The sequence below is a fragment of the Burkholderiales bacterium genome, assembly GCA_036262035.1.
GTDB lineage: Bacteria > Pseudomonadota > Gammaproteobacteria > Burkholderiales > SG8-41 > JAQGMV01.
Genome location: DATAJS010000010.1, coordinates 1 through 228,359 on the forward strand (window position 1 = coordinate 1; position 228,359 = coordinate 228,359).

Annotated in this window: 210 protein-coding genes, 2 tRNA genes and 3 pseudogenes (1 of these 215 running past the window's edge); 94 read left to right on the plus strand and 121 right to left on the minus strand. The window is 67.0% G+C overall.

Annotation, left to right across the window (positions count from 1 at the left end):
- A partial coding sequence (locus VHP37_07975; protein HEX2826268.1) for a tripartite tricarboxylate transporter permease occupies positions 1-1,231 on the plus strand: 1,231 nt, incomplete at its 5' end.
- An 86-nt stretch (positions 1,232-1,317) separates the two neighbouring features.
- Here the strand turns inward: VHP37_07975 and VHP37_07980 are convergent.
- The 4 genes from VHP37_07980 to purE all read right to left on the minus strand — a co-directional run bounded on the left by VHP37_07980 (position 1,318) and on the right by purE (position 5,032).
- Complete coding sequence (locus VHP37_07980) at positions 1,318-2,298, minus strand: L-threonylcarbamoyladenylate synthase (protein HEX2826269.1); 981 nt, start codon at positions 2,296-2,298, stop codon at positions 1,318-1,320.
- 198 nt (positions 2,299-2,496) lie between these two features.
- Entirely contained in the window at positions 2,497-3,381 is an 885-nt protein-coding gene (locus tag VHP37_07985) for a phosphoribosylaminoimidazolesuccinocarboxamide synthase (protein HEX2826270.1), read from the minus strand.
- A gap of 2 nt (positions 3,382-3,383) precedes the next feature.
- On the minus strand, positions 3,384-4,538 hold the full coding sequence (locus VHP37_07990; GenBank protein ID HEX2826271.1) for a 5-(carboxyamino)imidazole ribonucleotide synthase: 1,155 nt from the start codon (positions 4,536-4,538) through the stop codon (positions 3,384-3,386).
- The gene (gene purE, locus VHP37_07995) at positions 4,535-5,032 is read right to left on the minus strand and encodes a 5-(carboxyamino)imidazole ribonucleotide mutase (GenBank protein ID HEX2826272.1); all 498 of its coding nucleotides are present in this window, start codon (positions 5,030-5,032) and stop codon (positions 4,535-4,537) included. The genes VHP37_07990 and purE overlap by 4 nt, the downstream gene beginning before the upstream one ends.
- Before the next feature lie 130 nt (positions 5,033-5,162).
- Between purE and VHP37_08000 the strand changes: the two genes are divergently transcribed.
- The 8 genes from VHP37_08000 to VHP37_08035 all read left to right on the plus strand — a co-directional run bounded on the left by VHP37_08000 (position 5,163) and on the right by VHP37_08035 (position 13,003).
- Positions 5,163-6,128, plus strand: coding sequence for a tripartite tricarboxylate transporter substrate binding protein (locus VHP37_08000; protein ID HEX2826273.1), 966 nt, complete (start codon positions 5,163-5,165; stop codon positions 6,126-6,128).
- Between the two features lie 4 nt (positions 6,129-6,132).
- Entirely contained in the window at positions 6,133-7,467 is a 1,335-nt protein-coding gene (locus VHP37_08005; GenBank protein ID HEX2826274.1) for an MmgE/PrpD family protein, read from the plus strand.
- Positions 7,468-7,515: 48 nt separating this feature from the next.
- On the plus strand, positions 7,516-8,928 hold the full coding sequence (locus tag VHP37_08010) for an MmgE/PrpD family protein (GenBank protein HEX2826275.1): 1,413 nt from the start codon (positions 7,516-7,518) through the stop codon (positions 8,926-8,928).
- 63 nt (positions 8,929-8,991) lie between these two features.
- Entirely contained in the window at positions 8,992-9,384 is a 393-nt protein-coding gene (locus VHP37_08015) for a VOC family protein (protein ID HEX2826276.1), read from the plus strand.
- 95 nt (positions 9,385-9,479) lie between these two features.
- Entirely contained in the window at positions 9,480-10,001 is a 522-nt protein-coding gene (locus VHP37_08020; protein ID HEX2826277.1) for a hypothetical protein, read from the plus strand.
- Positions 9,998-10,672 carry a PspA/IM30 family protein gene (locus VHP37_08025; GenBank protein ID HEX2826278.1) on the plus strand — a complete coding sequence of 225 codons (675 nt, stop codon included), beginning with the start codon at positions 9,998-10,000 and terminating at the stop codon, positions 10,670-10,672. The genes VHP37_08020 and VHP37_08025 overlap by 4 nt, the downstream gene beginning before the upstream one ends.
- A gap of 19 nt (positions 10,673-10,691) precedes the next feature.
- Complete coding sequence (locus VHP37_08030; GenBank protein HEX2826279.1) at positions 10,692-11,321, plus strand: YqiJ family protein; 630 nt, start codon at positions 10,692-10,694, stop codon at positions 11,319-11,321.
- A gap of 35 nt (positions 11,322-11,356) precedes the next feature.
- Entirely contained in the window at positions 11,357-13,003 is a 1,647-nt protein-coding gene (locus tag VHP37_08035; GenBank protein HEX2826280.1) for a flotillin family protein, read from the plus strand.
- Between the two features lie 9 nt (positions 13,004-13,012).
- Here the strand turns inward: VHP37_08035 and VHP37_08040 are convergent, their stop codons facing one another.
- Positions 13,013-14,980, minus strand: a complete 1,968-nt coding sequence (locus VHP37_08040) for a protein kinase (protein HEX2826281.1) — start codon at positions 14,978-14,980, stop codon at positions 13,013-13,015.
- Between the two features lie 157 nt (positions 14,981-15,137).
- Between VHP37_08040 and VHP37_08045 the strand changes: the two genes are divergently transcribed.
- The 6 genes from VHP37_08045 to VHP37_08070 all read left to right on the plus strand — a co-directional run bounded on the left by VHP37_08045 (position 15,138) and on the right by VHP37_08070 (position 22,878).
- Positions 15,138-16,292 (plus strand): acyl-CoA dehydrogenase family protein, encoded by a 1,155-nt coding sequence (locus tag VHP37_08045; protein ID HEX2826282.1) that lies wholly within the window; start codon positions 15,138-15,140, stop codon positions 16,290-16,292.
- Between the two features lie 231 nt (positions 16,293-16,523).
- Positions 16,524-18,608 carry an acetate--CoA ligase family protein gene (locus tag VHP37_08050; GenBank protein ID HEX2826283.1) on the plus strand — a complete coding sequence of 695 codons (2,085 nt, stop codon included), beginning with the start codon at positions 16,524-16,526 and terminating at the stop codon, positions 18,606-18,608.
- A 109-nt stretch (positions 18,609-18,717) separates the two neighbouring features.
- Complete coding sequence (locus VHP37_08055) at positions 18,718-20,085, plus strand: MmgE/PrpD family protein (protein ID HEX2826284.1); 1,368 nt, start codon at positions 18,718-18,720, stop codon at positions 20,083-20,085.
- Between the two features lie 175 nt (positions 20,086-20,260).
- Positions 20,261-21,139, plus strand: a complete 879-nt coding sequence (locus tag VHP37_08060; GenBank protein HEX2826285.1) for a tripartite tricarboxylate transporter substrate binding protein — start codon at positions 20,261-20,263, stop codon at positions 21,137-21,139.
- 144 nt (positions 21,140-21,283) lie between these two features.
- A complete protein-coding gene (locus VHP37_08065; GenBank protein HEX2826286.1) occupies positions 21,284-21,841 on the plus strand; it encodes a histidine phosphatase family protein in 558 nt (185 codons plus the stop codon).
- A gap of 134 nt (positions 21,842-21,975) precedes the next feature.
- The gene (locus VHP37_08070) at positions 21,976-22,878 is read left to right on the plus strand and encodes an isocitrate lyase/PEP mutase family protein (protein ID HEX2826287.1); all 903 of its coding nucleotides are present in this window, start codon (positions 21,976-21,978) and stop codon (positions 22,876-22,878) included.
- A gap of 6 nt (positions 22,879-22,884) precedes the next feature.
- On the opposite strand, the gene VHP37_08075 is transcribed toward VHP37_08070, so the two are convergent.
- Both VHP37_08075 and VHP37_08080 read right to left on the minus strand, forming a co-directional pair.
- Positions 22,885-23,670 carry a hypothetical protein gene (locus VHP37_08075; protein HEX2826288.1) on the minus strand — a complete coding sequence of 262 codons (786 nt, stop codon included), beginning with the start codon at positions 23,668-23,670 and terminating at the stop codon, positions 22,885-22,887.
- Between the two features lie 13 nt (positions 23,671-23,683).
- On the minus strand, positions 23,684-25,141 hold the full coding sequence (locus VHP37_08080; protein ID HEX2826289.1) for an alkaline phosphatase D family protein: 1,458 nt from the start codon (positions 25,139-25,141) through the stop codon (positions 23,684-23,686).
- Between the two features lie 120 nt (positions 25,142-25,261).
- Between VHP37_08080 and leuC the strand changes: the two genes are divergently transcribed.
- Together leuC and leuD are read left to right on the plus strand one after the other, a co-directional pair.
- Positions 25,262-26,665, plus strand: a complete 1,404-nt coding sequence (gene leuC, locus VHP37_08085; protein HEX2826290.1) for a 3-isopropylmalate dehydratase large subunit — start codon at positions 25,262-25,264, stop codon at positions 26,663-26,665.
- A 173-nt stretch (positions 26,666-26,838) separates the two neighbouring features.
- Positions 26,839-27,453, plus strand: coding sequence for a 3-isopropylmalate dehydratase small subunit (gene leuD / locus VHP37_08090; protein HEX2826291.1), 615 nt, complete (start codon positions 26,839-26,841; stop codon positions 27,451-27,453).
- A gap of 6 nt (positions 27,454-27,459) precedes the next feature.
- On the opposite strand, the gene VHP37_08095 is transcribed toward leuD, so the two are convergent.
- The 16 genes and pseudogenes from VHP37_08095 to dapE all read right to left on the minus strand — a co-directional run bounded on the left by VHP37_08095 (position 27,460) and on the right by dapE (position 44,865).
- Positions 27,460-29,613 carry a patatin-like phospholipase family protein gene (locus tag VHP37_08095; protein HEX2826292.1) on the minus strand — a complete coding sequence of 718 codons (2,154 nt, stop codon included), beginning with the start codon at positions 29,611-29,613 and terminating at the stop codon, positions 27,460-27,462.
- The gene (locus VHP37_08100; protein ID HEX2826293.1) at positions 29,610-30,104 is read right to left on the minus strand and encodes a hypothetical protein; all 495 of its coding nucleotides are present in this window, start codon (positions 30,102-30,104) and stop codon (positions 29,610-29,612) included. The genes VHP37_08095 and VHP37_08100 overlap by 4 nt, the downstream gene beginning before the upstream one ends.
- The gene (locus VHP37_08105) at positions 30,101-32,344 is read right to left on the minus strand and encodes a TIR domain-containing protein (GenBank protein ID HEX2826294.1); all 2,244 of its coding nucleotides are present in this window, start codon (positions 32,342-32,344) and stop codon (positions 30,101-30,103) included. Before VHP37_08105 ends, VHP37_08100 begins: the two co-directional genes overlap by 4 nt.
- A 10-nt stretch (positions 32,345-32,354) precedes the next feature.
- On the minus strand, positions 32,355-33,770 hold the full coding sequence (locus VHP37_08110; GenBank protein HEX2826295.1) for a hypothetical protein: 1,416 nt from the start codon (positions 33,768-33,770) through the stop codon (positions 32,355-32,357).
- Entirely contained in the window at positions 33,767-35,122 is a 1,356-nt protein-coding gene (locus VHP37_08115; GenBank protein HEX2826296.1) for a toll/interleukin-1 receptor domain-containing protein, read from the minus strand. The genes VHP37_08110 and VHP37_08115 overlap by 4 nt, the downstream gene beginning before the upstream one ends.
- A 116-nt stretch (positions 35,123-35,238) precedes the next feature.
- Positions 35,239-36,522 carry a Rieske 2Fe-2S domain-containing protein gene (locus VHP37_08120; GenBank protein HEX2826297.1) on the minus strand — a complete coding sequence of 428 codons (1,284 nt, stop codon included), beginning with the start codon at positions 36,520-36,522 and terminating at the stop codon, positions 35,239-35,241.
- Between the two features lie 10 nt (positions 36,523-36,532).
- Positions 36,533-37,639 (minus strand): zinc-binding dehydrogenase, encoded by a 1,107-nt coding sequence (locus VHP37_08125; protein ID HEX2826298.1) that lies wholly within the window; start codon positions 37,637-37,639, stop codon positions 36,533-36,535.
- A gap of 41 nt (positions 37,640-37,680) precedes the next feature.
- Positions 37,681-37,986, minus strand: a complete 306-nt coding sequence (locus VHP37_08130; GenBank protein ID HEX2826299.1) for a DUF1330 domain-containing protein — start codon at positions 37,984-37,986, stop codon at positions 37,681-37,683.
- A gap of 63 nt (positions 37,987-38,049) precedes the next feature.
- Positions 38,050-39,468, minus strand: a pseudogene (locus VHP37_08135) (alkaline phosphatase family protein).
- Positions 39,469-39,480: 12 nt separating this feature from the next.
- The gene (locus VHP37_08140; GenBank protein ID HEX2826300.1) at positions 39,481-39,609 is read right to left on the minus strand and encodes a hypothetical protein; all 129 of its coding nucleotides are present in this window, start codon (positions 39,607-39,609) and stop codon (positions 39,481-39,483) included.
- The gene (locus VHP37_08145) at positions 39,606-40,484 is read right to left on the minus strand and encodes an isocitrate lyase/PEP mutase family protein (protein ID HEX2826301.1); all 879 of its coding nucleotides are present in this window, start codon (positions 40,482-40,484) and stop codon (positions 39,606-39,608) included. Before VHP37_08145 ends, VHP37_08140 begins: the two co-directional genes overlap by 4 nt.
- A gap of 12 nt (positions 40,485-40,496) precedes the next feature.
- Positions 40,497-41,450, minus strand: coding sequence for a tripartite tricarboxylate transporter substrate binding protein (locus VHP37_08150; protein HEX2826302.1), 954 nt, complete (start codon positions 41,448-41,450; stop codon positions 40,497-40,499).
- 396 nt (positions 41,451-41,846) lie between these two features.
- Positions 41,847-42,068, minus strand: coding sequence for a DUF433 domain-containing protein (locus tag VHP37_08155; GenBank protein ID HEX2826303.1), 222 nt, complete (start codon positions 42,066-42,068; stop codon positions 41,847-41,849).
- 59 nt (positions 42,069-42,127) lie between these two features.
- A complete protein-coding gene (locus VHP37_08160) occupies positions 42,128-43,069 on the minus strand; it encodes a tripartite tricarboxylate transporter substrate-binding protein (GenBank protein ID HEX2826304.1) in 942 nt (313 codons plus the stop codon).
- A gap of 71 nt (positions 43,070-43,140) precedes the next feature.
- Positions 43,141-43,725, minus strand: a complete 585-nt coding sequence (locus VHP37_08165) for a peroxiredoxin (protein HEX2826305.1) — start codon at positions 43,723-43,725, stop codon at positions 43,141-43,143.
- Positions 43,726-43,731: 6 nt separating this feature from the next.
- Positions 43,732-44,865: a succinyl-diaminopimelate desuccinylase gene (gene dapE, locus VHP37_08170; GenBank protein HEX2826306.1), complete on the minus strand. Its 1,134-nt coding sequence runs from the start codon at positions 44,863-44,865 to the stop codon at positions 43,732-43,734.
- Between the two features lie 67 nt (positions 44,866-44,932).
- Between dapE and VHP37_08175 the strand changes: the two genes are divergently transcribed.
- From VHP37_08175 to VHP37_08185, 3 genes are all read left to right on the plus strand, one after another.
- Positions 44,933-45,919, plus strand: coding sequence for a D-2-hydroxyacid dehydrogenase (locus VHP37_08175; protein HEX2826307.1), 987 nt, complete (start codon positions 44,933-44,935; stop codon positions 45,917-45,919).
- Between the two features lie 23 nt (positions 45,920-45,942).
- Positions 45,943-46,911: a tripartite tricarboxylate transporter substrate binding protein gene (locus VHP37_08180; protein HEX2826308.1), complete on the plus strand. Its 969-nt coding sequence runs from the start codon at positions 45,943-45,945 to the stop codon at positions 46,909-46,911.
- 118 nt (positions 46,912-47,029) lie between these two features.
- Complete coding sequence (locus tag VHP37_08185) at positions 47,030-47,983, plus strand: tripartite tricarboxylate transporter substrate binding protein (protein HEX2826309.1); 954 nt, start codon at positions 47,030-47,032, stop codon at positions 47,981-47,983.
- 271 nt (positions 47,984-48,254) lie between these two features.
- Here VHP37_08185 and VHP37_08190 read toward each other — a convergent pair whose 3' ends face one another.
- Positions 48,255-48,395 carry a hypothetical protein gene (locus VHP37_08190; protein ID HEX2826310.1) on the minus strand — a complete coding sequence of 47 codons (141 nt, stop codon included), beginning with the start codon at positions 48,393-48,395 and terminating at the stop codon, positions 48,255-48,257.
- Positions 48,396-48,527: 132 nt separating this feature from the next.
- Here VHP37_08190 and VHP37_08195 point away from each other — a divergent pair, with 132 nt between their 5' ends.
- Positions 48,528-49,436: a DMT family transporter gene (locus VHP37_08195; GenBank protein ID HEX2826311.1), complete on the plus strand. Its 909-nt coding sequence runs from the start codon at positions 48,528-48,530 to the stop codon at positions 49,434-49,436.
- Between the two features lie 15 nt (positions 49,437-49,451).
- A complete protein-coding gene (locus tag VHP37_08200) occupies positions 49,452-50,342 on the plus strand; it encodes an alpha/beta hydrolase (GenBank protein ID HEX2826312.1) in 891 nt (296 codons plus the stop codon).
- A 211-nt stretch (positions 50,343-50,553) separates the two neighbouring features.
- Here VHP37_08200 and VHP37_08205 read toward each other — a convergent pair whose 3' ends face one another.
- The 10 genes from VHP37_08205 to VHP37_08250 form a co-directional block, all read right to left on the minus strand.
- Positions 50,554-50,940, minus strand: coding sequence for a thioesterase family protein (locus VHP37_08205; protein HEX2826313.1), 387 nt, complete (start codon positions 50,938-50,940; stop codon positions 50,554-50,556).
- Between the two features lie 50 nt (positions 50,941-50,990).
- A complete protein-coding gene (locus tag VHP37_08210; GenBank protein ID HEX2826314.1) occupies positions 50,991-52,199 on the minus strand; it encodes an iron-containing alcohol dehydrogenase family protein in 1,209 nt (402 codons plus the stop codon).
- Positions 52,200-52,277: 78 nt separating this feature from the next.
- Positions 52,278-53,705: a CoA-binding protein gene (locus VHP37_08215; GenBank protein ID HEX2826315.1), complete on the minus strand. Its 1,428-nt coding sequence runs from the start codon at positions 53,703-53,705 to the stop codon at positions 52,278-52,280.
- A complete protein-coding gene (locus tag VHP37_08220; protein HEX2826316.1) occupies positions 53,702-54,391 on the minus strand; it encodes an acetate--CoA ligase family protein in 690 nt (229 codons plus the stop codon). Before VHP37_08220 ends, VHP37_08215 begins: the two co-directional genes overlap by 4 nt.
- Before the next feature lie 138 nt (positions 54,392-54,529).
- A complete protein-coding gene (locus VHP37_08225) occupies positions 54,530-55,882 on the minus strand; it encodes a biotin carboxylase N-terminal domain-containing protein (GenBank protein ID HEX2826317.1) in 1,353 nt (450 codons plus the stop codon).
- A 51-nt stretch (positions 55,883-55,933) separates the two neighbouring features.
- Positions 55,934-57,469: a carboxyl transferase domain-containing protein gene (locus VHP37_08230; GenBank protein HEX2826318.1), complete on the minus strand. Its 1,536-nt coding sequence runs from the start codon at positions 57,467-57,469 to the stop codon at positions 55,934-55,936.
- Positions 57,470-57,491: 22 nt separating this feature from the next.
- On the minus strand, positions 57,492-58,487 hold the full coding sequence (locus tag VHP37_08235) for an electron transfer flavoprotein subunit alpha/FixB family protein (GenBank protein ID HEX2826319.1): 996 nt from the start codon (positions 58,485-58,487) through the stop codon (positions 57,492-57,494).
- Positions 58,487-59,236: an electron transfer flavoprotein subunit beta/FixA family protein gene (locus VHP37_08240; GenBank protein HEX2826320.1), complete on the minus strand. Its 750-nt coding sequence runs from the start codon at positions 59,234-59,236 to the stop codon at positions 58,487-58,489. Before VHP37_08240 ends, VHP37_08235 begins: the two co-directional genes overlap by 1 nt.
- Before the next feature lie 58 nt (positions 59,237-59,294).
- Entirely contained in the window at positions 59,295-60,536 is a 1,242-nt protein-coding gene (locus VHP37_08245; protein ID HEX2826321.1) for a sulfite oxidase, read from the minus strand.
- Between the two features lie 131 nt (positions 60,537-60,667).
- Entirely contained in the window at positions 60,668-62,236 is a 1,569-nt protein-coding gene (locus tag VHP37_08250; protein ID HEX2826322.1) for a carboxyl transferase domain-containing protein, read from the minus strand.
- An 87-nt stretch (positions 62,237-62,323) separates the two neighbouring features.
- Here VHP37_08250 and VHP37_08255 point away from each other — a divergent pair, with 87 nt between their 5' ends.
- On the plus strand, positions 62,324-63,073 hold the full coding sequence (locus tag VHP37_08255; GenBank protein ID HEX2826323.1) for a GntR family transcriptional regulator: 750 nt from the start codon (positions 62,324-62,326) through the stop codon (positions 63,071-63,073).
- Positions 63,074-63,270: 197 nt separating this feature from the next.
- Here VHP37_08255 and VHP37_08260 read toward each other — a convergent pair whose 3' ends face one another.
- Positions 63,271-63,492, minus strand: a complete 222-nt coding sequence (locus tag VHP37_08260; GenBank protein ID HEX2826324.1) for a biotin/lipoyl-binding carrier protein — start codon at positions 63,490-63,492, stop codon at positions 63,271-63,273.
- A 108-nt stretch (positions 63,493-63,600) separates the two neighbouring features.
- Here VHP37_08260 and VHP37_08265 point away from each other — a divergent pair, with 108 nt between their 5' ends.
- Positions 63,601-64,275, plus strand: coding sequence for an SH3 domain-containing protein (locus VHP37_08265; GenBank protein ID HEX2826325.1), 675 nt, complete (start codon positions 63,601-63,603; stop codon positions 64,273-64,275).
- Between the two features lie 64 nt (positions 64,276-64,339).
- On the opposite strand, the gene VHP37_08270 is transcribed toward VHP37_08265, so the two are convergent.
- Complete coding sequence (locus VHP37_08270) at positions 64,340-64,831, minus strand: metallophosphoesterase family protein (GenBank protein HEX2826326.1); 492 nt, start codon at positions 64,829-64,831, stop codon at positions 64,340-64,342.
- Here VHP37_08270 and VHP37_08275 point away from each other — a divergent pair.
- The 3 genes from VHP37_08275 to VHP37_08285 are packed head-to-tail and all read left to right on the plus strand — an operon-like array spanning position 64,830 to position 67,002.
- Positions 64,830-65,216: a DoxX family protein gene (locus VHP37_08275; GenBank protein HEX2826327.1), complete on the plus strand. Its 387-nt coding sequence runs from the start codon at positions 64,830-64,832 to the stop codon at positions 65,214-65,216. The two genes, VHP37_08270 and VHP37_08275, sit on opposite strands and share 2 nt — an antisense overlap.
- Positions 65,216-66,436, plus strand: a complete 1,221-nt coding sequence (locus VHP37_08280) for a sulfite oxidase (GenBank protein ID HEX2826328.1) — start codon at positions 65,216-65,218, stop codon at positions 66,434-66,436. Before VHP37_08275 ends, VHP37_08280 begins: the two co-directional genes overlap by 1 nt.
- Positions 66,433-67,002: a c-type cytochrome gene (locus tag VHP37_08285; GenBank protein HEX2826329.1), complete on the plus strand. Its 570-nt coding sequence runs from the start codon at positions 66,433-66,435 to the stop codon at positions 67,000-67,002. The genes VHP37_08280 and VHP37_08285 overlap by 4 nt, the downstream gene beginning before the upstream one ends.
- Positions 67,003-67,009: 7 nt before the next feature.
- Here VHP37_08285 and VHP37_08290 read toward each other — a convergent pair whose 3' ends face one another.
- The 3 genes from VHP37_08290 to VHP37_08300 form a co-directional block, all read right to left on the minus strand.
- Entirely contained in the window at positions 67,010-67,558 is a 549-nt protein-coding gene (locus VHP37_08290) for a DUF4142 domain-containing protein (protein HEX2826330.1), read from the minus strand.
- A gap of 94 nt (positions 67,559-67,652) precedes the next feature.
- On the minus strand, positions 67,653-68,462 hold the full coding sequence (locus tag VHP37_08295) for an alpha/beta fold hydrolase (protein ID HEX2826331.1): 810 nt from the start codon (positions 68,460-68,462) through the stop codon (positions 67,653-67,655).
- Positions 68,449-69,618, minus strand: a complete 1,170-nt coding sequence (locus VHP37_08300; GenBank protein HEX2826332.1) for a DUF3182 family protein — start codon at positions 69,616-69,618, stop codon at positions 68,449-68,451. The genes VHP37_08295 and VHP37_08300 overlap by 14 nt, the downstream gene beginning before the upstream one ends.
- 126 nt (positions 69,619-69,744) lie before the next feature.
- On the opposite strand from VHP37_08300, the gene VHP37_08305 reads away from it, so the two are divergent.
- Positions 69,745-70,191 (plus strand): DUF4124 domain-containing protein, encoded by a 447-nt coding sequence (locus VHP37_08305; protein HEX2826333.1) that lies wholly within the window; start codon positions 69,745-69,747, stop codon positions 70,189-70,191.
- Between the two features lie 114 nt (positions 70,192-70,305).
- On the opposite strand, the gene VHP37_08310 is transcribed toward VHP37_08305, so the two are convergent.
- The 27 genes and pseudogenes from VHP37_08310 to def form a co-directional block, all read right to left on the minus strand.
- Positions 70,306-71,352, minus strand: coding sequence for a VWA domain-containing protein (locus VHP37_08310; protein HEX2826334.1), 1,047 nt, complete (start codon positions 71,350-71,352; stop codon positions 70,306-70,308).
- The gene (locus VHP37_08315; GenBank protein ID HEX2826335.1) at positions 71,349-72,344 is read right to left on the minus strand and encodes a DUF58 domain-containing protein; all 996 of its coding nucleotides are present in this window, start codon (positions 72,342-72,344) and stop codon (positions 71,349-71,351) included. The genes VHP37_08310 and VHP37_08315 overlap by 4 nt, the downstream gene beginning before the upstream one ends.
- On the minus strand, positions 72,319-73,335 hold the full coding sequence (locus VHP37_08320) for a MoxR family ATPase (protein HEX2826336.1): 1,017 nt from the start codon (positions 73,333-73,335) through the stop codon (positions 72,319-72,321). Before VHP37_08320 ends, VHP37_08315 begins: the two co-directional genes overlap by 26 nt.
- 8 nt (positions 73,336-73,343) lie before the next feature.
- On the minus strand, positions 73,344-74,273 hold the full coding sequence (locus tag VHP37_08325; GenBank protein HEX2826337.1) for a trypsin-like peptidase domain-containing protein: 930 nt from the start codon (positions 74,271-74,273) through the stop codon (positions 73,344-73,346).
- 203 nt (positions 74,274-74,476) lie between these two features.
- Entirely contained in the window at positions 74,477-74,734 is a 258-nt protein-coding gene (locus VHP37_08330; GenBank protein ID HEX2826338.1) for a hypothetical protein, read from the minus strand.
- A gap of 43 nt (positions 74,735-74,777) precedes the next feature.
- Positions 74,778-76,310: a carboxyl transferase domain-containing protein gene (locus VHP37_08335; protein ID HEX2826339.1), complete on the minus strand. Its 1,533-nt coding sequence runs from the start codon at positions 76,308-76,310 to the stop codon at positions 74,778-74,780.
- 17 nt (positions 76,311-76,327) lie between these two features.
- Positions 76,328-77,293, minus strand: coding sequence for a tripartite tricarboxylate transporter substrate binding protein (locus VHP37_08340; GenBank protein ID HEX2826340.1), 966 nt, complete (start codon positions 77,291-77,293; stop codon positions 76,328-76,330).
- 4 nt (positions 77,294-77,297) lie between these two features.
- Positions 77,298-78,254 carry a tripartite tricarboxylate transporter substrate binding protein gene (locus tag VHP37_08345; protein ID HEX2826341.1) on the minus strand — a complete coding sequence of 319 codons (957 nt, stop codon included), beginning with the start codon at positions 78,252-78,254 and terminating at the stop codon, positions 77,298-77,300.
- A 21-nt stretch (positions 78,255-78,275) separates the two neighbouring features.
- The gene (locus tag VHP37_08350; protein ID HEX2826342.1) at positions 78,276-79,103 is read right to left on the minus strand and encodes an SDR family oxidoreductase; all 828 of its coding nucleotides are present in this window, start codon (positions 79,101-79,103) and stop codon (positions 78,276-78,278) included.
- 5 nt (positions 79,104-79,108) lie between these two features.
- On the minus strand, positions 79,109-80,644 hold the full coding sequence (locus tag VHP37_08355) for a carboxyl transferase domain-containing protein (protein ID HEX2826343.1): 1,536 nt from the start codon (positions 80,642-80,644) through the stop codon (positions 79,109-79,111).
- Positions 80,645-80,751: 107 nt separating this feature from the next.
- Positions 80,752-81,909, minus strand: a complete 1,158-nt coding sequence (locus tag VHP37_08360) for an acyl-CoA dehydrogenase family protein (GenBank protein ID HEX2826344.1) — start codon at positions 81,907-81,909, stop codon at positions 80,752-80,754.
- A 77-nt stretch (positions 81,910-81,986) separates the two neighbouring features.
- Positions 81,987-82,949, minus strand: coding sequence for a tripartite tricarboxylate transporter substrate binding protein (locus tag VHP37_08365; protein ID HEX2826345.1), 963 nt, complete (start codon positions 82,947-82,949; stop codon positions 81,987-81,989).
- A gap of 30 nt (positions 82,950-82,979) precedes the next feature.
- The gene (locus VHP37_08370; GenBank protein ID HEX2826346.1) at positions 82,980-83,414 is read right to left on the minus strand and encodes a cupin domain-containing protein; all 435 of its coding nucleotides are present in this window, start codon (positions 83,412-83,414) and stop codon (positions 82,980-82,982) included.
- 64 nt (positions 83,415-83,478) lie between these two features.
- Positions 83,479-84,846: an amidohydrolase family protein gene (locus VHP37_08375; protein ID HEX2826347.1), complete on the minus strand. Its 1,368-nt coding sequence runs from the start codon at positions 84,844-84,846 to the stop codon at positions 83,479-83,481.
- The gene (locus tag VHP37_08380; protein ID HEX2826348.1) at positions 84,812-85,891 is read right to left on the minus strand and encodes a GTP-binding protein; all 1,080 of its coding nucleotides are present in this window, start codon (positions 85,889-85,891) and stop codon (positions 84,812-84,814) included. The genes VHP37_08375 and VHP37_08380 overlap by 35 nt, the downstream gene beginning before the upstream one ends.
- Before the next feature lie 127 nt (positions 85,892-86,018).
- Entirely contained in the window at positions 86,019-87,056 is a 1,038-nt protein-coding gene (locus VHP37_08385; GenBank protein HEX2826349.1) for a class I fructose-bisphosphate aldolase, read from the minus strand.
- A gap of 99 nt (positions 87,057-87,155) precedes the next feature.
- A complete protein-coding gene (pyk, locus tag VHP37_08390; GenBank protein HEX2826350.1) occupies positions 87,156-88,586 on the minus strand; it encodes a pyruvate kinase in 1,431 nt (476 codons plus the stop codon).
- Positions 88,583-89,761: a phosphoglycerate kinase gene (locus tag VHP37_08395; protein HEX2826351.1), complete on the minus strand. Its 1,179-nt coding sequence runs from the start codon at positions 89,759-89,761 to the stop codon at positions 88,583-88,585. The genes pyk and VHP37_08395 overlap by 4 nt, the downstream gene beginning before the upstream one ends.
- Positions 89,762-89,966: 205 nt before the next feature.
- Positions 89,967-90,980, minus strand: coding sequence for a type I glyceraldehyde-3-phosphate dehydrogenase (gene gap / locus VHP37_08400; GenBank protein ID HEX2826352.1), 1,014 nt, complete (start codon positions 90,978-90,980; stop codon positions 89,967-89,969).
- A 17-nt stretch (positions 90,981-90,997) separates the two neighbouring features.
- On the minus strand, positions 90,998-92,998 hold the full coding sequence (gene tkt / locus VHP37_08405) for a transketolase (GenBank protein ID HEX2826353.1): 2,001 nt from the start codon (positions 92,996-92,998) through the stop codon (positions 90,998-91,000).
- 143 nt (positions 92,999-93,141) lie between these two features.
- Positions 93,142-93,324: pseudogene (locus VHP37_08410) on the minus strand (helix-turn-helix domain-containing protein).
- 324 nt (positions 93,325-93,648) lie between these two features.
- Positions 93,649-94,401, minus strand: a pseudogene (locus VHP37_08415) (response regulator).
- Positions 94,402-94,429: 28 nt separating this feature from the next.
- Positions 94,430-96,634: an ATP-binding protein gene (locus VHP37_08420; protein HEX2826354.1), complete on the minus strand. Its 2,205-nt coding sequence runs from the start codon at positions 96,632-96,634 to the stop codon at positions 94,430-94,432.
- On the minus strand, positions 96,631-97,179 hold the full coding sequence (locus tag VHP37_08425) for a DUF4390 domain-containing protein (protein ID HEX2826355.1): 549 nt from the start codon (positions 97,177-97,179) through the stop codon (positions 96,631-96,633). The genes VHP37_08420 and VHP37_08425 overlap by 4 nt, the downstream gene beginning before the upstream one ends.
- A gap of 1 nt (position 97,180) precedes the next feature.
- Complete coding sequence (gene rsmB, locus VHP37_08430; protein ID HEX2826356.1) at positions 97,181-98,452, minus strand: 16S rRNA (cytosine(967)-C(5))-methyltransferase RsmB; 1,272 nt, start codon at positions 98,450-98,452, stop codon at positions 97,181-97,183.
- Complete coding sequence (gene fmt / locus VHP37_08435; GenBank protein ID HEX2826357.1) at positions 98,452-99,375, minus strand: methionyl-tRNA formyltransferase; 924 nt, start codon at positions 99,373-99,375, stop codon at positions 98,452-98,454. The genes rsmB and fmt overlap by 1 nt, the downstream gene beginning before the upstream one ends.
- Before the next feature lie 3 nt (positions 99,376-99,378).
- Positions 99,379-99,882: a peptide deformylase gene (gene def, locus VHP37_08440; GenBank protein HEX2826358.1), complete on the minus strand. Its 504-nt coding sequence runs from the start codon at positions 99,880-99,882 to the stop codon at positions 99,379-99,381.
- Between the two features lie 123 nt (positions 99,883-100,005).
- Between def and VHP37_08445 the strand changes: the two genes are divergently transcribed.
- The 3 genes from VHP37_08445 (at position 100,006) to VHP37_08455 (ending at position 105,008) form a co-directional block, all read left to right on the plus strand.
- Positions 100,006-101,142, plus strand: a complete 1,137-nt coding sequence (locus VHP37_08445) for a LysM domain-containing protein (GenBank protein ID HEX2826359.1) — start codon at positions 100,006-100,008, stop codon at positions 101,140-101,142.
- Between the two features lie 25 nt (positions 101,143-101,167).
- Positions 101,168-102,250 (plus strand): DNA-processing protein DprA, encoded by a 1,083-nt coding sequence (dprA, locus tag VHP37_08450; GenBank protein ID HEX2826360.1) that lies wholly within the window; start codon positions 101,168-101,170, stop codon positions 102,248-102,250.
- Between the two features lie 223 nt (positions 102,251-102,473).
- The gene (locus VHP37_08455; protein ID HEX2826361.1) at positions 102,474-105,008 is read left to right on the plus strand and encodes a DNA topoisomerase III; all 2,535 of its coding nucleotides are present in this window, start codon (positions 102,474-102,476) and stop codon (positions 105,006-105,008) included.
- Between the two features lie 162 nt (positions 105,009-105,170).
- Here VHP37_08455 and gyrB read toward each other — a convergent pair whose 3' ends face one another.
- The 3 genes from gyrB to dnaA all read right to left on the minus strand — a co-directional run bounded on the left by gyrB (position 105,171) and on the right by dnaA (position 110,309).
- Positions 105,171-107,657: a DNA topoisomerase (ATP-hydrolyzing) subunit B gene (gene gyrB, locus VHP37_08460; protein ID HEX2826362.1), complete on the minus strand. Its 2,487-nt coding sequence runs from the start codon at positions 107,655-107,657 to the stop codon at positions 105,171-105,173.
- A 22-nt stretch (positions 107,658-107,679) separates the two neighbouring features.
- Positions 107,680-108,789 (minus strand): DNA polymerase III subunit beta, encoded by a 1,110-nt coding sequence (gene dnaN, locus VHP37_08465; protein HEX2826363.1) that lies wholly within the window; start codon positions 108,787-108,789, stop codon positions 107,680-107,682.
- A 194-nt stretch (positions 108,790-108,983) separates the two neighbouring features.
- The gene (gene dnaA / locus VHP37_08470; GenBank protein HEX2826364.1) at positions 108,984-110,309 is read right to left on the minus strand and encodes a chromosomal replication initiator protein DnaA; all 1,326 of its coding nucleotides are present in this window, start codon (positions 110,307-110,309) and stop codon (positions 108,984-108,986) included.
- A 196-nt stretch (positions 110,310-110,505) separates the two neighbouring features.
- On the opposite strand from dnaA, the gene rpmH reads away from it, so the two are divergent.
- From rpmH to VHP37_08580, 22 genes are all read left to right on the plus strand, one after another.
- A complete protein-coding gene (gene rpmH, locus VHP37_08475) occupies positions 110,506-110,640 on the plus strand; it encodes a 50S ribosomal protein L34 (protein HEX2826365.1) in 135 nt (44 codons plus the stop codon).
- 26 nt (positions 110,641-110,666) lie between these two features.
- Positions 110,667-111,110: a ribonuclease P protein component gene (gene rnpA, locus VHP37_08480; protein HEX2826366.1), complete on the plus strand. Its 444-nt coding sequence runs from the start codon at positions 110,667-110,669 to the stop codon at positions 111,108-111,110.
- Entirely contained in the window at positions 111,110-112,822 is a 1,713-nt protein-coding gene (gene yidC, locus VHP37_08485) for a membrane protein insertase YidC (GenBank protein ID HEX2826367.1), read from the plus strand. The genes rnpA and yidC overlap by 1 nt, the downstream gene beginning before the upstream one ends.
- Before the next feature lie 39 nt (positions 112,823-112,861).
- A complete protein-coding gene (mnmE, locus tag VHP37_08490; GenBank protein ID HEX2826368.1) occupies positions 112,862-114,202 on the plus strand; it encodes a tRNA uridine-5-carboxymethylaminomethyl(34) synthesis GTPase MnmE in 1,341 nt (446 codons plus the stop codon).
- 206 nt (positions 114,203-114,408) lie between these two features.
- Positions 114,409-116,307, plus strand: coding sequence for a tRNA uridine-5-carboxymethylaminomethyl(34) synthesis enzyme MnmG (mnmG, locus tag VHP37_08495; GenBank protein ID HEX2826369.1), 1,899 nt, complete (start codon positions 114,409-114,411; stop codon positions 116,305-116,307).
- On the plus strand, positions 116,304-116,930 hold the full coding sequence (gene rsmG, locus VHP37_08500) for a 16S rRNA (guanine(527)-N(7))-methyltransferase RsmG (protein HEX2826370.1): 627 nt from the start codon (positions 116,304-116,306) through the stop codon (positions 116,928-116,930). Before mnmG ends, rsmG begins: the two co-directional genes overlap by 4 nt.
- The gene (locus tag VHP37_08505; GenBank protein HEX2826371.1) at positions 116,927-117,709 is read left to right on the plus strand and encodes a ParA family protein; all 783 of its coding nucleotides are present in this window, start codon (positions 116,927-116,929) and stop codon (positions 117,707-117,709) included. The genes rsmG and VHP37_08505 overlap by 4 nt, the downstream gene beginning before the upstream one ends.
- A complete protein-coding gene (locus VHP37_08510) occupies positions 117,703-118,578 on the plus strand; it encodes a ParB/RepB/Spo0J family partition protein (protein ID HEX2826372.1) in 876 nt (291 codons plus the stop codon). Before VHP37_08505 ends, VHP37_08510 begins: the two co-directional genes overlap by 7 nt.
- Before the next feature lie 146 nt (positions 118,579-118,724).
- The gene (locus tag VHP37_08515; protein ID HEX2826373.1) at positions 118,725-119,111 is read left to right on the plus strand and encodes an ATP synthase subunit I; all 387 of its coding nucleotides are present in this window, start codon (positions 118,725-118,727) and stop codon (positions 119,109-119,111) included.
- Between the two features lie 51 nt (positions 119,112-119,162).
- Positions 119,163-119,969 carry a F0F1 ATP synthase subunit A gene (gene atpB, locus VHP37_08520; GenBank protein HEX2826374.1) on the plus strand — a complete coding sequence of 269 codons (807 nt, stop codon included), beginning with the start codon at positions 119,163-119,165 and terminating at the stop codon, positions 119,967-119,969.
- Between the two features lie 54 nt (positions 119,970-120,023).
- Positions 120,024-120,287, plus strand: a complete 264-nt coding sequence (atpE, locus tag VHP37_08525) for a F0F1 ATP synthase subunit C (GenBank protein ID HEX2826375.1) — start codon at positions 120,024-120,026, stop codon at positions 120,285-120,287.
- 45 nt (positions 120,288-120,332) lie between these two features.
- On the plus strand, positions 120,333-120,803 hold the full coding sequence (locus VHP37_08530; protein ID HEX2826376.1) for a F0F1 ATP synthase subunit B: 471 nt from the start codon (positions 120,333-120,335) through the stop codon (positions 120,801-120,803).
- A 3-nt stretch (positions 120,804-120,806) separates the two neighbouring features.
- Positions 120,807-121,343: a F0F1 ATP synthase subunit delta gene (locus VHP37_08535; GenBank protein HEX2826377.1), complete on the plus strand. Its 537-nt coding sequence runs from the start codon at positions 120,807-120,809 to the stop codon at positions 121,341-121,343.
- A 16-nt stretch (positions 121,344-121,359) separates the two neighbouring features.
- Complete coding sequence (gene atpA, locus VHP37_08540; protein HEX2826378.1) at positions 121,360-122,901, plus strand: F0F1 ATP synthase subunit alpha; 1,542 nt, start codon at positions 121,360-121,362, stop codon at positions 122,899-122,901.
- Positions 122,902-123,026: 125 nt separating this feature from the next.
- A complete protein-coding gene (gene atpG / locus VHP37_08545; GenBank protein ID HEX2826379.1) occupies positions 123,027-123,914 on the plus strand; it encodes a F0F1 ATP synthase subunit gamma in 888 nt (295 codons plus the stop codon).
- A gap of 31 nt (positions 123,915-123,945) precedes the next feature.
- Positions 123,946-125,343, plus strand: a complete 1,398-nt coding sequence (gene atpD / locus VHP37_08550; GenBank protein HEX2826380.1) for a F0F1 ATP synthase subunit beta — start codon at positions 123,946-123,948, stop codon at positions 125,341-125,343.
- A gap of 88 nt (positions 125,344-125,431) precedes the next feature.
- Positions 125,432-125,857 carry a F0F1 ATP synthase subunit epsilon gene (locus VHP37_08555; protein HEX2826381.1) on the plus strand — a complete coding sequence of 142 codons (426 nt, stop codon included), beginning with the start codon at positions 125,432-125,434 and terminating at the stop codon, positions 125,855-125,857.
- A gap of 148 nt (positions 125,858-126,005) precedes the next feature.
- Positions 126,006-127,364, plus strand: a complete 1,359-nt coding sequence (gene glmU, locus VHP37_08560) for a bifunctional UDP-N-acetylglucosamine diphosphorylase/glucosamine-1-phosphate N-acetyltransferase GlmU (protein HEX2826382.1) — start codon at positions 126,006-126,008, stop codon at positions 127,362-127,364.
- 4 nt (positions 127,365-127,368) lie between these two features.
- Positions 127,369-129,195, plus strand: coding sequence for a glutamine--fructose-6-phosphate transaminase (isomerizing) (gene glmS, locus VHP37_08565; protein HEX2826383.1), 1,827 nt, complete (start codon positions 127,369-127,371; stop codon positions 129,193-129,195).
- Positions 129,196-129,234: 39 nt separating this feature from the next.
- Complete coding sequence (locus VHP37_08570; GenBank protein HEX2826384.1) at positions 129,235-129,651, plus strand: nuclear transport factor 2 family protein; 417 nt, start codon at positions 129,235-129,237, stop codon at positions 129,649-129,651.
- 7 nt (positions 129,652-129,658) lie between these two features.
- Positions 129,659-131,092: an amidase gene (locus VHP37_08575; protein ID HEX2826385.1), complete on the plus strand. Its 1,434-nt coding sequence runs from the start codon at positions 129,659-129,661 to the stop codon at positions 131,090-131,092.
- Entirely contained in the window at positions 131,089-131,352 is a 264-nt protein-coding gene (locus tag VHP37_08580) for a hypothetical protein (GenBank protein ID HEX2826386.1), read from the plus strand. The genes VHP37_08575 and VHP37_08580 overlap by 4 nt, the downstream gene beginning before the upstream one ends.
- On the opposite strand, the gene VHP37_08585 is transcribed toward VHP37_08580, so the two are convergent.
- The gene (locus VHP37_08585) at positions 131,340-131,747 is read right to left on the minus strand and encodes a cupin domain-containing protein (GenBank protein ID HEX2826387.1); all 408 of its coding nucleotides are present in this window, start codon (positions 131,745-131,747) and stop codon (positions 131,340-131,342) included. The two genes, VHP37_08580 and VHP37_08585, sit on opposite strands and share 13 nt — an antisense overlap.
- 53 nt (positions 131,748-131,800) lie before the next feature.
- Between VHP37_08585 and VHP37_08590 the strand changes: the two genes are divergently transcribed.
- Both VHP37_08590 and VHP37_08595 read left to right on the plus strand, forming a co-directional pair.
- A complete protein-coding gene (locus VHP37_08590) occupies positions 131,801-132,763 on the plus strand; it encodes a tripartite tricarboxylate transporter substrate binding protein (protein HEX2826388.1) in 963 nt (320 codons plus the stop codon).
- Positions 132,763-133,752, plus strand: a complete 990-nt coding sequence (locus VHP37_08595; protein ID HEX2826389.1) for an NAD(P)-dependent oxidoreductase — start codon at positions 132,763-132,765, stop codon at positions 133,750-133,752. The genes VHP37_08590 and VHP37_08595 overlap by 1 nt, the downstream gene beginning before the upstream one ends.
- On the opposite strand, the gene VHP37_08600 is transcribed toward VHP37_08595, so the two are convergent.
- The 17 genes from VHP37_08600 to VHP37_08680 form a co-directional block, all read right to left on the minus strand.
- Entirely contained in the window at positions 133,746-134,504 is a 759-nt protein-coding gene (locus VHP37_08600; GenBank protein HEX2826390.1) for an SDR family oxidoreductase, read from the minus strand. The two genes, VHP37_08595 and VHP37_08600, sit on opposite strands and share 7 nt — an antisense overlap.
- A gap of 19 nt (positions 134,505-134,523) precedes the next feature.
- Positions 134,524-135,177, minus strand: coding sequence for a thiol:disulfide interchange protein DsbA/DsbL (locus VHP37_08605; GenBank protein ID HEX2826391.1), 654 nt, complete (start codon positions 135,175-135,177; stop codon positions 134,524-134,526).
- Positions 135,174-135,836 (minus strand): thiol:disulfide interchange protein DsbA/DsbL, encoded by a 663-nt coding sequence (locus VHP37_08610; protein HEX2826392.1) that lies wholly within the window; start codon positions 135,834-135,836, stop codon positions 135,174-135,176. The genes VHP37_08605 and VHP37_08610 overlap by 4 nt, the downstream gene beginning before the upstream one ends.
- A gap of 74 nt (positions 135,837-135,910) precedes the next feature.
- Positions 135,911-136,522, minus strand: a complete 612-nt coding sequence (locus VHP37_08615; protein ID HEX2826393.1) for an SPOR domain-containing protein — start codon at positions 136,520-136,522, stop codon at positions 135,911-135,913.
- 9 nt (positions 136,523-136,531) lie between these two features.
- On the minus strand, positions 136,532-138,274 hold the full coding sequence (argS, locus tag VHP37_08620) for an arginine--tRNA ligase (protein ID HEX2826394.1): 1,743 nt from the start codon (positions 138,272-138,274) through the stop codon (positions 136,532-136,534).
- 47 nt (positions 138,275-138,321) lie between these two features.
- Positions 138,322-140,502, minus strand: a complete 2,181-nt coding sequence (locus VHP37_08625) for a primosomal protein N' (protein HEX2826395.1) — start codon at positions 140,500-140,502, stop codon at positions 138,322-138,324.
- A gap of 345 nt (positions 140,503-140,847) precedes the next feature.
- A complete protein-coding gene (gene hemE, locus VHP37_08630; GenBank protein HEX2826396.1) occupies positions 140,848-141,909 on the minus strand; it encodes a uroporphyrinogen decarboxylase in 1,062 nt (353 codons plus the stop codon).
- A gap of 124 nt (positions 141,910-142,033) precedes the next feature.
- The gene (locus tag VHP37_08635) at positions 142,034-143,470 is read right to left on the minus strand and encodes a glutamate synthase subunit beta (GenBank protein ID HEX2826397.1); all 1,437 of its coding nucleotides are present in this window, start codon (positions 143,468-143,470) and stop codon (positions 142,034-142,036) included.
- 93 nt (positions 143,471-143,563) lie between these two features.
- On the minus strand, positions 143,564-148,225 hold the full coding sequence (locus VHP37_08640; protein ID HEX2826398.1) for a glutamate synthase-related protein: 4,662 nt from the start codon (positions 148,223-148,225) through the stop codon (positions 143,564-143,566).
- Positions 148,226-148,475: 250 nt separating this feature from the next.
- Positions 148,476-149,612, minus strand: coding sequence for a deoxyguanosinetriphosphate triphosphohydrolase (locus VHP37_08645; GenBank protein HEX2826399.1), 1,137 nt, complete (start codon positions 149,610-149,612; stop codon positions 148,476-148,478).
- Complete coding sequence (gene aroB, locus VHP37_08650) at positions 149,605-150,690, minus strand: 3-dehydroquinate synthase (protein HEX2826400.1); 1,086 nt, start codon at positions 150,688-150,690, stop codon at positions 149,605-149,607. Before aroB ends, VHP37_08645 begins: the two co-directional genes overlap by 8 nt.
- 13 nt (positions 150,691-150,703) lie before the next feature.
- Positions 150,704-151,261 carry a shikimate kinase gene (locus VHP37_08655; GenBank protein HEX2826401.1) on the minus strand — a complete coding sequence of 186 codons (558 nt, stop codon included), beginning with the start codon at positions 151,259-151,261 and terminating at the stop codon, positions 150,704-150,706.
- Between the two features lie 106 nt (positions 151,262-151,367).
- Complete coding sequence (locus VHP37_08660; protein ID HEX2826402.1) at positions 151,368-153,515, minus strand: type IV pilus secretin PilQ; 2,148 nt, start codon at positions 153,513-153,515, stop codon at positions 151,368-151,370.
- Positions 153,512-154,033, minus strand: coding sequence for a pilus assembly protein PilP (locus VHP37_08665; protein ID HEX2826403.1), 522 nt, complete (start codon positions 154,031-154,033; stop codon positions 153,512-153,514). Before VHP37_08665 ends, VHP37_08660 begins: the two co-directional genes overlap by 4 nt.
- Positions 154,030-154,662: a type 4a pilus biogenesis protein PilO gene (locus VHP37_08670; protein HEX2826404.1), complete on the minus strand. Its 633-nt coding sequence runs from the start codon at positions 154,660-154,662 to the stop codon at positions 154,030-154,032. The genes VHP37_08665 and VHP37_08670 overlap by 4 nt, the downstream gene beginning before the upstream one ends.
- Positions 154,659-155,264, minus strand: coding sequence for a PilN domain-containing protein (locus tag VHP37_08675; protein ID HEX2826405.1), 606 nt, complete (start codon positions 155,262-155,264; stop codon positions 154,659-154,661). Before VHP37_08675 ends, VHP37_08670 begins: the two co-directional genes overlap by 4 nt.
- Positions 155,261-156,388 (minus strand): pilus assembly protein PilM, encoded by a 1,128-nt coding sequence (locus VHP37_08680; protein ID HEX2826406.1) that lies wholly within the window; start codon positions 156,386-156,388, stop codon positions 155,261-155,263. The genes VHP37_08675 and VHP37_08680 overlap by 4 nt, the downstream gene beginning before the upstream one ends.
- Positions 156,389-156,634: 246 nt before the next feature.
- Between VHP37_08680 and VHP37_08685 the strand changes: the two genes are divergently transcribed.
- A complete protein-coding gene (locus tag VHP37_08685) occupies positions 156,635-158,950 on the plus strand; it encodes a penicillin-binding protein 1A (GenBank protein HEX2826407.1) in 2,316 nt (771 codons plus the stop codon).
- Between the two features lie 7 nt (positions 158,951-158,957).
- The gene (locus VHP37_08690; protein HEX2826408.1) at positions 158,958-159,593 is read left to right on the plus strand and encodes a UDP-N-acetylmuramate--alanine ligase; all 636 of its coding nucleotides are present in this window, start codon (positions 158,958-158,960) and stop codon (positions 159,591-159,593) included.
- 16 nt (positions 159,594-159,609) lie between these two features.
- Here VHP37_08690 and hemB read toward each other — a convergent pair whose 3' ends face one another.
- Together hemB and yihA are read right to left on the minus strand one after the other, a co-directional pair.
- Entirely contained in the window at positions 159,610-160,617 is a 1,008-nt protein-coding gene (gene hemB, locus VHP37_08695) for a porphobilinogen synthase (protein ID HEX2826409.1), read from the minus strand.
- A 212-nt stretch (positions 160,618-160,829) separates the two neighbouring features.
- Positions 160,830-161,420 carry a ribosome biogenesis GTP-binding protein YihA/YsxC gene (gene yihA, locus VHP37_08700; GenBank protein ID HEX2826410.1) on the minus strand — a complete coding sequence of 197 codons (591 nt, stop codon included), beginning with the start codon at positions 161,418-161,420 and terminating at the stop codon, positions 160,830-160,832.
- A gap of 118 nt (positions 161,421-161,538) precedes the next feature.
- Between yihA and VHP37_08705 the strand changes: the two genes are divergently transcribed.
- Positions 161,539-162,174 (plus strand): c-type cytochrome, encoded by a 636-nt coding sequence (locus tag VHP37_08705; GenBank protein HEX2826411.1) that lies wholly within the window; start codon positions 161,539-161,541, stop codon positions 162,172-162,174.
- Positions 162,175-162,275: 101 nt separating this feature from the next.
- On the opposite strand, the gene hemL is transcribed toward VHP37_08705, so the two are convergent.
- Genes hemL through thiD form a run of 3 tightly spaced genes read right to left on the minus strand, consistent with a single transcriptional unit; the run spans position 162,276 to position 165,020 of the window.
- On the minus strand, positions 162,276-163,553 hold the full coding sequence (gene hemL, locus VHP37_08710; protein HEX2826412.1) for a glutamate-1-semialdehyde 2,1-aminomutase: 1,278 nt from the start codon (positions 163,551-163,553) through the stop codon (positions 162,276-162,278).
- Between the two features lie 10 nt (positions 163,554-163,563).
- Positions 163,564-164,178 (minus strand): thiamine phosphate synthase, encoded by a 615-nt coding sequence (gene thiE / locus VHP37_08715; GenBank protein HEX2826413.1) that lies wholly within the window; start codon positions 164,176-164,178, stop codon positions 163,564-163,566.
- Positions 164,178-165,020, minus strand: coding sequence for a bifunctional hydroxymethylpyrimidine kinase/phosphomethylpyrimidine kinase (thiD, locus tag VHP37_08720; GenBank protein ID HEX2826414.1), 843 nt, complete (start codon positions 165,018-165,020; stop codon positions 164,178-164,180). Before thiD ends, thiE begins: the two co-directional genes overlap by 1 nt.
- Before the next feature lie 99 nt (positions 165,021-165,119).
- Here thiD and VHP37_08725 point away from each other — a divergent pair, with 99 nt between their 5' ends.
- Both VHP37_08725 and gloA read left to right on the plus strand, forming a co-directional pair.
- Positions 165,120-165,308 (plus strand): rubredoxin, encoded by a 189-nt coding sequence (locus VHP37_08725; protein ID HEX2826415.1) that lies wholly within the window; start codon positions 165,120-165,122, stop codon positions 165,306-165,308.
- A gap of 93 nt (positions 165,309-165,401) precedes the next feature.
- Positions 165,402-165,782, plus strand: a complete 381-nt coding sequence (gene gloA / locus VHP37_08730; protein ID HEX2826416.1) for a lactoylglutathione lyase — start codon at positions 165,402-165,404, stop codon at positions 165,780-165,782.
- Positions 165,783-165,923: 141 nt separating this feature from the next.
- Here gloA and rsmA read toward each other — a convergent pair whose 3' ends face one another.
- The 4 genes from rsmA to VHP37_08750 are packed head-to-tail and all read right to left on the minus strand — an operon-like array spanning position 165,924 to position 171,654.
- On the minus strand, positions 165,924-166,688 hold the full coding sequence (rsmA, locus tag VHP37_08735; protein HEX2826417.1) for a 16S rRNA (adenine(1518)-N(6)/adenine(1519)-N(6))-dimethyltransferase RsmA: 765 nt from the start codon (positions 166,686-166,688) through the stop codon (positions 165,924-165,926).
- Between the two features lie 7 nt (positions 166,689-166,695).
- A complete protein-coding gene (gene pdxA / locus VHP37_08740; protein ID HEX2826418.1) occupies positions 166,696-167,712 on the minus strand; it encodes a 4-hydroxythreonine-4-phosphate dehydrogenase PdxA in 1,017 nt (338 codons plus the stop codon).
- Positions 167,713-167,761: 49 nt separating this feature from the next.
- The gene (locus tag VHP37_08745) at positions 167,762-169,276 is read right to left on the minus strand and encodes a peptidylprolyl isomerase (GenBank protein HEX2826419.1); all 1,515 of its coding nucleotides are present in this window, start codon (positions 169,274-169,276) and stop codon (positions 167,762-167,764) included.
- A gap of 29 nt (positions 169,277-169,305) precedes the next feature.
- Positions 169,306-171,654: an LPS-assembly protein LptD gene (locus VHP37_08750; protein ID HEX2826420.1), complete on the minus strand. Its 2,349-nt coding sequence runs from the start codon at positions 171,652-171,654 to the stop codon at positions 169,306-169,308.
- Between the two features lie 92 nt (positions 171,655-171,746).
- Here VHP37_08750 and VHP37_08755 point away from each other — a divergent pair, with 92 nt between their 5' ends.
- The 9 genes from VHP37_08755 to hemF all read left to right on the plus strand — a co-directional run bounded on the left by VHP37_08755 (position 171,747) and on the right by hemF (position 181,247).
- Entirely contained in the window at positions 171,747-172,730 is a 984-nt protein-coding gene (locus tag VHP37_08755; GenBank protein HEX2826421.1) for a phosphotransferase, read from the plus strand.
- Positions 172,727-173,434, plus strand: coding sequence for a nucleotidyltransferase family protein (locus VHP37_08760; protein ID HEX2826422.1), 708 nt, complete (start codon positions 172,727-172,729; stop codon positions 173,432-173,434). Before VHP37_08755 ends, VHP37_08760 begins: the two co-directional genes overlap by 4 nt.
- Complete coding sequence (gene pepP, locus VHP37_08765; protein ID HEX2826423.1) at positions 173,431-174,744, plus strand: Xaa-Pro aminopeptidase; 1,314 nt, start codon at positions 173,431-173,433, stop codon at positions 174,742-174,744. The genes VHP37_08760 and pepP overlap by 4 nt, the downstream gene beginning before the upstream one ends.
- A gap of 7 nt (positions 174,745-174,751) precedes the next feature.
- The gene (locus VHP37_08770; GenBank protein HEX2826424.1) at positions 174,752-175,903 is read left to right on the plus strand and encodes an FAD-dependent monooxygenase; all 1,152 of its coding nucleotides are present in this window, start codon (positions 174,752-174,754) and stop codon (positions 175,901-175,903) included.
- Between the two features lie 194 nt (positions 175,904-176,097).
- Positions 176,098-177,105, plus strand: a complete 1,008-nt coding sequence (dusB, locus tag VHP37_08775; GenBank protein ID HEX2826425.1) for a tRNA dihydrouridine synthase DusB — start codon at positions 176,098-176,100, stop codon at positions 177,103-177,105.
- Positions 177,105-177,338 (plus strand): helix-turn-helix domain-containing protein, encoded by a 234-nt coding sequence (locus tag VHP37_08780; protein ID HEX2826426.1) that lies wholly within the window; start codon positions 177,105-177,107, stop codon positions 177,336-177,338. Before dusB ends, VHP37_08780 begins: the two co-directional genes overlap by 1 nt.
- Positions 177,339-177,344: 6 nt before the next feature.
- A complete protein-coding gene (gene purH, locus VHP37_08785; protein HEX2826427.1) occupies positions 177,345-178,910 on the plus strand; it encodes a bifunctional phosphoribosylaminoimidazolecarboxamide formyltransferase/IMP cyclohydrolase in 1,566 nt (521 codons plus the stop codon).
- Between the two features lie 98 nt (positions 178,911-179,008).
- Positions 179,009-180,316: a phosphoribosylamine--glycine ligase gene (purD, locus tag VHP37_08790; protein ID HEX2826428.1), complete on the plus strand. Its 1,308-nt coding sequence runs from the start codon at positions 179,009-179,011 to the stop codon at positions 180,314-180,316.
- A gap of 19 nt (positions 180,317-180,335) precedes the next feature.
- Positions 180,336-181,247, plus strand: coding sequence for an oxygen-dependent coproporphyrinogen oxidase (gene hemF, locus VHP37_08795; GenBank protein HEX2826429.1), 912 nt, complete (start codon positions 180,336-180,338; stop codon positions 181,245-181,247).
- Here hemF and VHP37_08800 read toward each other — a convergent pair whose 3' ends face one another.
- From VHP37_08800 to ilvD, 9 genes are all read right to left on the minus strand, one after another.
- Positions 181,248-182,300, minus strand: a complete 1,053-nt coding sequence (locus VHP37_08800) for a DAHL domain-containing protein (protein HEX2826430.1) — start codon at positions 182,298-182,300, stop codon at positions 181,248-181,250.
- Positions 182,293-183,045, minus strand: a complete 753-nt coding sequence (locus VHP37_08805; GenBank protein ID HEX2826431.1) for an ABC transporter ATP-binding protein — start codon at positions 183,043-183,045, stop codon at positions 182,293-182,295. Before VHP37_08805 ends, VHP37_08800 begins: the two co-directional genes overlap by 8 nt.
- Positions 183,042-183,821, minus strand: coding sequence for an ABC transporter ATP-binding protein (locus tag VHP37_08810; protein HEX2826432.1), 780 nt, complete (start codon positions 183,819-183,821; stop codon positions 183,042-183,044). Before VHP37_08810 ends, VHP37_08805 begins: the two co-directional genes overlap by 4 nt.
- Entirely contained in the window at positions 183,808-184,869 is a 1,062-nt protein-coding gene (locus VHP37_08815; GenBank protein HEX2826433.1) for an ABC transporter ATP-binding protein, read from the minus strand. Before VHP37_08815 ends, VHP37_08810 begins: the two co-directional genes overlap by 14 nt.
- 58 nt (positions 184,870-184,927) lie before the next feature.
- The gene (locus tag VHP37_08820; protein ID HEX2826434.1) at positions 184,928-185,851 is read right to left on the minus strand and encodes a branched-chain amino acid ABC transporter permease; all 924 of its coding nucleotides are present in this window, start codon (positions 185,849-185,851) and stop codon (positions 184,928-184,930) included.
- Positions 185,852-186,044: 193 nt separating this feature from the next.
- Complete coding sequence (locus tag VHP37_08825) at positions 186,045-187,292, minus strand: branched-chain amino acid ABC transporter substrate-binding protein (GenBank protein HEX2826435.1); 1,248 nt, start codon at positions 187,290-187,292, stop codon at positions 186,045-186,047.
- Positions 187,293-187,339: 47 nt separating this feature from the next.
- Positions 187,340-187,660: a c-type cytochrome gene (locus VHP37_08830; GenBank protein ID HEX2826436.1), complete on the minus strand. Its 321-nt coding sequence runs from the start codon at positions 187,658-187,660 to the stop codon at positions 187,340-187,342.
- A gap of 87 nt (positions 187,661-187,747) precedes the next feature.
- Entirely contained in the window at positions 187,748-189,793 is a 2,046-nt protein-coding gene (locus VHP37_08835) for a thioredoxin domain-containing protein (GenBank protein HEX2826437.1), read from the minus strand.
- 149 nt (positions 189,794-189,942) lie between these two features.
- Entirely contained in the window at positions 189,943-191,616 is a 1,674-nt protein-coding gene (gene ilvD / locus VHP37_08840) for a dihydroxy-acid dehydratase (GenBank protein HEX2826438.1), read from the minus strand.
- Positions 191,617-191,754: 138 nt separating this feature from the next.
- Between ilvD and lgt the strand changes: the two genes are divergently transcribed.
- The 5 genes from lgt (at position 191,755) to VHP37_08865 (ending at position 197,056) form a co-directional block, all read left to right on the plus strand.
- Positions 191,755-192,549 carry a prolipoprotein diacylglyceryl transferase gene (lgt, locus tag VHP37_08845; GenBank protein HEX2826439.1) on the plus strand — a complete coding sequence of 265 codons (795 nt, stop codon included), beginning with the start codon at positions 191,755-191,757 and terminating at the stop codon, positions 192,547-192,549.
- Positions 192,550-192,585: 36 nt separating this feature from the next.
- Positions 192,586-192,661 (plus strand) — tRNA-Ala (locus VHP37_08850).
- Between the two features lie 144 nt (positions 192,662-192,805).
- Positions 192,806-194,677 carry an ATPase, T2SS/T4P/T4SS family gene (locus tag VHP37_08855; GenBank protein ID HEX2826440.1) on the plus strand — a complete coding sequence of 624 codons (1,872 nt, stop codon included), beginning with the start codon at positions 192,806-192,808 and terminating at the stop codon, positions 194,675-194,677.
- A gap of 98 nt (positions 194,678-194,775) precedes the next feature.
- Entirely contained in the window at positions 194,776-195,900 is a 1,125-nt protein-coding gene (locus VHP37_08860; GenBank protein ID HEX2826441.1) for an acyl-CoA dehydrogenase family protein, read from the plus strand.
- Position 195,901: 1 nt separating this feature from the next.
- A complete protein-coding gene (locus VHP37_08865) occupies positions 195,902-197,056 on the plus strand; it encodes an acyl-CoA dehydrogenase family protein (GenBank protein HEX2826442.1) in 1,155 nt (384 codons plus the stop codon).
- Between the two features lie 81 nt (positions 197,057-197,137).
- Here VHP37_08865 and VHP37_08870 read toward each other — a convergent pair whose 3' ends face one another.
- Entirely contained in the window at positions 197,138-197,461 is a 324-nt protein-coding gene (locus VHP37_08870) for a tetratricopeptide repeat protein (protein HEX2826443.1), read from the minus strand.
- Between the two features lie 36 nt (positions 197,462-197,497).
- On the opposite strand from VHP37_08870, the gene recG reads away from it, so the two are divergent.
- Genes recG through ubiD form a run of 4 tightly spaced genes read left to right on the plus strand, consistent with a single transcriptional unit; the run spans position 197,498 to position 202,456 of the window.
- Positions 197,498-199,570 (plus strand): ATP-dependent DNA helicase RecG, encoded by a 2,073-nt coding sequence (recG, locus tag VHP37_08875; protein HEX2826444.1) that lies wholly within the window; start codon positions 197,498-197,500, stop codon positions 199,568-199,570.
- 11 nt (positions 199,571-199,581) lie between these two features.
- Positions 199,582-200,118 (plus strand): chorismate lyase, encoded by a 537-nt coding sequence (locus tag VHP37_08880; protein HEX2826445.1) that lies wholly within the window; start codon positions 199,582-199,584, stop codon positions 200,116-200,118.
- Positions 200,115-200,996 carry a 4-hydroxybenzoate octaprenyltransferase gene (gene ubiA, locus VHP37_08885; protein HEX2826446.1) on the plus strand — a complete coding sequence of 294 codons (882 nt, stop codon included), beginning with the start codon at positions 200,115-200,117 and terminating at the stop codon, positions 200,994-200,996. Before VHP37_08880 ends, ubiA begins: the two co-directional genes overlap by 4 nt.
- Positions 200,993-202,456, plus strand: coding sequence for a 4-hydroxy-3-polyprenylbenzoate decarboxylase (gene ubiD / locus VHP37_08890; GenBank protein ID HEX2826447.1), 1,464 nt, complete (start codon positions 200,993-200,995; stop codon positions 202,454-202,456). Before ubiA ends, ubiD begins: the two co-directional genes overlap by 4 nt.
- Before the next feature lie 89 nt (positions 202,457-202,545).
- Here the strand turns inward: ubiD and VHP37_08895 are convergent, their stop codons facing one another.
- The 3 genes from VHP37_08895 to bioA all read right to left on the minus strand — a co-directional run bounded on the left by VHP37_08895 (position 202,546) and on the right by bioA (position 206,009).
- Entirely contained in the window at positions 202,546-203,127 is a 582-nt protein-coding gene (locus VHP37_08895; GenBank protein HEX2826448.1) for an outer membrane beta-barrel protein, read from the minus strand.
- 61 nt (positions 203,128-203,188) lie between these two features.
- Positions 203,189-204,586 (minus strand): D-alanyl-D-alanine carboxypeptidase/D-alanyl-D-alanine-endopeptidase, encoded by a 1,398-nt coding sequence (gene dacB / locus VHP37_08900; protein ID HEX2826449.1) that lies wholly within the window; start codon positions 204,584-204,586, stop codon positions 203,189-203,191.
- Positions 204,587-204,710: 124 nt separating this feature from the next.
- Positions 204,711-206,009: an adenosylmethionine--8-amino-7-oxononanoate transaminase gene (gene bioA, locus VHP37_08905; GenBank protein ID HEX2826450.1), complete on the minus strand. Its 1,299-nt coding sequence runs from the start codon at positions 206,007-206,009 to the stop codon at positions 204,711-204,713.
- Between the two features lie 259 nt (positions 206,010-206,268).
- On the opposite strand from bioA, the gene VHP37_08910 reads away from it, so the two are divergent.
- The 4 genes from VHP37_08910 to VHP37_08925 all read left to right on the plus strand — a co-directional run bounded on the left by VHP37_08910 (position 206,269) and on the right by VHP37_08925 (position 209,588).
- Positions 206,269-206,916, plus strand: a complete 648-nt coding sequence (locus VHP37_08910) for a diguanylate cyclase (protein ID HEX2826451.1) — start codon at positions 206,269-206,271, stop codon at positions 206,914-206,916.
- A 208-nt stretch (positions 206,917-207,124) separates the two neighbouring features.
- Positions 207,125-207,415, plus strand: coding sequence for a co-chaperone GroES (groES, locus tag VHP37_08915; protein ID HEX2826452.1), 291 nt, complete (start codon positions 207,125-207,127; stop codon positions 207,413-207,415).
- Between the two features lie 34 nt (positions 207,416-207,449).
- Positions 207,450-209,093, plus strand: a complete 1,644-nt coding sequence (gene groL, locus VHP37_08920; GenBank protein ID HEX2826453.1) for a chaperonin GroEL — start codon at positions 207,450-207,452, stop codon at positions 209,091-209,093.
- A 195-nt stretch (positions 209,094-209,288) separates the two neighbouring features.
- On the plus strand, positions 209,289-209,588 hold the full coding sequence (locus VHP37_08925; protein ID HEX2826454.1) for a hypothetical protein: 300 nt from the start codon (positions 209,289-209,291) through the stop codon (positions 209,586-209,588).
- Here VHP37_08925 and VHP37_08930 read toward each other — a convergent pair.
- Complete coding sequence (locus VHP37_08930) at positions 209,576-209,770, minus strand: hypothetical protein (protein HEX2826455.1); 195 nt, start codon at positions 209,768-209,770, stop codon at positions 209,576-209,578. The genes VHP37_08925 and VHP37_08930 overlap by 13 nt on opposite strands.
- 248 nt (positions 209,771-210,018) lie before the next feature.
- Between VHP37_08930 and VHP37_08935 the strand changes: the two genes are divergently transcribed.
- The 3 genes from VHP37_08935 to VHP37_08945 all read left to right on the plus strand — a co-directional run bounded on the left by VHP37_08935 (position 210,019) and on the right by VHP37_08945 (position 211,466).
- Positions 210,019-210,094 (plus strand) — tRNA-Phe (locus VHP37_08935).
- A 373-nt stretch (positions 210,095-210,467) separates the two neighbouring features.
- The gene (locus VHP37_08940) at positions 210,468-211,127 is read left to right on the plus strand and encodes a PEP-CTERM sorting domain-containing protein (protein HEX2826456.1); all 660 of its coding nucleotides are present in this window, start codon (positions 210,468-210,470) and stop codon (positions 211,125-211,127) included.
- Between the two features lie 102 nt (positions 211,128-211,229).
- On the plus strand, positions 211,230-211,466 hold the full coding sequence (locus tag VHP37_08945) for a hypothetical protein (protein ID HEX2826457.1): 237 nt from the start codon (positions 211,230-211,232) through the stop codon (positions 211,464-211,466).
- A gap of 64 nt (positions 211,467-211,530) precedes the next feature.
- On the opposite strand, the gene VHP37_08950 is transcribed toward VHP37_08945, so the two are convergent.
- Together VHP37_08950 and VHP37_08955 are read right to left on the minus strand one after the other, a co-directional pair.
- Positions 211,531-211,893, minus strand: a complete 363-nt coding sequence (locus VHP37_08950; GenBank protein ID HEX2826458.1) for a hypothetical protein — start codon at positions 211,891-211,893, stop codon at positions 211,531-211,533.
- Positions 211,890-212,096, minus strand: a complete 207-nt coding sequence (locus VHP37_08955) for a hypothetical protein (GenBank protein HEX2826459.1) — start codon at positions 212,094-212,096, stop codon at positions 211,890-211,892. The genes VHP37_08950 and VHP37_08955 overlap by 4 nt, the downstream gene beginning before the upstream one ends.
- A gap of 432 nt (positions 212,097-212,528) precedes the next feature.
- Here VHP37_08955 and VHP37_08960 point away from each other — a divergent pair, with 432 nt between their 5' ends.
- The 5 genes from VHP37_08960 to VHP37_08980 all read left to right on the plus strand — a co-directional run bounded on the left by VHP37_08960 (position 212,529) and on the right by VHP37_08980 (position 215,724).
- Positions 212,529-213,446 (plus strand): cupin domain-containing protein, encoded by a 918-nt coding sequence (locus tag VHP37_08960; protein ID HEX2826460.1) that lies wholly within the window; start codon positions 212,529-212,531, stop codon positions 213,444-213,446.
- 142 nt (positions 213,447-213,588) lie between these two features.
- Positions 213,589-214,005: a response regulator transcription factor gene (locus tag VHP37_08965; GenBank protein HEX2826461.1), complete on the plus strand. Its 417-nt coding sequence runs from the start codon at positions 213,589-213,591 to the stop codon at positions 214,003-214,005.
- Positions 214,006-214,042: 37 nt separating this feature from the next.
- A complete protein-coding gene (locus VHP37_08970) occupies positions 214,043-214,399 on the plus strand; it encodes a hypothetical protein (protein HEX2826462.1) in 357 nt (118 codons plus the stop codon).
- On the plus strand, positions 214,400-214,708 hold the full coding sequence (locus VHP37_08975) for a DUF952 domain-containing protein (GenBank protein ID HEX2826463.1): 309 nt from the start codon (positions 214,400-214,402) through the stop codon (positions 214,706-214,708).
- Between the two features lie 32 nt (positions 214,709-214,740).
- Positions 214,741-215,724, plus strand: a complete 984-nt coding sequence (locus VHP37_08980) for a tripartite tricarboxylate transporter substrate binding protein (GenBank protein HEX2826464.1) — start codon at positions 214,741-214,743, stop codon at positions 215,722-215,724.
- Between the two features lie 6 nt (positions 215,725-215,730).
- On the opposite strand, the gene VHP37_08985 is transcribed toward VHP37_08980, so the two are convergent.
- The 3 genes from VHP37_08985 to VHP37_08995 all read right to left on the minus strand — a co-directional run bounded on the left by VHP37_08985 (position 215,731) and on the right by VHP37_08995 (position 220,299).
- On the minus strand, positions 215,731-218,514 hold the full coding sequence (locus VHP37_08985) for a DUF3857 domain-containing protein (protein HEX2826465.1): 2,784 nt from the start codon (positions 218,512-218,514) through the stop codon (positions 215,731-215,733).
- Between the two features lie 208 nt (positions 218,515-218,722).
- Complete coding sequence (locus VHP37_08990; protein HEX2826466.1) at positions 218,723-219,187, minus strand: hypothetical protein; 465 nt, start codon at positions 219,185-219,187, stop codon at positions 218,723-218,725.
- A complete protein-coding gene (locus tag VHP37_08995; protein HEX2826467.1) occupies positions 219,184-220,299 on the minus strand; it encodes a M35 family metallo-endopeptidase in 1,116 nt (371 codons plus the stop codon). The genes VHP37_08990 and VHP37_08995 overlap by 4 nt, the downstream gene beginning before the upstream one ends.
- A gap of 67 nt (positions 220,300-220,366) precedes the next feature.
- Between VHP37_08995 and VHP37_09000 the strand changes: the two genes are divergently transcribed.
- Together VHP37_09000 and VHP37_09005 are read left to right on the plus strand one after the other, a co-directional pair.
- Positions 220,367-220,726: a hypothetical protein gene (locus VHP37_09000; GenBank protein HEX2826468.1), complete on the plus strand. Its 360-nt coding sequence runs from the start codon at positions 220,367-220,369 to the stop codon at positions 220,724-220,726.
- Positions 220,727-220,854: 128 nt separating this feature from the next.
- The gene (locus tag VHP37_09005) at positions 220,855-222,045 is read left to right on the plus strand and encodes a CoA transferase (GenBank protein HEX2826469.1); all 1,191 of its coding nucleotides are present in this window, start codon (positions 220,855-220,857) and stop codon (positions 222,043-222,045) included.
- 106 nt (positions 222,046-222,151) lie between these two features.
- Here the strand turns inward: VHP37_09005 and VHP37_09010 are convergent, their stop codons facing one another.
- From VHP37_09010 to VHP37_09025, 4 genes are all read right to left on the minus strand, one after another.
- Positions 222,152-222,310 carry a hypothetical protein gene (locus VHP37_09010; protein HEX2826470.1) on the minus strand — a complete coding sequence of 53 codons (159 nt, stop codon included), beginning with the start codon at positions 222,308-222,310 and terminating at the stop codon, positions 222,152-222,154.
- A gap of 105 nt (positions 222,311-222,415) precedes the next feature.
- On the minus strand, positions 222,416-222,751 hold the full coding sequence (locus VHP37_09015) for a hypothetical protein (GenBank protein ID HEX2826471.1): 336 nt from the start codon (positions 222,749-222,751) through the stop codon (positions 222,416-222,418).
- 126 nt (positions 222,752-222,877) lie between these two features.
- Entirely contained in the window at positions 222,878-223,261 is a 384-nt protein-coding gene (locus tag VHP37_09020; GenBank protein HEX2826472.1) for an integration host factor subunit alpha, read from the minus strand.
- 130 nt (positions 223,262-223,391) lie between these two features.
- Complete coding sequence (locus VHP37_09025; protein ID HEX2826473.1) at positions 223,392-224,345, minus strand: hypothetical protein; 954 nt, start codon at positions 224,343-224,345, stop codon at positions 223,392-223,394.
- Between the two features lie 152 nt (positions 224,346-224,497).
- Here VHP37_09025 and VHP37_09030 point away from each other — a divergent pair, with 152 nt between their 5' ends.
- Positions 224,498-225,391: a fumarylacetoacetate hydrolase family protein gene (locus VHP37_09030; protein ID HEX2826474.1), complete on the plus strand. Its 894-nt coding sequence runs from the start codon at positions 224,498-224,500 to the stop codon at positions 225,389-225,391.
- A 60-nt stretch (positions 225,392-225,451) separates the two neighbouring features.
- On the opposite strand, the gene VHP37_09035 is transcribed toward VHP37_09030, so the two are convergent.
- On the minus strand, positions 225,452-226,381 hold the full coding sequence (locus VHP37_09035) for a 3-hydroxyacyl-CoA dehydrogenase NAD-binding domain-containing protein (protein ID HEX2826475.1): 930 nt from the start codon (positions 226,379-226,381) through the stop codon (positions 225,452-225,454).
- A 68-nt stretch (positions 226,382-226,449) separates the two neighbouring features.
- Here VHP37_09035 and VHP37_09040 point away from each other — a divergent pair, with 68 nt between their 5' ends.
- Positions 226,450-228,111: a M14 family metallopeptidase gene (locus VHP37_09040; GenBank protein ID HEX2826476.1), complete on the plus strand. Its 1,662-nt coding sequence runs from the start codon at positions 226,450-226,452 to the stop codon at positions 228,109-228,111.
- A gap of 107 nt (positions 228,112-228,218) precedes the next feature.
- Here VHP37_09040 and VHP37_09045 read toward each other — a convergent pair whose 3' ends face one another.
- Positions 228,219-228,359, minus strand: partial view of a class I SAM-dependent methyltransferase gene (locus VHP37_09045; GenBank protein HEX2826477.1) — the end only. Its footprint extends 705 nt past the window's final position; only the last 141 of its 846 coding nucleotides appear in the window; the start codon falls outside the window, past its right edge; its stop codon occupies positions 228,219-228,221.

The window sequence follows — 228,359 nt, forward strand, 5'->3', positions numbered from 1 at the left end:
GGCGGTCGTCACGTGTATGGACGGCTATCAGATGGCGCGGCAGGGGAGGGCCGGACCCGCGCTCGGCATTGCGGCCATCGGCTCGTTCTTCGCGGGCTGCGTCTGCACCCTGATCATCGCGCTGTTCGGGCCTCCGATCGCCGAGATGGCGTTGAAGTTCGGCGCGCCCGAATACTTCTCGCTCATGCTGATGGGTCTGGTCACCGCCGCGGTGCTCGCGCACGGCGACATGATCAAGTCGCTCGCGATGGTGTGCCTCGGCCTGCTGCTCGGCGTGGTCGGCACCGACGTGAACTCGGGCATGGCGCGCTACAGCTTCGGCATCGCGGAGTTGACCGACGGCATCGGCTTCATCGTGATCGCGGTGGGCGTGTTCGCCGTCGGCGAGATCGTCGCCAACCTCGGCGATCCGGAAGAGCGCCAGATCTTCACCTCCAAGGTGAAGAACCTGTGGCCGACGTGGGCCGACATCAAGCAGTCGTCGGGCGCGATCATCCGCGGCACGGGCATCGGCGCGTTCTTCGGCGTGCTGCCGGGCACCGGTCCCGCGATCGCCTCGTTCTCGTCCTACATGGTCGAGAAGAAGCTCGCGAAGGATCCGTCGCGCTTCGGCAAGGGCGCGATCGAAGGCGTGGCCGGCCCCGAGTCGGCGAACAACGCCGATGCGCAGTGCAAGTTCATCCCGACGCTCACGCTCGGTATCCCGGCGAGCGCGACGATGGCGCTGATGCTCGGCGCGCTGACGATCCAGGGCATCGCGCCCGGACCTCAGGTGATGACGCAGAAACCCGACCTCTTCTGGGGCCTGATCGCCTCGATGTGGATCGGCAACGCGATGCTCGTCATCCTGAACCTGCCGATGATCGGGCTGTGGGTGTCGCTGCTGAAAGTGCCGTATCGCATCCTGTTCCCGTGCATCATGGCGTTCTCGTGCATCGGCATCTTCAGCGTGAACAACAGCTCGTTCGAGATCTACCTCACGGCATTCTTCGGGGTGATCGGGTTCATGTGGATGCGCTTCGAGATGCAGCCGGCGCCGATGCTGCTCGGCTTCGTGCTCGGACCCCTGATGGAGGAGAACCTGCGAAGAGCGCTGCTCATCTCGCGCGGGGATCCATCGGTGTTCTTCACGCGGCCGATCAGTCTCAGCTTCATGATCGCCACCGCGCTGATCGTCATCATCATGGCGCTGCCGGCGATCCGCAGGAAGCGCGACGTCATCACCGACTAGCGTTTCACCGCTCCAGCAAAAAGCCCGCTTCGGCGGGCTTTTTGTTTTTGGGGGGATGGTTTAACCGGAAAGGAGGTTCAAGCCGCCTAAGTGGCGTCTGGCGGTGAGCTGCCCGCCGCCGCCCGCATCAACCGATCCAGCACCGCCGCCCACTCCGCTTCCAGCGGCGGCTGTTCGACCAATATCGCGTTGCAACCGGCAACATCGAGCGCGCGCAGGTTCGCGTAGAGATCGTGCGCGTAGCCCGCCGCGTCGCGCGGCGCGGCGACCCATGTGAGGCCCGACAGCACCGGCTGCAACGCCGAGCGCGCGAGCACCGCGACCTTCTGACCCTGCCGCGCCATGCTCGACGCAAGCTCGAGCACGAGGTCGGCTTCCATGACCATGAGCGGCGTCTGCGGCGCATAGTGCTTGGCAAGCGTTCCCGGCGCGCGCGGCGATGCGGCGCCGGGGGCGGCGAGCGCACGTCCGAGCGTTGCTTCGAGATCCCGCGCGGTGATGTGTCCCGGCCGCAGCAGCGCCGGCGCGTCGCCCGACACGTCGACGATCGTCGATTCGATGCCGACGTCGGTCGCACCGCCGTCGAGCACGCAGTCGATGGTGTTCCCGAACTCGGCTCTCACGTGCTCGGCGGTCGTCGCCGAGACGCGGCCGTAGCGGTTCGCGGAAGGCGCTGCGACGCCGCCGCCGAACGCCTCGAGCAGCGCGCGCGCGACCGGATGCGAGGGCACCCGCAGCGCGACCGTGTCCTGGCCGCCGGTGACGAGATCGTTCACGTGGGGCGCGCGCTTGACGATCAGCGTGAGCGGACCGGGCCAGTAGCGCTCGGCGAGCAGCTGCGCCGTAGATGTGAAAACCTGCGCCCACTGCGACACCTGCTCGACGCGCGCGAGATGAACGATGAGCGGATGATTGCGGGGCCGGCCCTTGGCGGTATAGATCTTCTTCACCGCATCGACGTTGGACGCGTCGCCGCCGAGGCCGTAGACGGTCTCGGTGGGGAAGGCGACGAGGCCGCCGGATTTCAGGACCTTGACTGCTTTTGCTATGTCGGGCGTCAAAGTCAAAGGCGTATTAACCGCAGAGGACGCAGAGGACGCGGAGGAAGATCAAAAGCAAGAATGGTGCGGGCGCGGAATCCAACGTAGGGTGCGCGCGAGCGCACCGGGGTCTCCACGGTGCGTTACGCCGCTCTCGCGGCTAACGCACCCTACGCTTGATTTTGCCTTTCCTCTGCGTCCTCTGCGTCCTCTGCGGTAAGACTTTCAGGTTTTGAGCAACCGCAGAGCTTCTCGATATTTGTCGGAAGTCTGCTTCAAGACATCATCCGGCAACGCCGGGGCCGGGGCTTTCTTGTTCCACGGCTGGGTTTCGAGCCAGTCGCGCACGAACTGCTTGTCGAAGGACGGCGGGCTGATGCCGGTCCTGTATTCCGACGCCGGCCAGAAGCGCGACGAGTCTGGCGTCAGCGCTTCGTCGATCAGCACGAGCCCGCCCTTGTCGTCGGTGCCGAACTCGAACTTGGTGTCCGCGATGATGATCCCGCGCTGCGCGGCGTAATCGGCCGCTTCGGCGTAGAGCCGGATCGACACGTCGCGCACGCGCGCGGCCATGTCCTTGCCGACGAGCGTCTCGACTTCGCCGTACGGAATGTTCTCGTCGTGCTGCCCCGCCGGCGCTTTCGACGCCGGGGTGAAGATCGGCTGCGGCAGCTTCTGCGCCTGCTGCAGGCCCTTGGGAAGATCGATGCCGCAGATCGCGCCGCTGTCCTGGTAGTCCTTCCAGCCCGAGCCGATGATGTAGCCGCGCACCACCGCCTCCACCAGCAGCGGCGTGAGCTTTCTCACCACCATCGAGCGGCCTTCGATCTGCGCGCGCTCTTCGGGCGCAACGACCGTCGCGGGATCGATGCCGGTGAGATGGTTCGGGACGACGTGCGAGAGCTTCTCGAACCAGAAGAGCGAAAGCTCGGTGAGCACGCGCCCCTTGCCGGGTATCGGCGTCGGCAGGATCACGTCGAACGCCGACAGCCGGTCGGTCTGCACGATGAGGAGCTTGTCGTCGCCGACGGCGTAGATGTCGCGCACCTTCCCGCGGTGGAGGAAAGGCAGGCTGTTGAGACTGGACTGGAGCATAGGCGCGTCGCTCATGATCATTCGCGCTCGAGGTTGAAATCGGGAGAGAGTTTTTCGCGGATCGCCCGCGCTTTCGCGAGCGCGTCGTCCGCATCGCGGCCGAGCACGGTGTAATGGCCCATCTTGCGGCCGGCCCGCGCTTCCTGCTTGCCGTAGAGATGGAGCTTCGCTTCGGGTGTGGCGAAAACGTGGTGCCACTGCGGCTGGCCGTGCTGCCACACGTCGCCGAGCAGGTTGACCATCACCACCGGCGCGAGCAGGCGCGTCCCGCCGAGCGGCAGCCCGCACAGCGTGCGCACCTGCTGCTCGAACTGCGAGGTGGCGCATGCGTCGATCGTGTAGTGGCCGCTGTTGTGAGGGCGGGGCGCGATCTCGTTGACCAGCAGCTGGCCGTCTTCGGTGACGAAGAACTCCACGGCCAGCACGCCGGTGTAGCCGAGCTTCGCCGCGACGCCCTGCGCGCACGACTCTGCCTTGCGCGCGATCTCGTCCGGCACTCGCGCCGGCACGATGGACACGTCGAGGATGCCGTTCCGGTGCTCGTTCTCCGCGACCGGAAAGCTCCTGGTCTCGCCGTTCGCGGCGCGCGCGGCGACGACGCTCACTTCGCAGCGTAGCCGAACCTGCTTTTCGAGCACGCACGTCTCTTCGCCGAGGTCGACGAACGCCGCTTTCGCTTCTTCTTTCGAAGCGACTCGCGCCTGGCCCTTGCCGTCGTAGCCGAAGCGCGCGCGCTTGAGTATCCCCGGGAAGAGCGCGGCGTCCGCCTCGTCGCAGTCCCCGGCGTGCTCGATGACCGCATAGGGCGCAACGTCGAAACCGTTCTCCGTGAGAAAACGCTTCTCGCGCGTGCGGTCCTGGGCGACCGCGACGCTGTCGCCGGCGGGCCGCACGATGCAGTGCGACGCGAGCCAGCGCAGGCTGTCCGCGGGCACGTTCTCGAACTCGGTGGTCACCGCCGCGCAGCTGTCGGCGAGCTGCTGCAGCGCTTCGCGATCCTGGTAAGCCGCGCGCAGATGGACGTCCGCGATCGCGCCGGCGGGCGACCGCGAATCGGGATCGAGCACCGCGACGCGATAACCCATCGCATGCGCGGCGAGTGTGAACATGCGTCCGAGCTGCCCGCCGCCGAGCATGCCGAGCATGGCGTCGGGATAGATCATCGAGCTCATCGCTTCTTGTTGCGCGTCGCTTCACCGCGACTCGTAACCGGCAGCTTCATGGCGCGTACGGTACGCACCTGCCTGGCCCGGAACGCGTCCAGCTTCTTCGCGAGCTTCGCGTCGTCGCGCGCGAGCAGCGCGACCGCGAAGAGTCCCGCGTTCGCCGCGCCCGCTTCGCCCACGGCGAACGTCGCGACCGGAACGCCCTTGGGCATCTGCACGATCGACAGCAGCGAGTCGAGCCCTTTGAGATGCCGCGTCGGCACCGGCACGCCGAGCACCGGCACGATCGTCTTCGCCGCGAGCATGCCGGGAAGATGCGCCGACCCGCCCGCGCCGGCGATGATGCACTTCAGGCCGCGGCCTGCCGCGGCCTCGGCATATTCATAGAGCAGGTCCGGCGTGCGATGCGCGGACACGATGCGCGCTTCGAACGGCACGCCGAAGTCTTCGAGTTGCTGTGCCGCGTGCTGCATCACGCTCCAGTCGCTCTGGCTGCCCATCGCGATTCCGACCAACGCTCGTTTCAACGCCTGCCTCCGAAGTGAATCGAGTATTCTAACAGCGGCATCCCTCGCGAGACCCCGTCGAGACAGCGCGTGCTAGACTCGCTGCCCCCGAGGAGAACCCCCCATGCTTACAAAAATCGCGCGAACGGGCGCGCTCATCGCAGTCGCCGCATTCGCCGGCGCGGCCCATGCGCAGACGTATCCCGCAAAACCGGTGCGCATCGTCGTTCCTTTCCCGCCGGGCTCGGGCGCGGACATCACGACTCGCCTCGTCGCGCCGAAAGTCGGTGAAGCGCTGGGCCAGCAGTTCATCGTCGACAATCGCGCCGGTGCGGCAGGCAACATCGGCGCCGAGCTCGTCGCGCGCTCGCCCGCCGACGGCTACACCCTGCTCACCGCGCCCGCGTCGACCGCGATCAGCCAGACGCTGTATCCGAAGATCGCGTTCGATCTCGTCAGGGATTTCGAGCCGGTCGCGCTGATGGCGGGCGTGCCGTTCATGCTCGTGGTGCATCCGTCGCTGCCGGCGAAGAACGTGAAGGATCTCGTCGCGCTCGCGAAAGCGCAGCCGGGCGCGCTCACCTACGGCTCGACGGGCAACGGCAGCTCGCCGCACCTCACGACCGAGATGCTCAAGCTGCAGACCCGCATCGACGTCGTGCATGTTCCTTATAAAGGCACGCCGCCCGCGGTGACCGACCTCCTCGCCGGCAACATCACGTTCATGTTCGCGAACGCGTTGTCGGTGCTGCCGCACGTGAAGACGAACCGGCTGCGCGCGCTTAGCGTTACGAGCGCCAGGCGCAATCCCGGCACGCCGAACCTGCCGACCGTCGCCGAGTCGTACCCCGGCTTCGAGTCGGGCACGTGGTTCTCGCTGCTCGCGCCCGCGGGCACGCCGCGCGACGTCGTCAATCGCGTCAATGCCGCGGTCGTCAAAGCGGTGCAGCTCCCGGAAGTGCGCGAGAAGATCGTCGCCCAGGGCGGCGAGCCGCTGTCCGGCACGCCGCAGCAGGTGGGCGCGTACATCAAGTCCGAAGTGGCGAAGTGGGGCAAGGTCGTCAAGGCCTCCGGCGCCAAGGTGGAATGACACCATGACCGCTACCCGCACGCTGTCCGAGTTCCTCGTCGCCTCGCGCTATGAGGACATCCCCGAATCCGTTCGCCACGAAGCTTCGCGCGCGTTGCTCAACGCCCTGGGCTGCGCCATCGGCAGCGCGCGGCACGAGACGGTCGAGGCGGCGCTCAGCGCGGTGACGCCTTTCGCCGGCGCGCCGCAAGCGTCGATCTTCGGCCGCAGCGAGAAGCTCGACGCGCTCAACGCCGCGCTCGTCAACGGCATCAGCACCCACGTGCTCGACTTCGACGACACCCACCAGCGCGCGGTGCATCCCAGCGCGCCGGTGCTGCCGGCGCTGCTGGCGTATGCCGAATGGAAGAAGACCAGCGGCCGCGATCTCGTTCACGCCTTCGTGCTCGGCGTCGAAGCCGAGATCCGTATCGCGCTGTCGGTCTTTCCCGAGCATTACGACATCGGCTGGCACATCACCGGCACCGCGGGCGTTTTCGGCGCGGCCGCGGCGACCTCCAAGCTCCTGAACCTCGACGTGCGGCGCACGTCGTGGGCGCTCGGCATCGCGGCTACCCAGTCCTCCGGCCTGCGCGAGATGTTCGGCAGCATGTGCAAGAGCCTGCACCCCGGACGCGCGGCGCAGGGCGGCATGACCGCGGCGATGCTCGCGGCGAGCGGCTTCACGAGCTCGGAGCGCGCGATCGAGGCGCCGCGCGGCTTCGGACACGTGACGTCGACCAAATTCGACCCGTCCGTCATCACGACCGGCCTGGGCGCGAGCTACGAGCTCTCGAAGAACATGTACAAGCCCTACGCCTGCGGCCTCGTGGTGCACGCAGCGATCGACGGCTGCATCCAGTTGAAGCGCGAGCACGGCCTCCAGCCCGACCGGATCGAGCGCGTCGAGCTGCTCACCAGCCCGCTGGTCCCGGAGCTGACGGGCAGGCAGACGCCGAAGGACGGGCTGGAAGGCAAGTTCAGCGTGTATCACGCCTGCGCGGTCGCGCTGGTGCACGGCGCGGCAGGCGAAGCGCAGTTCGCGGACGCGGTCGTGCGCGACCCCGACGTCATCGCAGTACGCGACCGCATTGCGGTCACGGCCAGCCCGTCGGTGCGTAAGCTGGAGGCACGTGTTACTATCCGCCTCCGCGACGGAACGGTGCTCGAGAAGCATGTCGAGCACGCGCTGGGCACGGTCGAGCGGCCGATGAGCGACCGCGACCTCGAAGAAAAACTCTCGGATCTGACCGACGGCGTGCTTCCGAAGGCCGCGGCGGCCCGCGTGATCGACCTCTGCTGGCGCATCGACACGCTCGACGACGCCGGCGAGCTCGCCCGGGCGACCGTCCCGCAGTAACTCGTCGACCGCCGGCGGTCCCGCCCGGACGGGCCGACTGGACTACGAATGAAGAACGACGCCACCGCACTGAAGCCCGGCAAGACCGAGATCTCCCCGGTCATGCACGAGCTCGCCACCTACATCTCCAAGGCGCGCAAGGCGCCCCTGCCCAAGCCGATCGTCGAGAAGACCAAGCACCACGTGCTCGACACGATCGCCGCCATGGTCTCGGGCTCCAAGCTCCTCCCCGGCGAGAGCGCGATCTCCTACATCAAGACGCGCGGCGGGGTCGCCGAAGCGACCGTGATCGGCTCGCGCATCGTCACCAGCGCGGAGAACGCCGCGCTCGCCAACGGCATGCTCGCGCACGCCGACGAGACCGACGACTCGCACGCGCCTTCGCTCACGCATCCCGGCTGCGGCATCGTGCCCGCGGCGCTCGCGATGGCGGAGCGCGAGCAGGCGAGCGGCAACGCCTTCCTGCGCTCGGTCGCGCTGGGCTACGACGTCGGCTGCCGCATGACGATGGCGCTCAACGCCTACGACTTCCGCGAGGCCGGCCACTCCACGCACAGCTTCGGCCCGATGTTCGGCGCGGCGGTCGCGGCGGGATGCATCGCGAACCTGAAGTACGAACAGGTTCGCCACCTTCTGTCGTATACCGCGCAGCAGGCGTCGGGCGTCTCGTGCTGGATGCGCGACGCCGAGCACATCGAGAAGGCGTTCGATTTCGGCGGCATGCCCGCGCGCAACGGCGTGGCGGCCGCGACGATGGTCGCGCACGGCTTCACCGGCGTCGAAGACGTCTTCTCGGGCGAGCGCAATTTCTTCGTCGCGTACGACGAGAGCAAGCGCACCGGCAAGCCGGTGCGTCCCGAGCTGCTCATCCAGGGCCTGGGCGAGCAGTTCGAGGTGATGAACACCAACATCAAGCGCTGGTCGGTCGGTTCGCCCATCCAGGCGCCGCTCGACGGGCTGCTCGATCTCATCCGCGCGAACAGCGTGCGCGCCGACGACGTGAAGAAGCTCGTGGTGCGCGTCGCGCATCAGGGCGCGAACACCGTCAACAACCGCGACATGCCGGACATCTGCCTGCAGCACATGTGCGCGGTGATGCTGATCGACGGCATCGTCACGTTCGAGTCGGCGCACGACGAGAAGCGCATGAAGGACCGCAAGGTCCAGGAGCTGCGCAGCAAGATCGAGCTCTACGGCGACGACGCGCTCACCAAGGCGATGCCGTCGCGGCAGGGCATCGTGGAATTGACGCTGAAGAACAACAAGACCTTGAAGTGCCACGTCAAGGCGGTGCGCGGCACTTCGGACAACCCGATGACGCGCGCCGAAGTCGACGAGAAAGCGTTCCACTTGCTCAAGCCCATCCTCGGGCAAAAGCGCGCGCGGCTCCTCTGCGACACCGTCTGGACGCTCGAAGACGTCTCGAGCATGCGCAACCTCCGCCCGCTGCTGCGCGCTTAATCCGACTCCGAGTCAGATTTCGCGCCCATAATCTGACCCGGAGTCAGATTGTGGGGGGCTGCGATGCTGCTCAACTTGAGCCAGATCGGCCAGATCGCTCTGCCGGTGACCGACGTCGACCGCGCCGAAGCGTTCTACGAAAAAGTGGTCGGCCTGCGCAAGCTCTATCGCTACGGCGACCTCGCGTTTTTCGACTGCGCCGGCGTGCGCCTCCTGTTGGAGAAGGTGCGCGATCCGTCCGATTTCCGGCGGCAGGGCACGATCTACTTCCGCTGCGCCGATATCGCGCTCGCCGTGGCGGAGCTGGCCCGGCGCGGGCTGACCTTCTCTTCCTCGCCCCACCTGATCGCGAAGATGGACGATCACGATTTCTGGATGGCCTTCTTCGAGGACCCCGACGGCCATACCCTGGCGCTGATGCAGGAAGCGCCGAAGGGTTACACCCCCGAAATCTGACTCTGACCCGGATTTTTTGCTTTTGCCCGTTGACATCGCCCACGCGTTGGCGTTAACGTTTGCAAACGTATGCAAATGAAAACACAGGTGCTGCGATGAGCGCACAGATGCAGACGCTCTCGGCGCGGGTTCCCGCCGACGATTTCGCCTGGCTCGCGGGGCTCGAGGTGCCGGGCGCCTACACCCCCAGCGACAAGCTGCGCGCGCTGATCGCGCAGATGCGCCGGCAGCACGAGGGCACGCTCGATTACACCGCGTGCGTCGCGTGGCTGCGCGAGCTGGTCGCGCCGCTGGTCGCCGAAATCCGCGGGGTCGAGCACCGCCACCAGATCCACTCGGCCGCGCTGACCGCGATCATCGAGTGGACGCCCCAGGTCATGGCGACCCTGCTCGCCGGCCGCGACCGGGGCGGCGACGATGGCGAGTCGGTCGCGGCGCTCGAAAGGGCGCTGGTGCAGCAATGTTTTCAACTGCTTAGCGCGCTCCTGCGCCTCGGAATCACGCCGACGGCCGAGTGTTACACTGCGGACGTCATCGAAAAACACCTGCCGCGCGTGCTCGAGCTGACCCAGCTCATCTCGGCGAACCGCGCACCCAACAAGGAGGCTCAGAGATGACGGACTCGATTGCGACCCGCGTCACCCGGATCGTCAGCGGCAGCGTGCACGCCGTGCTCGACGCGGTGGAGAACGCAGCGCCGGAAGCGATGATGAGCCAGGCGGTGAGGGAGGTCGACCAGGTGACCGACGAGGTCCGCGCCGAGCTCGGCAAGGTCGAGGCGGCCAAGCACCTCGTCTCGGCGCAGATCAACAAACTCAACACCGAGAACGAGCAGATCGCCACCCAGATCGAGACCGCGCTCGCCCAGGGGCGCGACGACCTCGCCCGCGCCGGGGTCGAGAAGCAGATCAACATCGAAGACCAGATGCCGGTCCTGCAGAAATCGCTCGCCGAGCAGCAGGAGCGCGGCAAGGAGCTCGAAGGCTATATCACCGCGCTCGTCGCCAAGAAGCGCGAGATGGAGCAGACGCTGCGCGAGTTCCTCGCGTCGCGCGCCGCGGCGGCGACCGCGCCGCAGTCCGGAGGCGGCGCCCGAGGCTCGGCCCAAGGCCGGGTGGACAACGCCGGCGCCGCATTCGACCGGGTGCTCGCGAAGCAGGCCGGCGTCACGGGCCTGTCGGGCGAGACGACCGCCAACGCCGCCCAGGTGAAAGAGCTGCAGGAGCTGCACCGCACGCACCGCATCGAGGAAAAGCTGGCGCAGCTCAAGGCGCGGCAGGGTAAGTAGTCCGGAGGCGAGGAAAGCGATGAGCGTGTTCCTCGCACCCGAATCCTGGCCCTTCCTGGCCGCCACGCTGGTCCTGCTGGCGCTCACGCTGGTCGAAGGGCTGGCGCTGCTCGTCGGTTTCAGCGCCTCGCAGTGGGTCGACAGCTTCCTGCCCGACTCGGTACACGCCGACGCCCCCGACAGCGTGCTCGGCTGGCTGCACGTCGGCAAGGTGCCGCTCCTCGTGCTGCTGATCGTGTTTCTGGCGTCGTTCGCGGTGATCGGCTTCGCGCTCAACATCGTCGCCTCGGGCGTGTTCGGCCTGCGCCTGCCGGCGCTTCTCTCAGGCCCGATCGCGCTCATCGCCGCCCTGCCGGTCGTCCGCGGCGTCGGCGCCGCCGTCGCCCACATCATTCCGCGCGACCAGAGCTACGCGGTGTCGCTCGACACGCTGGTCGGCAGGGTCGCCGCCGTGGTGGCCGGCACCGCGCGCCAGGGTTATCCCGCGCAGGCCAGGGTCATGACCGAGCACGGCCAGACCGTGTACGTGATGGTCGAGCCCGATACGTCCGAGACCACGTTTCCCCCCAACGAATCGGTGCTGCTCGTGCGCCGCGTGTCGGGCACCCGCTTCGTCGCGATAAAAAACCCGCGTCCCGATCTGCTCTGACGCTCCCGTCGGAGCCCCTGAGGAGATAGACAACGATGAGCAGCCTCTTCGACACCGTCCTACTCGCCGGCATCGTCCTCGTCGCGCTGTTCGCGATCGGGCTGGTGTTCTCGCGGCTGTATCAGCGCGCGTCGAAAGAGCGGTCTTTCGTGCGCACCGGCCTGGGCGGCCAGAAAGTGGTCATGGACGGCGGCGCGGTCCAGCTCCCGGTGTTCCACGGCGTGATCTGGGTGAACATGAACACGCTGAAGCTCGAGGTGCACCGCGCGGGCAAGGACAGCCTGTTCACCAAAGACCGCATGCGCGCCGACGTGATCGCGGCGTTCTTCGTGCGCGTCATCCCGACGATCGAAGGCATCGCCAACGCCGCGCAGACGCTCGGCCAGCGCACCCTCGATCCCGAAGCGCTGAAAGAGCTCGTCGAGGACAAGTTCGTCGATGCGCTGCGCGCGGCGTCGGTGTCGATGACGATGCAGGAGCTGCTCGACAAGCGCCAGGACTTCATCCAGGCGGTGCAGAACGCAGTCGCCGAGGATCTCATGAAGAACGGCCTGGAGCTCGAGAGCGTGTCGCTCACCAAGTTCGACCAGACGCCGAAAGAGTTCTTCAACGCCGACAACGCGTTCGACGCCGAAGGCCTGACGCGCCTCACGCAGGAGACCCAGAAGCGCGCCAAGGAGCGCAACGAGATCGAGCAGAACACCCAGGTCGCGATCGCGCAGAAGAACTACGAAGCGACGCAGGTGAGGCTCGACATCGACAAGAACCAGCGCTTCGCCACGCTCTCGCAGCAGCAGGAAGTCTCGGTGCGCGAGGCCGAGCAGGCGGCGCAGGTGGCGTCGATCCAGGCGCAGCGCAAGCGCGAATCGGAACAGGCGCGCATCGACGCCGAGCGCCTCGTCAAGGAAGCCGAGGTCGCGCGCGAGTTCGCGGTACGGCAGAAGCAGATCGAAGCCGACCGCTCGGTGAAGATCGCCGAGATCGAGCAGCAGCGCGCGACCCAGATCGCCAACCAGGAGAAAGCGATCTCGATCGCCAAGAAGTCCGAAGAGCAGTCGCAGGCCGAAGCGCGCGCGAACGAAGCGCGCTCCGAAACGGTGAAAGCCGAGCAGCTCGTCATCACCGCGGCGGCGGTCGCCGAGGCCAATCGCGAGCGCGAGGTCGAGCTGGTCGAAGCGCAGAAGCAGGCGCAGAAACAGGCGATCGGCATCCGGGTCTCGGCCGAAGCCGAGAAGGACGCCGCGGAGAACCACGCGCAGGCGATCAAGATCCGCGCCGAGGCGAACCTGCGCAACTACCAGGTCGAAGCCGAAGGCAAGGCGATCCTCAACGACGCGATCAACAAGCTCTCCGCCGAGCAGATCGGCATGCAGGTCAAGCTCGCGCTGATCGAAGCGCTGCCCAGGATCATCGAGCAGTCGGTGCGGCCGATGGAGAAGATCGACGGGATCAAGATCGTGCAGGTCGACGGGCTCAACAAGGGCTCGACCAACGGCTCGAACGTGCCGCTCGCGCCGGGCGGCGGCAGCCTCGCGGAGCAGGCGGTCAACGCCGCGCTCGCCTACCGCGCGCAGCAGCCGCTGGTCGATGCGCTGCTGCAGGAGATCGGGCTCAAGGGGAATACGCTGTCGGGGCTGACGTTGGGCGTGCAGCCCACCGACAAGGACGTCGACAAGAGCTGACGCCCGGGATTAGCGGGAAAGCTCCAGCGGGCTGCCGCTGGTCGTCTGGCCGACGAGCTTCGTGCCCTGGATCGCCACCCGGAATCCGAACGAGCAGTCTCCATAGCGCCCCCCGCTGTGGGTCGAGCGCATGCGCAGCGAATCGTTGAGCACGGTGCCGGTCATCCGGTAATCGCCTTCGCAGCGGCCGGTGCCGTAATTGGCGGTCGCGCTCACCGAACCGTTGTCGACCGCCAGGATCTGCAGCGTGATCGGCACCGGGCTGCCGTCCGCCACCAGGCGGCCGCTGTAGCGCCCGGTCAGCGCGGGCGCCGCGGGATGCGGCGCGGGCGCCGGCTTCGCCTCCACGCGCGCGACCTCGACCGCAGGCTTGGGCGCCTCGGCTTTCGGCGCAGGCGCGGGCGCCGGGACGGGCGGCGGCTCGACACGCGCGACCTGCTGAGGCGGAGGCTTGGGCGCCGGCGGCGCTTCCACGGTCTCTTCGGCCCGCGCGGCCGGACGCGGCGGCGCCGGCGCGACCGGGGCCGGCTTCGCCTCGGCCACTGCCGACGGCTTCGCCGGCTCGGGCGCTTTCGCCTTGGCGGTATCGACGCGCGGCGGCGGCGTCACCGGGCTTTTCGGTTCGACGCGGGCGACCTCGACGGCCGGTTTAGTCGGCTCCGCCTTGGGCGCGGGCGGCGGCTCCGGCGCCTTCGGCGCGGCGGCGACGGTCGGCGCGGCCTGCTGCGGCGGATTTTCGGGCTGCTTCGGCGGACTTTCCTCCACGGCTGACACCCGAGCTTTCGCCTCGGTGGCCGGCGGCTCGGCCAGGCGGCTCGACGCCCACCACACCGCCGCGATCGCCGCGGGCGCCGCGAACGCGATCGCGGTGATGGCGGCGCGCAGCGGCGATGCCGATGACGCGACCGGCTTGCGCGGCTTGGCCGGAGCGGGGCGCGCCTCGTCCCGGCCGGTGACGGGCGGTGGATTCGCATCGTCCCCGCGGGACGCTTCCGCGGGCGCCGCGAGCGGCTGGATGGCCAGCACCGGCGCGTAAGCGCCCGTGTCGCTCGCGAGCAGCATCGAGCGCAATTGCGCGACGCTCTGCGGGCGGTCCTGCGGACGCACCGACAGCGCCGCATCGATGGTCGTCAGGAAGCCGTCGCTGTACACCCCGCGCAGCCGTTGCGCGAGCGGCACGAGCTGGTCGCTCATCGCGCGCGCGATCGACGCGGGAGGCGCCTGGCGCGTGAGCGCGAAATGCACCACGCCGGCCAGTGCATAGATGTCGGTCCACGCACCCTGCTTCAGGTTCGGGTCTTCGCCGTACTGCTCGATCGGCGCGTACCCGGGCTTGAGGATGACGGTCAGCGTGCGCGTGATGTCGCCGATCACGCGCCGCGCCGCGCCGAAGTCGAGCAGGATCGGGGTGTCGTTCTGCAGCAGGATGTTGTCGGGCGCGATGTCGCGGTGATAGCACTCGTAGGCGTGGATGACTTCGAGCCCGTCGAGGAGCTGGTAGAGCATGTGGCGCAGCCACCGCTCGTCGGGCGGTCCGTCCAGGCCGCGCAGCACCGCCTTGAGCGTCTGGCCTTCGTAGAACGGCATCGCCATGTACGCCGTGCCGTTCGCCTGGAAGAAGCGATAGACCTTCAGCAGCGACGGGTGATCGAAGCGCGCGAGGAGCTTCGCCTCGTTGATGAAGCTGCGCAGGGCGGCGTCGAACGTGTCGGCGTAGCGCTGCGACCTCACGCGGACGCTGGCGGTGCCGGCGACGCGCTCGGCGAGCTGCGACGGCATGTATTCCTTGAGCGCGATGGTGCGGTCGAGCGATTCGTCGTACGCGAGGTAGACGATGCCGAAACCGCCTTCGCCGATGAGTCTCTCGATGCGGAACTCGGCGATTTTCGCGCCGGGAGGCAGCACGTTTTCGCCGGCGTCTGTCAATCCGGAGGAGGCGATGGTGAGGTCGTGTTCGTCGCTGCGGTCGGTGCTCATGGGACGGCTCCGCGTCCGCAGTGTAAAACAATTCCGGCGTACGCTCTGTCGGATCCGCCCTTGACGTCCCGGCCGGCGCCCGGCGCCCGGCGCTCGCCGCGAGGTCGCGGCGGGTACGCGGTAGAATCGGGTGCTCCCCCTCCGCACTTCAGCCCCCATGAATTTCCAGCTCACGTCCGATCAGGAAACGTTTCGCGACGCCGTACGCGGCTTCGCCGAGCGTCACCTGCGCGAAGGCGCGCTCGCTCGCGCTCACCAGTCCGAACATCCCTGGGATGTCGCCAGGCTCATGGCCGAACAGGGCCTGCTCGGCATCACCATCGCCGAAAAAGACGGCGGCCAGGGCGGCACGCTCATGGACGCGGTGATCGCGATCGAGACCGTCGCGCAGGTGTGCCCGCGCAGCGCGGACGTGGTGCAGGCCGGCAACTTCGGCGCGATACGTGTACTGGCCGAATACGGCACCGACGACCAGAAGAAGCGCTATCTGAAGCGCCTGCTGTCCGGAGAAGGCGTGATCTGCGTCGGCATGACCGAGCCCGAAGCGGGCTCGGCGGTGACCGACCTCAAGACGACCGCGGTCCCCGACGGCGAAGGCTTTCGCGTCACCGGCGAGAAAGTGTTCACCACGCACGCGCCGTACGCCGACGTGATGGTCGTTTACGTGCGCTACGGCCCCGGTGTCGGCGGCATCGGCTCGGTACTGATCCCGATCAAGGCCGACGGGGTGAAGCAGGGCAAGCCTTCGTACTTCATGAACGGCGAAGAGTGGGTGACGACGTGGTTCGACAACGTCTACGTCCCGCCCGAGAACGTGCTCTTGCGCGAAGGCGGCTTCAAGAAGCAGATCGCGGGCTTCAACGTCGAGCGCATCGGCAACACCGCGCGCTCGCTCGCGCTCGGCCGCTATTGCTACGAGACCGCGCGCCAGTGGGCGCTGCAACGCAAGCAGTTCGGGCGCCCCCTCGCGGAGTTCCAGGGACTGCAGTGGAAGTTCGCGGACATGAAGGTGAAGCTGGAAGCCGGCCAGCTCCTGCTCTACCGCGCCGCCTTGAATGCCGACCGCGGCATGCCGTCGGCGGAAGACACCGCGATCGCCAAGCTCTTCTGCAACCAGGCCGGCTTCGAGATCGCGAACGAAGCGATGCAGGTGATGGGCGGCATGGGCTACACCCAGGACACGCTCGTCGAGTGGTGCTTCCGCAAGTGCCGCGGCTGGATGATCGCCGGCGGCTCGCTGGAGATCCTCAGGCAGCGCATCGCCGAATCGGTGTTCGAGCGGTCGTTCAACCAGCGGCCGCCGAAGGTTTGATTATTTGACCGCCAAGGACGCAAAGGACGCAAAGGAAAATCAAATTCGTCATTCCGGACCGCGCGGCAGCGCGATGTGATGCGGAATCCATTTTGACGTTCAACGCTTTCAAAATGGATTCCCGCCTTCGCGGGAATGACGGTCCGGTGGGCTTGCTGCCACGTCAAACGCGTTTCCTTTGCGTCCTTTGCGGCCTTTGCGGTTCATAGCTTTTGAATTGATCTAGAGACCATGTCCAGAAAACCCGCCACCGGCAAAGACCTCTTCCAGGCCCTCTTCGAACCCCGCAGCGTCGCGCTCGTCGGCGCGTCCGGCGATGCGAAGAAGAACACCTCGCGCCCGCAACGGTATCTGCGCAAGCACGGCTACACCGGCAAGATCATCCCGGTGAACCCGGGGCGCGACGAGATCGGTGGCGAGAAGGCGTATCCCGACGTCGCGTCGATTCCCGGCGACGTCGATCACGCGTTCATCATGGTGCCCGCCAAGGCGGTGCAGGCGGCGATCGAGCAGTGCGCGCAGAAAGGCGTGGCGGTCGCGACGATCTACAGCGACGGCTTCGCCGAAACCGGCGCAGAGGGACGTAAGGCGCAGGAACGCATCATCGAGATCGCGCGCGCCGGCGGTGTGCGCGTCATCGGTCCGAACTGCATCGGCCTCGTGACGACCGATCCCGGCTGCGCGATCACGGTCAACGCGGTGCTCGACCTGCCCGAGATCAAGAAAGGCCCGCTCGCGATCGTCTCGCAGAGCGGCAGCATGCTCGGCGGCCTGCTCTCGCGCGGCCTCGGCCGCGGCGTCGGCTTCTCCAAGCTCGTCTCGGTCGGCAACGAATCCGATCTGTCGGTGGGCGAGTTCGCCGACCTCCTCGTCGACGATCCGCACACGCGGACGATCCTGCTCTTCCTCGAGACGCTGCGCGACGCCGACAAGCTTGGCGCAGCCGCCCGCCGTGCGTTCAAGGCGGGCAAACGCGTCGTGGTGTACAAGCTCGGCCGCTCCGAAGTCGGCCAGGACCTCGCGGCTTCGCACACCGGCGCGATGGCGGGCTCGGACGAGATGGCCGACGCGTTCTTCAAGGCGAACGGCATCCTGCGCGTCGATACGCTGGAGAACCTGTTCGAGCTTCCGGCGCTCCTGCACGGCCAGCAGCCGTCGAAGCGCCATCGCGTCGCGGTGATGACGACCACCGGCGGCGGCGCGGCGGCGGTGGTCGACCGGCTCGGCACGCTGGGCGTGGAAGTGGTCGGGCCGACCGACGAAGTCGTGTCGAAGCTCGCGGCGCAAGGCATCACGATCAGCAAGGCGCGCCTCACCGACCTCACGCTCGCCGGCGCGAAGAAAGAGATCTACAGCGCGGTGCTCCACACGCTGCTGCATTCGGATCACTGCGACCTCGTGCTCGCGGTTGCCGGAAGCTCGGCGCAGTTCCAGCCGCAGGTCGCGATCGAGCCTTTGCTCGAAGCCGACCGCAAAGGCAAGCCGCTCGCGTCCTTCGCGGCGCCGCATGCCGAGACTTCATTGAAGCTGCTGGCCGAAGCGGGCATCGCCGGATTCCGCACGCCCGAATCGTGCGCCGACGCGATCCGCGCGTGGCGCGACTGGACGGCGCCGATCGAGCCGCCGAAACGCGACGAAGCGAAAGTTTCTGCGGCAGAAAAGCTCTTGCGCGATGCCGGTGCGCAGCTCGACGAATACCGTTCGGGTGAAGTGTTCGCAGCGCTCGGCGTGCCGCGCGCGGCGACCGAGATCATCCAGAAGCCCGAGCAGGGCGTGAAGGTGCCGTTCCCGGTGGTGGCGAAGATCCTGTCGCGCGACATCCTGCACAAGACCGACGCCGGCGGCGTGGTCCTCAACATCGCCGACGCGAATGCGTTGAAGACCGCGGCTGTGGACATCCTCAAGCGCGTCGGCGCCAGGCATCCGGACGCGAAGATCGAGGGCATCCTCGTGCAGCGCATGGAGAAAGGCATCGGCGAGCTGATCCTGGGGTACAAGCGCGATCCGCAGGTCGGGCCGGTCGTGGTGCTCGGCATCGGCGGCGTGCTCGCCGAGATCTACAAGGATTTCGCGGTGCGGCTCGCGCCGGTGAGCGTCGACGCCGCGCGCGCGATGATCGACGAGGTGAAAGGGCTTGCGGTCATCCGCGGCTACCGCGGCATGCCGAAAGGCGATCTCGACGCGCTCGCGCAAGCGGTGAGCGCGCTGTCGCAGATCGCTTACATCGAGGACGTGAAGGAAGCCGAGATCAATCCGCTGATCGTGAAGCGTGAAGGCGAGGGTGTGGTGGCTGTTGATGGGTTGATCGTTCGCTGAATAAACCAGGGTCGGACCCCAAAGAAGCCGGGGTCCGACCCTCCGGACACCTGGGGTCCGACCCCGGCCGTTTTGGGGTCGGACCCCGGTTTGAACTGAGGAGAACCAGATGCTGCTCGAAAAAATTGCCGATTACGCCTTCCGCGAACAGACGTCGAAGCTGTCCGCCGACGTCATCCACCACGCCAAGCGCGCGGTGATCGATTGGTATGCGGCGCTGCTGCCCGGCAGCCGCGTCGCGCCGGCGATACTGCTCGAGCAGGCGTTCGCCGAAGACCTCGATCGCGGCCGCGCGCGGCTCGCGTCGGGCCGCCGCGCGACGCTGCGCGCCGCGGCGCTCATCAACGGCGCCGCTTCGCACTCGGTCGAGTTCGACGACATCTATCGCGACGCGGGCTATCACCCCGGCAGCCCCGTCATCTCCGCCGCGCTCGCGGCTGCGCAGGCGACCGGCGCCTCGGGCGAGAAATTCCTGCGCGGCGTGATCGTCGGCTACGAAGTCTCGACGCGCATCGGCGAAGCGGTGATGCCTTCGCACTACGCGTTCTGGCACACCACCGGCACGGTCGGCTGTTTCGGCGCCGCCGCCGCGGTGGCGACGATCCTCGGCTGCACCAAAGAGCAGTTCATGCACGCGGTCGCGACGTCCGGAACGTTCGCCGCAGGTCTCCAGCAGGCGTTCCGTTCGCAGGCGATGAGCAAGCCGCTGCACGGCGGCCACGCGGCCGATGCCGGCGCGATGGCCGCGATGGCGGCAGCCAAAGGCGTGACCGGCGCGCTCGACATCCTCGAAGGCGAAGTCGGGTTCGGAAGAGCGATGAGCAAGGAGCAGGACTGGGCGCGCGCGACGGCCGGTCTGGGCGAGAACTATCACATCACCCAGATGACGTTCAAAAACCACGGCTGCTGCGGCCACACCTTCCCGTCGATCGACGGCGCGCTGGAGCTCAAGAACCGGCACAACCTCGATTACCGCGACATCAGGAAGATCCGGCTCGCGTCGTACAAGGCGGGGCTGAACATCATCGACAACGCCACGCCCGAAGGCGAATACCAGGCGAAGTTCAGCATCCAGTACACCGTCGCGCACGCGCTGGTCCACGGCAGCGTGCGGCTCAACGCCTTCCTGCCCGACCGCATGGCCGATCGCGACGTGCGCGAGCTGATGAAGAAGTTCGAGGTCGTCGCCGATCCGGAGCTTTCCAAGGGGTATCCGAACCAGCGCGCGGCGCAGGTCGAGATCGAGATGAACGACGGCCGCAAGCTCTCGCACTTCCAGCCCTACCGCAAGGGCGATCCCGAGCTGCCGCTCACCGACGACGAGCTCAACGACAAGTTCCTCGAGCTCGCCATCCCGGTGCTGGGCGAAGCGAAGTCGCGCGCGCTGCTCGAGCAGCTCTGGACGACCGAGAAGCTGCACGACGTGCAATACGAGATCGAAGAGAAAGCCGCGGAGATGGCGGTCGCCGGCAATTAAAGCGTGTTGACCGCCAAGGACGCAAAGGACGCAAAGGAAGGCGAAATCAAGCGTGACTGACCTCGGGCGTGCGCGGCGATTGTTTGGTGGGTTTTCCTTGGCGTCCTTTGCGTCCTTTGCGGTTCAATTGTTTTTTTGCTCCGCGGCGCTCGCGCAACAGTATCCAACCCGCCCCGTGCGGCTGATCGTTCCTTTCCCGCCCGGCGGCGGCAATGACATCGTCGCGAGACTGGTCGCGACGCGGCTCGGCGAAGCGCTCGGCCAGCCGCTCGTCGTCGACAACCGCGGCGGCGCGGGCGGCACGATAGGCACCGACCTCGCCGCCAAGGCGCCGCCCGACGGCTACACCCTGCTCGTCAACAACATCAGCCTCGCGGTCAACCAGACGCTCGTCCCGAAGCTTCCATACGACACCCTGCGCGATCTCGCGCCGGTGTCGCTCATCGGACGGCAACCCAATCTGCTCGTCGTCAGCAGCGCCGTGTCGGCGAAGAGCGTGCGCGAGCTCCTCGATCTCGCGCGCGCGAAACCGGGTGAAGTCACTTACGGCTCGGGCGGCGTCGGCACCGCCTCGCATCTCGCGACCGAGATGCTGAAGCTGATGACGAAGACCGAGATGGTGCACGTGCCTTACAAAGGCCTCGGTCCCGCGCTCACCGACCTCGTCGGCGGACGGCTGCACCTCATCGTCTCGACGATGGCGTCCGCACTGCCGCACGTGAAATCCGGCAAGCTCCGCCCGCTCGCCGTGACCACCGCGCAGCGCACGGGCTTCTTTCCCGACATCCCCACGATGAGCGAGGCCGGCGTCAAAGGCTACGAATTCAGCACGTGGTACGCGCTGCTCGTGCCCGCTCGCACGCCGAAAGCGATCGTCGACCGCCTGAACGCCGAGTCGCGCAAAGTGCTCGCGACGCCCGCGGTCCAAGAGCAGTTCGCCGCGCAGGGTCTGGAAGCGGCCGCGTCGACGCCGCACGAGCTCGGCACGTATCTCAGGAGCGAAGTCGAGAAGTGGGGCAAGGTCGTCAAAGCTTCCGGAGCGACGAGCAAATGAGCGCGCGGCTGGTGCCGATTCCGGGGCTCAGGCCCGACGTCTCGAAGGTCGGCAGGTCGACGCGCTGCTGCTCTCGCACACGCACGCCGTTCGCGCCGTCGGCCCTCGCGTATGAAGGGCGGGTCGTACTTTGAATGACAACCGATGAATAAGAAGCTCGAGATCCCGCTGTTCATGCGGCCGTTCTATTATCTGCGCCACGGCGAGACCGAGGCGAACGCGGCGGGAACGATCGCAGGGTCGCTCGACGTGGAGCTGACGATGCTCGGCCGCGACCAGGCGCGCGCCGCGGCGCGCGCGCTCGCAAGCGAGCCGATCACCGCGATCTACGCGAGCCCGCTGCGGCGAGCGCGCGAGACCGCGCAGCCGATCGCCGAAGCGCTCGGGTTGCCGGTGACCATCGTCGAAGAGATCGCGGAGCGCAACTGGGGCGACCTGGAAGGCATGCCGCGCCACGCGCACGCGCGCGGCGTCAAGCCGCCGGGCGCGGAGAGCACCGAAGCCTTCATGCGCCGCGTGCTCTCGGGCTTCGCGCGCATCGAAGCCGAGGTGCCGCTCATCGTCGCGCACTCGGGCGTGTTCCGCGTGCTGTGCCGAACGCTGAACATCGTCGAGACCGAAGGCCCGGTCGCCAACTGCCTGCCGCTGCGCTTCGAGCCTGTCGCGAATGGCTGGAGGCTCGAAGACGCCTGCGCCCGATAAAGGCGTTTTAACCGCCAAGGACGCAAAGGACGCAAAGGAAGATCAAAGGCGTTTTTGTTATTGGTTTCCTTGGCGTCCTTTGCGTCCTTTGCGGTTCAAGCTTTTACAATTCAGGATCAACCGAGGAACTCGCCATGACCACGACCCAACGCCCCACCACCCGACTGCGCAAGCTCATCTCCGGTAACCGCTGCATCATCGCCCCCGGTGTCGCGGATGCGCTCGCCGCGCGGCTCGTCGCGCGCGAGGGCTTCGACGTGGTGTACATGACCGGCTTCGGCACGAGCATCACGCGGCTGGGCGAGCCCGACGTGGGGCTGCTCACCGCGAGCGAGATGATCGACAACGCCGCACGCATCGTCGACGCGTCCGGCCTTCCGGTCGTCGCCGACGCCGACACCGGTTACGGCAACGCGATCAACGTGCGCCGCACGATCCGCGATTACGAGCGCGCGGGTGTGGCCGGCGTGCACCTCGAAGACCAGGTGTGGCCCAAGCGCTGCGGCCATCTCGCGGGCAAGCGCGTGATCCCGACCAACGAGATGGTCGCCAAGATCCGCTCGGCGTGCGACGCGCGGAACGACAAGGATTTCGTGATCATCGCGCGCTGCGACGCGATCGCGATGGAAGGCCTCGAAGCCGCGCTGGAGCGCGGCGAGAAGTACCGCGAGGCCGGCGCCGACATGCTCTTCATCGAAGCGCCGGTCGGCCGCGAAGCGGTCGAGCAAGTCGGCAAGCACTTCAAAGGCGTGCCGCTGCTCTACAACATGGCGGCGAGCGGCAAGACGCCCGACCTTCCGAGCGACACGCTCGGCGAGTTCGGTTTCAGGCTCGCGATCTACCCGAACTGGGTGATCCTTGCGGCGATTCCCGCGATGACCGCCATGCTCAAGCACCTGAAGAAAGGCGGCGGCGTCTCCACGATGCGCGACAGCGCCGCGACCTTCAAGGAGTTCACCGAGATCGCCGGGCTGCCCGAGATCATGAAGCTCGAGGAGAAGTACGGGGTGCCCGAGGACCAGCGCGCGAGCCTCTAAGGCGACTCACGTCGCGGACGCGATGGAGTACTGGTGCTTCGCGGTATAGCGTCCCATCGGCGTCCTGCTCTTCCCCTTGCCTTTGCCCGCGCTCACCTTGGCGTAGTACTCGTGCCAGTGCGCGGTCGCGGCCCAGATCGCCTCGGGGCATGACGCGCGCGATTCGAGCCCCGGCGTGAGGTCGTAGTTCTCGGCCGCGCAGACGACTTCGAGCATGCACGCCGAAGGCACGCCGTAGTTGTCGTTGAGCGGGTTCGTGGTGCGCGCCACACCCCACGTGTACGCGAGCCAGCGCACCACGTGCTCGAGCGCGTCGATCGTGCCGCGCGAGCGCCTGAAGGTTTCGAGCCGGGCGAGGATCTGCTCCTGCGGCACCGGCAGCGCGATGAGCGCGATGTTCGGATAGCGCTCGGCGTCGGCGAAGCTGTCGAGCGGACAGACGACGACGCCGTTCTCCATCGGCGGAAACGCGGGACTGTCCGGCTGCGCGAGCGGCACGTACGCGGCTTTCGCGTTTTTCAGCGAATCGCTCTCGAGCTCGATCAGGATCGCCTCGGACCAGTACGAAGGCAGCATGTCGGGCCGCAGCACCGACTGCGCGACGCGCGTGCGGAAGGACACCGTGTCGGTCCCGCCGAGGAGGGCGATGTAGGTGCTGGCCTTGCGCCCTCCGGTCTTCATCTCCCTGACCGCGCGCATGCCCCAGTCGAAGTTGTTCTCGCCTTTCTTTCGATCGAGGGGGCACAGGTCCGGGTTGCGTTCGGTCGCGGTGCTGCGGGCTTGTCTGACCATGAATGACGCTCCGTCAGGTGATGCGCAGTTGATAGGTCGGCGTCGTGACCGACTTCTGCAGCGCCTTGTCGGGATGTATGCCGTAGTAGGTGACGCTGAAATCGACGCCGCCGCCCGCGCGCACGAACGAGATGATCGCGACCTGGTCGCCCTGCTGCGGGTAGATCGCTCCGGACTTCGGCGCGAACTCGAGGCTGTACTTGCGGCTGCGGCCCCACGGATCGGGGACCGGCGGCGGCGCGCTGTGACGCGGCCACGGGCTCGATCGGCCGAAGAGGCGTCCGAAGCCCGCCGCGGCTTCCTTCGCCCTGTCGAGGCCGGGGGTCCTGATCATGCGCGACGGCGACGCGATCACTTCGTACAGCAGGGGACGCTGCGACGCGAAATCGAAGCGCCGCGCGACGCGGCCCCAGTGCACGTCGCCGGTGATGTACACGACCGGGATGCCGTTGTCGGCGAGGTCGTCGAGCAGGCGCATGATGTCGCCGTCGAACTGATCGTAGTTGCCGAGCTCGGCGTCGACCTTGACGCGCTCCGACTCGTCGGCGGGGGTGGCGAACAGCGCCTGCCCCGATACGAGCACGCCGAACTTCGGCGTGCCCGCATCCTTCGCCGCGATCAGGTCGTCCGCCCACCGCTTCATGTCATCGAGCGTGGCGTCGGTCACCAGCTTGCCGAAACCCATGTCGCGCTCGCTGCGCATGTCGACGACGAGCACGCTCAGCGGATCGATCTCGAGCCGCTGCGTGCCGCCTGCGGGACCGGCGATCTCGTAATCCTCGTACAGCGCTTTCGCGACCGCCGTCCATTGCTTGCGGCCGTCCTCGGTCCACGTCTTGGGAAGCTGCGTCTGCGCGAAGGGATAGTTGTTCCAGAACTCGTGGTCGTCCGCGACGCACACCACCGGCGCACGCTTCAGGATCGATTCGAGCCCGGCCGCGCCGAGCTGGGAAGACGTCCAGTTGTCGAAATACTTCGCGCCGATCTTCTGCGCGGTGAGCTCGAGGTCGTCGGGAAGACGCTCGTCGAGCGGCAGATCGCCGTAGATCTGGTCGCCCAGCATCAACGTGAGGTGCGGCTTCACCTTGAGCTGCGACACGATCGTGGCGAGCAGCCCCGAGCCGTCCTCGGGCTGCGAGTAGCACGAGCAGAGCAGGACGTTGAACGCGCCGTCGAGCATCTGCGGAATCGCTTCGGGCAGCGTGGCGGTGGCAAGCTCGTAGCGCTCGCCGCCGTGCACGACGGCCACCTCGTACGGCGTGTCCGGCGTGAGCCCCGTGAGGCGCAGGATCGTGCGATAGTTGACGCGGTTGCCGTCGCGTATCTCGCTGACCGGCGCGACGACCTGCGGCTGCACCGCCGCACCGTTCAGCTCCACAGACGGCTGCGCCGGCTTCGCGTTCTGGTTGAAGAGGCCCACCCAGATCGTCAACGTATCGGGCGCACCGGCCTGCACGTAAGCGCTGAGCATAGTCCTCGCAAGTTAGGGCATACGCGAAGCGACGGTCAACCGGCAGCGAGGCGGTTGTGCGCGACGGCCCGCGGCTGCTAGCATCGATCGCCCGCCCGGGCGCCGCAAGGACTCAGGAAGATGACCACACCCCGCACGATGTTCGACAAGATCTGGGATCAGCACGTCGTCACGCGACGCGAAGGCGAAGCGCTGCTGTACGTCGATCGCAATTACGTCCACGAAGGCTCGTTCCACGCCTTCTTCGCGCTCGCAAAGGAAGGCCGCAAGGTGAGAAAGCCGCGGCAGACCTTCGCGACCGCCGACCACTACGTGCCCACGCGCGGCCGCGAGCAGGGGCTTGCGGGCATCACCGATCCGGAGATCCGCGGCATGGTGGAGCTGCTCGAGCACAACGCCCGCGAGAACGAGATCCTGCACCTCGGTATCGACGAGCCGCGGCAAGGCATCGTGCACGTCATCGGACCGGAGCTCGGGCTGACCCAGCCGGGGCTCACGATCACCTGCGGCGACTCGCACACGTCCACGCACGGCGCGTTCGGCGCGCTCGCGTTCGGCATCGGCGCGTCGCAGCTGAAGCAGATCCTGGCGACGCAGTGCATCTGGCAGAAAAAGCCGAAGACGCTGCACGTGGTCGTCGACGGCGCGCTCGGGAAAGGTGTCGGCGGCAAGGACGTGATTCTCGCGGTCATCGCGAAGATCGGCACCGCGGGTGCGACCGGCCACACCATCGAGTTCGCGGGATCGGCGATTCGCTCGCTGTCCATGGAAGGGCGGCTCACCGTCTGCAATATGGCGATCGAAGCGGGCGCACGCGCCGGCATGGTCGCGCCCGACGACACGACGTACGCGTACCTCGAAGGCCGCGAGTTCGCGCCCAAAGGCGCGGACTGGGACCGCGCGCTGGCGTGGTGGCGCACGCTGCCGGGCGACGAAGGGGCCGCGTTCGATCGCGAGGTGCGCATCGACGGCGCCGCGCTGGAGCCGACGCTCACGTGGGGCACGAGCCCCGAGGAAGCGCTGCCGGTGTCCGCATCGATCCCCGCGCCGTCGGACTTCACCGCCGCGGAGCAGCGCGCGCATGCGGAGACCGCGCTCGCCTACATGGGCCTCAAACCCGGGACCAAGCTCACCGATGTCCGGGTCGACGCCGCGTTCATCGGCACCTGCACCAACGGCCGCATCGAAGACCTGCGCGCGGCCGCCGCGATCCTGAAAGGCCGCAAGGTCGTGGTGCCGGCGTGGGTCTCGCCGGGCTCGTCGCAGATCAAGCGCCAGGCCGAAGCCGAAGGGCTCGACCGCATCTTCACCGAGGCGGGATTCGAGTGGCGCGCGTCGGGCTGCTCGAGCTGCGCCGCGATGAACGGCGACATCGTGCCGGCGGGCAAGCGCTGCGCGTCGACGTCGAACCGCAACTTCGAAGGCCGCCAGGGCAAAGGCGCGCGCACCCACCTCATGAGCCCCGCGATGGTCGCCGCCGCGGCGGTGACGGGCCGGATCACCGACGTACGTACCCTTCTTTAGAGCTAAAAAGCAATTGACCGCCAAGGACGCAAAGGACGCAAAGGTTTTCAGCGGTCGCGGCGCGCTTGAACACGATGCTTTGCTGCGATCGAGACCGCTCATCGTGCCTCTTTGCTTTCCTTGGCGTCCTTTGCGTCCTTTGCGGTTAAAACGCTTTTAATGGAACTGAAGCCATGCAACCCTTCACGACACTGACCGCGATAGCGGCGCCGCTCGATGTCGCCAACGTCGACACCGACAAGATCATTCCGGCGCGCCTGCTGAGGAAGCTGCGCACGCCGCCGGACGGCTACGCGCCGTATCTCTTCCACGACGTGCGGCGCGACGCCGACGGGCGCGAGCGCGAGACTTTCGTGCTCAACCGCCCCGAGTATCAGAACGCCGGCATCCTCGTCGCCGACGTGAACTTCGGCTGCGGCTCGTCGCGCGAAGGCGCGGTCTACGCGATGCTGGATTCGGGCATCCGCTCGGTGATCGCGGCCTCGTTCGGCGACATCCACTACGCCAACGAGATCCAGAACGGCATGCTGCCGGTGATCCTGCCGGAAGAGACCTGCCGCGAGCTGCGCGAGCAGCTGCACGCGAAGCCCGGCGCCACGCTCACCATCGATCTCGCGGCGCAGACGGTCAGCGACACGAACGGAAAGCAGCATCGGTTCCAGATCGACGCGGTCTACAAGGAGCGGCTGCTCAAAGGCCTCGACGAAGTCGGCATGGTGCTGCAGCACCTGCCGGAGATCGAGGCGTTCGAGAAGAAGCACCACGGCGAGCACGGCTGGCTCGCGTAATACCCGTCAGCCCGGTCCCTCGAACACTTTCGAGCACACGAAATAACCGAGCGCGCGGTACGCCTCGAACTGCGACTCGGTGAAGAACTGGTCGCTCGTGGGCTCGTGCGGAAACGCCGGGTTGGCTTTCTGGTAGTGCAGCAGGAAGACGTTGCGGCGCGCTTCGTCGGTCATCGACGATTTCAGGTAGATCAGCGTGCCGTTCAGGCCGCCGCCGTAGTCGATCGTGCCGACGGCGAAATGACGCTTGCCGTCGCGGACGCCCGCGAGGTGCTCGTAGTCGAGGTCGACGGTGTATCCGAGATCGATCTTCGCCAGCCGCACCGACGCCGACAGCCCTTCGAACGTGTACGCGGGATCCGCTTCGGCATCCGACGCGATGATGAGCGTACAGCGGCGCTTCAACAGCGGGTAGATGCCGAGATTGTCGACGTGCCCGCCGTCGCTGAGCAGCACGTCGCCGTGGCGATTGCGGTTGTCGAAGCGTGACCACGCCTCGCGCGCGAGCGTGAGATAGGCGTAATCGCCGAGCAGCTTCTGCATGAACGGCATGCCCGTCAGCGCATTCGGATGCTTCTGCCACGGGAATTTCATCCACGCGCCGGTGCGCACGTTGAGCAGCGTGAGCAGCGCGACCGCCGCCGCGCGGGTGTTGTAGCCCATGTTCGCCCCGAACGCCGCGCCCGAGATCGCCATCGCCGTGGCGAGCGAGCTCGCGAGCCCGTTCTCGTTCTCGAACGCCTCCGCGCGCACGTAGCCCAGACCGTCGCTGCCGACGCCGAGCGTGGAGAACAGAAAGAACGTCCCCTTGCGTCCCGGCCGCACGTACTCGCCGGCGAGGTCGTCGTCCGCCGCCGGCGCATCGCTGACGTTCAGGCACGCGTTGACGAGGAGGTACGGTGCGGCGCCCGTGCGCAGCGTCGAGAGCTGGCAGTCCTGCCGGTGCTGCAGCCTCGACGCGTCACGCGTGCCGGGCGGCACGACAAAGTACGCTTTGCTGAGGCGGTCCCGATAGAACGCGTGCAGCGAGCCGCAGTTGGCGGGGAGCAGGAACCTGCCGACCAGCCACAGGCCCACGAACACCGTGGCGACGTTGCCCGTGAGCGTCACGATCCCCTGCTCGGCGCTCAGGTGATACAGGAACGCCGCGAGCGCGAGATACACGAGCCACAGCAGGACCAGCACCAGCGCCAGCAGCAGCGCGAGCCGCACCGGGCCTCGCAGCCTGGGTAAGCGCAGCCTCGCGGCGGCCGCGAGCACCGAGGCGAGGCCGCCCCCGGTCAGGGCCGAACCCCAGCCGAGCCCATCCAGCTCGACGATCAGGACCGGCTGCAGCAAGAGCAGCGCGAGCACCAGACACCCCGCCGCCGCGACGGCGGCCCGGCGGCCGCGCCTTTCGCGTTCTTCCCAGCCCGGCCCTGCGCGCGCGGCGGCGTAGCCGAGCGCGATGATCGCCGCGACGACGGCCAGAGCAGCGGCGACGACGCGCGCATGGCCGCGCGGATCCAGCTCGATCTGATACACCGCCAGCAGTGCGAACAGCAGGAACAGCGGCGCGAGAACGAGCGCGTTCGCCACGATGCCGCCGATCGCGGTCAGTGCGGCGACGAGCGCATCGATGAAGCCTCGGGCGACGAGATAGCTGCTGAACCGGCGCAGGTGGCGGATGACCACGTTGTCGTTCTCGGGACCGTTTGCGCGCTCGAACGGAAATTCCAGCGGACCGGGCGCGGCACGTCGCGCGACGCCGTCGGCGTAAGCCGCGAGCGAGCAGCCGATGTAGCCGCCGCCCGAGACCGTCGACAGATAGTCGGCCTTCGTCAGCAGTCCGAGCTCGTGCAGCCGTTGCAGGACGCCGAGATTGAAGCTCGCCGAGCGCACGCCGCCGCCCGACAGCGCGACAGCCGACAGCGCGGGCAGCGGTGCGACCTGCGCGTTGGGCCACTGCGCCGGCACGCGGCCCGCCGCCAGCCGCTCGCGCAGATACGCGCGCAGCTCGGAATCGCGCCGCACCAGCGCAGCATCGACTGCCCTCACGTAGCAGGGCGGGCTGCGCTCGCGGACGACCGCCTCGAGGTCGATGCGCCGCTGTTCGATGCAGCGGCGCTCCCTCCAGTGGAGCGCGGCCCAGACCTCGGAGCTCTCGGGAGGCACGCTCACGGCGTGCCGTATTCGGTGAGGCGTGGCACCCCGGCGAGCGCCGCGAGGGCGTCCGCCGCGGCGCGCAGGTCGATCTGGAGCTCGCGCAGCTCGACCCTGAAGCGGCCGGACATCGCGGGGTCCTTGAAGCGTCCTTCGGTCTGGTGCTTGTGCCATTCGGCCGTGAACGGCCGCACCCGGCCGTTGAGGAGCGTCAGCACGAGCGCGCTGCACGCGGCCGCTTCGCGCCCCGCCGCGCGCAGGGCGGCGCGCCCGATCTCGAACAGATCGGCGATGCTCTTCAGCGCCGCCTGCTCGACCCCTTCCTCGTCGGCGAGCGGCTGGGTCGCGATGCGCGACGCGAGCTCGACGTAGAGCGCCCACGCCGCCTGGCGGTCGGCATCGGTGAGCTTGAGATCGCAGGCCGCACGCGGTACGCGGTCGCACCAGTCGTAGCCTTTCAGGTGCTCCTGGATCAACTGGCCCAGGGTGACGACGGGAGGGCTGCTCATGACGCGGGTCCGATGAGGTCGTTGTTCTCCAGGCCTTTCAACACCAGCCCGATCGCGCGGTCCATGTCGAAGGTCGTCATGAGCTCGCCGGTCTCGGCGTCGGTGAGCCCGGTCTTGAGCGTCGCGGCAAGCCCGTCTCGGCTCTTCGTGACGTGCTCGACGAGCGCGGCAATCGCGTGGCCGGTCTGCATCTCCTCCGGAACGGCGGCGCCGTACGCGAGCTCTTCGAGCTTCGCGACCTGCGGCGTCGCGCGCTTCAGCTCCGCTGCGCTCAGCTCGGCGGGAAGCTTCGCCGACGTAAACGCCTGCGCCAGCACTTCCGCCGCGCCGCCGAAACCGCCGAGGATGTACAGCGGCCGGTCCGCGTCGAGCGTGACGAGCGCCTCCTCGAACAGACCCGGCAGGAACCCGCTGAAGCCGCTCACCTTCCCGCCGAGCAGCACGCGCGCTGCGATGGGGGGTACGTCCTGCTCGTGCGGCGCCGCACCGGCGGGTATGCCCGCCATGGAGATGCGGCGCATCGCCGACACCGCGATCGCCGTGTTGAGGGTCGCGCGATCGGTGCGGTGGAACGCCTTGCCGTCCGCGACCGCGCGCCCGGCAGCGATTCCCGCCATGGCCTGCGTGACGCGCACGGTGCGGCAGGCGTTGATCCATTCCGCTTCGATGTGCGGCGTGATCTTCAGATAGTTCGGCCACGACGAATGGTTGTAGAGGCGCGACACCTCGCGCGGCGTGCCGCCGGCGGCGCTGCCGTCTTCCTGCTCCGAGGCGATCAAGCGCAGCAGCTCGAGCGTGAAGTTGTCGTCTCGCTCTTCCCAGTTGCCCGCATACGCCAGGGTCGCCGATCGCCGCAGGAGCTCGCGGCCGAGGCGCGTGAGGAGCTCGCGAAGATGGTCGACGCCGAAGCCGCGCGGCAGCAGGTGCTCGCGCTGGTACGACACCGAAAGGCCGATCACCTCGGTCGTGCGATGGCTCTGCGCGCCTCCCGGCGCACCGGGCGTGCGGCCCTGCTGGAAGCCGTCGAAGCGTATGCCCGGCAGCAGCGCGTGGAGCGCGGCGATCTCCAGCCCGGGAAGCCCGTGGCCGGGGTGGTAGACGCGAGTGACCCTGCCCGCCCGAACCGCGGGGATCTGCAACAGCGTCGTCGGGTCGGGCACGACGTTGAGCGCGAGCGCCGCCGCTTCGCTGTCGAGCTTCGGCGCGATGGCGTAATGAAACGATGCGAGGAAGACTTCGCGCAGGAGCGTCGTCACCACGTGCTCGGCCTGGTCCGGGACGGTGGGAGACCACCGGACGATCGGCGCATTGCCGAGCTCGGCGATCCCCGAGGTCGAAGCGCCGCCTTCGAGCGCGTCCACGACGACCAGCGGGTTCACCCGCCAGCGCCCGGCCGCGCCGCCGTTCTGCTCGAGGCGCGGGCGCCGGAACAGCGCGAGCTCGCGCCGGCACCACGGCCGCGTCGCGTAGAGCTCGCTGCGGATGGCGATCATCGCGGCCGTGCCCATGATGTTCGCGTCGAGCCACGGACCGAACGCCTCGGTGTAGGGGATGTCGTTCTCGTCGTAGAACGCGGCGAGCTGGGTGTCGCTGTAGATGTAATCGCGTATCGCCTGCGCAGGCGCTTTGCCGTCGCCTTTGGCATGGCTGAGGAACACCGTGATCTTCGGCGCCGTCGCCGAATCGGCGTTGGCGGGCCGACCCGGCGCCAGCAGCACACGGCACAAAAGCTCGGTGAGCTGCTTCAGCAGCGAGCGCTTGACCCTGGCAAGAACGGCGTCGCGCTGGTCCGACTCGCGCCCCGGCACCGGGATGCCCGACGGCCGCACGTAGTTGAGGGCGCGCAGCGCCGGCGGCACGTTGAAAGCGGTGGCGTCGAGCGCGACCGGAACGACGAGGCGTGGGCACGGCGCGTAGGCGGCGGCACCGGCCTGCAGCTGCTCGATCCAGTGGCGCCACGCCGCATCCGCGATCATGTTCGCATCGATCAGGACGAGCGCGATGTGCATGTTCGCGACCGCCGCGCCCGCGGCTCGCGGCATGGGATTGCCGGTTTCGCCGGGAAGAGGCAGCGGCAGCTTGCCGCGCGCGCCGGTGGGGTCGGGCTCGCTGCGATAGTAGACCTTCGGCCCCCGGCCGTTGCCCGGCCGCAGCCAGCCGTAGACGCTGCGCGCCAGCGTCTCTCCGACTTCGCACTTCGGATGCCACAGCACGTAGATCTCGGGAATGGCGTCGCTCATCCGGGGACGTTCATTTCGAGGTCTGCTCGCCGACGTACTTCGCGGCCTGCCGCGCATCCGGCGCGTCCGACTTGCCCGATTTCATGCGCACTCCCCTGAGCGCGCGCTCGATGTCCGACATGCAGCGCGCGAGCTTGTCGCGATCCTCCCCGATGCCGATCTTCAGGTCGCAATAGGCCGACAGGTACGTGTCGAATATCGCGACCCGTTTGTCCTTGTCGGCGTTCGCCAGCTCCAGCGCGGCTTTCTGTTGAACGAGCTGCGTCTGTGCGTCGCGGCGCTCCGACTGGAGCGTCCACATGAAGAGGGCTAACAGCACGATCCCCACGAAACCGGCGAAGGCGACCGGCACCTTCAACTGCAGGCGGAACTCGAGCTCGCGCCGCAGCCGCTGGCTCAGCGGGACCTCTTCGACGGCGCGCGGCGTGCCGGGCTCCGCATCGGTATAGGCGTACGCCTTGACGATCTCTTCGCGGCGCGCTTCGTCGATGGTCTGCATGGTGTCGACGTCGCCCCTGGTGATCCAGCTCGCGAGACGCTCGATCGAGGCGAGGATGCTGTCGAACGCATGCGGCTCGTCCTTGAATGCGGGCGACACTTCCTCGAACGCATAAAAGGTCCGATAGGGAATCCGCACGCCGCTCCAGTAGGTGTCGCGCTTCTGCGGCGGCACGTGGTGCAGCAGCGGATTGAATACGGTCGTCGCGACGTTGAGCCAGCTCTTGAGCTTGTCGGTCTCGGCGTTCTCGAGCCGCGTCGGCACCGGATAGATGCGAAAATCGTCTCCGCGCTGCGCCTGCACCGAGCGCGCGACGGCGGACGCGCCGCGTATGCTCTGGTGGTTGAGCGTGAAGCACACCACCAGCATGTCGGGCAGTTGCACCGTGCAGATGCTCGAGGTGTCGCTCACGCCGGTGCGGCTGTCGATGAGGATGTAGTCGTAGCTCTTCCTCAGGTCGTCGCGCGCAGCCTGCAGGATCCTGCCGCCGCCGAGGCGCTCGTAGAAGTTGTCCCAGTCGAAGGTGTTGACCCGCTGCGGGTAGTTCTCGTCCTGCCGCCCGGCCGGCAGCAGCGCGATCGAGCCGCGCTCCCCGAAATCCCAGTCGAGCCCGACCACGTAATCGTCGAGCGTGCGCGCCGTGTCGCGCCGCGTGTCGCTCGGCGCGGACGCCGGGGTCAGCCGTTCCTTCGCGACGTCCCACACGTAATCGACCAGGCCGGGGGTGTCCCTCAGCTCGGGATCGACGAGGAAAGGCCGGAAATAGCGGTGGAGTCCCGGCGCTTCGAGATCCCAGTCCACGGCCAGCACGCTCTTGCCGTTGCTCGCCAGCACCCAGGCGAGCGTGACCAGCGCCATCGACCGGCCGGTGCCGCCTTTGTACGAATAGAACGTGATGACCCGCCCCGAGGGGCCGAGCGCGCTCACGTCGTGGTCGCCTGCGGCGTGACGTTCGTGATCGTCGGCCGCACGTCGGGGCCGTCGGTGCCGGGCGCCGGCCGTTGCACCTCGCCGTGCTTCACGATGCGTGCGGCGACGTCGTCGAGCAGACCGAGCGCCGTTTGGGCGAGACTGCTGCCGCCGTCATCCTCGGTGCGCACCACGATGCGCTGCTGCTGGTCGGCCGTCAGTCGCGCAAGCTCCGCGACCGCGGCGCGCTGCGCAGGCGTCACCGGCGCGGCCAGGAGCACGCCGCCGCGCCAGTCGGGCTCGGCCAGGAGCCGCCGCAACAGCGTGCGCCCGGTCTCCTGCTCGAGGCAGGCGGGCTCGGCGACCAGCAGCAGCGTGGTATTGGCCTGCGTTTCCGCCTTGAGCGCGCGGCAAACCTCATCGAATGCTCTCGCACGCAGGGCGCGGACCGACGGCCGGGCGAATTGCATGCGCCGCCGCAGCACCAGCTCCTCGAGGACGGCCGACGGACTCGGCGCGCCGCTCGCGAACCACGACTGCGCGCGCGGACCGTCGCCCTGCAACACGATCGCGAGCACTTTGCGCGGTCCCGAAGCGCTTCCGACGTGGGCTTTCAGGCTCGCCATGCGGCCGACGCTGACCAGGGCGCCGGGCGCCGCGGGTAGATCCCAGAACGCGTTGCGCAGCGTATTGAAATCGGGCGGCGCCGGGGGCGGCGGCGGCGGCGTCTGCGCGCACTTGAAGACGAGGCGCGCGAGGCCGTTGACCACCTGGCTGTACGACACGCCGCGGCTCCTCGCGAGCCTCTCCATGCCTTCTTCCTTGTAGAGGTCGAGGGCTTTCTGCGGCAGCTTCGCGGCGATCGCGTTCAGGCTCGCCTGGATGTAGTACAGGACCGCCGGCGGCAGGTTCTGCGGCGCGAGGTCGAGCTCGCCGAGCCACTGGATCGGAATGATGTTCTGGGTGTCGCGGATCGCGACCCAGGTCTTGCTGCCGACGATGACGTTCTCGTAACGCAGCCCGGGCGCGCGCGTCATGAACGCGTAGAACTCCTTGGCGCAGTACTCGTGGGTCCGGTCGGGCGAGAAGAAGGTCGGGGAATAAAGGCAGACGAAGACGTTGCTCTTCTTCAGAGCATCGGCGATGCGCGTATTCCAGTCTGCGCCGGTCTCGATCGACGCTTCGTCGAAGAAGCGAAGCTCGTCTCTGGTCTTGCGCACCAATTGCGTCAGGCGATCCCCGACGTCGTTGAAGAAGCGCTTGAGATATTCGCTCTTATCCGAACGCGCGTACGAGAAGAACACGTAAGGCACCGCCGCGGGAGCGGGTGCGCCCTGAGCGTCAGTCGCCGGGTTCTGAAGCTCGGCCATATGCTTTTTTGCAATCGCGCCGAATGAACGGTTCGCTGCAGCGTCGGATCGATTCTTTATCGCGTGCCGCGCGAAGTCAACGCCGCGGCCGGTCGAACGGCCGATGGCGCGCGGCGCTAAACCGTCACCGGATCGGTGTCGAGCGGCGCGAAGAGCCCGTGGCGCGCGTGCTCGCTGAAGTGGCGCTCGCGCGGCAGCACGATCGAGCACGAGCGCACGTGCTGCCCGGCCGGATCGAGGCCCGGCAGGCGATGCCCGAGGCGGTTGTCCTCGGCGGCTTTGAGCAGCAGCCGCCGCGCGCGCACGATGCCGAGGTCGGTGGGACAGAGGTTCTCGCGCGAGCGGTCCTGTATCGGTCCCATCGATTCCTGCAGGGACGCGTCCTGCATCGCAATGCCCGTCACACCCGAAAAGCTGGCGCCGCTTTTCTGAGCCGCGCGGTCGATGAGGTAATCGTTCGACTTGTTGGCGAGCGGCACGAACGTGCCGGGCACGTATTGCACGTGGATGCCCGCGCCGTTCTTCATCGCGGTGAGCTCGGCGCCGGTCAGCGCGCGGCCGGGGTGGTAGTTGATGCTCCACGCCCACGTGCGGTGGTCGTCGATCGGCACCCACGCATGCGCACCGAGCGGGTGCCCCGCGCGCGGCGGGATGATGGTGTACCACGGCACGATGTACGGCGTGATGCGCCAGTAGTACGCGCCGTCCTCGGCGTTGCGCCTCGCGCCGATCAGCAGACCGCCGTCGAAGTCGACGACGTCGAACTGCGGCATCGTGTCCGCCGCGTTGTACTCGTTGCCCTTGCTGCCGACGAACAGCGGATCGGTCTTGAGCGCGCCGCCGTGCAGAAAGGTGACGTGCGAGGAGTCGATGCCGCCTTCGAGCGCCTGCAGGTAATTGCATTCCTGCAGGCGCTTGGAAACGTAGCGGCGCTCGGGCGGGACTTCGACCCATTCGAGCCCCGGAGGCGCGGGTTGCAGAGCCGGCGGTCCCATGTACGTCCACACCAGGCCCGCCGCTTCGATGCACGGATAGCTCTTGAGCTTCATGCGCGCGCGCATCGGACCGCCCTCGCCTTCGGACGGCAGGTCGACGCACTGGCCGGTGACGTCGTATTTCCACCCGTGATACGGGCAGCGCAGGCCGCAGTCCTCGTTGCGGCCGAACCACAGCGACACGCCGCGGTGGGCGCAGAACTCGTCGATGAGGCCGATGCGCCCCCGGGTGTCGCGGAACGCGACGAGACGCTCGCCGAGGAGCTTGACGCGCACCGGCGCGCAGTCGGGCTCGGGCAGCTCTGCAGCGTGCAGCGCCGGGATCCAGTAGCGCCGGAAGAGCTCGCCCATCAGCGTGCCGGGCCCCACCCGGATCATCGCTTCGTTCTGCTCGTGCGTGATCATGTGCGCCCTCCTATTGCCACGGCAGCAGCGAGGCGTGGATGACATCGGGCACGCCGTGACCGCCGACCGATTTGATCGCGAGGTCGACGTCCTTCAGTCCGAAGCGGTGCGTCGTCACTTTCTCCAGCGGAAAGCGCCTGGACGCGAGCTGCTGGAGCGCGAGCTCGCACGCGCGGTAGCTGTGGCCGCGCGCGCTCTTCAGCGTGATCGCTTTGGTCGTCATGCGCCCGATCGGGAAGTCGGGGAACAGCGCCATCTCGCCCTGCACGACCATCGTTCCCGCCTTACGCTTGAGCGCTTCGATGCCGAGCAGCGCCGGCGCGGTGCCCGCGCCTGCGGTGCAATCGAGCACGACGTCGACGCCTTTGCCCTGCGTGATCTCGATGAGGCGGCCGTACGGCTCTTCGCGGTCGACGTCGATGACGTAATCGGCGCCGAGCGCCTTGGCGACTTCGAGTCGCGCTCCATCCTTCGCGGTGCCGGTGACGATGATGAGCGAAGCGCCGGCCTGCTTGCAGATCACGGTCTGCGACAGTCCCTGCTGCCCCGGCCCCTGGATGAGCACGCTGGAATCGTAGCCCACGCCGCCGTCGAAGAGCGACCACTCCACGCCGTTGGCCATCGGCGTCACCAGCCCGGCGAGCTCGGCCGACACGCCTTGCGGCACGTGATGCACGATCGCGTTCCACGGCACATAGACGTACTGGGCGAAGCCGCCCCACAGGTGCGGCGCGAGTCTAGCGGAGGTGTAGCCGTAGCGGATCGCGTCGGGATTGCCGCGCCAGTCGGTGTTCTCGCAGTGCCGATACTGGCCGGCGTGACACCATTCGCACTGGCCGCACGACACGTAGTGCTCGACGAAGACGAGGTCGCCGTCCCTGAAGCCTTTGCGGCGCGTGAACTCGCGGCCCGCTTTCGCGATCGTGCCGATGTTCTCGTGGCCCATGATCACCGGATCGCTCGACGGCGGCGTCTTGTAGAGCTTGACGTCGGTGCCGCAGATGCCCGCGACTTCCAACTTCATGAGCGCGCCGTCGGGCGGGATCTCGGGCATCGGAAACTCGCGGAGCTCGGTCGTGCCCGGCCCCGTCCTGACCGCTGCGAGTACTTGCTCCATCGCTCCTCCCGGCGCGCCCGCGGGCGCTTTAGGTTACGCGATCATGTCGTAGCATCCCCGCTCTCGACGATCACCTGCTCGACTTCGCCGACGCCGTCGGCTCTACGATACGCCGCAGCCGCCTGATACTCCGGCGAGCGATGGCACGCCACCGCCTGCTCCATCGTCGGGAACTCGATGACGACGTGGCGCGTGAATTTCTCGGGACCTTCCATGATCCGGTAGTCGCCGCCGCGCGCGAGCACCTTGCCGCCGAACTTCGCGATGATCGCGGGGACGAGGTCGGTGTACTTCTTGTATTCGACGGGATCGTCGATCCTGCAGCGTGCGAGCCAGTAAGCCGCCATGAGCCCTCCGGGCAGTGTTAAGTGTTGAGTTAAAAGCGCCGTTCACTTAACACTCAACACTCATCACTGTGTTTCCTTCCAGCCTTTATCGATATAGCGCTTGCCCGCGGTGACGCTCACCTGGAGCGCGGCGCGATACGCGCCGTTGGCGACGCGCAGCGTCTTCGTCTCCATCGCCACCTGCTCCTGGTCGGGGCCTTCGTTCAGCGCCTCGAGCAGGGGACGGCCGTCGGCGTCGGGCGCCGCGATGCCGAGGAGGTGCATGAGCGTCGGCGCGACGTCGACGTTGGAGCTCGGCGTCCTCACCACCGCGCTCCGCTTGAAGTCGGGCCCCCACGCGATCATGGTGTTGCGCACCGTCCACGGGCCGATGCCGCCGTGGTTGGCGCCGCTGCCTTCGGTCGGCCCGGTCCGGCCGCTCGCGGTCTGGTTGTAGTCGCCGCCGCGCATGCCGTAGCGGTTGAGCGCCGAAGACCACGGGAACGTGAAGACGATGTCGGGGCTGCGCTCGTGACCGCCGAGGTGCACGTACTGGAGCGAGAACGTGCCGGCGACGCCGCCTTCGTGCTCGGCGCCGCCGCGCTTACCTGCAGTGAATACGACACCGCACCATTTCTGCACCTGAAGATACTGCACGATCTCCGCAATGCGCTTCGGGTCGCGGCCTTTCACGTGCAGCGAGATCGCCTGGCCGCTGGACGCGATCACTACGTCGTCGCTGTCGGGCTTCATGAACCCGGCGTTCGTCAACGCCTCGGTGACGTTCACGACGTAGCCGGTCTGGCCGAAACCGTGGTCGGAGACCACGATCACGTTGGTCTTGTCGCGGATGCCGAGCTGGTCGAGCTTTTGCAGCACCGCGCCGATGTGGCGGTCGTCGTTGCGTATCGACGCACGCGCCTCCCGCGATCCGATGCCGAAGCCGTGCTGGGCGTGGTCGGGCTCGGTGAGCCAGGTGTAGACGACCGTCGGCTTCATCTCCGGGATCACGTGCTCGCGCAGCACGTCGAGCGCCCAGTCGACCGATTTGTCGTACGGCTCTTTCCCGCCTTTCTTCGGCGGCGGTCCGAAGCGCTTGAGTATCGTCTCACCGAGCGATGCGGGATAACCGCCGCCCGCGATGTCGCCGTTGATCACGATGCCGCTGCCGCGATGCGCCTTGGGCGCGAGCAGCAGCGCGCTCCCGGTCCCTCCCGAGCTCACGACGACCATGGTGCGTCCCGCCGCCTGCATCCTCTCCGCGATGCCGGTGGCGGTCACCATGCGGCCCGAAGTCGCTTCGTCGAGCTCGAGCAGGCGCTGGTAATGGCTGTTGGTGAACGCGCGCCTGGGATCGACCGCGGGCACGTAGATCGAGTTGCCCATGATCCCGTGGTGCGCGGGATACATGCCGCTGCCGAGCGAGGTTGCGTTCACGCGCGTCACCGTCGGGAACACCGCGTGGGTGTGCTCGAACGCCACACCTTCCTTGCGCAGCCGGTAGAGGTTCGGAGTCTAGGTCGGGTCGATGCTGTCGGGCCGCAGGCCGTCGAGGACGAAGACGAGGTGGAGGACGGCGTTCGATTGCGCGTGTGCCGCGGCCGAGAAGGCCGCGAGCAGCAGCGCAAGGAAGGCGCGTCTCACTTCTCCACCGTGTCCGCTTCGATCCTGTAGTACTCCTCCAGCCCGATCAGGTCTTCGACCTCCTTGCGCCAGACGATCATCTGCTCCGGGTCGTTGCCGGAGACGCCTTCGGTCACCATGCTGGTGATCACGCGCTTGAGCGTCTGGGTCACCGGGCACAGCAGCGCGGTCGGATACGTGGAGAGCTTGTAGCCGATGTCCTGAAACTCCTGGACCGAAAAGAGCGGCCGCCGCAGCTTGTTGCCTTCGCTGTTGGTATACGCGAGCGGCCCCTTGATCTCCTTCACCGCCTGGATCGCTTCCTCGCGCGTGTTGGGAAAGATCATCACCATCTCCGCACCGGCTTCGAGGTAGAGGTTCGCTCGCTCTACGCCTTCCCTGAAACCGTCGGTGCGCATCGAGTCGGTGCGCCCCATGATCATGAAGTCCGGATCGGTCTTCGCGGCGACCGCGGCCTTGATCTTGGCCACCATCTCGTCGCGCGGAATCACGTGCTCCACACCCTTGTGATAGTGCACGCGCTTGGGATAGATCTGGTCTTCGATGTGGATCGCCGCGGCGCCCGCCTTCTCGAGCTCTTTCACGCAGCGCATGACGTGCAGCGGCTCACCGTACCCCGCGCCCGCGTCGACCACCACCGGGATCTTCACCGCCGACGTGACGTACTTGGTCGTCCACGCGAGCTCGGTCAGCGTGAGCAGCGGCTCGCTCGTCACGTAATGCGTGCCGAGCTGATAGCCGCCGATGTGCACGCACTCGATGCCGAGCGCTTCGGCGACGCGCGCGGTATACGGATCCCAGATGCCGAGTGCGGGGATGAACTTCGGCCGCGCCATGAGCTCGCGGAAACGCTTCAGCGCCGATGTGTTCTGCACGTGCGATCTCTCCTAATACGATTCCGGTTTCATGCCCGCGAACTTCATCACCGCGCCCCATTTCTCCATCTCGGAGCGGACGAACGCGGCGAACTCCTCCGGCGTGCTCGGCTCGGCGACGACGCCGACGGTGCCGAACTGGTTTTGCAGCTCGGTCGTGCGCAGCAGGCCGACGACCCCGCGGTTCAGTTGATCCACGATGTTTTTCGGTACGCCGCGCGGCGCGGTGATGCCGTACCACGTGCCCGCTTCGACGCCGGCCACGCCGCCCTCGGCGATCGTCGGGATGTCGGGCGCGAGCGGCGAGCGCGCCGCGGTCGCTACGCCGAGCGCGCGCAGCTTGCCCGCTTTCACCTGCGGCAGGGCGCCGACGAGATTGGGCATGCCGAACTGGGTCTCGCCGGACAGGATCGCAGTCACCGCGGGGCCGGTGCCTTTATACGAGACCTGCCGCGCTTCCAGACCCGACTGCTTCAGGAACAGCACCACCGCGAGGTGGCCGATGCTGCCCGCGCCGGGCGTGGGATACACGAACTGCCCCGGCTTCTGCTTCGCCACCGCGACGAACTCCTTCAGCGTCGTCGCGGCAAACGAAGGATGCGTGACGAGCGCGAAAGGCACCGAGCCCACGCGCGTGATGAAGGTGAAGTCGCGCAGCGGGTCGTACGGCAGCTTGCGATACGCGACCGCGGTCACCGAATGCGACGCGGTCGCGAAGCCGAGGGTGTAACCGTCGGCGGGCGCCTTGGCGACGAGGTCGGTGCCGATGATGCTCGCGGCGCCGGGACGGTTGTCGACCACGACGGGCTGGCCGAGCTTTTCCGAGAGCTTCTGCGCGAGCATGCGGCCGGGCACATCCGAGCCGCCGGGCGCGAAGCCGACGATCAGACGGATTGGACGGGAGGGATAGGCGCCGCTCGTGGCGGCGGTTGCCGAACACGCGACGAGCGCGATCGTAAATGCCACGGCGAGCCGCGCGATCACGATCCTCGCGCTCCGTGGTTACGCCTGCACACGCTTTTAGTCATGCGGCTTCCCTGGTCATGGAATGTTTACCTCCGTGTAGCTTCCGGGAACAGCCGAATCAACGGCCCGCACCACGCTGTCGATGGCCCGCTGTATCCGCGGCCAGCTCGGTGTGGAAAGAACGACGAAAGCAACACGGCGAGCCGCGAGATTCTGCCGATGCTTCAGATTCAGGTCCGTCGTAACCGGAACCTCCAGCCCTGCGTTCTCAGCCGCGTCGATCAAAGCGCCGTTCTTGTGTTGCGACCAACCACGTTCGTACGCCGTGGTGACGTCGTGATGCGTCAGAGACTGACGCAGTGGAACCGGAGTGCCCTGGTCGAATAGGACACGCACCTACGCAGAAGCCAGGGCGCTCTTCGCGGCGTGCTCGAGGACCTGCTTGACCTGATCCATAGTGACGCCCGGAAACCATTCAACGAATTCTGACGCGACCGCACCATCCTCGAGGTTTTCGAACAGTGCCGCCACCGGTACGCGTGTGTCGCGAAACAGCCAAGCCCCCCCGACGCGTTCGGGGTCGCGCTCAACAGCAGGACAGGAAGACCAATCGATCATCGCGCTACGGTATCACCGACCCCGAGGCGCGTCTAACGGGGGGGATAGGGGAGCAACGCTCACTCCTCCTTGATCCCCTGCTTCCTGATCAGCTTCGCCGCGCGGTCGATGTCGTGGCGCAGCCACGCGGCGAACGCGTCGGGGGTGTTGGCGACGACCTGATTCCCCGAAGCGAACATGCGCTCTTTCGCATCCGGCGCGTTCAACGCGCGCGCGATCTCCTGCTGGAGCTTGGCGACGATCGCCGGCAGGGTTTTCGCCGGCGCGAAGATGCCCTGCGGCGAGACCGACTCGTACCCCGGAAGCGTCGATGCGATCGTCGGTATGCCGGGCAGCAGCGGGCTGGGCTCGAGCGAGCCGACGCCGAGCGCGCGGATCTTGCCCTGCTTGATATACGACGTGCCCGACGCCCCGGGGAACATGATCTGCGCTTCGCCCGTCATGAGCCCGATGAGCGCAGGGCCCGAGCCTTTGTAAGGCACGCGCACGAGGTTGACGCCGGCCATCGCGCGAAACAGCTCCCCGGCGAGATGCGGTCCCGCACCGATCGTTCCGGCCGCGTAATTGAGCTGGCCCGGTTTGGATTTTGCGAGCACGATCAGCTCGCGCACCGTCTTCACGGGCAGCGACGGATGCACCGCGAGGATGCTCGGGCTCACCACCGCCATCGTCACCGGCGCGAAGTCGCGCAGCACGTCCCACGGGGTATTGCGCAGCAGCGGCTGCAGCCATGCGGGGCTGCCGTTGACGTGCAGCGTGTAACCGTCCGCCGGCGCTTTCGCCGCGACTTCGGGCGCGATGGGACCGCGGTTGTCGACGACGAACTGCTGTCCGAGGGCTTCGGAGAGCCTGGGCGCGACGAGCCGCGCGACCAGATCGGAGCCTCCGCCGGCGGCGGGGACGATCAGGCGGACGGGCTTGGAGGGATAGGCGTCCTGCGCGGATGCGATTGCAGCGGAGCAACCACCGACGACGAACAACAGCTTTGCAGCATGATGCACGGGAACGGCTCCTCCGTTTTTATTTTCGGCGTCAAACCAGGGTCAGACCCCGATGAAGCCGGGGTCTGACCCTACAAAAAGTGTCCGGCTTTCCTTTCGACCAGCCAGTGGATCACCGTGGGCGCGCTGGTGTCCGGCGGGAACACCGGATAGAAGACGTGCTCGATCACGCCGTCGTGGATGACGAGCGTGAGCCGCTTGATGAGCGTCATGCCTTCGACCTCGAACGTCGGCAGGTTCAGCGCGCGCTGGAGCTCGAGCTTCTCGTCCGAAAGGATCCGAAAAGGCAGGTGCAGCCGCGCGACGAGCTCTTCCTGATACCCGGTGTCCTGCGTCGACAGCCCGAACAGGTGATCGACGCCCAGGTCGAGCAGCTCCTGGTAGTGATCGCGATAACCGCAGCTCTGCGGCGTGCACCCGCGCGCGCCGGGGATCGCGTCCCAGCCTGCCGGCGGCGCCTCGTCGGGCTTGCCGGTGCGCGGGTAGATGTAGACCACGCTCCAGCCTTTCAGCGCCGACAGGTCGACGCTGCCGCCCCCGGTCGCCGCAAGTGCGATCGACGGCAGCTGCATGCCGGGAAGATGGGCGCACGCACCGTCGTCCTGCGGTTCGGGCAGACCCGCCGGGAGCTGGTAGAGGTTATCGGTGCGCGCCATCGCGTTTTACTTTACCAGCAACTCGCCGAGGATCCGCTCGTAAATGCCCGGCAGCGGCTTCAAGTCTTCGAGCGTGATGCATTCGTTGAGCTTGTGGATGGTGGCGTTGACCGGGCCCACCTCCACCACCTGCGCGCAGATGTCGGCGATGAATCGCCCGTCCGACGTGCCCCCGGTCGTCGAGAGCTCGGTCTCGATGCCGGTCTCGGCCTTGATCGCCCGTGCGACGGCGTCGACGAGATCGCCGCGCCCCGTGAGATACGGCCGGCCGTCATAGCTCCAGTCCAGATCGTAGGTCACGCCCTGCTGGTCGAGGATGCCGTGCACGCGCGTCTGCAGCGATTCCACCGTGCTCGCGGTCGAGAAGCGGAAGTTGAACCGGATGTGCGCTTCGCCGGGGATGACGTTGCCCGCGCCGGTGCCCGCGTTCATGTTCGAGATCTGCCACGTGGTCGGCGGGAAGTATTCGTTGCCGCGGTCCCACTCGGTCTTGGCGAGCTCGGCGATCGCCTCGGCGACCTCGTGCACCGGGTTGCGCGCGAGGTGCGGATACGCGACGTGGCCCTGTATGCCTTTGACGACGAGCTTGCCCGAGAGCGAGCCGCGCCGGCCGTTCTTGATCATGTCGCCGGTGCGCTTGTTGGACGTCGGCTCGCCGACGACGCAGTAATCGGGGCTGATGCCGCGGTCGCGCAGCGCATCGACGACCTTGACGGTGCCGTCGGTGGCAGGCCCTTCCTCGTCGGACGTGAGCAGGAACGCGATCGAGCCCTGGTGGTCGGGATGCTTCGCGACGAACTTCTCGACCGCTTCGATGAAAGCCGCGATCGACGTCTTCATGTCCGACGCGCCGCGCCCCCACAGCGCGCCGTCGCGTATCGTCGGCTCGAAAGGCTTGCTGATCCACTGCTCGACCGGGCCGGTCGGCACGACGTCGGTGTGGCCCGCGAAGACGAAGAGCGGCGCAGCGCTGCCGCGCCGTGCCCACAAGTTGGAAACGCCGCCGCTGTCGATGCGCTCGCATTCGAAGCCGAGCGGTTCGATGAGCTTCGCGATGAGATCGAGGCATCCCGCGTCCTCCGGCGTCACCGAGGGCCGCGCGATGAGGTCGCGCGCGAGATCGAGAGTGTTGGTTGCCACTGTTGCCACCTTTCCGGTTGTGGCGGGAATGGTAGCAAAGAGCGGGGTAGAATCGTTGGCTCACCCCATGCCTTCCCTGCTCGTCTCCCACCGCCTGTACAGCGAACGCGGCGCCGAGCTCGCGCGACTTGCGAGCGACGCCGGGCTGACGCTCGTGGCGCTGCCGCAGGATCGCGAAGGGAGGCTGGCCGGCGATCTCGTGGCCGACATCGAAGTCGCGTTCTTCTCGACCGACCTCTATCCGGACTACTCGCGCCAGTTCTTCTCGGCGGTGCGCAAGGCGCCGAAGCTCCAGTGGCTGCACGTCTTCAACGTCGGCGTCGATCACCCCATTTACACCGAGATGCTCGGGCGCGGCGTGCGTCTCACGACCTCCGCCGGCTCGACCGCCGAGCCGATCGCACAGACCGCGATCGCCGCGCTCATCATGCTCGCGCGCAACTTTCCGCGCTGGCTCGATGCGCAGCGCGAGCGCCGCTGGGATCCGATGTCGACCGACGAGTTTCCGCGCGACCTCAAAGGGCAGACCGCGGTCATCGTCGGCCTCGGCCACATCGGGAAGGAGATCGCGCGCCTCGCCAAGGTGCTCGGGCTGAACGTGGTCGCGCTGCGCCGCAGCCCGCGCAAAGCCGACGATCCGGTCGACGAGATGTACACGCCCGATCGCCTGCAGGAGGTGCTGCCGCGCACCGACTGGCTCGTGCTCGCGTGTCCCCTGACCGACGAGACGCGCGATCTGATCGACGCGGACATGCTCGCGCGCCTGCCGGCGACCGCGCGGCTCATCAACATCGGACGGGGCGAAGTCATCGACGAGGACGCGCTGATCGCGGCCTTGCAGGAACAGCGCCTCGCGGGCGCCTATCTGGACGTCTTCCGCGAAGAGCCGCTCCCGCCCGAGTCGCCGCTGTGGGACCTGCCGAACGTGATCGTGACGCCGCACAACTCGTCGGTCGCCACCGGGAACGATACACGCGTCTACGACATCTTCGTGGACAATCTCAACCGCTGGAAAGAAGGCCGGCCGCTGACGAACGAAGTCGGCGCGGCTTAAAGCAACAACGAGGAGAACATCGCATGACCCGACGCATTTCGTCGATGACGCTCGCGCTTGCCGCGGCGTCGCTCGCAACCCCCGCGCTCGCGCAGCAGTATCCGGCCAAGCCGGTGCGCATCGTCGTGCCGTACGCCGCGGGCGGCAACACCGACTTCACCGCGCGCTCGATCGCCGAGAAGCTGACCGATGCCTACAAGCGCCAGTTCATCGTCGAGAACCGGCCGGGCGCGGCGACCAACATCGGCAGCGACATGGTCGCGAAAGCCCAGCCCGACGGCTACACGCTGCTCATGGGCGGCGCCGCCAACGCGATCAACATGAGCCTCTTCACGAAGCTGCCGTACGACACGCTGCGCGACTTCGATCCGATCGCGCTGTGCGTGCAGGGTGCGAACGTGCTCGTCATCCATCCTTCGCTGCCGGCGCACAACCTCAAGGAGCTGATCGCGCTCGCCAAGGCGCAGCCGGGCAAGCTCAACTACGGCTCCAGCGGGCTGGGCAGCTCGAACCAGATGGCGGGTGAGCTGATGAACATCATGGCCGGCACGAAGATCGTGCACGTGCCTTACAAAGGCAATGCGCCCGCGCTCACCGATCTCCTCGGCGGGCACGTCGAGATGATCTTCAGCGGCGTCCCGGCGCTGCTGCCGCACATCCAGAACGGCCGCGTGCGCGCGATCGCGATCGGCAGCAAGAAGCGCTTCCCGGCACTGCCGCAGGTGGCGACCTTCGACGAATCCGGACTGAAAGGTTACGAAGCGACCACGTGGTTCGGCATGCTCGCGCCGGCGAAGACGCCGAAGGACATCGTGTCGCGGCTCAACGCCGAAGTCGACAAGGCGATCAAGAGCGCCGACATCCAGCAGCGCTTCGTCAACGAAGGCCTCGAGCCGATGGGGGGCACGCCGGAGTTCTTCACCAAGTTCATGCGCGCCGAGATCGACAAGTACGCGAAGGTGATCAAGCTGGCTGGGATACCCAAACAATAAAGTGACGGATACAACGGTGACGGGTGAAACGGTGACGGATAAAGCGGTGACGGTGATACAGGGTTCCCTCCCCGTCAGGGTGAGGGACAGGGTGACGGTGGGTTTGGCGAGGACGACCATGTTCGCTTTGCTGGCGCTTGCTGCCGGCGCCGCGTCGGCCCAGGGCTGGGTCCCCCAGAAAAACGTCGAGATCGTCGTCGGCTCCGCGCCCGGCGGCAGCAACGACAAGACCGCCCGCACCGTCGAGCGCATCCTGCAGCAGTTGAAGCTGGTGCCGACGAGCATCACCGTCAACAACAAGCCCGGCGGCGGCAGCAACATCGCGTTCACCTACGTGCAGCAGCACGCGCGCGACCCGCACTACCTCATGGTCGGCACGCCGTCGCTGCTGACCAACCACATCACCGGACTGTCGAAGCTGCACTACGACGACTACACGCCGATCGCTTCGCTGCTCAACGACTACGTGGTGTTCGCGGTCAATGCGTCGGCGCCGATCCGCAACGGGCGCGATCTCATCGAGCGCCTCAAGAAGGATCCGAAGTCGGTGTCCATCGGCTTCGCGACCGTGCTCGGCAGCCACAACCACATCGCCGCGGGACTGCTCGCCAAGGCCGTCGGCATCAACGCCCGCGATCTGAAAGTGATCGCTCACAAAGGCTCGGCGGACGCGATCACCAACCTGCTCGGCGGCCACATCGACCTGGTGACGACCGCCGCCGGCAATATCGCGGGTCATGTCGCGGCGGGGAAGATCCGCGTGCTCGGCATCGCGGCGGACAAGCGCATGCCGGGCGCGCTCGCCGACGTCCCGACGTGGAAGGAGCAGGGGGTGAACCTCGTCTTCGGCGGCTGGCGCGGCATCATGGCGCCGAAGGGCCTCACGCCGCAGCAGACCGCGTACTGGGAAGGCGCGCTGAAGAAAGTGACCGAGACGCCCGAATGGAAAGCCGACCTGCAGAAAAACTACTGGTCCGACGATTTCGTGGCGGGCGAGGCGTTCAGGAAAGAGCTGGACAAGGACTACGCCGCCATGAAAGCGGTGCTGGGCGATATCGGGCTGGCGAAATGACGACCGGCGACAGCCGGACCGTCATCCCTGCGAAGGCGACGACCGGCGGCAGCCGGAGCGTCGTCCCCGCGAAGGCGACGACCGGCGGCAGCCGGAGCGTCGTCCCCGCGAAGGCGGGGACCCATTTAAAGGGACTCTAAAGTCAAAATGGGTCCCGGATCGCCCGCTTCGCGGTCGTCCGGGACGACGACAAGGGCAGATCCCCGCAACGTCCGGGACGACGATAGCGCGGGGCCGGCGACGCGGCCGGCCGCGCGCTGATGTCGGTGTACTACGCCAGCAGCAGGACGACGGCCGAAGCGGTGGTCGCGAAGACCAGCGCGGTCGCCATGCCCGCCGCGGCGAGCTTGGCGAAGTCCGCGACGACGTGCGGCGTCTGAACGGTCATTCCCTGATTGTTCGTGGTCTGCATGTTCGTGTCCTCTTCTACACTCTTTGGCAATCGGTGTGCCGGGTCTTCTTCCCCGGACCTGTTAACGGCGTGAAACGCTGAAGGCTTGAGGGCCGGTCCGCCGAGCGAATGAGGAATAAGGCCGTACGCCCGATGCAGAAAACCCGCAGCCTCGCGCTCGCCTCGCTTTTCGCGGGCGCCTGCGCCATCGGTACGTCGGCGGTGCTGGTGAAGCTCTCGGACGTCGGGCCGGTCTCGAGCGCGTTCTGGCGCGTGGCGCTGGCGGTGCCGGTGCTGGCGCTGTGGGCCCACCTCGCCGACGGCCGCCCGGCGGGCGGCCACCCGCGCACGAGCCGCACGCTCCTCTTCCTCTGCGGCCTTTTCTTCGCCGGCGATCTCGCCTTCTGGCACTGGTCGATCGTGCTCACCAGCGTCGCCAACGCCACCCTGCTCGCCAACTGCGCGCCGATCTTCGTCACGCTGGCGGCGTGGCTCTTCTTCAGGCGCACGCCCCGCGCGCAATTCGTCGTCGGCCTGGCGACCGCGATGGCGGGCACGGCGCTCCTTCTGCACGGCGATTTCCGGCATTCGGGCGCGGCGCTCGTCGGCGACGCGCTGGGCATCGTCACGGCGATGTTCTACGCCGCCTACCAGCTCGCGGTGACCCGCGCCCGGCGGCAGATCTCGACGGCCCGCATCATGTTCGTGAGCGGGGCGGTGACGGCGAGCCTGCTGCTGCCGCTCGCGCTCTTCTCCGGCGAGCGCTTCCTGCCGCAGACCGCGGCCGGCTGGCTCCCGCTGCTCGGCCTCGCGCTCATCGCACAGGTGGGCGGACAGAGCCTGATCGCCTGCGCGATGGCGCACCTGCCGGCGACCTTCTCGTCGGTCGGGCTGCTGCTGCAGCCGGTGGTAGCCGCGGCGCTCGCGTGGGCGGTACTCTCGGAGGCTCTCACGCCGCTCGCGATCGTCGGCGGCGTGCTGGTGCTCATCGGGATACGCGTCGCGCACGGCGCGCAATCTGAAGAAAAACCGGGGTCTGACCCCGAAAAAACCGGGGTCTGACCCCAAGGAGAGAAGATGCCATACGCTGATTCGGACGGAGTGCGGCTGTACTACGAGGAAGCAGGGAAGGGGACGCCGATCGTCTTCGTCCACGAGTTCGCGGACGACCTCACGAGCTGGGAGCCGCAGATCCGGTTCTTCAGCCGCCGCTATCGCTGCATCGCCTACAACGCGCGCGGCTATCCGCCGTCGGACGTGCCGAAGGCGCGCTCGAAGTACTCGCAGGCCATCGCGGCGGACGACGCCGCGGCCGTCATGAAGCACGTCGGCATCGGCAAGGCGCACGTCATCGGCTGCTCGATGGGCGGCTACGCGACGCTCCACTTCGGGCTGCGTTACGCGAGGATGGCGCTGTCGCTGACCGCGGTCGGCGTGGGCTACGGTTCCGATCCGGACAAGCGCAAGCAGTTCATGGACGACACCGAAGTGATGGCGCGTCGCTTCGACGAGCTCGGCACCGCCGAGGCGGTGAAGCCCTACCAGATCGGCCCGTCGCGCGTGCAATACCAGAACAAGGATCCGCGAGGATTCGCGCGCTTCTGCGAAGCGTTCGGCCAGCACTCGGCGCTCGGCTCGGCGAACACCCTGCGCGGGGTGCAGGCGAAGCGGCCGACGGTGTATCAGCTGAAGAGCGGGCTCGCGAAGCTACGCGTGCCGCTGCACATGATGAGCGGCGACGAGGACAACAACTGCCTCGAGCCGGGGCTGTTCATCAAGCGCGTGTGCCCGTCGGCGTGGCTGTCGGTGATCCCGAACACCGGGCACGCGGTGAACGTCGAGGAGCCCGACCTCTTCAACCGGCTGACCGCCGAATTCCTCGCGCAGGTCGACTCCGGCCGCTGGCGCCCGCGCGATCCGCGGTCGCTGACCAAGTCGACGATGCAAAGAGTCAAAAGCAAAGCTTGAACATGGAGGGCGCGGAGGAGCACGGAGGACACGGAGAAAACAAATCGTCATTCCGGACCGCGCGACAGCGCGATGTGATCCGGAATCCATTTTGACGTTTGCACGCACTTCAAAATGGATTCCCGCCTGCGCGGGAATGACGTTGTGGGTTACCGCCGTGGCTCTGTGTTCCTCCGTGACCTCCGTATCTATGGTTTTTGGCTTTTGACCCTCAGCCGTTGATCTTCTTGCGCAGCTTCTCGACGTACTTGTCGAGGTCGATCACGAAGCGGTCGTGCTTCACCTCGCCGACCTGTTCGACGTCGTCGAAGATGCCGATGTGAAACGAGAGTCTGCGGCGGTCGATCTCGGTGAGCTCGACTTCGGCGCGCACCATCTTGCCGAGCGGCGTCGCGGCCATGTGCCGGATCGTGATGCTGATGCCGACCTGGCCCTTGTCGGCAGGCAGGTGGGGGGCGACGAGCTTGCTCGCCGCGGCCTCCGCGAACTGGCACATCGACGGGGTCGAGAACACCTTGAACTCGCCGCGGGCGGTGGTGTAGCGCTCGGTGACTTCCCACTCGAGCGTGTGCTTCATGCCGATCTGGAGTGCATCCATTGTTCTTGCTAAAGGCGTGAACGGGTGAAGGGGTGAACGGGTGAAAGGCGCTACCAAGTCGACTCCAGAACGTCGAGCAGCAGGTCGCGCTCCTTCACGAACTCGCGCTTGGGATCGGCGTTGAAGTTCTTCAGCGAATGCTCGAGGATCGCGGGCAGGCTCTCGCGCGGGATGTCGAGCTGCGAGATGCGCGTCGGCGTGCCGATGATGCGGAACGCCTGCTCGAGCGCGGCGGCGGCGCGCTCCGGCGCGTCCTGCACCGGGTCGCCTTCGCGCCAGACGTCGAGCGCCGCGGCGATGCGGCACATCGCTTCCGGGTCGCGGTGCCCGAGCCGGCGCATGACCATGGGGGTCAGCGCGTTGTTCGCCTCGCCCTGGGCGACGTGGCCGTGCTGGTTGAAGAGCGCCGCGGCGAACGCATAGACGACGCGTCCGACCCAGTGCTTCTCCATGAGCGTGCCGCCGTCGTCGGCTTCGCGATTCTGGAGGTAGGCAGCGGCGCACAGCTCGATGCGCGGGCCGGCATCGTCCGGATTCGCAAGGCGCGGCAGCGCACCGCGGGCGAGGCGCAGCGCCTGCAGCCGGTCGCCTTCGACCAGCGGCGACATGCTCGCCGCGCCCATGTTCATCACCGAACGCCAGAACACCGCCGCGCCGGTGTTGCGCGCGAGCGACGCCGGCGCGGTGAGCAGCGCATCGCTGTCCCAGAACACCGCCACGGGGCGCGTCTTCGGATCGAAGAACTCCATGCGGTGGTCGAGGTGGTCGCCCTTGACCGCCGAGCCCGCGCGGTTCTGCGCGGACGTCGCCGCGGTGAGCACGTTCACGATCGGCAGCTTGGGCGCCATGAGCTTCGGGCTGATCGCCGGGCCGCTCGCGGGATACTGCGTGATCAGCTCTTCGACCGGCGCTTTTTCGGCGAGCAGGATCGAGACCACGCGCGTCGCCTGGATCACGCTGCCGGCGCCGACGGCGATCAGCATGTCGGCGTTCGCCGCCCGCGCGGCGTCGCGCGCGGCAAGCACCGCGGACAGCGGCGATTCCTTCGCCATCTCGTCGAAGACGCCGGCGCAGCTCTCGCCGAGGATGCCGCGCATGCGGTCGACGAGCGGCGTCTTGCGCGAGACCGAGCGGCCGCAGACGATGAACGCGCGCGATCGCTTGTGGCGCTTCGTCTCGGCGGGCAGGTTCTCGAGCGCGTCCTTGCCGCTGTAGAGGCGCACGGGGTAGCCCACTGCGCGGAAATCGTGTCTGTACATATCGCCTCGCTTGGGGTCAGACCCGGCTGCATCGGGGTCCGCCCCCGGTTTTAACGGCGCGGTGCGTTACCACGCACCCTACGATCGTTTGTTGAGGAAGTTCTCGTACTGCTGGAGCGCCGCGAGCGCGTGACCCGCGTTCGACATCTCGTCGTAAACGGGCACGCCGAGCGCCACCGCGTGGTCGCGGAACTCGCGCTTGCGCTTTTCCAGCGGCGGATCGCCGTCGGAGCGCAGCACGAGCACGAAGTGCGCTTGTCCCGGATAGTGCTCCTGTACTCGCATCGCCGCTTGCACCAGGTTGTCGAGCACTTCGGGCTTGCTCCGCCCGACGAACGCCGACAGGTTCAGGTGCATCACCAGCGCGTCCGGTTTCCCCGAGCCGTAGATGATATCGAGTATCTTCTCGGCGACGCGGCCGTCGTCCTGCTGGAGCGTGCCGACCGGGCAATCGACCGGATTGGTGATGCTCGTGCCGGGCGGCAGGTTGAGCGCCGCGAGCTCGGAGATCGCTTTCGCATCGAACGGCGTCACGTCGAGCCCGAGGCGCGCGTAGTAATCGGTCGCGAGCACGCTCGTGCCGCCGCCGTTGCCGAAGAGGGTCACGCGCTTGAGCGGGTGCTTCGGTTGCGGCTTCAGGGCCTGGAACACGAGCAGGGTGTCGATGAACTGGTCGAGGGTGTCGACCAGGATGCAGCCGGTCTGGCGCGACAGCGCGAGCCACACGCGCTCGTCGCCGGCGAGCGAGCCGGTGTGCGACGCCGCCGCCGCGCGGCCCTGCTGCGTGCGTCCGCCTTTGAGGATGACGACCGGTTTCGAGGCTTTCGCGCTGCGCAGGATCTCGAAGAGGCGCCGGCCGTCGCGCGCGGTCTCGATGTACATGCCGACGACCTTGGTCACGTCGTCGGCGAGATAGAACTCGAGGAGGTCGCTCGGCGTCACGTCCGCGCAGTTGCCGACGGTGACGAGCCCCGAGAACTTGAGCCCGCGCGAAAGACCGCGGCGGATGATGTCGGTGCCCAAGCCTCCGCTCTGCGAGACGACGCCGACCGGCCCGACTTCTTTCGGGCCGATCTCGGCGAAGGTGATCTTGCCGCGCGGCGTGTAGAGACCGAGACAGTTAGGCCCGATGAGCCGCGCACCGCCTTCCTTCGCGGCGCGCACCAGCGCGTCCTGGAGCTCGCGTCCTTCCTCGACCTCGCCGAAGCCGCTCGAGATCACCTGCGCGAACTTCAGCCGCCCGTTGGCGCCGGCGAGCAGCGGCGGAATCTGCGCCGCGCCGATCGCGATGTAGGCGTAATCGACCGGTTCGGGCGTGTCCGCGAGGCTCTTGTAGGCCGTCAGGCCGTCGATCGAATCCGCGGTCGGATGGATGGGGTAGATCGCGCCCTGGTAGCCGAACTCGCGGATGCGGCGGATGAACACGTTGGGCAGCGCGGTGCCTTTGGTCGAGGCGCCGATGACGGCGACGGCCCTGGGATTGAAGAGGGGATTGAAGTCGGTCATTTCAATATGAACCTTGCGTCCACCGCCACCGCGTCGCTCTTCGACACGATGAGCGGGTTGATGTCGGCTTCGGCGATGTCGTCGCCGTGTTTCATCAGCAGCCCGTTCTCGCCGCCGATCTTCATCAGCACGTCGACGATCGCGTCGCGCGATGCGGGCTCGCGGCCGCGCGCGCCTTTCAGCACCGCCGCGCCTTTCAGCTCGTCGATCATTTCCTCCGCGTCGACGCGCGCGATCGGGCAGATGCGGAAAGCGACGTCGGCCAGCACCTCGACGAAGATGCCGCCGAGACCCACCATGACGAGCGGCCCGAAATCGGGATCGCGCAGGCCGCCGACCACGATCTCCTGACCCGCCGGCACCATCTCTTCCACCAGCCAGCCTTCGACTTTCGCCGGCCTGATCTTCGGCAGCGCGGCCATCCCGGCGATCGCGGCTTTCACTTCATCGGCGCTCTTCAGGCCGACGCGCACGCCGCCCGCATCGCTCTTGTGCAGGATGTCGGGCGACACCACTTTCACGACGACGGGAAACGTCATCCCGGCAACGCCGTGATCGACCGCGGCCGCGTCTTTGACCACCGTCGTCTTCGGCACCGCCACGCCGAACCGGGCGAGCAGGGCTTTGCCTTCGGCTTCGCCCAACGCCTGCCGTCCGTCCGCTTTCGCTTTCTGAATAAGATTCATTCGTTCGGTTTTCCTCTGCGCGCCTCTGCGTCCTCTGCGGTTAAAAACGCCTTTGACTTTCCCTGGCGTCCTTTGCGTCCTTTGCGGTTAAAGCTTTCAAAGGCGCGGTGCGTAACAAAGCTTCGCGGCTAACGCACCCTACGATTTCTTCTTCGCAAGCACCTCGGGGATGAGCCCGGTGTGCACCGCACCGGCGCGGAACTGCTCCGACTTCAGGATCGCCACCACCGCCGGGATGTTGTTCTTCACGCCCTGGATCTCGAACGCTTCCAGCGCGTCGAAGAGGCGGTCGATCGCCGCCTCGCGAGTATCCGCGCGAGCGATCACTTTCGCGATCAGCGGATCGTAGTGCGGCGTCACCGCCCGCCCTTCGGCGAAGCCGGTGTCCACCCGTATCCCGTCGCCGCTCGGCGGCCTGAAGACGTTGAGCGTCCCGGGCGAGGGATAGAAGTTCTTCGGGTCTTCCGCATACACGCGAGCCTGTATCGCATGGCCGCGCACCTGCACCGGCCCCGAAACGACATCGCTCAGCTTCTCGCCCGCGGCGGAACGGATCTGCGCACGCACCAGGTCGACTCCGGTCACTTCCTCGGTCACGCCGTGCTCGACCTGCAAGCGCGTGTTCATCTCGAGGAAGTTGAACGAGCCGTCGGCGCCGCGCAGCATCTCGACGGTGCCGATGTTGTCGTAGCCCATGTCGCTCATGATGCGGGCGATCTTGTCCGCGAGCGCGGTCACTTCTTCGCGCGATATCGCCGGCGCCACCGCTTCCTCGATCACTTTCTGGTTGCGCCGCTGCGTGGAGCAGTCGCGCTCGAAGAGGTGCATCGCCGACCCGTGCTGGTCGCCGAGCACCTGGAATTCGATATGACGCGGCTTCTCCAGCAGACGCTCGAGATAGACCTCGGCGTTGCCGAAGCCGCGGCTCGCGAGCGAGCGCGAACGCTCGACCACCTCGACCAGCTTCGATTCGTCGGTCGCGGGCAGCATGCCGATGCCGCCTCCGCCGCCCGCCGGCTTCACCAGCACCGGGAAGCCGATCTCGCGCGCAGCGGCCAGAATCGCGTCGGGCTCGGCCGGCAGCACGCCCGAGCCTTTCGACATCGGCATGCCGTGCTTCGCGGCGATCTCGCGCGCGCGCGTCTTGTGACCCATCGCGTCGATCCACTGCGGAGACGGCCCGATGAACGCGACGCCTGCGTCGATCACGCGCTGCGCGAACTCGGCGTTCTCCGACAGAAAGCCGTAGCCCGGATGCAATCCGTCGGCGCCGGAACGCTTCAGCACCTCGACGATTTTCTCCTGGTCGAGATAGGACTCGCGCGCAGGCGCGGGGCCGATCTCGTAGGTTTCGCTCGCCATCGCGAGATAAGGCGCGCCGGCGTCGGCTTCCGAATACAGCGCGACCGAGCGGATGCCCATCGCGTTCAAGGCGCGGAGGACGCGGGCGGCGACGGCGCCGCGGTTTGCCACCAATACTTTGTCGAACATCGGTTCTACCCGTTCACTCGTTCACCTGTTCACCCGTTCACGCAGTCGGCATCAGTAACTCGTCGGCCAGCTACGCATCAAATGCTGCCCCACGCCTTTGGTCATGCGCAGCTTGTAGACGTCGAGCATGCGGATGAGGTAATCGCGCGTCTGTTCGGGGCGGATCACCGCCTGCGCGGCGTACACCGACGCGAGCCCCCACACGTCGGAGCCCTGGCGGATGTTCGCGAAGGCTTCCTCGAAACCCGGATCGCCGACGCCGACTCCGTGGACGATCTTGGTCGCGAACTCGGGGCTCATGAAGCTGATCTCGGCGGTGGGCCACGCGGCCACCTCGTCGGAATGGCGCCCCCCGCCCATGCACACGTAGGCGCGGCCGTAGCTCTTGCGAACGATCACCGAGATGTGCGGCACGGTGACGAGCGTCATCGCGTTCATGAAGTTCATGATCTTGCCCGGCGCGCCGGCGCGCTCGGCGTCGGTGCCGATCTGGAACCCCGGCGTATCGACGAGGATGACCAGCGGCACGTTGAACGAGTCGCACATCACGATGAAGTCGACGATCTTGCGGCACGCGTCGGCGTCGAGCGCGCCGCCGCGATGCAGCGGGTTGTTCGCGATGACGCCGACGCTCTTGCCGCCCAGCCTCGCGAGCGCGGTGACCGCGCTCTTGCCGAAGCGCGGCTTGAGCTCGAAGAGGGTGTCCTTGTCGACGACGCAGCGGATCACTTTCTTCATGTCGTAGACCTGGGTGCGGCTTTCGGGCAGGAAGCCGAACACCTTGTCCATCTCCGCGCCGGATCCCGCGGGCACCGGCGCGTCGGGCGGCGCTTCGCGGTGATGGCTCGGCATGTACGAGAGATATTTCCTGAGCGCGTCGAAGACCTCTTCCTCCTTGTCGACGACCTGGTCGACGAGCCCGGTGATCTCCGCGTGCATGCGCCAGCCGCCGAGCTCCTCCGCGGTCACTTTCTCGCCGAGCGCCATCGAGACCAGGCGCGGGCTCGATACCGCCATCGTCGCGCCCTTGTGCATGACCGCGAAATCGGAAAGGCACATGAGCCAGGTCGACGAACCGAAGGCCGGCCCGAGCGCCGCGGCAGCCATCGGTATTTCGCGCATGCGCCTGAACTGCGTCGGATCGTTGCCGAGGAGCTGGCCCATGCCGCGCGAGCCCATCGCGTCGGGCAGCCTCGCGCCGGTCGATTCGCCGACGACGACGAGCGGCATGCCGCGCTCGGTCGCGGTGCGCTTCATGTGCGCGACCTTCTTGCTGTTGGTCGCGGACGTCGAAGCGCCTTTCACCGTGAAGTCGTTGACGACCACCGCGACGTCGCGCCCGTCGATCCTGCCGAAGCCGGCGAGCTTGCCGTCGGTCTGCGTCTCGTCGGCCTGCTCGGGATAGACGCCCGAGGACCCGAACAGGCCGGACTCGATGAAGGTGTCCTTGTCGAGGAGGTAGGCGATGCGCTCGCGCGCGTTCCATACGCCGGCCGCGGTGCGCTTGGCGTATTTGTCTTCGCCGCCGCCGGCGAGCGCCTTGGCGCGGCGGGCTTCGTATTCTTTCAGCAATGCGTCGTATGACATGGGGTCCTTTCGCGGTGCGTTGTCACGCACCCTTCGATTTGAGCTCGGCGAGCGCCTGGGTCAGCGCAGGAACGATCTTGCGGTAATCGCCGACGATGCCGAACTTCGCTTCCCTGAAGATCGCCGCATCGGGGTCGGTGTTGATCGCGACGATCGCGCGCGCGTTGCCGCAGCCCGCGAGGTGATGGCCGGCACCCGAGATGCCGACCGCGAAGTAGAGATCGGGCGTGACGGTCTTGCCGGTGAGGCCGATCTGCTTCGAGTGCGGCACCCAGCCCAGGTCGCAGGGCACGCGGCTCGCGCCCACCGCCGCGCCGAGAACGCCCGCAAGCGCTTCGATCACCGCGAATCCTTCGGGTCCTTCGAGACCGCGCCCTCCGGCGACCACGATCTTGGCGTCTTCGAGACGGGTGCCGCTCGCGGGCTCGCGCTCGCGACGCACGACGCGCACGCGCGCACCCGGCGCGGGTGCATCGAGCTTCACGATCCCGCCTTCGCGCGGCGCATCGTCCCGTGCGCTTCCGACGCCCGGCCGCACCGTCGCGACCGCCGCGCCTCGCGCGAACGAGATCGTCTCGCGCGCGTTGCCGCCGAAGCAGGCGCGCGTGCACGCGATACGCTCGGCGTCTGCGGCTAGGGCGATGCAGCCCGTCGCGACGCCCGCGCCCAGCCGGAACGCGAGGCGCGGCGCGAGGTCGGCGCTGGCAGGCGTGTGGCCGGCGAGCACCAGCGCAGGCCGAAGCTCGCCGGCGAGCTTCGCCGCCACGGCGAGCCACGGTTCGCTCTCGTAATCCTCGGCGTCGCGTGCGCAGACATAGACGCGATCGGCGCCGTGCGCGACGAGCATGTGCGCCGCGTCGGCGTTATCGCTGAACAGCAGACACACTGTTCCCTCCCCCTCAGGGGGAGGGTTAGGGTGGGGGTGGGTTTCGACCAGCGATCGCGCGAGCCCGAGCGCCTCCAGCGTCAACGCCGTCACCGCACCTTCGCGCGTCTCCGCGATCACCAGCACGCTCATCAGACGAGTCTCGCTTCGCGCAGCCGCGCCGCCAGAGCGCGCGCCTGCACCGCTTCGTCGGCGCCTTCGATGAGCTCGCAGCGGTTTTCTTTTTCCGGAAAGAAGACGCGCTCCCGGACCCGCAGCGACGCGTAACGTTCGAGCGTCGCGCGCTCGACGCCGACGTCCGCCGCGGACTTGACCGCCAACGGCTTCCTGGCGGCACGCATGGTTTCGCGCAGGCTCGGCGCGCGCGCGGCGCCGATCTCGTTCGACACCGTCACGACTGCGGGAAGATCGGCTTCGACGGTCTCGCGGCCGTCGGCGAGCACGCGCTCCACGACCGCGGTCTTGTCGTTCACCTCGACGTTGCACGCGAACGTCACGACGGGAACCCCGAGCAGCTCGCCGACACCGCAGCCGACGATGCCGGCGTCGGTATCCGAGGCCTGGCGTCCGGCCAGTATCAGATCGACGGCACCCAGACCGGCGATCGCACGCGACAAGGCATACGCCGTCGCTTCGGCGCCGGCGTCTTCGAGCAGCGGATCGCTCACGAGCACCGCCTCGTCCGCGCCCATCGCGAGCGCATGCTTGAGCGCGTTGCGCGCGAGGTCGGGTCCGATGCCGAGCGCGGTGATCTTCGCCTCGCCCGCGCGCTCGCGGATGCGCAGCGCAGCCTCCATGGCCTGCTCGTCGAACGGGCTCATCACGAGCTGCACCCCGGCCACCGGCACGACTTTCTTCGCCTGTTCGTCGATTCTGAACATGCTGAAAGCGGTTTCCGGATTCGGGACTTGTTTGACGCAGACGACGATGTGCATGCGGTCAAACGACGGTCACGTCAGCGGGGACGATCCCGTCGAAATGCTTGCGCTGGTAGTTCCACGGTATCACCGGTTGCACGCGGCCGGTCTCGTCGGTGGCGCGGGCACGGATTCGATGCTGGCCGGGCTGCGCGTCCCACAGGTACGACCAGCGCACCCACAGCCAGCGCTCGCGCGGCTCTTCGAGATGGGCGTCCTGCCACGTCGCGCCGTCGTCGACGCTCACTTCGACGCGGGTGATCGTGCCCATGCCGCTCCATGCGAGGCCGCGCACCTTGTGCTCGCCTCGCGGCAGCGGCGAATCCTCGTCGAGCGGATCGACGATGATGCAGCGCACCCCCATCGAGGTGATCATCTCCTTCTTCGGGTCCTCGGGGCCTTCGCCGTAGACGAAGTAGTGGTGCTGGTAGTAGCACTGGGGCAGGTGGTCGAGCACCTCGATCTGCTCCAGCCACTTCACCCACCAGTTGCCCGACCAGCCGGGCACGACCGCGCGCACCGGCGCGCCGTGGATGTGCAGCAGGTACTCGCCGTTCATCGACCACGCGAGCAGCGTGTCGGGATGCATCGCTTTCGCGATGGGCAGACCTTTCTCGTAATTGATGACGCCCGGGTCGACGAGCTGGAAGTCCGAGCGCCCGACCGAGCGGTACTGCACGGCGAGATCGGGCTGGCCGCGATCGAAGCCCTGCATGCGCACGCTGACCGCGCTCGATTTGAGGCCCGCTTTCTTCAGCACCGCCGCCAGCGGCACACCGGTGAACTCGCCCGCGCTCATCGCGCAGGTCGTGGTCGATTCGTTGCCGATCTCTTCGGTCGACGGCACCGCGTTCTTCTCGCGCATCGCGGCGCGCTTGTTCATGTCCTGCTGGTTGATGCGCGAGGGCTTGCGACCGCCTTTCTTGAGGTAGTCGAAGTAACCCGCGTCGTTGCCTGCGCATTCGGTGACCGCGCGCACCGTGCGGCCGGGGAGCTTCTGGAGGTCTTTCAGCGAAAGCTCGATCGGCTTGTCGACCTCGCCGCCGATGGTGAGGATCCAGTCGTCGGGGTGGATGGGGTCGGGGACTTCGAGCTGGTTGACGACGTAGTACGCGTCGGTGGGCGTGATCAGCCCTTCGAGCTCGGTGATCGGCGCGCGGCCGTTGATCACGCGCCCCTGCGAATCCTTGCCCGCGATGAGCGCCGGACGCTTGCGGTCCGGCCAGCCCATCACCCAGTCGCCTTCGATCTCAGGTCGTGCCATCGGTGTCTCCTCACGGGTTCGTCATTCCGGACCGGCGGTAGCCGATGTGATCCGGAATCCATTTTCAAGCTTTTGACGTCAAGATGGTTTCCCGCTTTCGCGGGAATGACGTCGGGGGCGCGCGCTCCACGTCAAGGGCGCACTCCGTACTTCGCTTTCGGACCCAGCTGCGTCTTCAATCTCGGCTGCAGCGCTTCGATGAACTGGCACAGGTAGGGCCGCGTCTCGCGCGGATCGATGAGGTCCTCGATCGCGAACGCTTCGGCGGTCCTGAACGGCGAGGCGAGCTGTCTCAGCTCTTCCTCGATCTCGCGCTCGCGCTTCTCGGGATCTTCCGCTTTCTCGATGTCGCGCTTGTAAGCCGCTTTCACCCCGCCTTCGACCGGCAGCGAGCCCCAGTGGCCCGACGGCCACGCGATCTTGAAGTTCAGTCCCGCGCGGTCGATCACGCCGCCGCCCGCGACGCCGTAGCACTTGCGAACGAGCACCGTGAACACCGGCACGCTCACCTGGAAGCCGAGGAAGCGCGCCCGCACGCCTTCGCGCAGGATCGCGTCCGATTCGGACTCGACGCCCACCATCAGCCCGGGGATGTCCGCGAAGAACACGATCGGGATGTTGAACATGTCGCAGAGCTCGATGAAATGGCCCTGCTTGCGCGCCGCCTTGTAATCCATGATGCCGCCGAACATCGGGTTGTTGGCGACGATGCCGACCACGTAGCCGTCCATGCGCGCGAGCGCGGTGATCACGGAGCGGCCGAACGTCGGCTGGATCTCGAAGAGCGAGCCGCGGTCGACGACCATCTCGACCAGCTTCTTCATGTTGTAGGCCTGGCGGTCCGAGCGCGGCACGATCTTGGCGAGCGCATCCTCCGCGCGGTCCGCCGGATCGCCGGTGCGCATCACCGGCGGCAGCTCCCACACGTTCGTCGGCATGTAGGAGAGGAAGCGCCGGATCTGCGCGATGCAGTCGGCTTCGTCTTCCGCCACGTTGTCGATGGTCCCCGCGGTGTCGACCGCGACCCTGGTGCCGCCGAGATCGTCCTTGTGGATCTTGTTCCCGAACGCGCGCTCCACCACGGGCGGTCCGGCCGCGAAGATCTGGCCGGTGCCTTTCACCATGATCGACCAGTGCGACAGGATCGCGCGCATCGACGGTCCGCCCGCGGTCGTTCCCATCACCGCCGAGACGACCGGAACGACGCCGAGCAGGTCGGCCGAGCGCTCGCAGCCGTCCTGGCCGTAGCCCGGAACGACGGTATAGCCCTTGCGCTTCGCGGTGTTCACGGTGCCGCCGGTGCCGTCGATGAGGTTCACCAGCGGGATGCGGTACTCGTACGCGAGGTCCTCGATGAAGCCGCCCTGGCCGCCTTTGCGGCGGTCGCTGCCGAAACCGGTGCCGGCGCGGATCGTGTAATCCTCGCCGCCGACCGCGACCGGACGCCCTTCGATCTTGCCGAGGCCCATCACGTACGGCGCGGGCTCGAAGCCGGTGAGCTGGCCGTGCCGGTCGTAGCTCGCGCGGCCCGCGAGCTTGCCGACTTCCCTGAAGCTGCCGCTGTCGAGCAACGCCGCGATGCGCTCGCGCACCGTGAGCTTGCCGGCGGCGTGGTGCTTCGCCACGGCCTCGGCGCCTCCGCACGCTTCGGCGAGCGCGCGGCGGCGGTGTATCTCTTCGATCTCGGGGAGCCAGCTCATGGGAACGACGGGGTGGGGCGGGAGCGAAGGACTTTAACCCGGCAGGAGATTGTTGACAATCCTACGAGGCGCTCCCATCCTGCGCACATGAACAAATCCGTCGAAAACGCCGAACGCCTGCTCGCCGCGAGCGGGCTCGCGCGCGCGTCGCTCGCGCTGACCTCCTCGCTGCCGGAACAGATCGCGACCCGGCTGTCCGAGCGCATCGTCTCCGGCGGCTACGCGCCGGGCCAGCGCATCATGGAACAGGCGCTCGCGAGCGAGTTCGCGGTGAGCCGCGGGCCGATACGCGAGAGCCTGCGCATCCTCGAGCGCGACGGGCTGGTCACCATACTGCCGCGGCGCGGCGCGATCGTCACCAATCCGTCGATCGAGGAAGTGAAGGAGATCTTCGACGTGCGCGCGATGCTCAACGGGTTGCGCGACCGCCTCGTGGCGGAAGACCCGCAGCGCGCGAAAGTGGTGGCCGGCGTCGAAGCCGAGGTCGCCAAGCTCACGCGCTACGCGCGCGATCCGAAGAAGGGGCAGCAGTACGTCGAGACGGTGTGGTCGCTCAACCGCATACTGAACGAAGCGTGCACCAACGCGCGCCTGAAGAACATCCTCGATTCGCTGGCGCGGCAGACGCTGCGCTATTCGCAGCTCGGCTTGTCCACACCCGAGCGGCGAACCCAATCGGTCCAGCACTGGCAGAAGCTGGTGGAAGCGCTGAAGAAAGGCGACGGGGCGACGGCCGAGCGCATCGCGCGCAAGCGCGTGACCGATTCGCGGGACGGGGCGATCCGCGCGCTGCAGTCGGCTGTCGCTGCGCCCAAGGGCGAAACAAGAAAGCTTTAACACGGAGGACACGCAGGGGCACAGAGGAAAAGCGACTCGTCATTCCGGACCGCGCGGCAGCGCGATGTGATCCGGAATCCATTTTGACCTCAACGCGCCGAAAATGGATTCCCGCCTGCGCGGGAATGACGGCGTGACGTTTCCTCCGAGCCCTCCGTGTTCCCCCGTGCCGTCCGTGTCGAGGCTTTGGCTTTAGATCAGTCTTCGAGTATCGCGACGACCTGACCCTCGGCGATGGGGTCTTTCTCCTTCACGAGGATCTCCTTCACCGTTCCCGCGTCTTCGGTGATGACGGGAATCTCCATCTTCATCGACTCGATCACCACCAGGGTGTCGCCTTCTTCCACCTTGTCGCCGACGCTCGCCTTGACCTGCCACACCGTGCCGGTGATCTCCGACTTGACTTCGATCCGTGCCATGGATGCTCCTCGCTTCTGTAAGCGGGGAAGTATAACGCGACGCCCGTCGCCGCCCGCTTCGATCTCGTCTAACATAGCCGCTCCCCTCTCGCGTCCCGCCTTCTCCCCATGACCCGTCTCCTCGTTTTCGTCGCGCTTCTTTCGGTATCGCTCGCGCTGCCCGCCGCGGAGCCGGAGCGCAAGCTTCCGCTCGTCGACGAAGGCGCGAGCGACGTGTCGTGGCTGCGTTTCAAGAAGCGCGTATCCGACGCGATCGCGAGCCGCGACAAGCAGTTCCTGCTCTCCATCCTCGACAGGAACGTGCGCAACCAGAGCGAGAAGACGCGCGGAATCGCCGAGTTCCGCAAGCAGTGGGAGCTCGACACCGCCGACACCCCGGTGTGGCGCGAGCTCCAGACCGCGCTCCAGCTCGGCAGCGCTTACGTGAAGCGCGACACGGGCGGACGCGAGCTGTGCGCGCCTTACCTGCTCGGCAAGTGGCCGCCCGACGTGCACCCGTTCGATCACGCGGTCGTCATCTCGCGCGACTCCACCGTGCAGGCCGAGCCCAGCACCTCGTCCGCCGCGCTCGGGCGTCTCTCCTACGACATCGTCGAGGTGAACGACTGGGAGATCGACGACCGCAAGGATCCGAAGCAGAAGTGGGTGAAGATCCGCCACGCCAACCGCGACGGCTACGTGCTCGAAGAGCACGTGCGCAGCCCGGTCGAGCACGCGGCGTGCTTCGTCAAAGCGGGCAATGCGTGGCGGATGACGGGGTTTGCGCCGGCGGGCGGCGAGTGAGGTGATGAGATGAAGGTGAGGATCGTGTTTGCCCCTATCTCATCCCTCTCATCTCATCACCTCTTCAACCCAGGTGCACGATCTCCGATCCGAGTCGCCCGTCGACCACCGACAGGCGTGCGACTGCAATCGGCAGATTGAACCGCCGCGGCCCGGCGCTGCCCGGATTGAGGAACAGCACGCCGTCGCGCGTTTCGGCGAGCGGCTTGTGAGAGTGCCCGGTGATCACCGCGGACATGCCGGCCGCAGCGGGATCGAGGTCGAGATCGGCGATGTCGTGCAGCAGGTAAACCAGCAGGCCGCCGACTTCGACGACGTCGGTCAGCGGCAGCGCCCGCGCCCAGTCGTCCCGGTCGTTGTTGCCGCGCACCGCGAACACCGGCGCGATCTTCGCCAGGTCCTCGAGGACGGCGGGACTGCCGATGTCCCCGGCATGTATGATGACCTCCGAGCCCCGCAGCGCAGCGACGGCCTCGGGACGCAGCAGACCGTGAGTGTCGGAGATGACGCCGACCTTCTTGCTAGAATGACGGCTGGATAGAGAGGCGCGTGACATGGAAGATGCCGGTAAGCTCGTATTGCGTCTGACTCTGGGGATTCTGATCCTGCTGCACGGGATCGCCAAGCTCAAAGGCGGTGTGGTCGGTATTTCCGGCATGGTCGCCGGCATCGGCCTGCCCTCATGGGTCGGTTACGGCGTGTATATCGGCGAAGTGCTCGCGCCGATCATGCTGATCGTCGGGTTCTACTCGCGTGTCGGCGCGTTCATCATCTTCATCAACATGATCTTCGCCGTGGTGCTTTCGCACCGTCCCGATCTGTTCATGCTCAACGCGAAGACCGGCGGCTACGCGCTCGAGCTGCAGGCGATGTTCATGTTCGTCGCGCTGGCGCTCACGTTCATGACGCCCGGCCGCTACGCGCTCACCAAGCGCTACTGATGCGCCGCGCGCCTGACAATCCGTCACGGCGCGAAGCGATAGCCGCGCTCGGCGCGCTCGGCATTGCCGGCGCGTTGCCGAAAATCGCATTCGCCCAGGAGGCGAAACCGCCTGCCGATCCCGCCGGCACCATCCCGAACGCCAAGGTGATGGCGGAGAAAGATCCGGCGATGCGCATGCATTCCGAGCGTCCGCTGACGGCGAGCGTCACCGCCGAATATCTCAACGACGACGTGACGCCCACCCCACGTCACTTCGTCCGCAACAATCTCTACACCCCCGATTTCGACGAAGCCAAACACACCGTCGAGATCGCCGGCCTCGTCGACAAGCCGCTCAGGCTGACGGTCGCCGAGCTTCGCAGCGGCTTCCCGCAAGTCTCGACGCAGGCGATGCTCGAGTGCGCCGGCTCGGGACGCACCGGCTTCAATCCGCTGCCGCGCGGCACCCCGTGGCCGGCGAGCGGCGGCATGAGCTGCTCGCGCTGGACCGGCGTGCGTCTGGCGGACGTGTTGCGGGCCGCGGGCGTGCAGCCCGGCGCGGTGCACATCGCCTTCACCGGCGCCGACTTCGGCGCGCTGCCGACGATTCCGAAAGTCGCGCGCAGCATCCCGCTCGGCAAGGCGCTCGAGCGCCACACGCTGCTCGCGTACGGCATGAACGACGGGCCTCTGCCCAAGGCGCACGGTTATCCGCTGCGCGTCATCGTGCCGTCGTGGGCCGGATCGGCTTCCGTGAAGTGGGTGGCGCGGATCGAGGCGCTGGCGGCGCCGCTCAAAGGCCCGTACATGGACGAGAGCTATCGTATCCCGCGCCATCCGGTCGAGCCCGGCGGACGCATGCCGCCCGATGCCGCGAGCACCGAAGGATGGCCCGTGAAGTCGATCATCACGCATCCCGCGCCCAACGCGAAGTACGCGGCGGGCAAACCGGTGCTCGTCGCGGGCAAGGCGTGGGCGGGCGAGAACGACGTCGCGCGGGTCGAGCTCTCGTTCGACGAAGGCCGCACCTGGCAGCGCGCCGAGCTCAACCCGGCCGGCGACAAGTACGCGTGGCGCACGTTCAGCTACGCGTACACGCCGCGCACGCCGGGATACCTCACCGTGCTCGCGCGCGCCACCGACGACGCCGGGCGCACCCAGCCGCTGGCCTCCGCATGGAATCCGCTCGGCTACTTCTGGAACGGCTGGCACCGCGTCGGATTCATCGTCGGCGCGTGACGCTCCTCCCGCGCGCGGCGGCGCTCGTCGCGCTCGTGTGCGCATCGATCCTGCCGCTGGCCGCACAGCAGGATGCGCCTTCGAAGACCCTGCTGCCGGGCCCCGGCGCGGCGCTGACGATGGCGAAGTGCTCGCTGTGCCACGACATCACCCATGTCACGCGCTCGAAGCTCACGCGCGACGAGTGGGACGACAACATCAAGGTGATGATCGCCCGCGGCATGCCGATACGGCCGGACGAGATCGCCGTCGTGCTCGAGTATCTCTCGACGTACTACAACCGCGACAAACCGCCGCCCGCCGCGGCGGCGGCCGCCGCTGCCGAAGACACGCCGCCGGTTCGCCACGGCTGCGTGGCGTGTCATGCGCTCGACAACAGGGTGATCGGACCGTCCTTCAGGGAGATCGCGGCGCGCTATCGAGGCGACGCCGGCGCGGCGACGCGGCTCGCGGCCAAGGTGAAGGACGGAGGCGCCGGTGCGTGGGGCGCGGTCCCGATGCCGGCACATCCGCAGCTCGCGGCGGCCGACATCGAGAGCCTCGTGGCGTGGGTGCTGCAGCAGTAGCGCCGCGCTAAGACTTCTTCTTCGTCTTCTTCATGCCCGCCTGAAGGTCCTGCGCCATCTTGAGGTGCTCCTGAAGCTTGGGCAGCGTCTTGGACGCGAAGTCGCGCAGCTCCGCCGATTCGGCTTTTTGCGACTCCTTCTCGAACATCTTCACCGCCTTCTTGTGGTCCTTGACCATCGCGTCGGCGTAGTCCTTGTCGAACTTGGCGCCCGTCTTCTTCGAGAGATCCTTGACGAGCTTCGCGTGCTTGCCCTGCGGCGCGGACGGCGGCGTCACGCCGAGCTTGGCCGCGATCGGCTCGAGCTCCTTGCCTGCGGCGCTGTGGTCGTCGACCATGCGCTGCGCGAACTTCTTGACGTCCTCGCTCGCCGCGTTCTGCTGCGCGATCTTGCCGAGCTCGACCTCGGCGAGACCGTCGTTGGCCGCGTCCATGATGAAGCTCTTGTCGCCTTTCGAGACCTTGCCCGAGTCCGCCTTCTTGTCGGCGGCATACGCGCCGAAGGATAAAACGAGCGCGAGGACTGCAAAAAGGGACCTGCCCAGAACCTGCGTCATATCGCCTCCAGAGGGAGAAACGCGGCCCATGCCGCGAACGCGGCGGAGGTTGCAACCGACGTACCTCTGGACTCAGGTGCGGCGCCGACTCGCTTCAGCCGGGATGCGGCTCGCGCTCCGGCGTCGCCGCGCCCATGCGCGCGCTGCCTTGCGCGGTGCTCGCGCCCGCCCGGGCGCCGAACACCATTTCGGTCAGCCAGCTCACCACGAGCTCGGTATAGGCGCGCTGCATCGCCGGCTGCGTGAGACCGTGGTCGGCGCCCGAGATGACGCGGTAGGTGAGCGAATGGGCGTGCGTGCACGCTTCGACGTAGTTCTCGATCGTGCGGTGGGGAACGATGTCGTCGTTCTCGGATTCGACGATGAGCACGTCGCCCTTGAACATGGCGCACGCCGCGAGCGCGCGGTTCTCGCTGGGACGCACCGGACGGCGGCGATAGGCGTGCAGGTCCGACACCTTGTGGAGCTGCTTCTTCGGCAGGTCCCAGCCGTCGTCCTCGTACAGCGCCGGGACGCGCAGCGCGAGCCAGCGCACCGGGCGCAGCGTGGTGAGCAGCGCCGCGAGGTAGCCGCCGTAGCTGCTGCCGACGACCGCGATCGATTCCGCATCGACCGCGGGATGATCGACGAGCTCGTCGTAAGCGGCGAGGCTGTCGTTGAGATTGTCTTCGCGCGAGACGCTCGATTGCTGCGGCTCGGTACGCGCGTGCCCGCGCAGGTCGAACGTGAGCGAGACGCAGCCCAGTGCCGCGATCTCTCGCGCGCGCGCGAGATACTGCTGCTGGCTGCCGCCCCAGCCGTGCACGCACAGCACGCCCGGTATCGTGGTCTGCGGCGCGATCAGCGTGCCGGCGATGTGGCCGCCGTCGACGTGGATCTCTATCGGGCGGTCATGCGTCGGCATACGGTTCCAGCATCGTGTACTTGGTGATGTAGCCGACCTCGTCGTCGACACCGCTGAAGTACACCACTGCGCCGTCGGGCGCAACGGCATCCGCGCCGTAGACCTCGGCGCACCACGCGCGCACCGCGCGCGAGCGCGGCCGGCTCGCGAACCATTCGATCGCGGCGATCTCGGCACCGCTCGCGCCGCCCGCACGCCACGATTGCTCGAGCACGCCGGTGCGCGGATGGCCCTGCGCATCGCGTCCTTCGACGACGTCGTAGTTGCGGCGCGACGCGAAGAAGCCCGGGAAACACGCGTGCGCGGCCGCGTCGTACACCTGCGCTCTTTCCGCGGCGCGCTTCATCGCCGGCGAGATGTCGAGGGCGAGGAGCGCGTCGAAACCGCCTCGCGCGACGAGGAGGTCGGAGCCGCCGTAGACTTCGAGGCCGCGGTTGTCGACGGCGAGGCTCTGGGTGCCGACGTAGGACGCTTCGAGATCGCCGACTTCGACGTGGCCGACGCTGTAGGTCTCGACGTCCGCGAGGTTGCGCTCGAGCACGACGCCGCAGTCCTCGAGCTCACCGGGATCGATGCGCTGCAGCGCCTCGTGCAGCGCCGCCTGCGTCTCCACGACCGTCTGGCCGCGTCCGCCGAGCGCGAGCGCGGGTTTGACGCGTACCGCACCGGACTGGAGAAGGCGCACGCCCGCGCGCATCGCGTCGTCGCCCGCAAAGGCCGAATAGCCTTCGAGCACCGCATCCGACACCGCCTGCGAGAACGCGTGCGACCAGCCGTGCGGCGCGCGCGCGTCCGCGTCGATCAGCGGGTGCGTGATGCTCTTGGTGCCGACGAACGCATGCGGCACCACGCCGCCGAAGAGATCGTGCGCGCCGCGGATGCCGAGCGCCGCGGCCGCGTCGCAGCCGACGATCGTCCGACTCGGCACGTAGTACACCTCGCAGGCATAGGCCGCCGAGCGGTCGAACTCGCCGCCGAAGCCGCAGCCTTTCAGCGCGGCGAGCCTTGAAGCGAGCTTCATGCGGGTGACGCACTCGTGCGACCGCGGGTTGTAAGCGTCGCCGCCCGAATACGACACGACGATGCGGAGTCCCGCGCGGTGTGGTGCCGCCGTGAGCGTCGCGGCACGCCGCCTCGCGATACGAGCAGGGCCCATCGTTACCTCCTCGCGGCGCAATTCTTACGCGCATGTCGCCAGCCCGACGCAAGAACCGGACCGGGTGCCGCGACGGACTCGCGGGAATAGAATGCAATCGCGAAATCGCCTCATCGGAGCTCGACCATGAAAGCGCTTGCGACCGTCATCGGCACCCTGCTCGTAAGCTTCGCCGCACCCGCGGCGCAGACCCTTTACAAGTCCACCATGCCCGACGGCAAGATCGTCTACGGGGAAGCCCCGGTCCCCGGCGCGAAGCGCGTGGATACCATCGAGCCGCCGCCCGCCAAGACCGGCGTCAGCGCCGCGACGGACGCCGAGAAAGCGCGCGCGGCGCAGGCTGCGGCCAAGGCGAGCGCAGGGGCGAGCTCGCCCGCGCTGAGCGACGCGCGCCAGGCGCTGCAGAAAGCCGAAGCGGCCCGCGACGCCGGCAAGGAGCCCTTACCGGGCGAGCGCCTCGGCACCGCCGGCGGCGCCAGCCGCCTCACCGAAGCGTATTTCGAGCGGCAGAAGGCGCTGGAGATCGGGGTGGAGGTGGCACGCAAGCGCGTGCAGGACCTGGAGAAGAAGTGACGGGTGAAACGGTGACGGATGAGGCAGTGACGCGTTAGAGCCGCGCGACGCCTTTCGTCACCGCTTTATCCGTCACCGTCCCATCCGTCACTGCTTTATCCGTCACTTTTTTGGCTACAGGATCCTGTTGAACCACGCCAGCGACAGCAGCGCGCTGGCGACCGCGAATACCGCGGCGAGCGCCGAGAACACGGCCGTGATCTCGGTCTCTTTCTTCTCCAGCGTGAAGCGTGCGTTGAGCGATTTGTAGACCTTTTTCAGGTCGGTCGCGGTGCCGGCGTAGAAGTACTCGCCGTGGGTGATCATCGCGACGTTCTTCAGCGTGTCCTCGTCGAGCTTCACGCGCATGCGCCAGCCTTCGAAACCCATGATCTCGCCGTCGGGCGTGCCGATGCCCACGGTATAGACGCGAACGCCGCGGTCGGCGGCTGCGCGCGCCGCCTCCATCGCGTCGGGTCCGGTCGTGCGCTGGCCGTCGGTGAGCAGCACGACCGCGGCCGATCCGTACGAACCCGGCGGCACCGGCTTGAACGCGGGTTTTTCCATGCCGGTCTTGGGATCGATCGTGGCGAGCGCCGGCCGCTTCTTGCCGTCGCCGGTCACCGATTCGAGCGTGATGCCTTCCTCCGGAAAGATCGCGGCGAGCGACACCACGATCGCGCTGCCGACCGCGGTGCCGCGCTGGAGCTGGAGGCGGTCGATCGCCTGGGTGATCTCTTCGCGGTTGAGCGTGGGGTGCTGCACGACGAGCGCGGTCGCGGCGAACGCGACGACGCCGATGCGCGTGCTGCGCGGCTGCTCCTCGACGAACGTCCTCGCGGCCGCCTGCGCCGCCGCGAGGCGGTTGGGCTGCACGTCGGTCGCGCGCATGCTGCCCGAGACGTCCATCGCGAGGATCACGGTCTCGTGTGCGGTCGGCAGGCTGATGATCGCGGTCGGTCTCGCCGCGGCGACGATCATGGCGATCAGCGCGAGGAGGAACAGCACCGGCGGCACGTGACGGCGGTACGGCGGCGTGCGCTGCGCGGCTTCGCGCAGCATCGCCAGGCTCGCATACCGCGCCGCGGACTGCGCCTTGCGCCGGAGCACGTAGAGATAGCCCGCGACGACGAGCGGCACGGCGGCGAGCAGCCAGAGCAGGTGCGGCCAGATGAAGCTCATGTGGCGAGGTGCTGCGGGAGGCTCGCGCCCGACGCGAGCTGGCTCCTGCGCTTGCGCAGGTCCGCGAAACGCAGCAGCGCGTCGACGAGGTCGTCCTCGGTCGACAGCTCGAGCGCATCGACGCCGGCGTCGCGGAACGCCTCGCGCACCTGGGCCTCGCGCCGCGTGGCGGCTTCGGCGAAGCGCTTCCTGAAACCGCGGTCGTGCGTGTCGACGAAGAGCTGCTCGCCGGTCTCGGCGTCCTGCACGACGAGCATGCCGAGATCGGGCAGCTCCATCTCGAGCGGATCGAACAGCCTCACCGCGAGCGCTTCGTGCCGCTGCGCGAGGTGCGCGAGCGGCCGTCCCCAGCCGGGCGCGCTGATGAAGTCGGACACGACGAAGACCAGCGAGCGCCGCGGCATGAGCTGGAAAGCGCTCTGCATGAACGCGGACAGATCGGTGCCGCCCGACCTGGTCGGTCGGTCGCGCGACAGCATGCGATGCATGATGTGCAGCACCTGGCGGCGGCCGGTGCGCGCGGGAATGACGGTGTCGACGCTGTCGCCGTAGAACACCGCGCCGACGCGGTTGCCGTTGCGCGTGAGCAGCCGCGCGAGCACCGCCACGAACTCCGCCGAGAGCTGGCGCTTCCTCACCTCGCGCGAGCCGAAGTCGAGCGAGGGCGAGAGATCGAGCAGGAACCACGCGGTGACCTCGCGGTCCTCGTAGTACTCGCGCACGTACGGCGTGGAGAGACGCGCGGTGACGTTCCAGTCGATGTGTCGCACGTCGTCGTTGTACTGATACTCGCGCAGGTCCGCGAGATCGAGGCCGAAGCCGCGGAAGAGCGTGCGGTAGTCGCCGTGCAGGAGGCCGTCGAGGCGCCGCAGCACCGTCCATTCGAGACGGCGCAGGATGCGGTCGGCTTCGGCGCCTCGCGCTACCGGCGCCTCAGGGCCGTTTGATGCCGGCGCCTTTCCGGAATCAATTTTTCGTGCCGGGTCTGACATGCGTGTCGAGGGGCTTATCCGGCGGTGCGATCTGCTCCATGATGCGGCGGACGATGTCGTCCGCGCTCACCTGTTCGGCCAGCGCTTCGTAGGTGAGCACGAGGCGGTGCCGCAGCACGTCGGGCATGATGTCCAGAACGTCCTCCGGCAGCACGTAATCGCGCCCGCGCAAAAACGCGAGCGCGCGCCCGCCTTCGATGAGCGCGATCGATGCGCGGGGACTCGCCCCGAACGAGATGTATTTCGCGAGATCCGGGATGCCCGCCTTGTCGGGATTGCGCGTCGCCCCGACGACTTTCACCGCGTACTGGGTGATCGAAGGATCGACGTACGCGTTCCGGCATTCCTTCTGGAGCGCCGAAAGCTGCTCGGTCGTCGCGACCGACGTCACCGCTTTCGCCACACCGGTGACGCGCTCGACGATGACGAACTCTTCCTCTTCGGTCGGGTAACCCACCAGCACCTTCATCATGAAGCGGTCGACCTGCGCTTCGGGCAGCGGATACGTGCCTTCGGTCTCGATCGGGTTCTGGGTCGCCATCACCAGGAAAGGCTCGGGCACCTTGTGCGTCTCGCCCGCGATCGTCACCTGGCGCTCCTGCATCACCTCGAGCAGCGCGCTCTGCACTTTCGCCGGCGCGCGGTTGATCTCGTCGGCGAGGAGGAGGTTCGTAAAGACCGGGCCGAGCGACGTGGTGAACTCGCCGGTCTTCTGGTTGTAGACGCGCGTGCCGACGAGATCGGCGGGGACGAGGTCGGGCGTGAACTGGATGCGCCGGAACTGTCCGCGCACGGTACGCGCGAGGGTCTTGACCGTGAGGGTCTTGGCGAGGCCGGGCACGCCTTCGACGAGCAGGTGACCCTGCGCGAGGATCGCGACCAGCACGCGCTCGAGGAAGTGGTCCTGGCCGACGACGATCTTCTTCACCTCGTACAGCACGCGCTGCATGAGGCTGGCGATCTCTTCGCGCGAAAGCTCGGTGTTTTCCATGGAGTTCCCTAGAACGGCGAGACGCCCGCGGCGGCCGCGGCGTTCTCGATCGGCACCGCGAAGCCGATGCCGATGAACACCGCCTGCTTGCCGGGGTTGAGGATGCCGGTGACGATGCCGACGACTTCGCCGTCGGTCGTGAACAGCGGACCGCCCGAGCTGCCGGGGTTGGCGGCCGCGTCGAACTGGATGAGGTTGGTGAGCAGGCGCTTACCCTCGGGCGAGCGATACTCGCGGCGCAGCCCCGAGACCACGCCCGAGGACACCGACGGCCCGATCCCGAAGGGGAAACCGACCGCGACCACTTCGTCGCCGAGCCGCAGGTCGGCGGTCGAGCGCAGCGTCGCGGGCATGAGATCGTCGGGAACGCTCGACGTCTTGATCACCGCGAGGTCGTCCTCCGGACGCGTGCCGACGACCGTCGCTTCCGATTCCATGCCGTCGGAGAACACCACGTTGAGGCGCTTGGCGCCGGCGACGACGTGCAGGTTGGTCAGTATGGTGCCGTTGTCGAGGATGACCACCCCGGTGCCGACGCTGCGCTCGGAGTCCTTGTCCGGCTCGTCCTCGCCGCCGAGGCCGCGCACGCGCACCACCGAGCCCTTGATGAGTTCGTAGGCCTGCGCCGCGCGCGACGGCAGCGGCTTGGTCTCCAGCGTACGCAGGACCGCGGCGTCGATGTCCTTCTGGGTGATCGTACGCGGCTGCGGGCCGAAGATCGCGTGCGAGTACACCAGCGCGAGCGCGGCGAGCAGTCCGGCGGTCAGACCGGTCGCGAGCGGATGGCGGGTCAGGAAAGATCTGACGCGGCCGCGCTTCGGCGCGGCGACCGGCGGCGCCTCGGGCGCCGGCTCGACCGGCGGCTCGACGCCTTTGGGCTCGGCTGCGGCAGGAATGCGCTGACGGTGCGAAGAGCTGTAGAGGGCGACGCGTTTCATCGACGGACCCGTGTGGGTGCAAAAGCGGGGAAACCGCTTCGAAGCAACATCTCGGCCAGCGCTGGCGACGCGAGGGCGCTGCGTCTTTAGCTTACTACGCCAACAGCGCGGCGGCGCGATCGATGCCCTCATTGTGGGACGATGCGCGCCGCCGGTGCACCCGCAGTATGGGCGGCGCCGTGTTGCAGCCGTGTCTCAGCCGATCATTTGCACGTACACGCAGGGGGTCGTGCACAGAGGTCGCCGCTCGGCGTGCCGGGTCCGCACGTCGCGGTCTCGCCCGGGCGGCAGGTGATGGCGCACGAAGCGCAGGCGCCCACCGCCGGCGCCTTGCAAGAGGCGCCGGTGTCCTTCTTATCCTGCTTCTTGACCGTTGTTTTCTTGCGGGCGTGCTCTTCGGCCGCAGCGGGCGCCGTCGAGATGAAAAACGCGGTAAACACCAGCACCATCAGCGACCGCATAGCGACCTCCCCGGCACTCCGTGTCACGTTTCACGTTTCACGTCTAGTACGTCGTCGGCCAGTTTCGCATGAGGTGCTGCCCCACGCCACCGCTCGTGCGCATACGGTGCACTTCCAGCATGCGGATCAGCCAGTCGCGGGTGTCGCGCGGCTCGATGACGTCCTGCGCGGTGTAGATGCCGGCCATGTCGTAGGGCGAGGTGCCTTTGGACATCAGCGCGACGGTCTCTTCGTATTTCTGCGGATCTTTTTCGGGGTCGACCCCGAACACCACGCGCGCGCCGAAGTCGGGCTTCATGAAGCTCACCTCGGAGGTGTACCAGCACGCGATCTCGTCGGCGTTGCCGCCGCCGCCCATGCTGGAGACCGCGAGGCCGTAGCTCTTCCTCATGATCACCGCGATCTTGGGCACGGTGACGAGGGTCATCGCGTTCATCCAGTTCATCACCTTGCCGGTGATGCCGCGCTGCTCGCCTTCGAGCCCGATGAGAAAACCCGGCTGGTCGACGAGCATCACGATCGGGATGTTGTACGAGTCGCAGAGCACGAAGAAGTTCTGGACCTTCTGGCTCTCGTCCGCGCCGATCGCGCCGCCGCGGTGCAGCGGGTTGTTGGCGATGATGCCGACCGATTTGCCGTCGAGCCGTGCGAGCGTCGTGACGATCGCCTTGCCGTAACGCGCCTTGATCTCGAACATCGAATCGCGGTCGACGATGCAGCGGATGATCTTCTTCACGTCGTAGACCTGGTTTTTCGACTCCGGCAACAGCTCGAGGATTTTGTCCGCGTCGGCGCCGGAGCCTTCGGGGACGGGATATTCGGGCGGAGGCTCGCTGTTATTGGCGGGCAGGTACGACAGGAACTGCCTGATCGCGTCGATCGCCTGCTCGTCGGTGTCGACCACCTGGTCGGCGATGCCGCTCACCTCGGCGTGCACGCGCCAGCCGCCGAGCTCCTCGGCGTCGACCGCCTTGCCGATCGCCATCGAGATCAGGCGCGGGCTCGACACCGCCACGATCGCGCCTTTGCGGAACACGCAGAAGTCCGACATCGACGCGTACCACGCCGACGAGCCGAAGCAGTAGCCCAGCGCCGCCGCCGCCCACGGCGACTCGCGCAGGCGCTGGTACTCGACCGGGTCGTCTTTCGAGCCGATCGAGTCCGCGCCCATCACGTCCGGCATGCGCGCGCCGGTCGATTCGCCGAGGAACACCGCGGGGATGCCGCGCTTCCTCGCGATCGTCTTGATGTGCTTGAGCTTCTTGATGTTGATGTTCGCGCTCGACGCGCCTTTCACCGTGAAGTCGTTCGCGATGGCGGCGGCCTCGCGGCCGTCGATGCGGCCGAAGCCTGCGACTTTGCCGTCGGCCGGCGTCGTGTGCTTGTCTTCGGCGCGCGCCGATACCGCGTAGCGTCCGGACTCGATGAAGGTCCCGGGATCGAACAGGCGCTCGAGCCGCTCGCGCGCGTTGAGCATGCCCTGCGCCTTGCGCTGCGCGAGCTTCTCCGGGCCGCCCATCGCGAGCGCGCGCTCGGTGCGGGCTTCCATATCCTTCAACAGGTCTTCGAACGGCATACTCGATCTCTCTATGTTCAATCCGCGCGGGCGCCGGTCTGGCGGATCACCGGCCCCCACTTGTCGAATTCGGTCTTGATGAAACGCGCGAACTCCGCCGGCGTGCCGCCGACCGCTTCGGCGCCGAGCTCGGCGAAGCGCGCGCGAGTGTCCGGCGCGTTGACGATCTTCACCAGCGTGGAATGCAGCCGCGACACGATGTCGCCCGGCAGTCGAGCCGGCGCGGACAGCCCCTGCCACGACGTCGCTTCGTAGCCGGGCACCCCGCTTTCCGCGATCGTCGGCAGGTCGGGAAACGCCGGCGTGCGCTTCAGTCCCGCGACACCGAGCGCGCGCAGCTTGCCCGACTTGATGAAAGGCACGAGCGGCGGCAGCCCGGAGAACTGCATGTGCACCTGGCCGCCGAGCAGATCGCTCAACGCGGGTCCCGAGCCTTTGTATGGCACGTGCACGAGGTCGACACCCGCCATGCTGCCGAAGAGCGCCCCGGCGAGATGCGGCGTGCCGCCGACGCCGGACGACGCGTAGTTGTATTTGCCCGGGCTCGCTTTCGCGAGCGCGATCAGCGCCTTCACCGATTTCGCGGGCAGCGCCGGATTCACCGCGAGCACCACCGGGACCGTCGCGATCAACGAGATCGGGCTGTAGTCCTCGATCGCCCGATAACCGATCTTGCGATACAGGCCGGGATTGATCACCAGCGGCGGTGCGGCCATCAGCAGCGTGTAACCGTCGGGCGCGGCGCGCGCGACCACTTCGTTGCCGATGTTGCCGCCGGCGCCCGGCCGGTTGTCGACGATCACCGGCTGGCCGAGCAGCTCGGTATAGCGCTGGGCCACGAGCCGCGCGACGATGTCCGTGGTGCCGCCGGGCGCGAGCGGAACGACGAGCCGGATGGGTCGATCGGGATACGCGGCCTGCGCGAGCGGCGCTCCGGCGCAGAGTCCGAGCGCGACGATCGAGGCGCGTGCCGCGGTAGTCATCACGTCAGAGCTGCACATCGAGATCGCGCACGAGCTTGCCCCATTTCGCCATGCCCTCGCGGATCGAGCGCGCGAGGTCTTCGGGCGTGCCGCCGGCGGGCTCGCTGCCGTCGCTCGCGAACGCGGCCCGCACATCGGGCATGGCGAAGACGCGGTTGATGTCCGCATTCGCCCTGGTGACGATCGCGCGCGGCGTGCCCGCGGGCGCGAGGATCGCGAACCAGCTCGCGGCGGCGTAGCCCGGCAGGCCCGACTCCGCGACCGTCGGTATCGCCGGGATGACCGGCGAGCGCTTGTCGTCGGTCACCGCGAGCGCACGCAGCCGCCCGCTTTTCACGTGCGGCAGCGCGGTCGGAAAAGGCGACATCATCATCTGGATCTGGCCGCCGATGAGGTCGGTGATCGCCGGCGCGGTCCCCTTGTACGGCACGTGGGCCATCTCGATCTTCGCCGTCACGCGGAAGAGCTCGGCGAAGAGGTGGTTCCACACCCCGCTGCCCGCCGAGCCGTAGTTGAGCCTGCCCGATTGGGCGCGGGCATACGCGATGAACTCTTTGACGTTCTTCGCCGGCACCGCCGGATTGACCACCATCAGGCCGGGCGGCGTCGAGACCAGCACCACCGGCGCCAGATCTTTCACCGGGTCGTACGGGAGCCGCTTATAGAGCGCGGGGCCGACCAGGATATTGCCGAACGAGCCGACCACCAGGGTATGGCCGTCGGGCGGGGACTTGGCCGCGAGATCGACACCGACCGTGCCCCCCGCGCCGCCCCGATTGTCGACGACGACCTGCTGGCCCCACAGCTCGGACAGCTTCTGCGCGATGAGCCGGCCCTGGACGTCGGTGTTGCCGCCCGGTGCGAACGGCACGATCAACCGCACCGGACGCGTCGGATAGCCTTGCGCGCACAGCGCGCCGGCGAGCGTGAGCAGCGCGAGCGCCGCGATCGTGCGTAACACGGGTCTCAGGGGAATCTCCTTTCAGTTCGCCGCGCGGCGCACTTCGCCGCCGGTCATGAGGAACACGTCGCCGCTGATCCAGCGCGCATGCGGGCCGCACAGGTAGCGCACCAGCTCCGCGACCTCTTCGACGGTGCCCGCGCGCCCCAGCGGCACGCTCGCGAGGCGCTTCTCCCAGCGCCCGCCTTCGCGCAGCATGTCGACCCGCGCGGTGTCGAGAATTCCCGGCGCGATGACGTTGGCGGTGATGCCGTGCGGCCCGAGCTCCGCGGCGAGCACGCCGTTGAGCGCGTGTATCGCGGCCTTGGACGCGCTATACGCCGAGAACGCCGCCTGCGCCTTGAGCGCCGCACCCGACGAGATGCTGACGATCGTGCCGCCTTCGCCCTGGGCGATCATGCGGCGCGAGACGTATTTCGAGCAGAGCATCGTGCCGTTGAGGTTGACGTCGACGATGCGGCGCCACACGTCGTCGTCGAGATCCTGCAACGGCACGCGGTCGTCGCCGCGCGCGAACGTCGCGTTGTTGATCAGGATATCGACGCGGCCGTAAGCGGCGACGGTCTCGTCGACCATGCGCTGTACCGCAGCAGACGAGGTGACGTCGACCGTGAGCGCGAGCGCGCGTACACCGAGCTCGCGAATCTCCGCGGCGATCGCCTCGGCGCCGGTCCAGCCGCTTTCGCGCTCGTCGCGCGGCAGGTCGGCGGCCGGCTTGAGCCCGCTGCCGGTGACGACCACGTCGGCGCCGGCGCGCGCGAGGCACAGCGCGATCGCGCGTCCCAGACCGCGCTTACGCGTCGCGCCGGTGACGATCGCGACCTTCCCGGCGAGCTCGCGCTCGGCCATGCCGCTCAGTAGCTCGTCGGCCAGTTGCGCAAGAGGTGCTCGCCGACGCCTTTCTTCATGCGCAGGCGATGGATCTGGAGCGTGCGGATGAGGTAGTCGCGCGTGTCGCGCGGGTCGAGCACGGTCTGCGCTTCGTACAGCTCGGCGAGACCCCACGCCGAGGTGTCGCGCTCGACTTCGGCCTTCAGCTGCTTGAAGCGCTCGGGGTCGTCCTCATGCTTGACGCCGTACAGCACGTTCACCGACACCGCGGGATCCATGAACCCCAGGTCCGCGGTCGGCCACACGGCGACTTCGTCGGCATTGCGGCCGCCCGCCATGTTGATGAACGCCTGACCGTAGCTCTTGCGCATGATGACTGTGATCTTGGGCACGGTGACCAGCGTCATCGCGTTCATCCAGTTGATCACCTTGCCCGGCATGCCGCGAATCTCGCCTTCGAGGCCGATGAGAAAGCCCGGCACGTCGACGAGGTACACCAGCGGGATGTTGAACGAGTCGCACAACACCATGAAGCTCGTGACCTTCTGGCACGCGTCGGCGTCGAGCGCGCCGCCCTTGAACAGCGGGTTGTTGGCGATGAAGCCCACGCTCTTGCCGTCGAGCCGCGCGAGCACCGTCGCCGCCGACTTGCCGTAGCGCTCTTTCAGCTCGAATGTCGAGCCCTTGTCCGCGATCGCCTGGATCACCTTGCGCACGTCGTACACCTTGTTGCGCGACTCGGGCAGGATCTCGAGCATCTTGCGGCACGGCTCGTCCGAGCCTTCGGGCACCGGGTGCTCGGGCGGCGCTTCCATGTTGTGGCTCGGCAGATACGAGAGAAACTTCTTGATCGCGTCGATCGCCTGCTCGTCGGTGTCGACCGCCATGTCGGCGAGGCCCGATACGCCGGTCAGGAGCTTCCAGCCGCCGAGCTCCTCGGCCGAGATCGGCTTGTTGATCGCGATCGAGGTCACATTGGGGCTGGCGATCGCCATGATCGCGCCTTTGCGCATCACTACGAAGTCCGACATCGCCGAATACCACGTCGACGAGCCGTAGCACTGGCCGAGCAGCGCGGAGCACCACGGCGCTTCGCGCAACCGCTGATACTCGGTGGGATCCTGCGCGATGATCGCGCGGCCCGCGGCGCCCATGCGGTCGGGCATGCGCGCACCGCTCGATTCGCCGAGCAGCACCAGCGGCATGCCGCGCTTGGCCGCGACCTGCTTCACGTGCTTGATCTTCTTCATGTTGATCACCGCGGACGATGCGCCCATCACGGTGAAGTCGTTCGACACCAGCGCGACCTCGCGGCCGTCGATGCGGCCGAAGCCCGCGACTTTGCCGTCGGAGGGGGTCTTGTGCTTGACCTCGGGACGGACGCTGCGCGCGTAGCGGCCCGATTCGATGAAGCTGCCTTCGTCGAGCAGGTAGTCGATGCGCTCGCGCGCGTTGAGCACGCCTTCGGCCTTGCGCCTGGCGAGCTTCTCGGGGCCGCCCATGGCGAGCGCCTCGGCGGTCTTGCGCTGGTATTCCTCCAGCAGGGATTCGAAAGCCATGGAGTCCTTCTCGGGGAAGTACGGGGGGAGGGTCCTGAGGCTAAAGGGCGGGCGGCGGGGCTGTCAACAGATTGTCGACAATCCTACGACCCGCCCGGGGCGGCGTCTCAGCCGGTCGGGCCCCGCCGCAGCATCTGCCGCGCGATGACGAGCTGCTGGATCTGGCTGGTGCCCTCGAAGATCCTGAAGAGCCGGACATCGCGGTAGAAGCGCTCGACCGCATATTCCTGCATGTAGCCGGCGCCGCCGTGAATCTGCACCGCGCGGTCGGCGACGCGGCCCACCATCTCCGACGCGTAGAGCTTGCAGCACGCCGCTTCCATGGTCACCGATTCGCCGTCGTCGCGCTTGGTCGCGGCGTCGAGGACCATGCACTTCGCCGCATAGAGCTCGGTCTGGCTGTCGGCGAGCATCGCCTGCACGAGCTGGAACTCGCCGATGGCCTGGCCGAACTGCTTGCGCTCGGACGCGTACGCCAGCGCTTCGTCGAGGATGCGCGTCGCAGCGCCCACGCACACCGCCGCGATGTGGATGCGCGCCTTGTCGAGCACCTTCATCGCGGTCTTGAAACCCATGCCTTCGACGCCGCCGATGATGTTGGCGGCGGGCACTTTGGCGTTGTCGAAGATCACGTCCGCGGTCTGCGCGCCGCGCTGGCCCATCTTCTTGTCCGGTCGGCCGATCGTGAGCCCGGGCGTGTCGCGCTCGACGATGAACGCGGTGACGCCGCCCGCGCCTTTCGTCTGCGGGTCGGTGCGCGCCATCAGCGTGAAGATGCCCGCCTGCGGCGCGTTGGTGATGTAGCGCTTGGTGCCGTTGACGACGTAGTGCTCGCCTTCGCGCCTTGCGCTGGTCGTGAGCGAGGCCGCGTCGGAGCCGCTGCCGGGCTCGGTCAGCGCGAACGAGCCGATGAGCTCGCCGGAGGCCAGGCGCGGCAGGTATGTCTTCTTCTGCTCTTCGGTGCCGTCGAGCACGATGCCGACCGAGCCTATGCCGTTGTTGGTGCCCGCGATCGAGCGGAAAGCGGGCGACGCGCGGCACCACTCGAACGCCACGCGAACCTCTTCTTCCATGGTGAGGCCCAGCCCTCCGTATTCCTCGGGTATCGTCAGGCCGAAAAGGCCCATCTCGCGCATCTCCCCGAGGACGTCGGCCGGAATCGCGTCGGTGTCGACGAGCTCGGGCTCGCGCGGGATGAGCCGCTCGCGCACGAACCGCTGGATCGTGGCGAGCAGGATGTTGAAGCTTTCGGGATCTCGAATCATTTATTACGGGTGAAGGATGAAGGGTGAAGGGTGAAAGAGGCGAGGATACTAGGCTTTACCCTGCACTCTTCACCTCATCACTCGCCCTTGATCCCTGCCGCCTTGATCACTTTCGCCCATTTGGCGATCTCGGCCTGCATGAAAGCGGTGTACTGCTCCGGCGTGTTGCCGACCGGGTCGGCGCCGAGGCCGCGCAGCTTCTCGTCGACCTCGGGGGTCTTGATCGCTTTCACCGTCTCGGTGTGCAGCCGGTCGACGATGGCCTTGGGCGTCTTCGCGGGCACGGACAGGCCGTAGAAGGCGGTCACTTCGTAACCCGGCACACCGCTCTCGGCGATCGTCGGGATGTCGGGCGCGGCGGGCGCGCGCTTCGCGCCGGTGACCGCGAGCGCGCGCAGCTTGCCTTCGCGCGCCTGGCGGATGACCGTCGGCATGTTGCCGAAGTAGAGCGAGACCTCGCCCGAGAGCAGCGCGACGAGGCCCGGCCCGCCGCCCTTGTAGGGGATGTGCACCCACTTCACGCCGGTCATGTATTCGAAGAGCGCCGCAGACAGGTGCACGGTGGTGCCGGTGCCCGACGAGCCGTAGTTGATCTTGCCGGGATTCTTCTTCGACAGCGCGATCAGCTCCTTCACGTTCTTCGCCGGCAGCGACGGATGCGCGACGAGCAGGTTCTGCGCTTCGGCGATCAGCGTGATGAACGCGAAGTCCTTGATCGAATCGAACGGCAGCTTCATGAGCGAGGGGTTCGTCGCGTGACCTGGCGCGTTGAGCAGCATCGTGTAGCCGTCGGGCACCGCGCGCGCCCCGATCTCGGTCGCGATGGCGGTGTTCGCGCCGCCGCGGTTGTCGACGATGACCTGCTGGCCGAGCAGCTCGCCGAGCTTGGGCGCTATCACGCGCGCGACGATGTCGTTGGTGCCGCCGGGCGGAAACCCGACGATGAAGCGGATCGGTTTGCTGGGATAGGTCTGGGCCTGGGTGATTGCGGGTGCCGCCGCGGCGAGCAACGCGCCGGCGCAGCAGATCAGATTCTTCACGTTCGGTTTCTCCTCGTCGTTGTGGTTGTCTTACTTCGGTCCGAAGCCTTCGAGATAGGCCGGACCGTCCATCGTGCCGTCGACGGCCTTGCCGATGATGCCGTGCGAGAGATCCTTGATCGCGACGAAGATGACGTCTTCGTCCGGCGTCGAGACCAGCCGGTGCGGCGCGTTCGCCGGGATGTAGATCAGCGTCCCCGCCGGCGCGTCGATCGGTTTGCCGTTCACCTCGCCCTGCAGGCGTCCTTTCACGACGAGGTTGAACTGCTCGTTGGGATGGCTGTGCATGCGCGAGCCGGTGCCGCGCGGCTTGTGGATGTAGCCGACGAGCATCCGCTCGCCTTCGACCACGCCGCCGTGCGCGCTCGAGTAACCCGTGCCCGCCGCCACCTTCTTCACGTTCGCAAAATCGTACTGGTAGGTGTCTTCGCCGCCCTTGACTGCGCCTTCGGTTTTCGTCGTCATCGCTCCTCCGTTAAAGCCCACCCCCACCCTGACCCTTCCCCCGAGGGGGAGGGAACGGAGGGAGTTACAGGTAATCGACGATCTTCCAGTCGCCCTGCTTCACGTTCACCACGTTGCGGCTCTTGCCCGCGCGGCGGTCGGCGTAGACGCGGCCTTCCTTCATGACGAGCTGGATGTTCGACTTCTGCTGCAGGCACGCGATGTCGGCGACGGGATCGCCCTTGACCGCGATGAGATCGGCGAGCTTGCCCGCTTCGATCGTGCCGAGCTCTTGTCCGAGCTTGATCGCTTCCGCGGCGTTCTTCGTCGCAGTCTGGATCGCGTGCATCGGCTTCATGCCGAGCTTCACGTAGATCTCGAGCTCCGCGGCGTTGGTGCCCATGTGCGGCTCGAAGCCCATGTCGGTGCCCATCGCGATCTTGATGCCGGCCTTGTACATCTTCTGGAACGTTTCAAAGCAGAAGGGCTGGAGATACTTCATCTTCTTCAGCACGAATTCCGCGGTGCCGACTTCGCGCCGGAGCTGGATCGCGTGATCGGTGCGGTGCGAGAGCGTCGGCGTCACCGGCACGCCGGCTTCCTTGATCAGCTGAATCGTCTCGTCGTCGCTGAACACCATGTGCTCGATGGTGTCGGTGCCGGCTTTCAGGGCCATGCGCTGCGCCTGCGTGGTGAAGCAGTGCACCGCGGTGATCTTGTGCAGGGCATGGGCCTCGTCGACGATCGCGTCGAGCTCTTCCTGCGTCATGTTGCGGATGTCCGGCTCTTCCTTGTCGGTGCCGCCGCCGCCCGACGCGCAGGTCTTGATGACGTCGGCGCCCGCGAGGAGGTTCTTGCGCGCGAGCTTGCGCAGCTCCCACGGGCCGTCGGCGGTGTTGAACCCGAAGCGGACCATGGCGCGCGGCTGTATGAGGTCGAGATGCGAGCCGGTCATCGTGGTGAACGCCCCGATCAGCATGCGCGGCCCTTCGAGGATGCCGGCGTTGATCGAGTCGCGCACCGCGCACATCTCGTCGACGAGCAGCCCGCGCGGACCGTTCATGCCGAGGTCGCGCAGCGTGGTGAAGCCCATGTCGAAGCAGTTCTGCGCGTGGAACAGCGCATACATCTGCTGCAGGTGCGGCATGATCTCGAACTGCGCGACGCGGTGGTTGTGGAACGTCATGCAGTTGAACATCGCGGTGTGGATGTGCAGATCCATCATCCCCGGCATGAGGGTGCAGCCTTCGGCGTCGAGCACCTCGGCGTCCTGCGGAATCGCGCTCGCGAACGCCGGGTCGTCGCGGCTGCCGACGGCCTTGATGTGACGGCCCTGGACGACGACGACCGCGTTTTTCAGGGGCTCGCCGCCGTTGCCGTCGATGAGAGACGCGCCGCGGACGATGGTGACAGGGCCTCTATCGGCCTCGTTCAGGAACTCCTGCGACTTCACGGGACTCCTCCATGGGCTTGAAGCCCTGCATCGCGGCGACGAACTGCGCGTACGCCGCCGGATCGATCGTTTTTGTCATTCGCTGCGGCGCGTAGTCGAAAGCTTCGAACGTGCGCTCTATGTCTTCCCGGTCCATGTCTTTCACAATGAAGACGAGCCTCGAGCGGCGCTCTTCATCGGGCCATGCGTCGAGCACGACCGGCTCGTGCACGACCGTCTGCACCGCCTGCACCACGACCGGCTCCCCGTCGACGTTGAGCAACCCTTTGACGCGCAGCAGGTTCGCGCCTTTGAGCCCCGCCAGCATGTCGAGCCAGAGCATCAGTCCGGCGCCGCGGATCGGACGCTCGTGGACGAAGGAGTACGAGCGCACGTGCGTATCGTGAGAGTGATGTTCGTCGTCGTGCTTCGGCGCGCGCAGCCAGCGCTGCGCAGCCGCGTCGGCGCCGCGCAGCAGGAGCGCCGGATCGATCTCGCCGCGCACCGCTTCGTGCACGTCGGCGGTCGGGTTGAGCGCGCCGAGCTTGGTGCGCAGCGAGCGCACCGCCTCGGACGCGGCGAGGTCGGTCTTGGTGACGATCAGCGCATCGGCGACCGCCGCCTGCTTCACCGATTCGTCGTGCGCGTCGAGCTGCCCCTCACCGTGGAGCGCATCGACGAGCGTCACGACTGCGTGCAGGCGATACACCGTGCGCAGGCTCTCCTCGGCGACGATGGTCTGCAGCACCGGCACCGGATCGGCAAGCCCCGTCGTTTCGATCAGGAGATGCGCGAACGGCGGCACGTCGCCGCTCGCGCGCCTGGCGTAAAGATCGGTGAGGGTCTGGACGAGATCGCCGCGCACCGTGCAGCACAGGCAGCCGGTGTCGAGCAGCACCATGTTCTCCGCCGGTGTGGCGACGAGCAGGTGATCGATGCCGACTTCGCCGAACTCGTTGATGATCACCGCCGCGTCGCCGAGCTCGGGCGCGCGCAGCAGGCGATTGAGCAGCGTGGTCTTGCCGCTGCCCAGGAAGCCGGTGAGGAGGGTGACGGGGATGGACATGATGGGGTGCCCGTCGACTGTAGCAAAAAAGGGCGCCCTTCGGCGCCCTTCGTTTTGCGGTGCGCTTGCGCGCATCCTACGGTGATACCTGGCGGTTTTCGTAGGGTGCGTGATAACGCACCACGCCTTATGCCGCCTTCGCCTGCTTCTCGTCCGCGTCGGAGTACTTGCCGGCGCACGCGAGGCTGTTCATGCGCGAGCGGTGGAGCAGCGCGGCCTGGCCGGCGGCGACGTTCGCCGCGGCGCCTTTCCACGCCTTGAGCGACGGCGCCTGCAGCGCGCGGCCATAGGAGAACGACACCGGCCACGGCAGCTTGCCCGCGAAGTCGCGGTTCATCGCGTTCAGGTGTGCGGTGGCGACCTCGTCGCTCTGGCCGCCCGACAGGAACACGATGCCGGCGACGGCGCCGGGCACGGTGCGCTTGAGGAGCTTGATCGTACGCTCGGCGACTTCGTCGATGCCCGCCTGCGACTTGCACTTATTGCCCGAGATCACCATCGAGGGCTTGAGCACCGAGCCTTCGAGGAGCACCTTGTTCACGTACAGCGCGTCGTACACCTCGTTCAGCGTCCACTCGGTGACCGCCTCGCAGCGGTCGATGTCGTGCTCGCCGTCCATCAGCACTTCGGGCTCGACGATCGGCACCAGGCCCGCTTCCTGGCAGATCGCGGCGTAGCGCGCGAGCGCGTGCGCGTTCTCGACGATGCAGGTGTTGCTCGGGATGTCCTTGCCGATGGTGATGACCGCGCGCCACTTCGCGAACTTGGCGCCCATCTTCACGTACTCGGCGCAGCGCTTGGGCAGGCCGTCGAGGCCTTCGGTGATCGTCTCGCCGGGGCAGAACGGCAGCGGCTTGGCGCCCGCGTCGACCTTGATGCCGGGCAGGACGCCCTGCTTCTGGAGCAGCTCGACGAAGGGCGTGCCGTCGGCCGACTTCTGGCGGATCGTCTCGTCGAACAGGATCACGCCGCTGATGTACTTGCCGAGGTCCTTGGTGGTGAACAGCATGTCGCGATAGGCGCGGCGGTTCTCCTCGACGTTCTCGACCTTGATGCTGTTGAAGCGCTTCTCGATAGTGCCGGTGCTCTCGTCGGCGGCGAGGATGCCTTTGCCGGAAGCGACCATCGCCTGTGCGGTTGCGATGAGGTCTTTTTCTGATGCCATGGGGTTCTCCTGCGGGGGCTGACTAAGGTGGGGGCTGACGCCGGGCTGGTATTCTAGCGCCGCCCCTCGCGGGGCGGCCACGGGGCGCAAAACGCGTACCTAAGCATGGCGGTGCTCGCCGACTTTGACGATCTTCATGGTGTTGGTGCCGCCGGCCTTGCCGTAGGGCTCGCCGATCGTGAGCACCATGTAGTCGCCGCGCTGCACCGCACCGCGCTTCAGGAGCTCGTCTTCCGCCATGGCCAGCGCCTTCTCCGGATCGCGCGCGCCCTTGAACTTGACCGGATAGACGCCGCGGAAGAGCGTCACCTTGCGGCGGGTCTCGATCACCGAGCTCATGGCGTACACCGGCACGGCGCTGGCGAAGCGCGACATGAGGAGCGCGGTCTTGCCGCTCTGCGTCATCGCGGCGATGGCCTTGATGTTGAGATTGTTGGAGGTGAAGATCGTCGCGCGCGCGATCGCCTCCTCGACCTCCGAGGGCGGCAGCTCGCGGCGCCGCTCGACCGCGATGAGGTCCTCCTTCTCCGCTTCGACGCATACCCGCGCCATCGCCGCGACGGTCTCGGCGGGATACTTGCCCGTGGCGGTCTCGGCGGAGAGCATCACCGCATCGGTGCCGTCGAGGACCGCGTTCGCGACGTCCGACACTTCGGCGCGGGTCGGGATCGGGCTGGTGATCATCGACTCCATCATCTGCGTCGCGGTGATCACCGGGCGGTTCTTCTCTCGTGCGAGGCGGATCATGCGTTTTTGTAATGCCGGGATGACGGCATCGCCGACCTCGACCGCGAGGTCGCCCCTCGCGACCATGATCGCGTCGGTCGCATCGAGGATCTCGTCGAGCGCGGTGATCGCTTCCGCGCGCTCGATCTTGGCGACGATGAGGCTGTTGCCGCCGGCCTTGATCATGAGCTGGCGCGCCCAGCGGATGTCTTCGCCCGAGCGCGGAAACGACACGCCGAGGAAATCGGCCTTGAGCTCGGCCGCGGTCTCGATGTCGCGCATGTCCTTCTCGGTGAGCGCGGGCGCGGTGAGGCCGCCGCCGAGGCGGTTGATGCCTTTGTTGTTCGAGAGCACGCCGCCCTGCTCGACCACCGTGCTGATGCGAGAGCCGCGCACGCCCGACACGCCGAGCACGATGCGGCCGTCGTCGAGCAGCAGCGTATCGCCCTTGCGCACATCCTTCGGCAGGTTCTTGTAATCGAGGCCGACGCCGCCGATGTCGCCCATCGTGCGCTCGGCGTCGAGCACGAAGCTCTCGCCGCCGACGAGGTTGATGCTGCCGTCGCTGAACTTGCCGATGCGGATCTTCGGGCCCTGCAGGTCGACGAGCACGCCCACCGCGCGGCCGGCCTTGCGCGCGAGGCTGCGCACCAGCTCGACGCGCTTCTTGTGCTCGGCCGCGGTGCCGTGCGAGAAGTTCATGCGCACGACGTCGAGACCGGCTTCGATCATGCGCGAGAGCGTCTTGGCGTCGCTCGACGCAGGTCCGAGGGTGGCGACGATCTTCGTGCGGCGCTGATTCATGAGGCGGCCCTTTGTTCGAGAATTTCGATGGCGGGAAGCTTCTTACCCTCGAGGAACTCGAGGAAAGCGCCGCCGCCCGTCGAGATGTAGGAGATGCGGTCCGCAATCCTGTACTTCGCGACGGCCGCAAGGGTGTCGCCTCCTCCCGCGATGGAGAAGGCCGGGGACTCGACGATCGCTTCGGCGATGCGCTTCGTGCCGTTGGCGAACTGGTCGAACTCGAATACGCCGACCGGACCGTTCCAGACGATCGTTCCGGCTTGCTTCAACGACTGCGCGAGCGCTTCGGCGGTCTCGGGACCGATGTCGAGGATGAGGTCGTCGTCGGCGACTTGCGAGGCGCTCTTGGTTTCCGCTTTCGCGCTTTCCGCGAATTCCTTCGCGGTGACGACGTCGCTCGGAACCGGCACCGAGCCGCCTTTGGCCTTCAGCACGTCGGCGATCTTCTTCGTTTCGTCGACAAGCTCGGGCTCGGCGAGCGACTTGCCGATCTTGCCGCCGGCAGCGAGCAGGAACGTGTTGGCGATGCCGCCGCCGACGATGAGCTGGTCGACCTTGTCGGCGAGCGACGCGAGGATCGTGAGCTTGGTCGACACCTTCGAGCCGCCGACGATCGCGACCAGCGGCCGCGCCGGCTTCTCCAGTGCGCGCGACAACGCGTCGATCTCCGCGGCCATCAGCGGTCCGGCGCACGCGACCTTGGCGAAGCGCGCGATGCCGTGCGTCGTCGCCTCGGCGCGATGCGCGGTGCCGAAGGCGTCGTTGACATAGATGTCGCAGAGCGCGGCCATCTTCTTCGACAGCGCTTCGTCGTTCTTCTTCTCGCCCTTGTTGAAGCGGCAGTTCTCGAGCAGCACGACCTCACCGGGTTTCACGTCGACGCCGTCGAGCCAGTCGCGCTTCAGCGCTACCTCCTTGCCGAGCAGCTTCGAGAGATGCACCGCAACCGGCGCGAGCGATTCGGATTCCTCGAACACGCCTTCTTTCGGGCGGCCGAGGTGCGAGGTCAGCATGAGCGCCGCGTTCTTCTCCAGCGCGAGCCTGATGCCGGGAAGCGCGGCGCGGATGCGGGTGTCATCGGCGATATTTCCGTCTTTCAACGGGACGTTGAAATCCTCCCGGATGAGCACTCTCTTGTTGGAGAGATCCAGGTCGGACATTTTCAGGATAGGCATAGTGCGGCGGCTCGAAGCTGAAGTACTGCGTGAACGGGTGAACGGGTAAAAACGGAGAGGGTATCGCAGAGACGTGACAAAAGCGAAACGGGCTGTGGTGCAGCGCCCCATAAGCGAAAAGCGGGCCGAAGCCCGCTTTTCGTCGATCGCTGCGCAGATGCAGGGTCTCGCGAGACCTACCCGTTCACCCGTTCACGCCTTCAAATCACTTGGCGCTCATCAGCGCCACCGTGGTATCCAGCATGCGATTGCTGAATCCCCACTCGTTGTCGTACCACGACAGCGCCTTGACCAGCACGCCGTTGGAGACCTTGGTGAGGCTTGCGTCCACGATGGACGACGCCGGGTTGTGGTTGAGGTCGCTCGAGACGATGGGCTCTTCGGTGTACTCGAGGATGCCTTTGAGCTCGCCTTCCGAGGCGGCCTTCAGCACCTTGTTCACTTCCTCGACCGTCGTCGCGCGGCCGGCGGTGAAGGTGAGGTCGACCAGCGAGACGTTGGGCGTGGGCACGCGCACCGCGAAGCCGTCGAGCTTGCCGTTGAGCTCCGGCAGCACCAGGCCGACCGCGGCGGCGGCGCCGGTCTTGGTCGGGATCATGTTGAGCGCGGCGGCGCGGGCGCGGCGCAGGTCCTCGTGATAGACGTCGGTCAGCACCTGGTCGTTGGTGTACGAGTGCACCGTGGTCATCAGGCCCTGCACGATGCCGATCTTGTCGTGCAGCGCCTTCGCCAGCGGCGCGAGGCAGTTCGTCGTGCACGAGGCGTTCGAGATCACGGTGTCGCCCGCCTTGAGCGTCTTGTGGTTGACGCCGTAGACGATCGTCGCGTCGACGTCCTTGCCGCCGGGCGCCGAGATGATCACTTTCTTGGCGCCGCCCTTGAGGTGCGCGCCCGCCTTCTCCTTGGTCGTGAAGAGGCCGGTGCACTCGAACACCACGTCCACGCCCAGCGAGCCCCACGGCAGCTCGGCGGGATTGCGCTGCGCGAGCACCTTGATGCGGTCGCCGTTGACGACCATCGAATCGCCGTCGACCTGCACCGTGCCGTTGAACTTGCCGTGCACGGTGTCGTGGCGCGTGAGGTGCGCGTTGGTCTGCGCGTTGCCGAGGTCGTTGATCGCGACGATCTGGATGTCGTGCTTCTTGCCGCTCTCGTAGAGTGCGCGAAGGATGTTGCGGCCGATGCGGCCGTAGCCGTTGATGGCGACTTTGATGGTCATAAATCTCTCCGTGAAAACTATTCCAGGACCTGCTTCACGGTCTTCACCACGTTGTCCGCGGTGAAGCCGAAGTACTCGAAAACGTCCGCCGCCGGCGCCGATTCGCCGTAGCGGTCGATGCCGACGACCGCGCCGTCGAGCCCCACGTACTTGCGCCAGTAATCGGTGACGCCCGCTTCCACCGCGACGCGCGGCAGCCCTCGCGGCAGCACCGCGTCGCGATACGCCGCGTCCTGGCGGTCGAACACCGAGGTCGACGGCATCGAGACGACCCGCACGTGGATGTCTTCCGCGGCGAGCGCTTTCTGCGCGTCCAGCGCAAGCTGCACTTCCGAGCCGGTCGCCACGATGACCGCACGCGCCGTGCCCGCGGCCTCCGCGAGCACGTAGGCGCCGCGCGCGATGTCCGACTGCTGTTCCGCGGTGCGGCTCTGGAACGCGAGGTTCTGGCGCGACAGCAGCAGGCTCGTCGGACCGTCCTTGCGCTCGACCGCGGCGAGCCACGCCGCCAGGGTCTCGACGCTGTCGCAGGGGCGCCAGACGTCCATGTTCGGGATGAGGCGCAGGGTCGCCGCGTGCTCGATCGGCTGGTGCGTCGGGCCGTCCTCGCCGAGACCGATCGAATCGTGGGTGAAGACGTGGATCACGCGCTGCTTCATGAGCGCGGCCATGCGCAGCGCGTTGCGCGCGTAATCGGAGAACGTCAGGAAGGTCGCGTCGAACGGGATGATGCCGCCGTGCAGGGCGAGCCCGTTCGCGATCGCGGCCATGCCGAACTCGCGCACGCCGTAGTAGATGTAGTTGCCGCCGCCGTCGCGGCCGATGCCTTTGCTGCCCGACCATAGAGTGAGGTTCGACGCCGCGAGATCGGCGGAGCCGCCGACCATTTCCGGCAGCACCGGCCCGAGCGCTTCGATCGCGTTCTGCGACGCTTTGCGCGTCGCGATCGTCTCGCCCTTCTCCACGACTTGGGCCATCAGGCTCGCGCGCTGCTCGGCCCAGCTCGCCGGCAGCTCGCCTTTGAGGCGGCGCTCGAGCTCGGCGGCGCGCTCGGGCTGCGCGGCTCCATACGCCCGCAGCTTTTCGTTCCAGTCCTGCTCGTAGCGCGCGCCGCGCTCGCGCGCGTCCCAGCCGCCGTAGATGCGCTCGGGAATCTCGAACGCCGGATACTGCCAGGCCAGCGCTTCGCGGGTCGCGGCGACTTCGTCGACGCCGAGCGGCGCGCCGTGCGCCGCGCCGGTGTTCGCTTTTTTCGGCGAGCCTTTGCCGATCGTGGTCTTGCAGCAGATCAGCGTCGGGCGCGAGCGCTCGGCCTTCGCTTTGCGGATCGCGGCGTCGATCGCCTCGGGATCGTGGCCGTCGACGCCGGCGATCACGTGCCAGCCGTACGCCTCGAAGCGCTTCGGCGTGTCGTCGGTGAACCACTGCTTCATCCGGCCTTTTTCGGAATCGATCGAGATCCCGTTGTCGTCCCAGAAGCCGATCAGCTTGCCCAAGCCCAGCGTGCCCGCGAGCGAGCACGCCTCGTGCGAGATGCCTTCCATCAGGCAGCCGTCGCCGAGAAATACGTAGGTGTGGTGATCGACGATCGCGTGCTCGGCGGTGTTGAACTCCGCCGCGAGCGCGCGCTCGGCGATCGCCATGCCCACCGCGTTGGCGAGCCCCTGGCCGAGCGGGCCGGTGGTCGTCTCGACCCCCGGCGCGTAGCCGTACTCGGGATGGCCGGGCGTCATCGAGTGCAGCTGGCGGAACTTCCTGAGCTCCTCCATCGGAAGCTGATAGCCCGACAGGTGCAGCAGCGAGTAGAGCAGCATCGATCCGTGGCCGTTGGAGACCACGAAACGATCGCGATTCGGCCACTTCGGGTTGGCGGGGTTGTGGCGCAGGTGGCCGTTCCAGAGCACTTCGGCGATATCCGCCATGCCCATCGGCATGCCGGGATGGCCGGAGTTCGCCTGCTGCACGGCGTCCATGGCGAGCGCGCGGATCGCGTTCGCGAGTTCGAGGCGGGAGGTCATGGGTAGGGCGGGGGTAGAGCGGGGAAAACAGTGATTATACAACCCGCTAACTCCGCGGACAGCCGCCGGCAGGAAAGGAGGTCTCGGAGGGAAACCTGGGTTTCCCTCCGAGGCGTTCACCGGCGCGGAAAGCGCAGCGCCCGCTAGCTTTCTTCCATCTTCCTCGTCACCCTGATCCCCAACTGCTTGAGCTTGCGATAAAGGTGCGTCCGCTCCAGCCCCACCGTGTCCGCCACGCGGCTGATGTTCCCGCCTTCCTTGGCGATGTGGTACTCGAAATAGACGCGCTCGAAGGCGTCCCGGGCGTCGCGCAGGGGCAGGTCGAAGGGCAGATCCTGCGAGCGGGTGCGCGCGGGGTCGGCCTGCGGCAGGACGCGCTCGACGTCGTCGAGCGTGATCTCGTCGCCCAGTGCGGTCTGGGCGAGGGTCTGCACGGTCGTCTGGAGCTGGGTGAGGTTGCCCGGCCAGTCGTAATGGCGCAGCGCGTTGAGCGCGGCGATCGAGAACTCGCGCGGAGGCACTTCCTTCGCCTCGATCATCTGCGACAGCACGAGATTGGCGATGTCGGGCACGTCCTCGCGGTGCTCGCGGAGCGACGGCACGCGGATGCTGGTCGCGGACAGCGCCGCATACAGCCGCGAATCGAACGCGCCGGAGGCGACGAGCTCTGCGAGCTGGCGCGTGGCGCCGGCGATCACGCGGGCGTTGTAGCGGTCGAGCTTGGAGACGAGGAGCAGGAGCCCGCGCTGCTCGATGCGCGAGAGCTCCGCGACGTCGTGGAAGAACAGCGTGCCTTCGCGCGCCGACGCGAGCAGGTCGAGCGGCGCGTCTGCCAGCTTCGCCGTCGATTCGACCGACACCCACGGGGTGTTCCGCGCGTGCAGCGAGCGTGCGCAGAGCTCAACGCCGCAGCCCGGCTCGGCGACGAGCAGCACCGGCGTGCGCAGGTTGGCGATGCGCTCGAGCCTGGTCTTGAGCTCGTTGATCAGCGGCGAGCGGCCGAGCGCGGCGAGCGACAGGCTCGCCTGCGGCTCGGCCGCGCCGTGCTTCAACGCACGGCCGACGGTCGAGAGCAGCTTCTGCAGCGCGATGGGTTTCTCGAGGAAATCGAACGCGCCGATGCGCGTGGCCTGCACCGCGGTGTCTATCGTGCCGTGACCCGACATCATCACCACCGGCATCGTCAGCAGACCGGCGCTCGCCCATTCCTTCAGCAGCGTGATCCCGTCGGTGTCGGGCATCCAGATGTCGAGGAGCACGAGATCGGGACGGGCGCGGCTGCGGTACGCCCGCGCTTCGCCCGCGTTCTCGGCGAGGCGTACGTCGAAGCCCTCCTCGGAGAGGATTTCCGAGAGGAGCTCGCGGATGCCCATCTCATCGTCGACGACCAGGATTTGTTGCATGCCCGCTTCCTTCCTGTTCGCTACAGTCTCACGCCGCCGACTGCACGGCGGCAAGCCGCGCCGCCGCGGTCGGAAGGTTGATCGTGACGCGCGCGCCCGAGGGCGGGATGTTGCCGACCGCGACGTCGCCGCCGTGCTCCTCGACGATCTTCTTGACGATCACGAGGCCGAGACCGGTGCCCTTGGGCTTGGTGGTTACATAAGGCTCGAAGGCGCGCTTCATGAGGTTCTCGGGAAAACCGGCGCCGTTGTCGGCGACCGAAAAGCGCACGCGTGCGTCGAGCGCGGAGGTCGTGATGACGATGCGCGGCTCGGGGATCTCCTTGACCGCGTCCTGCGCGTTCTGCATCAGGTTGTGCACGACCTGCCGGAGCTGCGACGCGTCGCCGTAGATCGGCGGCAGCTGCGGATCGAGCTCGAGCGACACGCGCGAGCCCAGCGATTCGTAGAGCGTGAGCACTTCGCGCACGAGCGCGTTGAGGTCGAGCTCGCGCATCGCGGGCTCGGGCGTTCTCGCGTACTGGCTGAACGCGTCCACCATGCGCTTGAGCGCCGCGACCTGGTTGACGATGGTACGGGTGGAGCGCGTCAGCATGTCGGCGTCGGTGGAGGAGAGCTTGGGCGCGAGCTTGAGCTCGACGCGCTCGGCGGAAAGCTGGATCGGCGTGAGCGGGTTCTTGATCTCGTGGGCAAGGCGGCGTGCGACCTCGGCCCACGCCGCGTCGCGCTGCGCCTGCAGAAGATGCGTGACGTCGTCGAACACGACGACGTGCCCGCCTTCCGCGCCCGCCGACAGCCGCGCGCCGCGCAGCAGCAGCACCTGCGTTCCGTCCCTCGCTTCGCGCTCGATCTGATGCTCCCATTCCCCGCGCTCGTCGCTGGCAAATGCCGTGCGGAGCAGCTGGGACAGCGGTGCGAGCGACGGGTCGAGCGCGTCCCATGCGCCGAGCTCGCGGTCGATGAGCGGCGAGCAGTCGAGCTGGAGGATCTGGTGCGCGCTGCGGTTGGCGGAGCGCAGCTTCAGATCGTCGTCGAAGGCGAGCACGCCCGCCGACAGGTTGACGAGGATGCTCTCCAGGTGCGCCTTGGCATGCGCGAGCTCGGCCTCCTTGCGCTGCGCCTCGGCGCGCGCTTCGGCGAGCTGGAGCGTCATGCTGTTGAACGATCGCGTCAGCATGCCGAGCTCGTCGCGCGACGGATCGGCGGCTCGCTGGCTGAAGTCGCCCTGGGCGACCGCGCGCGTGCCTTCGACGAGCACGTTGAGCGGCGCGGACAGCCGGTCGGACAGCAGGAACGATGCGCCGATCGCGGACAGGAGCGCGAGCAGCAGCGCGAGCGTGAGCGTAATCCCGTACAGGCGCTTCAAGCCGCGCCGCGAGAGCTGCAGCTCCTGGTACTCGCTGTAGCCCGACTGCACGGTCTCGGCGTCGCGGCCGAGCTCCTGCGGCACCGGCTGCAGGAGCTGCACCGCGCGCGCCTCTTCGGTGAGCGATGCGACGTTCACCGGCGCGACCACGCGCAAGTACAGGCCGCGCTCGGGGATGTGCTCGATCGCGGCATACGTCTGCTGCAGCCTGAGCTTGCGCATCGCCGCCGGGCTCGGCGGATCGGGTGCGATGCCCGTGATCTCGCTGCCGGCGAATCCGATGAGCTTGCCGCGCTGGGTATACAGCGTCACTTCCTGCACGCCGACCTGCTGGCGCAGCGAGTTGAGCAGCGCGACGTGCTCCGCGGTCGGCTTCACCGACAGCGAGGTCGCGATCACGTCGGCTTTCTTGCTCAGATCCTTGAGCATGCCGTCGAGCGCCGCGCGGCCGATGTTGAGGCCCGCTTCGAGCGCCTTGTCGATGCGCACCTCGAACCACGACTCGATGCTCTTGCCGAGGAACTGCACCGAAACCGCGTAGATGAGCGCGCCGGGCACGATCCCGATCAGCGCGAACAGGACGACCAGCCGCAGCGTGAGCTTGGAGCCGAACACCCGCGCGCGGAGCTTGCGCCGCAGGATGTAGAGCTGATAGCTCACCAGCGCCACGAGCACGAGCGCGATGCCGCCGTTCAGCGCGAGCAGCAGCGGATAGCGCTCGGCGAAGAGCGCGGTGTTGGCCGCGGCGGTCGCGAGCAGGAACAAGGTCACTGCCGCGAGCGCCATGCAGCCGACGAGCACGTAGCGCAGCCATCCCGGCGCTTTCACGGCCGTCACATGGATCGCGCGTTCGCCCGTTCGTCTCATGGTCCCACCGTCCAGCGATACCAGTCCGAGCTCACCTGCCACTGACTCGACCCGAGCGCGCTCACCTGGAAAGGTTTCGGGAGCTGCGAGGTATCGAGCCTCAGGCGCAGCGCGGCGATGTACTGCGCGTCGCGGCGCACCGCGCCGGGATCCACCTCCACCCGCCGCCTGAACCGGCTCATCACCTCCAGCGCCTCGCCGACCGTCGCATAGTTCTGGTACAGGTTGCCGACGCCGAGACGATATTGCCGCGTCAGCGCGTTGAACGAAAGCCGATACTGCTGGTGCAGCGCTAGGACCCGGTCGTTGAACCAGTACCAGCGCGGCCGGATAAGCTCGAAATCGAGCGCGAAATAGAGCGGCACGCCCTTGTTGAGCGCGTCCTCGAGGGTGGGCGTGAGCTGGATGTCGAACTGCGCATCGATCTGGATCGCGCCGTCCTCGACCGTCACGGTCGGCTTGCGGATCTCGATGCCCTGCCCGAAGCCCGCCAGCGCGGTGAGCGCGAGCCAGGCGGCCAACAGCCAGCTCAGCGCGCTGCGCACGTCAAGTCTTCTGCAGCAACGCGTAGAAGAAGCCGTCATGCCGTTCGTCCGGAAGGATCTGCCCCGCGATGGTTTGTGCGTTGGTAGCCGGCGCCGGAAGCGTGACGCGCCGCGCGTCGCGGTGGCATGCAAGGAAACGTTCTATCTGCGCGTGATTTTCGTCGCGAAAGACAGAGCACGTCGCATACAGCAATTTACCATCGATGGCGAGGAGCTGCCAAAGCGCGTCCAGGATGCCGGACTGCCTCTCGGCGAAACGCGCGATGTCGTCGGGCCGTCGCAGCCATTTGACGTCGGGATGGCGGCGCACCACGCCCGACGCCGAGCACGGCACGTCGGCGAGTATGCGGTCGTACGGCTTGCCGTCCCACCACGCCGCCGGCGCGGCGGCGTCGCCGCAGATGACATTCGCATCGAGATTCAGACGCACGAGGTTGTCCCGCACGCGCGCGAGGCGCGCTTCGTCGTTGTCGACCGCGTCGAGCTCGACCTCGCTCGTCTCGAGCACCGCCGCGGTCTTGCCGCCGGGCGCCGCGCACGCATCGAGCACGCGCGAGCCCGACGGCGCTTCAAGCGCGAGCGCGGCGTACTGCGCGGCGGCGTCCTGCACCGATGCGTCGCCGTCGGCGAAGCCCGGCAGCTTCTCCACGGGTACCGGCTTGTCGAGCATCACCGCGGCGCCGCCCAGCTCGGTCGCCTTCAGGCCTGCGGCTTCGAGCCGCGCCAGGTACTCGTGCACGCTCACCCGCCGGACGTTCACGCGCAGCGTGAGCGGGGGATGCGCGTTGCCCGCGAGCAGCATCGCATCGAACCGTTCGGGATATTGATCGCGCAACTTTTCTATCCACCATTGCGGATACGAATAGCGCCCGGCGTCGGATGCGGCGGCCTGCGCGAGCAGCGCGTCGCGCTCGCGCAGGAAATTGCGCAGCACCGCGTTGACCAGGCCTTTCGCCGCGGGCTTCACCGTCTCGCACGCGCGCACCGCGTGATCGACGATCGCGTACGGCGCAGCGCGGGTGTGCGCGAGCTGGTAGAGCGCGACGCGCAGCAGATTGCGCACCGCCGCGTCCTTCAGCGGCCTGGCCACCAGCGCATCGACGATCGCGTCGATCTGACCGAGAAAGCGCAGCGTGCCGTAGGCGACGTCCTGCAGCGCGCCGCGCGAATCCGCGGCCACTTCGGAGAGCGCCGCACGGAGCTCCGCATCGAGGCTGCGCCCGGCGAGCACGCGGCCGACGAGCCGTGCGCCCACGCGCTGGACGTCGAGCATCAGTCGCCGAGCCGTTCGCCGCGGGCGATCGGGGTGCCCGCGAGGAAGGCCGCAGCGGGCAGGCGTTTGCCGCCGGCGCGCTGCAGCGTAGTGAGGCGTAAGCCCTCGCCGTCGCCGCACGCGACGAGCACGCCGTCCTTATCCGCCGAGACGACCGTCCCGGCGGTCCCGGCCGCCACGCGACCCGCGGGCTCGGCGCGCCAGATCTTGAGCGGGGTCCCCGCATACGCGGTCACCGCGCCGGGCACCGGGTTGAACGCGCGCACCTTGCGATCGATCGCCGCCGCCGACTCGCTCCAGTCGATCGCCGCTTCCTTCTTGTCGAGCTTCGCGGCGTAGGTCGCGCGCGAGGCATCCTGCGCTTGCGGCACGCGCGTCTCTTCGAGCGCGCGCACGACGAGGCGAGCGCCCAGATCCTTCAGCCGGTCGTGCAGCGTCTGCGCGGTGTCGTCGGGCGCGATGCTCACCGCCTCCTCGAGGAGCACGGGCCCGGTGTCGAGGCCGGCGTCCATCTGCATGATGCTGATCCCGGTCTTTTCGTCACCGGCGAGGATCGCGCGCTGGATCGGCGCGGCGCCGCGCCAGCGCGGCAGGAGCGATGCGTGGATATTGATGCAGCCGCGCTGCGGGATGTCGAGCACGACCTGCGGCACGATGAGCCCGTACGCCGCGACGATCATCGCGTCGGCGTCCAGGGCTCGCAGCTCGGCCTGGATCGTTTCGTCCTTGAGGGTGAGCGGCTGGCGCACCGGCAGCCCGAGCTCGCCGGCGACTTGTTTGACCGCCGAGGGCACGGTCTGCAGGCCGCGGCCGGAAGGCCGGTCGGGCTGGGTCAGCACGAGCGCGATCTCGTGGCCGGCTTGGGCGAGGGCGCGGAGCGCCGCCGCCGCGAACTCGGGCGTGCCGGCGAACACGAGTCTCATGGGCTACATCGCGGCGCGCTGCTGTTTCTTCATCTTCGCGGCGATGCGCTGCTGCTTGAGCCGCGACAGATAATCGACGAAGACCTTGCCGTCGAGATGATCGATCTCGTGCTGTATACATACAGCCAGGAGACCCTCGGCCTCGATCGTGAACGGCTCGCCGTCGGCGCCGAGCGCCCGCACTTTCACGCGCTCGGCGCGGGTCACGCGGTCGTAGACGCCGGGAACCGACAGGCAGCCTTCCTCGTTCTCGGCTTGCCCGCTCGCCTCCTGGATCTCCGGGTTGATGAAGACCCGCAGATCGCGGTGGTCGTCCGAGATGTCGATGACGAGCACCCGCTCGTGAACGTCGACCTGGGTGGCGGCGAGACCGATACCCGGCGCGGCGTACATCGTCTCGGCCATATCGTTCACCAATTTCCGGATCCGCTCGTCGACCGCGCGCACCGGCGCGGCCACCTTGTGCAGGCGCGGATCGGGATAGTGCAAAATCGGCAACAAAGCCATAGAAAAACTTGCTACTGTAAGCAGCTAAATGCAGAATTTAAACCACTACGTCAGATTGCGGCCCGCCCCCCATGAGCTCGTGCGTGGGGCGCCAGACGCGCGTGGTTCATATTGGGGTGCGCAATGAGAAAAGCAATTATATCGCTGATTTTTCTGCTGACTTTGGCGGTCGGCACGTTTGCCGCGACGACGACCGCCGATCTTCAGCCGAACGCGCCCGACCGCTATACCGTCGTGCCCGGGGACACGCTCTGGGGCATCGCCACCCGCTTCCTGAAGGACCCGTGGCGCTGGCCGGAGCTGTGGCGGATGAACCAGAGCCAGCTCCGTAACCCGCATCGCATCTACCCCGGCGACGTGCTGGTGCTCGACCGCAGCGGCACCCAGGTCACCATGCGGCTCGACACCTCCCGGGTCGGCCCCCGGGCCCGCATCGAGCCGCGCGATGCCGACGCGATCCACGCGATCCCGCCGTCGGCGATCGAGCCGTTCCTGTCCAAGCCGCTCGTCGTGTCCGAGAACGAGCTCAAAGCCGCGCCCGAGATCGTCGCCACCCAGGAAGACCGCGTCATCCTCGGGGCGGGCAACGTCGCCTACGTCCGCGGGATCACCGGCAAGCCCGGCACGCGCTGGCAGATCTTCCGCCGCGGCGATCCCCTGGTCGATCCGGACACCAAAGAGTTTCTGGGCTACATCGCGCTCTATCTCGGGGAGGCGGAGATCGTGCGCCCCGGCGAGGTCACCACGGTCGAGCTCACCAAAGCGGTCCAGGAGGTCTACCGCGGTGACCGCTTGCTGCCGCTGCCGCCGGACAAGCCGATGTTCGGCTACGTTCCGCACGCGCCGCAGAACAAGGTGTCCGGACGCATCATCACGACCTACGGCGGGCTGTACGAAACCGGCCCTTTGTCGATCGTGACGCTCTCGCGCGGCGCCCGCGACGGCCTGGAAGTCGGGCACGTTCTCGCGCTCTATCGCGACCTGCGCAGCGCGCGCTATCACGAGCGCACCGAGCCCCTGTTCGGCCGGACCGGCCCGAGCGGCGACGACCGGCGCATTCCCTACGTCCCGCCGCCCGGCTCGTCCCGCGACAGCCCGCTCTTCGCGACCGAGCCGCCGATCAAGGCCGACGAGTTCAAGCTGCCGACCGAGCGCTACGGCCTCGTCATGGTGTTCCGCGTCTTCGACCGCGCCTCCTACGCGCTGGTGATGCAGGCCAGCCGGCCCGTCGCCGTTACCGACATCGTCGCCAACCCCTGAGCCGCCGCCTGCGGGCGGACGCCCCGTGGATCTCGACGAGGAGCTGGAAGCGTGGATGACGCTGGCGCTGGCGCCGGGGCTCTCCGCCGACGCTTTTCGTAAGCTCCTGGTCGCTTTCGGCGGCCCGCAGCAAGTCCTCCGCGCCAACCGGGCGGCGCTGGCCAGAGTCGTCCCCGCGGAGGCCGCGGACGCCGCGCTCGCGCCGGTGCCGCGCGAGCTCATGCAGGCGGTCGGCGCATGGCTCGACGATCCCCTCAACCGGCTGCTCACCTACGCCGACTCGGTGTATCCGCAGACGCTCCTGCAGATGCCCGATCCGCCGCCGGTGCTGTACGTCAAAGGCCGGGTCGATCTCCTGAACGGCCGCGCGCTCGCGATCGTCGGGAGCCGCAACGCGACCCGGCAGGGCGCCGAGCATGCCGAGTCGTTCGCGCATACGGTCGCCGACGCGGGGTTCACCATCGTGAGCGGGCTGGCGCAAGGCATCGACGCGGCGGCGCATCGCGGCGGCCTCAAGGGCAAGGCGTCGACGGTCGCGGTCGCGGGTACCGGTCTGGACACCGTTTACCCCGCGCGCAATCACGATCTCGCGCACGCGATCGCATCGCAGGGCTGTCTCATCTCCGAATTTCCGCTCGGCACGCCGCCGCTGCCCGCGAACTTCCCGCGGCGCAACCGCATCATCGCCGGCTTGGCGCGCGGCTGCCTCGTGGTCGAAGCCGCGGTGGCGAGCGGCTCGCTCATCACCGCGCGACTCGCGAACGAGCAGGGCAAGGAAGTGTTCGCGATTCCGGGATCGATCCATTCGCCGCTGTCGAAAGGCTGCCACGCGCTGATCAAGCAGGGCGCGAAGCTCGTCGAGACCGCCCAGGACATCCTCGAAGAGCTCGGCATGGCGAGCGGCGCACGCACACGCCGCAACGACCCTTCGGCGGATGCGGACACCGATCCGCTGCTCGACGCGCTCGGTTACGATGCGTGCGATATCGATATGCTTGCCGCCCGCACCGGCATTCCCGCGCAGGACATCGCCGCGCGCATCACCGAGTGGGAGATCGACGGCGTCGTCGAAGCGCTGCCCGGCGGCCGCTATCAGCGCATTCGTTAGCGCGCGCGATGAGCCACGCGCTCTGTAAGGCGCCATCCGACAGGCGCCAAGGTACGTGCGTTGCTCCGTCAACGCCTCGCGCCGTGAAACTTTTCACGTGCGACACGGTCGCTTGCACTTCGACGCCGTTTGTTCTTATCATCGGCGCTCTTTTTGCGGCGCAGCGCGCTTTTCGCGTCTTCGATCGTCGCTTCATCAACGTTTCCGCTCATTGAACGCACGCATGACAAAGAAACTGATCATTGCCGAGAAGCCTTCCGTGGCCGGCGATATCGCGCGCGCCCTCGGCGGTTTCAAGAAGCACGACGACTATTACGAGAGCGACGAGTACGTCGTCTCGTCGGCGGTCGGCCATCTGCTCGAGCTCGTGGTGCCCGACGAGTACGAGGTCAAGCGCGGCAAATGGTCGTTCGCGCACCTGCCGGTCATTCCGCCGCACTTCGATCTGAAACCGGTCGAGAAAACCGAGGCGCGCCTGAGGCTCCTGACCAAGCTCATCAAGCGCAAGGACATCGACGGGCTGGTGAACGCGTGCGACGCGGGCCGCGAAGGCGAGCTCATCTTCCGCTACATCGCGCGCCACGCGAAAACGACCAAACCGATTCAGCGCCTGTGGCTGCAGTCGATGACGCCCGCGGCGATCCGCGCGGGCTTCGAGCAGCTTCGCGCCGATGCCGAGCTGCTGCCGCTCGCCGATGCGGCGACGTGCCGCTCGGAATCCGACTGGCTGGTCGGCATCAACGGCACGCGCGCGATGACCGCGTTCAATTCGAAGAGCGGCGGCTTCCACAAGACGCCGGTCGGCCGCGTACAGACGCCGACGCTGGCGATCCTGGTCGAGCGCGAGGAGAAGATCAAGCAGTTCGTCTCGCGCGATTACTGGGAAGTGCACGCGGTCTTCGAGGTCGACGCCGGCGAATACAACGGGCGCTGGTTCGACGAGAGCTTCAGGAAAAAAAGCGAAGACGACGAGCATGCGCGCGCCGAGCGCATCTGGGACGAGAAACGCGCGAACGACATTCGCGCCCGATGCGAAGGACAGCCCGGCGAGATCAGCGAAGAGAGCAAGCCTTCGACCCAGCTCTCGCCGCAGCTCTTCGATCTGACGAGCCTGCAGCGCGCGGCCAACGGCCGCTTCGGCTTCTCCGCGCGCATGACGCTGTCGATCGCGCAGGCGCTCTACGAAAAGCACAAGGTGCTGACGTATCCCCGGACCGATTCGCGCGCGCTGCCCGAGGATTACATCGGCACCGTCAGGGACACGATGGAGTCGCTCGTCGGCGAGAGCAAGGGAAAAGCGAACGCCGCGCATCCTTATGCGACGTTCGCGTCGAAGGTTTTGAAGAACGACTGGGTCAAGCCCAACAAGCGCATCTTCAACAACGCCAAGGTCTCGGACCACTTCGCGATCATTCCGACCGCGCTGCCGCCCAAGCATCTGTCGGAGGCGGAGCAGAAGCTCTACGACCTCGTCGTGCGGCGCTTTCTGGCGGTGTTCTATCCGCCCGCCGAGTACCAGATCACCACGCGCATCACGCGCGTCGCCAATGAGGCGTTCAAGAGCGAAGGCAAGGTGCTCAAGCAGGCCGGTTGGCTCGAAGTTCACGGCAAGGAAGTCCAGGGCGACGACGACGAGGCGAATCTCGTACCGGTGACCGACGGCGAGATCGCCAGGACCGAGAGCGTCGACGTCGTGCCGAACAAGACCAAGCCGCCGGCGCGCTTCACCGAGGCCACGCTGCTGACGGCCATGGAAGGCGCGGGCAAGCTCGTCGAAGACGAAGAGCTGCGCGACGCCATGAAGGAACGCGGCCTGGGCACGCCCGCGACGCGCGCGGTGATCATCGAGAAGCTGATCGCCGAAGAGTACGTCGTGCGCAACCAGCGCGAGCTGCAGCCCACGGCGAAAGCGTTTTCGCTCCTGACCCTGCTGCGCGGGCTCGACATCCCCGAGCTCGTGTCGCCGGAGCTCACCGGCGAATGGGAGTACAGGCTCAAGGAGATGGAGCACGGCAAGCTCTCGCGCGACAAGTTCATGCAGGGCATCGCGGAGATGACCCGGCACATCGTCGAGCGCGCCAAGGCGCACGAGAGCGATACGGTGCCCGGCGACTACGTGACGCTCACCGAGCCGTGCCCGAAGTGCGGCGGCGAGATTCGCGAGAATTACAAGAAGTTCCAGTGCCAGAAGTGCGATTTCGCGCTGTGGCGCATCCTGTCGGGCCGGCAGTTCGAGCCGGCGGAGATCGAAGAGCTGATCCGCGAACGCAAGGTCGGCCCGTTGCAGGGTTTCCGCAGCCGCCTGGGTAAACCCTTCGCCGCGATCATCAAGCTCAACGACGAGCTCAAGCTCGAGTTCGACTTCGGCCAGCCGCAGGACTCAGCCGATGCCGAGCCCGTCGACTTCTCGGGCGAGGAAACGCTGGGGCCGTGCCCGAAGTGCGGCTCGAACGTCTACGCCCACGGCATGGCCTACATCTGCGAGAAGGCGGTCGGCGCGTCCCGCGCGTGCGACTTCCGCTCGGGCAAGATCATCCTGCAGCGCCCGATCGAGTCGGAGCAGATGAAGAAGCTGCTGAAGGAAGGCAAGACCGACCTCCTGCATCGCTTCATCTCGAAGAAGGGCAGGCCGTTCTCGGCTTTTCTCGTCAAGGGCGCGGACGGCAAAGTGAGCTTCGAGTTCGCGCCGAAAGCGACGGCGACGAAGACGACCGCCAAGAAGGCGCCGGCGGCGCGGGCGCGCAAGACCGCGACGTGAACGGCGCGGTGCGTTACGCCGCCTGACGCGAAAATTCGATTCCCGATCACATCGCGCTTTCGCGCGGTCGGGAATGACGGTGTTCGCAAGCCGTCATTCCCGCGAAGGCGGGAACCCCTTTTGACGTTTTAGCCCAGGGCGCGCGAGCGGACCGCTACGATCTCAGACGTCGATGTTGCGTGCGCCCAGCGCGTTGGTCTCGATGAAGTTCCTGCGCGGCTCGACCTGGTCACCCATCAGGGTGGCGAAGATCTCCTCGGCGGTGATCGCGTCCTCGATCTGGGTCTTGAGCAGACGGCGGGTGCTGGGATCCATGGTCGTTTCCCAGAGCTGCTCGGGATTCATCTCGCCCAGCCCCTTGTAACGCTGGGTCGATACGCCGCGCTGCACTTCGGCGAGCACCCATTCGATCGCTTCGCGGAAGTCCTTGACCGGGTGCAGCTGGTCGCCCCGCTTCACGTACGCGCCTTCGCCGAGCAGGCCGTGGATGACCTGGCCGGTCTTCCTGATCTGTGCGTAATCGCCGCTCTGGAGGAAGTCGGCGTCGATATAGCCATGGCGGACCACGCCGTGCTGGGTGCGGCTGATCGCGAGCACGTAGCGCTCGAGCTTCTCGTCGAACTTCGGCTCCACGGCAAGGTTACCGTCCCCGAGCAGCGCCGCCAGCGAGCGGGCGCTCTCTTCCGCGTGCGCCTGATCGGACAGATCGAGGTCCGGCGAGCCTTTCAGCATCGCATACAGCACTTCCTCGTCGATGAGGCGCGCTTCTCGCTGGATCACCGCTTCGGCGAGCAGGTATTCCTTCGCCACCTCCTCGAACGCTTCGCGCGAGAGCGGCGTCGTCTCGTTCGCGGCGGTGTAGAGCTCGGCTTCGGCGAGGGCGAGCTTGAGCAGATACTCCTTCAGCTCGTGCTCGTCCTTCAGATAGCGCTCCTGCTTGCCGTGCTTCACCTTGTAGAGCGGCGGCTGGGCGATGTAGATGTGGCCGCGCTCGATGAGATCGGGCATCTGGCGATAGAAGAACGTCAGCAGCAGCGTGCGGATGTGCGAGCCGTCGACGTCCGCGTCGGTCATGATGATGACACGGTGGTAGCGCAGCTTGTCGGGCGAGAACTCTTCCTTGCCGATGCCGGTGCCGAGCACGCTGATCAGGGTCGCGATCTCCTGCGAGGAGAGCAGCTTGTCGAGACGCGCGCGCTCGACGTTCAGGATCTTGCCCTTGAGCGGCAGGATCGCCTGGTTCTTGCGGTCGCGGCCCTGTTTGGCCGACCCGCCCGCCGAATCGCCCTCGACGATATAGAGCTCGCACAGCGCGGGATCGCGTTCCTGGCAATCCGCGAGCTTGCCCGACAGGCCGAACGAATCGAGCACGCCCTTGCGCCGCGTGAGCTCGCGCGCCTTGCGCGCGGCTTCGCGAGCCCGGGCGGCGTCGATGATCTTGCTGGTGATGGTCTTGGCGTCGCTGGGTTTCTCGAGCAGGAATTCCGCCAGCTTCTGCGCGACGATCTCCTCGACGACCGGCCGCACTTCCGAGGAGACGAGCTTGTCCTTGGTCTGCGAGGAGAACTTCGGATCGGGCACCTTCACCGACAGCACGGCGGTCAGACCTTCCTTCATGTCGTCGCCGGTGGTCTCGACTTTGGCTTTCTTGGCCAGCTCGGTCGCTTCGATGAACTGGTTGAGCGTGCGGGTCATCGCCGCGCGCAAGCCCGTGAGGTGCGTGCCGCCGTCGCGCTGCGGGATGTTGTTGGTGAAGCACTGGACCGATTCCTGGTACGAGTCGTTCCACTGCATCGCCACCTCGACGGTGATGCCCTCTTTCTCGCCGACGGCGTAGAAGATGTTCGGATGCAGGACGTTCTTCGAGCGGTTCATGTACTCGACGAAGCCCTTGATGCCGCCGCTGAACGCGAAGTTATCTTCCTTGCCGCTGCGCTGGTCGATCAGCTTGATCTTGACGCCGTTGTTCAGGAAGGAGAGCTCGCGGATGCGCTTGGCGAGGATCTCGTAGTGGTATTCGACGTTGCTGAAGATCTCCTTCGCCGCGAGGAAATGCACCTCGGTACCGCGGCGCTCGGTCTTGCCGACCGCTTTCAGCGGGGCCACGGCTTCGCCCAGGCGGAATTCCATGGAGTGCACTTCGCCGTCGCGCCTGATGGTCAGTCGCAGCCATTCGGACAGCGCGTTGACGACGGAGACGCCGACGCCGTGCAGGCCGCCGGAGATCTTGTACGAGTTGCTGTCGAACTTGCCGCCGGCGTGGAGCTCGGTCATCACCACTTCCGCGGTCGAGCGTCTGAGCTCGTCCTCGGGATGGATGGCGGTGGGAATCCCGCGCCCGTTGTCGACGACGCTGATCGAATTGTCGGGATGGATGGTGATCGTGATGTCGTCGCAGTAGCCTGCGAGCGCCTCGTCGATCGCGTTGTCGAGCACCTCGAACACCATGTGGTGCAGGCCGGTGCCGTCGCTCGTATCCCCGATGTACATGCCGGGGCGCTTGCGCACGGCCTCCAGCCCCTTGAGCATCTTGATGCTGCTGGCGCCGTATTCCTCGGCTCCGCGCGGCTCGTTGACCTCGCCACCGTTACCGTTGCTGCCGTTGGTGCCGTTGCTCTTTTCGGGAATCTGATCGTTTTCCTGGGTCATTCGGTTCAATCGAAGGTGGCGGTCAGATGCGCATCGGCATGACGACGTAGCGGTAATCGGCCCGCTCGGGGAGGGTGACGAGCATGCTGCTGTTCGCGTCGCCGAAGGCGCAGTCGATGCACTCGGCGTCGACGTTGTTCAGCACGTCGAGGAGATACGTGATGTTGAAACCGACGTCGAGCGCGTCACCGCTGTAGTCGACCTCGAGCTCTTCCTGGGCTTCTTCCTGCTCGTTGTTCGTGCAGGAGATGCGCAGGCCGTTCTCCATGAGCATCCAGCGCACGCCCCTGAACTTCTCGTTCGAGAGGATCGCAGCGCGCTGGAGAGCCTGCAGGAGCAACACTCTATTGACAGCGATATGCTTCTGATAGTTCGTGGGAATCACCCGGGTGTAATCGGGGAACTTGCCGTCGATCACCTTGGTGGTGAGCTCGACGTCGGCGAAGCGGAAGCGCACCTGGTTGGCGAAGAGCTCGATCGCCACCGGCTCATCGGTATCGCCGAGCAGCCGCGACAGCTCGAGCACCGCCTTGCGCGGCAGGATGACTTCGCGCTTCTCGTCCTGCTTGTCGATCGCCCCGCTGGCGTAGGACAGCCGATGGCCGTCGGTCGCGACGACTTTCATCTGGGTCCCCTCGAGCACGATCAGCATGCCGTTCAGGTAGTAGCGGATGTCCTGCTGCGCCATGGCGAACTGCACCAGGAGGAGGAGATCCTTGAGCGCTTTCTGCGCGATGGTGACCGTGGTGAGCGGCGCGCCCGAATCGGCGAGCAGGGGGAAGTCGGCCGCCGGCAGCGTCTGCAGGTTGAAGCGGCTCTTACCGGCTTTGACCTGGAGCCGGTTGTTCTGCGCGTCCAGCGCGATTGACGTCCCTTCGGGCATCGAGCGCAGGATGTCCTGGAGCTTGCGCGCGCTGACGGTGAGCTGCTGGTCGTCGGCGCCGCCCTTGCCTGTCTCGCAGCGTGTCAGGACCTGGATCTCGAGGTCGGTGGCGACGAGCCGAAGGTGATCGGCTTTCTTTTCCAGCAGGACGTTCGACAGTATCGGAAGCGTGTGGCGCTTCTCGACGATCCCCGTGACCGCCTGCAGGGGTTTCAATAACGCGTCGCGGTCGATCTGAAGAAGTTTCATAAGTTACTTCTTTAATTTAGTAGTTCTAATAAGCATGCCGGTTTTCTGTGGATGAGCGCGAGAAGCGTTGCGCATCATGCATTTGCCGTCACGCGAGCGTGTGGATGAACCCAAGGATGAATGCGGGAGCGATTGTGGAGCGAAAACAGCGTTCGCCTCGATCAGCCGCTTATCCACAATCTGTCCAGCGGATTTCAACTGCGTAGCACTTTCAGGAGCGAGTTGACGTCGCGCGTGATGTCGCTGTTGCTCGACCGCAGGTCCGCGATCTTCCTGCACGCGTGCAGCACGGTGGTATGGTCGCGGCCGCCGAAGGCTTCGCCGATGTCGGGCAGCGAGAGCTGCGTGAGCTCCTTGGCGAGCGCCATCGCGACCTGGCGCGGTCGCGCGACGTTGCGGCTCCTCTTCTTCGAATACATCTCGGAGACCTTGATCTTGTAGTAGTCGGCGACCGTCTTCTGGATGTTCTCGATCGAGATCTGACGGTTCTGCACCGCGAGCAGATCCTTCAACGCTTCACGGCAGAGATCGATCGAAAGCTCCTGTCCCGAGAAGCGCGAGTAGGCGAGCACGCGCTTCAATCCGCCTTCGAGCTCGCGCACGTTCGACTGGATGTGCTTGGCGAGGAAGAACGCGACCGACTGCTCGAGTTCGACTTTCTCGGCTTCCGCTTTCTTCAAGAGGATCGCCACGCGCATCTCGAGCTCGGGCGGCTCGACCGCGACGGTGAGACCCCACCCGAAGCGCGAGATCAGGCGGTTCTCCATGCCCGCGATCTCTTTCGGATAGGTGTCGCAGGTGATGACGACCTGCTTGTGCGACTCGATCAGCGCGTTGAAGGCGTAGAAGAACTCTTCCTGCGTGCGGCTCTTGCCGCTGAAGAACTGGATGTCGTCGATGAGCAGCAGGTCGAGCGAGTGGTAATAGCGCTTGAAGTCGTCGAAGGCCTTGTGCTGGTAGGCGCGTACCACGTCGGACACGTACTGCTCGGCATGGATGTAGCGGATCTTGCTCTCGGGCGCGCGCGACAGGAGCTGGTTGCCGATCGTGTGGATCAGGTGCGTCTTGCCGAGGCCGACCCCGCCGTAGATGAAGAGGGGGTTGTAGGCGGCGCCGGGGCGCTCGGCGACCTGGGCCGCGGCGGCGCGGGCGAGCTCGTTCGCCTTGCCGGTCACGAAGCTCTCGAAGGTGAAGCTCGGATTCAGCCGGGAAACGTCCCGGGAGGGCTTGGGCTGGGGGACCTCGGCGGCCGCGGGCACGTGCACGGCGGGGGCGGAGAGCTCTTTTTCGGCCAGCAGCAGGCGCACCTCGACCGCACCTTTCAACTGCTCCGCGGCGAGCTCCTGGATGCGGGCGTAGAACTTGTCCCGGATCCACTGCAAAACGAACCGGTTGGGGGCGGTCAGGACGACGGTAGCGCCGTCGGTCTCGCACTTTAAGGGCTTGATCCAGGTGGTGAATTGTTGCGGTGGGAGTTCCTGCTCGAAATGGGCGAGGCAGTGGCGCCAGAAGCTGTTCATCACGTGGAAATAACTTGTTCTTGCCCCTGGGAAGGGCGGCTTTGCGGACCTTCGATTTTACGCCGATCGGACCGAGTTATCCACAAGCGAAACCGGCGTCGAGGCACGCTCGGAGCAGTGGCTGAAATGATTGACAGGTCAGCGGCCTACGGGGTGTAATAGCAAGTTTTTCAGCCCCCTCCCGCAAGGCCTAACCATGAAGCGAACTTATCAGCCCTCGAAGACCCGTCGCGCCCGCACCCACGGCTTTCGCGCGCGCATGAAGACCAAGAGCGGCCGTGCCGTCATCAACGCGCGCCGCGCCAAGGGCCGCGCACGCCTCGCGGTTTAGGACACACGCTCGCGGCTCCCGCGCATGTGACGCGGCGCGCGAAAGCCCGGGCCGGGGTCTTACGCCGGCCCGGCGAGTTCGAGGCCGTGCTCCGGTCCGGAGTGCGGGTATCGAGCAGGAGCTTCGTGGCGCGGGCCATACCCAACAGCGTCGAGGCGCCCCGCCTGGGGCTCATCGCCGGACGCAAAGCCGCCAAGCGCGCGGTGGACCGCAACCGCGCGAAGCGCCTCGTCAGAGAAGTCTTCCGGGCCGGTGCAGCCGCATTCGGACCCTTTGACGTGACCATACAGCTGCGCAGCGATCTGCGCGGTCAGAACAACGAAGCGGTGCGCACCGAGCTCCGCGGCCTGCTGGACAGTCTCGGACGGCGTTGCAAGGCCGACCGGGCTCGTACCGACAATGCCGCGAAGCGAGCCGCCGACAGCGGCGACGCCGCAGCGGCCGGTGCCGTACCTCACGGGCATCAGTGATGGATTCTCCTCAACGCTTCATCCTCATCATCGTCTTCGCGATGTCGTTGTTCATGCTCGTCGACGCATGGCAGCGGGATCAGCACCCGCCGGCACCTTCGAAACCGGCCGCGACCGCCCAGCACAAAGATGCGAGCGTGCCGTCGACGCCGACCGCAACGCCGAATGCCGCGGTGCCGGCGGCGACTGCGACCGTCGCGAGCGCGCCCGCGGCAGCGCCCGCCGCTTTGCCGACGGGCGGAACGCCCATCCTCGTCGAGACCGATGTCTACCGTGCCGAGATCAGCACGCTGGGCGGCGACTTGCGGCGCCTGGAATTCCTCCATCACCGCGCCGTCGAGGACGAGAAAAAGAATTTTGTCCTCTTTGAACAGCGGCCAGATCACGTCTACGTCGCTCAATCGGGGCTAACTGGCGGCGAACTACCCAATCATTTGACGCCGTTCACCGCGCAGGCGACGCAATACAAGCTGGCGGCAGGGTCGAATACGGTGGAAGTGCGGCTCGAAGCTGCGCCGGTGAACGGTGTGAAGGTGGCGAAGATCTACCGCTTTCACCGCGGCAGCTACCTGATCGACGTTGCTTTCGAGATCACCAATGGCGGCTCGGCGGCGATACAGCCGTTCGTCTATACGCAGGTGCTCCGCGACGACAAGCCGCCGGCGGGCGACTCGTCCATGGTCCCGACCTTCACCGGCGTGGGCGTCTATACCGAAGCCGAGAAATTCCACAAGGTTCCGTTCTCGGACATCGAAAAGAACAAGGCGTCGTATCCGAAGTCGAGCAACGACGGCTGGATCGCGATGCTCCAGCATTACTTCCTCGCGGCGTGGCTGCCCAAGAACGGCTCGCCGCGCGAGTTCTACGCGCGCAAGCTCGACAATCAGAATCTCTACGCCGCGGGCGTGAAAGTGCCGGCGCCGGCGATCCAGCCGGGCGCCACGGCCACGGTCGACGTCCCGCTCTACGCCGGGCCGCAGGAGCAGGACCGGCTCGCCCAGATCGCGCCCGGGCTCGATCTGTCGGTCGACTACGGCTGGCTCACGGTCATCGCAGTGCCGCTTTTCTGGATCCTGTCGAAGATCTACGCCTTCGTCGGCAACTGGGGCGCGGCGATCATCATCCTCACGGTGATCATCAAGCTGCTCTTCTATCCGCTGTCGGAAGCAAGCTACAAGTCGATGGCGAAGATGCGCGTCGTCGCGCCGAAGCTCCAGCGCCTGAAGGAGCAGTACGGCGACGACCGCCAGCGCATGCAGCAGGCGATGATGGAGCTCTACAAGACCGAGAAGATCAATCCGCTCGGGGGCTGCCTGCCGATCGTCGTCCAGATCCCGGTCTTCATCTCGCTCTACTGGGTGCTCCTCGCGAGCGTGGAGCTGCGGCACGCGCCCTTCATGCTCTGGATTCACGATCTCTCGCGGCCCGATACGCTCTTCGGCACGTGGTTCGGAGCGCCGATCGGGCTCCTGCCCATCCTGATGGGCGCGACCATGATCATCCAGACCCGCCTCAACCCTGAACCGCCCGATCCGGTGCAGGCGAAGGTCATGAAGATCATGCCGATCGCGTTCTCGGTATTCTTCTTCTTCTTCCCGGCGGGTCTGGTGCTCTACTGGCTCGTCAACAACGTGCTCTCCATCCTCCAGCAATGGAACATCAACCGCAGGCTCGGAGGCCCCGCGAAGCCCGCGGCGGCGAAGAAGAGCTAAGCCGTGAAGCCCGCCACCGCGGCGGCTGACGGCGTCCCGATGCGCGAACGGGACACCATCGCCGCCATCTCCACGGCGCCGGGGCGGGGCGGCATCGGCATCGTCCGCGTTTCCGGTCAAGCCCTCGGCGCCTTCGCCGAGGCGTTGACCGGAAGCGCGCCGACGCCGCGGCGCACGGCCTTGCGGGTCTTCCGCGACGCGGCCGGCGAACCGATCGACGAAGGCATCGCGGTTTACTTCGCGGCGCCCCGTTCCTACACCGGCGAAGACGTCCTCGAGCTCCACGGCCACGGCGGCCCCGTCGTGCTGCGCCTCCTGCTGCAGCGCTGCGTGGAGCTCGGCGCGCGTGTTGCCGAGCCCGGCGAGTTCACGCGGCGCGCTTTCCTGAACGGCAAGCTCGATCTCGCGCAGGCCGAAGGCGTGATCGACCTCATCGATGCCTCGACCGCGCAGGCGGCGCGCTGTGCGGTGCGCTCGTTACAGGGCGAATTCTCGGCGCGGGTGCATGCGCTCGATGCCGCGATCGTCGAATTGAGGATGCTGGTCGAGGCGACGCTCGACTTTCCGGAAGAAGAGATCGACAGCCTCGATCGGGAGGACGCTGCGCGCCGGCTCGCGTCGCTGCGCAGCCTGCTCGATGAGGTCCTGCGCGCGGCGCGCCAGGGCAGCCTCATGCGCGAAGGCCTGCATGTGGTGCTCGCCGGACCGCCGAACGTCGGCAAGTCGAGCCTGCTGAACCGTCTGGCAGGGGAGGAGCTTGCCATCGTCACCGACGTTCCGGGCACGACGCGCGACACGATCCGCCAGGCGATCGATCTCGGCGGCGTGCCCGCGTATATCGTCGACACCGCAGGCTTGCGGGAATCGGACGACCCGGTGGAGAAGATCGGGATCGAGCGCACGTGGAAGGCGATCGACGAAGCGGACGCGTTGGTCCTGCTCACCGACGTCACTCGTTCGGACGACGCCGCTCGCGATCGACTCGTCGAGCGCATTCCGCCCGAAGTGCCGCGAATCCGCGTGATCAACAAGATCGATCTCACGGGGGACACGCCGGGGGTCGACCCGACGCAGGACGGTGCGGTGGTCCGCCTGTCCGCGCGGAGCGGCGCGGGAATCGAGGACCTGCGGCAGGTGCTGCTCGCGATCGCCGGCTGGGAAGGACGTGCGGAAACGGCGTTTCTCGCGCGCGAGCGGCACCTGCAGGCGCTGCGCGCCGCGTCCGAGCACCTCGGACGGGCGCACGACCAACAGCGGACGGTAGAGCTTTTCGCCGAAGAGCTGCGGCTCGCGCACGAGCGCCTGGCCGCCATCGTCGGCGAATTCACCGCGGACGATCTTCTGGGCGAGATTTTCTCTAGATTCTGCATCGGTAAGTGACGCGTCGGCAGGCGCGTCATCCCGGACCTGTCCGCGGTAGCGGACTCGATCCGGGATTCCATGGTGATTTGATTCAGGCCAGAGCAAATGTTCCACGTGAAACATGAGGCCTCGCGCCCATGTTCCACGTGAAACATCGCCGGCAGCGGTAGTGCCGAAGTTCTAAATCCGCTATCATTCCGCCCCCGAAGGACCACACTTCGCCCATGTCGCAAGCGCTTGAAAAATTTGACGTTATCGTTGTCGGCGGCGGCCATGCAGGCACCGAGGCGGCGTTGGCGAGCGCGCGCATGGGCTGTTCGACGCTGCTGCTGACCCACAACGTCGAGACGCTGGGCCAGATGTCGTGCAATCCGTCGATCGGCGGCATCGGCAAGGGCCACCTGGTCAAGGAAGTCGATGCCTTGGGCGGCGCGATGGCCGCCGCCACCGACGAAGCCGGCATCCAGTTCCGCATCCTCAATTCGCGCAAGGGCCCCGCGGTCCGCGCGACCCGTGCCCAGGCCGACCGGGTGCTCTACAAGCAGGCGATCCGGCGGCGGCTCGAAAATCAACCGAACCTGCGCATTTTTCAGCAGGCGGTCGATGACCTCGTTCTGGACGGCGACCGCGTGGTCGGCGCGGTCACCCAGATCGGCGTGCGCTTCGAAGCGAGGGCGATCGTCCTGACCACCGGGACGTTCCTTTCCGGGCTGATTCACGTCGGGCTCCAGAACTATCAAGGCGGTCGGGCAGGGGATCCGCCGGCGGTCGGCCTCGCGCGACGCCTCCGCGAGCTGAATCTCCCGGTCGGACGGCTCAAAACCGGCACGCCGCCGCGCATCGACGGCCGCAGCATCGATTTCGCGGCGATGACCGAGCAGCCCGGCGACGACCCGGCGCCGGTGTTCTCCTTTCTGGGGTCGGTTTCGCAGCACCCGCAGCAGCTGCCGTGCTGGATCACTCACACCAACGCGCGCACGCACGACATCATCCGCGGCGGTCTCGACCGCTCGCCGATGTTCACCGGCGTCATCGAAGGCGTGGGCCCGCGCTACTGTCCGTCGATCGAAGACAAGATCCATCGCTTCGCAGACAAGGCGTCGCACCAGATCTTCCTCGAGCCCGAAGGGCTGACGGTCAACGAGTTCTATCCGAACGGAATTTCGACGAGCCTGCCGTATGACGTGCAGTTCGAGCTCGTGCGCTCCATCGACGGCCTCGAGCACGCGAACATCACGCGGCCGGGCTACGCGATCGAGTACGACTACCTCGATCCGCGCGCGCTGAAAGCGTCTCTCGAATCCAAGGTGATCGCCGGATTGTTCCTCGCCGGACAGATCAACGGCACGACGGGCTACGAGGAAGCCGCCGCGCAGGGGCTGCTCGCGGGTCTCAATGCGGCGCGTGCGGCGAAGGCCGCGGAGCCCTGGAGCCCCCGACGCGACGAAGCGTATCTGGGCGTACTGGTCGACGATCTCATCACGCGCGGGGTGTCCGAGCCTTACCGCATGTTCACCAGCCGCGCCGAATATCGCCTTCAGCTCCGGGAGGACAACGCCGACCTGCGCCTGACCGAAGCCGGCCGCAAGCTCGGCCTCATCGGCGATGCGCGCTGGGCCGCGTTCGAGGCCAAGCGCGAAGCGATCGCCCGCGAGCAGGCGCGGCTGAAAGCGACCTGGGTGAACCCGAAGATCGTCAGCGTCGACGAGGCGACGCGCGTTCTCGGTCAGCCGCTCGAGCGCGAATACACGCTGCAGTCGCTGCTGCGCCGGCCCGACGTCACGTATGCATCGCTGATGACGCTGCCCGGCGCCGGCCCGGGTCTCACGGACGCGCAGGCCGCCGAGCAGGTCGAGATCCAGGCGAAGTATCACGGCTACATCGAGCGCCAGAAGGAAGAGATCGAGCGCAACCTCGACAACGAGAACGCGCGCCTTCCCCCGGATATCGATTACCGGACGGTGCGCGGGCTCTCGATCGAGGTGCAGCAGAAGCTCAACCAGCACCGGCCCGAGACGCTGGGGCAGGCGGCGCGCATCTCCGGCGTCACGCCGGCGGCTATCTCGATCCTCCTCGTGCACTTGAAGCGCGGCTTCGCCGAGACTGAACAGAAATCGGCATGAGCGGCGAGCGCAGGCTCGCGAGCGGGCTCGAGAAGCTGGGGTTACCCGCGTCCGGCGATGTACCGGACAAGTTGCTCCGATACGTCGCGCTGATCGCGAAATGGAATCGGGTGTACAACCTGACGGCAGTGCGCGATCAGGGCGACATGGCCTGCGTCCATATACTGGACAGCTTGGCGGTGTTGCCGCACCTGAAGGGGCGCACGCTGCTCGACGTGGGCAGCGGTGCGGGGCTGCCCGGCATACCGCTCGCGATCGCACGGCCCGACCTCGAGGTGACTTTGCTCGACAGCAACCAGAAGAAGACGAGCTTCCAGCAGCAGGCGGCGATCGAGCTTTCGCTCGCGAACGTGTGCGCGGTCAACGTCAGGGTGGAAAGTTGGGACCCGGCGCAGCGCTTCGACGTGGTCATCTCGCGCGCCTTCGCGGAGATCGCCGATTTCGTATCGGCGGCGGGGAGATTGTGTGCCGACGGCGGCGTGCTCGTCGCGATGAAAGGGATATCTCCGGATGAAGAGCTTTCGCGTATGCCGGCGGCATACCGCGCGCGGGCGGTCGTGCCGCTCGCCGTTCCCGGCGTCGACGCCGAAAGGCATCTCGTGCTGATCGAGCGCGCCGCATGAGCCGCATACTCGCGGTCACCAACCAGAAAGGCGGCGTCGGGAAGACGACGACGAGCGTCAATCTCGCCGCGAGCCTCGGCGCCGCGAAGCGCCGCGTGCTGCTCGTCGACCTCGATCCGCAGGGCAACGCGACGATGGGGAGCGGCATCGACAAACGCTCGCTCCAGTCCACCGTCTATCAAGTCCTCATCGGCGAGCGGTCGGCTGCGGACGTGCGGGTGCGCGCGCCCTCCGGCGAGTACGACGTCCTCCCGGCCAACCGCGAGCTTGCCGGCGCGGAAGTGGAGATGGTGGACATCGAGCGCCGCGAGATCCGGCTCAAGGAAGCGCTCGCGCCGATCAGCGATCAGTACGATTTCGTGCTGCTCGACTGTCCGCCCGCGCTCAACCTGCTGACGGTCAACGGGCTCACCGCCGCGAACGCGGTGATGATCCCCATGCAGTGCGAGTACTACGCGCTCGAAGGGCTGTCGGATCTGGTCGAGACGGTGAAGAAGGTGCGCGCGCATCTCAACCCGACGCTCGAGATCGAAGGCTTGCTGCGCACGATGTACGACCCGCGCAACACCCTCGCGCAGCAGGTGTCGGCGCAGCTCATCCAGCATTTCGGCGACAAGGTCTATCGCACCGTCATCCCGCGCAACATCCGGCTCGCGGAAGCGCCTAGCCACGGGCTGCCGGTGCTCGGCTTCGACAAGTCTTCAAAAGGCGCCCAGGCCTATCTCGCGCTCGCGGGCGAGATGCTCAACCGCACGGCGCAGCTGCAAGAGGTATCGTGATGGTGAAACCCAAGGGGCTGGGACGCGGTCTCGACGCGCTGCTCGGCGGCGGCATCGACGACAAACCGGCGCCGGCCAAGGAGGCGCAGGACGGATTGCGCACGCTGGGGATCGACGAGCTTCAGCCCGGCAAATACCAGCCGCGCTCGATCATGGACGAAGCGCCGCTGGCGGAGCTCGCCGAGTCGATCAAGAGCCAGGGCATCATGCAGCCCATACTCGTGCGGCCGCTCAGGGACGGCGGCTACGAGATCGTCGCCGGCGAGCGCCGCTGGCGCGCGGCGCGGCTCGCCGGTCTGACGGCGGTGCCGACGCTGGTCAAGGACATCCCCGACCAGCAGGCGCTGGCCGCCGCGCTCATCGAGAACATCCAGCGCGAGGACCTGAATCCGCTCGAAGAGGCGCTGGGCATCCAGCGGCTCACCCAGGAATTCGGTCTCACGCACCAGCAGATCGCCGAGACGCTCGGCCGCTCGCGCACCGCGGTCACCAATTTGCTGCGGCTGCTCGAGCTCGCACCGCCCGTTCGCGAGCTGCTCGCGGAAGGAAAGATCGACATGGGCCACGCGCGCGCGCTGCTCGCGCTGCCGGTGACCCGGCAGATCGAGCTCGCGCGCGTGGCGGCGGCCAAAGGCCTCACCGTGCGGGACGTCGAGCAGCGGGTCGCCGACGCGCAGAAAAGTCCGGATCGCGAGACGCCGAAGCGCCGCGTCGACCGCGACGTCGCGCGGCTCGAAGAGGAATGGTCGCAGCGGCTGGGCACCAGCGTCGAGATCAAGAGCAAAGGCAAGCGCGGCGGCAAGCTCGTCGTGTCTTATCGCACCCTGGACGAGCTCGATCAGCTCCTCGCGCGCTTAGGGTCCGCTTAAGCGGCATCGGGTCCAAAGTCCAATAGCAGCCACGCGCCGCCCGTCGTAGCGTATGCGCGCGAACCGGTCTTTCGCCGTACAGCCTTTTGACTAGCGTCGACGCAACCCCGTATAATTCCACGGTTTTATTGCGGGTGATAACGCGCGTGGCACTGCTGATCGAAGGCAGGCCGATCCGCACCGTCCTCAAGTGGCAGTGTTATGCGACTGCCGCGATCGCATTAATCGCCGGAATCCTGATGGGCTTGCCGGGCGCGCTCTCCGCGCTCCTCGGCGGTCTCGTCAACATCACGGCGGGTGCGGTATTCGGTGTGGTGGCGACGCACAGCAGGAAGCGCACCGCAGGCGAGGCGCTCATCGCGATGATGCGCGCCGAAGCGGGCAAGGTGGCCCTCATCGTCGTCCAGCTCTGGCTGGTTCTGGCGTACGTGAAGCCCCTGCTGCTCGCTCCGTTCTTCGGGACGTTCGTCCTCACGGTGATCTTCTTCAGCGCGGCGATCTTCGTGCGCGAGCGCGGACGCGGACGCAATTGAGCAGATGCAGCGGGCGGCACAGCAGGTAACAGCTAAAAAGCGGGATTCAAGATGGCGGCGGAACAAGCACTCACTCCGACTTCATACATCGGACACCACCTCACGTTTCAGAAGATCTCGTTCGGCGATTCGCCGTTCTGGGACCTCTACATCGACAGCCTCTTCACCTCGATCTTCCTCGGTATCGTCGCCTTCGGCTTCATGTGGCTCGTCGTGCGCAACGCCACCGCGGGCGTTCCGGGCAAGCGACAGGCCTTCGTCGAGCTCACGGTGAACTTCGTCGACGACCAGGTCAAAGGCATCTACCACGGCAGCCGTCACTTCATAACGCCGCTCGCGGTCACGGTGTTCGTGTGGGTGATCCTGATGAACGCGATGGACTTCCTGCCCGTCGACATCATGGCGCTGTTCTACGAGCACGTCCTGCATCAGCACAACTGGCGACAGGTGCCGACCGCCGACGTCAACACCACCTTCGCGCTCGCGCTGTCGGTGTGGGTGCTGATGATCTTCTACAGCATCAAGGTCAAAGGGATCGGCGGCTGGGTCCACGAGCTCTTCACGGCGCCCTTCGGCAAGAACCCGCTGCTGTGGCCGGCGAACTTCCTGTTCAACATGGTCGAGTACATCTCCAAGCCGCTCTCGCACAGCCTGCGTCTCTTCGGAAACATGTACGCGGGCGAGATCATCTTCCTGCTGCTCTGGCTGTGGGCTTCGACCAGCCTCTACGGCACGATCTTCGGCTCCGTGCTCGGCCTGGGCTGGGCGATCTTCCACATCCTGATCGTCGCGCTGCAGGCGTTCATTTTCATGATGCTCACGATCGTCTATCTGTCGATGGCCCACGAAAGCCACTGACGCGTTTCAAAACCAACCCGCTCGAAAGTAACGAAAGGAAAGAAGATGGAAAAGATGCAACTTCTGGCCATGATCCAGGCTTACACCAGCATCGGGATCGGCCTCATGATCGGTCTCGGCGCCGCCGGCGCGTGTATCGGCATCGGCATCATGTGCTCGCGCTTCCTCGAAGCCGGCGCCCGCCAGCCCGAGCTCATCCCGGCGCTCCAGGCGAAAGTGTTCCTGCTCCTCGGCCTGATCGACGCGTCGTTCATCATCGGCGTCGGTCTCGCGATGCTGTTCGCGTTCGGCAACCCGCTGCTCGCCGTCGTCAGCTAATCACGAACCGCTTCGCGTCGCGATACGGCGGCGCGTGAGGACGCTATGAACATCAATCTCACATTGCTCGCGCAGGCCATCACCTTCGCGCTCTTCATCTGGTTCACCGCCAAGTTCGTGTGGCCGCATCTCGCCAACGCGATCGACGCGCGCCAGAAGCAGATCGCCGAAGGGCTCGCGGCCGCCGAGCGCGGCAAGCAGGACCTGCAGCAGGCCGCGGTGCGCACCGAGGCGATGCTCAAGGAAGCGCGCGACAAGGCGCAGGAGATCATGGCGCAGGCCGAGAAGCGGGCGAGCCAGATCGTCGAGGAAGCCAAGCTCGCCGCGAACGAAGAAGGCTCGCGCCTCGTCGCCGCCGCCAAGGCCGAGATCGACCAGGAAGTCTCGCGCGCCCGCGAGTCGCTGCGTCAGCAGGTCGCCTCGCTCGCCGTCGCCGGCGCGGAGCAGATCCTGCGCCGCGAGGTCGATCAGAAGACGCACGCGGACCTGCTCGCCAGCGTGCAGAGCCAGCTCTAAGCCATGGCCGAGCTCGCAACCATCGCCCGGCCCTACGCCGAAGCGGCGTTCAGGATCGCGCTCGAGAGCAACGATCTCACGCGCTGGTCGGACACGCTGGCGCTGCTCGACGCGGCGGTCTCCGACGAGAGCCTCGCCTCGCGCCTCCACGATCCCAACGTGTCCGACACGGCGCTCGAAAGCGTCCTGCTCGGCGCGTTCGGCGAGCGCCTCGACGGCCCCGGCCGCAACTTCGTGCAGGTGCTGATCGCCAACGGCAGGCTCGGGCTCGTCGGCGAGATCCGCGCCCAGTACGAGGAGCTCAGGCGCGAGCACGAAGGCGTGCTCGAAGCGCGCATCGTCTCGGCCATGCCGATCGACGACGCGCAGGTGCGCCCGCTCGTCTCGGCCCTGGAAGCCAAATACAAGCGTCGCGTGAACGTCGCGGTCGAAGTCGACCCCGCGCTCATCGGCGGCGCCCGCATCCTCGTCGGCGACAAGGTCATCGACGCCACGGTGCGCGGACGGCTCGACGCGATGCGCGCCGCGCTCGCGCACTAACGTTAGGGAGTAAAGCATGCAACTCAATCCTTCCGAGATCAGCGAGCTCATCAAGAGCCGGATTCAGAACCTCGGCGGCACGATCGAAGCGCGTACGCAGGGCACGGTGATCTCGGTCACCGACGGTATCTGCCGCATCCACGGGCTCGCCGACGTCATGGCGGGCGAGATGCTCGAGTTCCCCGGCAACACCTTCGGCCTCGCGCTCAACCTCGAGCGCGACTCGGTGGGCGCGGTGGTGCTCGGCGAGTACGAGCACATCACCGAAGGCGACATCGTCAAGACGACCGGCCGCATTCTCGAAGTGCCCGTCGGAACCGAGCTGATCGGCCGCGTGGTCGACGCCCTCGGCCAGCCGATCGACGGCAAGGGCCCGGTCAACGCCAAGATGACCGACGTCATCGAGAAAGTGGCGCCGGGCGTGATCGCGCGTAAGTCGGTGTCGCAGCCGGTGCAGACCGGCCTGAAGGCGATCGACTCGATGGTGCCGATCGGCCGCGGCCAGCGCGAGCTGATCATCGGCGACCGCCAGACCGGCAAGACCGCGGTGGCCGTCGACGCGATCATCAACCAGAAGGGCAAGGACCTGATCTGCGTGTACGTCGCGGTCGGCCAGAAAGCCTCGACGATCAAGAACGTGATCCGCAAGCTCGAAGAGCACGGCGCGATGGATTACACCATCGTCGTCGCCGCCTCGGCTTCGGACTCGGCCGCGATGCAGTACATCGCCCCCTACTCCGGCTGCACCATGGGCGAGTACTTCCGCGACCGCGGCCAGGACGCCCTCATCATCTACGACGACCTGACCAAGCAGGCGTGGGCGTATCGCCAGATCTCGCTGCTGCTGCGCCGACCCCCGGGCCGCGAAGCGTATCCCGGCGACGTGTTCTACCTCCACTCGCGCCTGCTCGAGCGCGCCGCGCGCGTGAACGAGGAATACGTCGAGAAGTTCACCAAGGGCGAAGTCAAGGGCAAGACCGGCTCGCTCACCGCGCTGCCCGTCATCGAGACGCAGGCCGGCGACGTGACCGCGTTCGTGCCGACCAACGTGATCTCGATCACCGACGGCCAGATCTTCCTGGAGACCGACCTCTTCAACGCCGGTATCCGTCCCGCGATCAACGCCGGCATCTCGGTGTCGCGAGTCGGCGGCGCGGCTCAGACCAAGGTCATCAAGAAGCTCGGCGGCGGCGTGCGTCTGGCGCTCGCGCAGTATCGCGAGCTCGCGGCCTTCGCGCAGTTCGCGTCCGACCTCGACGAAGCCACCCGCAAGCAGCTCGAGCGCGGCCGCATGGTCACCGAGCTCATGAAGCAGCCGCAGTACGAGCCGCTCCAGGTCTGGGAGATGGCGCTGACGCTGTTCGCGGTGAACAACGGCTACTTCGACGACATCGACGTCAAGAAAGCGCTGTCGGCCGAGAAGTCGATGCGCGACTACGTCAAGGGCAAGTACGGCGATCTCGTGCAGCGCATCGAGGACACCAAGGACCTGTCGAAGGACGACGAGGACAAGCTGCAGGCGGCGATGAAGGACTGGAAACAGAGCGCGACGTTCTAAACAGCTCGTCATTCCGGACGCGCCGACGGCGCGATCCGGAATCCATTTTGACCTCAACAATGGATCCCCGCCTTCGCGGGGATGACGTTCCGGGCGTCGCCCGTCACGTCAATTAAGGAACAGCAATGCCTGGATCCAAAGAGATCCGCACCAAGATCAAGAGCGTGCAGAACACGCGCAAGATCACCAAGGCGATGGAGATGGTCGCCGCGTCCAAGATGCGCCGTGCGCAGGAGCGCATGCGCATGGCGCGTCCGTACGGCGAGAAGATCCGCAACATCGCCGCGCACATCAGCCACGCCAACCCCGAGTACCGCCATCCGTTCCTGACCGACAAGGACACGGTCAAGCGCATCGGCATCATCGTGGTCACCGCCGACAAGGGCCTGTGCGGCGGTCTCAACACCAACGTGCTGCGCCTCGCCCTCAACAAGATCCGCGAGTGGGAAGGCGAGGGCGAGCAGATCGACGCGTGCGCGATCGGCAGCAAGGGGCTCGGCTTCCTCCAGCGCCTCGGCGCGAACGTGATCTCCCACGTCACCGGCATCGGCGACCGTCCGCAGATGGACAAGCTGATCGGCGCGGTGAAGGTGATGCTCGACGGTTACATCGAGAACCGCTTCGACCGCCTCGTGATCTTCTACACGCGCTTCATCAACACGATGAAGCAGGAGCCGGTGATGGAGCAGCTCCTGCCGCTCTCCACCGAGCAGATCGCGGTGTCGCAGGAAGCCGCGGCCGCGACGCCCACCGGGGCATGGGATTACATCTACGAGCCGGATGCGGGGCTCGTGCTCGAAGAGACGCTGAAGCGCTACATCGAGGCGCTCATCTACCAGGCGGTCGCGGAGAACATGGCCTCCGAGCAGTCGGCGCGGATGGTGGCGATGAAAGCGGCGTCGGACAACGCCGGCAACGTCATCGACGAGCTCACGCTGGTCTACAACAAGTCGCGCCAGGCATCGATCACGAAGGAGCTTTCGGAGATCGTGGGCGGCGCGGCCGCGGTTTAAACGAATACAGCACAGTCAGGACTACCTACATATGGCACAAGCTCAGACAGCAGGCACGATCGTCCAGTGCATCGGCGCCGTCATCGACGTCGAATTCCCGCGCAACGCGATGCCCCGCGTTTTCGACGCGCTCCGCCTCGACGCCGAGGACTCGCAGCTCACCCTCGAAGTGCAGCAGCAGCTCGGCGACGGCGTGGTGCGCACCATCGCCCTCGGCTCCACCGACGGCCTGCGCCGCGGGCTGAAAGTGGTCAGCACCGGCGCGCCGATCTCGGTGCCGGTGGGCGCCAAGACCCTTGGCCGCATCATGGACGTGCTCGGCCGCCCGATCGACGAGAAAGGCGACATCGGCGCCGAGAAGACCGCGTCGATCCACCGCAAGGCGCCCGAGTTCGACGAGCTCGCGCCTTCGCAGGACCTGCTCGAGACCGGCATCAAGGTTATCGACCTGGTCTGCCCGTTCGCCAAGGGCGGTAAGGTCGGCCTGTTCGGCGGCGCCGGCGTGGGCAAGACCGTGAACATGATGGAGCTGATCCGCAACATCGCGATCGAGCACTCGGGCTACTCGGTGTTCGCCGGCGTCGGCGAGCGCACCCGCGAGGGCAACGACTTCTATCACGAGATGACCGAGTCGAACGTTCTCGACAAGGTGGCGCTGGTCTACGGCCAGATGAACGAACCGCCCGGCAACCGCCTGCGCGTCGCGCTGACCGGCCTCACCATGGCGGAGTACTTCCGCGATGAAGGCCGCGACGTGCTGTTCTTCGTCGACAACATCTACCGCTACACCCTCGCCGGCACCGAAGTGTCCGCGCTGCTCGGCCGGATGCCCTCGGCGGTGGGTTACCAGCCGACCCTGGCGGAAGAGATGGGCCGTCTCCAGGAGCGCATCACCTCGACCAAGACCGGCTCGATCACCTCGATCCAGGCGGTGTACGTGCCCGCGGACGACCTGACCGACCCCTCGCCGGCGACGACCTTCGGTCACCTCGACTCGACGATCGTGCTGTCGCGAGACATCGCGGCGCTCGGCATCTACCCCGCGGTGGATCCGCTCGATTCGACCTCGCGCCAGCTCGACCCGCACGTCGTGGGCGAGGAGCACTACGAAGTCGCGCGCGCGGTGCAGTCGACGCTCCAGCGCTACAAGGAGCTGCGCGACATCATCGCGATTCTCGGCATGGACGAGCTCTCGCCCGAGGACAAGCTCGCGGTGTCCCGCGCCCGGAAAATCCAGCGCTTCCTGTCGCAGCCGTTCTTCGTCGCGGAAGTGTTCACCGGGTCGCCCGGTAAATACGTCTCGCTCAAGGACACGATCAAGGGCTTCAAGATGATCGTGAACGGCGAGTGCGACGCTCTCCCCGAGCAGGCCTTCTACATGGTCGGCGCGATCGAGGAAGCGTTCGAGAAAGCGAAGACCCTTCAGTGAAACGTGAAAAGTGAAATGTGAAACGTGGACCTGACGCGGACCTCGAATCCGTTTCACGTTTCACGTTTTACGTTTCACCTCGAAAGCCATGGCAACTAATACCATCCACGTGGACGTCGTCAGCGCCGAAGAGTCGATCTACTCGGGCGAGGCGGAATTCGTCGTGCTGCCGGGTGAAGGCGGCGAGCTCGGGATCTATCCGCGCCACACCCCCCTCATGACCCGCATCCGCGCGGGGCAGGTGCGCATCAAGCCGGCGGGCGGCGGTGCCGAAGAGCTGATCTTCGTCGCGGGCGGCATCCTGGAAGTCCAACCCAAAGCGATCACCGTGCTCGCCGACACGGCGATCCGCGGTCACGACCTCGATGAGGCGAAGGCGCTCGAAGCCAAGCGCCACGCCGAGGAGGCGATGGCGAACCGCTCCGGCAAGCTCGAGATCGCGAGGGCGCAGGCGGAGCTCGCGACCGCGGTCGCGCAGCTCGCGGCGATCCAGAAGCTGCGCGGTCGGCGCTGAGCGTCGTCAAGCTCGCGTTCGTGCGATATCTCACGAACGTCGCACGGAAAGGCGGCCGCAGGGCCGCCTTTTTGCATTTCCAGAGCGGCACAAGTGCGCTGTCCCCGGCAGGTCCACATAGACCCTATGAGATAATTTCCAGATGGCCGTGAACGTCGTCATCCTTGCCGCGGGTCAGGGCAAGCGCATGCATTCGCAACTGCCCAAGGTGCTTCATCCGCTGGCGGGCAGGCCGATGATCGAGCACGTGATCGCGGCCGCCGACGTGCTCGCGCCGCGGCAGGTGTGCGTGGTTTACGGCCACGGCGGTGAACGGGTGCGCGAAGCGCTCGCCCGGCCCGAGCTCGCTTTTGCGCGGCAGGAGCCTCAGCTCGGCACCGGGCACGCGGTTCAGCAGGCGCTGCCGGTCCTGAGCGATGCCGACGTCACCGTCGTGTTGTACGGCGACGTTCCGCTGATTCGCGGCGAGACCTTGAAGCGGCTCGTCGCCGACGCGCGCGACGGCGTCGCGGTGCTCACCGCGACGCTCGACGATCCGTTCGGTTACGGCCGCATCATCCGCAGGCAGGACGGCCGCGTCGCCGCGATCGTCGAGGAGAAGGACGCTTCGCAAGCCCAGCGCGCGATCCGCGAGATCAACACCGGGCTCATGGCGCTGCCGACGGCCAAGCTCGAGCGCTGGCTCGGGCGGCTGGAGAACAACAACGCGCAGCGCGAGTACTATCTCACCGATGTGGTGAAGCTCGCTCAGGGCGACGGCGTGCCGGTGGTCGCGGTCGAGGTCGCCGATACCGCCGAGACGCTGGGCGTGAACAGCCGCGCGCAGCTCGCGCAACTCGAGCGCATCTACCAGCGTGCGTGCGCCGACCGCCTGCTCGAAAAAGGCGTCGCGCTCGCCGACCCGGCGCGCATCGACGTGCGCGGCTCCCTCACCTGCGGCGCGGACGTGTATATCGACGTCAACTGCGTCTTCGAAGGCACGGTGAGCCTCGCCGACGGCGTCAGCATCGGACCGAATTGCGTGATCAAGGACGTCTCGATCGCACCCGGCACCAGGGTCGAAGCGTTCTGCCATCTCGATTCGGCCGCGATCGGCGCCAACTGCAAGCTCGGTCCTTACGCGCGCATCCGTCCCGGGACGCGGCTCGCCGAGGACGTGCACATCGGCAACTTCGTGGAAGTGAAGGCGAGCGAGATCGCGACCGGCTCGAAAGCGAACCACCTCGCGTATATCGGCGACAGCAGCGTCGGGCGCAACGTCAACGTCGGCGCAGGCACCATCACGTGCAACTACGACGGCGCCAACAAGCATCGCACGATCATCGAGGACGACGTGTTCATCGGCTCCGACACGCAGCTCGTCGCGCCGGTGACGGTGCGCAAAGGCGCGACCATAGGCGCAGGCGCGACGATCACGCGCGAAGTGCCCGAGGGCGCGCTCGCGCTCACGCGGGTGAAGCAATCGACCATCGAGGGCTGGAAGCGGCCCGTGAAGAAAAAGGCCTGACGCTATGTGCGGCATCGTGGGCGCCATCGCGCGCCGTAACGTCGTTCCCATCCTGCTCGAAGGCCTGAAGCGGCTCGAATATCGCGGCTACGATTCGGCGGGCATCGCCGTGGTGAACGGCAGCCTCAAGCGGCTGCGCAGCACCGGCCGCGTGGCCGAGCTTTCGAAGCGCGCCGAGACCGACAAGCTCGACGGCCCCGTCGGCATCGCGCACACGCGCTGGGCGACGCACGGCGTGCCTTCGGAGCGCAACGCGCACCCGCACGTGTCGGGCGGCATCTCGGTCGTGCACAACGGCATCATCGAGAACCACGAAGAAGTGCGCTCGCGGCTGCAGCGCGAGGGCTACGTCTTCGCTTCGGACACCGATACCGAGGTGATCGCTCACCTCATCCATTCCAAGCTGAAAGACGGCGCCGCTCTGCTCGAAGGCACGCGTCAGGCGGTGGGCGAGCTCACCGGCGCGTACGCGATCGCGGTCGTCGACGAGAAAGACCCGAGCCGCCTCGTCGTCGCGCGCATGGGCGCGCCGCTGCTCCTCGGCCTCGGCCAGGGCGAGAACTTCGCGGCCTCCGACGCATCCGCGCTGGTGCAGGTCACGCAAAACGTCGTCTATCTCGAAGAGGGCGACCTCGCCGAGATCACCCTCGACCGCGCGCGCGTCGTCGACACCGACGGCCGCGACGTCGAGCGCCCGGTGCACGTCTCCAGCCTGACCTCCGCCGAGGTGGAGCTGGGGCAATACAAGCACTACATGCAGAAGGAGATTTTCGAGCAGCCGATGGCGGTGGCGAACACGCTCGAGCTCGTGGTCAACGCGCGCGGCGTGACGCCGCAGCTCTTCGGAGCGGATGCCGAGCGCGTCCTGAAAGAAGTCGACAGCGTGCTCATCCTCGCGTGCGGTACGAGCTATCACGCGGGCATGGTCGCCAAGTACTGGCTCGAGTCGCTGGCGTGTATCCCGTGCAACGTCGAGATCGCGAGCGAGTACCGCTACCGCGAGTCGGTGCCGAACCCGAAGGCGCTGGTCGTGACGATCTCACAGTCGGGCGAGACCGCCGACACGCTCGCGGCGCTCGCGCATGCGAAGTCCCTCGGCCACCAGTACACCCTCACGATCTGCAACGCGCCGGAGTCGGCGCTGGTGCGCCAGTCGCAGCTGCGCTTCCTCACCCGCGCGGGTCCCGAGATCGGGGTCGCGTCGACCAAGGCGTTCACCACGCAGCTCGCGGCGCTGGTGCTGCTCACGATGACGCTCGCCAAGCTGCGCGGGCGCCTGACCGGCGAGCGCGAGACGCAGCTCATGCACTCGCTGCGCCACCTGCCGGCGGCGCTCACGCACGTGCTCGGCTGCGAGCCGGCCGTCGAAAAGTGGGCCGCACGGTTCGCGTCGCGCGACGACGCCCTCTTCCTCGGCCGCGGCATCCACTATCCGATCGCCATGGAAGGCGCGCTGAAGCTCAAGGAGATCTCGTACATCCACGCCGAGGCGTATGCCGCAGGAGAGCTCAAGCACGGGCCGCTCGCGCTGGTCGACAAGAACATGCCGGTGGTGGCGATCGCGCCCAAGGACGCGCTGTTCGAGAAGCTCAAGTCGAACCTGCAGGAAGTGCGCGCGCGCGGCGGCGAGCTCTACGTGTTCGCGGACGCGAACGCGGGGCTCACCGGCAGCGAAGGCGTCGAGGTGATCACGATGCCCGATCACGCGGGCATCCTCTCCCCCATCCTGCACACCATCCCGCTGCAGCTTCTCGCCTATCACGTGGCGCTGCACAAAGGGACGGACGTCGACAAGCCCCGCAACCTCGCCAAGTCGGTGACGGTCGAATAACTCCGCTACACTGCGTACTCCGCTTCGCACGGAGTACGCATGAGCACGCTCACCGTATCGCCCGAGGAATACGTCGAGATCGTCAATCTCTACGCGGCCTACAACCTGACGAGCGACGCCGGCGACGCGGAAGGCTACGCCGACTGCTTCATGGAGAACGGCGAGCATCACGGCACGTACGACGTGTACGGCCGCGCGGCGCTGATCGAATACAAGAAAGCCGACAAGGCCAAGCGCACCCATCTGTGGCGCCGTCACTGGAACGGCAGCCTGCACCTCGAGAAGATCGACGCCGGTACGATTCGCGGGCGCTGCTACTTCTTCGGCTACAACGGCGAGCCCGGCAGCCCGCCGACCATGACCCACGGCGGCGTCTACACCGACCTCATCCGCAAGGAAAACGGCCGCTGGAAGTTCGCCGAGCGGCGCATCGCGTTCGACTTCCCGTCGAAGTAGGCGCCGCATGGACGCGATCGAGAAGCCGTCCGCCGCAGCCGAAGGCATCGAGTATGCGAGCGTCGCCGAGCTCCATCGGCTGTATCGCGCGAAGAAGCTCTCCCCGGTCGAGGTCGTGAAGGCGCTGCACGCGCGCATCGACCGGTACGAGCCCTCGCTGCACGCGTTCGTGACGCCCTCGCCCGAGATCGCGCTCGAGCGCGCCCGCGCGTCCGAAGGCCGCATGGTGCGGGGCCAGCTGCTCGGTCCGCTCGACGGCATACCTTACGGTCTCAAGGACGTGATCGAGACCGCGGGACTGCGCACCACCGGCCAATCGAAGATCCTCGAGCACCACGTCCCCGCGCACGACGCATTCGTCGAAGCACGGATGAAAAGCGGCGGCGCGGTGCTGATGGGCAAGCTCACCACCTACGAGTTGGCTCACGGCGGACCGTCGTGGGACCTGCCGTGGCCGCCGGCGATGAACCCGTGGAAGCAAGGCTATCTGCCCGGCGGCACGAGCAGCGGCCCCGGCGCGGCGCTCGCCGCCGGCTTTCTGCCCGCTGCGATCGGCACCGATACCGGCGGCTCGATCCGCATGCCGGCCGCCTCGTGCGGCATCGCCGGCGTGAAGCCGACCTACGGCCTCGTCAGCCGGCGCGGCGTGCTGCCGAACACCTATTCCTTCGACGCCTGCGGTCCCATGGCGCGCAGCGTCGAAGACGCGGCGATGATGCTGGGCGTCATGGCCGGCTACGATGCGCAGGACATCAGCAGCGTGCAGCGCCCCGCCGCCGATTACGTACGCGATCTCGACGCCGGCCTCAAAGGCGTGCGCATCGGCTGGGTGCGCCACTGGTACGACGGGGACCCGACGTGCCACCCGGATATCCCGCCGGCGATGAACGCTGCCATGGAAACGCTGCGAGCGGCCGGCGCGATCGTCGAAGAGATCGAGCTCTCCGACCTCCTCGTCTACCAGGATTGCAAGACCACGATCTCGATCACCGAGATGTTCAGCGCCTACGAGCACGAGTTCAGGACACGGCCGCAGGACTTCGGCACGATGTTCCGCAACAAGGTGCTGCCCGGCGCGCTGATCCGCGCCGAAGACTACTTCCAGGCGCTGCGCCAGCGCACATGGCTGTGCGAGGAGCTCGCGCGCGCTTTCGCCGAATACGACGTGCTGGCGAGCGCCGGCTGGATGACGGTCGCCGAGAAAGCGAAACCCGACAAGCTCGACAAGTTCCTGCGCCCGCCCAACATCACGACGCCTTTCAACATCGGCGGGCAGCCCGCGATGAACCTCCCGTGCGGCATGAGCGCCGAAGGCCTGCCGATCAGCCTCCAGCTCGCCGCGCGCCACTTCGACGAAGCGCTGACGTTCCGCGTGGGCCACGCGTACCAGCGCGAGACCGACTGGCATACGCGCCGTCCGAGCGAAGGGCTGACGCAATGACCAAATCGTTCGTGAGACCGAATCCCGCGTCGCAGACGCTCAAGGAGCTGCCGCCGTCGAGCCGCGACGAGATACGCGGCATGGCGCGGGCGGCCGGGCTCGATCTCCCCGGGAAGCTCATGGAAGAGCTGTGCGATTCGTATCCGGCGTTCGAGGCGATGGTGAGACGCCTGCCGCGCGCGCGGCCGCGGTCAGACGAGCCCGCGCACGTCGCCGACGTCGAGCGCCTGGGCTCGACGCCGGGGCATCATTCGGGATAGCTTTTCCGCAGCTCTTCGGCGCTCTTGGAGAGGCCGTAGACGTCGAGGATCTCGGTCTCCTCAGAGAGGATCTCGAACATGTGCACCGCTTTGGCTGGGATATGGACGATAGCGCCCGCCTGCGCGATGCGTTCGGTGCCGTCCATCGTCACCTTGACGCCGCCGCGCAGGATCATCGAGACCTGTTCCGCATCGTGTGCGTGCGGCTTGCCGCGCGAGTTCGCTTTCACGATCACGCGCGTGAGCACCACGTTGTCGCCGACCCACGTCTTGCGCACCGTGCCGGTGTGCGTCGACACCATCGGATCCGCGACCGTCTCGGCGGGAATGCTCTCCCACTCGGTGATCATCGGCGTCCCGCCGCGCTGACTCTCCACCCAGTCGCAATAGTCCATTGCATGCTCCGCATGATCGTCTTCCACAAATTCTACTGAACGAGGAGAACCGGATGAGACGAGTTTTCGTATCGATGCTGCTGGCCTGCGGGTGCGGCCTTGCCGCCGCCCAGGAGGGCTTTCCGAACCGGCCGCTGCGCCTGGTGCTGTCGGTGCCGCCCGGCGGCGCGGCGGATTATATCGGCCGCATCGTGGCGGCCAAGCTGTCCGAATCGCTGGGGCAGAACGTGGTGATCGAGAGCCGCCCCGGCGCCGGCGGCATCGTCGCGTCGGTGTACGTGAGCGGCGCGACCGCCGACGGTCACACGCTCTATCTTTCGTCGAGCACGACCCACGGCGCCGCGCCGGTCCTCTACAAGAAGCTCCCGTACGACGCGATCAGGGGTTTCACCCACATCTCGCTGGTCGTGGTGATGCCCGCGATGATGGCGGTGCACGCCGACGTGCCGGCGAAGACGGTGAAGGAATTCATCGCGCTCGCCAAGGCCAAGCCCAAGTTCTATCGCTTTCCTTCGTCGGGCAACGGCAGCGTGCCGCACCTGTTCGGCGAGCAGTTCAACATCGTCACCGGCACCCAGCTCGTGCACGTGCCCTATAAAGGCAGCGGCCCGGCGGTGGTCGGCTTCGTGTCCGGCGAAGGCCACGTCATGTGGGACGGCCTGCCGTCGCTGATCGGCCAGATCAAGGCGGGCCGGCTGCGCGCCATGGCGGCGATGCACGACAAGCGCTTCGCGATCTTTCCCGACGTGCCGACCGCGGCAGAGGCGGGCCTGAAAGGGATGGAAGGCGGCATCTGGTACGGGTTGTCGGCCCCGCCGGGGCTGGCGCGGCCGCTGGTGGATCGCCTCAACAGGGAAGTCGCCAAGGTCGATGCGCAGCCCGACGTGCAGGAGCGCTTTGCGACCGTCGGCGGCTACGCCACACCGACCACGCCGGCCGGCTACGTCGACTTCATCCTCAAGGAAAACCGCAAGTGGGGCGAGGTCGTGCGCATCTCCGGCGCGACGGTCGACTGATGGCGATCCTGGTCACGGGCGGCGCGGGGTTCGTCGGGCTCAACGTCGTCCGGGCGCTGCTCGAACGCGGCGACGAGGTGGTGCTGTTCGACAGCGGCGACCTGCCCCCGGGCGCGGAGCGCAGCTTAAGGCCGTGGCAACGCGCGCTCACCATCGAGCGCGGCAGCGTCGTCGACGCGGACGCGGTCACGGCGCTGCTCGCGCGCCGGCCCATCGATCGCGTGATCCACGCCGCGGCGATCACCTCGGGCCCGGTGCGCGAAGCGCGCGACCCGGCGGCAATCCTCGACGTGAACCTGCGCGGTGTGTTGAACGTGCTCGATGCATCGCGCAGGCATCGCGTGAAGCGCTTCGTCTACGTCGGCTCCGGGGCCGCGTACGGCGAGTCGCTGTATCGCCTGCCGCGGCTCTACGAAAGCACGCCGTCGACACCCACCACGCTCTACAGCATCACCAAGCACGCGGCGGAGCGTACGTGCATGCGCCTCGCGGCGCTGTGGAAGATCGACGTGGTCTGCGTACGCCTGGGCACGGTCATCGGTCCGTGGGAGCGCGACACCGGCGCGCGCGACAACTACGGCACGCACACCCAGCTCGCATCCCGCGCGGTCGCCGGCAGGACCGCCATCCTCACGCGCGAGGCCGTGCAGCGCGACTGGATCTACGCCCCCGATGTGGCGCAGGCGTTATCGCTGCTCGTGCATGCACCGGCGCTCGGGCACACGCTGTACAACGTGTCGTCGGGCGTGCCGTGGATCGATCCGATCCCGCGCTGGTGCGAGGCGCTCGCGCAGAGATATCCGCGCTTCGAGCACCGCACCGAGAGCGACGGCGAAGCGGCCAACATCTGGTACACCGACGTGAATCGCGGCCTGATGGACATCGGGCGCCTTCAAGCCGAAACCCGCTTCGTGCCCCACACCATGCAGGCCGCCTATGCGGCGTACCTCGACTGGATGGACGCCACGCCCGAGTTCTTCGGTCATTGACCGCGACGCGGCTTCCTCAGGGAGCGCGCCGCGAGCCGGTCGTAGAGCGCATCGGGCAATACGCGCATCAGCCGGGCGACGATCGCCATCTGCCACGGGATGACGCTGTAGGACGTCCCGCGCTCGATGCGCCGCGCGATCTTGGCGGCCGCCTGGTCCGCCGTCATCAGGAACGGCATGCGATAGGGATTGTGCGCGGTCATCGGCGTCGCGATGTACCCGGGCGAGACCGCGACGACGCGCACGCCGCTGCCGTGAAGCTCCACGCGCGTGCTTTCCAGGTACGAGATCGCGGCCGCTTTCGACGCCGAATACCCGCCCGAGCCCGGCAAGCCGCGATAACCCGCGACACTCGCGATGCCGGCCAGCGTTCCCGATCGCGCTTCGCGCATCGCCGCGACGAACGGCTGGAACGTGTTGGCCATGCCGATCACGTTGATGTCGACGATCTCGCGCAGCACGTCGAGGTCGGTTGCGATCGCGGCATCGGTGCCGACGCTGATGCCGGCGTTCGCGATGACGATGTCGGCGCCGCCGCAGCGCGCGAGAAAATCGGCCGCCGCGTCCTGCATCGCGGCGGCATTGCGTACGTCGACGGCGAAGACGTGCGAGGTGGCGGGAAGCTCCGCCGCCAATGCGGCGAGCGCATCGCGCCCGCGCGCGGCAAGGCCTAGAGTCGCACCATTATTTGCGTAATGCCGCGCGAGCGCGCGGCCGAGGCCTGAAGTCGCGCCGGTGATGAAGACCCGCACGGCGCGCCGGCGTGCGACGCTACGTCGCTTTGGGGCGCCGCTCGCGGGCGAGCCGCACCAGATCGTCGACGATGACGACGACGCCGGCGTAGCTCTCGCTCATCGAGGACGAAGTCACGTAGCGACCGTCGACGACGATCGAAGGCGTGCCTTCGATCTGGTAGCTGCGCGTCTGGGCGATCGCCTGCTCGACTTTCCTGGCGACTTCGGGCGCGTCGTACGCGGCGATGAACTTCGCCTTGTCGATGCCGTTCTGCACCGCCCATTCGGTCGCCGTGTCCGCGGAGTCGAGGCGCTTGCCCTCGGTGTGTATCGCCCGGTAGACGGCCTGATGCAGCCGCTCGAGCTCGTCCAGCGCTTCCAGCGTGTAGAAGAGCCGCGCGTGGGCGATCCAGCTCTGGCGGAAGATCGCGGGCACCCGGCGGAACTCGACGTCGGCCGGCTTTTTCCTCAGCCACTGCTCGAGGAAAGGCTGGAGCAGGTTGCAGTGCGGGCAGCCGTACCAGAAGAACTCGACGACCTCGATGCGAGGTCCGGCAGGGACCGGCTGGGGCGGGATGTCGCGGTATTCCACGCCCTGCCTGAGACGCGATTCACCGGCGTAGGCGGGCGCTCTCGCGAGCGCGAGGCCTGCGGCGGCTGCGATCAGGAGCTGCCGCCGCAGGGCGTTCACTTGCCGCCGCCCTTGCGCGACGTGGCGATGAGCTGGTCGAGCACCGCGAAGAACCGATTGAAGTCGACGTTGTTGCCGGTGCTCGTCATCGACGGGCCGGTGAGAAAGCGGCCGTTCACGACGATCGCTGGCGTGAACTCGACCGCATAGCGGCGCGACATGTCGTTCGAGAGCTTGGTGCGGCTCTGCACCGCGAACGAGTTGTATGCGTCGGTGAATTTCTTGCGATCGACACCCTTGCTCGCCGCCCAGTCCGCCATGGCCTTGGCATCCTGGAACTTCATGTTCTGCTGGTGCAGCGCCTTGAACACCTCGCCGTGCAGCTTGTCGACGAGGTTCATCGCTTCGAGCGTGTAGTACAGCTGCGCGTACGGCGCCCAGCTCGGATGGAACACCGTCGGCACGCGCTTGAACTCGACGTCGGCGGGCTTTTTCTTCAGCCACGCTTCGAGCGGCCCTTCCAGCGTCGCGCAATGCGGGCAGGCGTACGAGAAGAACTCGATCACCTCGACCTTCTTGGCGTTCTCGGTCGGCTGCGGCGGGGTGACCGGCACGTAATCCTTGCCGGCGACCGGCGCCTGGGCGAAGGCACCGGCAGAGACGAGAGAGAGCGTGATCGCTGCGGTGAAGGCGCGCAGCCAACGGGTGAAACCGTGCATACCTGAAGCTCCGTAAAAAGCGTTGTGAGAGCGGCGCCTTACCCGCGGCCGTCCGCGCTTGCTTCAAGCGCGGGTTACCGCTCCGGCTCCCGCGCTTTCACGAGAGTCGTCTGGACGCCGTTCTGCTTGAGAGCGTCGCGAGCGCGATTCAGTTCTTCGACGCTCGTATAAGGGCCCACGCGGACGCGATGCCACACGCCCTTGTCCGGGAGCGTGGTGGTCTCGATCGCGGCCTCGAAGCCCAGCAGCGCCAGCGTCGCCTTGAGATTGTCGGCGTCCGGCGCGTTCTGGAACGCGCCCGCCTGGAGGAAAAACGTTTCCTTGGCCCCAGGGGTTGACTTGGCGTCCTTGGCGGATTTTCCGGGAGGCGCTTCCTCGCCGCCGGGCAGCGTCTTGTAGAACGTGAAACGCGGCTCGTCTTCCGCCTTGCCCGGCGCTTTCTCCTCGGGTTTGGCGGCCTGCTGCGGTTGCTGCACCGGCAGGCCTTTCGGCGCTTCCATCTTCGCCGGCGGGCTGGGCGGCGCCGCGCGCGGCGTGAACGGGCTGGGCATCTTGTTGATGTACCACGCGACGCCGAGCGCGACGACGAGACCCAGCACGAGCCCTAACAGTAGCCCCACCAGCAGCGAGCTGCCGCTCTTGGCTTTCGCGCTCGCGCGCGGCTTGGCCTTGTAATCCTTGGACATCAGTCGATCTTACATTCTTTCGGGTGCGGAAACACCCAACAGGGCGAGGCCGTTACGCAGGACTTGCCGCACGGCGGTGCTGAGCGCGATGCGCGCGAGCGCGACGTCGGTCTCGGGCACGAGGATGCGCGTCGCGTTGTAATAACTGTGGAAGTCGCCCGCGAGCTCCTTGAGGTAGAACGCGATGAGGTGCGGCGCGAAATCGCGCGCGGCGTTCTGCACGACGTCGACGTACGCGCCGAGCTTCTCCAGCAGCGCGAGCTCGTGCTCCGAATCGAGCGGCGACAGATCGACGTCGGAGAGCCTGGACGCGTCGCCGCCCCACTGCTCGTGCAGGCTGCACACGCGCGCGTGCGCGTACTGGATGTAATAGACCGGGTTCTCGTTGGTCTGCGACTTCGCGAGATCGAGGTCGAAGTCGAGGTGCTGGTCGCTCTTCCTCATGACGTAGAAGAAGCGCGCGGCGTCGTTGCCCACTTCGCCGCGAAGCTCGCGCAGCGTGACGAACTCGCCCGCGCGCGTGGACATCGAGACCTTCTCGCCGCCGCGATAGAGCACCGCGAACTGCACCAGGGCGACGAGCAGGCGCTCGCGGTCGAGCCCCAGCGCTTCCAGCGCGCCTTTCACCCGCGGGATGTAACCGTGGTGGTCGGCGCCCCAGACGTCGATGGCGATGTCGAAGCGCTCGAGCTTGTTCGAGTGATAGGCGATGTCGGACGCGAAATAGGTGTACTGCCCGTTCTCGCGCTGCACGACGCGGTCTTTCTCGTCGCCGAAGGCGGTGGAGCGGAACCACTGTGCGCCGTCCTTCTCGTAGATCTGTCCGGCGTCTTTCAGATTCGCGACCGCTCGATCCACGGCGCGCGTCTCGTACAGCGAGCGCTCGGAGAACCACTCGTCGAACGTGACGCCGAATTCGGTGAGATCGTCGCGGCAGTCGTCGAGCTGCTCGTGCAGCGCGTAGCTGTGGATCGTCTCGTAGTCTTCGCCGAGGAGCTGCTTGGCGCGCGCGATGAGCGCATCGAGGTGTGCTTCCGCATCGGTCTCGGCGTCGGGAATCGACGACGTGACGTCGGCCGCCTTGCGCACGTAACGATCGCCGTGCTGCTGCGACAGCGCGAGCGCCATGTCCTTCACGTACGCGCCGCGATACGCGTTGGACGGAAAAGGCACGGTCTCGCCGGCCAGCTCGAGATAGCGCAGCCACGTCGAGGTCGCGAGGATGTCCATCTGCCGCCCGGCGTCGTTGACGTAGTACTCGCGCTGCACCGTGTAGCCCGCGGCATCGAGCACGTTCGCGAGGCTCGCGCCGAAGGCCGCGCCGCGGCCGTGTCCTACGTGCAGCGGTCCGGTCGGATTCGCCGAGACGAACTCGACCTGCACCTTTTTGCTCGCGCCCGACGTGCTGCGGCCGAAAGCAGCGCCGCTCGCCAGCACTTCCTTCACGACGAGTTGCTTGAACGCCTGCTTGAGAAAGAGGTTGATGAAGCCCGCACCGGCGACCTCGGCCTTGTCCAGATACGGGGACTGCGGCAGCGCCTCGACGATCGCCTGCGCGATCTCGCGCGGCGGCTTCTTGAGCGCGCGCGCGAGCTGCATCGCCACGTTGCATGCCCAGTCGCCGTGCTTGGCGTCCTTCGGGCGGTCGAGCACGAGCGGCGGGTGGTCGGTGCCGGGGAGCGCCTGGCGGAGCGCCTGCCCGATGAGATCGGCGCAGAACGCCTTGGCGTCGGTGGAACGGGCTTGAACCATGGGAATACGGGGAAGGAAGGCGCGGAGTTTATCAGTACGCCGCGGGGTTACAGGTCGATCGGGTCGACGTCGAGCGCCCAGCGCGCGGCGCTCGATTTCTCCGCGGCGAGGAGGTCGCGCCACGCCCCGAGGAACGCGTGCAGCCGGGGCCTCGACAGGGACTGCACCAGGAGCTGGGCGCGCTCGCGCCCGGCGAGCCGCACCATCGCCGCGGGCACCGGATCGTAGAGCTCGACGCCGTCGGCGAGCGCACGGCCGATCTCGCGCGCGTGCTCGAGGAACTCGAGCGCGGTCGCGACCTCGGGCGCTTCGGCCCGCAGCAGGACCTGGTGCCGATACGGCGGGAAGCCCGCGGTGCGCCGCTCGTCGAGCAGCGTTTCGGCGTAACCCGCGAAGTCCTGGGTCTGCAGCGCGGCGTAGAGCGGATGGTGCGGGAATTCGGTCTGGATCAGCACTTCGCCCTGTGCTACGCCGCGGCCCGCGCGCCCGGCCACCTGCGTGAGCAGCGCATACAGCCGCTCGGACGCCCGGAAATCGGCGCTGTAGAGCATCGCGTCGGCGTTGAGCACGCAGACCAGGGCGAGATGCGGGAAATCGTGTCCCTTGGCGAGGATCTGGGTGCCGACGAGGATGTCGACGTCACGCGACTGGATCCGCTTTCTCATGTCGTTCCACGCATTGCGCCGGCGCGTCGTGTCGCGGTCGATGCGCAGGATGCGCGCGTCCGGGAAGCGCTGGGCGAGCGCCGCCTCGACGCGCTGGGTGCCCTGCCCGATCGGCGACAGGTCGGGATTGCCGCACGTCGGACACGCCGCCGGAACGCGCTCCAGATGGCCGCAGTGATGGCAGTGCAGCTCGCGTGCGGGCAGGTGGAGCACGAGCTGCGCCGAGCAGCGCTTGCAGCCGGACAGCCAGCCGCACGCATGACACATCAGCACCGGCGCCCAGCCGCGCCGGTTGATGAACACCAGCGCCTGCTCGCCGCGAGCGGTCGAACGGCCGATCGCATCGAGGATCTCGGGCGCGAGGCCTTCGTAGACCTGCGCGCCGCGCACGCTGACGCACGCGATGTTCGGCGGGCGGCCGTTGATGCGCGCCGGCAGCTCGACCGGCGTGTAGCGGCCGCTTTGCGCGTTGTGATAGGTCTCGAGCGCCGGCGTCGCCGAGCCGAGCACGACCGGCACCGCGCGCTGGCTCGCGCGCACCACCGCGAGGTCGCGCGCCGAATAGCAGAAGCCTTCGGTCTGCTTGAAGGAGGCGTCGTGCTCCTCGTCCACGACGATGAGCGCCAATCGAGGCAGCGACGCGAAGACCGCGAGCCGTGTCCCGAGCACGATGCTCGCCTCGCCGGCCTGCGCCGCGAGCCAGTTCCTCGCGCGCTCGGTTTCGTTGAGCCCGCTGTGCAGGCTCGTCATCGCGGCGCCCGGGAAGCGCGCCTGCACCATCGCTTCGAGCTGCGGCGTCAGCGCGATCTCGGGGACGAGCATGAGCACCTGCCCGCCGCGCTCCAGCGTGCGTTCCGCAATGTGCAGGTAGACCTCGGTCTTGCCGCTGCCGGTGACGCCGCGGAGCATGAACGCGCGGAAAGTCCCGAGCGACTGCACCACGGCATCGACCGCGGCCGCCTGGGCGTCGTTGAGCGCCGGACCGCACGCCGCACCCGCCGCCGACGCGGCGGCACGTCGCGCGCGCACGCGACGTTCTACCCAGCCGGTGGCTTCGAATTCGCGCAGCGCCGCGGGCGCGCTCGCCGATATCTTCCTGACATCCGCGCGTGTCAGGGCGCACTGGCGCAGCGCTGCGAGCAGCCGCCGCTTGACCAGCGCCCGACGCGGGATGGCGTCGTCCTGCTGCTGCTGCCCCAGGTGAGTGAGTACATACTCCACCTCTTCCGCGCGTCCCGCCGATTCGGCTTTGCGCAGCCTGACCGGCAGCGCGTTCATGACGACCTGGCCGAGCGGATAGTGGTAGTAATCCGCCGCGAAGCGCAGCAGCGCGAGATCGTCGGACGACAGCGCGGGCGAATCGCGCAGGATGCGCGTGACGCGCTTGAGCTTCTCCGCGGGAAAGATCGAGTGATCGCTCACGCCGAGCACGACGCCCAGCGTCATCCGTCGCCCGAACGGCACGACGGCGCGGCGGCCGACGTCATCATCGGTCGCGTCCGGCGCGAAGTATTCGAACTCGCGGTCGACCGGCACGTCGAGCCCGACGCGGAGCACTTTCATGGCGCGGCGTCCGGAGTCATGCAGGTTAGAAGACGAACCTCAAGTGAAATCTTAGATTCGCGTACAAGCTGTTTATGCGAAGCCGGAAAAGCTTCTTGTGCACAACGCGCTGTGGATAACTGTGTTGATCTTTTCGCGCCGATGTGCCTAGCGCGGACCCCGTGGCCGGGGGCAGCGTCATTGTGCAGTTGCACAAAACAGCCGAATTCGCCGCGGAAACAACACGTTGGGCTATTTGTCAGAGAGCGCCTGACAGCTAGCGCGCGCTTACATCCCGCTAAAACGTTGCTGTGAATAAAGTTTTTGGGAACGCGCGACGGCACGCCGGATGCACACGCGGCCGCGTCAGTGGTACTTGCGCGACAGATCGTGCACTGCATCAACGAGCACCGCCAGATTGTCCGGGTCGGTGTGCTGCGAGATGCCGTGGCCGAGGTTGAAGACGTGGCCCGAGCCGTGGCCGTACGACTCGAGCACTGCGGCCACTTCGGTGCGTATGCGTTCGGCCGTGCCGAACAGCACCGAAGGGTCGGCGTTACCCTGCAGCGCGACCTTGTCGCCCACGCGTTGGCGCGCCGCGCCGATGTCGACCGTCCAGTCGAGCCCGACCGCGTCGGTGCCGATGCCCGCCATCGATTCGAGCCACAGCCCGCCGCCCTTGGTGAAGACGACGCGTGGAACCGTGCGGCCTTCGGACTCGCGGATGAGCGCGCTCATCACCTCCTGCATGTACGGCAGCGAGAACTCGCGATAAGCCGCGTCGCTGAGCGATCCGCCCCAGGTATCGAACACCATGACCGCCTGCGCGCCGGCTTCGATCTGCGCGTTGAGATACGCCGTCACCGCTTTCGCGTTCACCGACAGGATCTCGTGCAGCAGATCGGGACGGCTGTAGAGCATGGTCTTGATCAGCCGGAAATCATCGCTGCCGCCGCCCTCGATCATGTAGCACGCGAGCGTATAGGGGCTGCCGGAGAAACCGATCAGGGGAACGCGGCCGTCGAGCGCCTTGCGAATCTGCGCGACCGCGTCGATCACGTACGAGAGATGCTCGTGCGGATCGGGCACGAAGAGGTTGCGCACTTCCCATTCGTTGCGCAGCGGGCGCTCGAATTTCGGGCCTTCGCCGGCCTGGAAGGTGAGCCCCAGTCCCATCGCGTCGGGGATCGTCAGGATGTCCGAGAACAGGATCGCCGCGTCCAGCGGATAGCGCGCGAGCGGCTGCAGCGTCACCTCGGTTGCAAGGTCGGGACTCTTGGCGAGCTTGAGAAAGCTGCCGGCCCGCGCGCGCGTCGCGTTGTATTCGGGCAGGTAGCGCCCCGCCTGCCGCATCACCCAGACGGGGGTATACGGCGTGGGCTGCCGTTGAAGCGCCCTGAGGAAAGTGTCGTTCTCGAGCTTAGTCATCGGGTGGAACATGAACGCGGCTGAAACGCGAACGCGGGTGAAACGTGAAACGGGAAACGTGAAATGTGAAACGCGCGCCCTGCAGCATAGCCCCGATTCTACGTTTCACGTTTCACGCCGGGCGCTAGCGCGGCAGCTCGGAGTGCCCCATCAGGAACTCGTCCACAGCGCGGGCTGCCTGCCGCCCCTCGCGGATCGCCCAGACCACGAGCGATTGGCCGCGCCGCATGTCGCCCGCAGCGAAGACCTTGGGTATCGACGTGCGGTAGTCGTCGGTGTTGGCCGCGACGTTGCCGCGCGGGTCCTTGGCCACGCCGAGCTGCTCCATGAGGCCAGACTGCACCGGCCCGAGGAAACCCATCGCCAGCAGCACGAGATCGGCTTTCATCTCGAACTCGCTGCCCGGCACTTCCTGCATGACCATCTGGCCTTTTTCGTTCTTCACCCATTCGACGCGGGCGGCGACGAGCTTCTCGACCTTGCCGTTCGACCCTTCGAAGCGCTTGGTGGCGACCGCCCAGTCGCGCTCGCAGCCTTCCTCGTGCGACGAGGAGCTGCGAAGCTTCACCGGCCAGTACGGCCACACCAGCGGCTTGTTCTCCTGCTGCGGGGGCTGCGGCAGCAGCTCGAACTGCGCGACCGACGCCGCGCCGTGGCGATTGGACGTGCCGACGCAGTCGGAGCCGGTGTCGCCGCCGCCGATCACGACGACGTGCTTGCCCGTCGCCATGATCTGGTTCGGAACGCGGTCGCCGGCGACGACCTTGTTCTGCTGCGGCAGGAAATCCATCGCGAAATGCACGCCGTCGAGCTCGCGGCCGGGAACCGGCAGGTCGCGCGGAAACTCCGCGCCGCCCGACAGCACGACCGCGTCGAACTCGTCGACCAGCGCCCTGGGGTCGACGTTGACGCCGACGTGCTGGTTCACCCGGAACGTAACGCCTTCGGCCTGCATCTGCTCGATGCGGCGGTCGATGGCGCTCTTCTCCATCTTGAAGTCGGGAATGCCGTAGCGGAGGAGCCCGCCGATGCGGTCGGCTTTTTCGAACACCACCACGTCGTGACCGGCGCGCGCGAGCTGCTGTGCAGCCGCGAGCCCGGCGGGACCGGAACCGACCACGGCCACGCGCCGACCGGTCCTGCGGTCGATGCGCTGAGGCGCGATCCAGCCCGATTCCCACGCCTTGTCGGCGATCGCGTGCTCGATCGACTTGATGCCGACCGGGTCGTTGTTGATGTTGAGCGTGCACGCCGCTTCGCACGGCGCGGGGCAGACGCGACCGGTGAACTCGGGGAAGTTGTTGGTGGAGTGCAGTGTGTCGATCGCCCGCTTCCAGTCCTGGCGGTAAACGAGGTCGTTCCAGTCCGGGATGATGTTGTTGACCGGGCAGCCGCTCATGCAGAACGGCGTGCCGCAGTCCATGCAGCGCGCGCCCTGCACGCCGGCCTGCTCGTCGGAGAGCCGCGCGACGAACTCGCGCCAGTGCCGCACGCGCTCCTGTACCGGCTCATACGGCTCGGCGAGCCGCTCGAACTCCATGAAACCCGTGATCTTGCCCATAGCGTCTACTCTAGTGTGAGGCGCGCGAGAGGCGCCACCGGCGAATGCCGGAGGCGCTCCTCACGCTTGAACGGATAACGAAGCCGTCGCCGCTCAGGCGGCGATTCTCTTGTGCTTGGCCGCAAGCTCGGCGAGCGCACGGCGGTACTCTTTCGGGAAGACCTTGACGAAGCGGGTGCGAAAGGAAGCCCAGCCGTCGAGGATCTCCTTCGCCCTCGCGCTGCCGGTGTAGCGGGCGTGGCGCTCGATCATACGCTTGACGACCGCTTCGTCGGACTCGCCCATGTGCCACAGGTCGCGCGCGAGCTTGGCGTCCTGCTCGCCTTCGGTGAGGACCGGCTCGAGGTCGACCATCGCCTGGTTGCAGCGGCCCGCGAACGCGCCGTCTTCGTCGAGCACGTAAGCGATCCCGCCCGACATGCCTGCGGCGAAGTTGCGGCCCGTCATGCCGAGCACCACGACCGTGCCGCCGGTCATGTACTCGCAGCCGTGGTCGCCGACACCTTCCACGACCGCGTGCGCGCCCGAGTTGCGGACCGCGAAGCGCTCGCCCGCGACGCCGCGGAAATACGCTTCACCCGCGATCGCGCCGTAGAGCACCACATTGCCGGTGATCACGTTCTCGTTCGGCTTGCCGCGGAACTTGGGCGACGGCTGGACCGAGATGCGCCCGCCGGAGAGGCCTTTGCCGCAGTAGTCGTTGGTGTCGCCGATGAGCTCGATCGCCACGCCTTTCGCGAGGAAAGCGCCGATGCTCTGACCCGCCGATCCGGCGAAGCGGATCTGGATCGTGTCCTCGGGCAGGCCGTCGTGGCCGTAGCGCTTGACGATCTCGTGCGACAGCATCGTGCCCACCGTGCGGTTCAGGTTGCGGATCGGCATCTCGATCGACACTTTCTCTCGACGCTCGAGCGCAGGCTGCGCGAGCTCGATGAGACGATGGTCCAGCGCCTTGTCGAGGCCGTGGTCCTGCGCTTCGACGCGATAGCGCGCGACTTCCGGGCCGACCTTCGGCTGATGGAAGATCCGGGTGAAATCCAGCCCGCGCGCCTTCCAGTGCTCGATGCCTTTGCGCGTGTCGAGCAGATCGGAGCGGCCGATGAGCTCGTTGAACGTGCGTAGCCCAAGCTGGGCCATCAGCTCGCGCACTTCCTCGGCGACGAAGAAGAAGTAGTTGATGACGTGCTCGGGCTTGCCGGTGAACTTCTTGCGCAGCTCCGGATCCTGCGTGGCGACGCCGACCGGGCAGGTGTTGAGGTGGCACTTCCTCATCATGACGCAGCCCTGCACGACGAGCGGCGCGGTGGCGAAACCGAACTCGTCGGCGCCGAGCAGCGCGCCGATCACCACGTCGCGGCCGGTTTTCATCTGGCCGTCGGCCTGCACCACGATGCGACCGCGGAGCCGATTGAGCACCAGGGTCTGCTGGGTCTCGGCGAGGCCGAGTTCCCACGGCGTGCCCGCATGCTTGATCGACGACCACGGCGAAGCGCCCGTGCCGCCGTCGTGACCGGAGATGGTCACGTGGTCGGCTTTCGCTTTCGCCACACCCGCGGCGACCGTGCCGACGCCGACTTCGGAGACGAGCTTCACCGAGATCGACGCCTGGTGGTTCGCGTTCTTCAGGTCGTGGATGAGCTGCGCGAGGTCCTCGATCGAATAGATGTCGTGGTGCGGCGGCGGCGAGATGAGCTCGACGCCCGGCGTCGAGTAGCGCAGCAGCGCGATGTACTCGGACACTTTCTTGCCGGGGAGCTGCCCGCCTTCGCCGGGCTTGGCGCCCTGCGCCATCTTGATCTGGATCTGCTCGGCGCTCGCGAGGTATTCCGCGGTGACGCCGAAGCGGCCCGAAGCGACCTGCTTGATCTTGGATTTGAGCGAGTCGCCCTCCCGGATCGCGATGTCGCTCACCACGCGGCTCTGCCCCAGTCGTGCGGCCAGCGTCTTCTCCTCGGCCTTCACGCGCTCGTAGCGGTTGCGGTCCTCGCCGCCTTCGCCGGTGTTCGACTTGCCGCCGATGCGGTTCATGGCGATGGCGAGCGACGTATGCGCCTCGGTCGAGATCGAGCCGAGCGACATCGCGCCCGTGGCGAAACGCTTCACGATCTCGGCCGCGGGCTCGACTTCCTCGATCGGGATCGGTTTCGCCTGATCGAAGCGGAACTCGAACAGACCGCGGAACGTCATGTGGCGCGCCGACTGGTCGTTGATGAGCTGGGCGTATTCCTTGTAGGTGGAATAGCTGCCGGCGCGGCCCGCGTGCTGCAGCTTGGCGATGGCGTCGGGCGTCCACATGTGCTCTTCGCCGCGCACGCGCCAGGCGTATTCGCCGCCGGCTTCGAGCGCATTGGCGAGCACCGCGTCGCGCGAGAACGCGGAGCGATGGATGCGCACCGCTTCCTCGGCGACTTCGAACACGCCGATGCCGCCGATGTTCGAGGTCGTGCCCGAGAAGTACTTCTCGACGAGGTCCTTCGAGAGGCCCACCGCTTCGAAGATCTGAGCGCCGGTGTACGACATGTACGTCGAGATCCCCATCTTGGACATCACTTTCTTCAGGCCCTTGCCGATCGCCTTGATGAAGTTCTTGCAGGCTTTCTTCGCGTCGACGTCGGCGCCGAGGACCTTCGCGTCGGCGAGGTCGTGCAGGGTCTGGAAAGCGAGATACGGATGCACCGCTTCGGCGCCGTAGCCCCCGAGGAGCGCGAAATGGTGCACTTCGCGCGCCGAGCCGGTCTCGACGACCAGGCCGGTCGAGGTGCGCAGGCCCTTGTTGACGAGGTGCTGGTGGATCGCCGACAGCGCGAGCAGCGCCGGAATCGCGAACTGGTCGCGGTGGATGCGCCGGTCGGAGAGAATGAGGATCGAGTAACCCGCGCGCACCGCGTCTTCGGCCTGCGCGGCGAGGCTCGCCAGGCGCGCTTCGATCGCTTCCTTGCCCCACGCCAGCGGATACGTGATGTCGAGCTCGTGCGACTTGAACTTGCCGTCGGTGTAGCGCTCGATGTGACGGATCGTCTCCATCTGGTTGAAGTCGAGCACCGGCTGCGAGACTTCCAGGCGCAGCGGCGGGTTCATCTCGTCGATGCCCAGGAGGTTGGGCTTCGGTCCGATGAACGACACCAGTGACGTCACCAGCTCCTCGCGGATCGGGTCGATCGGCGGGTTCGTCACCTGCGCGAAGAGCTGCTTGAAGTACTGGTAGAGGTTCTTGTTCTTGTTCGACAGCACCGCCATGGGCGAGTCGTTGCCCATGGAGCCGATCGGCTCTTCGCCGTTCATGCCCATCGGCGACATCAGGAACTTCACGTCTTCCTGCGTGTAGCCGAAAGCCTGCTGGAGGTCGAGCAGCGACTCGTTCGGCACCGGACGCGGCTCCGAAGGCGCCGGCAGGTCGTCGAGCTTCACCCGGATGCGGTCGATCCACTCGGAGTACGGCTTGGCCGAGGCGAGGCTCTCCTTGAGCTCGCGGTCGTCGACGATGCGGCCTTTCTCGAGATCGACGAGGAACATCTTGCCCGGCTGCAGGCGCCACTTCTTGACGATCTTCTCTTCGGGGATCGGCAGGCAGCCGCATTCCGAGCCCATGATCACGAGATCGTCGTCGGTGACGATGTAGCGCGAAGGCCGCAGGCCGTTACGGTCGAGCGTCGCGCCGATCTGGCGGCCATCGGTGAAGGCGATCGACGCCGGACCGTCCCACGGCTCCATCATCGCGGCGTGGTACTCGTAGAACGCGCGGCGCGAGCCGTCCATGTGCTGATGCTGCTCCCACGCTTCGGGGATCATCATCATCATGGCGTGCGCGACCGAGTAACCACTCATCACGAGCAGCTCGAGCGCGTTGTCGAACGACGCCGAGTCCGACTGGCCGGGGTAGATCAGCGGCCACACCTTGTCGAGGTCCTTCTGCAGGATGGGGCTGGAGATCGCGCCCTGGCGCGCGCGTATCCAGTTGACGTTGCCGCGCAGGGTGTTGATCTCGCCGTTGTGCGCGATCAGGCGGAAGGGGTGCGCGAGGTCCCACGTCGGGAAGGTGTTGGTCGAGAAACGCTGGTGCACGAGCGCGAGCGCCGAGGTGACGCGGTCCTCCTTGAGGTCCAGGTAGTACTCGCCGACCTGATGCGCCAGCAGCATGCCCTTGTAGACGATGGTCCGCGCGGACATCGACGGCACGTAGAACTCCTTGCCGTGCGCGAGCTTGAGCTGCTGGATCGCGTGGCCCGAGGCCTTGCGGATGATGTAGAGCTTGCGCTCCAGCGCGTCGGTGACGGTGACGCCCTTGCCGCGGCCGATGAAGACCTGGCGGATCACCGGCTCGATCTTCTTCACCGACTCGCCGAGGCCGGAGGAGTCGACCGGCACGTCACGCCAGCCGAGGAGGACCTGGCCTTCGTCCTTGATCGCGCGCTCGATCTCGTACTCGCACGCGAGTCGCGAGGCGGGCTCTTTCGGCAGGAACACCATGCCGACTCCGTACTGGCCCAGCGGCGGCAGGCGCACGCCCTGCGCGAGCATCTCCTCGCGGAAGAACGCGTCGGGAATCTGGACCAGGATGCCTGCGCCGTCGCCGGCGAGCGGATCGGCGCCCACCGCGCCGCGGTGCGTCAGATTCTTGAGGATCAGCAGGCCCTGCTGGATGATCGCGTGAGATTTTCGGCCCTTGATATTGGCGACGAAGCCGACGCCGCAGGCGTCGTGCTCGTTGGCGGGGTCGTATAGTCCCTGGGCGACAGGCAGGCCGGATCCGTTCACGGGGGTTCTCCAAAAGCAAACCGCAAAAAAGAGCTAACTCGAGCGCGCACGTCCCGCGCCCGTTTCACGCGCGCACTTCGATCGCGCATTCAGTCGATCCGGCGCGCCTGTTTGTTGCGATGCGACAGGCAAGATGCCAAACCGGGAGTGAAACCCGTTAAGTCTACATTGGTTCAAGGGGTTACTACAACAAAAACGTGACGGGGGCCGCGCCGTACCGCCGCAATTTTGCGGCGGCAGCGCGCGGGAATCAGGTCACCGAAGCGGCGTCGACGGCGAAAAGCCGGCGGTGCTCGGCCATCGCGTAACGGTCGGTCATGCCCGCGACGTAGTCCGCGACCCCGCGCGCCTTGTCCTCGTCGGCGCGCGCCTGGAATTCGGGCGGGAGGAGCTCGGGCTCGGCGAGAAAGACCTGGAAGAGGTCGCTGATGATGCGGCGGGCCTTGCTCGCCATGCGCGCGACCTTGTAATGGCGATAGAGGTTCTCGTGCAGGAAGCGCTTGAGCTCGAGCTGCTCGTCGCGGATGGCGTCGGAGAAAGCGATGAGCGGCGGCGCCTCGCGCACGGCGTCCACGTCCTTCGGCGCGTGCTCGCGGATGCGGGCGGCGCTGGTGTCGATGAGGTCGGAGACCAGCGTGTCGATCATGCGGCGCACCGTCTCGTGCACCAGGCGTCGGCCTTTGAGATCCGGAAACGCGCCGAGCGCTTCCTTGCGATGGCGCTTGAAGATCGCCACCTCGCAGAGGTGCTCGTCGTCGATCAGACCCGAGCGCAGGCCGTCGTCGACGTCGTGATTGTTGTAGGCGATCTCGTCGGCGAGATTGGCGATCTGCGCTTCGAGCGATGGCCGCTTTTTCTTGAGGAACCGCTCGCCGACCGAGCCGAGCTGGCGCGCGTTGGCGACCGAGCAGTGCTTCAGTATCCCTTCGCGCGTCTCGAACGTGAGGTTCAGCCCGTCGAACGCGCCGTAACGCTGCTCCAGCAGGTCGACCACCCGCAAGGATTGAAGGTTGTGCTCGAAGCCGCCGTACGGCTTCATGCAGGCGTTGAGCGCGTCCTGACCCGCGTGGCCGAACGGCGTGTGGCCGAGGTCGTGGGCAAGCGTGATCGCTTCGGTCAGATCCTCGTTGAGCGCGAGATTGCGCGCGATCGAGCGGCCGAGCTGGGCGACTTCGAGGCTGTGCGTGAGCCGCGTGCGGAAGAGATCGCCTTCGTGGTTCACGAATACCTGCGTCTTGTATTCGAGACGCCGGAACGCGGTGGAATGGATGATGCGGTCGCGGTCGCGCTGGTACTCGGTGCGTCCGCGCGGCGGCGGCTCTGCGTGCAGGCGGCCCTGAGTGCGCGCGGACGACGCGGCGTAGGGTGCGAGGCCGGGCTCAGGCATGGAGCGCGGTCTGGTCCAGCACTTCGTTGAGCGCGCGCGCCGGCGCTTCGGTGACGATCGCCTCGCCGATCTGCTTCAGCACCACGAACTTGAGCTTGCCGCCTTCGACTTTCTTGTCGTGGCCCATCAGCTCGAGCCAGCGCTCGCGGCCGAGGTCGGGCGAGGCGATCGGCACGCCGATGCGCTCGACGAGGCGCGTCACGCGCTCGACGTCCGCGTTGGAGAGATAGCCCATGCGCTCGGAGAGCCGCGCCGCGAGCACCATGCCCGCGCCCACCGCCTCGCCGTGCAGCCACGTGCCGTACCCCGTGCCCGCTTCGATCGCATGCCCGAAGGTGTGGCCGAAGTTGAGGATCGCGCGCAAACCGCCTTCGCGCTCGTCGACCGCGACGACCTCCGCCTTGTTGCGGCACGACTGCTCGATCGCGTACGCGAGCGCCTCGGCCTCGCGCGCGAGCAACCGGTCCATGTTGGCTTCGAGCCACGCGAGGAAGTCGGGATCGCGGATGAAGCCGTACTTGATCACCTCGGCGAGCCCCGCCGCGAGCTCGCGCCCGGGCAAAGTCTGCAGCGTGTCGGTGTCGGCGAGAACGACCCGGGGCTGGTAGAACGCGCCGACCATGTTCTTGCCGAGCGGATGGTTGATCGCCGTCTTGCCGCCGACTGCCGAATCGACCTGGGCGAGCAGCGTCGTCGGGATCTGGATGAACGGCATGCCGCGCTGATACACCGCCGCGGCGAAGCCGCCGACGTCGCCGACCACGCCGCCCCCCAGCGCGATAAGGGTGGTGCCGCGCTCGCAGCGTTGCTCGAGGAGCGCGTCGAAGATCGAGTTGAGCGTTCGCCAGTCCTTGTGCTCTTCACCGTCGGGCAGCACGACCGACATCGTGCGCACACCTGCGCCTTCCAGCGCATCGAGCACAGGCCGGAGATACAGCTTCTCGAGCGTGGTGTTGGTGACGACGGCGACGCGCCTTTGTTTCAGGTGCGCGGTGAGGAGCTCCGGCCGCGCGAGCAGGCCGGGACCGATGTGGATGGGATAGCTGCGATCTTCGAGATCGACGTTCAGCGTGCGCATGCGGTGGATACCGTCAGGCGGCGTTGTCGCGCGCGACCTGCGCGAGCCGCTGCTCGAGCCGGTGGGCGAGGCTGCTCACGCTCTGGTTGCCGGTGTCGACGACGACGTCGGCGACCTCGCGATACAGCGGATCGCGCTGGGCATAGAGCTCGGTCAGCTTCGCCAGCGGATCGGCGGTCTGGAGCAGCGGGCGGTTGCGATCGTGGCGCGTGCGCTGGTACAGCTCGTGCGGGGACGCGCGCAGGTAGACGACCGTGCCGCACTCGGCGAGCACCTTGCGGTTCTCCGGCGCGAGCACCGCGCCGCCGCCGGTCGCGAGCACGACGCCCTTGGTCGCGCACAGCTCGGAGAGCATGCGGCTCTCGCGCGCGCGAAAGCCGGCTTCGCCTTCGATCTCGAAGATCACCGGGATGCGCACGCCCGTCGCACGCTCGACTTCGTGATCGGAGTCGTAGAAGGTCTTGCCGAGGCGCCGCGCGAGCAGCCGCCCGACCGAAGTCTTGCCGGCCCCCATGAGGCCGACCAGGAAAATGTTGGCTTCGGACGCGACGCGGCCGGGGTTGGTCGACATGCCGCGCATTTTAGCCGACGCGGCGTTGCCGCGTCGGCTCGCGCCGATAAACGCCAAGGAGGGAAACCAAGGTTTCCGTCCTTGGACCTCCCTTCCTTCAATAAGCCTAAGGTGTGACGCGAAGGGTGTCTTTGAGGATCCGCGGCGTGACGAAGATCAGCAGCTCGTTGCGGTTGTCGAACTTCTGCGTCTGCTTGAAGAGGAAACCGACGTACGGCAGGTCGCCCAGCAACGGCACCTTGTTCACCGTCGTGCGCTCGTCCTGCGTGTAGATGCCGCCGATCACGACGGTGCCGCCGTTCTCGACGAGCACCTCGGTCGTCACCTGCTTGGTGTCGATCGACGGACCGGACAGCGTCTGCTGGCCGACGCTGTCCTTGTGCACGTTCAGGCTCATGATCACGTTGTCGTCGGGCGTGATCTGCGGCTTCACCTTGAGCGACAGCGTCGCTTTCTTGAACTGTACCGCGGTCGCGCCGCTCGAGGTCGCCTGCTGGTACGGGATCTCCGTGCCCTGCTCGATGATCGCCTCGACCTGGTCGGCGGTGATCACGCGCGGACTCGAGATGATCTTGCCGCGGCCGTCGGCCTGGAGCGCGGACAGCTCGAGGTTGAGGAAGCGCGTCATCTTGTCGTTGAACAAGAGGAACGAGAAGAAGCCGGGCTGCTGGCCGTTGATCACCGGCGCCGGCAGGTTCACGCTGAGCGAGTCGGGGAGGAAGCTCGTCGCGGTGTTCGGCGTCTGGAAGGTCTGCACACCGGTGCTCGCGAGGTTGCCGCCCGCGAGGAAGCGCGCGCCGGTGCCGCTGATCTCCTGGCCGACCGAGCCGCGCGCCGAGAGGTCGAGCGTGCCGAGCCGGACGCCGAGGTTGCGGCTGAAGGTGTCGAGCGCTTCGACGATGCGCGATTCGATCATCACCTGGCGCACCGCGACGTCGACCTTGCGGATCAGGCGCCGCACTTCCTCGAGCCGCGTCGGCGTGTCCTGCACGAAGATCGTGTTGGTGCGCGGGTCGATGACCGCGCTGCCGCGCTTGCTGAGGATGCGCTGCTTGTCGTCGGTCAGCAGCTTCGCGAAGTCGATCGCGCGCTGGTAGTTCAGCTGGAAGGTCTCGGTCCGCGTCGGCTCGAGCTCGGCGATCTGCGCCTGCGCTTCGAGCGCGAGCTTCTCGCGCGCGGCGAGCTCGTCGCGCGGCGCGATCCACACGACGTTGCCCGTCTTGCGCATGTCGAGACCCTTGCTCTGCAGGATGATGTCGAGCGCCTGGTCCCACGGCACGTCGCGCAGGCGCAGCGTGAGGTTGCCGGTGACGGTGTCGCTGGTGATGATGTTCAGGCCCGTGAAGTCGGCGATGACCTGCAGCACCGCGCGCACCTCGACGTTCTGGAAGTTGAGCGAGAGCTTCTCGCCCACGTAGCCGGGACGCACGAGGCGGTTGGGGTCTTCGACGACCTGCTTCACCTCGACGATGAAGCGGTTGTCGGTCTGGTAGGCCGAATGTTCCCAGTTACCCCGGGGCGTGATCGTCAGCCGCGCGTTGCCGCCCTGCGCGAACGATTCGAGCTGCTGCACCGGCGTGCCGAAATCGGTCACGTCCATGCGCCGCTCGAGGTTGCGCGGCACCGCGGTGTTGGCGAAGTCGACGACGATGCTGCGGCCCTGCGTGCGCACCGCGATGCCGACCTGACTGTCGGAGAGGTCGACGATGATGCGGCCTTCGCCGCCGGGGCCGCGACGGAAATCGATGTCGCGCAGCGCGTGGCGGCCGTCGCCGGGACGCTGCTCCGCGAAGTGCTGGGTGATGCCGGGCGCGGCGGGCTGCGCCGTGGCGGCGATCGCTTTCTCGGGCGAGCCGGCGAGCGTGATGAGCACCGTGCGGCCTTCGATCTGGGTGTCGTAGGTCACCGCACGCCCCAGCTCGAGCACCATGCGCGTGCGGTCGCCCGCCTGCACGACGTTGATGCGGCGCAGGTCGCCCTCCGCGACATCCTGCGAGGTGCGGCCGAGCGCGTTGCCGGTGTTCGGGAAATCGAGCGCGATCCGCGGCGGGTTGCTCACCGTGAAGCCGGCGGGCGGATTGGCGGGCGGATTCTGCATCGTCACGCGAACCACGATGCGTCCGCCCGACTGGGCGGAAACATTGACCGCCTGGATGTTGTTCTGCTGGGCGTAAGCCAGGCTCGTGAGCGCGCAAAGCGCGAAAGCCGCGAGCGCGAGCAAGGCGCGGCCGGTGTATGTGACGATGGCGTTCATTTCTTTGCCTCCTGTTCCTCCGACAAAAGGAGGGCTTGATCTTTTTCTTCCCAGTTGCCGGCGCTGTCCTGGACGATCTCTTTGATCTTCACGGCGGATTCCGAGATGCCGACGATGCGCCCGAAGTTCTGGCCGAGGTAGTTGCCGACCTTCACCCGGTATAGCGCGTTGTCAGGAGCCCGAACGAGGGCGTAAATCTCTTTCTTCTGCTCGAGCGTGCCGACCATCTTGAGGTTCTCGAGCGGAAACGCTTCGAGCGGCTCGCGGCGGCGGTTCAGGTCCGGCGCGACGCCGCCGCCGCCTTTGGGCGGCTCGATCTTGCGCGGCTTGAACGGATCGGTCAGGTCGAACGCGTTGTAGGTGTACGGCTCGTAGGGCTTCATCTCGGGAAGCGGCGGGATGTTGCCGTGGGGCAGCTTGTCCGAGTCCTTCACGAACTGTCGCAGGTCGCCGTACTGCTCGCCGCCGCAGGAAGCGAGCAGCGTGCACGCGAGGACGAGGGTGAGGCCGCGCGTCACTTCGCGCCCCCTTTCTTGTCCTTGTCCTTCCGGCGCTGCGCCGCGAGCTCTTCCTCGTCGAGGTAACGGAAAGTCTTGGCGGTGGCATCCATGACGAGCGAGCCGTCCTTGTTCGCCCCGAGCGCGATGTCGTTGAGCGTCACGATGCGAGAGAGCTTGCCGACGTCGCTCGCGAAAGCGCCGATGTCGTGATAGCTGCCGGTGATGCGGATCGTGATCGGCAGCTCCGCGTAGAAGTCCCGGATCGTCTCTTCCGCGGCGGGCTTGAAGAGCTCGAACTGCAGGCCGCGGCCGAGGCCGGCCTGGTTGATGTCGGTGAGCAGCGCGTCCATCTCCGATTTGCCCGGAAGCTGCTTCAGGAGCGCGCCGAACTGCTTCTCGATGTCCTCGAGCTGCTTGCGGTATGCGGGAAGGTCCAGCGCCTGCTTCTTCTTGTCGACGAACGTGGTCTTGAGCTGCTCCTCTTTCGCTTTCTCGGCGTCGATGTTCGCGAGCTGGTCCTTCCAGTCGAACCAGTATGCGACCGCGATGATGAGCAGCAGCACGATCGCGAGCGTGCCGAGCTTGGGGCCTGCGGGCCACGATCCGATCTTCTTCGGATCGAGCCGCCTCAAATCGTCGAGGGTCATGACGCTCCAGTCGCTGCCGCGGTCTTCGCCGGGGGCTTGCCCTTGATGTCTTCTTCGGGTTTCGGGCGCTCGATGCTCACAGCGAGCGTGAATTCGTTGATGCGCGCGCTACCGAGCGTCACCGCCTTGATCTCGACGAGGTTGGAGCTCTCGAGGTACGGCGACGAATCGAGGTTGCGCATGAGCGTCGAGACGCGAGCCTGCGACTGGGTGTAGCCGTTGATCACGACACGCGGCCCGGTCTGCTTCACGTTCTTGAGATACACGCCGTCGGGCAGCTGGCGCGCGAGCTCGTCGAGCAGGTGCACGACCTCGGCGCGGTTGGTCTGCAGCGTTTCGACCACCTTCTTCCGGGCGAGGAGCGAAGCGGTCATCTCCTTGAGCTTCTTGATGTCCTCGATCTCCTTGTCCAGCTTGACGATCTCGGACTGGAGATAGGCGTTCCTCTTCTGCTGGTCTTCGAACGTCGAGGCGAGCGAGGCGTGCACGACCATCGCGATCGCCACGCCCAGCGCGGCGACGGCGCCGAGCATGATGAAGTATTGCCGCTGCTGCCTTCTGCGGCGTATCTCCCGATGCGGCAGCAGGTTGACGCGGATCACGGATCGAACCTCCGCAGCGCGAGCCCGGTGGCGACCATGAGCGAAGGCGCGTCCTGGGTGAGACTCTTCACCTTCACGCGGGGCGAGACGTCCATGTTCACGAACGGGTTGGCGATGATCGTCGAGACCTGCGTGCGGCGGCTCACCGATTCGGCGACGCCGGGTATCGCGGCGCAGCCGCCGGCGAGCACGATCTGCGCGACCTGGTTATAGGGCGTCGAGCTGAAGAAGAAATGCAGGGCGCGCGCGATCTCGAGCCCCATCTTGTCGACGAAGGGCTGCAGCACGTCGCTCTCGTACTCGGGCGGCAGGCCGCCGTCGCGCTTGGCGACCTCGGCTTCGTCGGCGGAGAGCCCGAACTTGTTCTGGATCTCCTGCGACAGCTCGTTCCCGCCGAAAGGCTGCTCGCGCAGGTATATGGATTGCCCGTTGCGCAGCACGTTGACAGTCATGATCGACGCGCCGACGTCCACCATCGCGATGTTCTCGTCCTTGTTCTCTTCCTCCGAGTCCGGCGCCATCAGCTCGAACGCGGCCTGCGCGGCATACAGGTCGACGTCCATCACGGTGGGCTTCAGCCCCGCGGCCTCGGCGGCGGCGACGCGGTCCTCGATCTTTTCCTTGCGCGACGCCGCGATCAGCACTTCGACGTCGTCGGGATTGTTCGGCGCGGAGCCGAGCACCTGGAAATCGAGGTTCACTTCGTCGAGCGAGAACGGGATGTACTGGTTCGCCTCGGTCTCGACCTGCACCTCGAGCTCTTCCTCGGTCTGCCCGGCGGGCACCAGGATCCTTTTACTGATCACCGCCGCATTGGGCAGCGCCAGCGCGACGTTCTTGATATTGGTGCCGAGGCGCTTGTGGCAGCGCTTCAGCGCGTCGCTCACCGCGTCGAGGTTGTTGATGTTGCCTTCGACGACGGTGTCGCGCGGCAACGGCTCGATCGCGTAGCGTTCGACGCGATACAGCCCGCGGCCCGCTTCGGTGAGCTCGACCATCTTGATCGACGACGAGGACAGGTCTGCGCCGATGAGCGGCGGCGCCTTGGGCTTGAATAGCCGTTCGAGCGCCGCCGTATCGAACTTCAACCCGCTGGTGTCGAGGCTGAATTTTCCCTTTAACATAAGCTTGTTGCGCTGTCTGGCCCAGAATCTACTTTAAATGCTAGCAATAAGCTCAGGGCAAGTAAATGGAACTCGTCTCGTTTATTTTTGCCCAACGGCGACTTTATAATGGTCAAAGCTCTCCCGATCCCGTCCCGGCATGCGCGCGACGCCACGCGGTACGTTCCGCAACCTGAGGCCTCGTTTCAGTATCGCACGTAAACCCCCGTCGCGCATGAACTTTCTCCGGCAACAAACAGGCTCAAGATGTTGAAGCGCTGGTGGGCATTTCCACTATTACTGGTAGCGTCCACGTTCGTAGCGGGCGTAGTGCTCGTCGCCTTCGCCGCGGTCATCGTCTATCCGACCCTGCCGTCGCTGGAAGTGCTCACTGACTACCAGCCCAAGATTCCGCTGCGCGTCTACAGCTCCGAAGGCACGCTCCTCGGGGAGTTCGGCGAGGAGCGCCGCGCGTTCGTCGCGATCAAGGACGTGCCCAAGCCGATGATCGACGCGATCCTGGCGGCCGAGGACGAGCGCTTCTATCACCATCGCGGCGTCGACTATGTCGGAGTGGCGCGCGCCGCGCTGTCGAACTTCGTGTCCGGCGGCGTGCGCCAGGGCGCCTCCACGATCACGATGCAGGTCGCGCGGAACTTCTTCCTCTCGAAGGAGCGCACGCTCACCCGCAAATTCAACGAGATGCTGCTCGCGTTCAAGATCGAGGCGAGTCTCTCCAAGGACGAGATCCTCCAGCTCTACGTCAACCAGATCTACCTCGGCCAGCGCGCATACGGTTTCGCGGCCGCTTCGCAGATCTATTACGGCAAGCCGCTCGACAAGCTGGTGATCGCCGAGTACGCGATGCTCGCCGGCCTGCCCAAAGCGCCCTCCGGCTACAACCCGATCGCCAATCCCAAGCGGGCGCAACTGCGCCAGCACTACGTGCTGCGGCGCATGCGCGAACTCGGCGCGATCAGCGACGCCCAGCTCCAGGAGGCCGAGCAGTTCCAGATCGTCGTCAAGCGCGGCGCCAACGACTTCGGAGTGCACGCCGAGCACCTCGCCGAGATGGTGCGCCAGGCGGTGTTCGAGCGCTATAAGGACGAGACCTACACGCGCGGGATCCGCATTTTCACGACGGTCTCGGCGAAACACCAGGAAGCCGCTTACCAGGCGCTGCGCAAAGGCGTGCAGGACTACGACCGCCGCCACGGCTACCGCGGCCCCGAGGGCTATGCGGAGCTGCCGGCCAAGCTCACCGAGGAAGCCCTCGACGAAGCGCTCCAGGACACGACCGACTACGACGATCTGCTCGCGGGCGTCGTCGTCGAGGCGAGCCCGAAGCTCGTCAAGGTCTACGTGCGCGACGGAGAAACCATCGAGATCAACGAGCAGGGGCTCGGTTTCGCCGCGCGCATGCTCGGCGACAAGGTCAACGCCAACCAGCGGCTGCGCCGCGGGGCGATCGTGCGCGTGCAGCAGGACGACAAGCAGAAGTGGCACATCACGCAGCTGCCCGCGGTCGAATCGGCGCTGATCTCGGTGGATCCGCGCGACGGCGCGATCCGCGCGCTGATCGGCGGCTTCGACTTCAATCGCAACCAGTACAACCACGTGACGCAGGCGCTGCGGCAGCCCGGGTCGAGCTTCAAGCCGTTCATCTATTCAGCCGCGCTGGAGAAGGGTTTCACCGCCGCGACCATCATCAACGACGCGCCGCTCACCTTCTCGTCGACGCAGACCGGCTCCGAGCCGTGGGAGCCCAAGAACTACGACGGCAAGTTCGAAGGTCCGATGCGGCTGCGCACCGCCCTGATGAAATCGAAGAACCTGGTGTCGATCCGCATCCTGCAGGCGATCAGCCCGCAGTACGCACAGGACTACATCGCGCGCTTCGGCTTCGATCCGAAGATGCACCCGCCGTATCTGACGATGGCCCTCGGCGCCGGCAACGCGACGCCGATGCAGATGGCGCAGGCGTATTCGATCTTCGCCAACGGCGGGTTCCGCGTGCCGCCGTACTTCATCGAGCGGGTGGAAGACAACCGCGGCAACATCCTGCTCCAGGCGAAACCGCAGAAAGCGGGCGAAGGCGCCGAGCGCGCGATCGATCCGCGCAACGCGTTCATCATGCAAAGCCTGATGCGCGACGTGGTGCGCGCGGGAACCGCGGCGCGCGCGATGAAGCTCGGGCGCACCGACCTCGCGGGCAAGACCGGCACGACCAACGACTTCATCGACGCGTGGTTCTGCGGTTTCAACAACACGCTGGTCGGCGTCGCGTGGATCGGCTTCGACCAGCCGCAGACGCTCGGCCGCAACGAGACCGGCGGGTCTGCCGCGCTGCCCATCTGGATGGGCTACATGGGCGTCGCGCTCAAAGGGGTGCCCGAAGCGCCGTTCACACCGCCGCCGGGCGTGGTGTCGGTGCGCGTCAACCCGGAGACCGGCATGCGCGAAGAGGGCGGCGTGCCCGATTACTTCTATCAGGAGTTCGTGCCGCCCGAAGGCGGCGGCGCCAGTCCGCTCGGCGGCGGCGGCGAGAAACCGCAAGAGGAAGTTCGCAACCAGCTCTTCTGACGTTGTTATGGCGAAGGATCGGGGTAAAACGCACGAACGGGCACACTACGCCCGTAACGACGAGCGCGGGCGCATCGCCCACCTCGCCGCGCGCATCATGGTCGAGGACGGGGTCGAGGATTACGCGACGGCCAAGCGCAAGGCGGCGCGCCAGGCCGGCGTGCCGGATACCCGACAGTTGCCGACCAATGAAGAAGTCGAGGCGGCGCTGCGCGTGCAGCAGTCGCTGTACGGCGGGGATGCGCACCGTGCGGGCTTGCGCGAGCTGCGCGAGCACGCGCTCGGCGTCATGCGTGAGCTCGAGCGCTTCAATCCCTATCTGACGGGCTCGGTGCTGTCGGGCAGCGCGGGCAAGTACGCCGACATCAATCTCCACCTCTATACCGACAGCGCGAAAGTGGTCGAGATCTTCCTGATGGACCGCGACGTCGCATACGACGCGGGCCAGTGCCGGCTCTACGTCGGCGAGGAGCCGCACACCTTTCCGAAGTTCACGATCGACGACGACGGCATCGAGGTCGAGATCGTCGTGCTCGCGCTCGACGATCTGCGCAACCCGGTGCGGACGACGCCCGAAGGCAAACCCATCGAGCGCGCGCGACTGCCGCAGGTCGAGATACTCCTGAACGACGACGGGGTCTGACCCCGGCCCTACCGGGTCAGACCCCGGTTTTCAGCCGGCGCGCCGCATCGAGCGCGAAATAAGTGAGCACTCCATCCGCGCCGGCGCGCTTGAACGCGAGCAGCGCTTCCATGACGACGCGGTCTTCGTCGAGCCACCCGTTCTGGATGGCGGCCTTCAGCATCGCGTACTCGCCGCTCACCTGATAGACGAAGGTCGGCGCTTTGTAGTGCTCCTTCACGCGCCGCAGGATGTCGAGGTAGGGCATGCCCGGCTTCACCATCACCATGTCCGCGCCCTCGGCGAGATCGAGGCCGACTTCCCACAGCGCCTCGTCGCTGTTCGCCGGGTCCATCTGGTAGGTGTACTTGCTGCCGCCGCCGAGCTGCCTGGCCGAGCCGACCGCGTCGCGGAACGGTCCGTAGAAGCCGGAGGCGTACTTCGCCGAATACGCGAGGATGCGCGTGTGGATGAAGCCGCCTTCGTCGAGCGCCGCGCGGATCGCCCCGACGCGGCCGTCCATCATGTCCGACGGCGCGACGATGTCCACGCCCGCCTGCGCGCACGCCACCGCCTGTTTCTGGAGGATGCCGACGGTCTCGTCGTTGACGATGTGGCCCGCCTCGTCGAGCACGCCGTCGTGACCGTGCGTGGTGTAGGGGTCGAGCGCCGCGTCGGTGATGACGCCGAGCTCCGGCAGGCGCTTCTTGAGCGCCGCCACCGCGCGCGGCACCAGGCCCTGCGGGTTGGTCGCCTCGCGGCCGTCGGCGGTCTTGAAGGAGGCGTCGATCGCCGGAAACAGCGCGACGGCGGGCACCCCGAGCTCGAGCGCTTCCTCGGCGTGACCGAGGAGCTTGTCGATCGTGTAGCGCCTGATTCCCGGCATCGAGGACACGTCCTCGGTGCGCGATTTCCCGTCGATGACGAAGATCGGGTAGATGAGGTCGTTCGTCGTGAGGACGTGCTCGCGCATCATTCGCCGCGAAAAATCGTCGCGGCGCATCCGGCGCATGCGCAGCCGCGGGTACTCACCGAGGGGTTGCATGTTGATTCTCCAAGGGATTTCGGTCGCGTCAGCGCCGTGGGAACTAATCGTAATTATAGTCGTCTGACCTACCAGACGATGTTGATCGTCTCCCGCTTCTCCTCCCTGAGCGGGCGCCTTAATCCTTATTAAGGCCTTTTTGCCCCCGGTTTACTCCCCTTTACCGGGGGCTCTTTATGCCAGGGCCCCGGCTGCGACAGCCGGGGCCCTTTTCATTTCAACCATCCCGCGATCACGCCCTGCGCCGCTTTAACGCCGGTACCCTCGACCGCCGAGAACAGTTGCGCCGTCGCATTCGGATAGCGCGACGCGAGCAGCGTCTCGGCCGCACGCAGCGACCTGATGCTTTCCTGCCGCGTGAGCTTGTCGGCCTTGGTGAGCAGCGCCAGCACCGGCCGGTTGGTCGGCATGAACCAGCCCAGGAGCTGTTCGTCCAGCGGGGTGAGCGGGTGCCGCGAGTCGACGATGATCACCAGTCCTTGCAACGACGCGCGCTCGGTAAGGTAAGTGCTTATTAACATGCCCCAGTGCTCGCGTTCCTTCTTGGAGACCGTCGCATAGCCGTAGCCCGGCAGGTCGACCAGACGGCGATGGCCGCCGCAGTCGAAGAAGTTGATCGTCTGGGTGCGCCCGGGCGTCTTGCTGACGAATGCGAGCTTCTTGCGCTTGGTCAGGGCGTTGATGGCGCTCGACTTGCCGGCGTTGGAACGGCCGGCGAAGGCGACTTCGGCGCCGATGTCAGGGAGAAGCTCGCGCGGCTCGTGCGCGGACGCGACGAATCGCGCGGTGTCGAAGATCGACATAGGTCTTTGTTATCGCGGCTGAAAACCCGGGCGCAGACGGCCCGGGCGGGTGGCGTGGGGGAAGGCGATTCTATACAATGCCGGGTTTTCGCTGACTACCCACCCCCGAGGAGCAAGAATGGACGTACGCCTGATTGCGGCGGCGCTCGCCAGCGCATGCATGTCTGCCGCCGCTTACGGGCAGGTTGCCGTCAAGGGCGACCCGGCAAAAGCGCAGCAGATCGTGACGTCGGTGTGCGCCGCGTGCCATGGTGCCGACGGCAACAGCGCGATTCCCACGAACCCGTCGATCGCGGGCCAGCCCGCCGAGTACGTCTACAAGCAGCTCAACAACTTCAAGTCCGCGGGCGGCAAGCCGGCGGAGCGTCCCAGCGCGGTGATGACCGCGATGGTTGCGAACCTGAGCAGCGACGACATGGCCAATCTCGCCGCGTACTTCGCCTCGAAGGAAGCCAAGCCGCGGGACGCTCGCAACGCCGAGCTGGTGAAGATCGGACAGACGATCTACCGCGGCGGCGTCATCGGCCGCGGCGTCCCGGCCTGCGCCTCGTGCCACGGTGCGAACGGCGCCGGCATCCCCGCGCAGTTCCCCCGTCTCGGCGCGCAGCACGCGCAGTACACCGCCGACCAGCTCAAGGCTTTCCGCGCCGGCAGCCGTGCGAACGATCCCAACCACATGATGCGCGCGATCGCGACCAAGCTCACCGATCGCGAGATCGACGCGGTCGCGCAGTACGTCCAGGGATTGCGTTAAGGCGAACCGTAGGTCGCGTTAGCCGCGGGAGCGGCGTAACGCGACTCGAGGCGAAGGGCTTCGGTGCGTTACGGCGCGTCGCGCCTGACGCACCCTGCGCATCAGAGCGCCGCGAAAGCCTTCGCCGCCGCAGCGACCGTCTTTTCGATCTCGGCCTTCGTGTGCGCGGCCGAGACGAATCCGGCCTCGAACGCCGAGGGCGCGAAGTACACGCCTTCCGCGAGCATCGCATGGAAGAAGCGGTTGAAGCCCTCGACGTCCGACTGCATCACTTCCTGATACGACTGCGGCGCCGATCCGCGGAAGTACAGCCCGAACATGCCGCCGACGCTGTGGGCGGAGAACGCCACACCCGCCTTGCGTGCGGCGGCGCTCAGGCCTTCGGTCAGCGCGCGAGTCGTCGCCTGCAGCGCGTCGTAGAAACCCGGCGCCTGGATGAGCTTCAGCGTCGCGAGCCCCGCGGCGACCGCGACCGGATTGCCCGACAGCGTTCCCGCCTGATACACCGGCCCCAGCGGTGCCACCGTCTGCATGATGTCCTTGCGGCCGCCGAACGCGCCGACCGCCATGCCGCCGCCGATCACTTTGCCGAGCGTCGTGATGTCGGGCTTGATGCCGTAGAGCGCCTGCGCCCCGCCGAGCGCGACGCGAAAACCGGTCATCACTTCGTCGAAGATGAGGAGCGCGCCGTGCCGGGTGCACAAGTCGCGCAGCTTCTGCAGGAACGCCGGCTGCGGCGCCACGAGGTTCATGTTGCCCGCGACCGGCTCGACGATGACCGCGGCGATCTCGCCGCCGGCGCTCTCGAATGCGCGCTCGACGCTGCGCTCGTGGTTGTACTCGAGCACGAGCGTGTGCATCGTGGTCTCGGCCGGAACGCCCGCCGAGCTCGGCTGGCCGAAGGTGAGCAGGCCGGAGCCCGCCTTCACGAGCAGCGCGTCGGCGTGGCCGTGATAGCACCCTTCGAACTTCACGATCTTCGAGCGGCCGGTGAAGCCGCGCGCGAGCCGGATCGCGCTCATCGTCGCCTCGGTGCCGGAGCTCACCAGCCGCACCTGGTCCATCGACGGCACGAGCTTCACCAGGAGCTCCGCCATCTCGACCTCGACTTCGGTCGGCGCGCCGAACGACAGCCCTTTCGCCGCGGCGCGCGTGACCGCTTCGACGACTTCCGGATGCGCGTGCCCGACGATCAGCGGTCCCCACGAGCCGACGTAATCGATGTACACCGACCCGTCGGCGTCCCAGAGGTGAGGCCCTTTGCCGCGCTGAAAGAAGAGCGGCGTTCCGCCGACCGCGCGGAAAGCGCGCACCGGCGAATTGACGCCGCCCGGAGTGTGGAGCTGCGCGCGACTGAAGAGTTTCTGGCTCTGCTTCATCGCTTCCTCGTTACGCGAACAAGCCGGTGAATCCCCGCGCCGCGGCGGTGACGTCGCTCGCGCCGAAGACCGCGGTGATCACCGCGACCGCGTCGGCGCCCGCTTCGATGAGCGGCGGGGCATTCGCAATCGTAATGCCGCCGATCGCGACGACCGGCACGTTCACGGCGCGCTTGACGTCGCGCAACAGATCGATCGGCGCGCGCACCGCACCCGGCTTGACGCTGGACGGATAGAAGCTGCCGAAAGCGACGTAATCGGCGCCCGCCTTTTCCGCTGCGACCGCGACCTCGATCTTCCGGTAGCACGACACGCCGACGATCCCGTCTGCGCCCACCGCCGCGCGCGCGGCTTCGATCTCGCCGTCTTCGGCGCCGATGTGCACGCCTGCGGCGCCGACTTCACGCGCGAGGTGCGGGTGATCGTTGATGATCAGGAGCGCGCCGCAGGCGTCGCACGCGCGCTTCAGTGCGAGCGCTTGCTCGCGCCGAAGCTCGGGCGTGGCGACTTTGTTGCGATATTGCAGGAGGCGCATGCCCCCTGCGAGCGCGGCCTGCACCTTGGAGACGAGCAGAGCGGTGTCTGCTTCGTCGGGCGTCACGGCATAGAGGCCGCGAAGCGCCATCACTCTTCGCGCGCGCTGCGGTCGTCCGCAGCCTCTTCCTCGCGCGCCCAGAACAGGCGGTCAGGGATGTGCTGGCCCATGCCCGGGCGGAACGCCGACTTGAGCGTCTGCCACGTGTATTCCTGCGCGTCCTTCACCGCGTCGCCGATCGCCAGCCCGTTGGCGATCGTCGCGGCGATCGCCGAGGCGAGCGTGCAGCCCGAGCCGTGATACGAGCCCGGCAGGCGCTGCCAGCTGTCGGTGCGCAGCACGCCTTCCTGTCCGTAGAGCGTGTTCACCACCTGCGGGGTGTTCTCGTGGGTGCCGGTCACGAGCACGTACTCGCAGCCGCTCGCGATGAGACGGCTCGCGCACTCCGCGAGGTCGGGGTCGTCCTCGTCGTTGGTGTCGTCGATCGCGAGGCGCCGCGCTTCGAGGCTGTTGGGCGTGATGATGGTGGTCTGCGGCACGAGGAGCTCGCGGATCGCGACCACCATCTCTTCCGAGGCGAGCTCGTCGCCGCGGCCGGACGCGAGCACCGGGTCCAGCACGAGCGGGATCTCGGGATAGTCGGACACCACTTCGGCGATGGCGGCGATCGTCTCCACGCTGCCGAGCACGCCGATCTTGAACGCCGCGATCGGCATGTCTTCGAGGACACAGCGCGCCTGGTCGGCGACCCATTCGGCGTCGATCGGACTGACGTCATCGACTCCGGTCGTGTCCTGGATCGTCACCGCGGTGACCACCGACAGCGGATGGCAGCCCATCGACGAGAGCGTCATGATGTCGGCCTGCAGTCCTGCGCCGCCGCTGGGATCGGATGCGGCGAAGACGAGCACGATGGGAGGGAGGTCGGGCATCGGGGGACGCGCGGAAGGCTCGCGCGGGTGAGTACGCGAGGCGAATCGATTAAAATGCGATTCTAACCCAATTCCCTCTCCCCCCTTTCCAAGCAAGACATGACTACGGCCGACACAAAAGTAAACAAAACCTGGATGTGCCTCATCTGCGGCTTCATCTACGACGAAGCCGCCGGCATCCCCGAAGAAGGCATCGCGCCGGGCACGAAATGGGAAGACGTGCCGATGAACTGGACGTGTCCCGAATGCGGGGCGCGGAAAGACGATTTCGAGATGGTGGAAATCTAGTGTTGGGTGTTTGGTGTTGAGTGTTTAGTGAGGTTTTTGCTGTTCACGCAACACTGAACACTCAAAACTCGACACTCGCGAAGGAGCACGACAGTGCGACTGCTGCATACCATGATCCGCGTCGGTGACCTCGAGCGATCGATCAAGTTCTACACCGAAGTCCTCGGTATGAAAGTGCTGCGCAGCAAGGACTATCCCGACGGCCGCTTCACCAACACCTTCGTCGGCTACGAAGACGAATCCAAAGCCGCGGTGCTCGAGCTCACGCACAACTGGGACACCAGGTCGTACGAGCTCGGCAGCGGTTACGGTCACGTCGCGATCGCCGTCGAGGACGCGTACAAGGCGTGCGACGAGATCAAAAAGCGCGGCGGCAAGGTCACGCGCGAAGCGGGGCCGATGAAGCACGGCACGACCGTCATCGCGTTCGTGGAAGATCCGGACGGTTACAAGATCGAGTTAATACAGCGCTAGCGCGTGCTACGCATGCGCTAGCGCTTTTCGCGCCGGTGTACGCCGAGGAGGGAACCTACGGTTCCCTCCTTGGACCTCCCTGTCCGCCGCCCCGCTATCTCGCATCTGTCGTCGTAGGGTGCGTGGTAACGCACCGCGCCGTTACGTTTTGTAATCGGAAATCCGAACGAAATCCTCCACCGCGAGCGTCTGCGCCCGCGCCTGAGGATCGATCCCCAGCGTTGCGAAGTCCTCCGCGCTCAACGCGCGCCCCAGGGTGTTGCGCAGCGTCTTGCGCCGCTGCGAGAACGCGAGCGCGACGCGCGCGCTCAAGACTTTCTCGTCCCTGGCGCGCCGCCAGTCGCCGGTGCGCGGCGTCATCCTCACCACGGCCGAATCCACCTTGGGCGCGGGATCGAACGCTTGCGGCGGCACGTCGAGCACTTTCTCCATCTCGAAGCGATATTGCAGCATCACCGAAAGGCGCCCGTATTCCGAATCGCCGGGTGCCGCGACCATGCGCTCGACCACTTCGGCCTGGAGCATGACGTGGATGTCGCGCAGCGCACCCGCTGCTTCGAACAGGTGAAAGAGGATCGGCGTCGAGATGTGGTATGGCAGGTTGCCGACCACGCGTAACGCCGGACCCAGGCTCGCGAAATCGAACTCGAGCGCGTCGCCCTCGTGGATGACGAGCTCGTCCGCGCCGAAGTCGCGTTGCAATCGCGCCACGATGTCGCGGTCGATCTCGACGACATGCAGCGGGCGCACCACGCGCGCGAGCGGGCGCGTGATCGCGGCGAGGCCGGGGCCGATCTCGACCATGCGGTCTCCCGGGCGCGGACCGATCGCGTCGACGATGCCCGCGATGGCGGATTCGTCTACGAGGAAGTTCTGGCTGAAGCGCTTGCGCGGGCGGTGCGGCATCCGTGCGTCACGATTTCCTGCGCGCGAGCTCCGCCGCGAGCTCGATCGCCGCCAGCAGGCTGCCGATATCGGCACGACCGGTGCCGACCAGATCGAGCGCGGTGCCGTGATCGACCGAGGTGCGCACGATCGGCAGCCCGAGCGTCACGTTGATGCCGCTGCCGAAGCTCGCGTGCTTGAGCACCGGCAGGCCCTGGTCGTGGTACATCGCGAGCACCGCGTCGGATTCGCGCAGCTTGTCGGGATTGAAGAGCGTGTCGGCGGGCAGGGGGCCGACCGCGTCGACGCCGGCCGCGCGCGCGGCTTCGAGCGCCGGCCCGATCACTTCGATCTCCTCGCGCCCGATGTGTCCCGACTCACCCGCGTGCGGATTGAGACCCGCGACGAGCACGCGCGGTTTCGCGATGCCGAAGCGGCGCTTGAGATCGTCGTTCAGGATGCGCAGCGTTTCTTCCACCGTCTCGCGCGTGATCGCGTCGGGAACATCGCGAAGCGCCAGGTGCGTCGTCGCGAGCGCGACGCGCATGCCGCCGCCGACGAGCATCATCACGACGCGAGGCGTACGCGTGCGCTCGGCGAGGAACTCGGTATGCCCCGTGAACGGGATGCCCGCGTCGTTGATCACGCCTTTGTGCACCGGCGCGGTCGCCATCGCGTCGAACGTGCCGTCCGCGCAGCCGTCGCACGCGGCTTCGAGCGTGCGCAGCACGTAGCGGCTGTTGGCGGGATCGAGCGTGCCGGGAACGACCGGCTCGACGACGGGAAGATGCAGCACCGTCAGCGCGCCGGCCGGCGTCTTCTCCGGATGCGCGCCGTAATCGACGAGCTCGACTTCGACGCCGAGCGTCCGCGCGCGTTCGGCGAGCACGCCGCGATCGGCGATGACCACGATGCGCGCGTTCACCTCGTGCCGCGCGAGCATCACGCACAGATCGGGTCCGATCCCCGCAGGCTCCCCAGCCGTTACCGCAATCAGCGGTAACGGCTGAGTGTTGAGTGTTGAGTGTTGAGTGTTGAGTGACACGTGGGTCAGCCTAGAAGCCTTTCACTAAACACTTAACACTTCGATCGCGCTAGCGATCGTCCAGTCGCACTTCGACGTATGCCCGATCCCTGAGCTGCCGCACCCATTCCTGGTACGCCTCGTCCGACTTGCGCGCGCGCAGCGTCTGCCGCGCGGCGAGGCGGCGCCGTTCCTTGGAGACGTCCTGGTTGCCGCGCTCGAGGACCTGGATCAGGTGCATGCCGAACGGCGAGCGGATGGGCTCGCTGATCTGGCCGATCTTGAGCGCGTTCATCGCGCGCTCGAACTCCGGCACGGTGTCGCCGGGCAATATCCAGCCGAGATCGCCGCCGCGCGAAGCGCTCGCGTCTTCCGAGTGCACGCGCGCGAGCTCGGCGAAATCGGCCTTGTTCTCCAGCCGTTCCTTGAGCACCAGCAGGCGGTTGCGCGCTTCGGTCTCGGAGACGAGCTCGTTGGTCTTGATGAGGATGTGCCGCGCGTGCGTCTGCTCGACGCTCGCCGGCGGCGCGCCCTGCGGCGCGGTGCTGCGCCGATCGTTGAGGCGGACGATGTGGAAACCGTTCGCGCTGCGCAGCACGGCGCTGGTCTCGCCGGGCTTCATCGACTTCACGGCGTCGTAGAAGATGGTCGGCAGCCGATCGGCCGAGCGCCAGCCCATGGCGCCGCCCGACAGCGCGTCGGGCGCTTCGGAATACGACGCCGCGATCTGCTTGAAGTCGGTTCCTTTGGCGAGCTCGGCCAGGGCCTGCTCCGCGCGCGCGCGTCGAGACTGCACCTGCTCGGGGCTCGCGTTCTCCGGCACGACGACCAGGATGTGCGAGAGGTTGAGCTCGTCGTTGGAGGCGCCGCTCGCCTGCTCGGAGGCGAGCAGCGCGTCGATCTCGCTCTCGGTGACGACGATCTTGTTCTCGACTTCGCGCTCGCGCAGGCGCGCCATGATGATCTCGGCGCGGATGTCTTCGCGGAACTTGCCGTAGGGCACGCCGTCGCGCTCGAGCGTCGCGCGCAGCGTGTCCATCGAGATCTTGTTCTGCTCGGCGATGCGGCCGATCGCGCGCTCCAGATCGGCATCGTCGACGCGCAGCCCGCTTTCCTTCGCGAACTGCACCTGCACTCGGTCGCCGATCATGCGCTCGAGGAGCTGGCGCTCGATCACCGCTTTCGGCGGCGCGGTCGTGCCCGAGGAGGCGAGCTGCTTCATCGCGATCCGGGCGCGCTCGTCGAGCTCGCGCGCGGTGATCGCTTCGTCGTTGACGATAGCGACGATGCGGTCGAGCACGACCGGCTGGCGCCCTGCCGGCCGCGCCGCGGGCCTGGCCGTCACGGGCTTGTCCGCAGCAGGCTTGTCCGCCGCCGGCTTGTCGGCAACCGGTTTGTCCGCAACCGGTTTATCGGCGAGCGGCTTATCGGCGACGGGCCTGTCGACGCGAAGGCTGTCGAGCGCAGGCTTTTCGCCCGGGGCCTTGAGACCCTGTGCGAAGGCGCCGCCGGACGCGAGACCGCCCGCCGCGAGCACGGCAAGCGCAAAGGTGAGGAGCGCGTGACCGCGCGTGAGAATGCTCATGGAAAGGACCAGGAACTAAAGGGACCGGCTCAACGATCCGGCACGTAGTAATCGTCCGTGCGGGGCGAGCGCGGGTCGACGCGAGTATACCCGCCCACGTTCCGCCGCAGGACGTCCATCGGATTGGAGCCGATCCGCGACACCCCGTTCAATTCGAGCTGCACGAAGAACGAGGTGCTGACCGCGTTGAGCGCGGTGGCGAAGCGGTGGCCGACGGCCCGGAACGCCCAGCAACCGCCGTCGTATTCCACCCCGCCGAGTGCTTCCAGGGTGCGGCTGTCGCGCGTCGAATAGTTCCAGCGCCCGACGAGGGTCCAGTTGCCGGCCACCGGCCACTGGAAGGACACATCGGTCTGCCCGATGAGCCCCGCGGTGTGGCGGTAGGCGAGGTTCAGCACCTTGCCGGGGCCGGGCTGGTAGCGTGTCGCGACGTTCGCTTTCTGGGTCGAGCTCTGGTCGGTGTTGTACTGGTACCCGACCTCGGCCCGCCAGTTCGGCAGGATCGTGCCGGACAGCGCGGCGAGCAGGTCCGAGCTCGCCGAATGATCGGGACGGGGCGCGACGCCGGGCAGGGTCACGCGCTGCTCGCTGAAATAATAGCGCTGGGCAAGCGCGAGGCGCAGGCGCTCCACGCCGGAGTCGGGATGGATCAGGCGCGACGTGACGCCCACGGTGACCTGGTTGGCGTCGTTGATGCGGTCGTGTCCGCTGAACTGGTTTTCGCTGAAGATCGAGGCGAAGCTGATGTCCTGCAGGCCGCTCTCGAAATTGGGGATGCGGCTCTGGTCGCGGAACGGGATGTAGACGTAATAGAGCTTGGGCTCCAGTGTCTGGATGAACGACTGCCCGATGAACTTGGTGTTGCGTTCGAAAGTGAGGCCGGTGTCGGCCGTCACGATCGGCAGCGTGCGCGTCCGGTCCTCGAAGCCGAGCGTGTTCTCGTCGATGAGGTAGCGCGTCATGTGCATGCCGACCTTGGGCGTGAAATACCACCATGAGGTCTGCAGCGGCAGCGACAGGCTCGGATACGCGAGCATGCGCTTGCCGCTCGGCAGGCTCTCGTGCCGGAAGCCGGTGTAGCTCGTCAGCACGTCGAGGTCGGTCTTGAGCAGGTCGCGGCGGTAGCCGCTCAGCGTGAGCTGGGGCAGACGGTTGTACGGCGGGACGAGGATCGCCTGCGGATCGGTCTGCAGCGTCTGCCAGCGCTGCGCGAGCGCCGAGAAGGTGTAATTGCCGTCGCCCCAGTCGCCGGTCTTGGCGAGCACGCCTTCGGTCGGCAGCGTGGTGCGCGACGTGACCGCGACCAGCGTCGACAGGTCGGTGAAATAGGTATTGTCCGAGACCCGGTTGAAGTTGAAAGCGCCGCTCCAGCCGTTGCCGAATTCCTGGGCGTGCTTGGTGAACACCCCCCAGCGCTCGCGGCTCAACTGCGCGTCGTTGGGCAGCGCCTCGATGCGTGCGGTGCCGTTGTAATTGGGCTGGAGATAGCGGAACTCGGAGCCGAGCTGCAGCCCGCGCTTGGTCATCACGCGCGGGTACAGCGTCATGTCCATGTTCGGCGCGATGTTCCAGTAATACGGCACGGTGATCTCGGTGCCGGTCGTCGACGCGGTGCCGTAGTGCGGCGTCAGGAAACCGGACTTTCGCTGCTGGTGCAGCGAGAACGAGATGTACGGCGTGTAGAAGATCGTCTTGTCGAGAAAGACGATGGAGGCGCCGTGCGCGATGCCGAGATCGCGGTTGCGGTCGACGTCGAGCACGTTCGCCTTCAGGAACCAGTCGTCGTTGCCCGGGCCGCACGTGGTGTAGCTCGCCTTCTCCAGACGATAGCGGTCGGGACCTTCGAAGATCAGCCGCTCGGCGTCGCCGCGCGATTCGGGCGGCTCCTGGGGCTTGCTGCGCCGGTCGAACTCCGACGGCAGCGCGCGCGTGAGCGCGGGCATGCCCGGCACCGCCGGCGTGGCGGGCGTGCGGGGCACCGGCGTGAAGAGGAAGCTGGGCTTGTCGATGAAGCCGCGCTCGGTGCCCAGGTTGAGCTTCATGCGGTCGCCTTCGAGCACGTCGCGCTGGTGCTCGAGCCGCACGCCGCCGCTCGCGTCGACTTCCTCTTTCTCCGCGTTGTAATGGACCCGGTCCGCGAAGACTGCCTGGCCGGAGCGCCGCAGCACCACGTTGCCTTCGGCCTGCACTTCCTTCTCGCCGGTGCCCTGGACGCGATCGGCTTCGACGAACACGGGGATCGGTTCGTCGCGCTCCGCAGGAAGGGAAAGCAGCGAGCGCTGAGGCTTGAGGGCGATGCCATCCTCCGCCGCAAAGCTCGCGATCGGCGCGGCGCAGAGCACGGCGTACGTGATGCGCCTTATCGGTATTCTGTGCATCGGGGGCAAGCGTGAGGGGTGCTAAAATCGCACAATTCACTCCCGAAGGCAATTTCGCGTTGACCGCTGCAAGTCCGAGTGTCGACGTGCGTTTGGACGAGCTCACCCGCTGGGTGCGCGCAGCTCTCGGCGCCGGCGACGCAACCCTGGAGCGCGCGTCGGAGGACGCGAGCTTTCGCCGCTATTTCAGGGTCCGCGCGAACGGCTCGACGTGGATCGCGATGGACGCCCCGCCCGAGCGGGAGGATTGCACGCCCTTCGTCAAGGTCGCCGGGCTCATGCTCGATGCGGGCATGCACGTACCCGAGGTGCTCGCGCAGGACCTCGGGCGCGGCTACCTGCTGCTCACCGACCTGGGCACGACGACCTACCTTCGCGCGATCGACGAGAGCAACGCCGACGCGCTCTTCGGCGACGCCATCGACACGCTGATCAGCTGGCAGCTCGCGAGCCGGCCGGGGGTGCTGCCGCAGTACGATCGCGCGCTGCTCGCGCGTGAGCTCGAGCTGTTTCCGGAGTGGTATCTCGGACGCCATCTCGGCCGGGTTCCCGAAGGCGCCGCGCGTGCGCTGCTCGACCGCGTGTTCGGCAGGCTCGTCGACGCCGCGCTCGCGCAGCCGCAGGTGTACGTGCACCGCGACTACATGCCGCGCAACCTCATGTTGTCGACCCCGAATCCCGGTGTAATCGATTTCCAGGACGCGGTGTACGGGCCGATCACTTACGACGTCGTGTCGCTCTTCCGCGACGCCTTCCTGTCGTGGGCCGAAGAGCGCGTGCTGGACTGGACCGTGCGCTATTGGGAGCGCGCGAAGCGCGCCGGGCTGCCGGTGAACGCCGATTTCGCGGCGTTCTATCGCGATTTCGAATGGATGGGGCTGCAGCGCCACATCAAGGTGCTCGGCATCTTCGCACGCATCCGCTACCGCGACGGCAAGCCGGGCTATCTCGACGACGCGCCGCGCTTCCTGCGCTATGCGCGCGACGTCGCCGAGCGTTACGCCGAGCTTCAGGAGCTCGTCACCCTGCTCGACGCCATAGAGACCCGCGACCCCAAGGTCGCGTATACGTTTTGAAAGCGATGATCCTCGCGGCGGGCCGCGGCGAGCGCATGCGCCCGCTCACCGACGCCAAGCCCAAACCGATGCTCGAAGCGGCGGGCAAGCCGATCATCGTGTGGACGATCGAAGCGCTCGCGCGCGCGGGCTTTCGCGATCTCGTCATCAACGTCTCGCACTTCGGCCAGGTGATCGAGCAGGGTCTGGGCGACGGGCGCCGCTGGGACGTCTCGATCCGGTATTCGCGCGAAGCCGAGCCGCTCGAGACCGCGGGCGGCATCGCCACGGCACTGCCTTTGCTCGGCACCGAGCCGTTCATCGTCGTCAACGGCGACATCTATTGTGATTTCGATTTTCGACGGCTGGCCGGCGTGCTGCAGACGCCCGCGGCGCCGCTCGCCCATCTGGTGCTCGTGAACAATCCGCCGCATCACCCGAAAGGCGATTTCGCGCTCGACGGCTGCCGCGTGCTCAACACAGGCGCTCCCATGTACACCTTCAGCGGCGTCGGCGCGTATCGACCGGAATTCTTCGGGTCCGTGGCGCCGCATACGCGCGCGCAGCTCGCGACCCTGCTGCGCCCGCAGATCGACGCGCGCCGCGTCACCGGCGAGACGCACGGCGGCGCATGGTCGGACATCGGCACCCCGGAGCGGCTGTACGCGCTCGAGACGATGCTCGAACCGGCGGCGGCGCAAGCACGGGCGCACGGAACGCCATGAGCGCCGGATTCGACGCATCGCCCTACGCCGCGCGCCGCGCGCGGCTCGCTGCCGGCATGAAGCGCGGCATCGCGATCGTGCCGACCGCGCCCGAGCGCCCGCGCAACCGCGACGCCCATTACCCCTTCCGCTTCGACAGCTATTTCTATTACCTCACCGGTTTTCCCGAGCCCGAAGCGGTGCTCGTCGTGATCGCCGACGACGGCGCGCCGCGCTCGGTGCTGTTCTGCCGCGACAAGGACCCCGAGCGCGAAGTGTGGGACGGTTTCCGATACGGGCCCGAGGGCGCGAAAGCGGCGTTCGGCTTCGACGAAGCCCACAGCGTCGCGAAGCTCGACGAGCTCGTGCCGCAGCTTCTGTCGAACCAGCCGGCGCTCTACTGTCATCTCGGCGCCGATTCGGCCTGGGACGAGCGCGTGATGCGCTGGATGAACGACGTGCGCGGCCGCGCCCGCGCGGGCGTCACCGCGCCGGAGACGATCGCGGACGTGCACGTGCAGCTCGACGAGATGAGGCTCCTCAAGGACGCGCACGAGATCGCGCTGATGCGCCGCGCGGCCGAAATCTCGACCGGCGCCCACCGCCGTGCGATGGTGGCCGCGAAGCCCGGCGTCGGTGAGTACGCGATCGAAGCCGAGCTCCTGCACGAGTTCCGCCGCCACGGCGCGCAGGCCCCCGCGTACACGCCGATCGTCGCATCGGGCGAGCACGCGTGCGTGCTGCACTACGTCGAGAATTCCGACACGCTGAAGGACGGCGACCTGCTGCTGATCGACGCAGGCTGCGAGCTCGACGGCTATGCGTCGGATATCACGCGCACTTTTCCGGTGAACGGGCGCTTCAGCGGCCCGCAGCGCGAGGTCTACGAGCTCGTGCTCGCGGCGCAGGCCGCGGCGATCGCCCACGTGAAGCCCGGCGCGCGCTGGAACGCCGCGCACGACGCCGCGGTGCGCGTGCTCGCGCAGGGCTTCATCGACATGAAGCTCGTCGAAGGCTCGCTCGACCAGGTGCTCGAGACCGAGAGCTACCGCAAGTTCTACATGCACCGCACCGGCCACTGGCTCGGTCTCGACGTGCACGACGCCGGCGACTACAAGCGCGCCGGCGAATGGCGCGAGCTGACCCCCGGCATGGTGCTCACGGTCGAGCCCGGCTGTTACATACGCCCCGGCGCCGACGTGCCGGCGCACTATGCGGGCATCGGCGTGCGCATCGAGGACGACGCCCTCGTCACCGCGAACGGCTGCGAGATCCTTACGACCGCGGCGCCGAAGAGCGTCGCGGACATCGAAGCGCTGATGCGCGGCTAGGGCGCGCATGACTGCGAGCCGCACCTGCGAAGTCGCGATCGTCGGCGGCGGCCCTGTCGGCGCCGCGCTCGCGCTCGCGCTGCACGCTTCGGGCATACAGGCCCTGCTGCTCGAAGCGCGCGAAGCGTCCTCTAACGTGACGACGCGGCGGCCGCTGGCGCTCTCCCACGGCAGCCGTCTCATCCTCGAGCGTCTCGGCGTCTGGGAGAGCCTGGCCGACGCCACGCCGATCCGCCGCATACACATCTCGCAACGCGGGCGCTTCGGCCGCACCGTCCTCGACGCGGACCAAGCGTCGCTGCCCGCGCTCGGCTACGTGACCGATTACGCCGGCGTGGTCGGCGCGTTCGATGCCGCGCTGAAACGCGCCGGCATCGAAGTGATTCGCGGCGCGCGCGTGGCGTCGATCGCGCACGATCCGCGCTCCGCCCGAGTCGTCTACGACGACGGCGCCGGCAGCGCGGATTGCATCGCCGCGCTCGTCGCGGTCGCCGACGGCAGCGCGGCCGCCGCCGAGGTCGAGGTGCGCACGACCGATTACGGCCAGGCCGCGGTCACCGCGGTGGTCACGATCGACGGTCCCCATCGCAACATCGCGTACGAGCGCTTCACGCCCGAAGGACCGCTCGCACTGTTGCCGTCCGGCGACGCTTATGCGGTCGTTTGGACCGTGGCGCACGCGACCGCGGCCGATCTCGTGAGCGCCACGCAAGCGGAGTTCATCGCGCGGCTGCAGGAACGCTTCGGCGAGCGTGCGGGACGCTTCCTCACCGCGAGCGCGCGTGCGGCGCAGCATCTCGTGCTCCGCGTCGCCGAGCGCGTGGCATGCGGCCGCGCAGTCCTCATCGGCAACGCGGCGCAGGCGCTGCACCCGGTCGCGGGGCAGGGCTTCAATCTCGGATTGCGGGATGCGTGGGAGCTCGCGAGCGAGACCGCGCGCCGCGGCGCATCGTCGCCCGATCTGCCCCAGGCTTATGCCGCGCGGCGCCGTCTCGATCGCACCGGCGGCATCGCATTCACCGATGCGCTGGTGAGAATCTTCTCGAACGATTTCGCGCCGCTCGCGCACGCGCGAGGCGCGGGCCTCGCGTTGCTCGACAACTTGCCGCCGCTCAAGGATTTCGTCGCCCGTCGTATGATTTTCGGTTCGCGAGGTTGAATCGCACGCTGCGAAGCTGCGTGAACTCTGCGCGCAGAGATAAGCACTTAACGCAGACTCCGCGCAGCCCGTTTCGTCCTGCGTCAAGTACCTTTGCATCATCCGCTCTTTCACTCTGCCGAGCGGGCTATTTCTCTTTTCTTTGCTCGCGGCCTCCGATTACAATGACGCCCTTCCCTCGCGTCAACGCATCCGTGCAGATCGGTCCGTACAAGCTCAAGAACAATCTCATCGTCGCGCCCATGGCGGGTGTGACCGATAGACCGTTCCGTCAGCTGTGCAAGACCATGGGCGCGGGCATGGCGGTGTCCGAGATGGTCGCGAGCAATTCGCTTCTGTGGGGCTCGGAGAAGACCAAACGCCGCGCCAATCACGAAGGCGAGGTCGACCCGATCTCGGTGCAGATCGCGGGCGCCGATCCGCAGATGCTCGCCGAGGCGGCGAAGTACAACGTCGATCAGGGCGCGCAGATCATCGACATCAACATGGGCTGCCCGGCGAAGAAGGTGTGCAACGTCATGGCGGGCTCGGCGCTGTTGAAGGACGAGCCGCTCGTCACGCGCATCCTCGAAGCGGTCGTCGGCGCGGTCGATGTGCCGGTGACGCTCAAGATCCGCACCGGCTGGGACCGCAGCAACAAGAACGCGGTGACCGTCGCGAAGATCGCCGAGCGCAGCGGCATCAGGGCGCTCGCGATCCACGGCCGCACGCGCGCCGACGCCTACACCGGCGAGGCCGAGTACGACACCATCCGCGACGTGAAGGCCGCGATCTCCATCCCGGTGATCGCGAACGGCGACATCACGACGCCCGAGCGCGTCAAGCACGTGCTCGAGTACACCGGCGCCGACGCCGTGATGATCGGCCGCGCCGCCCAGGGCCGTCCCTGGATGTTCCGCGAGATCATGCACTTTCTCGCGACGGGCGCGCATCTGCCGCCGCCGGAAGTGGACGAGATCCACCGCGTGCTCGTCGCGCATCTCAACGATCTCTACGGCTTCTATGGCGAGCAGACCGGCGTGCGCGTCGCCCGCAAACACATCTCGTGGTACACGAAGGGCCTCGCCGGATCGGCGTCCTTCCGCTTTGCCATGAACCAGCTACAAACTTGCGCCGAGCAGCTCCGGGCGGTCGACGAGTTCTTCGACGAGCTCGCGGGGCGCGGCCGGCGCCTGCAGTACATCGAGGAACTCGCAGCATGATCAACGAGAACGAAATGGCCCGCGTCGTACGCAGGGCCATAGACGTCTATTTCAGGGATCTGGACGGGGAGCGCGCCTGCGGCGTCTACGACATGGTGATCAACTGCGTCGAGAAGCCGTTGCTCGAGTCGGTCCTGCACCGCGTGCAGGGCAACCAGACTCACGCCGCGCAAATGCTCGGCATCAACCGCAACACGCTGCGCAAGAAAATGAAGGCGCACGGGATCAAGTAGGTTCAAGTGATCAAGCAGGCCCTCCTCAGCGTCTCGGATAAGGCGGGACTGGTCGAATTTGCGAAGGGCCTCGCGGCGCACGGGGTGAGGCTGCTCTCGACCGGGGGCACGGCGAAGCTCCTGCAGGAGGCCGGCCTCGAGGTCACCGAGGTCGCCGACTACACCGGTTTCCCGGAGATGCTCGACGGCCGCGTCAAGACGCTGCATCCCAAGGTGCACGGCGGCATCCTCGCGCGGCGCGACCTGCCCGCGCACGTCGAGGCGATCGCGAGCGCGAACATCCCGACGATCGATCTGGTCGTCGTCAACCTCTACCCGTTCACGCAGACCATCGCGAAACCCGGCTGCACGCTCGCCGAGGCGATCGAGAACATCGACATCGGCGGTCCGGCGATGGTGCGCAGCGCCGCCAAGAACTACCAGCACGTCGCGGTCGTCACCGACCCGGCCGATTACGCGGCGATCCTCAAGGAGATGGAGTCCTCGGGCGGCGCGGTCGGCGCCGAGACGCGCTTCAGGCTCGCGCAGAAAGCGTTCTCGCACACCGCGTCGTACGACGGCGCGATCAGCAACTATCTCACCGCGCGGGACATGAACGGCGAGAACGTCCAGCACTTTCCCGCCAGGCTCAACGCGCAGTTCGAGATCGCGCAGCCCCTGCGCTACGGCGAGAACCCGCACCAGCAGGCCGCGTTCTACCGCGATACCGCGCCCGCCGCGGGAACGCTCGCGCGCTACCGGCAGCTCCAGGGCAAGGAGCTGTCGTACAACAACATCGCGGACTCCGACGCGGCGTGGGAGTGCGTCTGGACGTTCGACGAGACCGCGTGCGTCATCGTCAAGCACGCGAACCCGTGCGGCGTCGCGATCGCGGCGTCGACGCTCGACGCGTATCGCAAGGCTTTCAGCACCGATCCCACGTCGGCCTTCGGCGGCATCATCGCCTTCAACCGCGAGGTCGACGCAGCGACCGCGCAGGCGGTGGCGCAGCAGTTCGTCGAAGTGGTCATCGCGCCGGCGTACTCGGCGCAAGCACTTTCGGTCTTCGGCGCGAAACAGAACGTGCGGGTGCTCGAAGTGCCGCTGCCGCAAGACGCCGGCAGCAATGCGCTCGACTACAAGCGCGTCGGCGGCGGCTTGCTCGTGCAGACGCCCGACGCGCTGAACGTGAGCAAAGCCGAGCTCAAGGTCGTGACCAGGCTCGCGCCGACGCCCGAACAGCTCGCCGACCTGCTCTTCGCATGGCGGGTCGCCAAGTTCGTGAAGTCCAACGCGATCGTGTTCTGCGGCGGCGGCAAGACCCTCGGCGTCGGCGCCGGCCAGATGAGCCGCGTCGACTCGGCGCGCATCGCGTCGATCAAGGCGCAGAACGCGGGCCTCGCGCTCGCGGGCTCGGCGGTCGCGTCGGACGCCTTCTTTCCGTTCCGCGACGGCGTCGACGTCGTCGCCGATGCCGGCGCGCGTGCGATCATCCAGCCGGGCGGCAGCGTGCGCGACGCGGAGGTTATCGCGGCGGCGGACGAGAAGGGAATCGCCATGGTATTCACCGGCGTCAGGCATTTCCGGCATTGAGCGGAAATGCGTGAAAAGTGAAACGTGAAACGTGAGGAAAAACCGATGAATCACCGCGCCGTTTCACGTTTCACATGTCACGTTTCACACTTCACTTCATGAAGATACTCGTCATCGGCTCCGGTGGACGCGAGCATGCGCTCGCGTGGAAGCTCGCATCGAGCCCGCGCGTCTTCAAGGTGTTCGTCGCGCCGGGCAATGCCGGCACCGCGACCGAGGAAGGCGTTTCCAACGTTCCGCATACCTCGATCGCCGCGCTGATCGAGTTCGTGAAGGACGAGGGCGTCGCGCTCACCGTCGTCGGGCCCGAGGCGCCGCTCGCGGCGGGCGTGGTCGACGCGTTCCACACGGCGGGCCTGCGCATCTTCGGCCCGGTGAAGCAGGCCGCGCAGCTCGAAAGCTCCAAGGATTACGCCAAGAGCTTCATGATCCGCCACCGCATACCGACGGCGGCTTACGCGACGTTCAGCGACGCGCAATCGGCGCACGAGTACATCGACCGCCAGGGCGCGCCCATCGTCGTCAAGGCCGACGGTCTTGCGTCGGGCAAGGGCGTGGTCGTGGCCAGGACCGTCGAGGAAGCGCACGCCGCGGTCGACATGATGCTCGTCGACAACCGCATGGGGATGGCGGGCGCGCGGGTGGTCATCGAGGAATGCCTCGAAGGCGAGGAAGCGAGCTTCATCGTCATCGCCGACGGCAAGCACGCGCTGCCGCTGGCGAGCAGCCAGGACCACAAGCGCCTCAAGGACAACGACGAAGGCCCGAACACCGGCGGCATGGGCGCGTACTCGCCCGCGCCGGTCGTGACGCCCGCGGTGCACGCGCGCGTCATGCGCGAAGTGATCGATCCCGCGATCGCGGGCATGCGCGCCGACGGCATTCCCTACACCGGTTTTCTCTACGCCGGCCTGATGATCGGCAGGAACGGGGAGCTGAAGGTCCTCGAGTTCAACTGCCGCATGGGCGACCCCGAGACCCAGCCCATCCTGCTGCGCCTGAAGAGCGACCTCGTCACCCTCCTCGACCACGCCATCGACGGCACGCTCGACACCGTCGACGCCGAATGGGATCCGCGCGTCGCGCTCGGCGTGGTGCTCGCCGCCGACGGCTATCCCGAGAATCCGCGCAAGGGCGACGTCATCGAAGGCCTGTCCGAAGCCGGCGAGGACTATCGCGTGTTCCACGCGGGCACCGGGCTCGAAGGCCATCGCGTGGTGGTGAACGGCGGCCGCGTGCTGTGCGTGACCGCGCTCGGGCACAACGTGCGCACCGCGCAAAAGCGCGCGTACGACGTGGTGGGGCGCATCCGCTTCGACGGCATGCAGTTCCGGCGCGACATCGGCCATCACGCCATCGAAAAGCGCGCCAGGCGCAGCGCCAAGCCGTCCGACGGCGCAAAGTAACCCTGCGCGCTCGCGACCGATGATCGATCTCGCCGCGGTCGAGCAGTTTCTCGAAGGCCTGCAGGAGTCGATCGTCGCCCGCCTCGCAGCGCTCGACGGCCATGCCTTCGAACGTGACGCGTGGCAGCGCCCCGCGGACAAGGGCGGCGGCGGAGGCGTGACCCGCATCCTCGAAGACGGCGCGCTGTTCGAGCGCGCGGGGGTGGGCTATTCCAACATCTTCGGCACGCAGCTTCCGCCTTCGGCGAGCGCCTCGCGCCCCGAGCTCGCGGGACGTTCGTATCAGGCGATGGGCGTATCGCTGGTGCTGCATCCGCGCAATCCGTACGTGCCCACCGTGCACATGAACGTGCGCGCCTTCCATGCGGGCAAGGAAGGCGCCGAACCGGTGTGGTGGTTCGGCGGCGGCATGGACCTCACGCCGTACTACGGCTTCGAGGAGGACGCGCGCCACTTCCATCGCACCTGCGCCGAAGCGCTCGCGCCTTTCGGCGAGGACCGCTACCCGCGCTACAAGCGCTGGTGCGACGAGTACTTCTTCCTCAAGCACCGCAACGAGCCGCGCGGCATCGGCGGCATCTTCTTCGACGACGTGCACGAGCCCGACTTCGACTCGGCTTTCGCGATGATGAAGAGCGTCGGTGAGCGCTTCCTCACCGCGTACGTGCCGATCGTCGAGCGGCGGCGCGACCAGCCCTATGGCGAGCGCGAGCGCGCTTTCCAGGCGTATCGCCGCGGGCGTTACGTCGAGTTCAACCTCGTCTACGACCGGGGGACGCTGTTCGGGCTGCAGTCGGGCGGCCGCACCGAGTCGATCCTGATGTCGATGCCGCCGCAGGTGGCGTGGCGTTACGACTGGAAGCCCGAGCCGGGATCGCCCGAGGCGCGCCTTTACACCGACTTCCTGACGGCCAGGGATTGGGTGGGCTGATTACGGCCGGTTGATCACGCGCAGGTTGGGCACGTCGCCGGGGTGGTGCTCGTCGGGCGGGCGCGTATCGACGAGCTCGGCGTCTTCCACGGTTGACGCAGGCCGCGGCGGCGCGGAGCGCGCGGCGAGCGCCTGCAGCACGACGTAACGCCGGTAGATCCGCCTCGCCGCGATGGCGACGATGAGCAGCAGCACGAGGCTGTAGGCGGCGAGCGCGGTGCGATAGCGGCCGCGCGCCGCCAGCGCGTCGTCGAGCTGGCGCTGATAGGTCTCCGCGAGCTCGTCGATGCGCGCCGCGGTGTTCAGTACCGCCAGCCGGTCGCCCAGCATCTGCTCGAGCGGTTTGAGCAGCAGGACCTGGTGGACGTCGCTCTCGAGCCGCGCGAGCGCGGTCTCTATCGGTCGCGGCAGCGAGTGCGCACGCGGCAGATCGACCGCGGCGCCTTCGAGCGCCGCGCGCGAGGCGGTGTTCGGCGAGTGGTGGTATTGCTGCGCCTCGGCGAGCACGCGCGCGACGAGGTTCTCCGCGGCGACCAGCCGGTCGCGATCGGTAAAGTCGCGCCAGGCGTTGCGCACCAGCGTGCCGATCGCGGCGTCCGCGCGCATCGCCGCGTCGAGCGCGTGCTTCGCGTCGACGCTCGCCTGCTGGTAGCGCGTGACGAGGTCGGCCTTCTCCTCGTACGCCTTCTTCAACTCCTCGATGCCCGCGCGGAGCGCGTTGCTGTGCGCGTTGGCATACGCGGCTTCGAGGGTGCGCTGGATGCGCGCGACGTCACGCGCCTGCACGACGCGCTCGGCGACGCCGCTCGCCCTGGCGCGCAGCACCGCGACGTCCCAGCGCGCGTCGGTGAGCTTCACGCCCGCGAGCTGGGCGAGCACTTCCGCATTGCGCTGGCTGGCCGCATCGTCGGCGAGGAGGTGGAGGAACACGAGACCGGCGACCAATAGCCCGGCGATGAAGGCGGTCGCCCGCGCGTCGAGGCCGCGCTGCCGTACGCGCACGAACGCGCGGCGTAGCCGCAGAACGATCCAGCTCCTCGCAAGCTTACTCACCGAGATAGGCTTTCCTCACCTGCGGGTTGACGAGGAGCGCGCGCGCGTCGTCTTCGAGCGCGATCGCGCCGGTCTCCATCACGTAGCCGCGGCTGCACGCTTCGAGCGCGAGCTTGGCGTTCTGCTCGACGAGCAGCAGGGTCACGCCTTCGGCGGCTATCGTGCGTATCGTCTCGAATATCTTCTGCACCATGATCGGCGCGAGCCCCATCGACGGCTCGTCGAGGAGCAGCAGCTTCGGTCGGCTCATCAGCGCGCGCGCGATCGCGAGCATCTGCTGCTCTCCGCCCGAGAGCGTGCCGGCGAGCTGGGTTCGTCTTTCGGCGAGCCTCGGAAAAAGAGTGTATGCGCGATCGAAATCGTTGGCGAGCGCCCTGTCGCGGCGAGTGTAGGCGCCCATCGCGAGGTTCTCCGCGATCGTGAGCCGCGCGAACACGCCGCGGCCTTCGGGCACCAGCGCGAGACCGAGCTGCACGAGCCGGTGCGCGGCCAGGCCGGTGACGTCGCGGCCGTCGTAGGTCACCGTGCCGGCGCGCGGCTTGAGCAGGCCCGACAGCGCCTTGAGCGTGGTGGTCTTGCCGGCGCCGTTCGCGCCGATCAGCGTGACGAGCTCGCCGGCGCGCACGAAGAGGTCGATGCCGCGCACCGCCTCGATGCCGCCGTAGGCGACGGCGAGCCCTCGAACCGCGAGGAGCGGCGCGCCCTCGGCAACCGCGCCTCCGGCAGGTGCAGCGCTCGCGCTCACGCGAGCGCTCCGCCGAGATAGGCTTCGATCACCGCGGGATCGCGCTGCACTTCGGCCGGGGGTCCTTCGGCGATGCGTTTGCCGTAGTCGAGCACCGCGACCCGGTCGCACAGACCCATCACGAGCTTCACATCGTGCTCGATGAGGAACAGCGTCGTCCCGTCGGCGCGTATGCGGTTGAGAAGGCCGGTGAGCGTCGCGCGCTCGGTCGCGTTCATGCCGGCCGCGGGCTCGTCGAGCGCGAGCAGCCGCGGCTCGGTCGCGAGCGCGCGCGCGATCTCGAGCCGGCGCTGATCGCCGTAGGGCAGGTTGCGCGAGAGCTCGTTGGCGTGGCGCGCGACGCCGCAGTAGTCGAGCAGCTCGTGCGCGCGCCGCTCGATCGCCGCTTCCTCCGCGCGCGTGCGCGCGCCGCGGAACACTGCGCCGATGACTCCCGCGCGCGTGCGCAGATGGCGGCCGACCATGACGTTCTCCAGCGCGGTCATGTTGCCGAAGAGGCGGATGTTCTGGAACGTGCGCGCGATACCCGCGTGGGCGATCGAGTGCGGCTTGAGCCCGCCGACGGCGGCGCCGTCGAACACGATGCGGCCGCTGTCCGGCGCGTACACGCCGGTGACGACGTTGAAGAGCGTGGTCTTGCCCGCGCCATTGGGGCCGATGAGCCCGAAGATGTCCCCCGCGCGAATCTGCAGCGAGACGTCGGCGAGGGCGGTCAGGCCGCCGAAGCGCTTGCCGACGCCGGACAGCTCGAGCAGGGCCGAGTCAGCGTGCGACATCGGCGCCTTCCGCCCCGCCGGGCTCGCGCGGCGCCGCGAGCTCGCGGCGCCGGATCGACGAAGGCCACAGACCCGCCGGCCTGAACAGCATCATGAGCACCAGCGCCGCGCCGAAGAGCAGCATGCGCAGGTCCGACGGATCGATGTAGACCGCGCCCAGCCACGATTGCTGGAGCGGCCCCGCGTAGCGCAGCGCTTCGGGCAGCGCGGTGAGCAGCACCGCGCCGAGCACGACGCCCGCGACGTTGCCCATGCCGCCCAGCACGACCATGCACAGCACCATGATCGAATCGAGCAGCGTGAAGCTTTCGGGACTGATGAAGCCCTGGAACGACGCGAACAGCGCACCGGCGACGCCGCCGAAGGTCGCGCCCATCGCGAACGCGAGGAGCTTCACGTCGCGCGTATTGATGCCCATCGCCGCGGCGGCGAGCTCGTCCTCGCGTATCGCAACCCAGGCGCGGCCGATGCGCGAATCCTCGAGCCGCCGCGACATGAACATCGAGATCAGCGCGCATGTCAGGAAGACGAAGTAATAGCTGTGCACGGGCGCGATCGTGAGGCCCGCGATCGTGTGCGTCTTGGCGAGGCTCGCGCCGCCCACCTGCAGCGGATCGATCAGCGTGATGCCCTGCGGCCCGTTCGTTACGTTGTAGGGACGGTTGAGATTGTTGAGGAAGATGCGGATGATCTCGCCGAAGCCGAGCGTGACGATCGCGAGGTAGTCTCCGCGCAGCCGCAGCGTGGGCGCGCCGAGGATCACGCCGAAGAACGCCGCGATCAGCGCGCTGAGGGGCAGGATCGCGAAGAACGGCCAGTGCAGGCCGAACTGGGGCGAGGCGAGCAGCGCGTAGGCGTAAGCGCCGACCGCGAAGAACGCGATGTAGCCGAGGTCGAGCAGGCCAGCGTAGCCGACGACGATGTTGAGCCCCAGCGCGAGCATCGCGAAGAGGAGCGCCACGTCGATGATGCGCACCCACGTGCGCCCCAGCGCCGCGTCGACCGCGAACGGCAGCGCCACCAGCACCGCCGCGATCGCGAAATACAGCGCGATCTTCTTCAGGTTGCCCGTCACGGCCTTTCCGTCACCGCTTCATCCGTCACTTCTACGCCCTCTCAGACACCTGCTGCCCCATCAGCCCCGCCGGCCGCAGCACCAGCACGCCGATGAGCACGAGGAACGCGAAGATGTCGCGGTAGTTGCTGCCCAGCACGCCGCCGGTGAGGTCGCCGATGTAGCCCGACGCGAGGCTCTCGATGATGCCGAGGAGCAGACCCCCGAGCATCGCACCGGCGACGTTGCCGATGCCGCCGAGCACCGCCGCGGTGAACGCTTTCAATCCGAGCATGAAGCCCATGAAGTAGTGCCCGAGCCCGTAGTACAGCACGACCATCACGCCGGCGATCGCGCCGATCGCCGAGCCCACCAGGAAGGTGAAGGCGATGATGCGGTTGGTGTCGACGCCCATCAGACCCGCGATGTCGGGATTCTGCTCGGTCGCGCGCATCGCGCGTCCGATGCGGCTCTTCTTGATGAACAACAGGAGGGCCGCCATGATGCCGCACGCGAGCAGGAAGATGTAGCCCTGGATGTCGGTGAACACCGCGCCGGCGACGGCCACTTCGCTCGGAGTGATCAGCGTGGGAAGCGAGATGTACTGCTTGCCCCACACCAGCGCGGCGCTGTACTGGACGAGGATCGACACGCCGATCGCGGTGATGAGCGGCGCCAGCCGCGGCGCGCGCCGCAATGGGCGATAGGCGACGCGCTCGATCGTCACCCCGAGGGCGATGCAGACGATCATCGCGGCGCCCATGGCCGCGAGCAGCACGACCGCCGGCGGCAGCCCGCTGCCGCCGAGCGCGCTGACCACGGTGAGCGCGACCAGCGCGCCGACCATCACGATGTCGCCGTGCGCGAAGTTGATGAGCCCGAGGATGCCGTAGACCATCGTATAGCCCAGCGCGACGAGCGCGTAGATGCTGCCGAGCACGAGGCCGTTGATGATCTGCTGGAGGAAGATGTCCATCTAGGGTTTCGCAACCACTGTCATTGCGAGGAAGGGCAGTGACGAAGCAATCCCGAAGCCTTCGTTGCGCGCGCCGCGAGATCGCCACGTCGCGCTGACGCGCTCCTCGCGACGACGGCCATCAACAGGATGGCCGTCGGATGCGAAAACGGCACCCCCAGGGTGCCGTCTTCGTGCTGCGGGTGACGCGTCGTCACTTCTTGGCTGAGTCCGCCGCGGGCGCCGGGGCGCTGGCTGCCGTGGCGGTCGCGCCTCCCGGCGTGATCGTCTCGAGCGGCTCCCACTTGCCGCCTTTCACGACGTAGATCGTGATCGGGCCGTTCTTGAGGTCGCCTTTGTCGTCGAACGCGATCGGGCCGATGACGCCCTGGTAGTTCGTCTTCGCAAGCTCCGGCAGGAACTTGGCGGGATCGGTCGAGTTCGCGCGCTTCATCGCGTCGACGAAGACCATCACCGCGTCGTAGCCCATCGGTGCGAAGAGCTCGACGTCGGCGTTGTACTTCGCCTTGAACTTCTTCAGGAACGCCTCGCCGCCGGGCATCTTCTCCTTCGGCAGGCCGGGGACCGAGGCCATGACGCCTTCGGCCGGCGCGCCGGCGAGCTTGATGAAGTTGGGCGTCTGCATGCCGTCGCCGCCGATGAACTTCGCCTTGATGCCGAGCTCGGCCATCTGCTTGACCATCGGGCCTGCCTGCGGGTCGATGCCGCCGAACATGACGAGGTCGGGCTTGACCCCCTTGATCTTGGTCAGGATCGCCTTGAAGTCGGTGTCCTTGTCGGTGGTGTGCTCGTGAGCCACCACCTTGGCGCCGCTTTCCTTGATCGTGCGCTCGAACGCGTCGGCGAGTCCCTGGCCATAGGCGGTGCTGTCGTCGATGATCGCGACGGTCTTCGCTTTCAGGTGCTCGGCCGCGTACTTCGCGAGGGTCGGGCCCTGCTGGTCGTCGTTGGCGACGACGCGGAAGGTGGTCTTGAAGCCCTGCTGGGTGTACTTGGGATTGGTCGATCCCGGGGAGATCTGCGGGATGCCGGCGTCGGAGTAGACCTTGGAGGCCGGAATCGACGCGCCCGAGTTGAAGTGGCCGACCACCGCGACGACCTTGGCGTCGACGAGCTTCTGCGCGACGGTCTGCGCCTTGGTCGGGTTGGCTTCGTCGTCCTCCGCCAGGAGCTCGAACTTCACCTTGCGCCCGCCGATCTCGACACCCATGGCGTTCGCGTCGTCGACGCCGAGCTGCACGCCGTTCTTGATGTCGATGCCGATGTGGGCCTGCGGACCGGTCAGGGGAGACGCGGTGCCGATCTTGACCGTGGCGGCCTCGATCGGCCGCGGCGCTTCGGCGGCCTTGGGCGCGGGCGCCTCTTCCTTCTTGCCGCAGGCCCCGATGAACGCGGCGAGCGCGAACGCCACCGCTACCGTAAGAACGTTTCTGCGCTTCATGGCGCCTCCCTTGAGTTATTTATATTGCGGAGCGTGGCCGGGGATTCCTACTTCTGCGACAGCACCCACTTCACGAGCGTGCGGATGTCGTCGTCCTTGACGTGTGCGTTCGGCGGCATCGGGATGTCGCCCCAGTTGCCTTTCCCGCCCTGCTTGACCTTGGTGAAGAGCTCGGCTTCGGCCTTGGCTTTGCCTTTGTACTTCGCCGCGACGTCCTTGAACGAAGGACCGATCACTTTCTTGTCCACGCCGTGGCAGGTCATGCAGCCGGACTTCTGGGCGAGCTCCTGATTGGCCGAGGCGGGAAGGGCGGCGACGGCAGCGACGGCAGCGACGGCGAGCGCGCAGCCGAGGATGGTGCGTTTCATGGCGGGTCCTCTGGTTGAGTTGTGGAATTCTAACCGAAGCGCCGCGGCGCTCCGAACACCTCGATAACGCGGCGGCCGCGCTGCGGTTTACCCGGCGCGCTGCGCGCCCAAGGCCTGTTGAATGTCGTCGAGCGCGTGCACCGGCGCGCGACACGCCGCGCCTTCGCAGATCCACGCTGCAGCGCCGCTCGCGGGCGAAGCATGGTCCAGCGTCGCGGGCAGCGTGCCGGCGTCATTACCGATCGCAATGACCATCGTGTCGGGACGGTACGACTGCGCGAGCGCGGCGTGCCATGCGAGGGCGGTCTCTTCGTCACCGCGAACGACGACGATGCGCGGCGGGACGAGCGACTCTTCCAGCGCGGTCAGCAGGCTCACGTGCGCGCTCGGCGCGTCGTTCGCGTCTTCGTAGAAGGCGGCGATCGCGCGTTGCGCCGCTTCGAGATAGCGCGGCTCACCCGTGAGGTGCGCCAAACGCTGCAGCGCGTGCGCCGCGACACCGTTACCCGAAGGCGTCGCGCCGTCGTGCGCGCTCTTCGGCCGCTGGATGAGCTTCTCGTGATCGTGGCTGGTGAACCAGAAGCCGCCGTTCGCGGTGTCTTCGAACCGGGCGATCAGCACGTCGGCGAGCTCGCGCGCCCATGCGAGATCGTCGGCGCGAAAGTCGCTCTGGGCGAGCTCGAGCAGCGCGTCGACGAGAAAGGCGTAATCGTCGAGATACGCGTTGAGGTGCGCGCGGCCGTCCTTGTACGTCGCGAGGAGCCGCCCGCCTTCGCAGAGCGTGCCTCGCAGGAAATCGGCGGCGCGCCGCGCCGACGCAATCCATTCGTAACGGCCGAACACGCGGCCGGCGCGCGCCATGCCCTTGATCATCAGCGCGTTCCAGCTCGTCAGGACCTTGTCGTCGCGTCCGGGGCGCACGCGCGCTTCGCGAGCGCCGTACAGCTTCCCGCGCGCCGAGGCGAGAATTTCCGCGGCACGCTCGCGCGACAACCCGAGCGAGCCCGCGACTTCCTCGAGCGGTTTCACCGCGTGGAGATGCCAGTGGCGGCCTTCGAAGTTGGGCTCGGCGTCCACACCGTAGTGCGGCGCCGCCACGGCGAATTCGTCCTCCGTGAGGAGCGTCTGCACCTCTTCGCGCGTCCACACGTAGAACCTGCCTTCCTCGCCTTCGGAGTCCGCGTCGAGCGAGGAGTAGTAGCCGCCTTCGGGGCTCTGCATCTCGCGCATCACCCAGTCGGCGGTGTGCTGCGCCGTCTGCGCGAACAGCGGATCGCGCCACACCGCCCACGCGTCGCTGTAGAGCGCGAGCAGCGGGCCGTTGTCGTAGAGCATCTTCTCGAAGTGCGGGATCGTCCACGTGCGATCGGTGCTGTAGCGGCAGAAGCCGCCGCCGAGGTGATCGAAGAGGCCGCCTTCGGCCATCCGGGTCGCCGTGAGCTTGGTGATCTCGCCCGCGACCGTGCCGCCGTCGAGCGCGTGCCGCCGCAGGCAGAACGCGAGCTCGTACGGGTGGGGAAACTTCGGCTTGTCGCCGATGCCGCCATAGACCGTGTCGAAGATGCGCCCGAGCTGGCCGACGACCGCGTCGATCGGCACGCGATCGAGCGCCGCCGCGGTTTGCGTCGCGGCCGCGCGGCCGAGCGCATCGAGGATTGCCGCGCTCTGCCGCTCGATCTCGTTGCGCTGCGTCTGCCACGCGCCAGCGACGCGCGCGAGCAGATCCTTGAACGCCGGCATGCCGTAGCGCGCCGTCTTCGGAAAATAGGTGCCGGCGAAAAACGGCGTGCCGGCGGGCGTGAGGAACATCGTGAGCGGCCAGCCGCCGGCGCGCCGAACGAGCATCTGGTGCACCGCCTGGTAGATCTGGTCGAGGTCGGGACGCTCCTCGCGGTCGACCTTGACGTTCACGAACAGCCGGTTCATCTCGGCCGCGGTATCGGCGTCCTCGAACGACTCGTGCGACATGACGTGACACCAGTGGCACGCCGAGTAGCCGATCGAGAGCAGGATCGGCTTGTCCTGCTCGCGCGAGAGCGCGAGCGCTTCCTCGCCCCACGGATACCAGTCGACCGGGTTGTCCGCGTGCTGTTGCAGGTAGGGTGAGGTTTCGGTGGCGAGACGGTTACGCATGATCGTCTCCGTAGGAACCGTCATTCCCGCGTACGCGGGAATCCATTTTTTCAGATCAAAGTCAACATGGCTCCCGGATCGCGTCCGCTATCGCGGACAGGTCCGGGACGACGCGACGGGCGTCGCGTCGGAATGACGACTTTGCGACGTCAGTCGGTCACCGCGCCCTTGGACGCGCTCGACACGAGCTTCATGAACTTGGCGAGCGCGCCCCGCGTGTACCGCGGCGCGGGCTGCTTCCAGGCCGCGCGGCGCTTCGCGAGCTCGTCGTCCGGCACGTTGAGCTGGATGAGGAGCCGGTCGGCGTCGATGGTGATCGAGTCGCCTTCCTGCACCAGCGCGATCGTGCCGCCGACGTACGCTTCGGGCGCGACGTGGCCGACCACCATGCCCCACGTGCCGCCGGAGAAGCGCCCGTCGGTGATGAGGCCGACCGAGTCGCCGAGGTCCTGGCCGATGAGCGCGCCGGTGGGCGCGAGCATCTCCTGCATGCCCGGGCCGCCTTTCGGTCCTTCGTAGCGGATCACCACCACGTCGCCGGCCTTGATCTTCTTCGCCATGATCGCGTCCATGGTCTCGCGCTCGGAGTCGAACACGCGCGCGGGTCCGGTGATCTTCGGCGACTTCAGACCGGTGATCTTGGCCACGCAGCCTTCGGTCGCGAGGTTGCCCTTGAGGATCGCGAGGTGGCCATGGGCATACAGCGGCTTGTCGAAGGGGCGAATGACGTCCTGGTCCTGCCGCGGCTGGTCCGGAATCTTCTCCAGCTCTTCGGCCATGGTGCGGCCCGTGATCGTCAGGCAGTCGCCGTGCAGCAGGCCCGCCTTCAGCAGCATCTTCAGCACCTGCGGCACGCCGCCGGCGCGGTTGAAATCGACCGCGACGTACTTGCCCGAGGGCTTGAGATCGCACAGCACCGGAACCTTCTTGCGCATGCGCTCGAAGTCGTCGATCGTCCACTCGATCTCGGCCGCGTGCGCGATCGCGAGGTAGTGCAGCACCGCGTTGGTCGAGCCGCCGGTCGCCATGATGAGCGCGACCGCGTTTTCGATCGCTTTTTTGGTGACGATGTCGCGCGGTTTGATGTTCTTCTTCACCGCTTCGACCAGCGTCTTCGCGGACGCTCCGGCCGAATCGGCTTTCTCGGGATCGGGTGACGCGAGCTGCGAGGAGCCGAGCAGGCTCATGCCGAGCGCCTCGAACGACGAGGACATCGTGTTCGCGGTGTACATGCCGCCGCACGCGCCGACGGTCGGGCACGCGTTCTTCTCGATGCCGACGAAGTCTTCCTCGCTCATCTTGCCCGCGGCGAACGCGCCCACCGCTTCGAACGAGCTGACGATCGTGAGGTCCTGCCCTTTCCACTTGCCCGGCTTGATCGTGCCGGCGTAGACGTAGATCGCGGGCACGTTCATGCGCAGGATCGCGATCATGCCGCCGGGCATGTTCTTGTCGCAGCCGCCGCAGACCAGCACGCCGTCCATCGCCTGGCCGTTGACCGCGGTCTCGATGGCGTCGGCAATGACCTCGCGCGAAACCAGCGAGTATTTCATCGCCTCGGTGCCCATGCCGATGCCGTCGGTGATCGTCGGCACGCCGAACATCTGCGGCATCGCGCCCGCATCGTGCAAAGCGGCGATCGCGCGATCGACGAGCGGCTGTATGCCGGCGTTGCACGGATTCATCGTCGAGTGCCCGTTCGCGACGCCGATGATCGGCTTCTCGAAATCGCCGTCGCCGAAACCGACCGCGCGCAGCATCGCGCGGTTCGGCGAGCGTGCGACACCGTGGGTGATGAGATGGCTGCGTCTGTTCAGCGCCATGGGGAAAGTCCTTGCGAGAATGCGTCTACAATCGAGCCGGATATTCTAACGCCGACTCTTGCCGCAGCTGACGCCGCGTCAAAAGCCGCAACTACATCCCTCAAGCGGCTATCGCCGCTACATCCGATCGCCCCTCCGATGCTCGTTCACCCTCAGTTCGATCCCGTCGCAGTGCATCTCGGTCCGCTCGCGATCCGCTGGTACGGTCTCATGTACTTGGTCGGTTTCGCCCTGATCTGGTGGTTGGGCGCCCGGCGCATCGCGAAAAACCCCGGCGGCGTGTGGACGCGCAAGGATCTCGAGGACGCGATGTTCTACGGCATCCTCGGCACGATCCTCGGCGGGCGGCTGGGCTACGTGCTCTTCTACAAGCTCTCCGATTACCTCGCCGAGCCGCTGAAGATCTTCGCGGTGTGGGAAGGCGGCATGTCGTTCCACGGCGGCATGCTCGGCGTGATCCTCGCGATGTGCATCTTCGCGTGGCGCCGCAGGCAGGATTGGCTTGCGATCACCGATTTCGTGGCGCCGCTCGTGCCGTTGGGGCTCGCGGCCGGCCGCCTGGGCAACTTCATCAACGCCGAGCTCTGGGGACGGCCGACCGACGTGCCGTGGGCGATGATCTTCCCCAACGCCGACAACGTGCCGCGCCATCCGTCGCAGCTCTACGAGCTCGGCCTCGAAGGCATCGCGCTCTTCATCCTGCTCTTCTGGTATTCGTCCAGGCCGCGCCCGCGCGGGGCCGTCTCGGGCATGTTCCTGATCGGCTACGGGACCTTCCGCTTCATCGTCGAATACACGCGCGAGCCCGACAGCTACCTGGGTCTGCTCGCCATGGGCTTCTCGATGGGGCAGTGGCTGTCGCTTCCCATGATCGCCGCCGGTATCGGTTTCGTCGCGTGGGCCTACCGCTCGCGACCGCAGAAGGCTTTGTAGAATCAGAGCGGTACGCTACAATCGCGCTCTCTTCACGGGGTGGTAGCTCAGCTGGGAGAGCGTCGCGTTCGCAATGCGAAGGTCGGGAGTTCGATCCTCCTCCACTCCACCAGATTCGAGACAAAGGGTCAGCAGGCCGTGCGCCGCTGGCCCTTTTGCATGGGTAGGCGAACGATCGCGTTGCGCCGCTCCGTCGTTTGACTTCCCCGCGCCCGCGCGCTAGATAAGATCAATTCCCAGACCATCGGACGCGGGCATGGACGAGCTCGATCAATCCGCCGCAGGCCTCGAGTCGATCCGCGTAGAAGAGCGTCCTGCGCAGTCGACGCTCGAGAAGATCTGCGACGCCGAAAACCTCGCCACGGCGCTCGGCGCGAAAAGCACGACCTCGGTCGTCAAGCTCGGCGACTTCCTCGTGCAGCTCGGGCTGCTCAATCGCGATCAGCTCGGCATCGCGCTCCAGTACCAGCAGGGCGACCCGAAGAAACACCTCGGCGAGATCCTCGTCGAGCTGGGCTTTCTCACGCGCGAGCAGGTCGACCTCGTGCTGTGCCAGAAGCTCGGCATTCCTTTCGTCGACCTCTCGAAGTTCGTGATCGAGCCGCGGGTGCTGAAAGCGCTGCCCGAAGAGCTCGTGCGCAAGAACGCGATCGTGCCGCTGTGCTACGCCGAGGGGCGTCTGGTGATTGCGATGCCCGATCCGCTCCAGCGCGACGTGATCGAGCGCGTGCGCTTCTTCACCCAGGGCGGGGTGGTGCCGGTGATGGCGAACGTCGACGAGATCGAGCGCGTCATCGTCACGTTCTTCGGCGGCCCGACCGAGCGCCACGAGATCCAGGCGATCGCCCGGCAGCTCCGCGACGAGCTGTCGCAGGACCACGAGGCCAAGGACGAGGCGATCAAGGAGAACGACAGCACGCTCGTTCGCCTCGTCAACAAGATGATCATCGACGCGCACAACGCGGGCGCGTCGGACATCCACGTCGAGGCGAACCGCGGCCGCGAGAACGTGGTGGTGCGCTTCCGCAACGACGGCGTGCTGTCGGAGTACCTGCGGCTGCCCTACAACTTCCGCTCGGCCATGGTGTCGCGGCTGAAGATCATGGCCGGGCTCGACATCTCCGAGCGCCGGCGCGCGCAGGACGGCCGCATCAACTTCCTCGAGTTCAGCCACATCGAGCTCGAGCTGCGCGTGGTCACGGTGCCGACGCGCGACAGCCTCGAGGACGTGGTGATGCGGCTGCTCGCGGCGACCGAGGCGCTGCCGCTGCCCAAGCTCGGCCTTTCCGAGAACCAGATGAAGCAGGTGCGCGAGCTCATCCGCAAGCCGTACGGCCTCATCCTCGCGGCGGGTCCGACCGGATCGGGCAAGACCACCTCGCTGCACTCGCTGGTGAGCGAGATCAACGAGCCCGGCACCAAGATCTGGACGGCGGAGAACCCGATCGAGATCACGCAGCAGGGCTTGCGGCAGGTGCAGGTCAACCCGCGCATCGGCTGGGATTTCGCGACCGTGATGCGCGCGTTCCTGCGGGCGGACCCTGACGTCATCATGGTCGGCGAGATGCGCGACCAGGAGACCGCGGGCATCGCGGTCGAGGCCTCGCTCACCGGCCACCTCGTGCTCTCGACGCTGCACACCAACAGCGCGGCCGAGACCGTGGTGCGCCTGCTCGACATGGGCATCGACCCGTTCAGCTTCAGCGATTCGCTGCTCGCGGTGCTCGCGCAGCGTCTCGCCCGCCGTCTGTGCATACGCTGCCGCGTCAAGCGCCCGGCCAGACCGGACGAAATCCAGGCGCTGGCCGGGGAGTATTGCTTCGATACCGAGCTCAAACCGGCCGACCTGATCGAGCAGTGGAACGCGCGCTACGGCGGGCGGCTCGTGATGCACGACGTGCGCGGCTGCGACTTCTGCCGCCGCACCGGCTACCGCGGCCGTATCGGTCTGTTCGAGCTCCTCATCGTGACCCCCGAGATGCGGCGCATGATGCTGCGGCGGGCGTCGGCGCCGGAGCTGCGCCTCTACGCGATGAGCGCCGGCATGCGGACGCTCAAGCAGGACGGCATCGACAAAGTGCTCGCGGGCGATACCGACATGCACGAGGTGCGCGCGGCGGCATTTTGACAGCACGTAGCGCCGCCAGGCGCATAAGCGCGCTTTTGCGCGGAGAGGTGCGGCCTCGGCCGCACCGACCAGCGGTGTAGATCTTTCAGGAGGAGAGAATGGCATCCGAACACGCGGCGATGCTCAAGGAGAGCGTCGCCGACTTCATCGCGCGCGGCATGGACATCGGCCGCGTGCGCAAGCTGCGCGGCACGCCCGGCGAATATGACCGCGCCGTCTGGAAGCAGATGGCCGATCTGGGCTGGCTCGGCATCGCCGTTCCCGAGGCGTACGGCGGCATGGGGCTCGGCCTGGCGGAGACGGCCATCGTCGCCGAAGGGCTCGGCCGCGCGCTCGCGCCGGAGCCCTACACGGCGTGCGCGGTGCTCGCCGCGACGATTCTCGCCGAGGGCGACAACGAGCCGCTCAAGGCCGACGTGCTTCCGCGCATTGCCGGCGGCGACCTCATACCCGCGGTGGCGTGGCAGGAGCAGGCCGGCGCCACCGACGGCGCTCACGTCGCGCTCGCCGCGACGCCTTTCGAAGGCGGCTATCGGCTGAACGGCACCAAGCGCTACGTGGTCGGCGCCGCCGGCGCGGACGCTTACATCGTCGCAGGCAAGGCCGACAGCGGTCTCGTGCTCGGCTATCTCGATCGCAACGCGGCGGGCGTGACACAGGCGCTCGAGCCGCTCGCCGACGGCCGCCACTTCGGCACGCTCGCGCTCGACAACGCCCTGGTGCCGCGCGAGCGCGTGATCGCGACCGGCGATGCGGCGGCCGCGGCGCTCTCGCGCGCGCTCGACCGCGCGCGCGCCGTCGCGAGCGCGGAGCTCTACGGCGTGATGAGCCGCGCGCTCGAGATGAGCGTCGACTACATGAAGACGCGCGTGCAGTTCGGCAAGCCGATCGGGAGCTTCCAGGCGTTGCAGCACCGCGCGGTGAATCTCTACATCCAGCAGCAACTGGCTTCGGCGACGCTGGACGACAGCTTGCGGGTGCTCGATCGCGATCCCGAGCCGCGCCAGCGCGCCGCGATCGCGAGCCGGCTCAAGGCACGCTGCTCCGACGCAGGCGTGCGCATCGCGCGCGAAGCGATCCAGATCCACGGTGCGATCGGCTTCACCGACGAATACGACGCGGGGCTGTATCTGAAGCGCGCGCTCGTGCTCGCGGCGTGGCTCGGCACCGCGACCCAGCACCGCCGCCGTTACGCCGCGCTGGCGCTGCAATCGGAGGACTGACATGGCTGAGATCGATTACAACGCGCTGCCGGACGCCGATTTCCGCGCCATGGTGCGCGAGTTCGTCGAAACCGAATATCCGCAGGACATGCGCTTCCTGTCGCGGCGCATCCGCATGGACGAAGCCCGCCCGTGGTGGAACAAGCTCGTAAAGAAAGGCTGGATCGCGCCCAACTGGCCGCGCGAGCTCGGCGGCATGGCCCTCGATCCGGGGAAGATGGTCATCTACCTCGAAGAGATGGAGCGCCACGGCGTCATGCGCGCCGCCGACCAGGGCATCACGCAGGTCGGACCGATCCTCATGAAATACGGGACCGACGCGCAGAAGGACTACTTTCTCGAGCGCACGCGCACCGGAGACATCATCTGGGCGCAGGGTTACTCCGAGCCGAACGCGGGCTCCGACCTCGCCAACCTGCAAACCTCAGCGGTGATCGAAGGCGACGAGTTCGTCATCAACGGCATGAAGATCTGGACGTCGTTCGCGCAGGAATCGACGCACATCTACCTGCTCGTGCGCACCGACCGCGAAGCGAAGAAGCAGAAAGGCATCAGCTTCCTGCTGATCGAGTCCGATCTGCCGGGGATCACGATTCGCCCGATCCGCAACATCGCGGGCCACGAAGAGTTCTGCCAGGTGTTCTTCGACAACGTGCGCGTGCCGCGCGACCGCCTGGTCGGCAAGCTCAACGAAGGCTGGACGGTGGCGAAGGCGCTGCTCGGGCATGAGCGCCTCAACATCGGCAGCCCGCGGCGGCCGCAGTACGCGCTGATGCGGCTCGAGATGCTGGCCCGCGCCAAAGGGCTGATGGACGATGCCGGTTTCGTCGACCGCTTCGTCGCGATCAAGCTCGACCTGGAAGATCTCGCTTCGCTCTACGGGCGATACGTCGAGCAGGTGAAGCGCGGCGAGCCGCTCGGGCCCGACGTGTCACAGCTCAAGATCTGGGCGATGGAAGTCTGGCAGCAGCTGACCGACCTCCTCGTGGAGACCGGAGCGGAGGACGGCGTGATCGAAGGTGCGCACGACGTGGCGGGGGTGGAGCTCGATTTCCTCGCGCCGTTCTATTACGCGCGGCCGGGGACGATCTACGGCGGGTCGAGCGAGGTCCAGCGGAACATACTGTCCAAATACGTTCTGGAGCTGCCGTCGTAGATCTCACTCCGTAGGGTGCGCGCGAGCGCACCGCGTCGCTAGGGGGGCGTTACCACGCACCCTATGCAAGACTGTGCATCGTCACGGCTTGGATTCAAGCCGCCGCGCGAATACCGCCATCTCCTTGGCCGCCTGCTTGTCGCCTTTCTTCTCGGCGACGGCGATACCCTTGCGGTATGCGTCCAGCGCCTCGGCGCGAGAGCCCGCGGCCTCATGCGCTTTGCCGAGCAGCTTCCACGCGGCGGAGTACTCCGGATCGTGCGCGAGCGCCGCCCGCAAGTGCTCCACCGCGGCCGCGGCTTCGCCGGCCTTGAGGTACTCGTTGCCGAGGCTGTAGCGCAGCAGCGCGTTGTCGCGGCCGGCCGCGAGCATCTTGAGGAGGTTGTCCAGGAGGAGCGACGCCATTTGATACTTTGGTGAGGGCGCTTCATCATAGCAAACGTGAAATCTTCATCGGCCGCCGACGCCGCGACGCCCGACCTCACCGGCATACAGAGAGCGACCCTCGACAAGCTCGCGAAGCTTGGCGTAAACCGCCCTTTCGATCTGGTCCTGCATCTCCCTCTCCGCTACGACGACGAGACGCGCATCCACGCCATCGCCGAAGCGCCGGCCTCGCTCGACGTGCTGGTCCAGGGCCGTGTCGCCAAGTGCGACGTGAAGTATCGCCCCCGTCGCCAGCTCGTCGCGCACATCGAGGACGGCAGCGGCGTGCTCACCCTGCGCTTCATCAACTTCTATCCGAGCCAGATCAAGCAGCTCGCGGAAGGCACCCTGGTGCGCGCATTCGGCGAGATCCGTCACGGCTTCTTCGGGCCGGAGATGGTGCACCCCAAGGTCAGGACCGTGCACGAGGACGCGGCGGTGGCGAAGGCGCTGACGCCGGTCTATCCCACCACTGCGGGACTCACGCAGGAGACCCTGCGCCGCTCGATCGACAGAGCGCTGCGCGAATGCGACCTCGCCGACACCCTCCCTGCGACGCTGACCGCTGCGCTGAAGCTGCCGCGCTTCAAGGAAGCGGTGACGTTCCTGCATCGCCCGCCGCCCGAGGTGTCGCTGGGCGATCTCCAGGCGCGCGAGCACCCGGCGTGGCGCCGCATCAAGTTCGACGAGCTGCTCGCGCAACAGCTCTCGATGCGCCTGCACTACAGCAAGCGCAAGGCGGCCGACGCGCCGGCGCTGAAAGCCAAACGCACGCTCACCAAACAGCTCCTCGCTTCGCTGCCGTTCGAGCTGACCGCGGCCCAGCAGCGTGCGCTGCACGACATCGAGCTCGACATCGCGCAGCCCTATCCCATGCAGCGCCTGCTCCAGGGCGACGTGGGCAGCGGCAAGACGGTCGTTGCGGCGCTGGCGGCGTTGCAGGCGGTGGAGAACGGCAAGCAGGTCGCGGTGATGGCGCCGACCGAGATCCTCGCCGAGCAGCACTTCCGCAAGCTCGACGGCTGGTTTGCGCCGATCGGCGTCGAGGTGACGTGGATCGCGGGCGGACTGAAGAAGCGCGAGCGCGAAGCCGCGCTCGAAGCGGTCGCGAGCGGCCGTGCGCGCGTCGCGGTCGGGACGCACGCATTGTTCGAGGACGTCGTGCAGTTCGACACCCTCGCGCTCGCGATCGTCGACGAGCAGCACCGCTTCGGCGTGCACCAGCGCCTGGCGCTGCGCAACAAAGGCACGCGCGCGGGGAAGACGCAGCCGCACCAGCTCATGATGAGCGCCACGCCCATTCCGCGCACCCTCGCGATGAGCTATTACGCCGATCTCGACGTGTCGGTGATCGACGAGCTGCCGCCCGGCCGCACGCCGGTCGCGACGCGCCTCGTCTCCGACAGCCGCCGCGACGAGGTCGTGCAGCGCGTGCGCGATGCGTGCATGGCCGGCAGCCAGGCGTACTGGGTGTGCCCGCTCATCGAGGAGTCGGAGACCCTGCAGCTCAAGACCGCGCTCGAGACCTACGAGACCGTGCAGGCCGCGTTTCCGGAGCTCAGATCCGGTCTCATCCACGGGCGGCTCAAGAGCGACGAGAAAGCCGCGGTGATGGACGCCTTCAAGCGCGGCGAGATCCAGCTGCTCGTCGCGACCACGGTGATCGAGGTCGGCGTCGACGTGCCCAACGCGAGCCTGATGGTGATCGAGCACGCCGAGCGCATGGGCCTGTCGCAGCTGCATCAGCTTCGCGGCCGTGTCGGCCGCGGGGCCGCCAAGAGCACGTGCATCCTGCTCTACGCCAACCCGCTCACCGCGACCGCGCGCGACCGGCTGAAGATCATCTTCGAGAACAGCGACGGCTTCGAAGTCGCGCGCCACGACCTGCGCATCCGCGGCCCCGGCGAGCTGCTCGGCGCGCGCCAGAGCGGCGTGCCGATGCTGCGCTTCGCCGATCTCGCGGTGGACATCGATCTGCTCGATGCCGCGCGCGATACCGCGGAGCGACTGCTGCGCGACGATCCCGACGCCGCGCACGCCCATCTCGAGCGGTGGCTGGGGGGAAGGCACGAGTTGCTGAAGGTATAATCGACACCTTCGTGACACCCATTCCCCGCGACACTTTCTGGCAGCCCGCACCCGCTGCAGCCGGCCGCTATCGTCCCTGGTTGACCGATGCGGGCTCGCTCACCGCCCGAGTGAAGGCGCGGTGCGCCGACTTCAACGTGCGCCTGCTGTTCCAGGGGCTGCGCCGTCCCGATCGCGACGAGCGCTTCGTCTTTCCCCATGGCGGGCGGGCGCGCGTGATCGTGCGCGAGGTGTTCCTGTGCTGCGGCGAGGTGCCCGTCGTGTTCGCTCACACCGTGCTCGATCCGCACGACCTTCACGGTACGTGGCGCAGCGTCGCGAAGCTCGGCACGCGGCCGCTCGGCGCGGCGCTCTTCGCCGATCCGCGCGTGCATCGCCATGCGCTGCGCTCGCGCAAGCTCCACGCGCATCACGAGCTGCGGCGGCGGCTGCAGCGCTACACCGGCGAGCCCGCCGGTTCCTTGTGGGCCCGGCGCTCGCTATTCCACGTGCATGATTCCCCTATACTGGTGACCGAAGTCTTTCTTCCGGAGATACTTCGGCTATGACGCTCGTCGAGCGGCTCGGCGCGTACGAAAAGCTGATGCGGCTCGACCGGCCGATCGGCATCCTCCTCCTGCTATGGCCCACGCTGTGGGGCTTGTGGTACGCCGCTTACGACGTACCCGATCTCGACATCCTGTTGATCTTCTTCACCGGCACGGTGCTGATGCGCTCGGCGGGCTGCATCGTCAACGACTTCGCCGACCGCAACTTCGATCCGCACGTCGAGCGCACGCGTAACCGGCCGCTTGCCGCAGGCATCATCAAGCCGTGGGAAGCGCTCGTGCTCGCGGCCGTGCTGTTCCTCCTCGCGTTCATGCTGGTGCTGCGCACCAACGAGCTCGCGGTGATGCTCGCGTTTCCGGCCCTGGCGATCGCGGTGATCTACCCGTTTCTCAAGCGCTTTTTCTCTTTCCCGCAGGCCTGGCTGGGCATCGCTTTCGGCTTCGGCATCCCGATGGGCTATGCCGCGCAGTACGGCAAGCTCGTGCCGGTGGTGTGGGTGCTCCTGATCGCGAACGTGTTCTGGGCGATCGCCTACGACACCGAGTACGCGATGGTCGACCGCGACGACGACCTCAAGATCGGCGTCAAATCCTCGGCGATCCTCCTCGGCAAGCACGACGTCGCGGGGGTGATGGCGTGCCACGCGATCTTCCTCGCGCTGATGGCGATCGTCGGCTGGTGGCAGCTGAACGGGCTGCTCTATTACGTCGGACTGATCATCGCGGCGGTGCTCGTGCACCAGCAGTACACGATGATCCGCACGCGCGAGCGCGACGCCTGCTTCGAGGCCTTCCTCAACAACAACTGGGTCGGCCTCGCGATCTTCGCCGGGCTCGCGCTCGATCTCTTCTTCCGCGTCCGGATCGGCTGGCTGTGAAGTACGCCGACCTGCGCGATTTCCTGGCGCGGCTGGAAGCGGCCGGCGAGCTCAAGCGCGTCGCCGCGGAAGTCGATCCCAACCTCGAAATGACCGAGATCTGCGACCGCGTGCTCAAGGCGGGCGGCCCCGCGCTGCTCTTCGAGAAGCCGCGCGGACATTCGATGCCGGTGCTCGGCAATCTCTTCGGCACGCCGCGGCGGGTCGCGCTCGGCATGGGGCGCGACAGCGTCGAAGCGTTGCGCGAGCTGGGGCAGCTGCTCGCGTATCTGAAGGAGCCCGAGCCGCCGAAAGGCCTGCGCGATGCGTGGGAGAAGCTTCCGCTGCTCAAACAGATCCTCACCATGGAGCCGCGCGTGGTGCGCGACGTGCCGTGCCAGGAGGTGGTGAAGTCGGGAGACGAGGTCGACCTCGCCGAGCTGCCGATCCAGACGTGCTGGCCGGGCGACGCCGCGCCGCTCGTGACGTGGGGCCTCACGGTCACGCGCGGGCCGAGCAAGAAGCGCCAGAACCTCGGCATCTATCGCCAGCAGGTGATCGGCCGCAACAAGCTCATCATGCGCTGGCTCGCGCATCGCGGCGGCGCGCTCGACTTCCGCGATCACACGCTGGCCCATCCGCGCGAGCCGTTTCCCGTCGCGGTGGCGCTCGGGGCCGATCCGGCGACCATGCTCGGCGCGGTCACGCCGGTGCCGGACACGCTGTCGGAGTACCAGTTCGCCGGGCTGTTACGCGGCGCCAAGACCGAGATCGCGAAAGGCCTGCTTTCCGACCTGCAGGTGCCGGCGCGCGCCGAGATCGTGCTCGAAGGCCACATCTACCCGGACGAGACCGCGCTGGAAGGTCCTTTCGGCGACCACACCGGCTATTACAACGAGCGCGAGCGCTTTCCGGTGTTCACGGTCGAGCGGATCACCAGCCGGCGCGATCCGATCTATCACTCCACCTACACCGGCAAGCCGCCCGACGAGCCCGCGGTGCTCGGCATGGCGCTCAACGAAGTCTTCGTGCCGCTGCTCGCCAAGCAGTTCCCGGAGATCGTCGACTTCTACCTGCCGCCCGAAGGCTGCTCGTACCGCCTGGCGTGCGTGTCGATGAAGAAGCAGTACCCCGGTCACGCCAAGCGCGTCATGTTCGGCGTGTGGTCGTTCCTGCGGCAGTTCATGTACACCAAGTTCATCATCGTCACCGACGACGACGTGAACGTGCGCGACTGGAAGGAAGTGATCTGGGCGCTGACCACGCGCGTCGATCCCAAGCGCGACACGCTGATCGCGGATTCGACGCCGATCGACTATCTGGATTTCGCGAGCCCCGTCGCGGGTCTGGGCTCGAAGATGGGCATCGACGCGACCAACAAGTGGCCGCAGGAGACCGACCGCGAGTGGGGCCGGCCGATCGCGATGAGCGACGAGGTGAAACGGCGCGTCGACGAGATCTGGAAGGACCTGGGCCTGTAGCGCAGGCCTGTCCTGAGCCTGTCGAAGGGCGCCCTCGCCCGCAGGGTTCAGGCCCCGCGTGCTGGAGGCGAGGCGCCTGCGCTACGCCATCAGTACCACCCGTAGAGCAGCCCGATGCTCCAGTAATCGATCTTGCCCTTGCCGGTCGTGTTCTCGTCGCCGACGTCGTGGTAGCGCTGCCATTCCAGGCGCGCCGCGAAGTTGCGGGCGAAATTCACCCGGACGCCTCCGCCGAAGGTGGGGTCGGTCGTGTTCTCCTTGACCTCACCCCCGGGGGCGTTGGCCTTGGTACGCATATAGGCGACGCCCGCTTTACCGTAGACGGCGAACATCTCGTTGATCGGGAGCGTGAACACGCCGACGAGGTCGGCGCCGCGCGACCTGACCGACACCCCCGTCCCCGACACCTCGGCCTTGCCGAGATTGGCGTAACCGAGCTCGAGTCCGAGATGGCGGTTGAACTGCCAGCCGGCAAATCCTTTCCACGCGACGTCTTTCTCGTCGCAGGAGACGCCCACGATACCGGCGCAGGCGTTGCGATACTCCGACCCCCCGATCGACCCGCCGAGGTACAGCCCGGTATCCATGCGCCCGAACTGCAGTTGAGCAGCGGCCGGCAGGGCGGCCAGGGCCACCGCTGCGGCGAGCAGCCATTTCATTACGCGCTTCATCACGTTCTCCCCATGTCGACCAACCCGACGTGCGCTAGCAAGCGTCGCTCCCGAGCGGCGCTCAACGTGCCGCACGATATACCCATCGCAGCAGTGCATCCTGCGCATCCCGTGCGCCGGCGGCGTTGGGGTGGTTCACGATGAAGGCCACGGCGAGGCGGCGGCCGCGCGCGTCCAGCACGTAGCCGCCGATCGCGCGCACCCCGTTCAGGCTGCCGGTCTTGATGTGCGCCTGTCCGGCGACCTCGGCGTTGTTGAGCCGCCGGCGCATCGTGCCGTCGGCCGCGACGACCGGGAGCGACGCCATCAGCTCCGGCATGACGGGGCTGCGATACGCCGCGACCAGCAGATCGCTCAAGGTGCGTGCGCTGATGCGCTCGATGCGCGAGAGCCCGGAACCGTTGTCGACGACGAGCTCGGGGGCCGCGATGCCTTTCTGCGCGAGCCATTGCCTGAGCACGTTGCGCGACTTGTCGAGGGTGCCCGGCGTGCCTTCGCCCAGCGCGCCCAGGGTGAGGAAAAGCTGCCGCGCCATGACGTTGTTGCTGTACTTGTTGATGTCGCGGACGACTTCGGACAGCGCTTCGGAGCGGGTCGAGGTGAGCAGACGCGCGGCCGGCGGGACCTTGCCGTCGCGTACCGTGCCGCTGAACGTTCCCCCCAGCTCTCGCCAGAGCTGCGCGAACAGCGCACCGACGTATGCACGGTGTCCGAGCAGGCTGAAGCTGCGCGTGCGCTCGCCGCAGTCGCGCGAGTACGGGCCGGTCAGCGTGAGGCGCGCCGATTCGCCGGCGAGCTGCGCTTCGACCTTGATGCGCGCCAGCCAGTCACCGCACGCGGCGTCGTTGTAGGCGAGCGCGTTGACGACCTGAATCTCTCGCACCGGCGGTTCGGCGACGATGCGCACGCTGCGCGACTCGGGCTCGGGGACGAGCGTCAGCGTGATCGCCTTGAAGTTGACGAGCAGCGCGTCGGGCCCGACGTTGTACGGGCGCAGCGGCTCGCCGTCGAACGCGGCGGGATCGTACTCGTCGACCCTGAAGAAGCTCCGGTCGAGCACGAGGTCGCCGCGGATGTCGCGCAAGCCGCGGCCGCGCAACGCGCGCAACATCAGCCAGAAGTTCTCCAGCGTCAGCTTGGGGTCGCCGTAACCCTTGATGACCAGATCGCCCGCGAGAATTTCGTTCGCGACCGGCCCCGCGGCGTAGATATCGGTGTTCCACGTGTATGCCGGCCCGAGCAGCTCGAGCGCCGCGTAGGTGGTGACGAGCTTCATCGTGGACGCGGGATTGAGCGCGCGCTCCGGGTTGTGCGAGAGCAGCGCCTTGTCGGTCGCGACGTCCCGCACGTAGAGGCTGACCGCTGTTTCGGGAATGCCCGCGGCTGCGAGCGCCTGCGCGACGGGCGGCGGCAGCGCGGCGGCTGCAACGCTCATGAAGAACGCGAGGAGCAACGCCAAAACCGTTCGTGTTGAGCGTAGCGAAGCGAAGTCGAAACACGAACGCACTCGTGCGCACTTCGACTTCGCGCTACGCGCGCAGCCTGTCCTGAGCGCAGTCGAAGGGCTCAGTGCGAACGGATTTTCAAAGCCCATCGACGATTTCCACCGTCCTATCCACCAGCATCGCGAGCTCGTCCTCGGTGATGGTGTAGGGCGGCATGAAATAGACGGTGTTGCCGATCGGCCGCAGCAGGAGCTCGCGTTCCAGCGCGGCGGCGAAGATGCGGCGGCTCACGCCCTCGCCGTCGGCGTCGACTTCGAACGCCCAGATCATCCCGGTGTTGCGGAAGTCGCGCACGCGCGCGTGCTGCGCGAGCGGCTCGCACAGCGCGTTCATCGTCGCGGCTTTGGCGCGGTTGGCTTCGAGCACGTCGTCCGCTTCGAAGATCGCGAGCGTCGCGAGCGCCGCGCGGCACGCGAGGGCGTTGCCGGTGTACGAATGCGAGTGCAGGAAGCCGCGCGTCACCGCGTCGTCGTAGAACGCGCCGTAGATCGCATCGCTGGTCATCACGGCCGACAGCGGCAGGTAGCCGCCGGTGATCCCCTTGGACAGGCACAGGAAGTCCGGCGCGATGCCCGCCTGCTGGTGGGCGAAGAACGTCCCGGTGCGGCCGAAGCCGGTCATGATCTCGTCGGCGATGAGATGCACCTCGAAGCGATCGCAGATCTCGCGCACGCGCGCGAGGTAGTGCGCGTCGTACATCGCCATGCCGGTCGCGCCCTGCACCAGCGGCTCGACGATGACCGCCGCGGTGGCGGGGTGGTGCGCAGCGAGATAGCGCTCGAGATCGAGCGCGGCGCGCGCGGCGTAATCGCGCGGCGTCTCGTCCTCCGCCCTGAGCCGCCAGTCCGGGCTGGTCACCTGCGCGCTGCGCTGTAACAGCGGCGCGTACGTGTCGCGAAAGATCGCCACGTCGGTCACCGACAGCGCGCCGAGCGTCTCGCCGTGATAGCTGCCTTTGAGGCTGACGAACTGCGTCTTCTGCGCGCGTCCGCTGTTGCGCCAGTAGTGGAAGCTCATCTTGAGTGCGATCTCGGTCGCCGACGCGCCGTCGCTGCCGTAGAAGCAGTGTCCGAGCCGTCCGCCCGTCAGCGCGGCGAGCTTCTCCGACAGCTCGACGACCGGCTCGTGCGTGAATCCCGCGAGCATCGCGTGCTCGAGCGACGAGAGCTGATCGACGAGCGCCGCGTTGATGCGCGGATTGGCGTGGCCGAAGAGGTTCACCCACCACGAGCTCACCGCATCGAGGTAGCGCTTGCCGTCGAAGTCGTAGAGCCAGCACCCGCTCGCGCATGCCAGCGGAATGAGCGGCAGCGTCTCGTGCTGCTTCATCTGGGTGCAGGGATGCCACACCGAGGCGAGGCTGCGCTTTAGCAGCATGTCGTTCCGAGTGCTAGTTTGCATTGTGAAAAAGGCGACTCAAGAATCTACGGCGGGAGTGCGTACACGCACTGCGCGCCGCTCTACGGGGGAATACAAAGAAGCCATACGCGCGGGCGATCGGAGGGGGAAAGAGGCAGCACTGCACGTCTTGTTACAACTTTCCGCTCAACCCGGGGCCATCGCTGCACGTTAATGGAAGTACACGCGAAGTGGCATTGAGCTTGCTTTGAAGTCTAGCACTGAGGAGATGCTCGTCATGTCGATGCGTATACTCGAAAGCATAGAGCAGCAGATGAGCTCCACGAGCCTGCCGCTCGTCGGTGTCACGCTGGCGGCGGTGCCGTGTCCCGATACCCCCGTCATACTCACGCTGCACTGGCACGGCTTCATCAAGGAGAAGCTGGCCGACCTCGAAGAGGCCGAGACGGTCTCGTACACGCCGATACCGAGCTCCGCGCTGCAACTCAACCAGCGCTGGAACGATCTGGTCGCCGTCGATCTCGCGACGATGGAAGCCGCATGGAAGCTCGGCGCGTGGGACGTCTCGCGCGCCGAACGACCCGCGTGCACGCGCCCCGGCGCGCAAGGCACCGAAGCGTACGAATGCCTCCAGGCTTTCGGCTCGTTCCCCTACGGCATCAACGGCAACCAGATCGTCGTGTCCGACGCGCCCGACGCCGACGATCTCGTCCAGCTCGCCGCAAACCGCGGTTACCTCATGTGGATCTTCCGCCCGGTCAAAGGCAGCATCTGGGCGGAGTACGCCGACGACGCGACGCTCGGGCCGGAAGGCACGCGCGCCGGCCCCTGCCCGCATCGGCCCATCGCCCCCACCTGCGACGGCAAGCGCCAGACGGTCTACCGCTTCGGCCGCTCCAGCGCCGGGGTCAAGCTCGACAGCTGATCCGGCGGGCACCCCTCGCGCGGCCGCCTCCGGGCGGCCGTTTTCGTTTGGGAAATCGGGGACAGACCCCAATTTCCGGGTCCCGCCTGTTGAAATCCACCGCGGCCGCCATTATCATTAGCACTCGCTTGGGTTGAGTGCTAGCAGGTAAGCTGGCCCGCCAGGCCCCCATCCGGATTCCCGTACGTTTCAGAAGGAGAGCCGCAACATGAAAATTCGTCCGCTGCACGACCGCATCATCGTGAAGCGCCTGGAAGAAGAGCGTAAGACCGCTTCCGGCATCGTGATCCCCGACACCGCCGCCGAGAAGCCCGACCAGGGCGAAGTGCAGGCCGTCGGCAAAGGCAAGAAAACCGACGACGGCAAGGTCCTGCCGCTCGACGTCAAAGTCGGCGACCGCGTGCTGTTCGGCAAGTACTCGGGCCAGACCGTCAAAGTGCAGGGCGAGGAGCTCCTCGTGATGCGCGAAGAAGACATCATGGGCGTCATCGAGCAGTAATTACCGCCGCAAGCACATTCAGGAGAACTCACAGATGGCAGCTAAAGACGTCAAATTCCACGAGTCCGCCCGCACGAAAATCGTCGCCGGCGTGAACGTTCTGGCCGATGCGGTCAAAGTGACCCTCGGCCCCAAGGGTCGTAACGTCGTTCTCGAGCGCTCGTTCGGCGCCCCCACCGTCACCAAGGACGGCGTGTCGGTCGCGAAAGAGATCGAGCTGAAGGACAAGTTCGAGAACATGGGCGCCCAGATGGTGAAGGAAGTCGCTTCCAAGACTTCCGACGTCGCCGGTGACGGCACCACCACCGCGACCGTCCTGGCGCAGGCGATCGTGCAGGAAGGCATGAAATACGTGGCCGCCGGCATGAACCCGATGGACCTGAAGCGCGGCATCGACAAGGCCGTCGCCGCCACCGTCGACGAGCTGAAGAAGCTCTCGAAGCCCTGCAAGTCGAGCAAGGAAATCGCGCAGGTCGGCTCGATCTCGGCCAACGGCGATTCGGAAATCGGCAAGATCATCGCCGACGCGATGGACAAGGTCGGCAAGGAAGGCGTGATCACGGTCGAAGACGGCTCGGGCCTGAACAGCGAGCTCGACGTGGTCGAAGGCATGCAGTTCGACCGCGGCTATCTCTCGCCGTACTTCATCAACAACGCCGAGAAGCAGATCGCGATCCTCGAGAACCCCTACGTCCTGCTGCACGACAAGAAAGTCTCGAACATCCGCGACCTCCTGCCGGTGCTCGAGCAGGTCGCCAAGGCCGGCCGTCCGCTGCTGATCATCGCCGAAGAAGTCGAAGGCGAAGCGCTGGCGACCCTGGTGGTCAACAACATCCGCGGCATCCTGAAGACCTGCGCCGTCAAGGCCCCGGGCTTCGGCGATCGTCGCAAGGCGATGCTCGAAGACATCGCGATCCTCACCGGCGGCACCGTCATCGCCGAAGAAGTCGGCCTCTCGCTCGAAAAAGCGACGCTGAACGACCTCGGCCAGGCGAAGCGCGTCGAAGTGGGCAAGGAAGAGACGACCATCATCGACGGCGCGGGCGACGCGTCGGCCATCGAAGGCCGCGTGAAGAGCATCCGCGCGCAGATCGAGGAAGCCACGAGCGACTACGACAAAGAGAAGCTGCAGGAGCGCGTGGCCAAGCTCGCCGGCGGCGTTGCGCTGGTCAAAGTCGGCGCCGCGACCGAGATCGAGATGAAAGAGAAGAAGGCCCGCGTCGAAGACGCGCTGCACGCGACCCGTGCCGCCGTCGAGGAAGGCATCGTTGCAGGCGGCGGCGTTGCGCTGCTGCGTGCGCGCCAAGCCCTCGGCAAGGGTCTGAAGGGCGAGAACGTCGATCAGGACGCCGGCATCAAGATCGTGCTGCGCGCGCTCGAAGAGCCGGTGCGCCAGATCGTCTCGAACGCGGGCGACGAGCCCTCGGTCGTGGTCAACAAGATCCTCGAAGGCAAGGGCAACAGCGGTTACAACGCCGCGACGGGCGAGTACGGCGATCTGGTCGAGATGGGTGTTCTCGATCCGACCAAAGTCACGCGCACCGCGCTGCAGAACGCCGCTTCGGTCGCCGGCCTGATCCTCACGACCGACGCGATGGTCGCCGAGTCGCCGAAGGAAGACGCCGGCCACGCCGGTCACGGCCACGGCGGGATGGGTGGTATGGGCATGGACATGTAACGAGCGCTCCGCGCGCGTTACATGTCGGAGACCGCCAAGGAGGGAAACCAAGGTTTCCCTCCTTGGACCTCCCTTCCTTGGTTTGCCTGTCGGCAAACGTTGGAAAGCAAAACCCCGCTTCGGCGGGGTTTTTCTTTGCCCTTCATTCCGCGCAAGCGGGAATCCATTTTCACAGACGCTACAATCCCCGCCGCCATGCCGCCTGAAATCACCGTACTCGCCACGCTGCGCGCGCTCGTCGAAGTCGCAGGACTGATGCTTCTCATCCGCGGGCTCATGTGGAGCTTCGGACCCAAAGCGCGCACCAACTTCATCTACGGCCTCGTCACCGTGGGATCGATGCCGTTCATCCGCTTCGCGCGCGCGATCACGCCGCGCGCCGTCGCCGACCGCTACGTGCCGGCGATCGCGTTCGTGCTGCTGTTCCTGCTGTGGCTGATGCTCGCGCTGGGGGTGGGAACGCTGTGCGCGAGGCCGGGGGTTCAGTGCGTCTGATTGCCGCCGTCAATGCCGCCGGAGCCGGGTCGTCTCGCGCTCACGACGTGGCGGATGGCGTCCATGAAGCAGTCGACCTGAGTCTCGAACGCCGCGGCTGATTGGGTGGAGCGATCGTCGTCGATGCGCGTCCAGCGCCACTGCTCCTGTTCGTCCTGCGTGAATTGCCAGCTTTGAGCCACGGCGCGTCTCCTGCGATCGCGCCGTTGTCGCAACTCTCGTGCCGTGTCGACGGGCCCGCGCAGGGCGCGCGATAGGATGCGCGCGAACGGCCGCCGGAGACGATGGAAGTACTTGACCGATCAGCGCATTGCGGCTTTAATAGCGCGCTTTCCGGCGCGCTCTCGCGCGACGGATTCCAAGCCCTCCCTCCTTCCGCCGTATCGCAGATTCTTCCGTGATCGCTGCGCGGCGAGTGCGTTTTACCCGGGGCCAGGTAGCTCAGTTGGTAGAGCAGAGGACTGAAAATCCTTGTGTCGGCGGTTCGATTCCGTCCCTGGCCACCAATCGATTCACCCGCTCAGCAGTCATCCCGCCGGTTGCGGCGCTGCTCGCACGTGCGCTTGCGCGTGAAGCCCAGAGCCCTGGGTCTGTGCCCGTCAATGCGCTCTGGGCGATCGGGCAGATGCCTGAACGCGCGTTTGACTCGTTCGCGCGGATTTTGGACGTCAATCTGGAGCGCGTCGTATCTGCCGGCGCCTCGGAATGCGCATACAAGGCTCGTTAAGCTAAACCGCAACTGCTGCAATGTCGGCGGCGTTTACAAATGATGCGACCACATCGTGAAGCGCGGGCCAAGTGCTTGCGCCAAGGGAGTGTTTTTGCAGTGGCAAGGTTCCTGCTTAACTCACTCCTAGAACGAAAAATAAGAATGCCGAAATGTTCCGTATCTTCGTAGTCCTCATGACACTTATCGCGGGCGCGCTCAGCATGAGCGCGAACGCGGTGATCGTCTATTCAAATACCTTCACGCCGAACACGGCGACGCGGTCGGACGTTGATGAATCCACTTTTGTGTTCAATAAGTTCTCGCTGAGTACAGCTGCGAACGTAGACGACGTGCAATGGCGTGGCTTTTATCACGGCTCCGGCACACCGCCACCGATCGACGCGTTCACGATCAACTTTTTTGCAGATAATGCCGGGAGTATCGGAGCGCTCGAGGGTACGTTTCTCGTAGGCAACGCTGTCAATCGGACCGGTACGGGACAGGTCTTTGCCCCCATCCCTTCGGTGGAGTTTTTCGCTTACGAGTCGAGCCTCGGCGCCGGCATCAACTTGAGCGCCGGCACGCACTGGGTGAGTATCTTCAACAACACGCTGACCGACCTCGACGATAATTGGTATTGGGCCACGAACACGAGTCTTCCACAGACCGCCCTGGTCACCATCGCCAGCGGCACGTTCCCGGTGTTTTCCGACTATTTCGTTCTATCCGATGTTGTGTCCGCGGCGGCCGTTCCTGAACCCGGCTCGCTCGCACTGCTCGGCGCAGCCTTCGGCGCCTTTGGGCTGAGCCGCCGACGCAAGAACAAGTAGTCGAACGTAGCGAGCTTCGCGGCGGATTCGGCCGCCGTTCTATTTGCGGAGTTGTGCGCGGTCGCGAGCTATCGTCGCCCCGACCAGGGCGCGGAGATGTGCGTGGCTTTATTGATCGGCGTCGTCGATGAGTTCAGTGAAGGAGTTGGAAATCGCGGTAAGTACCGCTTTTTCCTGACGCTTGAGGATCAGCGCCGCATCTTCTGCACAGGACAACGCGCCAGTGGCGACGAGCCTGCAAACCTCAAGAATGGGCAACGACTTCGCGTTGAAGGCTATTGGCTGGGCGCCCCCGAGGCGCGAATGTTCGGGGTCCGGAGTATCCGGATCGACGAGTAAGAGGGCACAACTTCCGCGACTCCTCGGGACCGACCGGCGGGCGCGCGCGCTGCTGTTGGTCGCTTCAGTCCGTCGCGGTTGCCTGCGTGATGCAGGGGGCGCGCTGCTCGGCGTCCCGTGCGCATTCGTCACGGGTCAGAAAGGCAATATCGGATGCGGACGCGACGCTGCCATCCTCGCCGACGCACTCCCACCGCCAGATACCGCGGCTGTCGTGCCGAATGTTCAGGCCGGTCGCGAGCGCTTTTGTCTTCGATCGGCGTCCTTTCCGCAGGCCGGTGACCGGCAGCCCCTGGTTGCGTGCGTCAGCTTCACAGGCCTCACGGTCGCCAAACACTTCCGAGCTCGCGGCGACGTGGCCGTCCGGCGTTCGCAGTTCCCAGACCCAGCCACGACCGATTGTGGAGCGCACCTTGATACGGTTCATCGCGGCTTGAGCGCGAGGTGCGCTCTGTCGGTGTCCTCCAGCGGCTCGATCAGCGACGGATGGTTGTTCGCAACCTTACCGACCGCTGGCCCGGCAGGGCAGGCGAAGAGCCGCTCGTTGCGCGCCGGCCGCATGAGCTCCTTGGGGTCGTCGGCCTCGAGCCGTGCCGCGTCGTCACGCTCCCGGAGCCGCGCAATCGGCATGGCGTGCGTCGGAGCGACGTTCCAGGAGCTCGGGAAGTCGTCGACGTGGGAGAAGTAAGCCTCGTCGGCGCGGGCGCGCTTTGGCGGGCCGCAGAGGGCGTGGCGTCCACACATAGGCCGCGCATTCTATCGCCTTGTCGGCTACTGGAACGACTGACCGTCTCTTCGACCACGCCGGCCGGGCGCCGAACCCACTAAGTCGGAAGGGCGCCGTGTTACGCTCGACGCAGGAGCCTGCCATGCGGGAATACCGCTTAAGCACCGGGGTAGCTTCGGGGGTAAGTCCGCTGCCTCCTCCGGTTGAACGACTTCGAGCCAATGGACTGGATGGACTTTCCGGGTGGTCCCTGGCCACCAGCCGATTCAAGTCGTTCGTCGCCACCGCTTCTGTGAAACCGACATTTGTTCTAAACATACGTGAGAGAGCAGCGCGTGCCACTTCACCCTGAGCTCGAGCAGGCCTTTCAGTTCTATCGCGCACAGCGCGCCGCGCCGCCTGCGGTGTTCGCGCATTCTTCCGGCCGGATCCCTGCGGTCACGTTTTTCGGCCTCGACAGCCTCCGGAGGCATCTGAGCAACCCGCTGCTCACACCCGACTGGCTCACTCTCTTCGCCAACGGCAACGCGCTGTCTTTGGAAACCGCGGCGATGGAGAAAAGGGTGCAGAACAAGCCGCTGAAGTTCATGGACAAGACGGTGATCGATGGACATCTCGCGCGCGGCGGCGCGCTCGTCCTCGAAGGGCTCGACATCCTGGAGCCTCCCATCAACGACTTCGTCGCCAGCATCGATGCGGCCCTGCCGTGCTCGCTGTCGAACTGCGTCGCTTTCCTGTCGCAGCAGGGCGGGGAGGCGTACCGCGGGCACAGCGACTGCGACGACGTCCTGGTGATTCAGATCGAAGGCCGCAAGCGCTGGCACATCTACGCGCCCCAGGTTCGGCGGTACGTCGGCAACGTCATGGACGAGCGCGCGCTCGGCCCCCGGGTCGCCGAGGTGATGATGGAGCCCGGCGACGTGCTGTATGTCAGGGCGGGCGTTCCCCATCGCTGCGACACGGCGAGTCAATACAGCCTGCATCTGTCGTTCGACCTCGTGGACCTCACGCCGAACGTCCAGCGGATCAGCCGCGATGCGAACGCACGCTACTTCCGGCACTGCGCGCCCGCCTACGCGACTCCCGCAGCGGTCATCGAGCACTACATCGCGCTGATGAATTCATCGGAGTTTCAGCAGGAGCTCGCTCAGACGACGGCGCAACTGCGCCGGGATGCGATCGACCTGCGGAAACAGATCGGCAAGGCGTCGCGCCTGACCGCGCTCGACAGGTTCGTGCCGTCGAAGAAGTAGCGGCTTCCGCTGGTCCGCAGTCCGCGGCGCCGGCCCCTGCGCGCGCGCCTGGAGCCGCCGAGCGCGTGACTTATGCCACACGTATCAAGAAATTCCCCCCGGCGGCCGTTAAGTCCCTGGGACAGCTAGCGCGAGGCCGGTCATGGCCGACAACAATACGAACAGCCCAAACGGTCGGAAAACAGTCTACGTCGTGGACGACAACGAGGTCGTGCGGCGGGTGCTGAAGGGCATCATCCGCCAGGACGGCCAACTGCAGTACATCGGCGAGACGACCCACGGCGACGCCGCCGTCGAGGCGCTGCGCAAGCAGCGTCCGGACGTGCTCTGCCTGGACGTACAGATGCCCGGGGAGCTCGACGGCATCGGCGTGCTCCGACACGTCAAGCAGGCCTTTCCCGGCATGAAGGTGGTGATCATCACCGGTTACGCGACATCCGACCTCGTGAAAGAGGCCCGCGCGCTCGGTGCGTGCGGCTTCGTCGTCAAACCGTTCAACGCGGCGAAAGTCCTCTCGACGATCCACGGGGCGCTCGAGCGCGATCCGCAGACGGCGTGATACGCTCGTTCCACGATTCCAACGGGGAGGGTGTGGGATGAAGCTCGCGAGATTCGCGGTTGCAATGGGCATGGCTTGCCTGCCGGCGATCGCTGCCGCACAGGCGCCGAAGGCGGTGGCGCAAGGCAGCTACGAATGCTGGGGCAACGGCTCGCCGCGGATGCTGCTCAACTTCAAGGTGACCGGCAGCGGCAAATACAGCGATCCCGACGGCAAGCAGCAGGGGGCCTACAACTACAACCCGTCGAACGGCGAGATCACGTTCAAGGGCGGGCACCTGGACGGGGTCATGCCCAACGGCTTCAAGTCGGTCTATCACGAGAACAAGAACAAACCGACGGTCAGCTTCCGCAGCGGACGCGGCGCCGAAGCGTCGTTCTGCGAGCGCAAGTAGTTGAGCGGCGCGGCGCTCGTCTACAAGGTGCTGCGCGCGCCCGAGTGGGCGCAGATGCAGGCGCGCGGCGTGTTCGAGGGCTCTGCCGACGACCAGCGCGACGGCTTCATTCACTGCTCCACCGCCGAGCAGCTCGAAGGCACGATCGAGCGCCACTTCGCGGGTGAACGCGACCTGATGGTGCTCGAAGTCGACGCGGCCGCGCTCGGCGACGGGCTCAAATGGGAACCTTCGCGCGGCGGCGCGCTGTTCCCGCACCTCTATGGTGAGCTGCCGCTGTCGGCGGTGCTGAACCGACGGACGCGTTGACACTGATGCGATGCGCCGGTTACGTTCGGCGTATGAGAACAAAAACCCTGAGCTCCTCAGCGCTCGCGCTCATCTTCGCCTGTACTGCCGCCGTCGCGGCACAGCCCAAAAACCCTGAGACCTATCCCGCGCGCCCGATCCGCGTCATCGTGCCGTTCGCGCCGGGCGGCGGGCTCGACATCACTTCGCGGATGATCGGCCAGAAGATCACCGAGAAATGGGGGCAGAACTTCGTCGTCGACACGCGGCCCGGCGCGGCGACCATCGTCGGCACCGAGATCGCGTCCCACGCGGTGCCCGACGGCTACACGATCCTGATGATCACCACGACGTTCGCGATCAACCCGGGTCTCTATCCGAAGCTGCCGTACGATCCGCTGAAGGATTTCACCGCGGTCACGCAGCTCAACACGCAGCCGAACGTCATCGTGACGGCGCCGAACTTTGGCGCAGCCACGGTGAAGGACCTGATCGCGCTCGGCAAACAGAAGCGCGGCGAGCTCACCTTCGCTTCACCGGGCGCAGGCTCCGCGCCGCATCTCGCGGGCGAGCTGTTCCAGCGGATGGCCGGCATTCAGATGGTGCACGTGCCTTACAAAGGCATACCGCCGGCGGTGACCGACGTCATCGGCGGCCGCGTCAACATGCTGTTCACGACGACGATCTCGGCCGCGCCGCACCTGCGCTCCGGCAAGCTCAAGGCGATCGCGCTGACGAGCGCGAAGCGCCTGCCGTCGATGCCGGACGTGCCGGTGATCGCCGAAACGGTCCCGGGTTATGCGGCGGAAGCGTTCCAGGGCGTCGTCGCGCCCGCGGGGGTGCCGCGGCCGATCGTGGACAAGCTCGCGGCCGAATTGATCGCGATCGTGAAATCGCCCGAGGTCGGCCATCGCTTCGAAGCCGACGGCGCGGTGCCGGTCGGCAGCTCGCCCCAGCAGTTCGCGGCTTTCCTGCGGAGCGAGATGCAGAAGTGGGGCAAGGTCATCCGCGACGCCGGGATACAGCTCGAGCGCTGACGCCGGTCAATCCCCGCGCTTCAGCCGCTCCAGCTCGAAGCGCGCGGCCACGTGCTCGGTGTACATGAGCACGCCGAGGTCGCGGGTCTTCTCGAAGTATTCGCGCGCTTTCGACTTGTCTCCCCGCATCAGGTAATACTGGGCGAGATAGAAATAGCCTTCGGCGCGCGCCATCTGGAGGTCGTCCCCGGTCTTGCGCTCGAGCAGCCGCAGCATGTCGTCGGGCGCAAGCTTGCCGTGCAGCATCGCGAGCGCGGGCCTGGGCCACTCGCCCTGCGGCTCGGCGAGCGCGCGCTGTGACGCGGCTTCGGGCACCGCCTTGCCGAGACGTTGCGAGATCCACGTGAGCCACAGGTCGACGTAGAGGTCGGGCTCGGTCGTCGCGAGCTCGCTCGCTTTCCTCAGATCTTCCTGTGCGGCTTCCAGCTCGCCCGCGTAGTAACGCGCCACGCCGCGCCGGTAATAGGTGTGGGCGGTGGCTTCGCCCAGGGACAGCGCGCGCGAGTAGTCCGCGGCGCTCTTCTGGAAATCGCCCGAGGAGAAATAGGTCTCGGCGCGGCAGGTGAGCGAGCGCGTCGAGTTCGGCGCGATCTTCAGCGCGGCGTTCGCGTCGCGCAGCGCGGCCTCGTACTCGCCGAGATCGCCGTGCGCGTTGGCGCGCTCGCAGTAGGCGTTGGCGAGATCGTCGCCGGTGAGCTTCGCCGACTGGATCGTCGCGCTGGTCTTCTCGACGACGTCGCGCAGGCGGTCCTGCACGATCTGCTTGAAATCCTTGCGGATGAGGCCGAGCACCGTGCCGCCCTTGATATCGTTCTTGAGCACGACGATGATCCGGTGCGGGGCGAGCTTGTCGACTTTTTCCAGGTCTTCGCGGAAGCGCTTGAGGTCCTCCACTTCGACCCGGTCGGTGAACGTTTTCAGGTCGACCGTCGTCTTCGCGGTGCGGCCGCGGAAGCTCGATGCGATGGTGTACGCGAACGTCTTGCTGCGAATGGTCTGCGTGTACGGGTCGCGCATCGCGCGCACTTCCTCGGGGAATTGCACTTCGAGCGTATAGCGCGCTTCGCTCGGATAGCCGGGGATCACCACCGGACCGCGCCGATCGCTGAACGACGGCAGCGCGAAAGTGTCCGCGAAGTTGGTCGCAGCCACGCGGGCAAACCAGTCTCCGCTGCGGGTGTCGACGAGCCTGGGCACGCTGTAGCGCGCGCGCAGCATGAACGTGTTCTCGGCGACGTTGTCCTCGACCTGCGGCTCGCCGACGAGCCTGGCGCCGGCGTAGCGGCGCTCCATCGCGGCGGTGAGGAAGCGCGCGACCTCGGTGCGCGGCAGGCGCGCGAAGATGGTGCGCATGGTCTCGGCGACCACGCCGTTCCAGACCTGGCGCGAGTCGAGCTGGGCGTTCTCGCCGAGCTTGCCGACGACGGCGGTCTCGGTGACTTCGTCGCGCACCAGCGCGTAGAGGTCGGGGCTGGCGATCGCCGACAGCGCTTCGGTCTCGCGCGCGATCACGAGCACCTGCGCGCCTTCGTGCAACTGTCCCATGCGCGCGAGGCGGCTGCGCTGGCCGAGACGCGTCGCATCGAGGTAGTAGACGCCGTCGCCGACGCGCGCCTGCACGATCACGTGATCGAAGAGCTGCGGGCCGGGCAGCATCTGCTCCAGCCCCTTGCGCGTGCCGATCGACAGCAGCACCGGGCGCGCTTCGACGCCGAGCGCGTCGAGCAGCGTGATGAGCAGCAGCGATTTGTCCTTGCAGTCGCCGTAGCGGCGCGACAGGGTGACGTTCGGATGGGTCGGCCGGTGCGAGCTTTCGCCCAGCGACACCGAGAAATAGCGGATCTCGGACTGCACGAAATCGAGCGCGGCGATGACCCGCTCCTCGGGCGTGGGAAGCTGCCCGAGCTTGTCGACGACCTGTTTGAGCTCGTCGTTCAGCGCGCCTTCGGGCTTGAACAGCGGCTGCGCCCAGTCGACGACGTCGCGCCAGCGGGGGTACTCGGAGAACTGCAGAGTGCGGTACTGGACGTGACCGTACGGCACGAAGCGCTCGCCGCGCACCGCGGGCATCGAGCGCTCTTCGAAGCGCAGCGTGCGGCGTCCGCCGGCGGTCGACTCGGTCGACGTGACCTTGCGGCCCTGCGCGGGTCCGAGCATCTTCCACGCGATGGCGCGCTCGGCCGGGTGGCTCACGATGACGCGCCTGAGCTCCACCGGGTTGCCCTGGTCCCATCCCGACATGTCGGAGAAGCGCCCGCCGAACACCGGGTTCTCGCCTTCGGTGGAATACACGTACTCGAGCGTGTCGCCGACGCGCACGTCGTTGACGAGCACCGACGCGGTGACGTGCCCGCTGTAGACGCCGCGCTCGAGCCCGGTCTCGCGCTGGAGGAAGCGGATGTTCGACGAGCGCGTGCGGTCGAGGACTTCGTCGCCGCGCAGGATGCGCACCGCGTGCAGCCTGAGCTTCTGGTACTCGGGCACGAACGAGATCGGGATCTGCCCCGCTTCGCTCAGCGCAGACGCGTCGTTGATGAGGAACGCGCGGCGCACGTAGACCGAGATCGTCGATGCGACGTGGAACTGGGTGTCGGCCAGCCGCATGACGATCGGCTGGGTATCGGTGGTCGGCGGAATCGCGATCGGCTCGACCCACGCGGGCGGCGCATCGCCGAGCGAGAACGCGCCGGCAGCGACCTGCACCTCGCGCAACGGCGGCGGCTCGCCCGCCGCGTTCGGCGGGGCGGCCTGGGCATACGCGAGCGCGGGCAGGAGGAATGCGATCCGCACGAACGTGCGGACCGCGCGAGCGAAACAGCGCGCGGACAGGCGTGCCGGCGCGGCAGCGAGACGGTCGGAAATGATAGCCCCCGCGGACGATGAAAAAGCGGGGCGGCGCTGATGCGCTCTTGTCCCTTGTTTTGTCCGGTACAGATACCACAGGGCGCGCTTGACCGGGAAGCGCACTAGTGCCGGCGCGGAAGGGCGCCCGCCGGGATCAGCCGGGCGGGGTCGGCAGCTTCTTGTGCGCCTTCGGCTTGGCGGTGGGCTCGAACACCGTGGTGACGGTCCGTTTCGCGAGGTCGACGGTGTAGCGGCCGCCGACCTCGTTCTCGATCGCGAGCTCGTCGCGGCCGGGTAAGACCTTCATGCTCCTGAAGTAGATGCCGGGGTTCGGAACGGCCGCCGCGCTGTGGTCTTTCACGTCGTAGATCCTGAGCGTCCAGAGCCGCGCGCCGGTCTTCTGGTCGTACGCCGCGAGCTGGCCGCCGAGCGTCGAGCTCTGCAGGTCCTGCTCGTAGTGCACGCCCTTGTGATCGATGCCCGGCACTTCGGGCGGGGCCGGGCGGCTTGCGCTCGGATTGGACATCGCGCGGTTCTCCTTCGGTTGTGACGCGCCTGCGACGAACGATGTGACGGCGAGCGCGACGAGCGTCGCGCAGGCGCAGCGCGCGAGCCTCATATGATCTTCAGCGCTTTCTCGCGCTCGGCTTCGGTGAGCACGTTCGCGCAGTCCGCGCAGAAGAACGCCCAGCTGTCGGCGTTGCGGATCGCGGCCGAGCCCGGGAATCCGGGATGCGGACCGATGCCGTACCAGGCGTAGCGCGCGTTGCCGATGTTCACGTCCTCGGTGCCGCACACGAGGTGCGTCAGCTCGTGCACGACGATGCGCGTCCAGTTCTTCTGACCCTGCAGCACGTTGCCTTTGACGTCCTTGAAGAACGAGCTCTCGATATACACCACGTCCATGCCCTCGGCGCTGGCGCGGAAGGTGAACGCTTCGGAATTGAAGAAGCGCAGCTCGTCGGCCGCGGTCGCACCGCGCAGCGGCACCCAGTCGGTCAGGATGAAGCGGCCCTTGTTGAGCATCGCGACGATCCCCTTGAAGCCTCGGGTGAGCGTCGAGATGTAGGTGTTGAGCTCGGCATCGGTCGTCGCGGAGTCGGCGAACCAGCGCTTCACCAGGTTGCGCGCGTTGACCTTCGCCTTGGCGGCTTTCGCATCGGCGCTCGCCGCTTCGGCGAGGATCATGCCGGTCTTCTGCGCCCAGGCGAGCGCGTGCTGGCTCGCGTAGCCGAGATATTTCTTCTGGTCCTCGGAGAAGTGCTCGTGGTTCGCGCGCAGCACCGCCTTCACCGCGTCGGCGGTCGAGCAGTTGGCGTTGATGTGGTTCGACGTCCAGTCGGTGAACGCGGTCGGCAGCGAATGCACCCACACCTGGCAGCTGCCGGCCTTCTTGATCAGATAGATGTGGCGCAGCATCTTGAGCGTGGCGGCGCGCATCTTCACGCCGTCGTCCAACGTCGGGCCCTTCGCGCCCCACGCCTTCACCGCTTCGAGGATGCCCTGGTCCTCCTTGATCGAACCGTGGCCGTTGAGCCGCGCCTCGCCGTTCCTGACCTTGTTGCGCAAGCTCTGCAGGGCCTCGGCGTGCGTGGAGTCGAAGCCGCCGTCCGACATGAGCTGCTTCAGCGATTTCACGGTGGGCTGCCACCCGGCCGCGAACGCCTTCTCGTCCTTGAGCCACTCCTTGGCGTAGTCGTAATGAACCTTGAACTTCGAGTTCCAGTCCATGCGAGGTCCCTATGTCCGGTGTCCCCGACCGGTCGACCATCGTCACGGATAGCGCGGCGCTCTGTCAATGTCACAGTGCGCTACCATGCGCGGCGTGGCCGCGAAGCCTCGACATCATCACTCCGTCTACGTCGTCCTGCTCTCGAAGGACGTGCTCTACGAGCCGCGCTTCAAACGCTGCAATCCCGATTACGATCCGGCCAAGCCCTGCGTCTACGTGGGCATGACCGGCCTCGATCCCGACACGCGCTTCGACAAGCACAAGGCCGGCATCCGCGCGAACCGCTTCGTGAAGCTGTACGGCTTGCGGCTCGTCCCCGAGCTCTACGAGTGCTACAACCCGATGCCGTACGAGGCGGCGCAGGAGATGGAGGTGGAGCTCGCGATCGGGCTGAGGGAGCAGGGCTACGGCGTCTGGCAGGCCTGAGCAAAACCGGGGTCAGACCCCGATGAAAAGGGGGGGCGACCTCGAGCAGCGGCAATATTCGGCGGAATATCAGGGATTTGGCCGGTTATAATCGTCGGCTCACGACCAGAAACCCGCGGGGTCCACCGATGCAGCCTACGAACGGCAACAAGCTTCCCCTGTCCGACATCTTCGTCCTCGATCTCACGCTCGCGCGCGCGGGCCCCACGTGCTCGCGCCACCTCGCCGACTGGGGCGCGAACGTCATCCGCATCGAGCCGCCGGTCCCCGCGGGTGAAGACGTCGTCGGCCGCCGCCACGGCTTCGATTTCCAGAACCTCCACCGCAACAAGCGCGCGATCCAGCTCGATCTGAAATCGCCCGACGGTTACGCGGTGTTCAAGAAGCTCGTCGAAAAAGCCGACGTCGTCGTCGAGAACATGCGCCCGCAGGTGAAGACGCGCCTGCACATGACCTACGACGAGCTCAAGGCGATCAATCCGAAGATCGTGATGGGCAGCATCAGCGGCTTCGGCCAGGAAGGCCCGTACGCCACCAAGGGCGGCGTCGACCAGATCGCGCAGGGCATGGGCGGTCTCATGTCGATCACCGGCACGCCGGGCGGCGGACCGCTGCGCGTCGGCATTCCCATCAACGACCTCGTCGCCGGGTCGCTGCTGGCGCTGTCGATCATGATGGCGCTGTACGAGCGCAACACGACGGGCGTCGGACGCTGGGTGTACACCAGCCTGCTCGAGACGCAGGTCTTCATGCTCGACTTCCAGGCTTCGCGCTACCTCATGAAAGGCGAGGTCGCGGGCCAGACCGGCAACGACCACCCGACGATGACCCCTTCGAGCGTGTATCCGACGCAGGACGGGTACATCAACCTCGCGGCGAGCTCGGGGCGGCTGTTCGAGCGTCTTGCCGAAGTGTGCGGCAAGCCCGAGTGGCTGTCGCATCCGAAGTTCGCGAAGCTTCCGGACCGGACCGCGAACCGACCGGCGTTCAACGAAGCGCTGTCGGAAGTGCTGAAGACCAAGCCGTCGGCGTACTGGGTCGAGAAGTTCGACGAGGCCGGCATCCCCGCGGGCCCCATCAACACGATCGACAAGGTGTTCGCGGACCCGCAGGTGCAGCATCTGGGGATGGCGGCGCCGGTCAAGGGCGGCGCGCTCGGCGATACCAAGGTGGTCAACTCGCCGCTCAACTTCAAGGGCATCCAGAAGCAGATCCGCCGGCCCACGCCCGAGGCGGGCGAGCACAACAACGAAGTGCTCGAGTGGCTGGGCTACTCGAAGGCCGAGATCGACCGGCTCAAGGGCCTCGGCGTGATCTGAGCGTAGCGACGCAACACGAAAAGGCCCCGCAAGGGGCCTTTTTCGTTGCTGCAGCGCACGAGAGGCGCGCCGTCGAACGGGACGGCGCGGCGCGTGGGCGGTGCGGCTATGCCAGGACGATCGCGACGACGCACGCCGTGAAGGCGGTGCCGGCGACGGCGATCATGACGTCGATCGACGCCAGGAACTCCCCCATCGGGTCGTGCCGGCGCTGGCGCAGCCAGCGTCCGGCCACGGCGTGATAACGGTCCCAGGTGAAGAACATCGTCTTCTCCTCCGGAAAATAGGCTCACACGCTGGATGCAGCATAGGTCGTGCCGGGGAAAAGTACAAGCGGTGCGGGGACTTGTCGCCGCGCCACGACAGTGGCTTACGCGACCGCGGTGGGCGTGAAGACGACCTGCTCGGCGACGTCGATCAGCGCTTTCTCGTGCAACAGCACGTTGCCGCGCTCGCGCTCCTGCATCGCGAGCTTGATGATGCGGTTGAGCTCGCTGGTTTTCATGCCGAGGTTGCCGGCGACCGCTTTGAGGTCTTCGCGCACCTGGTCCTGCGCGAGCTTGATGCGGTATTTCGATTCGATCACCGCCGCGATCGCCTGGCGGTCGTGCTCCGACAGCGGCCGGAACGACGCGAACTCGGCGCCGTTCGAACCGTAATCTGAAATGGAATTCGCGGTGCCGCCGCTCTCGGTGTAGCTGTCCATGCGCGCCTTTTGTGATTGATGGGCTTATCAGCGCGCCAAGTATAGCGTCGGCGACTCGCGGAATTTCGCGCGCAAACGAATTTCACGCGAGCAGCGCGCGCGTTGCAGGCGAGGGCGGTTGCGCTGCTACGACGCGCGCGTATGCGCGGACTTGGGCGGCGGCTTCTGCTGGTCGATGTTCGCGCAGAGCTTCTTCGACGGATGGAACGTGACCACGCGGCGCTCGGAGATCGGGATCTTCTCTCCGCTCTTCAGGTTGCGCGCCCAGCGCTTGGGTCGTTCCTTCGGCTGGAAGCGTCCGAAGCCTTCGAGCTTCACCGCGTCGCCCGCCTCGAGCGCGACGCGCATCTCTTCGAAGATCGCGTTGACCATCTCGCGGCACTCGCGCTTGGAGAGGCCGAGGGAATCGAACAGAAGGTTCTGGAGCTCTTCTTTGGTGAGGGCGCCGCGCGCGATCGCATCATCTTCGTCGCTGTCGGTCGGCACGGGGCCGAGGTCGTGTCCGTTCATGCGAATGAGTTCCCTTCGAGTTGCCGGGAAGGAGCGTGAGGTGCGCCCACGAGCGTCGCGCAGATCGCGCTTCGAGCCTGAGGGCAGCAAGCCGCATGCCTTTTTGCGCAGCGGCACCCGCGATACGGAATCAGCGCTTGCGCTGCGCACCAGGCTTTGCCGTGACTTTGCCGAGGAAGCGCTGGAATTCGCCGTCGCGCATCGCAGCAAGCGCGGCGCGGCGCAGCTCGGCGCGCTGCGTCTCTGCGCGAACGTCTTCTTTCTGTACGAGAATTTCGGAACGCGCGATCGTGCGGCGCAGCTTGCCGAAGTGCGCTTCGAGCTCTTTCAACGTGCGCTCCGGCACGGTGTACACATATCGGCGCTTCGTTTTAATCCGCAGTTGCCTGCGAATCATGCCGATGCTGGCGGCGACGACTTCGAGCAGCCAGTCCTGATATTGCTCGGGCGCCCTGAAATTGGAGCGGCCGCGCTCTTCCTCCTGCGCGTGGGCTCGCGCCTCGGCTTCGTGATAGACCACGAAGCGATAGCGTCCGCCGTCGAGCGGCTGCGACTGCCACAGCGCCGGCGCGGCGCTGTCGGGGGCGCGCTGAACGCGCCGTTGCGCCTCGGCCGGCGCGATGCCGGCGGCGACCAGCGATGCGAAAGGCCCGACGTATACGGTCGCCGGGCCGGCGTTCGCGCCTTCGCGCAGCTCGGTGTACTTGTAGACGGCGATGCGGCCGGCGAGATTGCGCGACGACACCGGCAAAAGCTCGTTCACGATCGACAGCCGGAAGCGGTCCTCGGCGATCTTCACCAGCGTGCACCTGAGCTCCGCCCCGGGCGCCGCGGGGCAGAACACGCCGAGCGCCGCGAGCTTGCGCCCGCCGGCCCTCTTCGGAAAGACGAACCCCGCCGGTATGCGCAGGAAGCGTGCGGCGCGCAATTGCGCCTCGCTCCCGAGGTAACGCGTCGTCAGCACGTCGCCGCGCTGGAGCTGTTTTTCGGTGAGAAGACCGGCGTCCTCGGCGTGGCGCGCCCGCGCCTCGATATAGGCGGGCAGGAGCGAGACCGCTCGATGTTCGCTGGACTGCGTTGTCACAGGACTTCCTTTCGCGGCGGCCGCGCCGTGCGGCCGCCCAGTCTGCGGGCTTCTTGGAGCCCTCCGGCGCGCGCCGAAGCGCGCACGTCCTCGCGGCTAAAATAGTACCAATCGCGTACAACGTTCAGCAAGCCGAAAGGAAGACAAGACCCGTGAAGCTCGTTACCTTCAAGACGCGCGACGGCGCGCCCCGCACCGGCCTCGTTCGCAACGACGGCGAGGTGATCGACTTCGCCGCGCTCGCCACGCCGCCTTTCGACGTCACCGACATGGTCTCGCTCGTCGCTGCCGGCGAGCGCGCGCTTGCCTGGATACGCGGCGCCGCGAGCGCGGCGCGTGGGACGCTGCAGCTGTCGGAGGTGACGCTGCTCGCGCCGATCCCGCGGCCGCGCAAGAACGTCTTCTGCGTCGGCTGGAACTATCTCGAGCACTTCAGGGAAGGCGAAAAGATCCGGCCTCACGTCGCCGAGATGCCCACGCACCCGACGTTCTTCTCCAAGACGCCGACGACGGTCATCGGGCCGTACGACGCCGTACCGTACGATCCGAAGATCACCGACAAGCTCGACTGGGAGGCGGAGCTGGGAGTAATTATCGGCCCCGGCGGCGTGAACATTAGCGAGGCCGACGCCATGAAGCACGTCTTCGGCTACACCGTCATCAACGACGTCTCCGGCCGCGACATCCAGCGCCGGCACGGCCAGCAGTGGTTCAAGGGCAAGAGCCTCGACGGCACCTGTCCGATGGGCCCGTGGATCGTCACCGCGGACGAAGTGCCGAATCCCGACAGCCTCGCCATCGGCTGCAAGGTCAACGGCGCGGTCAAGCAGGAATCGAACACGAGCTACATGTACTTCAAGATCCCGCGCATCATCGCCGAGCTCTCGCACGGCATGACGCTGGAGCCGGGCGACGTGATCTCGACCGGCACGCCGGCGGGCGTGGGCCACGCGCGCACCCCGCCGGAGTTCATGAAAGCCGGCGACGTGCTCGAGACCGAAGTCGCAGGGATCGGCGTGCTTCGTAACCGCATCGCGCGGTTGTGAAAATCCGGGTCAGAGTCAGATTAACGTCGGTAATGTGACTCTGACCCGGATTTCGGGAGGTCAGGCTTTGTCGGACTTGAGGATCTCCATCCCCGCCTGAAGGGCCTTTTCGATCCGCGCTTTTTCCTTGGCGATCCTGGCGTCGTCCCAGTCCCAGAAGCCTTTCTTGGTCTTCATGCCGAGCTGCTTCTTGTCCATCAGCTCTTTCACGATGGGCGGCGGGGCGTCGTTCTTGTAGAGGTGCGGGTAGAGCGCGGTGCCGACGAGGTAGTTGGTGTCCCAGCCCGACATCTCTTTCTGCATGACCGGGCCGCAGGCGATGAAGCGAAAGCCGAAGCCGTAGCGCACCGCGACGTCCACGCCTTCGGCATCGACGATACCGTCCTGGATGAGCCACAGCGCTTCGCGCATCATCGCGTGCTGGATGCGGTTGCCGACGAAGCCCGGCACGTCTTTCTTCACCCAGATCGGCGCCTTGCCGAGCTTTTTCATGAGCTCGACCGTCTGCTGGGCGATGTTCGGATCGGTCGCGTCGGAGCTCACGATCTCGACCAGCGGCACCAGGTGCGCCGGCATGAAGAAGTGCAGCCCCAGCATGCGCTTGCGGTTCTTCAGGTTCTTGCCGACTTCGCCGATCGGGAAGTTGGAGGTGTTGGTCGCGAGCACCACGTCGTCGCCGGCGAGCGCTTCGACGTCGGCGAAGATCTTCTGCTTGAGCGCGAGATCCTCGGTGGCCGCTTCGACGACGAAGCTCACGCCGCTCCAGTCGATGTCCGAGAGCTTCTCGCAGGTCTTCACGTTGTTTGCGGCCGCTGCGGCTGCGCCGAGCTTTTGCAGACCCGCGGTCGTGCGCGCAGGCAACGCGTCGCGCGTCTTCTGCGAAGGACTCATCACCTGCACGCTCCAACCCGCGGCAGCGAAGATCGTACCGATGTCGCCGCCCATGATGCCGCCGCCGATGATGACTACGTTGGAACGTTCCTGTGCCATATCCCGATGCTCCGCGTTATGATCGACCGCATTATAGAGGGGCGCGCGCGCCCCGCCGGGGGGAATCCGTGACGTCCAAGCTGCTGTGCGCGCTCGCCGTGGTCCTCGCCGTGTCGTCCGCTCCGACCGTACACGCGCAGTGCGCGAAAGGCGCCGAGCACACGCAGGCCGACGCGGTGAAGAGCCGCTATCCCGATCCGGCGCATCGCTTCGACACGCCCGCGTTCGTCGCGGGCAAGACCGGCTTCACGTCGTACGCCGAGATGAACGCGTACCTCCAGCGCCTCGCCCGCGGCTCGCGCAACCTCTTCGTGCGCACCGCGGGCCAGTCGCAGGAAGGCCGCACGATTCCGGCGCTCGTGCTCACCAGCGCGGGGCGTTTCACCGGATCCGACCTGAGGACGCTGCAGCGGCCGGTCGTCTTCCTCGTCGGACAGCTCCACGGCAACGAGCCGGCGGGTGGAGAGGCGATGCTGGCGCTGGCGAAAGAGCTCGCGGCGGGTGAGCTCCGGCCGCTGCTCGACCGCATCAGCGTGGTCATCATGCCGCGCGGCAATCCCGACGGCGCCGAGTATTTCTGGCGCGGCACGGCGAGCTGCGTCGACGTCAACCGCGATCACCTCAAGGTCGACCTGCCCGAGACGTATGCGATCCGCCGCATGACGTACGAGTACACGCCCGACGTCTTCGTCGACGCGCACGAGTTCAGCGTCGCCACGCGCTGGGTGGAGAAGTTCGACGCGGTGCAGTCGTACGATTTCACGTTCGCCTACGCGACGCACCCCAACGTCGAGAAAGGCCTGAACGATCTCGCCGAGCGCGTCTTCAGCCGCGGCATCGCGCGCGACGTCGAGAAAGCGGGCTACAGCCACTTCTGGTACTTCACGACCGGGTACGACCTCAAGGACAAGCGCGTGAACGGCGGCGGCACCGCGCCCGATATCGGCCGCAATTACGCGGGATTGCAGGGGGCCCTGTCGTTCCTCGTCGAGACGCGCGGCGTGGGCATCGGCCGCGACAGCTACGCGCGCCGGGTGCACACCCATTACGTCGTGCTGAAGAGCCTGTTGCAGAGCGCGGCGGACAACGCCGAAGAACTCCGCCGTGTGGTGCGCGACGCGCGCGCCGAGACGATCCGCAAAGGCAAGTCGCCTTCGGCGGAAGACCGCGTCGCCGTGACGCTGAAAGCGCCGAGCCGTCGCGAGACGCTGACGATGCTCGACCCCAGGAGCGGCGAGCCCAAGGCGGTCGAGGTCGATTGGCTGGACCCGCGCGAAGCGCAGGCCGCGCTCACGCGCACGCGGCCTTATGCCTACCTGCTGCTGCCTTCGCACGCCGAGGTCGCGCGCAGGCTGACGATGTCGGGCGTGGAAGGGCGCAGGCTCGACAAGCCGACCGAGCTCGAAGTGGAAAGCTACGAAGTGACCGAGCGGCGCGCCGGCAGCGTGTTCATCGAAGGCCACATCCGCAGCGCGGTGACGACCGAGGTGAAGCTGAAGAAGCGGCTGTTCCCCGCGGGGACGTTCGTCTACGCGATGGCGCAGCCGGCGGCGAACCTTTTGATCGCCGCGCTGGAGCCGGAATCGCCGTCGAGCTTCGTCGCGCTGGGGATGATACCCACCGACCGGCGCGGGCTCGCCAACCCTCAGGAAGCCGCGCCGTCGGAGGTGCCGGTGTTCAGGTTGCTGCGGCCTCTACGTGGGTTGAGTACCGAGCCGCCGCTGGACTGAGCGCTGTCATCGCGCGGAGCCGCAAGGCGACGACGCGATCTCGTGGCGCACGCTGACGGACGCTCCGGGATTGCTTCGTCGCTGACGCTCCTCGCAATGACGGTTCTTCAGCTCTTGCTCGCGCTGAATTTTCCGCCGCCGGCGACCGAGCCCTCGATCTTGTCGCCGTGCACCCGCCCGCTGTATTCCCTGCCGTCGAGCGAGAACGTGATCGCGTCGCCGCGCAGCCTGGGGTTGAGGAGGTTGGC

Bases quoted from the DNA above. Each gene is read 5' to 3' on its own strand.
- rsmG (HEX2826370.1), top strand. From the start codon at position 116,304: ATGAGCGGCGAGCGCAGGCTCGCGAGCGGGCTCGAGAAGCTGGGGTTA.
- VHP37_08645 (HEX2826399.1), bottom strand. From the start codon at position 149,612: ATGCCTGAGCCCGGCCTCGCACCCTACGCCGCGTCGTCCGCGCGCACT.
- VHP37_09015 (HEX2826471.1), bottom strand. From the start codon at position 222,751: ATGGACAGCTACACCGAGAGCGGCGGCACCGCGAATTCCATTTCAGAT.
- VHP37_08370 (HEX2826346.1), bottom strand. From the start codon at position 83,414: ATGACGACGAAAACCGAAGGCGCAGTCAAGGGCGGCGAAGACACCTAC.
- VHP37_08035 (HEX2826280.1), top strand. From the start codon at position 11,357: ATGAGCAGCCTCTTCGACACCGTCCTACTCGCCGGCATCGTCCTCGTC.
- ilvD (HEX2826438.1), bottom strand. From the start codon at position 191,616: ATGGCGCTGAACAGACGCAGCCATCTCATCACCCACGGTGTCGCACGC.
- VHP37_08050 (HEX2826283.1), top strand. From the start codon at position 16,524: ATGTCCAGAAAACCCGCCACCGGCAAAGACCTCTTCCAGGCCCTCTTC.
- pepP (HEX2826423.1), top strand. From the start codon at position 173,431: ATGAGCGCCGGATTCGACGCATCGCCCTACGCCGCGCGCCGCGCGCGG.
- VHP37_08175 (HEX2826307.1), top strand. From the start codon at position 44,933: ATGCCTTCCCTGCTCGTCTCCCACCGCCTGTACAGCGAACGCGGCGCC.
- VHP37_08955 (HEX2826459.1), bottom strand. From the start codon at position 212,096: ATGCCGATTGCGCGGCTCCGGGAGCGTGACGACGCGGCACGGCTCGAG.
- VHP37_08725 (HEX2826415.1), top strand. From the start codon at position 165,120: ATGACTACGGCCGACACAAAAGTAAACAAAACCTGGATGTGCCTCATC.
- VHP37_09020 (HEX2826472.1), bottom strand. From the start codon at position 223,261: ATGAACGGACACGACCTCGGCCCCGTGCCGACCGACAGCGACGAAGAT.
- leuC (HEX2826290.1), top strand. From the start codon at position 25,262: ATGACCACACCCCGCACGATGTTCGACAAGATCTGGGATCAGCACGTC.
- VHP37_08895 (HEX2826448.1), bottom strand. From the start codon at position 203,127: ATGAAGCGCGTAATGAAATGGCTGCTCGCCGCAGCGGTGGCCCTGGCC.
- VHP37_08290 (HEX2826330.1), bottom strand. From the start codon at position 67,558: ATGACGCAGGTTCTGGGCAGGTCCCTTTTTGCAGTCCTCGCGCTCGTT.
- VHP37_08660 (HEX2826402.1), bottom strand. From the start codon at position 153,515: ATGAACGCCATCGTCACATACACCGGCCGCGCCTTGCTCGCGCTCGCG.
- VHP37_08685 (HEX2826407.1), top strand. From the start codon at position 156,635: ATGTTGAAGCGCTGGTGGGCATTTCCACTATTACTGGTAGCGTCCACG.
- hemE (HEX2826396.1), bottom strand. From the start codon at position 141,909: ATGACTAAGCTCGAGAACGACACTTTCCTCAGGGCGCTTCAACGGCAG.
- VHP37_08300 (HEX2826332.1), bottom strand. From the start codon at position 69,618: ATGGGCCCTGCTCGTATCGCGAGGCGGCGTGCCGCGACGCTCACGGCG.
- VHP37_08625 (HEX2826395.1), bottom strand. From the start codon at position 140,502: ATGAAAGTGCTCCGCGTCGGGCTCGACGTGCCGGTCGACCGCGAGTTC.
- VHP37_08535 (HEX2826377.1), top strand. From the start codon at position 120,807: ATGGCCGAGCTCGCAACCATCGCCCGGCCCTACGCCGAAGCGGCGTTC.
- VHP37_08225 (HEX2826317.1), bottom strand. From the start codon at position 55,882: ATGTTCGACAAAGTATTGGTGGCAAACCGCGGCGCCGTCGCCGCCCGC.
- VHP37_08455 (HEX2826361.1), top strand. From the start codon at position 102,474: ATGACAAAGAAACTGATCATTGCCGAGAAGCCTTCCGTGGCCGGCGAT.
- VHP37_08245 (HEX2826321.1), bottom strand. From the start codon at position 60,536: ATGGCACGACCTGAGATCGAAGGCGACTGGGTGATGGGCTGGCCGGAC.
- atpA (HEX2826378.1), top strand. From the start codon at position 121,360: ATGCAACTCAATCCTTCCGAGATCAGCGAGCTCATCAAGAGCCGGATT.
- VHP37_08310 (HEX2826334.1), bottom strand. From the start codon at position 71,352: ATGAGCTTCATCTGGCCGCACCTGCTCTGGCTGCTCGCCGCCGTGCCG.
- VHP37_08825 (HEX2826435.1), bottom strand. From the start codon at position 187,292: ATGAAGCGCAGAAACGTTCTTACGGTAGCGGTGGCGTTCGCGCTCGCC.
- VHP37_08260 (HEX2826324.1), bottom strand. From the start codon at position 63,492: ATGGCACGGATCGAAGTCAAGTCGGAGATCACCGGCACGGTGTGGCAG.
- VHP37_08305 (HEX2826333.1), top strand. From the start codon at position 69,745: ATGAAAGCGCTTGCGACCGTCATCGGCACCCTGCTCGTAAGCTTCGCC.
- pyk (HEX2826350.1), bottom strand. From the start codon at position 88,586: ATGAATCAGCGCCGCACGAAGATCGTCGCCACCCTCGGACCTGCGTCG.
- lgt (HEX2826439.1), top strand. From the start codon at position 191,755: ATGCTCGTTCACCCTCAGTTCGATCCCGTCGCAGTGCATCTCGGTCCG.
- VHP37_08990 (HEX2826466.1), bottom strand. From the start codon at position 219,187: ATGAGGCTCGCGCGCTGCGCCTGCGCGACGCTCGTCGCGCTCGCCGTC.
- VHP37_08075 (HEX2826288.1), bottom strand. From the start codon at position 23,670: ATGGTCAGACAAGCCCGCAGCACCGCGACCGAACGCAACCCGGACCTG.
- VHP37_08680 (HEX2826406.1), bottom strand. From the start codon at position 156,388: ATGTTAAAGGGAAAATTCAGCCTCGACACCAGCGGGTTGAAGTTCGAT.
- VHP37_08980 (HEX2826464.1), top strand. From the start codon at position 214,741: ATGAGAACAAAAACCCTGAGCTCCTCAGCGCTCGCGCTCATCTTCGCC.
- VHP37_08070 (HEX2826287.1), top strand. From the start codon at position 21,976: ATGACCACGACCCAACGCCCCACCACCCGACTGCGCAAGCTCATCTCC.
- purE (HEX2826272.1), bottom strand. From the start codon at position 5,032: ATGGGCAGCCAGAGCGACTGGAGCGTGATGCAGCACGCGGCACAGCAA.
- VHP37_08255 (HEX2826323.1), top strand. From the start codon at position 62,324: ATGAACAAATCCGTCGAAAACGCCGAACGCCTGCTCGCCGCGAGCGGG.
- VHP37_08280 (HEX2826328.1), top strand. From the start codon at position 65,216: ATGCGCCGCGCGCCTGACAATCCGTCACGGCGCGAAGCGATAGCCGCG.
- VHP37_08215 (HEX2826315.1), bottom strand. From the start codon at position 53,705: ATGACCGACTTCAATCCCCTCTTCAATCCCAGGGCCGTCGCCGTCATC.
- groL (HEX2826453.1), top strand. From the start codon at position 207,450: ATGGCAGCTAAAGACGTCAAATTCCACGAGTCCGCCCGCACGAAAATC.
- VHP37_08555 (HEX2826381.1), top strand. From the start codon at position 125,432: ATGGCAACTAATACCATCCACGTGGACGTCGTCAGCGCCGAAGAGTCG.
- VHP37_08000 (HEX2826273.1), top strand. From the start codon at position 5,163: ATGCTTACAAAAATCGCGCGAACGGGCGCGCTCATCGCAGTCGCCGCA.
- atpE (HEX2826375.1), top strand. From the start codon at position 120,024: ATGCAACTTCTGGCCATGATCCAGGCTTACACCAGCATCGGGATCGGC.
- VHP37_08200 (HEX2826312.1), top strand. From the start codon at position 49,452: ATGCCATACGCTGATTCGGACGGAGTGCGGCTGTACTACGAGGAAGCA.
- VHP37_08270 (HEX2826326.1), bottom strand. From the start codon at position 64,831: ATGTCACGCGCCTCTCTATCCAGCCGTCATTCTAGCAAGAAGGTCGGC.
- atpB (HEX2826374.1), top strand. From the start codon at position 119,163: ATGGCGGCGGAACAAGCACTCACTCCGACTTCATACATCGGACACCAC.
- groES (HEX2826452.1), top strand. From the start codon at position 207,125: ATGAAAATTCGTCCGCTGCACGACCGCATCATCGTGAAGCGCCTGGAA.
- VHP37_09035 (HEX2826475.1), bottom strand. From the start codon at position 226,381: ATGGCACAGGAACGTTCCAACGTAGTCATCATCGGCGGCGGCATCATG.
- VHP37_08580 (HEX2826386.1), top strand. From the start codon at position 131,089: ATGACCAAATCGTTCGTGAGACCGAATCCCGCGTCGCAGACGCTCAAG.
- leuD (HEX2826291.1), top strand. From the start codon at position 26,839: ATGCAACCCTTCACGACACTGACCGCGATAGCGGCGCCGCTCGATGTC.
- VHP37_08010 (HEX2826275.1), top strand. From the start codon at position 7,516: ATGAAGAACGACGCCACCGCACTGAAGCCCGGCAAGACCGAGATCTCC.
- glmS (HEX2826383.1), top strand. From the start codon at position 127,369: ATGTGCGGCATCGTGGGCGCCATCGCGCGCCGTAACGTCGTTCCCATC.
- VHP37_08130 (HEX2826299.1), bottom strand. From the start codon at position 37,986: ATGGCGGCTTACTGGCTCGCACGCTGCAGGATCGACGATCCCGTCGAA.
- VHP37_08335 (HEX2826339.1), bottom strand. From the start codon at position 76,310: ATGCCGTTCGAAGACCTGTTGAAGGATATGGAAGCCCGCACCGAGCGC.
- VHP37_08020 (HEX2826277.1), top strand. From the start codon at position 9,480: ATGAGCGCACAGATGCAGACGCTCTCGGCGCGGGTTCCCGCCGACGAT.
- VHP37_08610 (HEX2826392.1), bottom strand. From the start codon at position 135,836: ATGCACGGTTTCACCCGTTGGCTGCGCGCCTTCACCGCAGCGATCACG.
- VHP37_08025 (HEX2826278.1), top strand. From the start codon at position 9,998: ATGACGGACTCGATTGCGACCCGCGTCACCCGGATCGTCAGCGGCAGC.
- VHP37_08655 (HEX2826401.1), bottom strand. From the start codon at position 151,261: ATGTCGACCAACCCCGGCCGCGTCGCGTCCGAAGCCAACATTTTCCTG.
- VHP37_08595 (HEX2826389.1), top strand. From the start codon at position 132,763: ATGGCGATCCTGGTCACGGGCGGCGCGGGGTTCGTCGGGCTCAACGTC.
- VHP37_08750 (HEX2826420.1), bottom strand. From the start codon at position 171,654: ATGCACAGAATACCGATAAGGCGCATCACGTACGCCGTGCTCTGCGCC.
- VHP37_08210 (HEX2826314.1), bottom strand. From the start codon at position 52,199: ATGTACAGACACGATTTCCGCGCAGTGGGCTACCCCGTGCGCCTCTAC.
- gap (HEX2826352.1), bottom strand. From the start codon at position 90,980: ATGACCATCAAAGTCGCCATCAACGGCTACGGCCGCATCGGCCGCAAC.
- VHP37_08925 (HEX2826454.1), top strand. From the start codon at position 209,289: ATGCCGCCTGAAATCACCGTACTCGCCACGCTGCGCGCGCTCGTCGAA.
- VHP37_08120 (HEX2826297.1), bottom strand. From the start codon at position 36,522: ATGATCACGCACGAGCAGAACGAAGCGATGATCCGGGTGGGGCCCGGC.
- VHP37_08235 (HEX2826319.1), bottom strand. From the start codon at position 58,487: ATGAGCGTGCTGGTGATCGCGGAGACGCGCGAAGGTGCGGTGACGGCG.
- VHP37_08705 (HEX2826411.1), top strand. From the start codon at position 161,539: ATGGACGTACGCCTGATTGCGGCGGCGCTCGCCAGCGCATGCATGTCT.
- VHP37_08965 (HEX2826461.1), top strand. From the start codon at position 213,589: ATGGCCGACAACAATACGAACAGCCCAAACGGTCGGAAAACAGTCTAC.
- VHP37_08380 (HEX2826348.1), bottom strand. From the start codon at position 85,891: ATGTCCATCCCCGTCACCCTCCTCACCGGCTTCCTGGGCAGCGGCAAG.
- VHP37_08180 (HEX2826308.1), top strand. From the start codon at position 45,943: ATGACCCGACGCATTTCGTCGATGACGCTCGCGCTTGCCGCGGCGTCG.
- mnmE (HEX2826368.1), top strand. From the start codon at position 112,862: ATGCGCGAACGGGACACCATCGCCGCCATCTCCACGGCGCCGGGGCGG.
- atpG (HEX2826379.1), top strand. From the start codon at position 123,027: ATGCCTGGATCCAAAGAGATCCGCACCAAGATCAAGAGCGTGCAGAAC.
- VHP37_09010 (HEX2826470.1), bottom strand. From the start codon at position 222,310: ATGTTCTTCACCTGGGACCGTTATCACGCCGTGGCCGGACGCTGGCTG.
- VHP37_08105 (HEX2826294.1), bottom strand. From the start codon at position 32,344: ATGAGCGACGCCATTCCCGAGATCTACGTGCTGTGGCATCCGAAGTGC.
- VHP37_08505 (HEX2826371.1), top strand. From the start codon at position 116,927: ATGAGCCGCATACTCGCGGTCACCAACCAGAAAGGCGGCGTCGGGAAG.
- dnaA (HEX2826364.1), bottom strand. From the start codon at position 110,309: ATGAACAGCTTCTGGCGCCACTGCCTCGCCCATTTCGAGCAGGAACTC.
- VHP37_08165 (HEX2826305.1), bottom strand. From the start codon at position 43,725: ATGGCGCGCACCGATAACCTCTACCAGCTCCCGGCGGGTCTGCCCGAA.
- VHP37_08385 (HEX2826349.1), bottom strand. From the start codon at position 87,056: ATGGCATCAGAAAAAGACCTCATCGCAACCGCACAGGCGATGGTCGCT.
- VHP37_08360 (HEX2826344.1), bottom strand. From the start codon at position 81,909: ATGATTCGAGATCCCGAAAGCTTCAACATCCTGCTCGCCACGATCCAG.
- VHP37_08585 (HEX2826387.1), bottom strand. From the start codon at position 131,747: ATGGACTATTGCGACTGGGTGGAGAGTCAGCGCGGCGGGACGCCGATG.
- rpmH (HEX2826365.1), top strand. From the start codon at position 110,506: ATGAAGCGAACTTATCAGCCCTCGAAGACCCGTCGCGCCCGCACCCAC.
- VHP37_08040 (HEX2826281.1), bottom strand. From the start codon at position 14,980: ATGAGCACCGACCGCAGCGACGAACACGACCTCACCATCGCCTCCTCC.
- VHP37_08220 (HEX2826316.1), bottom strand. From the start codon at position 54,391: ATGAATCTTATTCAGAAAGCGAAAGCGGACGGACGGCAGGCGTTGGGC.
- VHP37_08530 (HEX2826376.1), top strand. From the start codon at position 120,333: ATGAACATCAATCTCACATTGCTCGCGCAGGCCATCACCTTCGCGCTC.
- VHP37_08115 (HEX2826296.1), bottom strand. From the start codon at position 35,122: ATGGCCGAGCTTCAGAACCCGGCGACTGACGCTCAGGGCGCACCCGCT.
- VHP37_08820 (HEX2826434.1), bottom strand. From the start codon at position 185,851: ATGGACATCTTCCTCCAGCAGATCATCAACGGCCTCGTGCTCGGCAGC.
- rsmB (HEX2826356.1), bottom strand. From the start codon at position 98,452: ATGCTCGACGTCCAGCGCGTGGGCGCACGGCTCGTCGGCCGCGTGCTC.
- VHP37_08320 (HEX2826336.1), bottom strand. From the start codon at position 73,335: ATGGAAAACACCGAGCTTTCGCGCGAAGAGATCGCCAGCCTCATGCAG.
- VHP37_08870 (HEX2826443.1), bottom strand. From the start codon at position 197,461: ATGGCGTCGCTCCTCCTGGACAACCTCCTCAAGATGCTCGCGGCCGGC.
- VHP37_08770 (HEX2826424.1), top strand. From the start codon at position 174,752: ATGACTGCGAGCCGCACCTGCGAAGTCGCGATCGTCGGCGGCGGCCCT.
- VHP37_08185 (HEX2826309.1), top strand. From the start codon at position 47,030: ATGTTCGCTTTGCTGGCGCTTGCTGCCGGCGCCGCGTCGGCCCAGGGC.
- VHP37_08205 (HEX2826313.1), bottom strand. From the start codon at position 50,940: ATGGATGCACTCCAGATCGGCATGAAGCACACGCTCGAGTGGGAAGTC.
- VHP37_09000 (HEX2826468.1), top strand. From the start codon at position 220,367: ATGTCACAGTGCGCTACCATGCGCGGCGTGGCCGCGAAGCCTCGACAT.
- VHP37_08810 (HEX2826432.1), bottom strand. From the start codon at position 183,821: ATGTCGCACGCTGACTCGGCCCTGCTCGAGCTGTCCGGCGTCGGCAAG.
- thiE (HEX2826413.1), bottom strand. From the start codon at position 164,178: ATGGCGCTTCGCGGCCTCTATGCCGTGACGCCCGACGAAGCAGACACC.
- VHP37_08970 (HEX2826462.1), top strand. From the start codon at position 214,043: ATGAAGCTCGCGAGATTCGCGGTTGCAATGGGCATGGCTTGCCTGCCG.
- VHP37_08240 (HEX2826320.1), bottom strand. From the start codon at position 59,236: ATGTTCAGAATCGACGAACAGGCGAAGAAAGTCGTGCCGGTGGCCGGG.
- VHP37_08635 (HEX2826397.1), bottom strand. From the start codon at position 143,470: ATGGGCAAGATCACGGGTTTCATGGAGTTCGAGCGGCTCGCCGAGCCG.
- VHP37_08330 (HEX2826338.1), bottom strand. From the start codon at position 74,734: ATGCGGTCGCTGATGGTGCTGGTGTTTACCGCGTTTTTCATCTCGACG.
- VHP37_08940 (HEX2826456.1), top strand. From the start codon at position 210,468: ATGTTCCGTATCTTCGTAGTCCTCATGACACTTATCGCGGGCGCGCTC.
- VHP37_08015 (HEX2826276.1), top strand. From the start codon at position 8,992: ATGCTGCTCAACTTGAGCCAGATCGGCCAGATCGCTCTGCCGGTGACC.
- VHP37_08265 (HEX2826325.1), top strand. From the start codon at position 63,601: ATGACCCGTCTCCTCGTTTTCGTCGCGCTTCTTTCGGTATCGCTCGCG.
- atpD (HEX2826380.1), top strand. From the start codon at position 123,946: ATGGCACAAGCTCAGACAGCAGGCACGATCGTCCAGTGCATCGGCGCC.
- gyrB (HEX2826362.1), bottom strand. From the start codon at position 107,657: ATGACCCAGGAAAACGATCAGATTCCCGAAAAGAGCAACGGCACCAAC.
- VHP37_08065 (HEX2826286.1), top strand. From the start codon at position 21,284: ATGAATAAGAAGCTCGAGATCCCGCTGTTCATGCGGCCGTTCTATTAT.
- VHP37_08275 (HEX2826327.1), top strand. From the start codon at position 64,830: ATGGAAGATGCCGGTAAGCTCGTATTGCGTCTGACTCTGGGGATTCTG.
- VHP37_08570 (HEX2826384.1), top strand. From the start codon at position 129,235: ATGAGCACGCTCACCGTATCGCCCGAGGAATACGTCGAGATCGTCAAT.
- VHP37_08230 (HEX2826318.1), bottom strand. From the start codon at position 57,469: ATGTCATACGACGCATTGCTGAAAGAATACGAAGCCCGCCGCGCCAAG.
- VHP37_08690 (HEX2826408.1), top strand. From the start codon at position 158,958: ATGGCGAAGGATCGGGGTAAAACGCACGAACGGGCACACTACGCCCGT.
- ubiA (HEX2826446.1), top strand. From the start codon at position 200,115: ATGACGCTCGTCGAGCGGCTCGGCGCGTACGAAAAGCTGATGCGGCTC.
- hemF (HEX2826429.1), top strand. From the start codon at position 180,336: ATGATCGATCTCGCCGCGGTCGAGCAGTTTCTCGAAGGCCTGCAGGAG.
- VHP37_08195 (HEX2826311.1), top strand. From the start codon at position 48,528: ATGCAGAAAACCCGCAGCCTCGCGCTCGCCTCGCTTTTCGCGGGCGCC.
- VHP37_08325 (HEX2826337.1), bottom strand. From the start codon at position 74,273: ATGAAACGCGTCGCCCTCTACAGCTCTTCGCACCGTCAGCGCATTCCT.
- yihA (HEX2826410.1), bottom strand. From the start codon at position 161,420: ATGTCGATCTTCGACACCGCGCGATTCGTCGCGTCCGCGCACGAGCCG.
- VHP37_08155 (HEX2826303.1), bottom strand. From the start codon at position 42,068: ATGATCGATTGGTCTTCCTGTCCTGCTGTTGAGCGCGACCCCGAACGC.
- VHP37_08080 (HEX2826289.1), bottom strand. From the start codon at position 25,141: ATGCTCAGCGCTTACGTGCAGGCCGGTGCGCCCGATACGTTGACGATC.
- VHP37_08835 (HEX2826437.1), bottom strand. From the start codon at position 189,793: ATGCGTAACCGTCTCGCCACCGAAACCTCACCCTACCTGCAACAGCAC.
- VHP37_08005 (HEX2826274.1), top strand. From the start codon at position 6,133: ATGACCGCTACCCGCACGCTGTCCGAGTTCCTCGTCGCCTCGCGCTAT.
- VHP37_09005 (HEX2826469.1), top strand. From the start codon at position 220,855: ATGCAGCCTACGAACGGCAACAAGCTTCCCCTGTCCGACATCTTCGTC.
- VHP37_08995 (HEX2826467.1), bottom strand. From the start codon at position 220,299: ATGGACTGGAACTCGAAGTTCAAGGTTCATTACGACTACGCCAAGGAG.
- purD (HEX2826428.1), top strand. From the start codon at position 179,009: ATGAAGATACTCGTCATCGGCTCCGGTGGACGCGAGCATGCGCTCGCG.
- VHP37_08340 (HEX2826340.1), bottom strand. From the start codon at position 77,293: ATGACTACCGCGGCACGCGCCTCGATCGTCGCGCTCGGACTCTGCGCC.
- VHP37_08910 (HEX2826451.1), top strand. From the start codon at position 206,269: ATGTCGATGCGTATACTCGAAAGCATAGAGCAGCAGATGAGCTCCACG.
- VHP37_08100 (HEX2826293.1), bottom strand. From the start codon at position 30,104: ATGAGCAGCCCTCCCGTCGTCACCCTGGGCCAGTTGATCCAGGAGCAC.
- argS (HEX2826394.1), bottom strand. From the start codon at position 138,274: ATGGTTCAAGCCCGTTCCACCGACGCCAAGGCGTTCTGCGCCGATCTC.
- VHP37_08190 (HEX2826310.1), bottom strand. From the start codon at position 48,395: ATGCAGACCACGAACAATCAGGGAATGACCGTTCAGACGCCGCACGTC.
- yidC (HEX2826367.1), top strand. From the start codon at position 111,110: ATGGATTCTCCTCAACGCTTCATCCTCATCATCGTCTTCGCGATGTCG.
- VHP37_07985 (HEX2826270.1), bottom strand. From the start codon at position 3,381: ATGAGCGACGCGCCTATGCTCCAGTCCAGTCTCAACAGCCTGCCTTTC.
- fmt (HEX2826357.1), bottom strand. From the start codon at position 99,375: ATGAGACTCGTGTTCGCCGGCACGCCCGAGTTCGCGGCGGCGGCGCTC.
- VHP37_08250 (HEX2826322.1), bottom strand. From the start codon at position 62,236: ATGAGCTGGCTCCCCGAGATCGAAGAGATACACCGCCGCCGCGCGCTC.
- mnmG (HEX2826369.1), top strand. From the start codon at position 114,409: ATGTCGCAAGCGCTTGAAAAATTTGACGTTATCGTTGTCGGCGGCGGC.
- VHP37_08355 (HEX2826343.1), bottom strand. From the start codon at position 80,644: ATGGCTTTCGAATCCCTGCTGGAGGAATACCAGCGCAAGACCGCCGAG.
- aroB (HEX2826400.1), bottom strand. From the start codon at position 150,690: ATGCGCACGCTGAACGTCGATCTCGAAGATCGCAGCTATCCCATCCAC.
- VHP37_08030 (HEX2826279.1), top strand. From the start codon at position 10,692: ATGAGCGTGTTCCTCGCACCCGAATCCTGGCCCTTCCTGGCCGCCACG.
- VHP37_08670 (HEX2826404.1), bottom strand. From the start codon at position 154,662: ATGACCCTCGACGATTTGAGGCGGCTCGATCCGAAGAAGATCGGATCG.
- bioA (HEX2826450.1), bottom strand. From the start codon at position 206,009: ATGCTGCTAAAGCGCAGCCTCGCCTCGGTGTGGCATCCCTGCACCCAG.
- VHP37_07990 (HEX2826271.1), bottom strand. From the start codon at position 4,538: ATGAGCTCGATGATCTATCCCGACGCCATGCTCGGCATGCTCGGCGGC.
- VHP37_08830 (HEX2826436.1), bottom strand. From the start codon at position 187,660: ATGAAACGCACCATCCTCGGCTGCGCGCTCGCCGTCGCTGCCGTCGCT.
- rsmA (HEX2826417.1), bottom strand. From the start codon at position 166,688: ATGCCGCACCGCCCGCGCAAGCGCTTCAGCCAGAACTTCCTCGTAGAC.
- def (HEX2826358.1), bottom strand. From the start codon at position 99,882: ATGGCTTTGTTGCCGATTTTGCACTATCCCGATCCGCGCCTGCACAAG.
- VHP37_08315 (HEX2826335.1), bottom strand. From the start codon at position 72,344: ATGTCAGACCCGGCACGAAAAATTGATTCCGGAAAGGCGCCGGCATCA.
- VHP37_08125 (HEX2826298.1), bottom strand. From the start codon at position 37,639: ATGGAGCAAGTACTCGCAGCGGTCAGGACGGGGCCGGGCACGACCGAG.
- VHP37_08865 (HEX2826442.1), top strand. From the start codon at position 195,902: ATGGCTGAGATCGATTACAACGCGCTGCCGGACGCCGATTTCCGCGCC.
- VHP37_08615 (HEX2826393.1), bottom strand. From the start codon at position 136,522: ATGTCCAAGGATTACAAGGCCAAGCCGCGCGCGAGCGCGAAAGCCAAG.
- VHP37_08055 (HEX2826284.1), top strand. From the start codon at position 18,718: ATGCTGCTCGAAAAAATTGCCGATTACGCCTTCCGCGAACAGACGTCG.
- VHP37_08950 (HEX2826458.1), bottom strand. From the start codon at position 211,893: ATGAACCGTATCAAGGTGCGCTCCACAATCGGTCGTGGCTGGGTCTGG.
- VHP37_08045 (HEX2826282.1), top strand. From the start codon at position 15,138: ATGAATTTCCAGCTCACGTCCGATCAGGAAACGTTTCGCGACGCCGTA.
- tkt (HEX2826353.1), bottom strand. From the start codon at position 92,998: ATGACCTCCCGCCTCGAACTCGCGAACGCGATCCGCGCGCTCGCCATG.
- VHP37_08590 (HEX2826388.1), top strand. From the start codon at position 131,801: ATGAGACGAGTTTTCGTATCGATGCTGCTGGCCTGCGGGTGCGGCCTT.
- hemL (HEX2826412.1), bottom strand. From the start codon at position 163,553: ATGAAGCAGAGCCAGAAACTCTTCAGTCGCGCGCAGCTCCACACTCCG.
- VHP37_08445 (HEX2826359.1), top strand. From the start codon at position 100,006: ATGAGAAAAGCAATTATATCGCTGATTTTTCTGCTGACTTTGGCGGTC.
- VHP37_08395 (HEX2826351.1), bottom strand. From the start codon at position 89,761: ATGCCTATCCTGAAAATGTCCGACCTGGATCTCTCCAACAAGAGAGTG.
- VHP37_08860 (HEX2826441.1), top strand. From the start codon at position 194,776: ATGGCATCCGAACACGCGGCGATGCTCAAGGAGAGCGTCGCCGACTTC.
- dnaN (HEX2826363.1), bottom strand. From the start codon at position 108,789: ATGAAACTTCTTCAGATCGACCGCGACGCGTTATTGAAACCCCTGCAG.
- VHP37_08295 (HEX2826331.1), bottom strand. From the start codon at position 68,462: ATGCCGACGCATGACCGCCCGATAGAGATCCACGTCGACGGCGGCCAC.
- VHP37_08420 (HEX2826354.1), bottom strand. From the start codon at position 96,634: ATGAGACGAACGGGCGAACGCGCGATCCATGTGACGGCCGTGAAAGCG.
- VHP37_08745 (HEX2826419.1), bottom strand. From the start codon at position 169,276: ATGAGCATTCTCACGCGCGGTCACGCGCTCCTCACCTTTGCGCTTGCC.
- VHP37_08855 (HEX2826440.1), top strand. From the start codon at position 192,806: ATGGACGAGCTCGATCAATCCGCCGCAGGCCTCGAGTCGATCCGCGTA.
- hemB (HEX2826409.1), bottom strand. From the start codon at position 160,617: ATGCAACCCCTCGGTGAGTACCCGCGGCTGCGCATGCGCCGGATGCGC.
- thiD (HEX2826414.1), bottom strand. From the start codon at position 165,020: ATGCCCGACCTCCCTCCCATCGTGCTCGTCTTCGCCGCATCCGATCCC.
- VHP37_08350 (HEX2826342.1), bottom strand. From the start codon at position 79,103: ATGGCCGAGCGCGAGCTCGCCGGGAAGGTCGCGATCGTCACCGGCGCG.
- VHP37_08575 (HEX2826385.1), top strand. From the start codon at position 129,659: ATGGACGCGATCGAGAAGCCGTCCGCCGCAGCCGAAGGCATCGAGTAT.